Annotated in this window: 213 protein-coding genes, 6 tRNA genes, 1 other RNA gene, 2 pseudogenes, 1 CRISPR repeat array and 1 riboswitch (2 of these 224 only partly in view); of the genes and pseudogenes, 71 read left to right on the top strand and 151 right to left on the bottom strand. The window is 49.2% G+C overall.

The features are described from left to right. Both C8D98_RS06015 and metF read right to left on the bottom strand, forming a co-directional pair. On the bottom strand, nucleotides 1-367 hold the 5' portion of the coding sequence (locus C8D98_RS06015; RefSeq protein WP_132872920.1) for a radical SAM protein. The gene continues 509 nt to the left of window position 1, outside the view; only the first 367 of its 876 coding nucleotides appear in the window; the start codon lies at nucleotides 365-367; its stop codon lies off the left edge, out of view. After that, nucleotides 367-1,221 carry a methylenetetrahydrofolate reductase [NAD(P)H] gene (metF, locus tag C8D98_RS06010; protein ID WP_132872918.1) on the bottom strand — a complete coding sequence of 285 codons (855 nt, stop codon included), beginning with the start codon at nucleotides 1,219-1,221 and terminating at the stop codon, nucleotides 367-369. Before metF ends, C8D98_RS06015 begins: the two co-directional genes overlap by 1 nt. 82 nt (nucleotides 1,222-1,303) lie before the next feature. On the opposite strand from metF, the gene C8D98_RS06005 reads away from it, so the two are divergent. Then, complete coding sequence (locus tag C8D98_RS06005) at nucleotides 1,304-1,873, top strand: lytic transglycosylase domain-containing protein (protein ID WP_132872916.1); 570 nt, start codon at nucleotides 1,304-1,306, stop codon at nucleotides 1,871-1,873. A 57-nt stretch (nucleotides 1,874-1,930) separates the two neighbouring features. Here the strand turns inward: C8D98_RS06005 and C8D98_RS06000 are convergent, their stop codons facing one another. The 4 genes from C8D98_RS06000 to C8D98_RS05985 all read right to left on the bottom strand — a co-directional run bounded on the left by C8D98_RS06000 (nucleotide 1,931) and on the right by C8D98_RS05985 (nucleotide 6,156). Next, the gene (locus tag C8D98_RS06000) at nucleotides 1,931-3,025 is read right to left on the bottom strand and encodes an iron-containing alcohol dehydrogenase family protein (RefSeq protein WP_132872915.1); all 1,095 of its coding nucleotides are present in this window, start codon (nucleotides 3,023-3,025) and stop codon (nucleotides 1,931-1,933) included. A gap of 111 nt (nucleotides 3,026-3,136) precedes the next feature. Next, nucleotides 3,137-4,222 (bottom strand): branched-chain amino acid aminotransferase, encoded by a 1,086-nt coding sequence (locus C8D98_RS05995; protein WP_132872913.1) that lies wholly within the window; start codon nucleotides 4,220-4,222, stop codon nucleotides 3,137-3,139. A gap of 91 nt (nucleotides 4,223-4,313) precedes the next feature. Then, nucleotides 4,314-5,561: a BaiN/RdsA family NAD(P)/FAD-dependent oxidoreductase gene (locus C8D98_RS05990; RefSeq protein ID WP_132872911.1), complete on the bottom strand. Its 1,248-nt coding sequence runs from the start codon at nucleotides 5,559-5,561 to the stop codon at nucleotides 4,314-4,316. Next, nucleotides 5,554-6,156, bottom strand: coding sequence for a class I SAM-dependent DNA methyltransferase (locus C8D98_RS05985; RefSeq protein ID WP_132872909.1), 603 nt, complete (start codon nucleotides 6,154-6,156; stop codon nucleotides 5,554-5,556). The genes C8D98_RS05990 and C8D98_RS05985 overlap by 8 nt, the downstream gene beginning before the upstream one ends. Before the next feature lie 106 nt (nucleotides 6,157-6,262). Here C8D98_RS05985 and C8D98_RS05980 point away from each other — a divergent pair, with 106 nt between their 5' ends. The 3 genes from C8D98_RS05980 (at nucleotide 6,263) to C8D98_RS05970 (ending at nucleotide 9,901) form a co-directional block, all read left to right on the top strand. Continuing rightward, nucleotides 6,263-8,179 (top strand): sensor histidine kinase, encoded by a 1,917-nt coding sequence (locus C8D98_RS05980; RefSeq protein ID WP_132872907.1) that lies wholly within the window; start codon nucleotides 6,263-6,265, stop codon nucleotides 8,177-8,179. Beyond that, the gene (locus tag C8D98_RS05975) at nucleotides 8,154-9,488 is read left to right on the top strand and encodes a sigma-54-dependent transcriptional regulator (protein WP_132872905.1); all 1,335 of its coding nucleotides are present in this window, start codon (nucleotides 8,154-8,156) and stop codon (nucleotides 9,486-9,488) included. The genes C8D98_RS05980 and C8D98_RS05975 overlap by 26 nt, the downstream gene beginning before the upstream one ends. 164 nt (nucleotides 9,489-9,652) lie before the next feature. Further along, a complete protein-coding gene (locus C8D98_RS05970; RefSeq protein ID WP_132872903.1) occupies nucleotides 9,653-9,901 on the top strand; it encodes a hypothetical protein in 249 nt (82 codons plus the stop codon). A 75-nt stretch (nucleotides 9,902-9,976) separates the two neighbouring features. Here the strand turns inward: C8D98_RS05970 and C8D98_RS05965 are convergent, their stop codons facing one another. The 3 genes from C8D98_RS05965 to C8D98_RS05955 are packed head-to-tail and all read right to left on the bottom strand — an operon-like array spanning nucleotide 9,977 to nucleotide 13,265. After that, a complete protein-coding gene (locus C8D98_RS05965) occupies nucleotides 9,977-11,317 on the bottom strand; it encodes a sigma-54-dependent transcriptional regulator (protein WP_132872901.1) in 1,341 nt (446 codons plus the stop codon). Further along, complete coding sequence (locus C8D98_RS05960) at nucleotides 11,317-11,916, bottom strand: hypothetical protein (RefSeq protein WP_132872899.1); 600 nt, start codon at nucleotides 11,914-11,916, stop codon at nucleotides 11,317-11,319. Before C8D98_RS05960 ends, C8D98_RS05965 begins: the two co-directional genes overlap by 1 nt. Further along, entirely contained in the window at nucleotides 11,856-13,265 is a 1,410-nt protein-coding gene (locus tag C8D98_RS05955) for a sensor histidine kinase (RefSeq protein WP_132872897.1), read from the bottom strand. The genes C8D98_RS05960 and C8D98_RS05955 overlap by 61 nt, the downstream gene beginning before the upstream one ends. 298 nt (nucleotides 13,266-13,563) lie before the next feature. Here C8D98_RS05955 and C8D98_RS05950 point away from each other — a divergent pair, with 298 nt between their 5' ends. Next, entirely contained in the window at nucleotides 13,564-13,770 is a 207-nt protein-coding gene (locus C8D98_RS05950; protein ID WP_132872895.1) for a hypothetical protein, read from the top strand. A gap of 125 nt (nucleotides 13,771-13,895) precedes the next feature. Then, nucleotides 13,896-14,012: a desulfoferrodoxin gene (locus tag C8D98_RS05945; protein WP_132872893.1), complete on the top strand. Its 117-nt coding sequence runs from the start codon at nucleotides 13,896-13,898 to the stop codon at nucleotides 14,010-14,012. Between the two features lie 162 nt (nucleotides 14,013-14,174). After that, nucleotides 14,175-15,522: a CRISPR direct-repeat array (repeat unit 28 nt; unit sequence GTTCACTGCCGCACAGGCAGCTTAGAAA). Between the two features lie 64 nt (nucleotides 15,523-15,586). On the opposite strand, the gene C8D98_RS05940 is transcribed toward C8D98_RS05945, so the two are convergent. The 3 genes from C8D98_RS05940 to C8D98_RS05930 all read right to left on the bottom strand — a co-directional run bounded on the left by C8D98_RS05940 (nucleotide 15,587) and on the right by C8D98_RS05930 (nucleotide 18,989). Further along, complete coding sequence (locus tag C8D98_RS05940; protein ID WP_132872891.1) at nucleotides 15,587-16,354, bottom strand: undecaprenyl-diphosphate phosphatase; 768 nt, start codon at nucleotides 16,352-16,354, stop codon at nucleotides 15,587-15,589. Nucleotides 16,355-16,447: 93 nt separating this feature from the next. Further along, complete coding sequence (rbr, locus tag C8D98_RS05935) at nucleotides 16,448-17,044, bottom strand: rubrerythrin (RefSeq protein ID WP_132872889.1); 597 nt, start codon at nucleotides 17,042-17,044, stop codon at nucleotides 16,448-16,450. Nucleotides 17,045-17,162: 118 nt separating this feature from the next. Then, nucleotides 17,163-18,989, bottom strand: a complete 1,827-nt coding sequence (locus tag C8D98_RS05930; protein WP_132872888.1) for a PAS domain-containing sensor histidine kinase — start codon at nucleotides 18,987-18,989, stop codon at nucleotides 17,163-17,165. A gap of 115 nt (nucleotides 18,990-19,104) precedes the next feature. Here C8D98_RS05930 and C8D98_RS05925 point away from each other — a divergent pair. Beyond that, nucleotides 19,105-21,837, top strand: a pseudogene (locus C8D98_RS05925) (cache domain-containing protein). Here the strand turns inward: C8D98_RS05925 and C8D98_RS05915 are convergent. After that, complete coding sequence (locus tag C8D98_RS05915; RefSeq protein WP_132872884.1) at nucleotides 21,832-22,047, bottom strand: hypothetical protein; 216 nt, start codon at nucleotides 22,045-22,047, stop codon at nucleotides 21,832-21,834. The pseudogene C8D98_RS05925 and the gene C8D98_RS05915 overlap by 6 nt on opposite strands. Before the next feature lie 92 nt (nucleotides 22,048-22,139). On the opposite strand from C8D98_RS05915, the gene C8D98_RS05910 reads away from it, so the two are divergent. After that, nucleotides 22,140-22,739: a hypothetical protein gene (locus tag C8D98_RS05910; protein WP_132872882.1), complete on the top strand. Its 600-nt coding sequence runs from the start codon at nucleotides 22,140-22,142 to the stop codon at nucleotides 22,737-22,739. Here the strand turns inward: C8D98_RS05910 and C8D98_RS05905 are convergent. From C8D98_RS05905 to htpG, 19 genes are all read right to left on the bottom strand, one after another. Beyond that, on the bottom strand, nucleotides 22,730-24,577 hold the full coding sequence (locus tag C8D98_RS05905; protein ID WP_165871206.1) for a PAS domain-containing sensor histidine kinase: 1,848 nt from the start codon (nucleotides 24,575-24,577) through the stop codon (nucleotides 22,730-22,732). The genes C8D98_RS05910 and C8D98_RS05905 overlap by 10 nt on opposite strands. 95 nt (nucleotides 24,578-24,672) lie before the next feature. Next, the gene (locus C8D98_RS13725; protein ID WP_165871205.1) at nucleotides 24,673-24,825 is read right to left on the bottom strand and encodes a hypothetical protein; all 153 of its coding nucleotides are present in this window, start codon (nucleotides 24,823-24,825) and stop codon (nucleotides 24,673-24,675) included. 1 nt (nucleotide 24,826) lies between these two features. Beyond that, nucleotides 24,827-26,038 carry an NADH:ubiquinone reductase (Na(+)-transporting) subunit F gene (gene nqrF, locus C8D98_RS05900; RefSeq protein ID WP_132872879.1) on the bottom strand — a complete coding sequence of 404 codons (1,212 nt, stop codon included), beginning with the start codon at nucleotides 26,036-26,038 and terminating at the stop codon, nucleotides 24,827-24,829. After that, nucleotides 26,035-26,643, bottom strand: a complete 609-nt coding sequence (nqrE, locus tag C8D98_RS05895; RefSeq protein WP_132872878.1) for an NADH:ubiquinone reductase (Na(+)-transporting) subunit E — start codon at nucleotides 26,641-26,643, stop codon at nucleotides 26,035-26,037. Before nqrE ends, nqrF begins: the two co-directional genes overlap by 4 nt. 1 nt (nucleotide 26,644) lies before the next feature. After that, complete coding sequence (locus tag C8D98_RS05890; protein WP_132872876.1) at nucleotides 26,645-27,256, bottom strand: NADH:ubiquinone reductase (Na(+)-transporting) subunit D; 612 nt, start codon at nucleotides 27,254-27,256, stop codon at nucleotides 26,645-26,647. Further along, nucleotides 27,256-28,011 (bottom strand): Na(+)-translocating NADH-quinone reductase subunit C, encoded by a 756-nt coding sequence (locus C8D98_RS05885; RefSeq protein ID WP_132872875.1) that lies wholly within the window; start codon nucleotides 28,009-28,011, stop codon nucleotides 27,256-27,258. Before C8D98_RS05885 ends, C8D98_RS05890 begins: the two co-directional genes overlap by 1 nt. Beyond that, nucleotides 28,001-29,191, bottom strand: a complete 1,191-nt coding sequence (locus tag C8D98_RS05880; protein ID WP_132872873.1) for an NADH:ubiquinone reductase (Na(+)-transporting) subunit B — start codon at nucleotides 29,189-29,191, stop codon at nucleotides 28,001-28,003. Before C8D98_RS05880 ends, C8D98_RS05885 begins: the two co-directional genes overlap by 11 nt. 1 nt (nucleotide 29,192) lies before the next feature. Continuing rightward, nucleotides 29,193-30,512, bottom strand: coding sequence for a Na(+)-translocating NADH-quinone reductase subunit A (locus tag C8D98_RS05875; protein WP_132872872.1), 1,320 nt, complete (start codon nucleotides 30,510-30,512; stop codon nucleotides 29,193-29,195). Nucleotides 30,513-30,626: 114 nt separating this feature from the next. Continuing rightward, nucleotides 30,627-31,526: a DMT family transporter gene (locus C8D98_RS05870; protein WP_132872871.1), complete on the bottom strand. Its 900-nt coding sequence runs from the start codon at nucleotides 31,524-31,526 to the stop codon at nucleotides 30,627-30,629. A 504-nt stretch (nucleotides 31,527-32,030) separates the two neighbouring features. Further along, nucleotides 32,031-32,327, bottom strand: a complete 297-nt coding sequence (locus tag C8D98_RS05865) for a nitrous oxide-stimulated promoter family protein (RefSeq protein ID WP_132872869.1) — start codon at nucleotides 32,325-32,327, stop codon at nucleotides 32,031-32,033. Continuing rightward, on the bottom strand, nucleotides 32,324-33,316 hold the full coding sequence (locus C8D98_RS05860) for an ATP-binding cassette domain-containing protein (protein WP_132872868.1): 993 nt from the start codon (nucleotides 33,314-33,316) through the stop codon (nucleotides 32,324-32,326). The genes C8D98_RS05865 and C8D98_RS05860 overlap by 4 nt, the downstream gene beginning before the upstream one ends. After that, nucleotides 33,309-34,004 carry a GTP-binding protein gene (locus C8D98_RS05855; RefSeq protein WP_132872866.1) on the bottom strand — a complete coding sequence of 232 codons (696 nt, stop codon included), beginning with the start codon at nucleotides 34,002-34,004 and terminating at the stop codon, nucleotides 33,309-33,311. The genes C8D98_RS05860 and C8D98_RS05855 overlap by 8 nt, the downstream gene beginning before the upstream one ends. A gap of 2 nt (nucleotides 34,005-34,006) precedes the next feature. Beyond that, on the bottom strand, nucleotides 34,007-35,209 hold the full coding sequence (locus C8D98_RS05850; protein ID WP_132872865.1) for an ABC transporter substrate-binding protein: 1,203 nt from the start codon (nucleotides 35,207-35,209) through the stop codon (nucleotides 34,007-34,009). Nucleotides 35,210-35,280: 71 nt separating this feature from the next. Beyond that, nucleotides 35,281-37,278 carry an acyltransferase family protein gene (locus tag C8D98_RS05845; RefSeq protein WP_165871204.1) on the bottom strand — a complete coding sequence of 666 codons (1,998 nt, stop codon included), beginning with the start codon at nucleotides 37,276-37,278 and terminating at the stop codon, nucleotides 35,281-35,283. Between the two features lie 372 nt (nucleotides 37,279-37,650). Beyond that, on the bottom strand, nucleotides 37,651-38,163 hold the full coding sequence (locus C8D98_RS05840; RefSeq protein WP_132872862.1) for a ferritin-like domain-containing protein: 513 nt from the start codon (nucleotides 38,161-38,163) through the stop codon (nucleotides 37,651-37,653). A 110-nt stretch (nucleotides 38,164-38,273) separates the two neighbouring features. Continuing rightward, a complete protein-coding gene (locus tag C8D98_RS05835; RefSeq protein WP_132872861.1) occupies nucleotides 38,274-38,708 on the bottom strand; it encodes a MarR family winged helix-turn-helix transcriptional regulator in 435 nt (144 codons plus the stop codon). 85 nt (nucleotides 38,709-38,793) lie between these two features. Next, a complete protein-coding gene (locus C8D98_RS05830) occupies nucleotides 38,794-39,138 on the bottom strand; it encodes an ArsR/SmtB family transcription factor (RefSeq protein ID WP_132872860.1) in 345 nt (114 codons plus the stop codon). 4 nt (nucleotides 39,139-39,142) lie between these two features. Beyond that, on the bottom strand, nucleotides 39,143-39,484 hold the full coding sequence (locus C8D98_RS05825; RefSeq protein ID WP_132872858.1) for a DMT family protein: 342 nt from the start codon (nucleotides 39,482-39,484) through the stop codon (nucleotides 39,143-39,145). A gap of 42 nt (nucleotides 39,485-39,526) precedes the next feature. After that, on the bottom strand, nucleotides 39,527-41,395 hold the full coding sequence (htpG, locus tag C8D98_RS05820) for a molecular chaperone HtpG (RefSeq protein ID WP_132872857.1): 1,869 nt from the start codon (nucleotides 41,393-41,395) through the stop codon (nucleotides 39,527-39,529). 717 nt (nucleotides 41,396-42,112) lie between these two features. Between htpG and C8D98_RS05815 the strand changes: the two genes are divergently transcribed. From C8D98_RS05815 to C8D98_RS05785, 7 genes are all read left to right on the top strand, one after another. Beyond that, the gene (locus C8D98_RS05815) at nucleotides 42,113-43,666 is read left to right on the top strand and encodes an NFACT RNA binding domain-containing protein (protein ID WP_132872856.1); all 1,554 of its coding nucleotides are present in this window, start codon (nucleotides 42,113-42,115) and stop codon (nucleotides 43,664-43,666) included. A 26-nt stretch (nucleotides 43,667-43,692) separates the two neighbouring features. Continuing rightward, nucleotides 43,693-44,001 (top strand): FAD assembly factor SdhE, encoded by a 309-nt coding sequence (locus tag C8D98_RS05810; protein ID WP_132872854.1) that lies wholly within the window; start codon nucleotides 43,693-43,695, stop codon nucleotides 43,999-44,001. After that, on the top strand, nucleotides 44,001-44,303 hold the full coding sequence (locus C8D98_RS05805; RefSeq protein ID WP_132872853.1) for a hypothetical protein: 303 nt from the start codon (nucleotides 44,001-44,003) through the stop codon (nucleotides 44,301-44,303). Before C8D98_RS05810 ends, C8D98_RS05805 begins: the two co-directional genes overlap by 1 nt. Beyond that, nucleotides 44,303-45,292 carry a 2-hydroxyacyl-CoA dehydratase family protein gene (locus C8D98_RS05800; protein WP_132872851.1) on the top strand — a complete coding sequence of 330 codons (990 nt, stop codon included), beginning with the start codon at nucleotides 44,303-44,305 and terminating at the stop codon, nucleotides 45,290-45,292. Before C8D98_RS05805 ends, C8D98_RS05800 begins: the two co-directional genes overlap by 1 nt. Further along, nucleotides 45,289-46,032 carry an acyl-CoA dehydratase activase gene (locus tag C8D98_RS05795; RefSeq protein ID WP_132872850.1) on the top strand — a complete coding sequence of 248 codons (744 nt, stop codon included), beginning with the start codon at nucleotides 45,289-45,291 and terminating at the stop codon, nucleotides 46,030-46,032. Before C8D98_RS05800 ends, C8D98_RS05795 begins: the two co-directional genes overlap by 4 nt. 394 nt (nucleotides 46,033-46,426) lie before the next feature. Continuing rightward, nucleotides 46,427-47,575 carry a YbfB/YjiJ family MFS transporter gene (locus C8D98_RS05790; protein WP_132872849.1) on the top strand — a complete coding sequence of 383 codons (1,149 nt, stop codon included), beginning with the start codon at nucleotides 46,427-46,429 and terminating at the stop codon, nucleotides 47,573-47,575. Beyond that, nucleotides 47,563-47,766 (top strand): 2-hydroxymuconate tautomerase family protein, encoded by a 204-nt coding sequence (locus C8D98_RS05785; protein ID WP_132872848.1) that lies wholly within the window; start codon nucleotides 47,563-47,565, stop codon nucleotides 47,764-47,766. Before C8D98_RS05790 ends, C8D98_RS05785 begins: the two co-directional genes overlap by 13 nt. A 77-nt stretch (nucleotides 47,767-47,843) precedes the next feature. Here C8D98_RS05785 and C8D98_RS05780 read toward each other — a convergent pair whose 3' ends face one another. Next, complete coding sequence (locus C8D98_RS05780; protein WP_132872846.1) at nucleotides 47,844-49,682, bottom strand: HAMP domain-containing methyl-accepting chemotaxis protein; 1,839 nt, start codon at nucleotides 49,680-49,682, stop codon at nucleotides 47,844-47,846. A 405-nt stretch (nucleotides 49,683-50,087) separates the two neighbouring features. Here C8D98_RS05780 and C8D98_RS05775 point away from each other — a divergent pair, with 405 nt between their 5' ends. Further along, a complete protein-coding gene (locus tag C8D98_RS05775) occupies nucleotides 50,088-50,456 on the top strand; it encodes a helix-turn-helix domain-containing protein (RefSeq protein WP_132872844.1) in 369 nt (122 codons plus the stop codon). Between the two features lie 78 nt (nucleotides 50,457-50,534). On the opposite strand, the gene C8D98_RS05770 is transcribed toward C8D98_RS05775, so the two are convergent. Then, nucleotides 50,535-50,607 (bottom strand) — tRNA-Gly (locus C8D98_RS05770). Between the two features lie 457 nt (nucleotides 50,608-51,064). Here C8D98_RS05770 and C8D98_RS05765 point away from each other — a divergent pair. Genes C8D98_RS05765 through C8D98_RS05755 form a run of 3 tightly spaced genes read left to right on the top strand, consistent with a single transcriptional unit; the run spans nucleotide 51,065 to nucleotide 55,390 of the window. After that, nucleotides 51,065-52,504 carry a nickel-dependent hydrogenase large subunit gene (locus C8D98_RS05765; RefSeq protein WP_132872842.1) on the top strand — a complete coding sequence of 480 codons (1,440 nt, stop codon included), beginning with the start codon at nucleotides 51,065-51,067 and terminating at the stop codon, nucleotides 52,502-52,504. Between the two features lie 10 nt (nucleotides 52,505-52,514). After that, the gene (locus tag C8D98_RS05760; protein ID WP_132872840.1) at nucleotides 52,515-53,474 is read left to right on the top strand and encodes a hydrogenase small subunit; all 960 of its coding nucleotides are present in this window, start codon (nucleotides 52,515-52,517) and stop codon (nucleotides 53,472-53,474) included. After that, a complete protein-coding gene (locus C8D98_RS05755) occupies nucleotides 53,471-55,390 on the top strand; it encodes a methyl-accepting chemotaxis protein (RefSeq protein ID WP_132872839.1) in 1,920 nt (639 codons plus the stop codon). Before C8D98_RS05760 ends, C8D98_RS05755 begins: the two co-directional genes overlap by 4 nt. Nucleotides 55,391-55,465: 75 nt before the next feature. On the opposite strand, the gene C8D98_RS05750 is transcribed toward C8D98_RS05755, so the two are convergent. From C8D98_RS05750 to C8D98_RS13720, 3 genes are all read right to left on the bottom strand, one after another. Then, the gene (locus C8D98_RS05750) at nucleotides 55,466-56,056 is read right to left on the bottom strand and encodes a hypothetical protein (RefSeq protein ID WP_132872837.1); all 591 of its coding nucleotides are present in this window, start codon (nucleotides 56,054-56,056) and stop codon (nucleotides 55,466-55,468) included. Nucleotides 56,057-56,129: 73 nt separating this feature from the next. After that, a complete protein-coding gene (locus tag C8D98_RS05745) occupies nucleotides 56,130-56,369 on the bottom strand; it encodes a hypothetical protein (RefSeq protein ID WP_132872835.1) in 240 nt (79 codons plus the stop codon). 51 nt (nucleotides 56,370-56,420) lie between these two features. Further along, a complete protein-coding gene (locus tag C8D98_RS13720) occupies nucleotides 56,421-56,732 on the bottom strand; it encodes a hypothetical protein (protein ID WP_165871203.1) in 312 nt (103 codons plus the stop codon). 195 nt (nucleotides 56,733-56,927) lie between these two features. On the opposite strand from C8D98_RS13720, the gene C8D98_RS05740 reads away from it, so the two are divergent. Next, nucleotides 56,928-57,725 (top strand): restriction endonuclease, encoded by a 798-nt coding sequence (locus tag C8D98_RS05740; RefSeq protein WP_207891243.1) that lies wholly within the window; start codon nucleotides 56,928-56,930, stop codon nucleotides 57,723-57,725. 390 nt (nucleotides 57,726-58,115) lie between these two features. Here C8D98_RS05740 and C8D98_RS05735 read toward each other — a convergent pair. The 7 genes from C8D98_RS05735 to C8D98_RS05705 all read right to left on the bottom strand — a co-directional run bounded on the left by C8D98_RS05735 (nucleotide 58,116) and on the right by C8D98_RS05705 (nucleotide 64,582). After that, nucleotides 58,116-58,189: transfer RNA gene (locus tag C8D98_RS05735), tRNA-Cys, on the bottom strand. Nucleotides 58,190-58,235: 46 nt separating this feature from the next. Further along, nucleotides 58,236-58,308 (bottom strand) — tRNA-Gly (locus tag C8D98_RS05730). Nucleotides 58,309-58,395: 87 nt separating this feature from the next. After that, complete coding sequence (locus C8D98_RS05725) at nucleotides 58,396-59,079, bottom strand: tRNA (5-methylaminomethyl-2-thiouridine)(34)-methyltransferase MnmD (protein ID WP_132872834.1); 684 nt, start codon at nucleotides 59,077-59,079, stop codon at nucleotides 58,396-58,398. Continuing rightward, nucleotides 59,051-60,613 (bottom strand): L-aspartate oxidase, encoded by a 1,563-nt coding sequence (nadB, locus tag C8D98_RS05720; RefSeq protein ID WP_132872832.1) that lies wholly within the window; start codon nucleotides 60,611-60,613, stop codon nucleotides 59,051-59,053. The genes C8D98_RS05725 and nadB overlap by 29 nt, the downstream gene beginning before the upstream one ends. Next, entirely contained in the window at nucleotides 60,614-61,333 is a 720-nt protein-coding gene (locus C8D98_RS05715) for a hypothetical protein (protein WP_132872831.1), read from the bottom strand. Next, entirely contained in the window at nucleotides 61,330-62,625 is a 1,296-nt protein-coding gene (locus C8D98_RS05710) for a radical SAM family protein (RefSeq protein WP_132872829.1), read from the bottom strand. The genes C8D98_RS05715 and C8D98_RS05710 overlap by 4 nt, the downstream gene beginning before the upstream one ends. A 94-nt stretch (nucleotides 62,626-62,719) precedes the next feature. Beyond that, on the bottom strand, nucleotides 62,720-64,582 hold the full coding sequence (locus tag C8D98_RS05705; RefSeq protein WP_132872828.1) for a sensor domain-containing diguanylate cyclase: 1,863 nt from the start codon (nucleotides 64,580-64,582) through the stop codon (nucleotides 62,720-62,722). Nucleotides 64,583-64,795: 213 nt separating this feature from the next. Here C8D98_RS05705 and eno point away from each other — a divergent pair, with 213 nt between their 5' ends. Beyond that, nucleotides 64,796-66,091 (top strand): phosphopyruvate hydratase, encoded by a 1,296-nt coding sequence (gene eno, locus C8D98_RS05700; protein ID WP_132872826.1) that lies wholly within the window; start codon nucleotides 64,796-64,798, stop codon nucleotides 66,089-66,091. A gap of 156 nt (nucleotides 66,092-66,247) precedes the next feature. Here eno and nhaA read toward each other — a convergent pair whose 3' ends face one another. Further along, nucleotides 66,248-67,555, bottom strand: a complete 1,308-nt coding sequence (nhaA, locus tag C8D98_RS05695; protein WP_132872825.1) for a Na+/H+ antiporter NhaA — start codon at nucleotides 67,553-67,555, stop codon at nucleotides 66,248-66,250. Nucleotides 67,556-67,650: 95 nt separating this feature from the next. On the opposite strand from nhaA, the gene C8D98_RS05690 reads away from it, so the two are divergent. Continuing rightward, complete coding sequence (locus C8D98_RS05690; protein ID WP_132872823.1) at nucleotides 67,651-68,748, top strand: aminopeptidase; 1,098 nt, start codon at nucleotides 67,651-67,653, stop codon at nucleotides 68,746-68,748. A gap of 506 nt (nucleotides 68,749-69,254) precedes the next feature. On the opposite strand, the gene upp is transcribed toward C8D98_RS05690, so the two are convergent. Together upp and C8D98_RS05680 are read right to left on the bottom strand one after the other, a co-directional pair. Further along, nucleotides 69,255-69,890 (bottom strand): uracil phosphoribosyltransferase, encoded by a 636-nt coding sequence (gene upp, locus C8D98_RS05685; protein WP_132872822.1) that lies wholly within the window; start codon nucleotides 69,888-69,890, stop codon nucleotides 69,255-69,257. Further along, complete coding sequence (locus tag C8D98_RS05680; protein ID WP_165871216.1) at nucleotides 69,887-71,104, bottom strand: solute carrier family 23 protein; 1,218 nt, start codon at nucleotides 71,102-71,104, stop codon at nucleotides 69,887-69,889. Before C8D98_RS05680 ends, upp begins: the two co-directional genes overlap by 4 nt. Before the next feature lie 211 nt (nucleotides 71,105-71,315). Here C8D98_RS05680 and C8D98_RS05675 point away from each other — a divergent pair, with 211 nt between their 5' ends. The 5 genes from C8D98_RS05675 (at nucleotide 71,316) to C8D98_RS05660 (ending at nucleotide 75,152) form a co-directional block, all read left to right on the top strand. Then, entirely contained in the window at nucleotides 71,316-72,317 is a 1,002-nt protein-coding gene (locus tag C8D98_RS05675) for a threonine aldolase family protein (RefSeq protein WP_165871202.1), read from the top strand. Nucleotides 72,318-72,407: 90 nt separating this feature from the next. Beyond that, nucleotides 72,408-72,566: a hypothetical protein gene (locus tag C8D98_RS13715; RefSeq protein WP_165871201.1), complete on the top strand. Its 159-nt coding sequence runs from the start codon at nucleotides 72,408-72,410 to the stop codon at nucleotides 72,564-72,566. Nucleotides 72,567-72,576: 10 nt separating this feature from the next. Next, the gene (locus tag C8D98_RS05670) at nucleotides 72,577-73,440 is read left to right on the top strand and encodes a transporter substrate-binding domain-containing protein (protein ID WP_243640913.1); all 864 of its coding nucleotides are present in this window, start codon (nucleotides 72,577-72,579) and stop codon (nucleotides 73,438-73,440) included. A 22-nt stretch (nucleotides 73,441-73,462) separates the two neighbouring features. Beyond that, nucleotides 73,463-74,413, top strand: a complete 951-nt coding sequence (locus tag C8D98_RS05665) for an amino acid ABC transporter permease (RefSeq protein ID WP_207891242.1) — start codon at nucleotides 73,463-73,465, stop codon at nucleotides 74,411-74,413. Between the two features lie 13 nt (nucleotides 74,414-74,426). Then, nucleotides 74,427-75,152, top strand: coding sequence for an amino acid ABC transporter ATP-binding protein (locus C8D98_RS05660; RefSeq protein WP_132872817.1), 726 nt, complete (start codon nucleotides 74,427-74,429; stop codon nucleotides 75,150-75,152). A 279-nt stretch (nucleotides 75,153-75,431) separates the two neighbouring features. On the opposite strand, the gene C8D98_RS05655 is transcribed toward C8D98_RS05660, so the two are convergent. Further along, nucleotides 75,432-77,249 (bottom strand): HAMP domain-containing methyl-accepting chemotaxis protein, encoded by a 1,818-nt coding sequence (locus C8D98_RS05655; protein ID WP_132872816.1) that lies wholly within the window; start codon nucleotides 77,247-77,249, stop codon nucleotides 75,432-75,434. A gap of 99 nt (nucleotides 77,250-77,348) precedes the next feature. Beyond that, nucleotides 77,349-78,041: a glutamine amidotransferase gene (locus tag C8D98_RS05650; RefSeq protein WP_283805595.1), complete on the bottom strand. Its 693-nt coding sequence runs from the start codon at nucleotides 78,039-78,041 to the stop codon at nucleotides 77,349-77,351. A gap of 257 nt (nucleotides 78,042-78,298) precedes the next feature. Here C8D98_RS05650 and C8D98_RS05645 point away from each other — a divergent pair, with 257 nt between their 5' ends. Beyond that, complete coding sequence (locus C8D98_RS05645) at nucleotides 78,299-79,978, top strand: methyl-accepting chemotaxis protein (protein WP_132872813.1); 1,680 nt, start codon at nucleotides 78,299-78,301, stop codon at nucleotides 79,976-79,978. Nucleotides 79,979-80,234: 256 nt separating this feature from the next. On the opposite strand, the gene C8D98_RS05640 is transcribed toward C8D98_RS05645, so the two are convergent. From C8D98_RS05640 to C8D98_RS05590, 11 genes are all read right to left on the bottom strand, one after another. Next, nucleotides 80,235-81,596 carry a DegQ family serine endoprotease gene (locus C8D98_RS05640; protein ID WP_132872811.1) on the bottom strand — a complete coding sequence of 454 codons (1,362 nt, stop codon included), beginning with the start codon at nucleotides 81,594-81,596 and terminating at the stop codon, nucleotides 80,235-80,237. A 2-nt stretch (nucleotides 81,597-81,598) separates the two neighbouring features. Beyond that, on the bottom strand, nucleotides 81,599-82,306 hold the full coding sequence (locus C8D98_RS05635; protein WP_132872810.1) for a hypothetical protein: 708 nt from the start codon (nucleotides 82,304-82,306) through the stop codon (nucleotides 81,599-81,601). Then, nucleotides 82,303-82,749: an anti-sigma factor family protein gene (locus C8D98_RS05630; RefSeq protein WP_132872808.1), complete on the bottom strand. Its 447-nt coding sequence runs from the start codon at nucleotides 82,747-82,749 to the stop codon at nucleotides 82,303-82,305. Before C8D98_RS05630 ends, C8D98_RS05635 begins: the two co-directional genes overlap by 4 nt. Beyond that, nucleotides 82,727-83,302, bottom strand: coding sequence for an RNA polymerase sigma factor (locus tag C8D98_RS05625; protein WP_132872806.1), 576 nt, complete (start codon nucleotides 83,300-83,302; stop codon nucleotides 82,727-82,729). Before C8D98_RS05625 ends, C8D98_RS05630 begins: the two co-directional genes overlap by 23 nt. A gap of 167 nt (nucleotides 83,303-83,469) precedes the next feature. Then, on the bottom strand, nucleotides 83,470-84,255 hold the full coding sequence (locus C8D98_RS05620) for a menaquinone biosynthetic enzyme MqnA/MqnD family protein (RefSeq protein ID WP_132872804.1): 786 nt from the start codon (nucleotides 84,253-84,255) through the stop codon (nucleotides 83,470-83,472). Then, the gene (locus C8D98_RS05615) at nucleotides 84,248-84,763 is read right to left on the bottom strand and encodes a tRNA (cytidine(34)-2'-O)-methyltransferase (RefSeq protein WP_132872802.1); all 516 of its coding nucleotides are present in this window, start codon (nucleotides 84,761-84,763) and stop codon (nucleotides 84,248-84,250) included. The genes C8D98_RS05620 and C8D98_RS05615 overlap by 8 nt, the downstream gene beginning before the upstream one ends. A 1-nt stretch (nucleotide 84,764) precedes the next feature. Further along, nucleotides 84,765-85,112 carry a ribosome silencing factor gene (gene rsfS, locus C8D98_RS05610; RefSeq protein ID WP_132872800.1) on the bottom strand — a complete coding sequence of 116 codons (348 nt, stop codon included), beginning with the start codon at nucleotides 85,110-85,112 and terminating at the stop codon, nucleotides 84,765-84,767. Continuing rightward, nucleotides 85,109-85,747, bottom strand: a complete 639-nt coding sequence (gene nadD, locus C8D98_RS05605; protein ID WP_243640912.1) for a nicotinate-nucleotide adenylyltransferase — start codon at nucleotides 85,745-85,747, stop codon at nucleotides 85,109-85,111. The genes rsfS and nadD overlap by 4 nt, the downstream gene beginning before the upstream one ends. Further along, on the bottom strand, nucleotides 85,747-86,982 hold the full coding sequence (locus C8D98_RS05600) for a glutamate-5-semialdehyde dehydrogenase (RefSeq protein WP_132872798.1): 1,236 nt from the start codon (nucleotides 86,980-86,982) through the stop codon (nucleotides 85,747-85,749). The genes nadD and C8D98_RS05600 overlap by 1 nt, the downstream gene beginning before the upstream one ends. A gap of 2 nt (nucleotides 86,983-86,984) precedes the next feature. Beyond that, nucleotides 86,985-88,127, bottom strand: coding sequence for a glutamate 5-kinase (gene proB, locus C8D98_RS05595; protein WP_132872796.1), 1,143 nt, complete (start codon nucleotides 88,125-88,127; stop codon nucleotides 86,985-86,987). Nucleotides 88,128-88,174: 47 nt separating this feature from the next. Further along, nucleotides 88,175-88,250, bottom strand: a tRNA-Gln gene (locus C8D98_RS05590). 174 nt (nucleotides 88,251-88,424) lie between these two features. Between C8D98_RS05590 and C8D98_RS05585 the strand changes: the two genes are divergently transcribed. The 5 genes from C8D98_RS05585 (at nucleotide 88,425) to C8D98_RS05565 (ending at nucleotide 94,021) form a co-directional block, all read left to right on the top strand. Continuing rightward, entirely contained in the window at nucleotides 88,425-88,829 is a 405-nt protein-coding gene (locus C8D98_RS05585) for an RrF2 family transcriptional regulator (protein WP_132872794.1), read from the top strand. Between the two features lie 427 nt (nucleotides 88,830-89,256). Then, on the top strand, nucleotides 89,257-91,566 hold the full coding sequence (locus C8D98_RS05580) for a vitamin B12-dependent ribonucleotide reductase (RefSeq protein ID WP_132872792.1): 2,310 nt from the start codon (nucleotides 89,257-89,259) through the stop codon (nucleotides 91,564-91,566). Between the two features lie 77 nt (nucleotides 91,567-91,643). After that, nucleotides 91,644-92,591: a glycosyltransferase family A protein gene (locus C8D98_RS05575; RefSeq protein ID WP_132872790.1), complete on the top strand. Its 948-nt coding sequence runs from the start codon at nucleotides 91,644-91,646 to the stop codon at nucleotides 92,589-92,591. Between the two features lie 73 nt (nucleotides 92,592-92,664). Continuing rightward, nucleotides 92,665-92,931, top strand: a complete 267-nt coding sequence (locus tag C8D98_RS05570; protein ID WP_165871200.1) for a hypothetical protein — start codon at nucleotides 92,665-92,667, stop codon at nucleotides 92,929-92,931. Nucleotides 92,932-93,001: 70 nt separating this feature from the next. Then, on the top strand, nucleotides 93,002-94,021 hold the full coding sequence (locus C8D98_RS05565; RefSeq protein WP_132872786.1) for a glycosyltransferase family 9 protein: 1,020 nt from the start codon (nucleotides 93,002-93,004) through the stop codon (nucleotides 94,019-94,021). A 162-nt stretch (nucleotides 94,022-94,183) separates the two neighbouring features. On the opposite strand, the gene C8D98_RS05560 is transcribed toward C8D98_RS05565, so the two are convergent. The 14 genes from C8D98_RS05560 to pyrF form a co-directional block, all read right to left on the bottom strand. Next, nucleotides 94,184-95,356, bottom strand: a complete 1,173-nt coding sequence (locus C8D98_RS05560; RefSeq protein WP_132872784.1) for a peptidoglycan DD-metalloendopeptidase family protein — start codon at nucleotides 95,354-95,356, stop codon at nucleotides 94,184-94,186. Continuing rightward, the gene (locus C8D98_RS05555) at nucleotides 95,346-95,957 is read right to left on the bottom strand and encodes a DedA family protein (protein ID WP_132872782.1); all 612 of its coding nucleotides are present in this window, start codon (nucleotides 95,955-95,957) and stop codon (nucleotides 95,346-95,348) included. Before C8D98_RS05555 ends, C8D98_RS05560 begins: the two co-directional genes overlap by 11 nt. Next, nucleotides 95,950-97,593, bottom strand: coding sequence for a DNA repair protein RecN (gene recN / locus C8D98_RS05550; protein ID WP_243640926.1), 1,644 nt, complete (start codon nucleotides 97,591-97,593; stop codon nucleotides 95,950-95,952). The genes C8D98_RS05555 and recN overlap by 8 nt, the downstream gene beginning before the upstream one ends. Before the next feature lie 2 nt (nucleotides 97,594-97,595). Further along, entirely contained in the window at nucleotides 97,596-98,456 is an 861-nt protein-coding gene (locus tag C8D98_RS05545; protein WP_132872778.1) for an NAD(+)/NADH kinase, read from the bottom strand. Next, on the bottom strand, nucleotides 98,431-99,243 hold the full coding sequence (locus C8D98_RS05540) for a TlyA family RNA methyltransferase (RefSeq protein ID WP_132872776.1): 813 nt from the start codon (nucleotides 99,241-99,243) through the stop codon (nucleotides 98,431-98,433). Before C8D98_RS05540 ends, C8D98_RS05545 begins: the two co-directional genes overlap by 26 nt. After that, entirely contained in the window at nucleotides 99,243-101,099 is a 1,857-nt protein-coding gene (dxs, locus tag C8D98_RS05535; protein WP_132872774.1) for a 1-deoxy-D-xylulose-5-phosphate synthase, read from the bottom strand. Before dxs ends, C8D98_RS05540 begins: the two co-directional genes overlap by 1 nt. Nucleotides 101,100-101,102: 3 nt before the next feature. Continuing rightward, the gene (locus C8D98_RS05530) at nucleotides 101,103-102,002 is read right to left on the bottom strand and encodes a polyprenyl synthetase family protein (protein ID WP_132872772.1); all 900 of its coding nucleotides are present in this window, start codon (nucleotides 102,000-102,002) and stop codon (nucleotides 101,103-101,105) included. Further along, nucleotides 101,989-102,216, bottom strand: a complete 228-nt coding sequence (gene xseB, locus C8D98_RS05525) for an exodeoxyribonuclease VII small subunit (RefSeq protein ID WP_132872770.1) — start codon at nucleotides 102,214-102,216, stop codon at nucleotides 101,989-101,991. The genes C8D98_RS05530 and xseB overlap by 14 nt, the downstream gene beginning before the upstream one ends. Next, entirely contained in the window at nucleotides 102,216-102,680 is a 465-nt protein-coding gene (locus tag C8D98_RS05520; protein WP_132872768.1) for a peroxiredoxin, read from the bottom strand. Before C8D98_RS05520 ends, xseB begins: the two co-directional genes overlap by 1 nt. Beyond that, nucleotides 102,673-103,746: a dual-specificity RNA methyltransferase RlmN gene (gene rlmN / locus C8D98_RS05515; protein WP_132872766.1), complete on the bottom strand. Its 1,074-nt coding sequence runs from the start codon at nucleotides 103,744-103,746 to the stop codon at nucleotides 102,673-102,675. The genes C8D98_RS05520 and rlmN overlap by 8 nt, the downstream gene beginning before the upstream one ends. Nucleotides 103,747-103,757: 11 nt before the next feature. Next, entirely contained in the window at nucleotides 103,758-104,102 is a 345-nt protein-coding gene (locus C8D98_RS05510) for an STAS domain-containing protein (RefSeq protein WP_132872764.1), read from the bottom strand. An 11-nt stretch (nucleotides 104,103-104,113) separates the two neighbouring features. Next, nucleotides 104,114-104,776 carry a flagellar brake protein gene (locus tag C8D98_RS05505; RefSeq protein WP_132872763.1) on the bottom strand — a complete coding sequence of 221 codons (663 nt, stop codon included), beginning with the start codon at nucleotides 104,774-104,776 and terminating at the stop codon, nucleotides 104,114-104,116. Nucleotides 104,777-104,880: 104 nt separating this feature from the next. After that, on the bottom strand, nucleotides 104,881-105,456 hold the full coding sequence (pyrE, locus tag C8D98_RS05500; protein ID WP_132872761.1) for an orotate phosphoribosyltransferase: 576 nt from the start codon (nucleotides 105,454-105,456) through the stop codon (nucleotides 104,881-104,883). Beyond that, entirely contained in the window at nucleotides 105,453-106,160 is a 708-nt protein-coding gene (gene pyrF / locus C8D98_RS05495; RefSeq protein ID WP_132872759.1) for an orotidine-5'-phosphate decarboxylase, read from the bottom strand. Before pyrF ends, pyrE begins: the two co-directional genes overlap by 4 nt. A gap of 117 nt (nucleotides 106,161-106,277) precedes the next feature. Here pyrF and cbiD point away from each other — a divergent pair, with 117 nt between their 5' ends. From cbiD to cobK, 6 genes are read left to right on the top strand one after another with little or no spacing between them, the layout of a single operon-like run. Further along, entirely contained in the window at nucleotides 106,278-107,255 is a 978-nt protein-coding gene (gene cbiD / locus C8D98_RS05490) for a cobalt-precorrin-5B (C(1))-methyltransferase CbiD (RefSeq protein WP_132872757.1), read from the top strand. Then, nucleotides 107,242-107,838, top strand: coding sequence for a precorrin-6y C5,15-methyltransferase (decarboxylating) subunit CbiE (gene cbiE, locus C8D98_RS05485; protein WP_132872755.1), 597 nt, complete (start codon nucleotides 107,242-107,244; stop codon nucleotides 107,836-107,838). Before cbiD ends, cbiE begins: the two co-directional genes overlap by 14 nt. Next, the gene (cobM, locus tag C8D98_RS05480; protein ID WP_132872753.1) at nucleotides 107,835-108,578 is read left to right on the top strand and encodes a precorrin-4 C(11)-methyltransferase; all 744 of its coding nucleotides are present in this window, start codon (nucleotides 107,835-107,837) and stop codon (nucleotides 108,576-108,578) included. Before cbiE ends, cobM begins: the two co-directional genes overlap by 4 nt. After that, the gene (locus C8D98_RS05475; RefSeq protein WP_132872751.1) at nucleotides 108,565-109,350 is read left to right on the top strand and encodes a cobalt-precorrin 5A hydrolase; all 786 of its coding nucleotides are present in this window, start codon (nucleotides 108,565-108,567) and stop codon (nucleotides 109,348-109,350) included. Before cobM ends, C8D98_RS05475 begins: the two co-directional genes overlap by 14 nt. Before the next feature lie 2 nt (nucleotides 109,351-109,352). Then, nucleotides 109,353-110,075: a precorrin-3B C(17)-methyltransferase gene (gene cobJ / locus C8D98_RS05470; protein WP_132872749.1), complete on the top strand. Its 723-nt coding sequence runs from the start codon at nucleotides 109,353-109,355 to the stop codon at nucleotides 110,073-110,075. Further along, on the top strand, nucleotides 110,075-110,746 hold the full coding sequence (gene cobK, locus C8D98_RS05465; protein ID WP_132872747.1) for a precorrin-6A reductase: 672 nt from the start codon (nucleotides 110,075-110,077) through the stop codon (nucleotides 110,744-110,746). Before cobJ ends, cobK begins: the two co-directional genes overlap by 1 nt. Nucleotides 110,747-110,830: 84 nt before the next feature. Here cobK and C8D98_RS05460 read toward each other — a convergent pair whose 3' ends face one another. From C8D98_RS05460 to C8D98_RS05375, 18 genes are all read right to left on the bottom strand, one after another. Beyond that, entirely contained in the window at nucleotides 110,831-111,454 is a 624-nt protein-coding gene (locus C8D98_RS05460) for a CsgG/HfaB family protein (RefSeq protein ID WP_132872745.1), read from the bottom strand. Nucleotides 111,455-111,516: 62 nt separating this feature from the next. Beyond that, complete coding sequence (locus C8D98_RS05455) at nucleotides 111,517-111,852, bottom strand: hypothetical protein (RefSeq protein ID WP_132872743.1); 336 nt, start codon at nucleotides 111,850-111,852, stop codon at nucleotides 111,517-111,519. A 92-nt stretch (nucleotides 111,853-111,944) separates the two neighbouring features. Then, on the bottom strand, nucleotides 111,945-112,739 hold the full coding sequence (locus tag C8D98_RS05450) for an RnfABCDGE type electron transport complex subunit B (protein ID WP_132872741.1): 795 nt from the start codon (nucleotides 112,737-112,739) through the stop codon (nucleotides 111,945-111,947). 1 nt (nucleotide 112,740) lies between these two features. Beyond that, nucleotides 112,741-113,316 carry an electron transport complex subunit RsxA gene (rsxA, locus tag C8D98_RS05445; RefSeq protein ID WP_132872739.1) on the bottom strand — a complete coding sequence of 192 codons (576 nt, stop codon included), beginning with the start codon at nucleotides 113,314-113,316 and terminating at the stop codon, nucleotides 112,741-112,743. Then, nucleotides 113,313-113,924, bottom strand: coding sequence for an electron transport complex subunit RsxE (rsxE, locus tag C8D98_RS05440; RefSeq protein ID WP_132872737.1), 612 nt, complete (start codon nucleotides 113,922-113,924; stop codon nucleotides 113,313-113,315). Before rsxE ends, rsxA begins: the two co-directional genes overlap by 4 nt. Further along, nucleotides 113,921-114,472 (bottom strand): RnfABCDGE type electron transport complex subunit G, encoded by a 552-nt coding sequence (locus tag C8D98_RS05435; protein WP_132872735.1) that lies wholly within the window; start codon nucleotides 114,470-114,472, stop codon nucleotides 113,921-113,923. The genes rsxE and C8D98_RS05435 overlap by 4 nt, the downstream gene beginning before the upstream one ends. Then, the gene (locus C8D98_RS05430) at nucleotides 114,469-115,461 is read right to left on the bottom strand and encodes an RnfABCDGE type electron transport complex subunit D (RefSeq protein WP_132872733.1); all 993 of its coding nucleotides are present in this window, start codon (nucleotides 115,459-115,461) and stop codon (nucleotides 114,469-114,471) included. Before C8D98_RS05430 ends, C8D98_RS05435 begins: the two co-directional genes overlap by 4 nt. Next, complete coding sequence (rsxC, locus tag C8D98_RS05425; RefSeq protein ID WP_132872731.1) at nucleotides 115,454-116,761, bottom strand: electron transport complex subunit RsxC; 1,308 nt, start codon at nucleotides 116,759-116,761, stop codon at nucleotides 115,454-115,456. The genes C8D98_RS05430 and rsxC overlap by 8 nt, the downstream gene beginning before the upstream one ends. After that, entirely contained in the window at nucleotides 116,761-117,225 is a 465-nt protein-coding gene (locus C8D98_RS05420) for a deoxycytidylate deaminase (RefSeq protein ID WP_132872729.1), read from the bottom strand. Before C8D98_RS05420 ends, rsxC begins: the two co-directional genes overlap by 1 nt. A gap of 1 nt (nucleotide 117,226) precedes the next feature. After that, nucleotides 117,227-117,679: a ribose 5-phosphate isomerase B gene (rpiB, locus tag C8D98_RS05415; protein WP_132872727.1), complete on the bottom strand. Its 453-nt coding sequence runs from the start codon at nucleotides 117,677-117,679 to the stop codon at nucleotides 117,227-117,229. Nucleotides 117,680-117,855: 176 nt separating this feature from the next. Then, complete coding sequence (gene nadA, locus C8D98_RS05410) at nucleotides 117,856-118,764, bottom strand: quinolinate synthase NadA (RefSeq protein ID WP_132872725.1); 909 nt, start codon at nucleotides 118,762-118,764, stop codon at nucleotides 117,856-117,858. A 1-nt stretch (nucleotide 118,765) separates the two neighbouring features. Next, nucleotides 118,766-119,539, bottom strand: coding sequence for a TIGR00282 family metallophosphoesterase (locus C8D98_RS05405; protein WP_132872723.1), 774 nt, complete (start codon nucleotides 119,537-119,539; stop codon nucleotides 118,766-118,768). Continuing rightward, nucleotides 119,536-121,095, bottom strand: coding sequence for a ribonuclease Y (rny, locus tag C8D98_RS05400; RefSeq protein WP_132872722.1), 1,560 nt, complete (start codon nucleotides 121,093-121,095; stop codon nucleotides 119,536-119,538). The genes C8D98_RS05405 and rny overlap by 4 nt, the downstream gene beginning before the upstream one ends. Then, nucleotides 121,095-121,640, bottom strand: a complete 546-nt coding sequence (locus tag C8D98_RS05395; protein ID WP_132872720.1) for a 5-formyltetrahydrofolate cyclo-ligase — start codon at nucleotides 121,638-121,640, stop codon at nucleotides 121,095-121,097. Before C8D98_RS05395 ends, rny begins: the two co-directional genes overlap by 1 nt. After that, entirely contained in the window at nucleotides 121,615-122,847 is a 1,233-nt protein-coding gene (locus tag C8D98_RS05390) for an AAA family ATPase (RefSeq protein WP_132872718.1), read from the bottom strand. Before C8D98_RS05390 ends, C8D98_RS05395 begins: the two co-directional genes overlap by 26 nt. Nucleotides 122,848-122,931: 84 nt before the next feature. Beyond that, nucleotides 122,932-123,111, bottom strand: a non-coding RNA gene (gene ssrS / locus C8D98_RS05385) — 6S RNA. Nucleotides 123,112-123,343: 232 nt separating this feature from the next. Beyond that, nucleotides 123,344-123,607, bottom strand: coding sequence for a cell division protein ZapA (locus tag C8D98_RS05380; protein WP_165871199.1), 264 nt, complete (start codon nucleotides 123,605-123,607; stop codon nucleotides 123,344-123,346). Between the two features lie 19 nt (nucleotides 123,608-123,626). Next, nucleotides 123,627-123,791 carry a hypothetical protein gene (locus C8D98_RS05375; protein WP_165871198.1) on the bottom strand — a complete coding sequence of 55 codons (165 nt, stop codon included), beginning with the start codon at nucleotides 123,789-123,791 and terminating at the stop codon, nucleotides 123,627-123,629. Between the two features lie 132 nt (nucleotides 123,792-123,923). Between C8D98_RS05375 and C8D98_RS05370 the strand changes: the two genes are divergently transcribed. Both C8D98_RS05370 and C8D98_RS05365 read left to right on the top strand, forming a co-directional pair. Continuing rightward, nucleotides 123,924-125,324: a tetratricopeptide repeat protein gene (locus tag C8D98_RS05370; protein WP_132872712.1), complete on the top strand. Its 1,401-nt coding sequence runs from the start codon at nucleotides 123,924-123,926 to the stop codon at nucleotides 125,322-125,324. Between the two features lie 123 nt (nucleotides 125,325-125,447). Beyond that, entirely contained in the window at nucleotides 125,448-126,722 is a 1,275-nt protein-coding gene (locus tag C8D98_RS05365) for a deoxyguanosinetriphosphate triphosphohydrolase (RefSeq protein ID WP_132872711.1), read from the top strand. 106 nt (nucleotides 126,723-126,828) lie between these two features. On the opposite strand, the gene C8D98_RS05360 is transcribed toward C8D98_RS05365, so the two are convergent. Together C8D98_RS05360 and C8D98_RS05350 are read right to left on the bottom strand one after the other, a co-directional pair. Next, nucleotides 126,829-127,506 (bottom strand): anaerobic ribonucleoside-triphosphate reductase activating protein, encoded by a 678-nt coding sequence (locus C8D98_RS05360; RefSeq protein ID WP_132872709.1) that lies wholly within the window; start codon nucleotides 127,504-127,506, stop codon nucleotides 126,829-126,831. After that, nucleotides 127,506-129,717: pseudogene (locus C8D98_RS05350) on the bottom strand (ribonucleoside triphosphate reductase). The gene C8D98_RS05360 and the pseudogene C8D98_RS05350 overlap by 1 nt, the downstream one beginning before the upstream one ends. 92 nt (nucleotides 129,718-129,809) lie before the next feature. Beyond that, a riboswitch (cobalamin riboswitch) is annotated at nucleotides 129,810-130,002 on the bottom strand. Nucleotides 130,003-130,312: 310 nt separating this feature from the next. On the opposite strand from C8D98_RS05350, the gene C8D98_RS05345 reads away from it, so the two are divergent. From C8D98_RS05345 to C8D98_RS13980, 5 genes are all read left to right on the top strand, one after another. After that, on the top strand, nucleotides 130,313-131,578 hold the full coding sequence (locus C8D98_RS05345; RefSeq protein WP_132872704.1) for an ABC transporter substrate-binding protein: 1,266 nt from the start codon (nucleotides 130,313-130,315) through the stop codon (nucleotides 131,576-131,578). Between the two features lie 128 nt (nucleotides 131,579-131,706). Next, nucleotides 131,707-132,411, top strand: coding sequence for a GTP-binding protein (locus C8D98_RS05340; RefSeq protein WP_132872702.1), 705 nt, complete (start codon nucleotides 131,707-131,709; stop codon nucleotides 132,409-132,411). Further along, complete coding sequence (locus C8D98_RS05335; RefSeq protein WP_132872700.1) at nucleotides 132,408-133,424, top strand: ATP-binding cassette domain-containing protein; 1,017 nt, start codon at nucleotides 132,408-132,410, stop codon at nucleotides 133,422-133,424. Before C8D98_RS05340 ends, C8D98_RS05335 begins: the two co-directional genes overlap by 4 nt. 56 nt (nucleotides 133,425-133,480) lie before the next feature. Beyond that, nucleotides 133,481-134,839 (top strand): ABC transporter substrate-binding protein, encoded by a 1,359-nt coding sequence (locus C8D98_RS05330; protein ID WP_165871197.1) that lies wholly within the window; start codon nucleotides 133,481-133,483, stop codon nucleotides 134,837-134,839. 39 nt (nucleotides 134,840-134,878) lie between these two features. Then, nucleotides 134,879-135,844 (top strand): sensor domain-containing protein, encoded by a 966-nt coding sequence (locus C8D98_RS13980; RefSeq protein ID WP_132872696.1) that lies wholly within the window; start codon nucleotides 134,879-134,881, stop codon nucleotides 135,842-135,844. 193 nt (nucleotides 135,845-136,037) lie between these two features. Here C8D98_RS13980 and C8D98_RS05320 read toward each other — a convergent pair whose 3' ends face one another. Both C8D98_RS05320 and C8D98_RS05315 read right to left on the bottom strand, forming a co-directional pair. Next, nucleotides 136,038-139,049: a response regulator gene (locus C8D98_RS05320; RefSeq protein ID WP_132872694.1), complete on the bottom strand. Its 3,012-nt coding sequence runs from the start codon at nucleotides 139,047-139,049 to the stop codon at nucleotides 136,038-136,040. 120 nt (nucleotides 139,050-139,169) lie between these two features. Then, nucleotides 139,170-139,409: a PLD nuclease N-terminal domain-containing protein gene (locus tag C8D98_RS05315; RefSeq protein WP_132872692.1), complete on the bottom strand. Its 240-nt coding sequence runs from the start codon at nucleotides 139,407-139,409 to the stop codon at nucleotides 139,170-139,172. Nucleotides 139,410-139,562: 153 nt separating this feature from the next. On the opposite strand from C8D98_RS05315, the gene C8D98_RS05310 reads away from it, so the two are divergent. From C8D98_RS05310 to C8D98_RS05275, 8 genes are all read left to right on the top strand, one after another. Beyond that, entirely contained in the window at nucleotides 139,563-140,153 is a 591-nt protein-coding gene (locus C8D98_RS05310; protein WP_132872690.1) for a TetR/AcrR family transcriptional regulator, read from the top strand. Between the two features lie 20 nt (nucleotides 140,154-140,173). After that, on the top strand, nucleotides 140,174-141,301 hold the full coding sequence (locus C8D98_RS05305; protein WP_132872688.1) for an efflux RND transporter periplasmic adaptor subunit: 1,128 nt from the start codon (nucleotides 140,174-140,176) through the stop codon (nucleotides 141,299-141,301). Nucleotides 141,302-141,313: 12 nt separating this feature from the next. Then, a complete protein-coding gene (locus tag C8D98_RS05300; protein ID WP_132872686.1) occupies nucleotides 141,314-144,445 on the top strand; it encodes an efflux RND transporter permease subunit in 3,132 nt (1,043 codons plus the stop codon). Beyond that, nucleotides 144,435-145,832 carry an efflux transporter outer membrane subunit gene (locus tag C8D98_RS05295; protein WP_132872685.1) on the top strand — a complete coding sequence of 466 codons (1,398 nt, stop codon included), beginning with the start codon at nucleotides 144,435-144,437 and terminating at the stop codon, nucleotides 145,830-145,832. The genes C8D98_RS05300 and C8D98_RS05295 overlap by 11 nt, the downstream gene beginning before the upstream one ends. 178 nt (nucleotides 145,833-146,010) lie before the next feature. After that, entirely contained in the window at nucleotides 146,011-147,876 is a 1,866-nt protein-coding gene (locus tag C8D98_RS05290; protein WP_132872683.1) for an ABC-F family ATP-binding cassette domain-containing protein, read from the top strand. A 100-nt stretch (nucleotides 147,877-147,976) separates the two neighbouring features. After that, nucleotides 147,977-148,747, top strand: a complete 771-nt coding sequence (motA, locus tag C8D98_RS05285) for a flagellar motor stator protein MotA (RefSeq protein ID WP_132872681.1) — start codon at nucleotides 147,977-147,979, stop codon at nucleotides 148,745-148,747. A gap of 2 nt (nucleotides 148,748-148,749) precedes the next feature. Further along, nucleotides 148,750-149,505 carry a flagellar motor protein MotB gene (locus C8D98_RS05280; RefSeq protein WP_132872680.1) on the top strand — a complete coding sequence of 252 codons (756 nt, stop codon included), beginning with the start codon at nucleotides 148,750-148,752 and terminating at the stop codon, nucleotides 149,503-149,505. A 68-nt stretch (nucleotides 149,506-149,573) separates the two neighbouring features. Next, nucleotides 149,574-151,277 carry a cation:proton antiporter domain-containing protein gene (locus tag C8D98_RS05275; RefSeq protein WP_132872678.1) on the top strand — a complete coding sequence of 568 codons (1,704 nt, stop codon included), beginning with the start codon at nucleotides 149,574-149,576 and terminating at the stop codon, nucleotides 151,275-151,277. Here C8D98_RS05275 and queC read toward each other — a convergent pair. From queC to C8D98_RS05240, 7 genes are read right to left on the bottom strand one after another with little or no spacing between them, the layout of a single operon-like run. Further along, the gene (gene queC / locus C8D98_RS05270; protein ID WP_132872677.1) at nucleotides 151,264-151,941 is read right to left on the bottom strand and encodes a 7-cyano-7-deazaguanine synthase QueC; all 678 of its coding nucleotides are present in this window, start codon (nucleotides 151,939-151,941) and stop codon (nucleotides 151,264-151,266) included. The two genes, C8D98_RS05275 and queC, sit on opposite strands and share 14 nt — an antisense overlap. Beyond that, nucleotides 151,931-152,305, bottom strand: a complete 375-nt coding sequence (locus C8D98_RS05265; RefSeq protein ID WP_132872675.1) for a gamma-glutamylcyclotransferase family protein — start codon at nucleotides 152,303-152,305, stop codon at nucleotides 151,931-151,933. The genes queC and C8D98_RS05265 overlap by 11 nt, the downstream gene beginning before the upstream one ends. Nucleotides 152,306-152,308: 3 nt before the next feature. Continuing rightward, nucleotides 152,309-153,415 (bottom strand): ABC transporter permease, encoded by a 1,107-nt coding sequence (locus tag C8D98_RS05260; protein WP_132872674.1) that lies wholly within the window; start codon nucleotides 153,413-153,415, stop codon nucleotides 152,309-152,311. Next, complete coding sequence (locus C8D98_RS05255; protein ID WP_132872672.1) at nucleotides 153,415-154,521, bottom strand: ABC transporter permease; 1,107 nt, start codon at nucleotides 154,519-154,521, stop codon at nucleotides 153,415-153,417. The genes C8D98_RS05260 and C8D98_RS05255 overlap by 1 nt, the downstream gene beginning before the upstream one ends. Beyond that, nucleotides 154,518-156,209, bottom strand: a complete 1,692-nt coding sequence (locus C8D98_RS05250; RefSeq protein ID WP_132872670.1) for an ATP-binding cassette domain-containing protein — start codon at nucleotides 156,207-156,209, stop codon at nucleotides 154,518-154,520. Before C8D98_RS05250 ends, C8D98_RS05255 begins: the two co-directional genes overlap by 4 nt. Then, nucleotides 156,209-157,234, bottom strand: coding sequence for an HlyD family secretion protein (locus C8D98_RS05245; RefSeq protein WP_132872669.1), 1,026 nt, complete (start codon nucleotides 157,232-157,234; stop codon nucleotides 156,209-156,211). The genes C8D98_RS05250 and C8D98_RS05245 overlap by 1 nt, the downstream gene beginning before the upstream one ends. A 1-nt stretch (nucleotide 157,235) precedes the next feature. Further along, nucleotides 157,236-157,865, bottom strand: a complete 630-nt coding sequence (locus C8D98_RS05240; RefSeq protein WP_132872667.1) for a TetR/AcrR family transcriptional regulator — start codon at nucleotides 157,863-157,865, stop codon at nucleotides 157,236-157,238. A 171-nt stretch (nucleotides 157,866-158,036) separates the two neighbouring features. Between C8D98_RS05240 and lysA the strand changes: the two genes are divergently transcribed. After that, the gene (gene lysA, locus C8D98_RS05235) at nucleotides 158,037-159,278 is read left to right on the top strand and encodes a diaminopimelate decarboxylase (RefSeq protein WP_132872665.1); all 1,242 of its coding nucleotides are present in this window, start codon (nucleotides 158,037-158,039) and stop codon (nucleotides 159,276-159,278) included. 624 nt (nucleotides 159,279-159,902) lie between these two features. On the opposite strand, the gene C8D98_RS05230 is transcribed toward lysA, so the two are convergent. From C8D98_RS05230 to C8D98_RS05205, 6 genes are all read right to left on the bottom strand, one after another. Beyond that, a complete protein-coding gene (locus tag C8D98_RS05230; protein ID WP_347339202.1) occupies nucleotides 159,903-160,361 on the bottom strand; it encodes a peptidylprolyl isomerase in 459 nt (152 codons plus the stop codon). A 168-nt stretch (nucleotides 160,362-160,529) separates the two neighbouring features. Next, on the bottom strand, nucleotides 160,530-161,237 hold the full coding sequence (locus C8D98_RS05225; RefSeq protein WP_132872662.1) for an ABC transporter ATP-binding protein: 708 nt from the start codon (nucleotides 161,235-161,237) through the stop codon (nucleotides 160,530-160,532). Next, a complete protein-coding gene (locus tag C8D98_RS05220; protein ID WP_132872660.1) occupies nucleotides 161,230-162,018 on the bottom strand; it encodes an ABC transporter ATP-binding protein in 789 nt (262 codons plus the stop codon). Before C8D98_RS05220 ends, C8D98_RS05225 begins: the two co-directional genes overlap by 8 nt. Before the next feature lies 1 nt (nucleotide 162,019). Then, nucleotides 162,020-163,234, bottom strand: a complete 1,215-nt coding sequence (gene livM / locus C8D98_RS05215) for a high-affinity branched-chain amino acid ABC transporter permease LivM (RefSeq protein WP_132872658.1) — start codon at nucleotides 163,232-163,234, stop codon at nucleotides 162,020-162,022. Nucleotides 163,235-163,236: 2 nt separating this feature from the next. Then, the gene (locus C8D98_RS05210; RefSeq protein WP_132872657.1) at nucleotides 163,237-164,139 is read right to left on the bottom strand and encodes a branched-chain amino acid ABC transporter permease; all 903 of its coding nucleotides are present in this window, start codon (nucleotides 164,137-164,139) and stop codon (nucleotides 163,237-163,239) included. Nucleotides 164,140-164,214: 75 nt separating this feature from the next. Further along, nucleotides 164,215-165,393 carry a branched-chain amino acid ABC transporter substrate-binding protein gene (locus tag C8D98_RS05205; protein ID WP_132872656.1) on the bottom strand — a complete coding sequence of 393 codons (1,179 nt, stop codon included), beginning with the start codon at nucleotides 165,391-165,393 and terminating at the stop codon, nucleotides 164,215-164,217. Between the two features lie 266 nt (nucleotides 165,394-165,659). Here C8D98_RS05205 and C8D98_RS05200 point away from each other — a divergent pair, with 266 nt between their 5' ends. Then, nucleotides 165,660-166,562, top strand: a complete 903-nt coding sequence (locus tag C8D98_RS05200) for a DMT family transporter (protein WP_132872654.1) — start codon at nucleotides 165,660-165,662, stop codon at nucleotides 166,560-166,562. Here the strand turns inward: C8D98_RS05200 and C8D98_RS05195 are convergent. From C8D98_RS05195 to C8D98_RS05145, 11 genes are all read right to left on the bottom strand, one after another. Continuing rightward, nucleotides 166,552-167,715 (bottom strand): class I SAM-dependent RNA methyltransferase, encoded by a 1,164-nt coding sequence (locus C8D98_RS05195; RefSeq protein WP_165871195.1) that lies wholly within the window; start codon nucleotides 167,713-167,715, stop codon nucleotides 166,552-166,554. The genes C8D98_RS05200 and C8D98_RS05195 overlap by 11 nt on opposite strands. After that, entirely contained in the window at nucleotides 167,712-168,422 is a 711-nt protein-coding gene (locus C8D98_RS05190; protein WP_132872651.1) for a tRNA1(Val) (adenine(37)-N6)-methyltransferase, read from the bottom strand. Before C8D98_RS05190 ends, C8D98_RS05195 begins: the two co-directional genes overlap by 4 nt. After that, entirely contained in the window at nucleotides 168,419-169,024 is a 606-nt protein-coding gene (locus C8D98_RS05185) for a LysE family translocator (RefSeq protein WP_132872649.1), read from the bottom strand. The genes C8D98_RS05190 and C8D98_RS05185 overlap by 4 nt, the downstream gene beginning before the upstream one ends. Next, nucleotides 169,021-170,067, bottom strand: coding sequence for a glycosyltransferase family 4 protein (locus C8D98_RS05180; RefSeq protein WP_165871194.1), 1,047 nt, complete (start codon nucleotides 170,065-170,067; stop codon nucleotides 169,021-169,023). The genes C8D98_RS05185 and C8D98_RS05180 overlap by 4 nt, the downstream gene beginning before the upstream one ends. Nucleotides 170,068-170,484: 417 nt before the next feature. After that, nucleotides 170,485-170,910, bottom strand: coding sequence for a F0F1 ATP synthase subunit epsilon (locus tag C8D98_RS05175; RefSeq protein ID WP_132872645.1), 426 nt, complete (start codon nucleotides 170,908-170,910; stop codon nucleotides 170,485-170,487). After that, nucleotides 170,910-172,316, bottom strand: coding sequence for a F0F1 ATP synthase subunit beta (gene atpD / locus C8D98_RS05170; RefSeq protein WP_132872643.1), 1,407 nt, complete (start codon nucleotides 172,314-172,316; stop codon nucleotides 170,910-170,912). The genes C8D98_RS05175 and atpD overlap by 1 nt, the downstream gene beginning before the upstream one ends. Before the next feature lie 33 nt (nucleotides 172,317-172,349). After that, nucleotides 172,350-173,213 carry an ATP synthase F1 subunit gamma gene (gene atpG, locus C8D98_RS05165; protein ID WP_132872641.1) on the bottom strand — a complete coding sequence of 288 codons (864 nt, stop codon included), beginning with the start codon at nucleotides 173,211-173,213 and terminating at the stop codon, nucleotides 172,350-172,352. An 11-nt stretch (nucleotides 173,214-173,224) separates the two neighbouring features. Beyond that, complete coding sequence (atpA, locus tag C8D98_RS05160; protein ID WP_132872639.1) at nucleotides 173,225-174,733, bottom strand: F0F1 ATP synthase subunit alpha; 1,509 nt, start codon at nucleotides 174,731-174,733, stop codon at nucleotides 173,225-173,227. A 21-nt stretch (nucleotides 174,734-174,754) separates the two neighbouring features. Beyond that, nucleotides 174,755-175,291: an ATP synthase F1 subunit delta gene (gene atpH / locus C8D98_RS05155; RefSeq protein ID WP_132872637.1), complete on the bottom strand. Its 537-nt coding sequence runs from the start codon at nucleotides 175,289-175,291 to the stop codon at nucleotides 174,755-174,757. Further along, a complete protein-coding gene (locus tag C8D98_RS05150; RefSeq protein ID WP_132872635.1) occupies nucleotides 175,288-175,860 on the bottom strand; it encodes a F0F1 ATP synthase subunit B in 573 nt (190 codons plus the stop codon). Before C8D98_RS05150 ends, atpH begins: the two co-directional genes overlap by 4 nt. Before the next feature lie 18 nt (nucleotides 175,861-175,878). Then, entirely contained in the window at nucleotides 175,879-176,301 is a 423-nt protein-coding gene (locus tag C8D98_RS05145; protein ID WP_132872633.1) for a F0F1 ATP synthase subunit B, read from the bottom strand. Nucleotides 176,302-176,539: 238 nt separating this feature from the next. On the opposite strand from C8D98_RS05145, the gene C8D98_RS05140 reads away from it, so the two are divergent. Beyond that, the gene (locus tag C8D98_RS05140) at nucleotides 176,540-177,730 is read left to right on the top strand and encodes a GGDEF domain-containing protein (protein WP_165871193.1); all 1,191 of its coding nucleotides are present in this window, start codon (nucleotides 176,540-176,542) and stop codon (nucleotides 177,728-177,730) included. 205 nt (nucleotides 177,731-177,935) lie between these two features. On the opposite strand, the gene C8D98_RS05135 is transcribed toward C8D98_RS05140, so the two are convergent. Both C8D98_RS05135 and C8D98_RS05130 read right to left on the bottom strand, forming a co-directional pair. After that, complete coding sequence (locus C8D98_RS05135; RefSeq protein ID WP_132872630.1) at nucleotides 177,936-178,745, bottom strand: MBL fold metallo-hydrolase; 810 nt, start codon at nucleotides 178,743-178,745, stop codon at nucleotides 177,936-177,938. Then, nucleotides 178,730-179,557, bottom strand: coding sequence for an ATP-binding protein (locus C8D98_RS05130; protein WP_132872628.1), 828 nt, complete (start codon nucleotides 179,555-179,557; stop codon nucleotides 178,730-178,732). Before C8D98_RS05130 ends, C8D98_RS05135 begins: the two co-directional genes overlap by 16 nt. A gap of 38 nt (nucleotides 179,558-179,595) precedes the next feature. On the opposite strand from C8D98_RS05130, the gene C8D98_RS05125 reads away from it, so the two are divergent. The 3 genes from C8D98_RS05125 to C8D98_RS05115 all read left to right on the top strand — a co-directional run bounded on the left by C8D98_RS05125 (nucleotide 179,596) and on the right by C8D98_RS05115 (nucleotide 182,800). Then, nucleotides 179,596-181,017 (top strand): phosphomannomutase/phosphoglucomutase, encoded by a 1,422-nt coding sequence (locus C8D98_RS05125; protein ID WP_132872627.1) that lies wholly within the window; start codon nucleotides 179,596-179,598, stop codon nucleotides 181,015-181,017. Next, the gene (ispG, locus tag C8D98_RS05120; protein ID WP_132872625.1) at nucleotides 181,014-182,072 is read left to right on the top strand and encodes a flavodoxin-dependent (E)-4-hydroxy-3-methylbut-2-enyl-diphosphate synthase; all 1,059 of its coding nucleotides are present in this window, start codon (nucleotides 181,014-181,016) and stop codon (nucleotides 182,070-182,072) included. Before C8D98_RS05125 ends, ispG begins: the two co-directional genes overlap by 4 nt. A 62-nt stretch (nucleotides 182,073-182,134) precedes the next feature. Further along, nucleotides 182,135-182,800 carry a Crp/Fnr family transcriptional regulator gene (locus C8D98_RS05115; protein WP_132872624.1) on the top strand — a complete coding sequence of 222 codons (666 nt, stop codon included), beginning with the start codon at nucleotides 182,135-182,137 and terminating at the stop codon, nucleotides 182,798-182,800. Here C8D98_RS05115 and C8D98_RS05110 read toward each other — a convergent pair. After that, nucleotides 182,787-182,963: a uracil-DNA glycosylase gene (locus C8D98_RS05110; protein WP_132872622.1), complete on the bottom strand. Its 177-nt coding sequence runs from the start codon at nucleotides 182,961-182,963 to the stop codon at nucleotides 182,787-182,789. The genes C8D98_RS05115 and C8D98_RS05110 overlap by 14 nt on opposite strands. Before the next feature lie 58 nt (nucleotides 182,964-183,021). Here C8D98_RS05110 and C8D98_RS05105 point away from each other — a divergent pair, with 58 nt between their 5' ends. Next, on the top strand, nucleotides 183,022-184,959 hold the full coding sequence (locus C8D98_RS05105; RefSeq protein WP_186434668.1) for a M3 family metallopeptidase: 1,938 nt from the start codon (nucleotides 183,022-183,024) through the stop codon (nucleotides 184,957-184,959). A 732-nt stretch (nucleotides 184,960-185,691) separates the two neighbouring features. Here C8D98_RS05105 and C8D98_RS05100 read toward each other — a convergent pair. Further along, nucleotides 185,692-186,708, bottom strand: a complete 1,017-nt coding sequence (locus C8D98_RS05100; protein WP_132872620.1) for a hypothetical protein — start codon at nucleotides 186,706-186,708, stop codon at nucleotides 185,692-185,694. Between the two features lie 151 nt (nucleotides 186,709-186,859). Here C8D98_RS05100 and C8D98_RS05095 point away from each other — a divergent pair, with 151 nt between their 5' ends. Both C8D98_RS05095 and C8D98_RS05090 read left to right on the top strand, forming a co-directional pair. Further along, nucleotides 186,860-190,204 (top strand): methionine synthase, encoded by a 3,345-nt coding sequence (locus C8D98_RS05095; RefSeq protein ID WP_132872618.1) that lies wholly within the window; start codon nucleotides 186,860-186,862, stop codon nucleotides 190,202-190,204. A 231-nt stretch (nucleotides 190,205-190,435) separates the two neighbouring features. Next, nucleotides 190,436-190,822, top strand: a complete 387-nt coding sequence (locus tag C8D98_RS05090; RefSeq protein ID WP_132872616.1) for a class II SORL domain-containing protein — start codon at nucleotides 190,436-190,438, stop codon at nucleotides 190,820-190,822. Between the two features lie 198 nt (nucleotides 190,823-191,020). On the opposite strand, the gene C8D98_RS05085 is transcribed toward C8D98_RS05090, so the two are convergent. The 7 genes from C8D98_RS05085 to C8D98_RS05055 form a co-directional block, all read right to left on the bottom strand. After that, nucleotides 191,021-193,657 carry a tetratricopeptide repeat protein gene (locus C8D98_RS05085; protein WP_132872614.1) on the bottom strand — a complete coding sequence of 879 codons (2,637 nt, stop codon included), beginning with the start codon at nucleotides 193,655-193,657 and terminating at the stop codon, nucleotides 191,021-191,023. Between the two features lie 6 nt (nucleotides 193,658-193,663). After that, nucleotides 193,664-194,899 (bottom strand): M16 family metallopeptidase, encoded by a 1,236-nt coding sequence (locus tag C8D98_RS05080; protein ID WP_243640911.1) that lies wholly within the window; start codon nucleotides 194,897-194,899, stop codon nucleotides 193,664-193,666. Nucleotides 194,900-194,961: 62 nt separating this feature from the next. Beyond that, nucleotides 194,962-199,677, bottom strand: coding sequence for an NAD-glutamate dehydrogenase domain-containing protein (locus tag C8D98_RS05075; protein WP_132872610.1), 4,716 nt, complete (start codon nucleotides 199,675-199,677; stop codon nucleotides 194,962-194,964). Between the two features lie 66 nt (nucleotides 199,678-199,743). Then, nucleotides 199,744-200,211 (bottom strand): chemotaxis protein CheX, encoded by a 468-nt coding sequence (locus C8D98_RS05070; protein WP_132872608.1) that lies wholly within the window; start codon nucleotides 200,209-200,211, stop codon nucleotides 199,744-199,746. A 65-nt stretch (nucleotides 200,212-200,276) separates the two neighbouring features. Continuing rightward, a complete protein-coding gene (locus C8D98_RS05065) occupies nucleotides 200,277-200,840 on the bottom strand; it encodes an NUDIX hydrolase (RefSeq protein ID WP_132872606.1) in 564 nt (187 codons plus the stop codon). Beyond that, nucleotides 200,833-203,460, bottom strand: a complete 2,628-nt coding sequence (gene alaS, locus C8D98_RS05060) for an alanine--tRNA ligase (protein WP_132872604.1) — start codon at nucleotides 203,458-203,460, stop codon at nucleotides 200,833-200,835. The genes C8D98_RS05065 and alaS overlap by 8 nt, the downstream gene beginning before the upstream one ends. Before the next feature lies 1 nt (nucleotide 203,461). After that, nucleotides 203,462-203,758, bottom strand: coding sequence for an HNH endonuclease (locus C8D98_RS05055; protein WP_132872603.1), 297 nt, complete (start codon nucleotides 203,756-203,758; stop codon nucleotides 203,462-203,464). 330 nt (nucleotides 203,759-204,088) lie between these two features. Here C8D98_RS05055 and pckA point away from each other — a divergent pair, with 330 nt between their 5' ends. Both pckA and C8D98_RS05045 read left to right on the top strand, forming a co-directional pair. Further along, nucleotides 204,089-205,663 (top strand): phosphoenolpyruvate carboxykinase (ATP), encoded by a 1,575-nt coding sequence (gene pckA / locus C8D98_RS05050; RefSeq protein ID WP_132873006.1) that lies wholly within the window; start codon nucleotides 204,089-204,091, stop codon nucleotides 205,661-205,663. A gap of 67 nt (nucleotides 205,664-205,730) precedes the next feature. Beyond that, on the top strand, nucleotides 205,731-206,357 hold the full coding sequence (locus C8D98_RS05045; protein WP_132872601.1) for a carbonic anhydrase: 627 nt from the start codon (nucleotides 205,731-205,733) through the stop codon (nucleotides 206,355-206,357). A gap of 48 nt (nucleotides 206,358-206,405) precedes the next feature. On the opposite strand, the gene C8D98_RS05040 is transcribed toward C8D98_RS05045, so the two are convergent. Together C8D98_RS05040 and C8D98_RS13975 are read right to left on the bottom strand one after the other, a co-directional pair. Continuing rightward, complete coding sequence (locus tag C8D98_RS05040; RefSeq protein ID WP_132872599.1) at nucleotides 206,406-207,308, bottom strand: tyrosine recombinase XerC; 903 nt, start codon at nucleotides 207,306-207,308, stop codon at nucleotides 206,406-206,408. A 153-nt stretch (nucleotides 207,309-207,461) separates the two neighbouring features. Continuing rightward, nucleotides 207,462-209,756, bottom strand: a complete 2,295-nt coding sequence (locus tag C8D98_RS13975; RefSeq protein WP_132872597.1) for a methyl-accepting chemotaxis protein — start codon at nucleotides 209,754-209,756, stop codon at nucleotides 207,462-207,464. A gap of 91 nt (nucleotides 209,757-209,847) precedes the next feature. On the opposite strand from C8D98_RS13975, the gene mazG reads away from it, so the two are divergent. Then, nucleotides 209,848-210,624 carry a nucleoside triphosphate pyrophosphohydrolase gene (gene mazG / locus C8D98_RS05030; RefSeq protein ID WP_132872596.1) on the top strand — a complete coding sequence of 259 codons (777 nt, stop codon included), beginning with the start codon at nucleotides 209,848-209,850 and terminating at the stop codon, nucleotides 210,622-210,624. Nucleotides 210,625-210,678: 54 nt separating this feature from the next. Further along, nucleotides 210,679-211,764, top strand: coding sequence for a Fic family protein (locus tag C8D98_RS05025; protein WP_132872594.1), 1,086 nt, complete (start codon nucleotides 210,679-210,681; stop codon nucleotides 211,762-211,764). Here C8D98_RS05025 and C8D98_RS05020 read toward each other — a convergent pair whose 3' ends face one another. Next, nucleotides 211,765-213,192, bottom strand: coding sequence for a flagellar assembly protein A (locus tag C8D98_RS05020; protein WP_132872593.1), 1,428 nt, complete (start codon nucleotides 213,190-213,192; stop codon nucleotides 211,765-211,767). Beyond that, nucleotides 213,189-214,025 carry a PAS domain-containing protein gene (locus tag C8D98_RS05015; protein ID WP_132872591.1) on the bottom strand — a complete coding sequence of 279 codons (837 nt, stop codon included), beginning with the start codon at nucleotides 214,023-214,025 and terminating at the stop codon, nucleotides 213,189-213,191. The genes C8D98_RS05020 and C8D98_RS05015 overlap by 4 nt, the downstream gene beginning before the upstream one ends. Before the next feature lie 111 nt (nucleotides 214,026-214,136). Here C8D98_RS05015 and C8D98_RS05010 point away from each other — a divergent pair, with 111 nt between their 5' ends. Beyond that, the gene (locus C8D98_RS05010) at nucleotides 214,137-217,472 is read left to right on the top strand and encodes an AAA family ATPase (RefSeq protein ID WP_132872590.1); all 3,336 of its coding nucleotides are present in this window, start codon (nucleotides 214,137-214,139) and stop codon (nucleotides 217,470-217,472) included. Here the strand turns inward: C8D98_RS05010 and C8D98_RS05005 are convergent. Further along, a complete protein-coding gene (locus C8D98_RS05005) occupies nucleotides 217,469-217,702 on the bottom strand; it encodes a hypothetical protein (protein WP_132872588.1) in 234 nt (77 codons plus the stop codon). The genes C8D98_RS05010 and C8D98_RS05005 overlap by 4 nt on opposite strands. Nucleotides 217,703-218,048: 346 nt before the next feature. On the opposite strand from C8D98_RS05005, the gene C8D98_RS05000 reads away from it, so the two are divergent. Both C8D98_RS05000 and C8D98_RS04995 read left to right on the top strand, forming a co-directional pair. Further along, complete coding sequence (locus tag C8D98_RS05000) at nucleotides 218,049-219,470, top strand: carbon starvation CstA family protein (protein WP_132872587.1); 1,422 nt, start codon at nucleotides 218,049-218,051, stop codon at nucleotides 219,468-219,470. An 89-nt stretch (nucleotides 219,471-219,559) separates the two neighbouring features. Further along, nucleotides 219,560-220,255 carry a 16S rRNA (uracil(1498)-N(3))-methyltransferase gene (locus C8D98_RS04995; protein WP_132872585.1) on the top strand — a complete coding sequence of 232 codons (696 nt, stop codon included), beginning with the start codon at nucleotides 219,560-219,562 and terminating at the stop codon, nucleotides 220,253-220,255. A 16-nt stretch (nucleotides 220,256-220,271) separates the two neighbouring features. Here C8D98_RS04995 and C8D98_RS04990 read toward each other — a convergent pair whose 3' ends face one another. Beyond that, nucleotides 220,272-220,730: an AraC family transcriptional regulator gene (locus C8D98_RS04990; RefSeq protein ID WP_165871192.1), complete on the bottom strand. Its 459-nt coding sequence runs from the start codon at nucleotides 220,728-220,730 to the stop codon at nucleotides 220,272-220,274. A gap of 96 nt (nucleotides 220,731-220,826) precedes the next feature. Here C8D98_RS04990 and C8D98_RS04985 point away from each other — a divergent pair, with 96 nt between their 5' ends. Further along, nucleotides 220,827-221,537, top strand: coding sequence for an acyl-[acyl-carrier-protein] thioesterase (locus C8D98_RS04985; RefSeq protein ID WP_132872582.1), 711 nt, complete (start codon nucleotides 220,827-220,829; stop codon nucleotides 221,535-221,537). A 1,295-nt stretch (nucleotides 221,538-222,832) separates the two neighbouring features. Here the strand turns inward: C8D98_RS04985 and C8D98_RS04980 are convergent. The 14 genes from C8D98_RS04980 to metG all read right to left on the bottom strand — a co-directional run. Continuing rightward, on the bottom strand, nucleotides 222,833-223,363 hold the full coding sequence (locus C8D98_RS04980) for a hypothetical protein (RefSeq protein WP_132872580.1): 531 nt from the start codon (nucleotides 223,361-223,363) through the stop codon (nucleotides 222,833-222,835). Nucleotides 223,364-223,389: 26 nt separating this feature from the next. Then, nucleotides 223,390-223,481 (bottom strand) — tRNA-Ser (locus tag C8D98_RS04975). 19 nt (nucleotides 223,482-223,500) lie between these two features. Next, nucleotides 223,501-223,589 (bottom strand) — tRNA-Ser (locus tag C8D98_RS04970). 77 nt (nucleotides 223,590-223,666) lie between these two features. Further along, nucleotides 223,667-224,026: a hypothetical protein gene (locus C8D98_RS04965; protein WP_132872579.1), complete on the bottom strand. Its 360-nt coding sequence runs from the start codon at nucleotides 224,024-224,026 to the stop codon at nucleotides 223,667-223,669. Next, nucleotides 224,001-225,644, bottom strand: a complete 1,644-nt coding sequence (hflX, locus tag C8D98_RS04960; protein WP_243640909.1) for a GTPase HflX — start codon at nucleotides 225,642-225,644, stop codon at nucleotides 224,001-224,003. The genes C8D98_RS04965 and hflX overlap by 26 nt, the downstream gene beginning before the upstream one ends. A 116-nt stretch (nucleotides 225,645-225,760) precedes the next feature. Further along, a complete protein-coding gene (gene hypD / locus C8D98_RS04955) occupies nucleotides 225,761-226,837 on the bottom strand; it encodes a hydrogenase formation protein HypD (protein ID WP_132872576.1) in 1,077 nt (358 codons plus the stop codon). Continuing rightward, nucleotides 226,824-227,072 carry a HypC/HybG/HupF family hydrogenase formation chaperone gene (locus C8D98_RS04950; RefSeq protein ID WP_132872574.1) on the bottom strand — a complete coding sequence of 83 codons (249 nt, stop codon included), beginning with the start codon at nucleotides 227,070-227,072 and terminating at the stop codon, nucleotides 226,824-226,826. Before C8D98_RS04950 ends, hypD begins: the two co-directional genes overlap by 14 nt. A 20-nt stretch (nucleotides 227,073-227,092) precedes the next feature. Further along, nucleotides 227,093-227,758, bottom strand: coding sequence for a rhomboid family intramembrane serine protease (locus C8D98_RS04945; RefSeq protein ID WP_243640908.1), 666 nt, complete (start codon nucleotides 227,756-227,758; stop codon nucleotides 227,093-227,095). A 21-nt stretch (nucleotides 227,759-227,779) separates the two neighbouring features. Continuing rightward, on the bottom strand, nucleotides 227,780-228,355 hold the full coding sequence (yedF, locus tag C8D98_RS04940) for a sulfurtransferase-like selenium metabolism protein YedF (RefSeq protein ID WP_132872571.1): 576 nt from the start codon (nucleotides 228,353-228,355) through the stop codon (nucleotides 227,780-227,782). Nucleotides 228,356-228,363: 8 nt separating this feature from the next. Beyond that, complete coding sequence (locus C8D98_RS04935) at nucleotides 228,364-228,726, bottom strand: cytochrome c3 family protein (protein ID WP_165871191.1); 363 nt, start codon at nucleotides 228,724-228,726, stop codon at nucleotides 228,364-228,366. A gap of 167 nt (nucleotides 228,727-228,893) precedes the next feature. Continuing rightward, nucleotides 228,894-229,352, bottom strand: coding sequence for a universal stress protein (locus C8D98_RS04930; RefSeq protein WP_132872568.1), 459 nt, complete (start codon nucleotides 229,350-229,352; stop codon nucleotides 228,894-228,896). A gap of 16 nt (nucleotides 229,353-229,368) precedes the next feature. Continuing rightward, nucleotides 229,369-229,731: a response regulator gene (locus C8D98_RS04925; protein WP_132872566.1), complete on the bottom strand. Its 363-nt coding sequence runs from the start codon at nucleotides 229,729-229,731 to the stop codon at nucleotides 229,369-229,371. A gap of 3 nt (nucleotides 229,732-229,734) precedes the next feature. Then, the gene (locus C8D98_RS04920; protein WP_132872565.1) at nucleotides 229,735-230,577 is read right to left on the bottom strand and encodes a TatD family hydrolase; all 843 of its coding nucleotides are present in this window, start codon (nucleotides 230,575-230,577) and stop codon (nucleotides 229,735-229,737) included. A gap of 88 nt (nucleotides 230,578-230,665) precedes the next feature. Further along, nucleotides 230,666-230,686: the 3' portion of a methionine--tRNA ligase gene (metG, locus tag C8D98_RS04915; RefSeq protein WP_132872563.1), read on the bottom strand. Its footprint extends 1,914 nt past the window's final position; 21 of the gene's 1,935 nt are visible here — the last part of the coding sequence; its start codon lies beyond the right edge, outside the window; its stop codon occupies nucleotides 230,666-230,668.

The raw sequence follows: 230,686 nt of genomic DNA, 5'->3' as shown, positions 1-230,686 counted from the left end.
GCTCATAGAGCTGTTGCCAGTCTGCCCCGCTTTTCTTCATAAGAGCCTGTGGCCCGCAATAGGAGCTTATCCTGATAAGGTTTGGGAATTTTGCATTCAGAGCATCCAGAATCACCAGAAGACCTTCGGTGGGGTATACCACCCCGTCGCCGTCGGCCAGAAATATCTTTTTTACTGATTTAGCATAGGAATCGGGTACTGCGGCTATTTCCGCAAGCACCCTGTCGGTGGGTTTTATCTCGAAAGGCTTGTCAACGTACATGCCGCAGAATGCGCACTTGTTGTACGAACAGCCGTGGGTTATCTGAAAAATAAGCGAATGGGCTTCGCTTGGCGGCCTGTAGAGCGGTTCGGTGTGTATCGGCATCAGAGTGTTCTGTCCAGAACGGCCTCAGTTGCGCCGTGTTTGTTCAGGGTGTAGAAATGAAGCCCCGCCACTCCGGCATCGATAAGCCCTCTGCACTGCTCAACAGCATATTCGACACCGGTCATGAACTGGTTCTTCTCAGACTTGCCGTCCATCTTCTCCACAAGGAACTGAGGCACGGTGGCACCGCACATCTGGGTGAACTTAACCACCTGAGCGATGTTGATTATAGGCATGATACCAGCAACAACGGGAGCGTTTATGCCGTTTTTAGCCAGAATATCCATGTATCTGAAATAGTGGTCGTTGTCGAAAAAGAGCTGGGTAATGATGAAATCGCCACCTGCATCCAGTTTTCGCTTCATGTTCTCTATGTCTGACTGCATGCTTGAGGCTTCGGGATGCTTTTCAGGATATCCCGCCACACCGAGACAATATTTGTCGCCGTGCTTCTTTCTGAGATAACCCACAAGGTCGGCGGCATAGCGAAATTCGCCCTTTCTCTGCTCTTCAGGCATGTCCGCAGGGTAGTCCCCTCGGAGGGCAAGCAGGTTTTTAACGTTTATGGCATCCACAGCATCCGTTATGGCATCTATGCTGTTCGCATCTGCGGCAACACATGTCAGGTGCATCATTGTGGTCAGCCCGTAGTTCTTTTTTATGTGGGTTGTCCACTCCACAGTCTTCTCACGGGTGGAGCCGCCCGCACCGTATGTCACTGATACGAAATCGGGTTTATAGTCCACAAGCTCTTTTATGGTCTCATAAAGAACGTTCTCTCCCTCCTCCTTTTTCGGAGGAAAAAACTCGAAAGACACTGTTCTTTTGTTTTTCAGCATTTCAGATATTTTCATCAGACATCCTTTTTTAATAATTCATTTATTATCTTCATAGAGCCGATTGACTGCAAGAAGTTTTTATGACATTGTTTTTTCTATGCTTAATAAAACATACAAAGCCATATTATATACATTCCTGAGTTATGTTCTGCTGCTGAATTTCCTGACATTCCTTTCGTCGGGCAGTCCTAAAGCGCTCATAAATCCCTTTTACATCAAGAACAGAACCATCAGCATGTATCACCTCACCAAACACGTTGTAATGGTTGCCGGACTGGGGTTTGTAACATCCGAAAGGCACGAGGTTGATGCATTCATCCAGACTGCATGTGAAAAATACGGAGTTGATCCGAAGCTGATACATATGATGATTCAGGTTGAATCCAAGGGCAGACAGTTCGCCATTTCCCGCACGGGCGCAATGGGGCTTATGCAGGTTATGCCTACGACTTTTTTCGACATATCCCAAGGCGACCCATTCCTTGCGGAGGACAACATCGACGCCGGAGTTAAATATCTTTCAAGACAGCTGAAAAAGTTCGAGGACATTCCGCTGGCTCTTGCGGCATACAATGCGGGACCGAACAATATCAAGGACGGAAAAGTGCCCGATTTCGGTGAAACCAGACACTATATTAAAAAGATCATGGAGTTATACGAGAAGTAAGAGGTTGAGTGACAAGCCTTTCAGTCTCTGCGAGGTTCGCAATGACAGAAAGTCAAATCAGTACCTTCTCAGCACTTCCAGCAGAAATTCTCTTTTCGGTTCAAAAGGTGACCATTCGCTGTTCTTTTTGGTGAGAGCGTAGTCCACCATATTCTCAAGCTCATCCTCGGTAAGGACATCCCTTATCGAAACGTCATAGCCAAGCGCATCCTGCCAGCGGGAGATATCGAACCCGTATTTCTCAAGAAGAGCATCAACAACCTGACATTTCTGGACGCCGGATTCTCTCATCATCTCTAGATAATAAGGCAGAAGTATCGCATTTGCTGTTCCGTGGTGAATCTTTTTCTCATTGGTAAGGTAATAGCCAAGAGCATGAAGAACCGTTGTGGCTGTGTGCAGAATGACTACCCCGCCCAGAGTGGAACCGTACAGGAAATTAAGCAGTGTTTCATCCTTTGACGTGTCCGCACCCGCCGCAAAAGTGGCAAGGATTATCTCCATACCTGTGACTGCGTGGCTGTCGCTGAAAGGATTTGAGCGGACAGACACAAAGCCCTCGATGCAATGGGTCAGGGCATCGAAAGCGGTGGCATATATCGTCTTTCTGTTCAGACTGCGCAGGAAGACAGGGTCGATGACCGCATATTTCGGGAATGTATTCTCTTTTGCAAAGTTCAGTTTATCGAGTTTCTCCGTATCCGTTACAATGCTGTAGTTGTTCATTTCGCTGCCGGTTCCGCAGGTGCTGGGGATACAGATAACGGGCAGAGGAGCATGCTCAAGCTTCTCCTCGGTGAGCAGTTCATAGAACCCTTTGTTGTTTGTGGCAAAAGCCGCTATGGCCTTTGATGCGTCAAGGGGACTGCCGCCGCCGAAACCTATAACTATCTCCGCCTTGCACTCTCTCGCAAATTTCCCGCCCTTAAGGATGGTGTTGATTGAGGGGTTCTCCTCTATTCTGTTGAACCAGTGGATATCCTTGTCTTTGAAATATTCGTCCATGTATTTGCGGAATCCTGTCTTTTCGGCGGATGTCGCACCGCAGACCACACAGACTGTTTTGTAAGGCGCAAGGAGTGTTTTGAGGTTGTCGATTGCGTTGAAACCGAAGAAAGCCTTTACGGGGCTGTGAAAGCTGAACTGCTGCATATTGTCTCCTGAAATGGCTAAGAAAAGAGACTGCCACGGGCTTCGCCCTCGCAGAGACGACTGTTCGTCTTCGCGAGGAGCGCAAGCGACGCGGCGATCTATGAATTTTTATCAGTATCTGGGTACTTTTTTAAGCCAGCCGAACTTATCCGGCGCAGTGCCTTTCTGGATTGCGGTGTAGGCTTCGTATATCTTTCTGGTGTTTTCGCCTATCTCGCCGTTGCCTACTTTGATTATCTCGCCGTCGTCGAAGATATATTCGTTAACGGGTGAAACGACAGCCGCAGTGCCGAATCCGCCCGCCTCAATGATGTCTCCGCTTTTTACCTGCTCAACAAATTCCTTGATGGCTATCTTCTCCTGACGGACTTTGTATCCCAGCGAGGGGAGCAGTTCCAGCATGGAGATGGAAGTTATGGAGCGGAGGATGGAGTCGGTGAACTCGGGGATAACCACCGTGCCGTCCTTTGTTATGTGGAAGTGGTTCATTGCGCCCGCTTCCTCGATGTATGTGTTTGATGAGTCAAGATAAAGCACCTGACTTGCGCCGCATTCCTTAGCCACCATTCCGGGTTTGAGAGAGGCTGTGTAGTTTCCGCCTGTTTTGGATGCACCCGTTCCGCCTGAAACCGCTCTGTGATATCTGTCGGTGATGAGCAGTCTGACGCCGTGGTTGAATCCGCCCGCATAGTAGGGGCCGCTGGGCGAAAGCATTATGCAGTACTTGAACTCAAGGCTGGGACGGATGCCCAGTGCGTCCTCGGTTGCAAACATGAAGGGACGGATATACAGCGATGATTCGGGCATATCCGGACACCATTTGCGGTCGACATCCATAAGGCGCAGTGCCGCCTCAACCTGAAGATTTTCATCTATGGTCTGCATGCAGACAAGATTTGCGGAAACGTTCATTCTTTTTGCGTTCTCATCCACTCGGAAAGCGTAAATCTCGCCGTCAGCGTGTTTAAAGGCTTTTGCGCCTTCGAAAATAGTCTGACCGTAGTGCAGAGACACGGCGCCGGGCATCATTTCGATGGGGCCGTAGGGCACAATTCTGGGGTTTCTCCATTCGCCGTCCTTAAAGTCCACAAGGAACATGTGGTCTGTGCGGTACAGGCCGAAGGGAAGGGATTTGAGATTTGCGATTTGCGAATACTTCCTCTCACTTTCGGGAAGCAGTTTGGATGATATTTCCATCAGATTCCTCCAAAGCCCCTATCGTCACGATAAGGGGTGTCGTGCATGAGAATATACTCCCTACGCATGCAGATAGTAAAGGAGAAAATGCTTATATTTTCTTTTTGGCATATTCGGCACAGGATAAACCCGCCAGCCTGCCCGTGCTCCAGCACATCTGAAGGTTAAATCCGCCTGTGGGAGCGTCCAGATCCATCACTTCGCCTGCGAAGTAAAGCCCGCTTACAAGCATGGAACTCATTGTCCTGCCGTCTATTTCTTTCAGGCTGACTCCGCCCGCCGTAACCACCGCCCGTTCGAAACCGCCGAAGGTGACTCCGGTCATCGGTAAACCTTTTATCAGTGAAACCAGGAGTTTTCTGTCCTTTTTGGACAGATTTGACGTTTTCAGCATGGGGTCGATGCCGGAAACAGAGAACAGTGCTGGAACCAGAGAGGACGTAATATACTCGTCCACAATATTTTTTATCACTTTTTTATTGTTTATCCGTGCGGATTCTTCAAGCAGTGCATCAAGCTCCTGAGCCGTCTTGTCTGGCACAAGGTCTATTGTCAGAGTGTTTTCCGCATTTCTGTCGAACTCAGAACGGGTGATGTCGTATATTGCAGGCCCCGATGCTCCGGAATCGGTGAACACCAGATCGCCCTTCGCCTCCGCCGGAACTTTGCCTCCGGAGACAAGCCGCAGACCGATATCTCTCAGGCTGACACCCTGAACGTCCTTGATCCACGCATCCCCGGCATAGGCAGGCACAAGAACCGGACGGGGTTCCACAATGGAGTGCCCCAGATCCGCCGCCAGTGCATAGCCCTCACCTGCGGAACCTGTTTTGGGATAGGACTTTCCGCCACAGGCTATCACTGCGCACCTGCATTTTATCTCTTTGCCGCCTAATGCAACAGAAACCACCGAGCCGTTTTCTGTGTTTATCTTTGTCACGGGAGCGTTAACGGAGAACTCCACGCCGTTCGTTGCCGCAAAGCCCATGAGAACCCGCAGAACGTCCGCCGAGCCGGCCTCGCCCGCCGGAAAAACCTTAAAGTTCTTTTCGACTGAGGTTTTAAGCCCTCTTGAGTTGAAAAAGGCAACAACGTCCGCAGTTTTGAACGCATTTATGGCCTGATACAGAAATTTTCCGTTCTTCCCGAATTTATCCGTCAGCTGTTTAGTATCTTTTAATGTATTGGTGATGTTGCATCTTCCGCTTCCGCTTATGAGCAGTTTCCGTCCGCAGGTGACCATCTTCTCCGCCACCAGAACCTTCGCTCCGCTCTGCGCCGCAAAACCCGCCGCCATAAGCCCCGCAGGGCCTCCGCCTATTACTATAACGTCATACATTGCGTTTACATCCTATTATTACCGCATGGTTCAGCGGGAACTGGTCAAGCTCCAGATGAACCGGAGTCAGACCACAGTTGCCGAGTATCTCTATATTTCCTTTTATGCCCACAGAGCTGTAGTAATACTGCTCGTTGTGCCATGTGTCCGTATGCTCGCCCTCGGCATCGCCGAAGGTGTACATAAGCACACCGTCAGGTTTCAGCATGTCACAAAGTTTTTTAAGAACGGGTTCGTGCATTGCCAGCGGCAGATGAAAAATACTGTCCCACGCCGTTATCAGGTCAAACTTTTCGTCCGTTTCCCATGTGCAGATGTCAGCATGGATAAAAGTGTGCTCCGGATTGGCCTTTTTCGCCAGTTTAACCATTTCGCAGGAAACGTCAACGCCGGTCACCCAGAAACCGCCGGATTCCATGGTCCGCACAAACCGCCCTCCGGCTCCGCACCCCACATCCAGCGCAGTTTTTGTGTTTTTGCAGAACCCCATGGCACGCCTGAGCGCCAAAAGTCCATACTCAGAAGCGGCGTGCTGTTCATGCCACCATTGGGCGATCTTGTCGTAATTTCTGCCGGTAACATCCGGATCAAACATGGCATCTCCTTTTCGTGGAACTATACCCTATTTCGGCTGTCTGTCCAACATCAATAAATAATAGTCAGGAGCAGGAAAAAGAGTATAATTGGGACAGAGATAAAGAATGAAAATTTTCAAATCCATAACCGGCAGGCTGGTTCCTGCATTTCTTATTACTGCTCTGATTCCGACCCTGCTGCTTTCGGCAAGCGTCTATTTTTCTGCAAAACAGTCGGCACTGCTTTCGTCGCAGAACATGATAGACGAGCAGTTTTCAATGGTGGACAGCCTTATAGACCGCATTCTGGTGGCATCTGCAACGGAACTTTCTGTGGTGGAAGCCCACGAAAGCTTCCGCAAGTTCATAATCAACAAAAACCCCGACGAACTTGTTCAGGAGTTCAGCGGAATAATGATGAGGCACCCCGAATTTCTCCAGATTAAATTCATAGATGAACACGGCATGGAGCAGATACGCCTGAACAGGGCATCGAAAGGCCTCTCCAGAACAAAACAGAGCGACCTGCAAAGTATGTCGGGAAAATACTATTTCCGTCAGGCCATTCAGACACCGGATAAATATGTCTATGTTTCGGGGCTCGATCCCAACGTCGACAGAGAACACACCCGCAGACTGGTGGCCAGAATAGGCATAAAGGTTGAACACGGCGGCAGAACCCTCGGCATCCTCCTTATAAACCTTGACGGCAATTATATATTCAAAAACATCCTGCCCATGGCAGGCTCAAAACCCACAAAGGCAATGCTCATAAACTCCTCAGGCAGATATATAAGCTATGACGGAAGAAGTTTTAAGGAATACGCCAGAGAAGAGATCATGACACGTTTCGGCATATCGGCTGATTCCATTCTGGGCGGGCTGAACATCAGCCAGAAAAGAGTTAAGAACGGATATCTGTCCGTCATGCCCATTAAGTTTGACAACGTTGAGGGGAGCAACCTCTGGTATGTGGGGATCTACGAATCGGACAAAGAGATAAACTCTGCGGTATTTGCAACCATGCGGCCTTATCTGATAAGCCTTTGCGCTGTATTCATTCTGGTTCTGCTGTTCACTCTGGCAGTGTCCGCAAACCTGATACGCAAGGTCAGGCACGTTGTGGGTTTCATTACCGATGCTCCGGATAAAAAATTTCAGGAGACGGGGATAAACGAGTTGGACGACATCGGCCATGCCATCCGCACCACTGCGCTGGGGCTGAAAAAAAGCACTCTGGAACTGGAACACCTGAACAAAAATCTGGAAACCAGAATAGCCGAACAGGTGGACGAACTGGCCGGAATGACGGAAAAGGAACTGGAATATCAGAAACAGCTCAGAGACATTCAGGAACAGTTGATGCATGCTGACAGACTGGCATCGCTGGGTATGATATCCGCCGCCATGGCACACGAGATAGGCAATCCGCTGGCGGCCATGAAGACCAGTCTGGAAGTGCTTCGAGCTGAGATTCAGGAACCGGAGGAGAAGGAATTCATCGGACTTATCATCTCGCAGGTGGACAAGCTCTCCGCATTTCTGAAATCAGTGACGAAGTTCGGCCGCAAACCGGAGGCGGAATATAAGCCGGTACGAATTGCGGACGTGCTTACGGAAGTCGTCACCACCCTTGAAAAGGAGACGGAACGCAACGGCATAGCAGTTAATCTTTCCGCCGCAGACGGAATTGTGGTATGCGATGAGATGCAACTGAGGCAGGTCGTGTTCAATATTCTGCTCAACTCAGTTCAGGCGCTCACAGAAAAGGGCGGCGGCATAATAGACATAATCCTCAGACAGACCGCAGGTGGCTACACCCTCTCGATAACAGATTCCGGCGGCGGGGCAAAAGAGCCTGAAAAAATGTTCAAACCCTTCTACACCACAAGGCAGGGCGGGACAGGGCTGGGGCTTGCCATCGTGAACGATATCATAAAATCCGCCGGATGGAAGATACACGCCGAAAACACGGCCATTGGCCTCAGAACAGAAATATCCATTAAGAGTATAAACAATGAAAAGCAAGATTCTGATAGTTGAAGACGACCTTCTGCTGGGAAAATCCCTTGTGCGGTCATTTTCGAAAGAGTATGAAACGACACTGACGAACACCTTTGCCAGCGCAAAGAACGCACTGATGTACGAGGATTTTGATGTGGCGATACTGGATGTCAGCCTGCCCGACGGCGAAGGAACAGACCTGCTGCCCCTTCTGAAAAACTCGCCCGGCGGAACGGAGGCAATCGTCGTCACAGCCTTTCCCGAAGTTCAAATGGCCGTTAAAACCCTTAAGATGGGCGCATTCGACTATGTTAACAAGCCGTTCGAACTGGAAGACCTCCACCTCTGTGTGAACAACGCTCTTTCCCTTAAACTCGCAAAACAGAATCTGGGCGCAATAAACGCCATGAAGAATAAATCCTCTCTGGATGCCATTGTGGGCAGTTCGGAGATCATGCAGAAACTCAAACAGCAGATAACTCTGGCCGCACAGTCGGACGAAACCCGTGTGCTGATATCAGGCGAGACCGGAACAGGGAAGGAACTGGTGGCCGAGGCCATACACAGGCTTTCACCCAGAAAGGAACGCCCGTTCATGAGCATCAACTCCGCCGGACTGCCGGAACAGCTTGTTGAATCGGAACTTTTCGGCTATGAGCAGGGAGCCTTCACCGATGCCAGAAAGAGTAAAAAAGGGCTTATCGAGATGGCTTCCGGCGGCACGCTGTTCATGGACGAAATAGGCGATCTGCCAATGACAACTCAGGTCAAACTGCTGAGATTTCTGGAGAACGGAACCTTTTACAAACTGGGCGCAACAAGGGAGACAAAGGTCAACGTGCGTATCATAACGGCTACCCACAGAGATCTGGAAGAGCTTGTTAAGGAAGGAAAATTCCGTGAAGACCTTTTCTTCAGGCTTAATGTGGTCAATCTGAAAATTCCGCCTCTGGCCGCAAGGGGCGAAGACAGTGTCGAGCTGGCTCAGTATTATCTGGACAGATACAGACGCAAGATGAACAAACCGCCCATGACACTCTCACAGCATGACATTCAGACCGTCCTGAACTACGGCTGGCCGGGAAACGTTCGGGAGCTTAGAAACATAATGGAGCGGACGGCTCTTTTCGGAACAATGCCCGAACTCTGCATCAAACCCCGCAACACCGCAGTTGTTCAGGCGGAGACCTGCCGCATGCTCCCCCTTAAAGATGTTGAGAAACAGCATATCCTCGCCGTGTACTCAATGTCTGACAACAACAAGACCAAAGCCGCACAGATTCTGGGACTCAGCCGGCTGACCCTCAGAAAAAAACTTGAAGAATACGGAATAGACGACGCAGACTGATAAGTTTCTTACCTGCCGGTAAGAAACTTACCGGATATTAACTTGCCGCCCCAAACTCTCCACAACCATAAATCATTGGAATCAAACAACTTACCAAACACATCAAAACTGGCATCAGCGTTGCGGATATACCAACATCACAACATTGACTCAGGAGGTCAACCATGAGAAAAACAGCTCTTTTTGCATCAGTCTTCGTAGCAATACTTATGATGTCAGGCGCAGCGCTGGCGGCAGACTCTATGACAGACATGTCATCTTCTCCCGCAGCACCTGCTGTTAAAAAAGAAATGATGAAAATGACTCCGGCAGAGATGAAAAAATGCGAGGAATACGCAAAAAATCCCGCTAAAACAATGCTGACCAAAGAAGAAATGCAGAAATGCGAATCAGCTAAAAAAATGATGAAATAACGCCAACAACGCATCATCCGACTTCCGTAATTTTCCGGGTAACGCCGCAACCGAACAACGGGAGCGGCGTTTTAATTATCTGAAATCGGCAGGGTCTATGGAATGCTTTTTCAAAAGGTCGTACAGGTCGGCTCTGTAGATATCCGACAGTTTCGAAGCCTTGCTTATGTTCCCCTTTGTGCGCTCCATCAGCTGTCGGAGAAAAACCTCTTCAAACTGCCTTTTGGCCTCTCTGTATACCTGTGCGAAACTGTCCTGATTCTGCGCAAACTTAATGCTTTCGGCCTTTATAACATCCGCAGGGGACATCACCACGGCGCACTCTATAACGTTTTCAAGCTCACGGACATTGCCCGGCCAGTCGTATGACATCATCCTGTCCATGGCATCCCCGGAAATCACTTTGCCGTCTCTGCCGTAGCGATGAGTATATTTATTCAGAAAGTGAGCGCACAGAAGCGGGATATCCTCCCGCCTGTCCCGAAGGGGAGGAAGCTCTATCCTGACAACGTGTATCCTGTAAAACAGGTCTGCACGGAACTCCTTGTTCTCAATCTTTTCCAGAAGATTTTTGTTCGATGCGCTGACCACCCGAATGTCGAGCTTCAGCACCTTTTCACTGCCCAGCGGCGAAACTTCCCTGTTCTCAAGCACACGCAGAAGCTTTGTCTGCATGGCAAGGGGCATCTCCGATATCTCATCCATAAACACCGTTCCGCCCTGCGCCTGTTCAAAAAAGCCTCTTTTGCGCCTGTCCGCCCCTGTGAAAGCTCCCTTCTCGTGGCCGAAAAGCTCGCTCTCCATCAGCGATTCGGGTATGGCAGCGGAGTTCATGGCCACAAATGGTGCTTTGTGTCTTGGGCTTACCGCATGGAGCATTCTGGCCGCCAGCTCTTTCCCTGTTCCGCTCTCGCCGTATATAAAAACGTTGGCATCGCTCTGCCCCGCCGCCGCAATCCGCTCACGCACCCTGCGGGTCTTCTCGGAACAGCCTATTATCGTCACCGCTACGGGCGAATCATCATCGTTGACCCTAAGAATCCGTCTTGAGTGACTGCACCTCTCAACGGCATCGGCAACCTTTTCTATCAGCTCTCTATGGTCAAAAGGCTTTGTGAGGTAGCTGTACGCCCCCTGTTTCATCGCCTCAACAGCATCGTTTATGGTTCCGTAGGCGGTGAGAAATATCACAGGGAGACCGCTGTCTATGGCATGCGCTTCCCGCAGGAGTTCAAGTCCGGTTTCCGACCCAAGCCGCATGTCGAAAACCGCCGCATCGAAAACATCGCTCTTAAGCATCGCCAGCGCCTCTCCTGCGCTCTGTGCCGCATGGGGAGTAAAGCCGCAGCTCTGAAACCTCATCCGCAATATTTCAAGCAGACTAATGTCATCATCGACTATCAAAACTTTTGCCATCAGTGTCCCAGCCCCTTTCTGCCGCCGTTCAGGTCGATCTCTTTCATCCGTTCCTGCTGACTCCGCAGTTTTTCATTCTCCCTGCTTAGAGCCTTCAGCCTGTCATTAAGTTCCCTGTTTTCCGCCGCCAGCCGCTTCTCGGCCTCATCCAGAGCCTTTAAACTCTCCGCATTCGCCGCCGCCTGATCCGCCATTGCCTTTCTGACCTGCAACAGTTTATCGTTCAGCTCCGCCCTTTCCCGTTCGGCTGAATCCGCCCGCTTCATCAGCCTGACAGCCTGAGCGGCATATCCCGTGTAGGGACTTTCAGGGTATATCGCCGTTATCCGGTCGAGATATACCTGCGCCATATGCGGGTCATACTGTGGGGACGCTCCGTCCGAAAAGAGCAGAATATAGCCGAAAAGAGCCTTGTCGTCGATTATTCTGTCCGACCTGTCGAGCACCTGCCGAGCCTGCTCTGCATCCCCGTTTCTAAGCTGTGCCGAAAATGCTCTCTCCTGCGCATCATGCAGTGCGCACCCGCTCAGAAGCAGTATCAGCAGAGGGGCAGCGTAAAATAAAATCTGCTCCCCTGTCCCTGTCCGCTTTCCGCCCATATCCGGCCTCCGTGTTTTTCAATAATTTTTCTGCATATCGCAAGCCCCAGCCCCGAACCTTTATATTCAAAGCTGCGGTTGCTCCCCAGTCTGTATCTTTCAAATATCAGACCAAGCTCTTCCTGCGCAATGCCGGCTCCCTCGTCGGCTACGCAAACCCTCAGCCTGTCGCCGATCCTCTCCGCCGACAGCCTTACGGTCGTAGCCTCACCGGAATATTTCAGCGCATTGCCGATAAGGTTTACGAACACCACCGCCAGCTTTTCCCTGTCGGCCTTTGCAGATGCGTCTATTGCCGATATCACGCTTATGTTGCGTCTGGCCGCTATGGGCGCAGTGTTCTGAATTGCGGCCTCGGCTATCCTGCCTATATCCGCATCCTCAAACTCATACACCGCCTGAGCGATATCCAGACGGGTTATTTCCAGTATGTTGTTCACCGAATTGATCATTCTGTCGCTTTCGGTGCTTATTATGTCCAGTAGCTTCTCCGAGCTGTCACGGTCGGCCTTGAAATAATCCTCTCTCAGCATGGTCGAAGCCTCACGGATCGATGTCAGCGGAGTCCGAAGCTCATGGGACACGTTGCCTATAAACTCGGTGCGAAGCTCATCACTCTCTCGCAGCCTTTCCACCATCACCCTGAAATCATCCGCCAGCCCGCTTATCTCCACAGGTCCGCCGGAGTCGATATTTTCAGGATAAACACCCTTCGCCACCTGATGGGTGCTGTCTCTCAGCTTGCGGATGGGACTGACTATGCTCTTCGTATTAACGAAAGCCAACAGAACCACCAGAACGCCGCCGGACAGAACGAAAACCAGTGACGCAGTCCTCATCTGCCCTGCAAGAACCCCCGACAGCTCAAGACTCTCCTTCCTTTTCCCCGCCGCCAGTCCTCTCAGCTTTGTAAGGGACTGCGAAACGCCTGCATATGAAGGAACCTCGGCTGTTCTTCCTCTGGCGGCAATATATCTCTCGTTCTCCGCATTAAATGCAGAATAGGCCGACTCAAGCTCCTGAAAAGCCCTGTCCTTGTCAATGTCGCTTATCAGCCCGTCCAGAGCGGATATCAAAGACAGCGCCTCGGAGCGATAGTCTCTGTGGCGCTCCAGAAAATCAACATCCCCGGATATTACATACTTCTCTCTGAACTCCGCCTGCTTCTGCACAGCTCCGCTTAATCTGTCCACCCGCTCTATCACCGGAAGTTCAACAGAATTCACCTGCTCCAGCAAAGTGTTAAGGTGACGTGACTTATGGATTATGTATGACATGAAAACAGACAAAAAGATAAGCACTGCAAGATTGGCCGCCAGAAGCCTTCCGAAAACACCGTTAATTCTCATAAGGAAAGTGTAGCATCATAAAAAAACAGGCACAATATCTAAGAAGTCAAAAATAAACATCACATAAATAAAGTAAATTCAGGATTTTGCACCTTGTTTCCCATGAAGGAAAATCCCTACAGTTTAAATCTCTAATAGTAAAAGCTTCTTATTTTTATGTATGAAAACACCTGCATATTTACTTAATCACCCGTTTGAGCACCGCCAAACTTTAGCTTATGTATAAGCATCTTAGCTAAAAATATCTTTTGGCATCATATCTGCTTTTAAATGAGCAACAAAACTTAAGGAGTCGGATATGAAAAAACTTATCGCAATCGCTTTTGCAGGAATTCTTATGATGGCCTCTGTTTCAGCCATGGCAGCTGATGCGGCTAAAGCTCCCGCAGAAAAAGCTCCCCAGAAAGAAGCAGTTAAAGAAGTTAAAACAGAAAAAGCAACAGATGCGACACAACCTGAAAAGGCTGCCGAACAGCCCGCTCAACCTGTTAAAGCAGCCAACTAACACGCCAATGGCAGAGGTCTGCTTCAGACCTCTGCCCTCCCTATCAGCTCTGCTCCCTTTCATTCATAGCAAAATATTCAGAATAGTGTTAAACTTCGGAATAAAAAATTCGTCGGAGGACAAAAATGGCAACGAAAACAGGCGAAAAATATGTTTGCAAGGTCTGCAATGCGGTTGTTAAGGTTGAAAACGGCGGCAGCGGTGCGCTTATGTGCTGTATGGTCAAAATGACAAAAATGTAATTAAACCCGACTATTCTTTGATCCGTTTATTTGACCCTATTTTTTTGTTAATATTTTTCTATCTATTTTACAAACATTTATAATCGGCCTGAAAATTTAGGTTTTTCACTTATAAAAGCTAATAATCTTTGTGTATAATGTTATTAAGCAACTTTGCCTCTAGTTCACTGCCGCACAGGCAGCTTAGAAATTCAAAAAGTCTGCGAAGAGGAAGGGCTTGCGGTTCACTGCCGCACAGGCAGCTTAGAAAAACCGGAATGATTTCTGCGTTTATCTCCATGTGTTCACTGCCGCACAGGCAGCTTAGAAAACAAGTAAATCAGTTTCTTAGAAAGTTCAGTGGTTCACTGCCGCACAGGCAGCTTAGAAATGATGCTATGAGAAGATTGTCAGGTGTGTAAGGTTCACTGCCGCACAGGCAGCTTAGAAAATTGTGATGCCGAGCGAAGCAACACCGATACCGTTCACTGCCGCACAGGCAGCTTAGAAATTCAGCACCATAGCCTTCAGCCACTCATCAGAGTTCACTGCCGCACAGGCAGCTTAGAAAATCCGGATATACATACGATTCAGCAAATAATGGTTCACTGCCGCACAGGCAGCTTAGAAAATATGTTCCTACTGCTCCTTCAGATACTCTTCGTTCACTGCCGCACAGGCAGCTTAGAAATCTTGCGGGTCGCTTGCCCGCAGAGAATAGCGGTTCACTGCCGCACAGGCAGCTTAGAAATGCGCCGGTTCTCATGTCTTTAACAACCTCATGTTCACTGCCGCACAGGCAGCTTAGAAATATCATTATCCATGCCAAACACATACAATGTAGTTCACTGCCGCACAGGCAGCTTAGAAAATCAGGAAAATGAGTTTGCCTGACATTCTCTCGTTCACTGCCGCACAGGCAGCTTAGAAATATTGACGGCGGCGAGGTCATCCCCGAACCTGGTTCACTGCCGCACAGGCAGCTTAGAAATTTAAACTATTTTTGCGGCGTTGTCGCCGTTTGTTCACTGCCGCACAGGCAGCTTAGAAAACCGAATGAGCGGAACAGAGAGGGCTATGCCTGTTCACTGCCGCACAGGCAGCTTAGAAAATCTTTATGAGTGCGGAGTGTGCCAACGGTTAGTTCACTGCCGCACAGGCAGCTTAGAAAAGAACTTCGTTTTCTCTTACTCAACTGTTTGCGTTCACTGCCGCACAGGCAGCTTAGAAAAGCTGGGGCGTTTGACCCAATCTCAGTAGGCTGTTCACTGCCGCACGGGCAGCTTAGAAAACCGAGGGAGTTTATGAAATTCCTGCTGTAACGTTCACTGCCGCACAGGCAGCTTAGAAAGAGAGTCACGACGAACGGCGGGCATGCGAACCGTTCACTGCCGCACAGGCAGCTTAGAAACGCAGTAAAGTTCTGTCGAACTGACCGCAGGAGTTCACTGCCGCACAGGCAGCTTAGAAATCCGTGGTTTTTTGCGCATTTAAGTTCAACATGTTCACTGCCGCATAGGTAGCATAAGAATATCTCTGATCAGGTAAAACAAATCCACCCCAGCCCTCATTTATTAAAGGAGGCTGATATCCTGTTATCCGAAAAGATACAGAAGAAGCACGCCGAAGATGATGCGGTAGACCCCGAAACCGATGAAGGTGTGGCTTCTGACGAATTTTATGAAAAATCGTATTGAGGCATAAGCCGAAATAAAAGCTATCACAAATCCCAGTCCGAGGTATGAGAACCCAACGGCTTTCAGCTCATGGAAGTTTTTCAGCAGGTCGAAACCTGCGGCGGCGGTCATTACGGGAAGCGCCATGAGGAATGAAAGCTCTGTGCTGGCTTTTCTGCCTGCTCCGGAAAACATAGCACCCAGAATAACAACACCGGCTCTGCTCGTTCCGGGAATCAGAGCCAGAATCTGCGAAAGCCCTGCTATCAGAATATTTCTGAATCCCAACTGCTCAATGGAATGGACTTTAACGGTCATTCTCCTATAGATAAGCTCTGCTATGATAAAAAGTACCCCGCCGACGATAAGCATGACAGCGACAACCTTTACCGAAAAAAGAGCTTTGACCTGTTCGTGGAACAGAAGACCTGCGAACCCCACGGGGATGAACGACAGGATTATATAGAACCAGAGCGGAATATACTCTCTGGTGAATTTACTTTTATAGTCAACAGCAACGGCAAGGATAGCCCCAAGCTGGATGATCACCTCGAAAGCCTCAACGGCGGTTGTCTGCGGGAGTTTCATAAACTCCGCTGCGGCGATCATGTGTCCTGTGGAAGATATGGGAAGAAATTCTGTGAGACCTTCGACTATGCTGAGAACTATTACATGAAGGATATCCATTTAATCACCGAAAAAAAATTTTCAGCGATGATAGACCTAAATTGATGGAAATGCATTAAAAAAAAGGCGGACATTTCTGCCCGCCCTTTTGACTTAGTAGTTAACAACCAGAAGTTCGAAGTGCTCCTGTTTGTGCACGCAGGTGGGGCACACAGCGGGAGCTTCCAGACCTTCGTGAACGTGTCCGCAGACAAGACATTTCCATGCCACAGTTGCGCCCTTTTTGAAAACAAGGCCGTCGGCAATGTTTTTTGCCAGTGTGCGGTATCTTGCTTCGTGATGAGCTTCGATGGCTGCGATTTTTGTGAAGAGAGTTTCAACCTGAGGGAAGCCTTCCTCTTTAGCTATCTTTGCGAATGCGGGGTAAAGGATCTCCCACTCTTCATGTTCGCCGTCGGCTGCAAACTTGAGGTTGTCCAGAGTCTGAGCATATGCAACGGGATAGGCTGCGTTGATGTTCACCATCATGGGAATTTCGCTGCCGAGCAGGTCGTTTGCATAATCGAAGAAGCGTTTTGCGTGGACTCTTTCGTTGTCCGCAGTTTCAAGGAAGATGTTCTCTATCTGACGGTATCCCTCTTTGCGAGCCTGAGCAGCGTACATTGTGTATCTGCCGCGGGCCTGAGATTCACCGGCGAAAGCCTTAACAAGATTTTCAAGTGTCTGAGTACCTTTCAATGATTTTGACATTTCTGTCCTCCTGTGTTTTATTTTTTTGGATTATAGCATAAAAATCCCAGAATACAATATAAATCTTTTAATAATTTTTATTATCTCAATCTTCCGGTTAATCTTATACTGAATTATATCACGTTAAATTTAAAGCCAAAGTAAATACTGCGCCGGAGAGGCTGTTTTCCGCTTTAACGTGTCCGCCCATCTTCTCCGCCATGCTGCGGACTATGGAAAGGCCTATTCCTGTTCCCTTGTCCCCTTTGGTAGAAAAGAACGGTTTGAAAATTTCGTCCGGCAGGAGGGATTCTTCAATTCCGCCCCCGTTGTCGGAGAAGTTCACTACGGCATGATTCCCGCTTCTGAAAACGTTTATATCGATGGCTCCGTTATTGATTCCCCGTTCCCTGATAACATCGACGGAGTTCATCACCAGATTCATCATTATCTGCTTAAAGTCACCCGAAAGCCCATATATGGTAAGGTTTTCATCCCCTGAAACATTAACGGTTATTCCGTTGACCGCCAGCAGAGGCTTGGCAATATTGATGACCTTATCTACCTGTTCCACAAGATGAAAAACAGAATTTTCCTGTGCGGAGCTGAAATAGTTTCTGAATTCGGTAAGGGTTTCGTTCAGGTACTGCACCTGAGTTTTCAGAATCTCCCTGCTCTCTTCCAGGTTCTCCGGCTCCGACGTCATGACTTCGGCAACCAGAGAGATAGCTGTAAGCGGCTGTTTCATCTGGTGGACGGCGGCGGAGAGCAGACCTCCCATCTCGACCATCCTCTTCTGCTGAATCACAAGCATATCCTTTTCCATCAGCTCTTTCTCGCGGTTCAGCCGCTCTGTTATATCCCTTACAACGGCAATAACAACCGGTTTTCCCAGCATAAAGTTCTGCCGCACCATTATCTCTGCCGTGAGTATCTTTCCGTCCGCACGCACTATCTTGAGTCTGCCTTCGTGAACTCCGATGCTGTCCAGAGCAAGCCTCTGCCTCTGGAGATATTCCTTGAACTCCTCATCATCATAGACAAGCTCACGGGAGCGTTTTTTCATCAGCTCCTCTTTTGAGTAGCCGAACAGGGAACAGGCCGCCCTGTTAACATCCGCAAAGTTCAGCTTGCCGTTTTCGTCCATTTCCATGATGATGACCGCATCCTGACTCATTTCGAAAAGGTTCTGATATTTAGATGTCGTAACTATGCACGACATTTTTTCGGCTTCCACCCGCTCGTTGATTCTGGCGTTCAGATCCGCCAGAAGAACTTCGTACATCTTTTTTTCCGAAGCATCTATGACAATTGAGAAAAGCAGTGTCTTGCCTTTTATGGGAACGGCGCTTGAATAAACCTCGACATCCTTAACAGTGCCGTTTTTCAGCCTGTGCTTAAAGTTGAAATAGTTTCTCTTTGAGAGCACAGCCAGAGACATCTCCTTCTTGATTGCCTCTGGGCCAAGGGTGTTTATCTGGTCGACTGTCAGAGACTCCATCTCCGACTTTGTATAGCCGTAAAAACTGCATGCAGCATCGTTTGCATCCAGTATGCGTCCGCTCTGTCCGGCATCGATGATAAGCATCGGAGCCGAATTGTGCAGATATTTAGGAATAAAGGGCTCATCCGAACCGTAAAGGTTCAGCTCCGAATTACCCTCAACAGTGAGGTTGTGCGCTGTAAAAAGAAACCTGCTGTCTTTATCCATGAACAGTTTAAGCGCAAAAACCTGCTTTCTGCCGTTAACCATCAGCGACGTGTTTGCAGACAGCGCCTCACGCTCCCCCCTGACCACAGAAAAGAAATCCGGCACATTGCCGAGAAAATATGATGCGGGCAGAATAAACTCCGCCCCCTGAAAGTATTCATCAAAAAGGCTGTTTTTTGAAAGAACCTTCAAACCGGCATCCGCATAGGCTCCGGCTATCCTCATTTTTCTGAGCAGCTCTAAATTAGTATCCATTTATCGTTCCACAATTTTGCATATTACATAAATCTAGCACATTTAAATAACGATTGGAATTATTGAAGTTTAATATATTATATGATATTGTAGGTTAACTATTAAGGGCGTGAAAATGAGACTGTCCACAGTAACTTTCCTCACCGCAATATCTGTTGCGGTTATTTTTTCTGCGGCACTGCTGTATAACCTCACAGCCCTGTCAAACAAGCATATAAGCAACTCCGAGCAGGAACTCAAAAAAAACTACATTCTCAGACAGAAAGAACTTATCCGCACCGAGATAGAGCGTCTAACAGCCAGAATAGAGCTTGAAAAGGAAGAAGTCTACACTCAGGCGAGGGTTTCTGTAAGAGACAGAGTAAACTCAGCCGATTCATTCGTCTCCGGAATGTACCGTTCCGGCGCATCTCAGGCGGCCATAAGAAAATCTCTGGAATCGTTCGTACACTCCATAAAATGGGAATTTAAGACCGGATACTACTACGTTCTGGACAAGGACGGAAAAGTTCTCAGCCACGGTGGAAACACCAAGTTCGAGGGAATGAACGCCCTTAAGCTGGTAAACAAAAACGAATTTGCAAAATTCATTAAAACCGCATACGAAAAGGGCGAAGCCTACGGAGAATATGACTTCGTTAAACCCGACGGCCACGGCGCCCTCTACAAAAAGATAGCCTATGCGAGATACAACCCCCAGACCCAGCTTATGATAGCATCAGGAGTATATCTGGACGAACTGGAGGACATAGCCAAAGAGGACATACTGGAAACCCTGCGCACCGACAGGTTCGGTCTGGACAACACCGGATATTTCTGGGTGATAACCTCCGACTACGAAAATATTTTCCATCCGGATCCCAAGTTCTCCTCTGCCGATGTTAAAGAGGTTCGCTCCGGCGACGGCCGCAGAATCCTCATTGAAGCTGTGGAGATGGCTCAAAAACAGGGCGGCGGTTATCTGTCCTATAAGTGGGAACTGCCCGACAAACAGGGCTACACCGAAAAAACCACCTACATCGGCTATATTCCGGACTGGAAATGGATAGTCGGCACAGGTTTCTACTACGTTTCTCTGAATGAAATGATTAAAGCTGAAAAAGCGGCTCTGATGAAGACCACCCGCAGTGAACTCGTTTCAAACATTTATCTGATAGGTTTTCTGTTCATCTGTTCGGTGGCCATGTCCGCATATATCTTCCGCAGGATGCGTGAGGTTGAGGACAAGGAGGCCGTTATTCTGAACGACCTTAAGCAGTATAAATTCATAATGGATGAAAGCTCCGTTGTCAGCATGACCGACCCCAGAGGAGTGATGACCTACGTTAACGATCAGTTCTGCAATATCAGCGGCTACACCCGTGAACAGCTGATAGGGCAGAAACACAACATAATGCGCCATCCCGACACTCCGTCAGAATACTTTGCCGAACTCTGGAAAACCATCGCCAGAGGGAAGATATTCAAAGGCATCATAAAGAACCTCAGACCCGACGGAACCCACTACTACCACAATGTGACCATTATCCCCATTAAGGACGAAAAGGGCCGCATAGTGCAGTATACGTCGTGCAGCCAGGATGTTACCGAGGTCATCGAGAACAGGGAGAAGCTCCAGAACGTTTTCAGCGTGGACAGGCTCACCGGACTTGGCAACAGATATAAGCTGGAACAGGATATCGACAATTCAAAAATGCCCTGTCTGGCAGTCATCGACATAGACAGGTTCCACGAGATAAACGAGCTTTACGGCATGCGGATGGGGGATGAACTGCTCACCTATTTCGCAAAAAGGATGATCGCCAACTCCACAATGAAAAACTTTGAGATATACCGTCTCCACTCCGACGTTTTCGCCCTTCTGGCTCCATACATGGATATGGAAGAGTTCATACCCATGGTTGTGGCCGCCTCCGGAGAGATTGTGAAGGATTCTTTCGTGATAGAGGGCAAAGAGGTGATGGTTACATGCAGAATGGGCTTTGCCGGCGGCTCGGACGAAATAATGGCCAAGGCCGACATAGCTATGCAGCAGGCGAAGTTCGAAAATAAGTCATACAAAGTGTTCGACCCGAACATAACAAGCAACTTTGAAATTTACGAACAGAACATAAAGGTAATGAAGATGCTGAACGAGGCTGTGGAAAAGGACAGGATAGTCCCCTTCTTCCAGCCCATATACTCCTATGCGGACAACTATATCAAAAAATACGAATGCCTAATGCGCATCATCGGTGAAGACGGTTCGGTGATATCACCCGCCAGTTTCCTTGAAATAAGCAAGCAGACAAGGCTGTATCCCCGACTGACTCTGGCCGTTGTCAAAAAATCCATAGACATCTTCCGCATGATGAAGAGCGAGTTTTCAATAAACCTCTCCGCCGAAGACCTTCAGAATGCCGAAACCATCGACGAGATATTCAACTATGCTAAAGAGGCAAACGTGCTCGACCGCATGGTGATAGAGATAGTCGAAACCGAAAGGCTCACTGCGGACGAGAACATCGTGGGCATCATCTCAAGATTCAAACGCAACGGAACAAAGATAGCCATTGACGACTTCGGTTCAGGATATTCAAACTTCGATTATCTGCTGAAGGTGTAGGCTGACTACATCAAAATTGATGCGAGCATCATAAAGCTCATCACCAAGGACGAAAGAGCATCGGACATAGTGCGTTCAATAACCAGCTACGCGCAGAAAATGCATATGAAGACCATCGGGGAGTTCATAGCCGACAAGGCCTCTGCGGAAAAGGCGAAGGAACTGGGCGTGGATTTTGCACAGGGATATTTCTTCGGCAAACCGGAACCGACCCCCAAACCGAAACCCGACAACAAGCTATGATACTCTGCGCCTGCCCAGCGCAAACTTAAGAACTATCAGCAGCACAGGAGCGAGATGAAAGAACAGGTCGAATATATCTATCGGCCGTTTCAGAGTTCCTTCAGACAGCATCCTCAGCTTCTCAGCCACATGAGGCTCCGGAGTGAAGGGCGCAAGCCCCAGAAACAGAGCCAGAACAATAAGAACGGTATAATCCAGCTTTTTAAGCATCAAACCCTCTCCACAATGAAAACACAATTATCTTAAGCAAAACCGGAACAGGTCGATTTGCACATATAACCGAAACATCCGGAGTTGAGACTATGTATATCAACATTAATGTAAAATCCGCTGAATTACAATACAGCGCAAAACAGTCCGGCTCAAACGGAAGCAGAACAGCTTCGAACGTAAGTGTTAACTACGACAGCATAGAGATTAAGACCGGAAACGACCAGTCGGCATACAGCGGCAGAAGTGCCCTCTCTCCTGTGGAGGAGCACCTCTACAGGTCTGCATCAAACCTGATGGATATTATTTCAAGACGTACGGCAGACAACCTGAAAGACCAGTCATTTCAATATTCCGCAAGCATCAGGGTTCTTTCGGTTTCAATAGAGATAAGCGGCGAACCCACGCAGGACGTGGCTAAAAAAGCCGAAGAGATGCTCGGCGAGGACGGATATTACGGAGTTGAAAAGACATCGGACAGGCTGTTCGAACTTGCCAGAAAGCTTTCGGGCAACGACATTGAAAAGCTGAAAGAGGCTAAGGACGCCATAACCAAAGGCTATGAATCAGTGAAAGGACTGTTCGGCGAGAATACGCCCGACATAACGCACCAGACCTATGACAGAACAATGGAGAAGATGGACGGGTATATTGAATACCTGAACAGGCAGCCGGAGAAATCCTACGCCTGAACGATTCCCAGAGAGATGGTTATCTTTGCGCCGAAACCTGTGTTCTCGGCGAATATTGTGCCTTTCATCCGCTCGGTTATTATGAGCTTGCTCATATACAGTCCGAGCCCTGTGCCCTTTTCGCCCTTTGTCGAGGCATAGGCGGAAAATATCTTTCCGACCATATCACTGCTTATTCCGCCGCCGTTGTCTATCACCGACAGAAGAACCCGATCGTTGCGCCTGCCGATCACAATATCAATCTCGCCGTCGTCGGAGTTGTTGGCCTCAATGGCGTCTCTGGCATTCGTCAGCAGGTTGAGCACAACGTTTTTGAACTCGTTCTCATATCCGAAAACCAGAACTTCTTTCAGCGTCTCGTCTTCGGGATAGAGTCCGCATTTTATCTTGTGATATTTCAGCTGAGGCCTGAAAAGCTGGAGAACATCGTTAACAGCTCTTAAAATACTGAAATTGCCCGCCCTGCAGGAGGGTTTCAGGAAATCCCTGAAATCGTTTATGGTAGCGGTCATAAATTCTATCTGTTCGTTTATGCTGGCCACTGTCTTGCGCACCAGTTTCTCCGATTCAGCGTCAACCTCCAGAAGCTCCTGAAGCATCTGGGCTATCATGGAGATTGCGTTGAGAGGCTGAACCCACTGATGGGCTATGATGCCCACCATTTCGCCCATGGTGGCCATTTTGGACTGCTGAAGGAGCATGCGCTCCTGCTCTATGTTCTTCTGCTGAACCTGCTTATAGTGAGTGATGTCGCTTATGAAGCAGAATATCCTCACCTCTCCGCCTTCGCCTGTTATGGCCTCGAAGCTCATGAGGACATCGATGATGCTTCCCTGTTTGGTGCGTATCCTGAAATCCACCGAACCTGATTTTTCAATAGTGTCCAGCAGGTTATAGAAAACAGCGGAAATACGCTCCCTGTCTTCCGGCAGGATGAGTATTTCCGATGCTTTTCTGTTTTTCAGCTCTTCTGCTGTATAACCGGAAAGCGTCAGACAGTGTTCGTTGCAGTCGAGGATATTCCCCTCCGCATCCATTGTAAAAATGCCGATGTTGGCTTTATTGTATAGCGTGCGGTAGAATGATTCCTGCCTGCGCAGTTCCTTTTCCGCATTCTTTCTGAATGTAATGTCGTGAAAAACGCCGTCCAGAACACAGGTTGTGGGGGACAGTTTTTTCATAACCACCCGCAGATGCCTGTCCGTTCCGTGGTCGTCGGTAAAGGTTATCTCCGTCTCAAGTTTTGTGTTCTCTGTGACTCCGGCGATGGTTTCGCAGAGCTGACGGAATTTGTTCTCCTTCATCTTGCCGCAGATGTCGTCAATGCTGATAACGCAGTTCTTGTCCTCAACGCCGAGCACCCTACATGCATCAGGAGTCAGCACCAGACATTTCTGGTCGCTTAAGTACTCAAAGTTTCCGGCTCCTGATATCTGGTTTGTCTGGCTGAGTTTTTTTCTGTGGAGTTCAAGGTCGCTGACGGCCTGGTTAAGCGCCAGAGTTTTCTTGCGCACCTCTTCGTCCAGCTGCGAGACCGAGTCTTCCTGTCTCACCGCAACGGAACCTGAGACAGGATACAAAGCGGCAAGGAGGCATGAATCGAAACCTATATCTGTAAAGGTGAGAATGTAATGACTGTTATCGATTTTGACAAGCTGACCCGTGCGTGATTCTCCGCATTCGGCATAAACATAACCGCCGAAAACCTCGGAAACGGTCTTGCCAACAGGATTGTGATACATCATTCTGCGGACACCGTCCGAAGCCCAGAGAACCTTATCGAAGGGTGCTCTGCCAGAAACCCGCAGAAGAAGCGAATCATGGTGATGTTTTGTCATATTCACAATCATATCTCACATTTACTGTATTTCGCAACATAAGATATTTACGCATATGTGAAATATTAACACATAAAAGGGAGTCGAAGCTCCCTTTATTTATCCGTATCCGAGTCGCATTTGGTGCCTGTCTGGCAGTGTCCCTGCCCGCATCTGCACGAGCTTTTTTTCCGCCGCATGAAAAGCACCAGCGAAAAAAACGCCACAGCAACGAACACTCCGCCAAACACAACGAAAAACTGTTTCATATCAGCTTCCGAAATCATCAAAGAATATGTTGTCCGGCTCAACCCCAAGGCTGTCCAGCATTCTGAGAACGGAAGATATCATCACAGGGGGGCCGCAGAGGTAATATTCTATCTCTTCGGGAGCCTCATGGTTTTTGAGATAGTTCTCCAGAGCCACGTTGTGTATGAATCCTTTATATCCGGTCCAGTTGTCCTCCGGCAGAGGATCGGACAGAGCTATATTGTATGTGAAATTGGGATACTTCTTTTCCAGTTCCCTGAAATCCTCCGTATAGAACAGTTCTTTCAGGCTTCTGCCGCCGTACCAGAAGCTTATCTTTCTCTCTGTGTTCAGGGTGCATAGCTGATCGAATATTATCGACCGCAGGGGAGCCATCCCCGCACCGCCTCCGAGAAAGAGCATCTCTTTGCCAGTGTTGCGGCCGTAGAACTCGCCGAAAGGTCCCGCTATGGTGACCATATCGCCGGGTTTTCTGCTCCAGACATAAGATGAGCCTATGCCGGGGGGCACTTCTTTTCCGAACGGAGGCGTTGCGATACGCACGTTCAGCTTTATAAGCCCCTCTTCCGCAGGGTAGCTTGCCATGCTGTATGCTCTCTGAATCTCCTCTTTTGTGCCCGCTTTCAGCTTGAAGAAGCCGAACTTCTCCCAGTCGCTTCTGTACTGCTCTTCAACATCGAAATCCGAGAAATTCGCCTCATAGGGGGGCACAACCACCTGAATGTAGCCGCCCGCCCTGAAATCCACCTTTTCGGGGACTTTCAGCACGAACTCCTTTATGAAGGTTGCAACGTTGTCGTTTGAAACAACCTCGCACTCAAGCCTTTTCGCCGCAAAAACCTCCGGCGGAAGCTCGATGGTAATATCGTTTTTCACAGCCGTCTGGCATGAGAGTCTGAAGCCCTCCTTCTCCTGTCTGCGGTTGATGTGGGTCTTCTCTGTGGGCAGGATATCGCCTATGCCCTCCACTATCTTCACCCTGCACTGGCCGCATGAACCGCCGCCGCCGCAAGCCGAGGAAACAAATATGCCGTTGTCCGCCAGTGCGCTGATGAGCTTGCCGCCCGTAGACACACTGAAATCCTTCTTATGGTTTATGTTTATGGTCACCGTTCCCGCTGAGACAAGCATCCTTCTGGCGTTGATGATCACCCCCACCAGAAGCAGTATCACAGCTGTAAATACGATGACGCCCATTATAAGCAGTGTCATAACTTTATCCCCGAAAACAGCATAAAGGCTATGGCCATGATGCCTGCCGTTATGAATGTTATTCCCATGCCGCCAAGCCCTCTGGGTGTGTCGGCATATTTTATCCTGTCTCTGATGCCCGCCATGGTGACGATCGCCAGCGCCCAGCCTATGCCGGAGCCGAACCCGTATACCACGGACTCGCCGAAGGAATAATCCCTCTGCACCATGAACAGCGAACCGCCCAGAATTGCACAGTTAACCGTTATAAGCGGCAGGAAGATGCCAAGTGCTGAGTAGAGCGACGGAACGTATTTATCCAGCGCCATCTCCAGAATCTGCACTATGGCGGCTATAAGGCCGATATAGGTAACAAGACCGATAAACCCGAGGTCAAGGTCGGGCAGACCCGCCCAAGCCAGAGCACCCTCTTTCAGCACGAACCTGTAGAGCAGGTTGTTAGCCGGAACCGTTATGGCCTGAACAAACACCACCGCAACACCGAGGCCGAAAGCGGTCTCGACCTTCTTTGAAACAGCGATGAACGTACACATGCCCAGAAAGAAGGACAGAGCCATGTTCTCGATGAAAATTGATTTTATGAACAGCGAAAGATATGCTTCCATATTACTCCTCCGCCTTAACGACTGTCAGTCTGGCTATCCATATCAGGATGCCTATGAGGAAGAACGCACTGGGCGCAAGCAGAAAAAGCCCGTTTGGCTGATACCACCCGCCTGAGTTCACCGTGGGCAGAACCGTCATTCCGAAGAACTTGCCGGAACCAACGATCTCCCTGATGGTGGCTATTATGATAAGCACAAGGCCGTATCCTGCACCGTTGCCCAGACCATCCAGAAAGCTTCTGAACGGTGGGTTGCTGATGGCATATGCCTCCGCACGTCCCATGATGATGCAGTTGGTGATGATAAGCCCCATGAACACCGACAGCTGTTTGCTCACCTCGAACATGTAGGCCTTGATGATCTGATCTGCGATGATGACCAGAGTGGCAACCACAGTCATCTCGATTATAAGCCTGATGCTGGAGGGCATAAGCTTTCTCAGCATGGATATGAAGAGGTTGGAGAGTGCCGTAACCGTCATAACGGATACCGCCATAACGAGTGTCACCTCCATCTTTGTGGTAACCGCCAGTGTGGAGCAGATGCCCAGCACCTGAACCGCAATGGGGTTGTTCTTTATGATCGGGTCTGTAAAGACCTTCATTGCCGACATCAAGCACCCCCCTGTTTAAGCGAAGCAAGGAATTTGCCGTAGCCGTCCGCACCCATCCAGAAACGGACGGTGTTCTCAACGCCTCTGCTGGTCATTGTCGCCCCGCTCAGAGAATCTATCTGGCTGTCGCCCTTTGCCCCTTTCACAACGGAAAGAGCCACCGAGCCGTCGTCGCCGTATATCTTTTTGTCAACCCAGCCGGCCTTCCACAGCGGATTGTCTATCTCGCCGCCCAGACCGGGTGTTTCTCCGTGGTCATAAAAGGTTATGCCGCTTACAGTGTTCAGATCTGCGTTCAGAGCCATGAACCCGTACATTGTGCTCCAGAGACCGGAACCGTAAATTGGCAGAACCACCTTCGAAACCTGTCCGCTGCCGTCACGCAGGATGAAAACGGGAATTTTCGCCGGAATGCTTTTGATAACGGCGACATCCTGCTGTTTGTTCAGCTGAACCGCATCGGCGGACGAGGCAAGTCTGCGGATGCTCTCAAAATATTTGCCCGCATCCCCCTTTTCGGCCTTTCCCGTGCGCATATCAACAAGATATGTCTCAACAGCTTCAAATGCGCTGTTCACATCCGTGTCGGCCTGCAGAACTCCGGCCGCCAGAAGTATATTCTTTTTGCGTTCCAGTTCCCTGTTCATGTCCTGTCTGGGCTTGAGGAGCACGTTTGCCCCCGCCACGAAAAAGGAGCATATAACAGCAAGCACCAGCGCAATTATAAACGTTCTAAGATCGCTTTCAGGCCGCATATCTCTTTGCCCTCCTTGCGATATTCGCCTTCATCACCAGATAGTCGATGAGCGGCGCAAAAATGTTTGCAAACAGAACCGCCAGCATAGCCCCTTCGGGATATGCTGGGTTCACCACACGCACCAGTGCGGTCATGGCTCCTATGAGGAATCCGTAGAAATACTTACCCGTATCGGTGTATGCCGCCGAAACAGGGTCTGTTGCCATGAACACAGTTGCGAAGGCAAAACCGCCTATCACAAGATGCCAGTCGGGCGTGAGGGAGAACATATAGTTAGTGTCCGAACCTATCATATTGAACATAAATGTCAGCGCAAAAAGCCCCGCTACGGACGAAACGATTATCCGCCACGAGCCTATTCCGGTATAGATAAGCACCGCCGCACCGAAAAGACACGCCAGAGTGGAGGTTTCACCCATTGAACCGGGAATGAACCCCAGAAAAGCGTCGGTCCATGACACGTCGATATGTCCGGAAAGTGACTGCGATGCAAGGGGTGTGGCATAGCTGTAGCCGTCCAGAGCCACCCATGCGGTGTCGCCGGAAATACCTGCCGGATAGGAGAAAAACAGTATAGCCCTTGCGAAAAGCGCAGGGTTCACGAAGTTGCGCCCTGTGCCTCCGAAAACCTCCTTACCCAGCACCAGACCAATGGACAGTGCCACCATGGCCTGCCAGATGGGTACTGTCGGGGGGAGTATCAGAGGATAAAGAAGGCTGGTGACCAGAAACGCCTCGCCTATCTCATGTTTGCGCACCACCGAGAACAGAAGCTCCCAGAAGCCGCCCACAGCCAGTGTGGCTATATAAAGCGGCAGAAAGTACAGTGCGCCGTGGAAGAAATTCGCCCCGATGCTGTGCGGATCATACCCCACACCGAAAGCCTGAATCAGCCCGTGCCGCCAGCCCTCAAGGTTTTCAGTACCCGTAGCCGCAATGGCAAGGTTGGCCTGAAGTCCGGTGTTGTAAAACGCCATGAGCGTACAGGGGATAAGGGCGACCACAACGGTTATCATTATGCGTTTCAGGTCTATTCCGTCACGCAGATGGGTCGTTCCCTTGGTTCGGTGCAGAGGGTTGTACAGGAAGGTGTCGGCCATCTCAAACACCGGATACCAGCGTTCCAGCCTGCCCCCCTTCTCGAAAAGATGCCTGTATTTATCAAAGAATTTTTTCATGTCAGCCCTCCTTCTCAATTGTGGTGAGGGCATCACGCAGAAGAGGTGCGTAGTCCGTTTTGCCCGGGCAGACATAGGTGCAGAGGCTCAGATCCTCTTCGGAAAGCTCCAGTGCGCCCAGTTTCTCCGCCCCTTCGTAGTCCTTCATCTGCAATGCACGCAGAAGGTGCGTAGGCAGAATATCCATCGGCGTCACCTTTTCATAGGTTCCCACAGGAACCATAGCCCTGTGACTGCCGTTCAGGGATGTGTCAAAATTTATACTCTTCTCGCCGAAAACCTTTGATGCAAAAACATTTATCACCGAATGCACATGGAAACCAGGCAGCAGCCAGCCCATAAAGGGTCTTTCAGTCTGCTCGGCAACGGCTGAAATCTGTGCGAAATCAGTGGACAGATAGGCCGTTTCGGGTGTTAAGGGAAGTCCGAACAGAACTGAACCGTTTATCAGCCTCAGCTCCCCGTCCTTAAGCCTTCCTTTAACAAGCTCGCTCACGGATGCGCCGTGGAGTGTTCTCACATGACAGGGGGTTACAAACTCTCCGCCCAAAGCCACGATGCGTTCTTCGTTAAGCTCTTTATGTTTAATGAGATATCCGAAATCTATCATTGTCTGTGCATCAACGGTCCAGACAAGCCTGCCCTGTGAGACAGGGCGCAGGAAGTGGATGTGTGTACCCGTGAGCCCCGCCGGATGAACTCCGTCGAAAACCGCAGCCTCAACCCCCTCGACATTGTCAATCGCAACCCCGTTTCCGGTGCATGCATATGTTTTGGGCGCAAGTTTTGCGGCGGCCTTAAGCCCTTCGTAAAAATATTCTTTGTATCTGGAGATTATCCTGTTCATATCCGGCGCATTAGGACGTGTGTCCATGCAGTTTACAAACAGTGCCTCCGGTTCCTCATCCGCACTGACGCAGGTTGCGAACGGACGCCTGCGGAATCTGGTCAGAAGCCCTGAAACCTTCAGCAATTCGAGAACCTCCGCCCTGCCGATAACATCCGTGTCAAACTGCACGGCCTCGTTTCCGTCCTTTTCAATGACAACGGACAGCAGTCTGCGTTTCTCTCCCCTGTTTATCTCCGCAACAACTCCCGCCACAGGCGAGGTGAACATCAGAGAGGGGTTCTTTCGGTCGGTGAAAAGCAGTTGTCCTTTTTTCACCCTGTCGCCCGTTCTGACCTTCAGCGAAGGCCTCAGATTCGGGTAATCATCTCCCAGCAGCCCGACTCTGGAAATATCCGTCTGGTCGAGCACAACATCGGAGGGACGCCCTTTGATGGGCAGATCCAGCCCCTTTTTAATTTTTCGGTAAATCATTTAGCTTTCTCCGAAAAGAATGAATTGTTTCATACAATAAGTGTAAACCACCTAATTTCAATGTCAAGAAAGACTTGGACTATTTTTATGTAAAGAATATAAATTTAATCTTATTTACTTTTTTCTTGCTCTGACAATGAGAACACCGCTGACAAAAACCAGCAGCATACCGAAGAAAGAGAGCAGATCGGGCATTCCGTCGCCGGCCAGATAACCTGTGAAAACGCTGAAAACAAGCTCGGTGTAGCTTATAGACCCCATCAGCGAGGCTCTGCCGTAGTAGTAGGATTTTGACATGAGAAACTGTGCCGCAGAGGCCAGTATTCCGGAAAGAATGAAATATGTCAGATGGATACCTGTTGGCAGAAAATTCCAGTCGGAATAACGGGCGTCGCCCGTCAGCCAGAGAAAGCCGAAATATACCAGCGAAGCGGCAACCCCAACCAGAGAGAACACGAAAACCACCATACGGGCATCATAATAGTCCGCCAGACCCCGAACAGTGGTATAGGCAAACGCCGCCAGCACCCCGCAGAGTATCCCTGCGGCATAACCCATCGGCGGAACTTCCCCGCCCGGCTTCAAAATGAAAAGTACACCCCCGAAACCCACGCCTATGGCCGCCCATACCCGCCAGTCGGTCTTCTCCTTCATAACCAGAATGGCTATCAGAGCCGTGAACAGAGGCGAAGTTTTGGAAAAGGTTGCGGCGGATGCGAGATGCATAACGCTGATGGCATAGAAATAGGCAATCATTGCTCCGATGCCGTAAACCCCTCTCATCAGAAGCAGAAAAGGTTTTCCGCCACGGCTCACCGGACGAACGATGACCATTGCGCCGAATATGATAAGCATGGTTATCAGATTGCGCATGAAGATTATCTCCATGGTGGAGAAATCGGCGGTAAGTTTTTTTATGAAATACCCCATGGAAGCGAAACACACGGACGCACCGAGCATCATTGCGATGCCCCTTGTCTCGTTGTCATATCTGGGGGTGGGGTTATCTGTCATGGGTCGGATTATACGCTTATAAACAGGCGTTTACAAGTCTTTCTGCCGCTTTGGCAGGGTTTGCAGTGACACAAAATTCGCCGTCATTCTGAGTTAAACGAAGAATCTCTGTCTTTATGAGACTCTTCACTTCGTTCAGAGTGACGATAGGCTATATCGTCTTTGCGAGCCGCAGGCGTGGCAAACTTCCACCATAAGTTATCGAAGTATCAGCATCATGCAGACTGGATATGGAAGACTGCGTACTGTCATTCTGAGTGAAACGAAGAATCTCTGCCTTTATGAGACTCTTCACTTCGTTCAGAGTGACGATGTTTGTGATTACCGTAAACAAGGGTTTCAGTTTTGTCTCCTCCTTTAACAAAGGGGGATTAAGGGGGATTTACATTTTCGTAGATTCAACTGATGAGATTGCCGCACCTGCTTACGCAGGTTCGCAATGACGCAAATTTCCCGTCATTCTGAGTGAAACGAAGAATCTCTGCCTTTATGAGACTTACAACATTAAAAAAAGTAATGCCAGACCCAGTCCAGCCTCCCACGCTTAATATACCAGATGCCGCTGAATTTCATTATCCGGCGAATCTTCTCACGCATTTCGGGCTTATAGCAGTGAATTTTGCAGTCTTTGCACTTGGGTTTGGGGTCGAGGGGGCATTTTTCGTTGCGACGCAGGGCATATTCCAGCACCCCACGGCAATCATCGCACAATTCCTGTCCGCCGTGGTTCTCCCTGCAATATACTTTAATAAAGGCGGTCAGGACTTTGGCGTCCTTGACCACCCTCTTCTCTTTTTTCATATCTCTTCCAGAACGTCGCCTGTTCTCACTCTGTTGCGAAGCTCAAGGAGTTTTTTGTCAAGTTCCTGAAGCTGTTCAAGGTTCTGACGCTCTTTTGCGGACGTTGCGATTATCTTCGCCACACCGCCGTTCTTTATAACAAGCCTTTTGTCACCCATAAGAGCCAGTATGGGGTCGTGGGTGGACATAAGAACTATCTTCTCTTCGCCTACAAGCAGATCAAGCGCTTTTTTGCGGTCGATACCAGCGTTCTCTATCTCGTCGATGAGAACTATGGGGGATTTGCTGAGGAAGGCCGTATCGGCTATCATCAGCGCCCTTGACTGTCCGCCGGAAAGGGATGTCACAGGGGTGTCGCCGTCAAACTTTTCACCTGCAAGCTCGTTTGCCTTTTCGATGATAAGCTCCACCTTCTCGTCAGGATTCTGAACGAAGCGGCTCTCCGCATGTATCCTTACGAACTCTCTGGCTGTCAGATCCATTACAAAGTTCATGTTCTGGGACAGCTGTGCCACAGGCTTGTGCTCGGGAGAAAATCTCCAGCTCTTGTCGGGGTCGTTTCCGTTTATTTTTATGCGGCGCTTAGTGGGCGTGTCACCCATTGCCATCCATTCGATATCCGCCAGCAGACGGCTTTTGCCTGAGCCTGTGGGTCCTACGATACAGATTATTTCTCCGGCCTTTATCTCAAGCTCAAAGTTTTCGTCCTCGCCCTTTTTGTTGATTCCGCCTGTTATAGTAAGGCTGCTTATCACAGACGTTCTCTCGGTCATTGAACCCACAGCCTCAAGGAAGGTCATGAAGTTGTTCACGAACTCCGAAGGCTCGATTCCCATGTCCTCAAGCTGTGTGTCGGTGAGATCATCTATAAAGTCTTTCACAGAACCACTCGGAGCCTCAAAACCCTGAGATTCGAAAAAGTCGCCTGCAAAGGGCATTTCAGCCAGAAGTTCCGCAAAGGGTTTGTTAAGTATCTGCTGTCTATCCATTGTCCACATCCATTTTTCTGACGTTGCCCATCTGATATTTTGCGCCTATCCTCTTTTCGCCGAGGCAGTAGGAACAGAGAGCCGAAGGCATTGAGAAACGAAGGCTCTTGCCGTCCAGTGTTTCGGTTTCGGTCTTTTCGTCCGCAAACAGGGTTGAAAGCTCGAATGCGCCCTGTCCTGTAATTCCGTTAACATGCATGATGCTCGCTGTAGGGTTCACCGTGGCGACCCTTGAGGCGAAAACCTCACGCTCGGCCTGGGAAACAATGTCCCCTTTGGTGATGACAACTATGTCTGCTGATTTCAGCATGGGACCTATCTTTTTGGGTGTGTTGATGCCCGACAGGTTGTCGATGACGCACACAGCCAGAATCTCTTTTATGTGGGGGCTGCATCTGTTGCAAAGCCCTGCACTCTCGCTTATCAGAATGTCTATTCCCTGCTTTTTGCCCCATTCGAAACTCTCGGAGACGTTGCTCACGAAATAGTGGTCGGGGCAGAGTGCGCCGGAAAGACCTTTTTTAACGGGTATACCCTTCTGCTCATAGAGCTTGTCGTCGTCGGTGTAGAGACAGTCAAACTTCACCACGCCCGCTTTCAGTCCCCTCTGGCGGAGGCTCTCCACCGTTTTCAGAATGACTGCGGTCTTGCCCGAAGAGGGGGGGCCGCTTACGGTTACGAATCTCATTATTATGCCTCCAGTTTTGAGTTGAACAGGCTGTTCAGTCTTTCAAGCAGACTGCCCATGTCGGTTGCGTATATCGCATCCCAGCCCATCCAGCAGAATTTTGCATCGGCGGGGAGTCTGTTGTCCACTTCTTTATTCAGCACGGGGAAAAGTCCCTTGTGAGCCATTATCTCGCCGGTCTCTTTTCCGTAGAGGAAATCGGCGGCGGGTTTGATTATATCTTTTCTGTCCTTGCGGGTGAGCATGAACACGGGGCTGACTATGCTGCCCTCCTCAGGCCAGACTATCGCAACGGATTTGCTGCCGAACAGCATTTTTGTGAAGAAATAGGGCATAATGGTGACAGCGGGCTTCGCCTCTGTCTTTTTGCCTGCGTTTTTGACCATCTGTGCGGGGTGCATGGACATTATCATGCTCTTGGCCAGTTTTTCCACACCTTCATCGCCGAACATATGGTGGATGTGCACCAGCAGAGAGTTGAAAAGGTCGAAGTCGCCAACGGGCAGAGACACGCTGTTCTCGAATGCGGGGGAAAGGATGTCCGCCCAGCTTTTGGGCACTTCTCTTTCGCCAAGTGCGTCAAGGTTAACCATGAACACTGCGGGAACAACGCCCACCATGCCGTAGTTGCCTCTGGGGTCTTTCATCTGCGCCAGATAGTCGTGGCATTCGCCTGTCATGTCCTCGAACATTCCGTTCTTAACATGCTGACCGAATGAACGCTCATCGAAGAAAACGTCGAATCCGGCAGAAACGAACAGGTCGGGCACGTTCTCGGCCTTGATGCCAACAACGTTCTCCTCAAGCCATCCCTGACCCTGTGCGGCGGCGATGAAATCATATGCCACTGAAAGTCCGGTCTGCTCCTTCACTTCGTTTGCAAAGGCGTCTATCTTTTCAAGCAGGGGCAGGCGCACCGGACAGGGCAGAAGACCTTTCAGGGTGATGTCGCCCTTCTTTGTCTGCTCCTTGAGGGTAACGTCCACAGATGCGTCGTTGTTCTTCTCTATTTCGGCAAGGCTGTTCAGAAATGTCTGAACATCATAGTTTTTCTGTTTGATGGCTGTTTCCAGTTTAAGGAACTTGCCTGCGGATGCCAGTGTTTTGTCATCTTTAAAGTTGTCGAACCCTTTGCTCAGAAAAAGGCTGAAAGCGGCGGGGTGTTGTTTTGAAAGTTCATAAACGGTTATATTGGCGTTGATCATTTGTTTCTCCTGTTAGTATCAGCTTCTGAAAACCAATATAACTATAATGTACAGGAATAACTTGACTGATGTCAAAATCCGGCGGGATTTTTTATTAAAGAAATAACGGCGGGTGACATTTTTTCCGCCAGATATGCAGAACCCTGAATTGACAAATGGTTAGAGTCGAAATAGAGCGGATCGAGACCGTTATAGATATCGCATTCACCCTCTTTACAGAGGTAATCCGAGGGGTCGAGGACGGTAAATTCCGCCTCTTCTGACAGTTTTGCCACCATTTTTTTAAAGTCTTCAGACCATTTTATGTGCTCGGCGGAGTTGAAGTCATAGTCCAGACTGCCGACCTTCTCCCCGAATATCTTTTTCATGACGGCATATTTTCCGGCCTCGGCGGGGACATCAAAACCGATGTCCGGCACGTCCATAATGAGCACAACCCTTTTTCCGGACTGCGTCAGCTCGGTTATGGTGTCTTTAAGGCCGTTATAAAGCAGTTCGTCACTGCGCACCGAATCGACCTTCGCTTCCGCCTTCTTCACAATATACAGCTTGCTGTCGCCCAGATAGCGGACGTTATTGGCATACATTCCCCAGCGGGCTGTGATGAACACGGTTTTTATCTCAGGTGATGATTCCATAATATCTATGGCTTTTTTGAAATGATCGGAGCATTCCTGAATCTTTGTTCCGTTCAGAACATCCGATTCCTCTGTGGGCAGACAGGTGGGGCGTGCGAAGAACAGACCGGACATGCCGTAAAGCTTCATCTGCTCGTTCATTCCGCCGCTCATTGCCAGTGCGTGGGAATCGCCCATCATGGCAAACGACGGTTCGGCGTTTTTATCCCCTATTCTGCAAAGTCTCTCTTTTCTGATGTCGGCATATTTCAGGTCGAAACATTTTTTAGGGTCAAGGCCGCCCATTTTGGCCGTGATCGATCTTATCACGTCCGGTGAGAATCTCGACTTGATGCCTTTTTCAAACTTAACGTAAAGCCCTGCGGAGGTTATCACCAGCATGGATGCCGCCGCATATGCAAAAAACTGTTTTCTGTTCTGAACCTTCATAACCCGCAGAGGTTTTTCAATTATATAGTAAGAAACCACCGCCAGCAGAAAAACGAAGGGAATCAGAAACGTATTTGAAAGGAAAAATGAGTCTATCTGAACTGCGGAAACGTAGTTGCGGAAGGCAAAGACCGGCCAGTGCCATATATAGAGCGAATATGACAGAAGCCCCACCCAGACGAAAGGCCTGTAGGAGAGGAATCTGTTAACCGCCGAGCCTTCGGCATGGATTATGAGCGCAGTGCCGACACAGGGCAGAAGCGCAGCATAGCCGGGAAATCTGGTGGATTCATCTATAAACAGCATTCCGGATGCGATCAGCATCAGCCCCAGAACACTCAGAAATTCCTTTTTAGCACCGTCAGCCTGAGGAAAAAAACCCAGAGCCAGCATTGAACCGAGCATCAGCTCCCATGCCCTGAAAGGCAGGTTGAAGAAAACAGCCTCTGGAAATCTGCCCACAAAAGCGATGTTCAGCAGAAAAGAGACTACGAATATCGACACGATTATAGTTTTCAGCCGTCTGAAACCTGTGCGAGCGAGAAACATTAGGATAAGCGGGAAAAAGATGTAAAACTGCTCCTCAACACCCAGCGACCAGGTATGAAGCAGGGGTTTGCTCTCCGCTTCCGCCTCAAAATAGCCGCTGTCGCCCCAGAAGATTATATTCGCACAGAAAAACACTGCCGCCGCAACGCTTTTGCCGAATTTTGCAAAATGGTTCGGCATAAGGACAAAGTAGGATATCAGTCCCGTAACGGCTATCATTGCAAACAGAGCGGGGAAGATTCTTTTTATCCTGCGTATGTAAAAATTTGAAAGGGTGAAGGTTCCGGATTCTATCTCTCTGAAAATTATGGTGGTGATAAGGTATCCTGAAATAACGAAGAAAACGTCGACACCGGTGAATCCGCCGGAAAATGCTCCGATACCCGCATGGTAAAGAATCACCGGCAGTATGGCAACCGAGCGCAGTCCGTCTATGTCTTGTCTGTATTTCACATTGATCCCTTAATGAAAAACTGTCGTACAATAGCTAAATTAAACAGAAAAGACAATAAAAAAGGTGTGAACACAAAAAGTTGCGGCGACAGAATGGGTTAGGAAATGTGCAGGGATTGTGATACATCTGCTTCATTGTGAACCTGCCAAAGCGGCGGGCTGTCTGAAGCCGGAAGACTGCTTCACTGCGTTCGCAGAGACGGGGAGTCATTATCCCTTTTGTCTTTTAGAACCGAGTAGTTCAAGGCGGACGAGGAAAAATTGACGAGCGTATATTGAAATACGTGAGGATAATTTTTCAGAGGACAACGAAGAAATACTATGCGTTATAAAAGACAAAAAAAGGGCCCGCAAATGCGAGCCCTTAATCTTTTACTCTGCTCCTCCGCTTCCTACAGGAGGAAGTGTGGAACGGGTTTTACTTCTTTCAATGGACTGGAGAGCCAGATAGTTTTCGCCGAAACGGTTCATGTTCTCCCTTTCGTCGTCGAACTGGTCAAAGTGACGCTCTTCGTCCTCAACAAGGGCTTCGAAAAGTTTTTTCGAAACAGAGTCCGCATTAGCAGAACACTCGTTTGCCCATCTGTTGTAGTCCTTTGCGCTCTGCTCTTCCATAGCTTTTGCCATGTCGAGCATTTTTCCGACATTACGCTCTTTAACGACGTCGTGAGAGGCTTTCAGCTCTATCTCGCCGTTCAGGAAAAGGATCCTGTCGGAAAGTCTTTCCACATGGATCATCTCTTCGATTGCGGTTCTTTTGAAAAGTGCCGCAAGCAGATCATATCCCTGATCATCGCAGTGGAAATGAAAATACATGTACTGGTGGAGTGTTGCCACCTCGTCAGCTATCGCTTTGTTAAGAAGCTCAATACTCTTCTCGTGCATGGTCTCCTCCTTTAGTATTTAACTACACACTAAAGATAGACCACAATTTCCGGCGATTCAAGACATATATTAGCTCATGATAAATCTTTTCCGCTAAAGGCAAAAAAATATCAATACCGCAGTTTGCCCAGTATAGAAACGAGGTTTTGCCTGTCTTCAGCATCCAGATCTTTCATGACCTGCTCAACGTTATTTTTATACCTGTCGAAAACCATGTTCAGAACGTCCATGCCCTTGTCTGTTATTGAAACAGTGAAGAACCTTCTGTCGCTCTGATCTTTTTTTCTTTCGGCCAGTCCGTTTTTTTCGAGGTTGTCGATAACGGTGGTCATGTTGCCTGTGGTTTTGCGGATTATCTCCGCTATGTCCTTCTGGCACATTGCGCCTTTGGTATACAGGGCTTCGAGAACGCCGAACTGGCTTACAGTAATGCCGAAATCTTTTAGATGCGCATAAACGCAGGCCGAAACGTTTTCCGCAGTCTGCACCAGCTTAATGAATGTGTCGAGGGAGCTTAACTCCTGCTCAATGGTCTTGTCTTTCATACTAACACCGCCTGAATGGTAGAATACTCAACGTTAAAGTATACCAAAGGCATCCCAATATCAAGCGGAAATTAAGACCATTTTACTATTTTTTAGCACATTCCTCACGACTGATACCGTCGATCATCTTCAGATCTTCAACAACCTGAGTATCATCATAGAGTTGACCAGACAGTGAGCTGACGATTGTACGGATTGACGTATCGTCTGAAATTCGATAGATAACCCAGCGGCCATCCTTTTCAGATGTTATGACTCCTGCGGAGCGCATCTGTTTCAGGTGTGCCGAAATGGTTGAGAGAGCGATGCCCAGAACGGCATCCAGCTCGCAAACGCACATAGGGCGCTTGTTGAGCATAAGCAGAATTCTCATTCTGTTTCTGTCGGCAATAGATTTGATAATTTCTACTGCTGAATCCAACTGTGTCATAGAACTACCCCTTAAAAACGAAATAAACTGCACCCATCATGCAGAGCCCTGCCCAAAGATAATTGAGCTTGAGCGGCTCCTTCATAAAGATGAAGGAGAAGGGAACGAACACCAGCAGGGTTATCACCTCCTGAGTGATCTTAAGCTGTCCGAGGGTGAGCGTCTGATATCCGAAACGGTTTGCAGGGACCTGAATCAGATATTCGAAAAAGGCAATGCCCCAACTCACAAAAACAGCCCATATCCAGCTTTTGTCCGCCTGATTTCTCAAATGCCCGTACCATGCGAAGGTCATGAACACGTTCGACATGGTCAGCATGGAAATAAAGAGTACAGTAGATTTCATATTATACTCAAAAAAAAGCGGGAGCAAGAGCTCCCGCAATAATTAAAATTTTTCCGTCAGAATTTTTGTCATAAGAGAAGCGAAACGTGACGTATCCGCAGGCATGTTGCCCTCAAGGATAAGTGCCTGATTGTAAAGCAGTTCGCTTATATCGGCCACTTTTTCGCTTTCAGGATTCTGCTCGAACTCCGAGTTAAGAAGCTCGATAAGTTTGTGCCCGGGGTTAAGCTCAAGTATCTTGCTGCGCTTGGGAACGGGCTGTCCCATCTGGCGGAGCATGGCCTCCAGGTTCGGGTCTATGTCGGAATCGCCTGAGACAAGCACACAGGGCGAGTTTTTAAGCCTTGAGGAGAGTCTGACCTCGCTCACGCTGTCTTGCAGGACAGCTTTGACCTTTTCAGTCAGCTTGCCGAAGTGCTCCTTGGCCTCTTTTTTGTCCTCTTCCCTGTCGAGGCTGATGTCGCCTTTCAGGATGGACTTGAATTTCTTGCCCTTATATTCCATAAGCCCTGTGATGATGATGTCGTCAACCTCATCCGTCATGAACAGCACCTCAAGGTCTTTCTCTTTCAGTGCTTCCAGATAGGGTGATTTCTCAAGCTCACTGCGGCTTTTGCCCGTTATATAGTAAATGTCGTTCTGCTCGGTCTTCATGCGGCCGAGATATGCATCGAGGTCGGTAAGTTTGCCGTCTTCGGTTGCCGTGGACTGCATCACCATAAGGGAGGCTATCTCCTCTTTGCGTTTGAAATCGAAGTGGATCCCCTCTTTCAGAACACGTCCGAACTCCGCAAAGAAAGCGTTATACTTCTCAGGTTCGGCGGTTTTCATTTTGGTCAGGGTTTCCAGAACTTTTTTGGTGATGTTGTTTCTGATGGTCTCCACCTGTCTGTTGTTCTGGAGTATCTCACGGGATACGTTCAGCGGCAGGTCGGAAGAATCCACAACGCCCACAACGAAGCGGAGCCAGTTGGGAACAAGGTCGCCGCAATGCTCCATTATCTGCACACGGCGGACATACAGCGCAGGGCCGGATTTGAAATCGGCATAGAGTATGTTCATGGGTGCTTTTGAGGGGATGAACAGCAGGGCGGAGAACTCTGAAGTACCCTCTGCACGGAAATGTATCGTTGCGGACGGATCTTTGAAGTCGTGGGAGATGTGGCGGTAGAACTGGCTGTATTCGTCCTGCTGAACCTCGCTTTTGTCCTTCAGCCAGATGGCCTTCATGGAGTTGAGCGTCTCCTCTTCAACAATATCCTTGTCTTCCTGTTTCTTTGTGGTGTCCATCACCACGGGATAGCTTATGTAATCGGAATATTTTTTGACGATGTCTTTGATCTCCCATTCGTCGGTATATTCCTTTGCATCCTCTTTAAGATGAAGAACGATGGTGGTTCCCCTTTCGCTCTTTTCATGGGCTTCAACTGTGAATGTGCCGTCCGCTGTGGATTCCCACATAACGCCGACGCTGGCATCCTCGCCCGCTTTGCGTGTGTAAACGGTGACTCTGTCGGCAACCATGAACGCAGAATAGAAACCTACGCCGAACTGACCTATCAGCTCGGGGTTGTTCTCTTTGTTCTCGATGAGCTGCATGAACTCTTTTGTTCCGGAATGGGCTATGGTTCCGAGAGCTTTTACAGCCTCGTCCTTTGTCATACCGATTCCGTTGTCTGTGACTGTCAGGGTGTTTTTGTCTTTGTCTGCCGATATTTTTATTTTGTAGTCGGCATCACCCTCCAGCAGAGCATCGTTTGTGAGAGCTTCGAAACGGAGCTTGTCGATGGCATCCGATGCGTTTGAAATAAGCTCTCTAAGGAAAATTTCCTTGTGTGAGTACAGAGAATGAATCATCAGCTCAAGAAGTTTGTTCACCTCGGTTTTGAACTGCATTCTTTCCTGTGACATCTAAAACCTCCGTATTTGTATTATTTTACGTGTAAGAATATTATTGTTTTTTAAGAAAAAATCAAGAATTCAGTTTAATGGCGGAGAATTGAGCTGAGACCCTTCGTCTGCCGCCTCAGGGTGACGGTAGATTCCGGGGCATTTGCCAAAGCGGCGGGCTAGCTGGAGTTGGAAGACTGCTTCACTCCGTTCGCAGAGACGGGGAATTTTGCGTCATTGAGAAGCCCGAAGGGCTGTGGCAATCTCAACAGATGAGACTGCCGCGTCGCCCTGCTCCTCGCAGAGACGGGAAAAAGCCATCGGTGTTTAGGTGACGGCAGATTTTGCGCAATTTGCTGAAGCGGCGGGCTGTCTGAAGGTGGAAGACTGCTTCACTCCGTTCGCAGAGACGGGGAATTTTGCGTCATTGAGAAGCCCGAAGGGCTGTGGCAATCTCAACAGATGAGACTGCCGCGTCGCCCTGCTCCTCGCAGAGACGGGAAAAAGCCATCGGTGTTTAGGTGACGCAGCAATGCGAAGCATATAACAACCTATAAAAACAAACGGGCCTGGTGGTTAGCCAAGCCCGAGTTCCTCCATATTGTCAGGAGGGAGGAGGGTTATGTTTTACTGCCGGTTATTGCTAAGTGTCAATATATGACGTAAAGTCGTTGTGTCAATGCTTTGTTTCATGTAAAAAATCTGTATAATATGTGTGCTTAACATGCAGGAGAAGACTTGGACGGACTGACTCTCACCAAAGCGGTGAACATCATAAAAGAGAGATATACGGGCGTTCAGGTGACTAAGATAAACGTCACCGAAGACAGCGTTACCATTGGGCTTTTTGCCAAAGACAGGAAGTCCTTGCACATCCGTGTGACCGGAGGCAGCCCTGCCCTTTTCACATCGGACACGCAGGAGGGGGTACCGGATCAGTTTCTGGACAGGCTCTCCGGCGGCAAGATAACCGACGTTGGCGGTCGCAGATATGACCGTCTGTTCTGGCTGGATATCGTTAAGCGCAGACCAAGCGGCAAACTGGAAACCCACAAGCTGGTTTTCGAGCTTATCGGCAAGATGTCGAACGCTGTGCTTCTGAATGAAGGCGGAAACATAATCTGGATGTTCGCAAAGAACAATGCCGACCCCGACCGCAGTTTCTCCGTGGGCGACAGATACGCATCCCCACGCCTGAACAAGCGGGACACGCTGGAAAAGTATGCTTCGAACAGTTTCAGCGACCTGCTGGGTTTCTACCCTGTGACGGTGAAGCACGCCGAAATCTATCTGGCGAAGGGTTACAGCTTTGCGGAGACGGCGACACTCATAAACGAGAGCCTGACAGACGATGTTTTCCATGTGGACTCACAGGGGCGGGTTATCCCTTTCAAGCCTTATGAGGACGGGGAGACCATTACTCTGGACGACCTGAAAGGCCGAGTGCACAAACCTGCGGCAAAGCGTGACGACAGTATCCGCCTGAGACTCACCCGTCTGTTTGAAAAGCAGGCGGAAAAATATCTGGTGCTGAAAGACAAGCTGAAAGAGGAATACGCAGAAGCGGAGACTTATCCGAAGGTGCGGGCGAAGGCCGACCTGCTGAAAGCAAATCTGCACATACTCAAAAATGCCAAAGGGAAGACCGAGCTTACAAACTATACGGAAAGCGGCATAGAGACAGTGGTCTACGATGTGCCGGAGTTCTTTGATGCCAACAAGGAAGTGAACAGGCTTTACGGTCGTGCGGATAAGCTGGAACGTTCGGTGGCACTGGTGAAATCCCGCATGGGCGAGGTTGACAACATAATAGATTCCGCTCTGGAACAGCTCTATTTCATAGAGATATCCGCAAAAGAGGATGACCTGCGTGAGCTGGCTCTGGAGATGAAAAAATCCGAGCCGAAACAGAAAAAACAGATAAAAGAGAAACAGTTCATAAAGATGGATATAGGCGGCGGCACGGCATACATTGGCCGAAACTCCGTCAGCAACCACAGGCTGGTATTCCAGTTTGCAAACCCCGAGGACATGTGGTTCCACGCACAGAAACTGCCCTCGGCACATCTTATCTTCCGCAAGAGCGGGAACGCAACTCCGGACGAGATTGAGCAGTGTGCGGCCATTGTCGCAGGAATGAGCAAGGCAAAGAACAATCTGAAAGTAACCGTTGACTACACCCAGAAAAAAAACGTAAAAAAGCCCAAGAACACCCCGCCCGGCTTTGTGATATATCACAGGTTCCGCTCGGTGGACGTTGCACCCGTTCATATTGACGAAAAAACTGATTGATATATATTGGAGAAACGGAGACACACATGGAAAGAATGGAAGCACTAAGAAAAAAGGCGATATTTCAGGCGGCCAGACGTGCGATTCTGGAGAACGAAATGTTCCTGAGGGACTATGTCACGAACCACCTGCCCGAAAGCTACACAGAGGATGATCTGGAAGCGTTCATCGCCATGCTGGTGCGGATGTTCGACAACGACCTCTTCGACCTCGTTATGGGCGTTAAGACCGCTGAAGACCTGCAGGAGCTTTATGACTACAGGTTTATGAAGGACATACAGAGCTTTTCCGAACAGCGCAGAGACGAGATCAAAAGAGCCAAAGGGGTGCTTTGATGGAAGCACGCTGGATGGCCGTTTTCGAAGATATGACATGGTACGATGCAGAGCTGACCTGCGAGGGTGAGGTCTGCGAACTTTACATCTATAATAAAAAACAGAAGATAAAGACCAAAAAAATTAAAGAGAACGAATTCACAAAGGTTGTTCGTCTGCAGGACAGAATGAGCGGCGACACCATCGACCTTGTGGATTTCAACGAAATGGACAGGTTTTTCGAGCAGAATATGGTGATTTTCAAAAACAGACAGGGTCTGCACAAAGAAGTGCGCAGATACATCGATTTCAGTCTTAAATAATGTCAAGAGTAGGCTTTACCACAACAATCCCTGTTGAGATAATTCTGGCGGCAGGCAAAACACCCGTCGACCTCAACAATATATTCATAACCGACAAAGACCCCGTTAAAATGGCAGAGATGGCGGAGGACGAAGGTCTGCCCCGCAACCTCTGCGCATGGATAAAGGGCATCTACACTGCCGTTAAAACTGCGGACATCGACGAGGTTGTGGCTGTTACGCAGGGCGACTGCAGCAACTCCCACGCTCTGGCAGAGCTTTTCATTGAAGCGGGAATAAAGGTGCACTCGTTCAGCTATCCCTTTGAAAAAGAGACACGCTACACACAGCTTAAAACCGAGATGGAGCGTTTTGCCGCATCCATGGGAACCACTCTTAAAAGTGCCGTTGAATACAGCAAATATACAGACCCCGTGCGTGAGAAACTGCGCAGACTGGACAGAATGACCGTTGAGGGGCAGGTCTCAGGCTTCGAGAACCATCTCTGGCTGGTGACATCCACCGACTTCAACACAAACCTGATAACCTATGACAAGGATCTGGACGATTTCCTCGCCATGACCGAAAGCAGGTTTGCCGAAGCGGAAGGCCTGCGGATAGGCTTCATAGGCGTTCCCACCATTTTCTCCGATATCTACCAGTTCCTTGAAGAGAAAGGGGCAAAGGTGGTCTACAATGAGATACAGCGTCAGTTCGCTATCCCCTCCGACCACGAGGACTACGTTCAGCGTTACGCCGACTACACCTATCCATACGACGTCTTCGGCAGACTGGAAGACATTCAGCAGGCGGTTGACGAGCGGAAACTGGACGGGATCATCCACTATGTCCAGTCATTCTGCTACCGGCAGATGCAGGACATCATCATCCGAAAAAACATAAAATGCCCCATACTCACCATTGAGGGGGACGCTCCGGCGGGCATAGACGCACGAACAAAGATACGCATTGAATCCTTTCTGGAAATGCTCTCTGCGAGGAAAAAATGAAGCTCGGAATAGATTTGGGCAGCAGATTCGTAAAAATTGCCGTTCAGAACGGGGAAAACATCGATTTTCACCGTGAAGACACGGTATTCTTCTATAAAAACCGTGTGAAACGCACGGAAAGTACTATAGAAATCGACCTTTCGGCATACGGTGCTGATGAAAACACTATAATCACCGCCACAGGCTACGGACGGAACATGCTCAGCTTTGCCAACGCCAACGTAATTTCCGAGATAAAGGCGCACTATCAGGGCGCACTGCACTCCACGGGCGAGGATGAGTTCATCCTTGTGGACGTCGGCGGGCAGGACAGCAAGGTAATCTATGTGCGTGAGGGCTATATCGAGGATTTCGTAATGAACGACAAATGCGCCGCCAGTACGGGCAGATTCCTTGAGAACGCATGCCGCATTCTGGACATCAGCCTTGATGAGCTTGCGGCAATGACCGAAAACCCCGTTAAGCTGAACTCCACCTGTGCGGTCTTTTCCGAGAGCGAACTGGTGGGCAAGATAGCCGAGGGTGTGCCCACGGAGCATATCGGCGCAGGGGTCAACGAGAGCATAGCCCGCAGACTCTTCCCGCTTATCCGCAAATACCGCCATAAAAAGATTTATGCGGCGGGCGGCGTTGCGGAGAACTCAGGACTGATACGCTTCCTGTCTGAAATGGCGGAGAGCGATATTCAGGTAATCAAAAATCCTCAGTATAACGGCTGTTACGGGTGTCTGTGGTATTGAAGCAAAGCCGTCACTGCGAACCTGCGCCAGCAGGTGTGGCAGTCTTCAAAGTATAGCAAATGGGGGCTTCAGCACTGCTGTATATGGAAGATCGCTTCACCCTGAAGGGTTCGCGAAGACGAACGAGCATTACGGTGGTTCTTCGGATTTGTCTCCCCCTTTTACAAAACATTTGCTTTATTTTTGCAAATGTTTCTGCACCGAGCTTGCTGAAAATGGGGATTAAGGGGGATTTACATTCATTAACAGCAAAATCCACCCCAACCCTCCTTTAATAAAGGAGGGAGCAATAGAAAATAACCCACACTGAACATCTGTCGCACAATCACTGAAAACCCGTTATTCTTTATAATTTTAACCCTTCCATTCCGTATTGTTTCCCGTATAATCAAATATGGAACTTATTCGCATAATAACGGCGGGTATAGCATCAATGGCTATGGCCATGGGCATAGCCCGTTTCGCCTACACACCGATGATCAAAGTTATGACCGAGGCCGGAGTGCTCACCGTTGCGCAGGCCGGCGGAATAGCGTCACTTAACTATCTGGGATATCTGGTCGGTTCCGTCTTTTTCATGTTCAAACCGATCAACCGCAAAGGCACATGGTTTGCCGCAATGTATCTGATAAATGCCGTTTCTCTGGGGCTTTTCGCTCTCACACAGGACATCTTCATATGGTCTGTTCTGCGGACGGTTTCGGGCTTTGCCAGTGCGGGAATGTTCCTTCTGACATCAGTGATAGTGTCCGAAGCTCTGGCCGAACGGGGCAAGCTCAGGTTTAACGGGCTTATCTTCACGGGCATAGGCGCAGGGATACTTCTGTCCGGCTTCACAGTGCTTGTTTTCGGGCAGTTTGCCGACTGGAAAGGGCTTTGGCTGATATTCTTCATCGGGATGATACTGACAGCTCCGGTCTGCTACATCCGCCCCGGCAGAAGACACGACAGCACACAGGCGGTGTCATCCGGCAGTGAACCCATGCACCCCTACATATATTTTCTTTCTGCGGCCTATTTCCTCATGGGAATGGCCTACATCGTCTCAGGCACTTTTCTGGTGCTGATCATAGGTCAGGCGGGGTTCAGCGGCTACTGGGCGTGGATGATAACCGGACTGTGCGCAGTGCCGGGAATTGTCTATTTCACGCTGAACGCAGGACGCACAGGATTTCTGAAGAATCTCATCCCTGCATATGTCTTTCTGGGGATAAGCTGTGCACTGCCTGCGGTGTCCTCTTCGGCTCCCGTGCTGTTTCTGGCGGCGGGAATGTACGGAGCGACCTTTCTGGGCATAGTGGCTCTGACGGTGGGGTTCGCAAAAAAACTGGCAGGCTCAAGGTCTGCTTTCGCAATAGGTCTGGTGACGGTGGCTTTCAGCGTGGGGCAGATGATCGGCCCTGCGGCGGCGGGCTGGTCGGCGGAAAAGACGGGGAATTTCTCAATTTCGCTTCTGGCGGCTTCCGCTTTGTGCGCAGTTTCAATAATAATCCTTTTAGCGGGATGCATCATATATAAAAGGAGCAGTATATGCCGTATGTAAACATCAAGATAACAAAAGAGGGCGTTACCAAGGAGCAGAAGGACGAGCTTATCAGAAGGGCAACCCAGATGCTTGTGGATGTTCTGAACAAGAACCCCGAAACAACGGTTGTTGTTATCGACGAAGTGGATACCGACAACTGGGGGATAGGCGGAATAGCGGTCACCGAGCGGCGCAAAATGAAGAAATAGGGGCCTGCTGCAGGCAAGCCCCTGAAAACCGAGACCATTTTGAGTCTATCCATCGGTGTTTAATGTACGGTGCGGCCTCAGTTTATCCTGAACATTCCGGTGACGCTCATCTGCTCGTCGGCCTGCCTTTGCAGGTCGGAGATGGTCGCACTGACCTGAACCAGAGCAGCCGAGCTTTGCTCCAGCCCCGATGAGATCACCTGAGTGTTATCATTAATATTGTTTATCGCAGAAACCTGCTCCTCCACGGCGGAGGTGATCATCAGGCTTGCGCTGTTTATCTCTTCAACCGCCCTGACTATCTTTTTGAAAATATCATCAGTGGTGGCCAGCTTTTCTACCCCTTCCGAAACGCTGTGTCCTGCGCTCTGCATATCTTCGTTTGTCTTTGAGGTTTCCACTATGAAGGTTGAAATAATCTGCTCTATCTCCTGAATTGACTTCTGGGTGCGCTCCGCCAGCTTGCGAACCTCGTCCGCAACAACGGCGAAACCTCTGCCGTGTTCCCCTGCCCTCGCCGCCTCTATGGCCGCATTAAGAGCCAGCAGGTTCGTCTGATCGGCTATATCGTTTATCACAAGCAGAATGCTGCCTATCTCCTGAGACGACTTCTCAAGTCCGTCAACAGTTCTGGTGAGGCTGCCCACGCTCTCCTGAATATGGTTCATCACCCTGTTTGCAGTCAGGATGCATGTTTTTCCTTCGTCGGTCAGTTCCTTCGCCGCTTTCGACTTTGTTGTGACATCGTTTATGGATACCAGCACCTGCGAGGATGATGCGCTTATCTGCTCAACCGCCGAAGCCACCCCGCTGACCTGTCCTGTCTGGTCGGTGAAGGTTGCGGAGAGTTCTTCCGTTGTGCCCGCCAGCTCCGTACTGCCTGATGCGAGCGAGTTTGACGAATGCACGATCCCCTCTATGACCCCTTTCAGCCTGTGTTTCATGTTTTCCAGTGCAAGCGCAAACTGGCCTATCTCGTCCTTCTGCCTTATGTCAAGCTCCACCGTGAAATCTCCGTCGGCCAGAGAGTTGGCAAACACCACAGCCTTGTTCATAGGTACTGTGACCGACCTTGTTATTATAAGTCCGATAACTATTCCGCTTATAACCGCTATGAGCGAAAAGATGCCCACAAAGACCATTGCGGTTTTTATGGATGCGTCCATTGCCGCCCTTTCGACTCCCGAAGCCTCGGCGCATATCTTCTGCGCCGTTACCGCACTTTCAATAAGCACTTTCTGATATTCATGCTGTTTTTTCAGGCTGTCCGCAAGATTGTGGAAATCTGCATCGTACTCCTCAAGAGAAGCCGTCAGCTTTTTCATCTCCGCCGAATCCCCTCCGGCAAGAGCGATGTCGTGAGCTTTTTTATAACTCGCCTGCTGACCGCTGAAAAGATCGTCCGTCTGAGTCATGATATATCTGAAAGCATAGAGCCGCATCTGGAGAAGATTTTTGATTATACTGTCCGAACCGACGCTGTCGGCTATGGTAAAAACGTTCTCAGCAGACTCGTTAAGATGAATGCGCAGTTCCCGCTGTTTCCTGACCTCGCCTACGTAGCTGTTGAAGTTGTCTCTGTAACCGCTTATTTTTCCGGTTATCTCCTTCAGCCTTTCTGCATCCTGCACACCGGCATATTTAACCAGATCCACATCGGAAATCCTGACCGCATCGTCCAGATTTTTCAAAACAGCATCAATGAAGCTGTCGTCATTGTTCATAATGAACTTTGTCTGGTTCAGCCTCGCTTCATACAGCAGTTCTTCAACCTTTGAATACATATCACGCTTTTCAACCTGCTTTGAAATGGACAGCATTTTGCTGAAGCTCAGAAGGCTGATAACCACCAGCAGACCGAGCACCACGCCAAAACCAAGAAGAAGTTTTTTCGACAATTTCATGTTTTTCAACATTTATCACCCCCTCAATTTTCTTCACGTTAGGCAACAAGCCATATTTGATATTTAGATAATGACACAAGTAATAACATATAATAATTTCATTTATAACAAAAATGTCGAAAACAGGAATTAATAACATTTGCGCATAATTGATTGCATTTGCCATTGAATGACAATGCGATAATGGATGAAATATGAAACTGTTAAAATATCCAGACATATTTAAGCCCTAATAATATTAATTTAAAGTTAAACAAGACATTTCAGTCTATTAACGTAAGCACAATTCAACGGTTAACAAAATAACAACTAATTTGCACTTGAACAGTATAGGCACAGCATAAAGGCGTTGTCAAAGCAAATATCATAGGATTTATCCTATTGGATATATCTCTGATAACGCTTATACATTAGTCTATGAGCAAGCAAAACATACAAAACTCAACACTTTTACTGCATATCGGGGAAACGGTAAAACTGATTAGAAAGCAGAAAAAGCTTTCTCAGGAGAAACTTGCAGAAATGGCAGATCTGCACACAACAACCATCTCCGAAATTGAATGCGGGAAAAGCAATCTGACTATTCTCAGTTTGGAAAGAATAGCAGGTGCGCTTAACTGTTCCATTATTTCTTTTTTCCCGGGCGGGCACAACAGTGATGACAATGCGTTCCACGAACAGATCAAAAGACTGATCGCAAACCACCACCAGATGAAGCCGAAAGAGAAGCCTGTCCACAACAATGTGGTGAAGGCTATAGCTGATGCCTTTGAACCGAAGGAGTGAAACCGGTATGTGCCGCAGGGAGGCGGCAACTGAAAAAGGACGAAAAAAAAGCTCTGCAAAAATGCAGAGCTTAAAAGAAGCGGGTAGCCGGACTCGAACCGGTGACCTCAACCTTGGCAAGGTCGCGCTCTACCAACTGAGCTATACCCGCGGCGAGGTATTTTTATATTAAAATCTGCCCCCTATGTCAAGACAAAAACTTAAAAAATATTCATTTATATTTATGACGACCAAATTTATTAATTACATAGATTTTATCTATTCAAATTTCTAATTTAAACTAATCCTGTCGAAGCATATGAAATTGAAAATTCTGAAAACATAAGATATTAATAAATTTCACTCATATGTTCAGATATAGTTATTATTAGTGATTGATGTTCAATACTAAATCAGGTAGTGCGGCACTACCATTTCAGGTAAGTTATTAAACAAACCACACATCCTCTTATTGAATTTAGCTATATATGTTCTTGACAAATGGTTGAAATAATTATAACTAAATTTCTATATAGACATTGATTAACCATTATTGACCTAAGTTCATAATAAATACAGACTTATACTTATTTGTTTTTTTATTGGTAATCCAAATTCAGAGGACAACTATGTCTACTTTATTGTCTGTTGACCCCGTCAGCCGCATTGAGGGTCACATGAGCGTCGAAACGGCTGTGGAGGGCGGGAGAGTCTCCAAGGTCAGGATCGCCGGAAATATGTACCGCGGTATGGAAAGACTTCTTTTCAACCGTCACCCTGTGGATTCAGCCCGAATTGCCCAGAGGATATGCGGTGTATGCCACGAGGTACACGGAATCTCCTCCGTAATGGCTCTTGAGCAGATATTCAAGGTCACCCCGCCTGCAAACGGTCAGGTGCTCAGGGACATGATTCTTGGTCTTCATATCGTAACAGATCACCTTCTTCATTTTTATAATCTCTGCTCACCGGACTACATTGACTATGCGGCGGCGGCAGGCTATTCCGGCAGAGACGCCAACCTTAAAAACATATCCGACTGGATAAGCTCGTCGGGTACAATGTTCGTCATAAACAAAACTCCCGGCGACTATATCAGAGACAAAGAGGTGGCACGACGCTTTGCCCTCCACTATTTCGAGGCACTGAAGATCCGTGCCGAAGCGGCATCCGGTCTGGCTCTCATAGGCGGCAAGGTTCCGTTCATCCATGCTCTGCTCCCCGGAGGGATTACAACGGAGATAACCACCGACACTCTGATGAAGTACTACCACGTCCTCACAAAAACGGCGGATTTCGTGAACAACTCTTTCATCCCCGACGTTATGGTGCTGGCGGAACGCTATCCGGAATATTTCAGGATAGGCGAGGCATACAACACCTTCTATGCCCACACATCGCTCAAATCGAAAAAAGGCTGGCTGTTCAACTCCGGCGTTATCGTTGACGGGCAGAAACAGCCCTTTGACTATAAAAAGGTAAAGGAACTTCTGAACTCATCGTTCTATAACCCCGACGGAAGCCCAAACGAGTCCGCAAAGGGCGCATACAGCTGGATAAAAGCTCCCAGATACAACGGATTCCCCCTTGAAACAGGCCCCCTCGCCCGAATGGCTGTGAACAACGATCAGGGATTCAGGCAGTTTCTGGCACGTTTCGGTCAGTCGTCCATCCGCTCATCGGTGATGGGCAGACTTCTGGCAAGGGCATACGAATCACGTCTGCTCTGCAACTATCTGTTCGAGCGTTCCGAGGAGTTTGTCATAGGCAAATCCACAATCAACCACGTTGACCTTCAGGCAAACGTCACAGGCGAAGGCATAGGCTTTTCGCTGGCGGCCAGAGGTGCTCTGGTGCACCACATAAAGGCATACAACGGAAAAGTAACAGACTACAGGATGATAGTCCCCTCCACATGGAACTTCGGCCCCACAGCGGGCGGGAAGCACGGCGTGGCGGAAAAATCCATTCTGGGCACTCCGGTGCGTTTCGGCGGCGAGAGCGGCTCAATTGAGGTGGGCAGAGTTATCAGAAGCTATGACCCCTGCACCGCCTGCTCGGTACATTGAGGTGAAGAACATGCTGAGCAGAAGAGATTTCATAAAAAGATGCAGAGATATATCAGTTGCTGTGTTCGGTGCGGAGATTTTTGCGGCGGACATAGCGGAAGGTTTCATGAAGATAGCGGCCTCAAAGCGTCCCCAGATAGCTTTCGTTCAGGGGCAGAGCTGCACCGGCTGCACAGTCTCAATGACATACGGCAACGAAACCGACTTCATAGATTTTGTCACACGTCTGGTGCGTGTTCAGGTGCACCCCAACCTGTCTTTCAGTCAGGGGCACGGATACATGCAGCTGCTGGACAGCGTGACATCCGCAGGAGGCCACGTTCTGGTACTGGAGGGAAGTATCCCCGCCAGAATGAAAAAAGCCTGTCTGCTGGGCGAAGAGCCCCTCTACAACGCATTGAAAAAACATCTTGAGAAGGCATCCGCCGTCGTTGCCTGCGGAACCTGCGCCTGCTCCGGCGGCATACCCGCCTCAGGCAGAAACGAAACAGGTTCGATAGACATCGCCCAGTATATGCGTCAGGTGGGCATCAACAAACCCCTGATAAAAATACCCGGCTGCCCCATACAGCCCGACAGGCTCATGGGCACAGTGGCATATATTGTTGCCACAGGCAGACTGCCGGAAATGAAAAACAATATCCCCGTGAAATACTTCGGCGACCTTATCCACAACAACTGCCACAGATTCCAGTATTTCTCGCAGGATATATACCTTAAAGACTTCAACACCGACAAGCACTCCTGTCTGCTGAAAAAAGGATGCAGGGGAACTATAACAAAATCCGACTGCCCCACCAGAAGATGGAACGGCGGCGTGAACGTCTGCGTTGAGAGCAACACCCCCTGCGTGGGCTGTGTCAACGAGAAATGGCCGTTCAAAGAGAACATCTATTATGAGTCACGGAACATCGAAGACCTTCCGTGGAACGACTTTAAGAAGAATGTACTCGGGAGGGGCGGCAAATGATGAACGCACAGAAGGGATACCGCTTGTCACTCAAGCATAAAATGGCCATCGCAACGGTGATAATCATCGCTTTCACCATCTTCGGAACAATAGTCTTCGAAAGCATCAAACTGCACATGGTGGAAAAATCACTCAACAGATATATGAACTACCTCAAGGACATGATATACATGTCCACCTTCGACGCCCTGAAAAAAGGGAACATGATGACCTTCAACAACCTTATCGAGGAGATAGGCAAGTATGAGGATGTCACCGAGTTCTCTCTGGTGCAGCCCGACGGAACCATCTCCTATTCATCTCAGCAGGAACTGGTGAAAACCAAAAAAGATCCGTCAATCCTCACCGACAAAGAGGACATGCACCCCGAGGACGACAACAACGTATACCTGTTCCCCGTTAAAACAATCGGCTACTGCCTCCGCTGTCACACCGACTGGGAGGAAGGCTCCATCAACTCCTACTACTATGTCAAGCTGAGCCGCAAATCCCTGAACAACGTTCAGAGTATGTCGCTGATATCGGATATTTTCGTTATGCTGAGCGGCGCACTGCTGATATTCTGCATCTACTTCCTTGTGACCCGTCTGGTCATCCGGAACGTGGGCAAGCTTCAGGACACAATAGTGCAAGCATCGGAGAACCTTGACCTGAGTCTGGAATCGGACATTAAGTCAAACGACGAAATGGGCGAGATATCCGACCGCTACAACAAGTTCATGCATATCATCGGCACGGACATTCTGCATACTTTCAAGTCCATTTCGAACATAATGGAACAGGTGCTCCCGCTGACACTGACCACAATGCAGATCAAGCAGATGAACAACGAAACAATGAGACTGGCGGGCGAAGTCGCCGCCGCCAGCGAAGAGATAAGCACCACTGTGCGGGATTCCGCAGAAAACATAAGCGATTCGTCCGTTAAGGCCGAACACACACTTATGATGTCTAAAGAAGGTCTGGCGGTAATGCAGGAGACAACGGCCATATCAACCGAGGTGGGCGGAATTGTTAACGTGCTTGCAACGGAGATGACAGAGCTTCTGAACTCATCAAGAGAGGTCGGCGATATCGTTATGGTTATCACCGACATAACCGAGCAGACAAACCTGCTGGCTCTGAACGCCGCAATAGAGGCCGCAAGAGCGGGCGAAGCGGGCAGAGGATTCTCTGTTGTCGCAGACGAGGTTCGCAAGCTGGCCGAGAAGACCAACGAATCCGCATCGAACATATCCACGGTGGTAAAGGCCATGCAGGGCAAGGTTCAGAATGCTGTGGACAAAGCCGAAGACATGATGAGCAAGGTTAACGTTCAGCTGAGCAAGGTGAACGAGGCAAACGAAAAATTCGCCACCATCCAGTCGTCAGTCGAGGATCTCAGCTCCATCATGACCCATATATCCTCATCCGTTCAGCAGCAGTCGGCGGCTATGACCCAGATTGCGGCGAATATTGACGAAGTGGCCAGAATGAGCGATGCCAACTCCGGCGGCATAGATACCATGGTGGGCGGCGTTGAGACAGTGGTCGGGCTTCTGGACGAATCTGAGAAGGAACTGAAAAAGTTCACCCTCCAGTCGGCCGTTCTGCCCATAATCCATGCTAAGGTCAGCCATGTTCTGATGATGAAAAACATCTATCACGGCGCAATGTATAAACAGCCCATAAACATCCCCGGCTATGACTCATGTGAGTTCACAGCATTCTACAGAGGCACGGGCAGGGAAACTTTCGGCAGCGACCCCTACTATTCCGAAATAGACTCGGTGCACCGTAATCTCCACGATCAGGCGGAAAGGATGAAATCCAGAATAGCCAGAGGGGAGAACGTTACGGACGACCTGAACAGTCTTCAACAGGAGACGGAAAAACTCATCAGCCTTATGAACGGGCTGATAGAGAGATACATATAACTATCCCTCATTTGCTGATACACCTGAAAAAAGTAAGAAACCCCTTCCGGAAAGAAGGGGTTTTTTATTGATATGTCACTGCTGAGGCAGAATATTTTTAGGCATCGGAACAAAGGGAGCCTTTTCGGCATCTTTCGCCGGATCGGTGATCACTGTCTGGGTCATCACTCTGAAATACTGACTTCTGATGCTGTCGCTCAGCTTCATGAAATCGAATCTTTCTGAGCAGGTAACGCCGCCGCCCACAGGCAGGTTGGTGTAATATACCCTGAAATTATAAGGGCCTGTCTGCTCAATGGTTGTCAGATAGTCCGCAACGGATAAGGAACCGAGAGATTTCTCCGCTTCGTCCAGAACAACGTTGCCCGCATATTTCAGATACAGGTCAAAATAGCTGTAAACACCGTCATATGCATAGTAGGACTTGAACGAACTGGTCAGAATATCAGTGGATTCAACTTCAACCGAGTTACTGCACGAAACTCTGGCATACACTATTTTGTATGTGCCTCTCAGGGTTGAGTCGTTGTCGAAATTCACGGCGGTCATGTTCGAATCCTGTTCGGAACTGCCGCTGTTGTCGTTGACTGTCAGAACATCCTCTGCGCCGCACCCGTATGCGAACAGAAGAGAAAGAACTGATAAGATAAGTAAAAATTTTCGCATCCTGCACCTCTTCCAATTATCCCCATATTTTCGACAAATGTCAAATTGGATACGGAAACAATGAGGTGAATTTTTACAGACGTGGCGGTTGTTTCCTGAAAAGGCCGATAAAGCCTATGAGGACTGCTGAAAGGAATTTTACCAATGGATAAAGGAAGAAATAGGCGACAAAGCACAGCACGGAAGCCATCAGCCACATTCCCGACCCACCATTGGGCATAAACCCCTTAACCAGCGGAAATATCTTGAATATCCCGATTGCGGCCGTTACCGCCACAGTCACCGGTTTTATGTACGCTTCGTCTCTTTCCATCCTCCAACTCTATCCTACTGAACAGGAAATGCAAGCGGGAAATTTTAATGTTCAGGCAGATTTCTGACCAGAGACCGCATCTCTGAAAAATTCGAAAACTGCAAAAGATATCCGCACAACAATGTTGGAAAACCCGTATGTCATAAGACCGAGTATCAACCCGAAAAGCACATTCGCAATTTTATCCTCAATGGTATCTGATGGCATATCCGGAAGTTCCAACTGAAAAAAGCCGATGTATAACGTCAAAAGGAAAGATGTGATCTTAATTTTCCAGACACGACTAAGCATCATTTCCTCCTTTAGGCTGTTTAGGTAAGTATACACAAACTCAGAGCAAATTGATATTTTAATATCCGCCATTTATCCGCCATATCCGCCATTTATCCGTCAGGAGTCGCTATTTGAGATTACATACAGAGGTCTTTTTATCTCCTGTTCGAGCAAAAAACTTTTCCCACAAGTTCTTCGAAGTCTCTTCGCACTGAAATGGGAACTTCATGTAATTAGCAATGATAAAGTTGATGTTTTGTGTAAGAACTTATATAATAATGAGAAATGTATAAGCAAATGGAGTTTGTTATGCCAGTTCCTTCTTATGATGTAATTATGTATCCGATGCTTGAGCTTGCGAAAGACAGGCAGGAAAAGAATATAAATGATTTAATAGAACCCCTTGCAGATATTCTCCGGTTATCAGAAGAAGACCGTAGTGAAAGGATGCCAAATAACAACAAAAACCGTACTAAGTTTGCTTATAGAGCGGCTTGGGCAAAAACATACCTTACGAAGGCTGGCTTAATAAAGAAAACTGGGCGTAGCAGGTTTGTGATTACTGATAAAGGATTGTCTGTTTTGGCAGATACTACTGTTACGAGTCTTGATAGAGCTTATCTCTTGCGATACCCTGAATTTGCCGAATTTGCAAACCATGAGAGAGATGAGCAAACAGAACAGATATCAAATGAACAGTCAGGGCAAGCACCAGAAGAAACACTTCAAAATGCGTTCAAAACAATCCAAAATACACTGGCTTCAGATTTATTAGATACACTCAAGGAATGCTCCCCTGCGTATTTTGAAAAAATAGTAATAGATGTACTTATAAAAATGGGTTACGGCGGATCAGATAATGCTGCTGGGCTTGCTATCGGTAAATCTGGAGACGGTGGTATTGATGGAATTATCAAAGAAGATGCTCTCGGACTTGATAATATTTATATTCAAGCGAAAAGGTGGGACAAGGGAACTGTTGGAAGACCGCAGATTCAACAATTCTCTGGTGCTCTTGACGACAAAGGAGCAACTAAGGGCGTTTTTATAACCACTTCAGAATATACCGCCGAAGCAAAATAATACGCTTCTAGAATAAATAATAAGCGTATTATTCTTATCAACGGCCTTCAATTGGCTGAATACATGATTAAATATAATGTTGGCGTTTATATTCAGGAAACTTACGAGCTTAAAGGCATAGACAGCGACTACTTTAATGAAATATAGAGTTTAAATTATGAGTGATTTGAAGAGATGGTCGCAATTAGCGACCACTTTGATATATCTATCTATTCTATGGTTCTTTCAAATCAGCGGTCAATTCGGTCAATTGGCGATCAATTATTTCAGCTTGCAAGCACTGCCTTAAAAGGTAATTAGCTACATCATTTCTACATCACTGCTCATAAACGACAAAAGCCTCTGGAATCCAGAGGCTTTTCATTTATCTGCTATATTTAGCGTTTTGTTTGGAGGCGACGCCCAGAATCGAACTGGGGTACGCGGATTTGCAGTCCGATGCCTAACCACTCGGCCACGTCGCCATTAGAAAAAAAAGACCGGCGAAAAACGAACCGGTCTGTCTGAAAAAGCGGGTAGCCGGACTCGAACCGGTGACCTCAACCTTGGCAAGGTCGCGCTCTACCAACTGAGCTATACCCGCGTGAGGTAGTTTTTATATCTTATCGCGGTGTTGTTGTCAACATCTTATTTCAATTTTTTTGTATTTTTGTCAGCGGATAAATTACGGTCATATCTTATAAAATACCGTACCTTCCTGAAAAGCCCCGTCGGGCTTGGGTGTCACGGTGTAGCGGAATCCCGCACGGACAAAATCCTCCCTTATCTCCCTTCCGGATGAATAGGTTGCCGCCCGCCCGATATCCGAGCAGAGCCTATGGACATCCCTGAAAACGTCCACCGTCCACATCTCCGGATTCTTCCGCTTGCCGAACGGGTCGAAATAGACCACATCAAACTCCATCCGCATATCCCGCAGAATGTTCCTTGCGTCCCCTATTGCGATATCCAGCCGGATATCCTCCGCCTGCCCTTCATCAATGAGCTTCCTGAGCATCTCATAGCCCCCGTAAGGCCACATGAACTTATTCTGGCGGATGGTATCGAAAAGTGACGACTGACGCTCCACAGTGACAATATGCAGTTTATGGCGGTGTTTCATGGAGAGCACACGATCCAGCGTAACGGACAGGTTGCTCCCGCCGCCGAGGCATATGTCCAGAAGGCGCACGTCCTGCTTCTGCAAAAGCTCCTCAATTCCGCTGGCGGAATAGAACTTGTGCAGGCTTTCGGTGAATGCGCCCACGCTTTTGGCTCTATACCCCTCGTTATAGTCCATGCTGTAGAGGGATATAGAGCCGTCCGCTGTTATTAATGGTTTGTTCTTAGTTTTTAACGGGATTAAATTCGGCATTATGAAAATAGATGTGCCAGTTGTCCGCTATCCTGTCCGGATAGTCGTCACGATAATGTCCGCCACGGCTTCCCTTGCGTTCGTCCGCCGCATTCGCCATCAGCAGTCCCACTGTGAGCATATTGCGTATCTCGGCAGTGTTTCTGTCAACGGGAACATAGTTTTTATATTTCGTAAGGTGGCCGCCAAGATATTCCTTGGCACGGGCAAGCCCTGCGCTGTTGCGTGAAACACCTACGCAGTCCCACATGCATTCCTGAATCTCTTCCACCATTCCGTCCGCCCGCTCTTCGCTGACGGTTTCGAATGCCGGAAGCTCAACCGCATGCACCTTTTTGTCCATTGTGTCCGCCGCCGCAGTTTCTGCGCTTCTGCCGCCGTATACCACGCCTTCGAGGAGTGAGTTGCTGGCCAGTCTGTTTGCGCCGTGAACACCGTTGCAGGCCGCCTCTCCACACGCATAAAGCCCTTTCAGGCTGCTGCGCCCGAACTCATCGGTGAATATTCCGCCCATGTAGTAGTGGGCGGCGGGGCTGACAGGAATAGGATTGACAGTGATGTCGATGTTATATTCCAGACAGGTAGTGTATATCTTGGGGAATCTGTTGCGCACGAAATCCTTTTCCAGATGTGTCAGGTCGAGGAAAACGTGATCGGATCCCGTCTGTTTCATTTCGAAGAATATGGCACGGCTAACAACATCACGGGGGGCAAGCTCGCCGTCGGGGTGATATTTGGCCGCAAAGCGTTCCATGTTTACATTGCGCAGGATACCGCCCTCGCCTCTCATCGCCTCGCTGAGGAGGAATGCAGGCGCACCGGGCACAGAAAGCCCTGTGGGGTGGAACTGATAGAACTCCATATCCCGCATATCCGCTCCGGCACGAAAGGCCATAGCCATTCCGTCCCCTGTGACAACTGCGGGGTTGGTGGTTCTTCTGTAGAGTCTGCCCGCTCCGCCTGTGGCGACTATCACCGCCTTGGCGTAGTAGAGTTTAAACTCCCCTGTCTTCTCGTCCAATGCGAAAACGCCGCAGACGCTGTCCGGCGCATCCTTTATAAAATCGATTGCATAGGTGTATTCTATTTTTTCGATATTGCCGAAGTTTTTGGAATATTCCTTCAGTGTGCGGACAATTTCGTGCCCTGTTGCGTCACCTTTGGCATGAATGATGCGGTTGACGCTGTGGGCTGCCTCACGGGAAAATTCCAGAACTCCGCCGTGCATATCGAACTTCGCACCCCAGGAGATAAGCTGTTTAATGTACTTCGGCCCCTGCTCAACCAGTGTTGAGACCGCCTTCATGTCGCACAGCCCGTCTCCTGCACGCAAAGTGTCCTCTATGTGCAGCGATATGTCATCGTCATCGGAAAGGGCGACTGCAACGCCGCCCTGTGCATACTCGGATGAGCTTTCGCCCAGAAAACATTTAGTTACCACGGCAACACTGCCGAAGCCTGCCAGTTCAATGGCGGCTCTCAGCCCCGCAACGCCGCTGCCCAATACAATATAATCATAAAAAAAAGTCTTCATTTAAAACCTGATGGCTGCTTTCAGACCGAATTGATTTACTGCGCCGCCTCTTGCCGCCTCAATGTTTAAAACAACGAAGGGGAAGGGGCAGACCTGAAGACCGACCATACCTCTGATAGCATTTGCACTCTCGTCGTCGAGGCTGAGGTCGCCGTCTTCACTTGCGATGGTGTATACGTCTTCAATACCTGCATAGGGAGTCAGGATAAGGAATCCCTTGCTGATGTAAAGACCTGCCAGACCTGTCTGAAGGTTTACGTCCTCAAGACCTGTCACTTTTGTGTAGGCAAGTTTTGCGCTTATGGCGGGTGTCAGCACAGATCCTTCGAGAATGGCATATTTACCTTCGATGGTATAGGCTGTGAAGTCCATATTTGCGCCTTTTGTGATGCTTGCGCCAATGTCAAACCCGAAAGGAAGGCCTTTCTGAACGTGCACTCTGTTTGCCCAGATGGTGTTGTTGGGGTCTGCATTGTCCCATGAGTTCTCCCATTTGTCCGACTTGTTGTCGATGGTTGTGAGCTGGGTTTCAACCGCAACATCAAATCCGAGAACGCCGAGGGGCTCTGCGGGTCCGTTGGGCGTGGGTGTCACAGCAAGTCCTATGTCTTTGATCAGACTGCTGAACTGGCTCTGGGTCAGCGTAGGCATCAGTTGGAAATCGCCTGCGAATGCTGTTGCGCAGAAGAGCATGGAAACAAGAACAAGAACCTTTTTCATTTTGGTCTCCTCTTGAGGTCCGGCAACCCGAAGTCCTTGTGAAAATTCTCACGGGTTCTGTTGAAATAACCGAACTTCATACTTTTGTGTTTCTTTCTTATCAGCTTCAGAAGATTCTTAAGTCCCAGAATCTCCTCTTTCTTAAATTTCATTCTGGCAAAAAGAAAATCCGGATCTATGTTCAGGTTGCGCAGTTGGATAAGGTCTATCTTGTACGCATCCAGAAAATCCACCAGAGTGTTCGCCTCGCTCTCTCTGTCGTTCACGCCCGGCATGGTCAGAAAGTTCAGAGAGGTATAAACGTTATATCTGTTTGCCAGTTCGATGCTTTTCAGCACATCATCCAGTGTGTAGCCCACGGGATTGTAATATGCGTCATATGTAGATTGTACCACCGAATTAAGGCTTACTCTAATACTATCCACACCAGCGTCGAAAATCATCTTCATTTTTTCGGGGTTGGAGCAGTTGGAGTTGAAGTTAACCGTAAGCTCCGGAGCCTGCGCCTTGATTATCTTTATTGCCTTTGCAATGGTGTCCGCAACGGTGATGGGGTCGCCCTCGCAGCCCTGTCCGAAGCTGACTATGGGTTCTTCCGCCACCTCATAGTGATTAAGAGCCACCTGAGCTATCTCTTCGGGGGTGGGCACGAATTTTATCCTGTCCTGCGGAGCGGTTATCCGCTTGTCATCCTGCTTGGATATGCAGCCCATGCATCTGCTGTTGCAGGTGGGCGCAGTGGGCAGGGGACATTCCCAGCGGCCGATGAATGCGTTCTTCGCCGCCGTGCAGTGATATTCCAGAGCGCAGGTGGCCAGCTGACCGTAAAGCCTGTTGTCCGGATATTTTTCTATCATCCTGTCCACGGTTGGTTTGAATCCGTCGGTGTAGTCGAAGTTTGCGGGGTTCCATTTGCTGTCGTCATCAACCTTTAGAGCGGGCACGACAAACTTGTCGTTCAGCCAGCCCACGGCTGTGTAGGCATACAGCGGCAGAACCTCTTCAACGTTTTTCACATAGGCTGGAAGGAAAAGCCTGAGAAATCCGGGGTCGAGGAATGCGCTGACCGCATAGCCTCCTGTGAAAGTTTCCATCCCTGCTGTGTGGGGATTATAAGCTACCGGATGTGTCCCCGGCACAAAGTAAAGCCTTGAGCAGGGGGGCAGCTCGATAAGCTCTATTTCGTATGGCACAAAATTATAGTTCTCGCTCCTCACTGTCATTTTCAGATGAGGGTGATCGTATATGTTGCCCTGCCTGTCGGCAAAGAGAAGATTCGGTATTGCGTACATTGGCAAAAATGCTCCGTATTTTTGAAAAATAATAGATTTAGCAGTGTGCAAAGTCAAGGTGATTAGCGGAGTTCAAAAAAAGCACATTATCGCATCAGGCTTTCTCGGTTCTGTTCCGCCCGCCCTGCTTGGCTCTGTAGAGTGCATTGTCGGCATTGATTATGAAATGTGCCGCAGTGCTTCCGGACTCATATTGGGCAACCCCAAGACTCACCGTAACATGGCCTACAGCCCCGAAGTCGTGATCTTCGACAGCATGCCGTATTTTTTCCGCAAGCACAAAACAGTCGTCTTTCAGTGTTTCCGGTGCAATGATGAGAAACTCCTCACCGCCCCACCTGCCCACAGTGTCAGAAGCTCTGGTGCTGGATTTCAGAATGGCCGCCAGCTGAATGAGAACGCTGTCGCCCTCGGCATGCCCGAAGTTATCGTTCACATTTTTAAAATGGTCGATATCCAGCAGAATAACCGAAAAATCATGACCGTATCTTTCGAAACGAACCATCTCTTTCTTCAATGACGCATCCAGCCATCGTCTGTTGCTTATCTTCGTCAGCTGATCGGTAACGGACATCTCTTCGATCTGCTTAATAGCGGTGAAGTCATAATCAATAGAAGTGTATCCGATAATCTCGCCCTTTTCGTTAAGATCGGGGCTGATGATTTTTCTGAGCCAGAATGTGTTCCCGTGTTTGTCCTGACAACGCAGCTCACCCTGCCACACATCTCCACACTGGATGGTTTCCCACAGCTCTTTATATATGGCAGGATCGTTCTCCGGATGCCGTATCAGCTTATTGGTATTACCGATAAGCTCTTCACGGCTGTATCCGCTGATTCTGGAAAAAGCAAGGCTCACTCTCGTTATGATCTGATTAACATCAGTAGATGTCGTTATGACGTATCTATCAAGGATATTCATGAATTCTCTGAGGCTTCTGTTTGTTTCTGTCAGCTTTGTCTGGAGTCTTGAAGGGATGAACGCTGCAATCCACGCCAGAGGGATGGAAACAGCCAGAGTGGTCAGCGCAATGATAAACGCAGCATATGTATTGTCCGCCCTGGTCTCTAATATGTATTCCTGCTTAGTTTTAAAAACAAGTCTGATATTTTCGCCATTCTGAATCTGCGGTTCAAGATTGAATGAATACAAATTTTCGGTGGAGAAAACATCATTGGCAAGTATCTTGTCGGCGTATTCGGGCAGGTAGTTTTTCAGAGTCACATGCTTATTAAGGTAGCCTGACCAAATCTGGTTCTCACCTGTGGTCAGCAGCATCCGGCCTTTGCCGTCACATATAAACACATCAAAGTTATCCGCCTTAACCAGATTGTTCAGAACATTGGACATCATAAGATTCACTATCACAATGCCTTTGAAATTACCGTTAATATAGACCGGAGTCGCCATGCGGAAAGTTGGGTTAAGGGGTATTTCAATTTTGCCGTGTTCTCTGTTCAAATCGACCTTGGATTTCCATATACTGTTTTCAGGAAGTTTTGCGGATTCTTTGAAATAGTAGCTGTCGGACTTATCCTGTAGCTTATTTTCGGGAACTATAAAGACCCGTCCGCTCTTTCTGTCCACACGGGAACGCTCAACGCCCTTTTCGTCAATATATCTGAGCTGCATCAGGTTAAAGGTCGATTCCACCGAAGCCAGAAAGAAAGCATCCAGATGTTCTTTGTTATGGAAAGCCGGATTTTCGATGTAATCTATCAGCAGGCTGTTTTTTGAAAATGTATTGAGAAGCAGAACGTAACGTTTCATTATCTGATTCGTATAAAATGCTTTTTCGTCAAATATACTATTAACATTGCGGGTTATTTGTTTCTTAATATTCACAACAGTCATCGAGTAGTTCACGTAAGATGTAAGTGCCGCTACCACCATTCCGAAAATTATAAAGTAGAAGGAGAAAAGGAAATAATACTTAAGGGACTTAGATTTTTCCATGAAAAGAGACCCTCAATAATGTTTTATAAAAGTATACACTTGAAAAGTAATAATATAAATTGTTATTTTTCTTTTTTTTCCAAAACCTGCACTGCACAATATTATTGAATTTTCCTATGCTTTATGCCTATACTTTTCAGTGAAATACGGGTGACAATTTTATAATTGGTCATTTTTAAGAAAAAAACTTATACATAAACAAGGAGACTTTTTATGACCGACATCATTGATGTTTTTGCCAGAGAGGTACTGGATTCCAGAGGTAACCCCACAATAGAAGTTGACGTTGTTACCAGCGGCGGCGTTCTGGGACGTGCGATAGTTCCCTCAGGTGCATCAACAGGCGAATACGAAGCTGTGGAACTTCGTGACGGTGACAAATCAAGATACCTTGGCAAGGGTGTTCTGAAAGCAGTTCAGAACGTAAACGAGATTATCGCTCCTGAGCTTGAGGGAATCGATGTCACTGAACAGAAGATGATCGACGAAATCCTCCTCTCACTTGACGGCACAAAAAACAAAGGTAAACTGGGCGCAAACGCCATCCTCGGCGTTTCACTGGCATGCGCCAGAGCCGCTGCTGACGCTTGCGGACTGCCCCTTTACAAATACATAGGCGGAACATTTGCCAACACCCTGCCCGCCCCCATGATGAACATTATCAACGGCGGCTCCCACGCTGACAACAACGTGGACATTCAGGAATTTATGATCATGCCCCTCGGCGCAGAAAACTTCAAAGAAGCTCTGCGTATGGGTGCGGAAGTTTTCCATACACTGAAAAAAGTTCTGAAAGACAAAGGACTCAACACTGCTGTCGGCGATGAGGGCGGTTTTGCACCCAACCTCGGTTCAAACGAGGAAGCCATCGAAGTTATCATCGATGCCATCAAAAAAGCAGGCTATGAGCCCGGCAAAGACATCTACATAGCTCTGGATGCCGCATCCAGCGAATTTTACAACAAAGAGAAAAAATGCTACGTTCTCGCTGCTGAGGCAAAACCCGAAAAAACGGCTGCCGAAATGGTTGAGTACTACTCATATCTTGTTGATAAATACCCGATCATCTCTATTGAAGACGGTCTGGACGAAAACGACTGGGACGGCTGGAAACTGCTGACAGACGCTCTGGGCAAAAGAATACAGCTCGTGGGCGACGACCTGTTCGTTACAAACACAGAGAAACTTAAGCAGGGTATTGAAAAGGGAATCGCCAACTCAATCCTTGTTAAGCTGAACCAGATAGGCACGCTGACAGAAACTCTGGACGCAATCCAGACTGCCCGTGAAGCCGGCTACACATGTGTCATCTCCCACCGCTCCGGCGAGTCCGAGGACACAACCATCGCCGATCTCGCTGTCGCAGTTAACGCAGGGCAGATCAAAACAGGCTCACTCTGCCGCACAGACAGAATAGCCAAATACAACCAGCTCCTGCGCATCGAAGAGGAACTGTTCGAACAGGCTACGTTCAAGGGAATCAAGGGTTTCTATAACCTGAAAAAGTGATACAAATCCCCCTTAGCCCCCCTTTGTTAAAGGGGGATTTTAAGCCTCCCTTTAAAAAAACATTTGCCTCATTTTTGCGAATGTTTCTGCACCGGGCTAGCCGGAAAGGGAGGTTTGGAGGGATTTACATTAAAATTTGAAAAAGCAGACTGGTTTTCAGTCTGCTTTTTTTATGTGTCTTTTAAGATAAAACAATCCCAGAAGTGCCGAAACCAAGGAAGCACCAAGGATGGCCAGTTTTGAAATATTCTGCATCTCCTCTGGAAATGCCATTGTTGAAATGAATATAGACATGGTGAGACCTACGCCCGCCAGCATGCCCGCTCCGATTATCTGGGGCATGGTGACACCATCAGGCAGAGAGACCTTTCCGGTTTTCATGAGCAGAGCAACACTACCGACGATACCCAGAGGTTTACCCACGATAAGCCCTGCGGCGATACCTGCCGTCATCAGCCATGATTCCGTGCTGAGTGTACCCACATTAAACGTCAGCCCCATATTCGAAAATGCGAAAACAGGCATTATGAAATATGCAGTGAGGCTGTGCAGACTATGCTCCAGTCTGGACATGGGGCTTTGTGAATATGTGGCGGTGAACACCACCCTTCCCATATCCTGTTCGTTCTCTTTTGTCAGTGATTTATCCTCGTCGTTATCGATTCTGGACACCGCATTTCTCACCATACGGCTGAAAACGTTCATGGGGATTCTGGGTTCGGACGGGATGAACATAGCAGTAACAACACCCGCAACCGTTGCGTGTATTCCTGACTTAAGAAGGCAGTACCACAGAACGGCACCCACCAGCAGATACGGTCCGAGAAGAGCAACCCTGAACCTGTTCATGGCAAACAGCACCAGAACAGATGCCACCGCCCAGATCAGGTATGATACGACCAGCGTATCGGTATAAAACAGTGCAATGACCAGCACTGCCAGAAGATCATCCACAACAGCCAGAGAGGCCAGAAACACCTTCAGTCCGGTAGGAACACCGCTTCCCAGAAGTGTCAGAAGACCTATGGCAAAGGCTATATCCGTTGCCATGGGGACGCCCCATCCGCTCATTACGCCCTTAACGTTAAGTCCGGCATAGATAAGCGCAGGCACAACCGCACCGCCCACGGCGGCAACAATCGGCAGCATGGCCTGCGACGGGGTGGAAAGCTCCCCGTGGACAAACTCACGCTTAACCTCAAGACCGACCATGAGGAAGAAAAGCGCCATAAGGCCGTCGTTTATCCAGAGGATGAGGGGTTTGTAAAGCGAGAACGCACCGAAGGTCACTCCGAACATCTGACTGAAAAAGGTCAGATACATTTCGGATGCGGCAGTATTTGCCAATATCAGCGCAAGCACCATTGCGCCTATCATCAGAATACTGCTGGACGATTCCAGCTTCAGAAACCTCCCGAACAGGTCTAAAGTATGAAAGATCAAACGGTTCACTGTTTTCTGCATCTAATCACCTGTTGTTTTTATGGTACAATAAAGACTTCTTGATAATTAAAGAGTTCATACTATTATAGCATTATCTGACGAAACAGGAGATGATTATGAGTCTGGAAAAAAAAATGGCGGATCTTATATGCGAATATTCCCTCAATCTGAAAGAGGATGACATATTTTTAATTCGTGCCGAAACCGTATCCGAACCCCTTATTAAAGCCCTTATGGTAAAGGCTCTTCAGCTCGGCGCACACCCTGTGCTCCGTCTTGCCATTGCCGAACAGCAGGCGGCATTCTATGCCAACGCAAACAATAAGCAGCTTGAGTTCATCGCACCCAGTGTAATGGCGGATGCGCAGAACATCACGGCTCAGGTATACATCGACAGCACAAGCAACACAAAACAGCTCACCAAGGCTGATAAATCGAAAATAGCCCTTTCCAGCAAGACAATGCGCCATGTTCGGGACATTCTGATGGATCGCGAGCAGAAGGGCGAATTCCGCTGGTCGCTCTGCCCATATCCTTCTCAGGCAATGGCTCAGGATGCGGAGATGTCGCTGGATGAATACACAGAGTTTGTCTACAACGCATGCAAGCTGAACGAAGCCGATCCCGTCGCCGCATGGCGCAAGGTTGACGAGTTTCAGAAGAAGGTTGTGGATATCCTCACCGGAACAAAGGAACTGCGCATTGTGGGCAACAAAACGGACATCACGTTCAATGTTGAAGGCAGAAAATGGATAAACTGCAACGGTCACCACAACATGCCCGACGGCGAAGTATTCACAAGCCCCGTTGAGGATGCAACCGAAGGCCAGATATACTTTGACCTGCCAACATCATACATGGGTGTTGAAGCGGGCGGAATCCTGCTTAAAATAGAGAAGGGACGCATAGTCGAGGCATCCGCCGAGAAGGGCAACGACTTCCTCCAGAGCGTTCTGGAGACCGACGAAGGCTCAAGACTCATCGGCGAGGTGGCTTTCGGCCTTAACGACAACATAGACAAGCCCACAAAGAATATCCTGTTCGATGAAAAGATAGGCCGCACCATCCATATGGCTGTGGGCGCCAGCTATCCTGAGGCGGGCGGAAAGAACAAATCCGGCATCCACTGGGATATGATAAAATCCATGCAGGACGGAAAAGCATACGCCGACGGAAAGCTTATATACAGCGAAGGACGCTTTCTGGGGCTGTAGGAGATATTTCAAGTCACTCTGAAATGAGCATCATTGAGAACGCAGTGACTAATAGTCTGTCACTCTGAACACTAGCCGAAGGCTGTATGAGCCTATATGATCTAATTGTCGAATAAAGTGAAGAGTCTCATTGAATTGAGATTCTTCGGCAAGCCTCAGAATGACGATTTCTCTGCATCATTGCGAACATGCTAAAGCGGCGGGCTGACTGAAGTTGGAAGACTGCTTCACTGCGTTCGCAGTGACAGCTATAAAACGGGAGGAATGTAAATCCCCCTTAGTCCCCATTTTCAGCAAGCTCGGTGCAGAAACATTTGCAAAAATAAAGCAAATGTTTTGTAAAAGGGGGAGACAATACTGAAAAACGATGTCTTAAACTTGGCGGTTATATGCGAGCAGTACAAGAAAGACCTTTTGAGCGGGCTGCGAGCATACGAAAAATGTATGTGAGCAGTTCCGAAAAATGGTCTGACGCCGTAATGCGACGCATATAACCGCCAATAAAATTATTTTGTTCCGAACAACCTGTCGCCGGCATCTCCCAGCCCGGGCACTATATACCCGTTCTCGTTCAGCTTCTCATCAAGCCCTGCGGCAAACACCTTAACATCGGGGTGTGCCTCGCAGAAAGCCTTAACCCCTTCCGGAGCGGCTATCAGACACATGAACTTGATATTTTTAACACCGACCTCTTTCAGCTTGTCAACGGCCGCAATAGCGGAACCGCCTGTGGCAAGCATGGGGTCGATGAGTATAAAATCCCTGTCCTCGCTCTGAGGGGGGATCTTGAAGTAATAGGAAACGGGCTGGAGCGTTTCGTGGTCTCTGTAAAGACCTATATGTCCAACACGGGCAGAGGGAATAAGCTTCAGAATGCCGTCCACCATACCCAGACCCGCACGCAGAATGGGAACCAGAACAACTTTTTTACCTGAAACTATTCTTGTTTTCGTTTTGCAGATGGGTGTTTCGATCTCAACCTCTTCCAGAGGGAAGTCTTTTGTTATCTCATACGCCATAAGCATTGCAACCTCGTCCACAAGCTCCTTAAAGCCTTTTTTAGGTGTGGTGAGATCTCTGATAAAGGTCAGCTTGTGCTCAATAAGCGGGTGACTGATTACTGTAAAATTGGGGTAGTTCATTCTTTGTCCTTAGGGAGTATTAAGTTCAGGATAACGCCAACTATGCCTGCAAGACCGATCCCGCCGATGGTAACTCCCCCCAGAGTGAAGCTGAGGTTGCCGATGCCGACAACAAGGATAACCGACGCAATAATGAGGTTGCGGGCTTTGGACATATCCACACGCTCACGAACAACAGTACCTATGCCGATTGCGGCGATCATACCGAAAAGCAGGATCATGATACCGCCCATAACGGGAACAGGGATAGTCTTAAGCACTGCGCCGAGTTTGCCCACGAAGGCAAGAACAATAGCCGTACATGCGGCGATTGTCATATACACAACTTTATATGATTTTGTAAGAGCTACGGCTCCTGTAACTTCAGAATATGTAGTGTTGGGAGGACCGCCCAGAAGGCTTGCAAGAGATGTGGCAAGGCCGTCACCAAGAAGAGTTCTGTGGAGGCCGGGATTTTTCAGATAGTTTTTGCCGGAAACATTTGAGATCGCAAGAACATCCCCGACGTGCTCAATAGCGGGAGCGATTGCTACGGGAACGATGTAAAGTATTGCTGCTATATCAAAAACGGGCAATGCATATGATCCGTTTGCAATGGCGACCGACCAGGGGTTAACCAGCCATCCGGCATCTGAAATGGGCTGAAAGCTGACAACGCCCATAAAAAGTGAAACAACATAACCAACAATTATGCCTATAAGAATAGGGATCAGGCTGAGGATTTTTTTACCGTAAACAACTGTGAGTATTGCCGTTAAAAGCGATATCATTGCAATGGTCATTGCTTTGCCGTCATAGTTTCCTGATCCGTCAAAACTTTTTGCCATTTTGACCGCAACGGGGGCAAGGTTGAGACCGATAACCATTATAACGGGGCCTGTGACTATTGCGGGAAGATATTTTTCAATAGCTTCAACTCCGCCGATTTTAACCATAACGCTGAATACAAGATATGCAAGTCCTGCACATGCAAGACCCCCGAGAGTGGCGCCGACACCGAACTCTTTAACACCGAACTGAATCGGCGCAATGAATGCAAATGAGCTTGCCAGAAAAACGGGAACCATCCGTTTTGTGATAAGCTGAAAAAGGAGCGTACCCGCACCGGCAGTGAAAAGTGCGATTGAAGGATCAAGCCCCGTAAGCAGGGGAACAAGAACCAGTGCTCCGAAAGCAACGAACAGCATCTGCACACCGATTAGCATGGTCTTCAGCTTGCTTTCTTCCATAAAAAACCCTCCGATTAAATTTCAATATCCAAGTACAAACAGTCAATTTTATAAGTTTTTCCTGAAGATGTAAAGCCAAATAAGCGGACTATAATTTATTGACATATTTAGTCTTTTTACCACCAAACTAATAGATTGATTATGCATAAACTAAATGATATACTTCTTTTTTTTACATCACGGCACAGAGAAACAGATGAATATTTTATTCCTGAGCGACAACACCTCTCCGGCTGACCCCAGAGTTCTGAAAGCTGTTGAGGATGCTAACATTGGATATGCAAAATCATACGGAAACGATATATGGACGGCGGAAGCAGACAGACTCTTTAAACAGGAGTTCGGAAGCGATACGCTCTATTTTCCCGTGCTGACAGGCACAGGCGCAAACGTCATCTCGGTCGGCAGTGTTCTTTCCCCTTTCCATTCAGTACTATGCGCAGAAACAGCCCACATCGCCTGCGATGAATGCGGAGCGGTGGAGCGGTTTACGGGAAGCAGGCTGGTCACCATCAGCACCCCTGACGGAAAGCTGACCCCCGAAATGCTCGCCCCCTTCCTCAGAAACCCCGGATTCGAACACCACAGCCAGCCCAAAGTCGTTTCAATCAGCCAGACAACAGAAACAGGAACAGCATACACAGCGGATGAACTGGCGGAGATGTCAGATTTTGCCCGCAGCAACAAGATTATATTACATATAGACGGCTCAAGAATAGCCAACTGCGCAGCAGGGTCATCAATGAGCCTGAAACAGGCCGCCAAAGGTGCGGATATAGTCAGCTTCGGCGGAACGAAGAACGGAATGCTCATGGGAGAAGCGGTGCTTTTCCTGAATCCCGAGCTTGCTGAAAGTGTGAAATACGTCCGCAAGCAATACGGCCAGCTATTATCAAAAATGCGTTATGTATCAGCCCAGTTCATCCCCTATCTGCGGGACGGCATCTGGCTTGAGAACGCAGACAGTGCAAACAGCACCGCCCGCATGCTGGCGGACGGGTTCAGTTCGAAGGGCATCGCAATAAAATATCCGGTTAAGGGAAATGCGGTATTCGCACACCTTTCGGATGAGCAGATTAAAAGACTTTCTGAGGAATTTGCGTTTTATGTGTGGGATGAATCGGAAAATCTGTGCAGATTCGTCTGTCCCTACACGGCTTCAAAGGCCGATGTGGACGGGCTTCTGACACTCATTTAATGTTCGCCGCCAAAAAACCATATTTCTGCTTTATTTTTTGTCGGTTTTCTTTGTATAATCGAAGGTTAGAGCTAATAAACGGAGGCAGACATGGCGGAAAAAGAAAAAATCACCACTGTCGAGGTTAAGTGTCCTCTCTGCGACCACACCCAGATAGTCTATATCCCTAAAGAGGAAATCCCCCTCTGCCCCATCCATAAAAAGAAAATGATGATAAAAGAGATACTTGAAGAAGGGAAATCTTGTTAAGGAGGCATATATGAAGAAATTCATCGTATCAGTGTTTTACACTGCCGTTATGGCACTGGCGCTTCTTCTTGCCGGATGCGGTTCCGAAAAGAAGGAAGCGGGCGAATCCGCAGCTCCCGCAGCTGCTAAAGTGGACATCTGGGAACAGTCCACTCTGAACAAAATTCTGAAGAACAAAGTTCTCAGAGTCGGTCTTGAAGCAGGCTACATGCCTTTCGAACTGAAAGACAAAAGCGGCAACATCGTTGGTTTCGATGTTGACATCGCTAAAATGATGGCTGAAGACATGGGCGTTAAGCTTGAACTCGTAAACACAGCATGGGACGGTATCATCCCCGCTCTGCTTACAGACAAGTTCGACATCATTATGTCCGGTATGACCATCACTCCCCAGAGAAACCTTCAGGTTAACTTCTGCGACCCCTACATAGTTGTGGGCCAGACAATCTTTGTTAAAAAGGATCTTGAAGGCAAGATCACTTCTTACAAAGACCTTGACGACCCCAAGTACACCATCGCAACAAAACTCGGCGTAACTGCTGACTATGCTTCTAAAAAGTACATGGGCAAAGCAAACATCAAACTCTATGAAACAGAGCAGGAAGGTGCAATGGAAGTTCTTAACGGCAAAGCCGACGCTTTCGTTTATGACCTGCCCTACAACGCAATTTTCTACGCTCAGAACAAAGAGAAGCTCGGTTTCATCGACGAACCTTTCACATATGAGCCTCTTGCATGGGCCGTTCGCAAAGGCGACCCCGACTTCGTTAACTTCCTGAACAACTACCTCGCTCAGATCAAAGGCGACGGCAGATATCAGGCAACTTATGACAAGTGGTTCGGCTCCACTGACTGGCTGAAAGATATTCAGTAATTAACTTCGGGAGTGCTTTGAAGTGACAGAGAAAACGAAAAACCTCTTTTGGAACGGACTGCTGGTTGTCTTTCTGGGGCTTATGGCCTTCGGAATCTACGGAGCGTCCGTTAAGATCGACTATATCTGGCGTTGGGAGCGACTGCCTCAGTATGTTTTTTATTCTGAGAAGCAGACCACAACAGCCCCCGTCAGCGGAGAAGTGAGGATTGAGGGTAGTAAGCTCAGTATCGTTTCCGCAGACAGAGACGGCGACACCGTCAGCTTTGACAGCCTCGACGGCGTCACTGTTAAAAACGGCGACACTGTCACAAAAGGAAGCACAATCGCTGAAACATCAACAACAAAGGCAGGCCCACTCCTCGTGGGCCTGTTTACTACACTTTACATCTCGTTCTTTTCCATTATCTTCGCCATTATTCTTGGCGTTGTGACGGGTCTGGCCAGAGTTTCCGGCAACCCGTTCTTTAAGAAACTGGCAGTACTTTATATCGAACTTATCAGAGGCACCCCGCTTCTGGTTCAGATTTTTATATTCTATTTCTTCATCGGTACAATATTTAACCTCGACAGGGTTACGGCTGGTGTTGCCGCTCTGTCGGTGTTCACAGGCGCATATATCGCCGAGATAGTCCGTGCGGGCATCCAGTCCATCTCAAAAGGACAGATGGAAGCGGCACGAAGCCTGGGTATGAGCTATCCGCAGGCAATGGCTCTGGTCATTCTTCCGCAGGCGTTCAAAAGAACTCTGCCCCCCATGGCTGGCCAGTTCATATCACTCATAAAAGACTCTTCGCTGGTTTCCGTAATATCCATCACCGACCTCACAAAGGCGGGCAGAGAGGTTGTGGCCTCAACATTCAGCCCCTTTGAGGTATGGTTTACTGTGGCGGCGCTGTATCTTATTCTCACATCCGGTCTCTCATTCCTTGTCCAGCTTCTGGAGAAGAGAATGGCGGCGCAGGACAGATAAGGAGGGCTGACACATGATTAAAGCGGAAAACGTAGTTAAAATATATCCCAACGGCGTGAAAGCACTGAAAGGTGTTTCTCTCGACGTAGCAAAAAGCGAGGTTCTGGTCATCATCGGACCTTCCGGTTCCGGAAAATCCACCATGCTTCGCACCCTGAACCTTCTGGAAGAGGTACAGGGGGGTGAAATAGAGATCGACGGTCAGTCGCTCACACACCCCAAAACGAACATAAACCATCTGCGTGAGAACGTGGGCATGGTTTTCCAGTCGTTCAACCTGTTCCCCCACAAGACAGTTCTGCAAAACATCACCCTTGCGCCCATCAAGGTTAAAAAGATGAAAAAAGCGCAGGCGGAGGAGATTGCCACCGAGCTTCTTAAAAAGGTCGGTCTCTCCGAAAAGCGTGACTGCTACCCCAGCCAGCTTTCAGGCGGTCAGCAGCAGAGGGTTGCAATAGCAAGAGCACTTGCAATGCGTCCCAAGGTTATGCTGTTCGACGAACCCACATCCGCCCTTGACCCCGAAATGATCGGCGAGGTTCTGGATGTTATGAAAACTCTGGCAAAAGAGGGAATGACAATGGTTGTCGTTACCCACGAAATGGGATTCGCCAGAGAGATGGCAGACAGAATAATCTTTATGGATGAAGGTCTGAAAGTTGAAGAGGGCACCCCTGCGGAGCTATTCAACGGTCCCAAGAGCGACAGACTGAAACTCTTTTTGAGTCAGGTACTTTAGAAACAGCAAAGGCGGCCCCGAAAAGGCCGCCTTTTTTATTGTCTCATACTATGAGATTCTTCACTTCGTTCAGAATGACAAAAAAAGGCGACCCCGAAAGGTCGCCTTTGCTGTTTTTATGACAACGCCGAAATGCGAGGATCTTCTCAGCATATCGGCAGTGGTTAGAACCGAGCAGTTCAAGGCGGAGTTGAAAAAATCGCATGAGTGTACACGAATGTACATGATTAAGATTTTTTCAATGACAACACCGAAATGCGAAGCGTTATAACCGCTGCCTTAGATTTTGAATATTCTTGTGCCCTCCATCTGATCATCCGCCTGCTTCTGCAGATCGGCAACAGTATGGGAAACCTGCGTAATGGCCGCTGTGCTCTGCTCCAGACCGCTTGATATGACCTGAGCATTGTCGTTTATGTTAGCTATGGCCTGCGACTGTTCGCCCACGGCACTGGTTATCATTCCGCTGGCGGTGGATATTTCGTTCACAGAATCCACGATCTTTTCAAAGATCCTGTCAACTGCATCCAGCTTGTTTGCACCGTCCTGAACCTTTCTGCCGGCCTCGGCCATCTCTTTGTTGGTTCTGGCTGTCTCTTTTATGAACTGGGAGATTATGGTCTTGATCTCCTCTGTTGACTGCTGAGTGCGCTCCGCCAGTTTACGAACCTCGTCTGCAACAACTGCAAAACCCCGTCCGTGGTCGCCTGCTCTTGCGGCCTCAATTGCGGCGTTAAGAGCCAGAAGGTTTGTCTGGTCGGCTATATCGTTTATAACCAGCAGAATGCTTCCTATGTCTTCTGATGATTTTGCCAGTCCGGCGACAGTTGTGCTGAGTTCGCCGACGCTCTTGTTAATTTCCGCCATAACTTCGTTGGCAGACACTATGTTGTTTTGGCCTTCCGTTGTCAGCTGTTTTGCCGACTGTGACTTATCGGATACCTCATGTATCGAATCCATGACCAGTCTTGAAGATGTGCTTATCTCCTCAACAGCCGATGCCACTGATGAAACCTGCTGAGCCTGATCGGAGAAGGTCGTGGCCAGTTCCTCTGTGGTGCTGGCAAGTTCTGTACTGCCGGAGGCAAGGGAGCCTGCGGACATTATTATACCCTCTATTATCTCTTTCAGTTTCAGCCTCATCTCCTCCATAGCCGAAGCAAGATGGCCTATTTCGTCCTGCTGTTTAATATCAAGAGGTTTGGAGAAATCGCCTTTTGAAAGGTGGGCTGCGAAATCTATCGCCTGACCCATGGGCACTGTGACCGAACGGGTTATAAGCACCGAAATAAAGATGCCAAGGGCAACAGCCGCAATCGAGAATACTATTATAACCACAACAGCCGTTGAGATGCTGGAGTCCATTTCGTTTTTGTATTCTTCAACAACAACGATACTGAGCGCCTGAGCTTTCTGTGCGGCTTTAACCAGCTCTGCCTGAATGTCTACCTGGGTATTGAAAGCGTTGACCCATTTGTCAAAATCTTCTTTATAACTGTTAAGGTCAGCAAGGATTCTCTGATTTCCGGCACCTGCCGCAACAGCTGAGCTGTAGTGCTTTTCAAACTCTTTAAGGTTTGCAGGGTCTGAGTCGTTCATAAATCTGAGAGCATCGATACGCATGAGGGTAAGGAGCTTCGCAACCCCCTCCTCTCCGGAATTTGCTGCCTCAGCAAGGGCATTTCTGGCTGAGTTTGTCATTTCAGTATAGTTTGACTTTTTCAGCTCCTGAGCGGCCTTGAATTTATTGAATTCATTCTGATAGCTTGAAACGAGAGTCATCATCTCGCTTATGTTCTGATTATTCTTCATGTCAGGATAGGTCTGAACGGCTCCGTCAACCAGTTTAAACGCCAGTTGAAGCTGCTCTTCTGTCTTCTGAGCAAATGCCTCATCACCTGTGGAACTGTACATATATCTTGCCAGTCTGGCTTCATATATTGCGTTCTGGACGTTTGAAATAGCGTCCATTTTTCTGGCTTCGCTCGCCACCACCATTATTTTTGAATAGCTTATGAATCCTACAACAACGAGAAGGAACAGAACGATTCCGAATCCGAGATAAAGTTTTTTAGAAAGTTTCATGTTTTTAAGCATAACACACCTCAATCATAAAAAGGACTGAACTTGTATGCTTTAATCATTGACCAGTTTTAACCGCCTGTCAAGTGGAATGTAAGTAAAACAACATTAAAATTATTTTACACAGTATTCGCAGAACTTTCCAAGCAGACTGTTCGCTTCTGGAGTCTCCTCAACGCCGCCCAGAGTGAGTTCGGGGCTTTTAAGCTTCTCCTTCTGATTAAGAACATACTCTCTTGATATCAGGGCATCATATTCCGGATGAAACTGGACACCCCATGCATTCTTACCATAGCGGAAAGCATGGTGAGGTTCGTAGGGGTTGTTAACCAGAACCACAGCGCCTTCGGGCAGGGTCAGAGCCGACTGAGTGTGGCTTACATGCACCCTGAATGTCTGGGGAAGGGATTTGAAAACGGGATCCTTCTTCGCCTCAGCGGTAAGGTTCACATCCACAGTTCCGATCTCAGGTCCCTTAGGGTGATTGTCAACCGTACCTCCGAGCGCATGAGCAAGCAGCTGATGCCCATAGCATACTCCCATTACAGGAACCGATTTTTCCACAGCCCTTCTCAGCCATTCCGCAGTTCTTTCGCTCCAGTCATGTCTGTCAGTGACCATCTCATGGGCACCTGTGATAAGGATACCATAGAAATCAAATGAATCAGGAAGATTTTCTTTCTGAACGTCAACAACCATCACATTTTGTCTCATAACGCCCATAAATCTGATCATCCAGTCTTCAAAATCGCCGTAGTGAAGCGCTAAGTCTTTCATGGTATTTCCGGTTTTGACTACAAGAAACATGAGCACATCCTGTAAGATAAGATTTAGCGGTTAGTATAATCTCTTTTTCTTAAAATAAAACCAAAAATAAGAATTCAGAGAAATCATTTTATTCACATTTCAGAGATAAAAATATTCAAAATGACATAAAATCGTATTTTTGTGGGAAAAAATATGGGACATATGTGAAAAATAATGGTGTGTTTTGTTTAATTTAATTCACAATCGACCATAATACATAGTATAATTCAATACTATATCCAAATCAGGAGAATTGCATGCTTAAGTCAATCAAGTCAAAAATTCTTCTTTTAGTAATGATCCCTCTTATCGCAGTCACCTGCATTGTTCTTATGACTGTCTATTTAGACATGAAAAAAGCAACAAAAGAGCAGATCGACTACGCCAGAGCAGCTATGCTGGAAGAAAAAAAGGAACAACTCAAATCAGAAGTGAACAGTGCCGTCACTGCAATTGCCCCCATAATGAACGATCCTGAACTAAACCCTCAACAGATTGAAACTAAGGTCAAAGCAATTCTGGAAAGTATACGTTTTCAAAAAGACGGCTATGTTTTCACATATGACTACAACGGAACAGCAATGACAGTTGGTCCTTACAAAGACGTTGTCGGCAAGAATCTTTACGACAAATCCGATGCCAACGGAGTCTATTTTGTTAGAGAGATGATAGAAAAAGCCAAGGCCGGAGACGGATACGTTGAATATATCTGGCCGAAACCCTCCATCAACAAAGATGCGCCGAAACTGAGCTATGTCACCAGAATAGACCGCTGGAACTGGATGATAGGCACAGGAATCTATATTGATGATATTGACGAGGCCATAGCGAAACTGGAAGTTGACCAGAATGCTAAAATGCGGGCAATGCTTTTTGAAATATTGGCATTCTCGGCTGTGGCTCTCGCTGTGGCCTGCGTTATAACCCTCAGCATCACCAGAAAAATGACAATCGGGATAATCACCGCCGCAAACACCCTCAAAGATATCGCATCGGGAGAGGGGGATCTTACCAAACAGCTCCCCGTGACTTCAAACGATGAGGTGGGTGATCTGGCAAAGTATTTCAACCAGTTCATAAACAAGCTGAGAGACATTGTCGCCTCCGTTCAGGAGAACGCACAATCCGTTGCATCCGGCAGCACAGAGCTGGCCGCCGCAACTGAGGAACTCTCAATGACCATGGGCGATCAGGCAGCACAGGTTTCAGGTGTAGCATCCGCAACAGAAGAGATGAGCGCATCGTCCGCCATTATAAACTCCAACCTCGAAGCAAACCTGCGGGTTGCTGAAGAGACCACAGACAACACGGTTGAAGGCAGCAAGATGCTTAAGCGTGCCGTGGACGAGATACAGCAGATCAAAACAAAAGTGGACGAACTAGGCTCAACCATCAGAAGCCTTGCGGAATCCTCTCAGGAGATAAACGCAATCCTTAACGTTATCAGCGATATCGCCGACCAGACCAACCTTCTGGCTCTTAACGCCGCTATCGAAGCCGCAAGAGCCGGAGAACACGGACGGGGATTTGCTGTTGTTGCGGATGAGGTTCGCAAGCTGGCAGAGAGAACACAGTCTGCCACGGGCGAAATAAGCGGCATTATAGGCAATTTACAGAAGGAATCAGGCCGTGCATCCGACGACATGGGCAACGCCCTTGTAAAGGTTGATTCAGGCGTTAAAACCATGATGGCCACCTCAACCTTCTTCGACAAGATAGTAAACTCCGTCAGCGAAATGAGCAGTATGAACGGAGTGATCGAATCCTCCATCAGGGAGCAGGTTCAGGCCATTGACAACATCAACGACAATGCGCAGACCATCTCCGCCGGAATAGAACAGAGCACAAACGCTCTGGGCGAGATAAGCCGTACCGTTTCCGACCTTGAACGTCAGTCGGAGAACCTTATGGTGCTTACAAGACAGTTTAAGATATAGGTTTCATGTTAAGATAATTTCTGAAAGCGTATCCTTCGGGGTACGCTTTTTTTTCGGTCATGCTGAGTTGGGACTGCTTCACTTCGTTCGCAGTGACGTGGAAAGTTTTACCTATAAATCGTCACTCTGAGGCATAAGCCGAAGAGTCTCAAGCCGAAGGCTGTATGGATCCATATGAAATAATCTCCGAATAGATTGACGCAGTAATGCGCCGACGGCAAAAAAAAAGGGAGCCGGTTTTACGGCTCCCGTCTGATTAATCCTTATCGAAGGCTATGAAGTTACTCCGCCCGCCTGCATAGGTCTGCAGCAGAACAACACTGCCTTTGGCTATCTTGTTGAACTTTTCGTTGAACTCCGCCGCAGTTCTGACCTGTTCTCTGTTGATCGTCAGAATGATGGTTCCGGGTCTGAGTCCGGCATCATATGCCTTCTTCTTCTCGTCCACGTTCACCACCTTCACTCCATAGGAAAGGTTCAGTCTGGTAAGTTCGTTCTTGTTAAGGGGAACCACAGTGATTGCTGATCCGGGCACAGCCGCAGGAGATTCATCTTCACCGCCCTGCCCTTTTCTGACACCAAGCTTAACGGATATCTTCATCTCCTTTTTATCACGGAGGATATCCAGAACAACCGTCTGTCCGGGGCTGACCGCACCGATGGTGTTCACCAGCTCTTTGGAATCGGCAATTGCCTGTCCGTTCACTTTCAGAACAACGTCGCCTGCTTTAACACCTGCCTTGTCGGCGGGGTCGTCTTTGGTAACGTCGGCTATCAGTGCGCCTTTAGGCTCTTTCATGCCGAAGCCTTTGGCAAGCTTTTCATCTATGGACTGGACGGAAACGCCGAGCCAGCCTCTTTTAACTGTTCCGGTCTTAAGCTTGGGAAGCAGATCTTTAAGCATATTCACAGGCACAGCAAAACCAAGTCCCTGACCGGAGGGGATGATGGCCGTGTTGATGGCCACAACCTGTCCCTGCATGTTTATCAGGGGGCCGCCGGAGTTTCCGGGGTTGATCGATGCGTCTGTCTGCATAAAGTTATCATAGGGGCTGTTGTTAAGCTCTCTTCCCTTTGCGCTTATGATGCCTGCGGTAATGGTCCACTCAAGCCCCAGCGGGTTACCGATGGCTATCACCCAGTCGCCTATGTCTGCCTTGTCGGAATCACCGAGGGGCAGAGGGGAGAGTTTCAGATTTCCGGGCTCTATCTTGATGAGTGCAAGGTCGGTCAGGGGATCCCTGCCCACGACCTTTGCGGGGAACTTGTGCTCATCGTTCAGTTTAACTATAATTTCGCTGGCACCGTCAATAACGTGGTTGTTGGTGACGATAAGACCCGTTGCGTCGATTATGAAGCCTGAACCCAGCGAGCTTGTTTTAAATTCTCTGGGCATGTTCGGAATCATTCCGCCGAAATCATCGCCGAAAAATCTTCTGAACATTTCATCGTTTATAGGCGGGTGCGCCGATCTTTTCATTACTTTAGTAGTAGAGATGTTCACCACCGAATCTTTGGTGGACTTATAAATTCCGGAAAAAGATTCCGGAGCGGGAGCGGCAATTGCCGAAACCGCAGTGATGCAAACTATGAAGGTCATTAACAGGAATTTTTTCATTACTATTCCTCCAGTTTAGTGTAGTTTTCGATCATGGTCAGCATTGCGCTGTAGGGAATCGTTCCCACAACCGTAAAAAGGTCGTCGCCGGATTTTTTACGCATCACATAGTTTCCGTAGACAATCCTTTTACTGACCGAAACTTCGCCTGCAATCCTTTTTCTGAATATGGAAAATTTATTTATGCCGTCGGACAGCATTATGTGTTTTGTGCCGTCTTTCAGCATTCTGACCCCTGTAACACAGAAACCCAGGAAACAGCGGTCTGTTTTTTCTGCTTCATCCGCATTAACCGGTTTTGCGGATGAGTCTTCCGACTCCAGTATGGTGAACGAATATACCAGCTTGCCCGACGGGTCATAGACGTCTTTATGAACCACGTTGTCGGACGAATCCACCATAAGCATCTGCCTGAACCTGTCTGCGCCTCTGGGTTTCAGGTCATACTGAAGTATGTCCCTGCCCGCAAAACGCATCGATACCGGATGGGGCACATCGTAATATGCCTTGTCGACATCGGATATTTTAAACTTCTGGTTGCGCATCTTCGATGCAAGATAGTTCAGGGTAGAGTTGTCTATCCCTGTCTGTCCGCCCATAAAGGCGGTGTAGGTGCTGTTGTCCACTGCGACCTTAAAATATACCTGCTCGGCGGCGTAAGATTCTGAGGAAAGTATCAAAATACCGAGAAACAGGAATATCTTGATCATTTTTTATAGTTTACAGTGGCAAGGGTCCCGTTGAAATCTGTTACACCGGCACCAACATGCTCGATAACGTATTCTTCCAGTTTTTCGTTTCCGGCGACCTGAGTCTCTTCCGTACCCATTGTCATAACCGCCGCAAAAACCAGAACAAACAGAGCCGCAGCCGCCGCCGCAAAAACAGAGAATTTTTTATAGAACGAGACCTTCTTAACAGCAGGCTTTGCGGCCTGAGGGGCGATCATCGCCATGATCGATCTGGACATGTCTATGTCCATTGTCTTTTCATAGGAGAGTTTCACCATGTCTTTCAGTCTCAGCTGATTTGTAAGCTCGTCACGACAGGACTGACAGCCTGCCATGTGTTTTTCAACAGCCTGTCTTTCCAGAGACGAGGCCTCTTCGTCTACGTATGAGGATATTAATCTATGAAATCTGGTACATTCCATCTGCCAACCCCTGATTGATGAGTCTGTCTTTTATGATCTGCCTGGCGTTGAACAGCCTGCTGCGGACAGTTCCCAGCGGTATGTTCATCATATCCGCAATCTCCTCGTAGCTCATGTCCTCAACTTCTCTGAGAACGATTACCACACGGAGCTTGTCGGGCAGAGAATCCACATAGTTCCTCACATACCTGTGGAGCTCTTCTTTGAGAGTGAGTTCTTCGGGGCTTTCGCCGCTGCCTATATTGTCGAAGAAGCTGGTCTCTTCGTCGTCATTTTCAACATCCATAACCCTCTTCTCTTTTTCGAAGTGGTTAAGGGCGATGTTGAGGGCAATGCGTTTCAGCCAGGGATAGAACTGTTCTCTGTTTTTCAGAGAGTCCAGCTTCATGAAGGCCTTCATAAAGGCTTCCTGAACGATATCTTCTGCCAGCTCTCTGTTTTTCACCACGTTCATCGAAGTAGCGAACAGCTTCGACTGATACTTGAGTATCAGCATTTCAAACGCCTGTGAATCACCTGCCAGTACCTTTTCGATAATTGCCGTATCTTTCACATTTCCTCCGAATCTATGGTTCTATGACTGACCATCAATCTATAAGTTCAAAGAAAAAATATACTACCCTTCAATTTTTTTTGAAAGGGTAAATTTTATTACATCACTGCCGATGACGACGCTGATTCTCCGTCATTCTTCGCTGCGCTCAGAGTGGCCAATTGTCCCTACACAAAAAAATCAAGCGACGGCATCTTCTTCAGTCTTCCGATCTTCACAGCAAAACTGTAGTAGTTCAGCAGACCCTTTATATGGTTCTCCGAGAGGTCATAGTTGATTATCTCCCAGTAGTCGATGATCTGGTAGCTGGTAAGCCCCTTCATCTGATAATGGTCGATAAGTGACGCCAGATTGCCCTTGCTGTCCTTTTTTATCCTGCCCAGAAGCTCAACGAACGCCTTCGTCTCCTCACGGTGAGCATCCGCCGTATCCTTGCGGATTATCCACAGGGCAAAGACGAACGGCAGTCCCGTGAACTCTTTCCAGAGTTTTCCGAGGTCGTAGATGTATTTTGACTTGTCGTTGTAGTAGCCGAAAAGTGCCGTATCCCCGATGTGCACCTTTGCTGGTGCTTCGGGATTTTCTTTGGTGAACTCAGGCACAATACCGTAACGTTCACGCATGAGTATCTCGAACAGAATGACGGAAGTGCCGGATTCGGTGGTGAGATAAACCTCTTTGCCGCCGAGTTCCTCAATTGGCATATCCGAGAAGAGCATGACGCTCTTCACCTCATTTATACTGCTGATGGAGATATCGGGAATTATATAGTAGCTCTCAGGATTTCTGGCATATTCGATACAGCTGCACGGCGAAAGGTCTATGACCCCTTCACGGATGGCAGTGTTCAGATATGAGGGCACGCCCTTGATGAGCTTGAAACCCTTCTCTTTTTCAAGGTGATGGAATATAGGATATACGTTTGCGTAGTCGATCTGACCGATTCTAAGCATAGGTCTCTCCGGTTTCGGGTCCCATCCAGTTGGCATCCAGGCCGGCAAATTCACGCCTGCGCAGAATATCGAACCCCACAAGCGCAACTGCATTGGAAAGGTTCAGACTGCGCACCCTCCCCGTTGTGGGGATGCGGTAAAGATGTTCTGCGTATTTCTTCTGCACGCTGTCGGGCAGTCCGCTGGTCTCACGTCCGAAAATCAGCATCAGGTTCGGGTTGTCATGCGGTATTTCGGTGTAGTTCTTCGTGCCGAATTTCGAAAGGAAGGCATAGGGATGGTTTCCGATGGGATATTTTTCAAAAAATCCGTCAAGCGTGTCTATGGTCTCAAGCCTGACATGCTGCCAGTAATCGAGACCCGCACGCTTAACATATTTATCATCCAGACTGAACCCCAGCTTTCCCGCCAGGATCAGTCTGCTGTCCGTTGCAACACTGAACCGTCCGATGTTCCCAGTGTTCTGGGGAATTTCGGGTTCGAAAAGGACAATATTAAGTCCTGTCATATCACTCGTAGGGAATCTCCACTTTGTCGCATCCGCCCCAGATGGATTCAAGGTTGTAATACTGCCTTTCGTCCCTGCACATCAGATGCACCATAACCTCGCCGAAATCGAGGCATATCCAGCGTGAGCGTCCCTGTCCTTCAACTGCGAAAGGACGTGTTCCGTTCTCTTTCATTTTCTCCAGAACGTATTCCGCAATAGCGTTAACGTGGGGTTCGGAAGTTGCCGTTCCGATCACCATATAGTCCGCAATACTGCTTTTGGGTGCAATGTGATAGCACACAACGTTCTCTGTCTTGCGGTCGATCATCTCTTTCAGAATACTGTCCAGCAGAGCTGTTCTTGTCATTCGTTTCCCCTGTATAGTCTGTTTTCGGCGATATATTCATAAACACCGTCGGGCAGATTCGCCCTTCGGTAGCTCTCTTCGAGGATGCTTCGGATCTCCGTGCTTGATATATCAACCTCCGGCATTCTGTATAATATTATTCTGCCGGATATCTCATTATTATATTCATCCGCCTGCACGACTCTTTCAAGGAGTTTCGGCGGAATTGTTTTTAAAAGTTCTTCAAAGCTCATTGTGGAGCGGCTGACCACGATGAAATTCACATAGTCGAACAGCGCTTCATACTCATACCAGCTTCCGATGCTGGCAAAAATATCAGTTCCGCAGGCGAAGAAGATAGCATCGTCGCAGTATGCGTCCCTGAAATGCTGAAGGGTTTTGAGGGTATAGGATACCCCCTCTTCGTGTATCTCGAAATCGGAGACAATAAACCTGTCGCCAAGCCCTGCGGCAACCAGCTGAACCATCTTAAGCCTCAGTTCAGGCTCGATAACGCCGTCAGTCTTATGTGGCGGCACTTTTGACGGCACAAATATCATCCTGTCCAGACTGAAACTGTCCGTGACATTCTCGGCAAGAGCAAGATGTCCTATGTGTATGGGGTTAAAGGTTCCCCCGAAAAGCCCTATCTTCACTATCTGATCTGCCCGCTTCCGTAGATGCGGTACTTGGTGGTGGTGAGGTCGTCGGCTCCCATGGGGCCCCGGCAATGGAGTTTCTGTGTGCTGATGCCTATCTCGGCGCCAAGCCCGAACTCCCCTCCGTCTGTCCATCTTGTTGAAGCGTTCACATAAACAGCCGCCGAATCAACCCTGTCCAGAAACTTCTCGCTGTTGGAGTAGTTTTCGGTGACTATGCTGTCGGAGTGCTGAGAGCTGTATTTATTAATGTGGGCGATGGCCTCGTCCACACTTTTCACTATCTTAACTGAGAGGATGAAGTCCAGATATTCCGTGCTCCAGTCCTCTTCGGTTGCGGGTTTGCAAGCTATTATCTTCTGCGTGTTCTCACAGCCCCTCAGTTCCACGCTATATTCCGCATAGGCTTTTTCAAGCATCGGCAGAATTTTTGCGGCCACGGCGTCATGTATCAACAGGGTTTCCATTGTATTGCATACGCCCACACGCTGGCATTTTGCGTTGACGGCAATATTAACAGCCATTTCCATGTCCGCAAACTCGTCTATGAACACATGACAGATGCCCGCATCGTGCTTAACAAGGGGAATAAGGCTGTGCTCGGTGCAGAACTTAATAAGACTGTCGCCCCCTCTGGGAACCATTATGTCTATATAGTCCTTCGCCCTGAGCATCTCCATGACCACTGCACGGTCGGTGTCCTCTATAATATTGACGGCGGCTTCGGGAAGTCCCGTCTCTTTCAGAGCTTCTTTCATAAGCTTTCCGAGGCAGACGTTCGAGTTTATCGCCTCTTTTCCGCCACGGAGCACGGAAACGTTGCCCGATTTGAGGCATAAAGCTGCTGCATCGATGGTAACGTTGGGGCGTGATTCGAAAATTATGCCCACAACACCCAGCGGAACCTTCACTTTTGTTATATAAAGCCCGTTGGGGCGTCTGTATCCTTCAACAACTTTGCCCACGGGATCGGTCTGGGCTTTTATCTCGTTAACTGCCTGAATCATGGCATCGATGCGCTTATCATCAAGAATAAGTCTGTCTATCATAGCCTTTGAGAGCCCGCATTCGTTTGCATATGCAATGTCTTTGGCGTTCTCGGCTTTGATAAGTTCTCGGTTTTTGTCCAGCTTGTCCGCAACGGCAGACAAAGCCCTGTCCTTTATATCGGAGCGCATGCTCATAAGTTCATAGGTTGCTTCTTTGGCGGCTTTCAGCATATTTACAAGCATAATCATTCTCCGATTATGTTAATGACAACGAGATCGTCGCGGTGAATAACCTCGTCTGTAAACTTATAGCCTAAAATATCAAAGATGTCAGACGTTTTTTTGCCTTTAATCAGGTTCAGGTCAAAACTGTTATATCTGACCTTCCCTCTGGCTATCTCTTTTCCGTCCTCGTCGCAAACGGAAACCACGTCGCCCATCTCGAAATCGCCCTCAACGGAGATGACTCCGCCGGGAAGCAGTGATTTCTTTTTATGGACGAGAGCGTTCACAGCGCCTTTGTCCAGTTTGAGGATGCCTGTAACGCCTGCGGCGTAGGCTATCCAGTGCTGACGGCGGGAGAGAGCGTCCTCATTGTGGCTGAAATAGGTTCCGATATCCTTTCCGGAGAGGAAATCCAGCATCGCTCCGGGCTTGCGGCCGTTTATGATACCCACACAGCAGCCTGCATCCAGAGCTTTGGATGCGGCTGTGAGCTTGGATTTCATTCCGCCCGTGCCCACACCGGAAACCGAACTGCCCGCAAGGCTGAACAGCTCCTCATTAATATACTTCACCTCGCCGATGCGCTTTGCATCGGGATTCGCCGTAGGGTCGCTGTCGTAAAGCCCGTCAACGTCGGACATGATAAGCAGCATGTCCGCCCCGATGAGCCCACCCACCAGTGCCGAGAGATTGTCGTTGTCCGAGAAGTTCTCAATATACTTAAGCTCTTCGATAACAACCGAGTCGTTCTCGTTTATAATAGGCACAACACCCATTTCCAGCAACCTGCGGATGGTATATCTTGCGTTGAGATATCTTCTTCGGTTGGCAAAATCGTCTTTTGTGATGAGTATTTGCGCAGGAATTACATTATATTTTTCAAACTCTTTGTCATAATACCATATCAGCCTTGCCTGTCCTACTGCGGCGCAGGCCTGCTTGTCGATTATGTTCGTGGGGCGGCTGTCGAACCCGAGGATCTTAAATCCTGCTCCGACGGCTCCGGACGAAACTATCACAATGTTTTTCACACTGTTTCTTATCTCACATATCTGGCTGACAAAAGATGAAAGGAATTCGAGATTTACCCCTTTGTCCTTTTGCGTAAGGATGTTGCTTCCGACCTTAACAACAAGCGTGTTTATCTGGGGCAGTGTTCTCATGTTTGACCTGTCTCAAAAACAGAGAGGCTGAATTTGGATAAAAAAAATGGCAGGGGTAGCAGGACTCGAACCCACAATACACTGGACCAAAACCAGATGCCTTACCAATTTGGCTATACCCCTGCAAAGCAGAACGGGATTATTAAGGAAATCAGCAAAGATGTCAAGAACTTTTTTTAAAGTTTTTTTAGGCAGTATTCATGGGCACAGAGAGCATAAAATTGTTGCAAAGCTACCACTCTGAGGATATATTTATACAAATAGCATCTTATTAATATTATTTCGTAAGGAGACAAAATGAAAGTCACCAGAGCCAGCGACTACGCTATCCGTGCTCTTATTCATATGGCACATAAACCCCTAGGCACTACCTTCATGCGCTCCGAACTGGCAACAGAATGCGACATCCCGGACAGTTTCCTCGGCAAGATCCTTCAGAACCTCGCAAAATCAGAGATCCTTACATCCGAAAGGGGTAAGAAGGGAGGATTTAAAATAGCCAAGGATATCTCACAGATAACCGTATACGATATCATAACAGCTATCGAAGGCGAGCTGAGCCTGAACAAATGCATCTTCGACGACGACTTCTGCAACCTTGTTCACTCATGCACAGCTCATGTCATGTGGAGCGACATCCAAACCAAACTCATCGCAATGCTTAAAAGTTATACACTTGCCAGTTTGGCTGAAAAATACTAAGTCTTTTTTAGGTAAAAGTCTGTATACAGCAGGGATTTCGAGCGTGAACCCAAACGCACAAAAATTAATCCTTGCTTAAAACAGAATAATGTTTGAAAATTATTTAAGATGTTTGACGTTTAGCATCAATACTTTACGCATTCATCAATAACTTAAAAAATTTTACACTACGCCTAAAAACAGACTTTACAAAGTTTTTAGATGCATATAACATTACATGACTGCGCCGCTTGGGCACTGCAATGCAAATCGGCGTGCGAAGGGGCTACAGGGCTTTTTAAAGTGATATACATTTGATTATATCCAGTCAGCGGACAGCCGAAACATTCGCTGTCAGGCGCTATTTTTGCGCCCTTTTTGTATCCGTGCGGATGAATCGGCATCCTCGTGCGGCGGCTAAATCAATAACGTTTTACTCGGAGGAGATATGAGTGTGAAGGACATCGAGAAAGCACTTTCTCGTGAGCCCGAATTGAATCAGAACGCCATAACCGTTCTGGAAAAAAGATACCTGAAAAGGGATAATAACGGAAAACCTTCCGAAAAACCCATCGACATGTTCCGCAGGGTCGCTCTGAACATTGCAGAAGCCGACAAACTCTACGACAAGAACGCAAACATACTCGCCTCCGCCAAAGAATTCTATGAGCAGATGGTAACCCTCAGGTTCCTGCCCAACTCACCCACTCTGATGAACGCCGGACGTGAGCTTCAGCAGCTTGCCGCCTGTTTCGTTCTTCCTGTGGAAGACTCACTGGAAGGCATTTTCGAAGCGGTCAAAAACACCGCTCTCATCCATAAATCTGGCGGAGGTACAGGTTTCTCATTCTCCCGCCTTCGTCCCAAGGACGACGTTGTAAAAACCACCAGAGGCGTTTCCAGCGGTCCCGTTTCCTTCATGACCGTTTTTGATGCCGCAACCGAAACAATCAAGCAGGGCGGCACACGCCGCGGTGCCAACATGGGTATCCTTCGTGTGGATCACCCGGATATAATGGATTTCATCTACGCTAAAGAGGACAAAACGAAGCTCACAAACTTCAACCTGTCCGTCGGTCTCACCGAAAAGTTCATGCAGGCAGTTCTTGAAGACAAAGAATACGACCTCATCAACCCCAAGACAAAATCCGTTGCGGGTCAGCTGAGAGCCAAGGACGTGTTCGACAAGATGGTTCAGCTGGCATGGGAGGGCGGAGACCCCGGCATCGTTTATCTGGACAGGATAAACGCCGAAAACCCCACCCCCAAAGAGGGCGAAATGGAGAGCACGAACCCTTGCGGTGAGCAGCCTCTTCTGCCCTATGAATCTTGCAACCTCGGCTCGATCAACCTCGGCAGGTTCGTTAAAGACGGCCAGATCGACTGGGCAGACCTTGAGAAGACAATCACCGTTGCCGTACATTTCCTCGACAACGTAATCGATATGAACAAATATCCCATCCCCGAGATAGACAGACAGACCAAGCGCAACCGCAAGATAGGTCTGGGTCTTATGGGCTGGGCGGACATGCTGGCCATGCTCTGCATCCCCTACAACTCCGACGAAGCCACAAAACTCGCCGAAGACGTTATGCAGTTCATCCGTGACAAAGGCCGTGAGAAATCAGCCGCTCTGGCAGAGATCAGAGGCGATTTCCCCACGTTCAAAGACAGCGTGTACCCTGCGAAGGGCTTCAAAAACATGCGCAACGCAACCATCACTACTGTTGCACCCACAGGAACAATCTCAATCATCGCAGGATGCTCCAGCGGTATCGAGCCTTTCTTCGCAATCGCATTCTACAGACAGGTAATGGATAACAACAAACTTGTTGAGGTCAGCCCTGTTTTCAAAGATATCGCTAAAAGAGAAGGATTCCTCACCGATGAGCTTCTTGATCAGGTGGCTGAGACAGGTGCGGTTCACGACATCGAGTCTGTGCCCGAAAAATGGCAGAAAGCCTTCGTTACGGCACACGACATCACCCCCTTCTGGCATACTAAAATGCAGGCTGCATTCCAGAAGTTCACCGACAACGCAGTAAGCAAGACCGTTAACTTCCCCAACGAGGCGACTGTTGAGGACGTACGCAGGACGTACCTTCTTTCATACAACCTCGGATGCAAGGGAACCACAATATACAGAGACGGAAGCCGTACCGGTCAGGTTCTCAATGTCGGAACAAAGGACAAAGAGGCAAAACCCGAATCGGTATCTCAGGAACCCTGTGTGTTCGCTCCCAAACCCAGACCCAAGGTTCTGGTGGGGCGCACTGTTGAAATGATGACAGGATGCGGCAAGCTCTATGTCACCATCAATCAGGACGAGAACGGCAAGGCGTTTGAAGTGTTCACCAGCATGGGTAAGGCCGGCGGTTGCGCCCAGAGCCAGTGCGAGGCCATCGGACGTCTCATCTCCATCAACCTCAGAAGCGGCGGCGAAATCGACCGTATCATCAAACAGCTGAAAGGTATCAGCTGTCACATGAGATACGGATTCGGACCCAACACCGTGCTCAGCTGTTCCGATGCGGTGGGCAAAGCCCTTGAGCAGGCTCTCAGAGACAACACCGAGATAAAGGTCAGCGGCAAACAGGACGACAGCATCACCGTGGACAAGCTCCTTGAGAAGGCTGAAAAGGCCGAACAGGAAGGCATCAAGGTTAAAAACGGCGCATGTCCCGACTGCGGCGGCCCCGTTGAGCATGTGGAAGGATGCGATATCTGCTACTCTTGCGGATACTCACACTGTTCATAATCTGCACTCATTTTTTCCATACAAAAAAAGCCTCCGTATGTTAAGATACGGAGGCTTTATTTTTTTACGGTGCAGAAATGGAAACTCTGAAAGCTGACATACTGATATCAGCATACGGCTCGGTATATTTTGAAAAGTGCCTGTCTTCCGCTCTTTCCCAGAGGACTGCGGCAAGGGTCATCGTCTGCGACAACAGTCCGGACGATACCGTGCGTGAGATATCGGAAAAGTATGCCTGTCCCAGACTGATCTGTTTCAGACCGGAAGAACCCCTAACACTCCACGAATCCTGCCTGCGTCTGGCAGAAAGCTCCACCGCCCAGTGGGTGCGCTTTCTTCAGGACTCCGAGATACTGGCCGAAAACTCTCTGGAAAAAAGGCTGGAACAGGCGGAGACCTTCGGCGGAATATCCATGACCTTCTCAGCATACACAAGCATCACGCCGGACGGAAAGCGCCACCGCATCTACTATGACCTGCCTGAATTTGTCAAAGGCGAAGACTACCTTTTCAACATATTTGAAGAAACCCCGCTGAAACGATTCACCAACATTCTTATAAAGAAGGATATAATACTCTCATCCCTTTTCAGAGAGCTTTCGCCGTTCTCGGAGTGGGTTCCTGCGGCGGCGGCAATGATAGCTATGACAGAGGGTGATCTGGTCTATTCCTCCGAAACAATGGTGACCAGATACGAAACACAGCCGGAAAAAACACCTGAACCGGAAATGCTGCTGGACGAAGCGGAAAGCATGATGAACGTCCTGACCTACATAGAGTCCGCAACATCCGCCAGAAAGGCCGCTAGAAGGCTGAAAAAGGAACTTATGGCTGAGATAATCAGAGAGAATACCGTAAGCCTGATTAAAGAGAAACGCTGGTCGGACATAAGGAACTATATCTTCGGAGCGTTGCAGATAAACAAAAAAGCGGTGTTGGGAACCGTATTTCATATTTCCGTGCTGGGTCTTTTCGCAAGGGCGGCTGCCAGAGCCGTAAAGAACCTGCGGTCTGTGTCAAAATAGTTATAAAATTTTATTTTCCCCCTAAACATTGAAAAAAATTCACCGATATCTTAGTATATAGAAACAGGGGTGAATGATGAAACCTTCGATGGAGTTCATGAGTAATGTTTGTTCCGTTCTGGGACACATTAACAGGAATATTGAAGAGACAAAAATTACTCTGCTTTTGGAGAAGAAGGTGGACAGCTCGGCAACGACCTATAACCTTGTGCTCAAAGGGCAGAATGATGCCGACGTGTTCACTCTGGCCAGCGACCTTACAGATGAACAGCTTAAGTGGTATGTATTCGGTCTTGGCGACGGAATGGGACTTAAACCCGAAAAACTCGAAATAGCCTGATACACCACCCCATCCTTTCCTCTTCATCTTTTCAAACTTATCTGCTATCTTCGTCTCTACCGGAGGCAGTATGAAATTTCTTCTTATCCAGCTATATCAGACAGGCGATGTTATTCTCACCACTCATATTCCCAGAGAGCTGAAAAAATATTATCCTGACGCTGAGATAGATTTTCTGGTGTTTAAAGCCAACAAACCCGTTCTGGAGAACAATCCGAACATAAGAAACATACTGACCACCGAGCGCAAAGGCGGCATAGGCGAAATGGTGCGCATTATAAAAGAGGTGCGCAGAAACCGCTATGATGCGGTACTGGATTTCCACAACAATCCCAGAACAGCCTACATCACTTTCCTTAGCGGCGCAAAATATAAGGTATGCTACGGAAATTCATCCAGAAGAATATTCTATAACACCCCCTGCCAAAATCTTGACGGCTGTCCGGGCGAGATAAAACTTTCGCTCACACAGCCTTTTATAAAGGATTTCGACCTTAAAAAACTCAACGCAAAGCCGGAGGTTTTCACATCGGCACAGGCGGAAAAGAAAGCCGGTGAAGTGCTCGCCTCCTTCGGAATAACCCCTTCCGATTTTCTGGTAACCATATCACCCACCCACAAAAGGGACACACGCCGATGGAAGTTCGAACACTTCATGGACACGGCAAAACATCTTGTCCGTGAGCACGGCGCAAAGGTTCTTTTAACCTATGGCCCCGGAGAGAAGGAATACATCACCGACAGACTGACAGAACTGCCTGAAAATATTTTCCTGATTCCCCAGCTGAACCTTTCGGAGTTCGCCGCTGTCATAGGCAGAGCAAAGCTGCATATCGGCAACGATTCCGCACCGCACCACCTTGCAACGGCGCAGAATGTGCCTACATTCATAGTCATAGGCTCAACGTCGCCCCACTGGGTGTTCCCCTCGCCGGATCACACATACGCAAATGCGGGGCTTGAGTGTCAGCCTTGTCTGAAAAGTACATGCAGAATTTCGCCGGACATCCCGTGCATGACGGATTTCGGCTTTGAACATATTAAGGAAAAACTGGAAAGATTTATAAAAGAACAAAAAAGCCGGCTCTGAAAGCCGGCATCAGGTTATTTACGAAGTTTGCTTTGAAGTCTTAAGCCTCCCTTTGTCAAAGGGAGGTTTGGAGGGATTTTCTTTTATTAACAGGGGAATCCACCCTGCCCTCCTTTCCCAAAGGAGGGTTCAATTAAGCAAAACTATAAGCCGGCTTATTATTTACATCACACTGCCGTCAGCCCGCACATGATTGTCTCTTATGAAAGTAAACCTCACGTCACGCCCGTAGGCATTGTTTATTTTTGCTATGAAGGGCTTAACAGCCTCTCTGAAAGCCTCTTTCTCCCTGCGGGGGAGTTTCAGGTTGGGTGAGGAGAATGTCAGCGGGTTCAGGAACTTGCTGCCCTGCTTGATGCGATAGTCGAGGTGGGGACCGGAAGATATGCCCGTTGAGCCGACGTAGCCGATCACGGAACCCTGAGAAACTCTGGAACCTTTCTTAATCCCTTTTGCGAACTTGGACAGGTGCAGATAGAGGGTTTCATAACCGTTCTGATGACGAATCTTGACATAGTTTCCATTGAACTGATTATATTCTCTGGCGACCACAACCCCGTCGGCTGTGGCGTTTATCGGTGTACCCACAGGTGCGGCATAGTCTACACCGTGGTGGGGGAGATATTTGTTAAGAACGGGGTGGAGTCTTTTTCCGGTATACTTTGATGAAATTCTGGAAAATTTAAGGGGTGCTTTCAAAAATCCTTTTTTAAGTGATTTGCCCTCTGCATCATAATAGCCTTTCACGCCGTCATATTCATAGTAAAGTGCACGGAGGAATCTGCCCTGATTGACAAAATCCGCCGCCAGAATGTTTCCGTAGCCGATGAATCTGTCCTTGGCAAATTTCTTTTCCACCAGAACAGAGAAGGTGTCGCCCTTGCGTAGGGCATGGAAGAAATCTATCTCCCACTCGTATATATCAGCCAGCATGAAAGCCAGCTCAATACCCTCGCCCGCCTTAAGCATTGCCTCGGTCAGGCTTCCGTCAACAGTTCCGTGGACAACCGCCGTAACTGTGTGAACGGGATGGTTAGTCACCTTAATATCGAAATCATCATCGAGAAGTTTCACCGATATATCGGTCAGATTATCGGGCGAGAGCGTGACTGATGCGGGACTGATCTTAGCCACTGTTCCTATACGGAGGGTAAAATCAGGCACCAGACGTTTTATCTCTTTTTCCAGATTCAGGATGGTGGCCGCAGAAAGCTTGTCCGAGAAGAGTGTGAAGAGACTTTCGCCTGTTTGAATCCTGTGAATTTTATCTGAAGCATTAGCCGAAAAAACTGTTAGCAATACCAACAATAAAACGATTAAAACCCTACGCTGCATTCTTCCTCCTTCTTTTGTGCCAATAAATATAAACAGCAACAACCACCGCAAGGACACATAATGTAACTACAGTAATCGGCCGCAAATTTGATTTGATTAGTTCTATGTTGTTTCCGACGAAATATCCAAGCACGGCAAGGATCACAACCCATATTCCGGCCCCCAGAGAGGTGAAGAATATGAACTTGGGCATATTCATGCGTGCAAGTCCCGCAGGAAATGAAATGTATTGTCTGATGGCGGGAAGAAGTCTGCCCACAAAAGTGGTTATCTCCCCATGGGTTTTGAAATATTCATCCATTTTATTAAGTCTTTCTACGGGCATAAAAAGGTACTTCCCGTATTTTTCAAGCAGTGCCCTGCCCATAAAAACTGCCAGATAGTAGTTTACCAGTGCTCCGAGGATTGAACCTGCGACACCGCTTAAAACCACGAGATATATGTTCATCTTTCCCTGTGCGGCCAGATAGCCTGCGGGAGGAACCACAACTTCGCTGGGAAAAGGTACAAACGAGCTTTCAAGGGTCATAAGAAAAACGATACCGAGATACCCCATATCGTGGACGCTGTTCAGAACAAACTGTACGAACGAATCAAGCATTCTTCATATCCTCAATCATTTCTTTTGCCTGCGCAACGGCCGAAGGTGTATCGTTTCCGGCTATCATTTGCGCCAGAACACCGAGTCTGGTGTCCCCGTCGATCTCGTTTATTTCAGTACGGGCAAGCTCCGTATCTGCTGACTTTGTAATGTGCAGGTGTTTTCTGCCCGCACATGCGACAACGGGAAGATGGGTTATAACGATAACCTGTCTGGCATCTGCAACCTTTTTCAGCTTAACGGCAACCTGTTTCGCCGTTTTTCCGCTGATCCCCGTGTCAATTTCATCAAAAACAAGGGTCTGCACCCTGTCTTTTGCCGCAAAAACCTCTTTCATGGCCAGCATAACACGGGAAATCTCGCCCCCTGATGCCACTTTCTGAATGGGTCCAGGCTCAAAGCCTCTGTTGGTGCTGATGTGGAACTCCGCCTTAAGACCTGCGGACGCATCCATATCCTCTGTTTTTTCGAAAACTACTTTAAAGACAGAGTTCTTGAGTTCCAGTTCATTTAAATTTTCAATTATGGAATTTTCTATCACGTCTGCCGCTTTCCGGCGGGCAGCATTCAGCTTGTCGGCTTTGCTTTTAAGCTCTTCGCCGACAGTTCCCAGTTCCTTTTCCAGTTTGGAAAGGCTCTCGTCCGAGAACTCCATGTCCTTAAGCCTTGCGCTTACCTTCTCCGCAAATGCGCAGACATCGGAAAGCTCGGGGCCGTATTTCTTCATAAGGTTCTGGAGCTTATATTTTCTGTCCACCAGCCTGTCCAGCTCTTCGGGGTCTGTGTCGCTGGCATCGGCAACGGACTCTATCTGCTCCATGACATCGTTCAGCAGATAGGTCATCTCCGCCAACTGATCAGCCGCCTTATTAATTGTCTCGCTGTATTGCGAGATACCGTGCAGAGCGGAAGCGGCAGAGGTTATCAGCTCATATGCATTAACCTCGCCGTCACGGAGGAGCTGTAATGATTTTGATGAATTATCAATTATTTTGGTAAGGTTTGAGAGGACGTTTATTCTGTCCTCTATCTTCGAATCCTCTTCAAGATTTATCTTGAGTCCGTCTATCTCGCCCAGCTGAAACTCAAGCATATCCTTTTCACGAAGGAAGAGCTGACGGTCGGCCTTAATCTTTGCGATGCGGGATTTCAACTCGCTGAACCTGCTCCAGCATTCTGCGTAGGTCTCTTTGGGTGAAGAATCCACAAGGCTGTCGATAAAGCTCATGTGAGTGGTGTTGTCCAGAAGCTGCTGATGCTCGTGCTGTCCGTGGATGTCGCAGAAGGAGGCTGTCAGCTCCCTAAGCTGTTCCACAGTAGCCATGCGGCCGTTTATGAATATTCTGTTCTTGCCTGTTTTGTCTATCTCACGGCGGATAATTATACCGTCTGCGGTTTCAAACTGCTCCGCAAGGTCAGCGGGGATGTTTTCAGAATTCAGAAACTCCGCTTCAACGGTTATCTTCTTTTCGGGGTCACGAAACAGCGTGCGGCTGAATCTTGCTCCCAGCACAAGGCTGAGTGCACCAATGAAAACTGATTTTCCCGCTCCGGTCTCACCGGTTATAATGTTCAGCCCTTCGGTGAACTCCACCGAAACGGACTCTATCACCGACAGGTTCTCCACACGGAGCATACTCAGCACTGAACACCGCCCCAGCCCAGTTTCTCACGGATAAGGGCGTAGTAGTTCTTGTCTTTGGGAACGATTATATGTGTGTAGGAACTGGCTTTTTTAACCTTGATGGTCTTTTCGGTATCCAGCTGTCTGTAGACCTGACCGTCGAAGGTTATTGAAACCCGTTCGTTGCGTGTTTTTATACGTATCTCGATCTCGCTGTCGTCCGAGATCACGATGGGTCTGTTTGAAAGCCCCTGCGGGCAGATGGGGGTGATTATCATACTCTCAAGGCCGGGGTGGACTATCGGTCCGCCCGCGGCAAGACTGTAGGCAGTCGAACCTGTGGGCGTGGCCACGATAAGACCGTCCGCTCTGTACTCGTTCACCAAAACTTTATTGATGTATAATGACATTTCTATGATACGGGCTACATCCGACTTGTTTATCACAAGGTCGTTCAGCACGTCTATCTCAAGAACTTTCTCATCGTCCTCAAGCAGATGTGAGTGGAGCTTCATCCTGCGTTCCATTCTGTAGTCTCCGTCCAGAACGGATTTGATAGCAGGAATGGCGTCCGATGCTCTGGTCTCTGTCAGAAAGCCGAGCCTGCCGAGGTTTATCCCCAGAATCGGCGTCTCTTTCATGCCAAGAAGTCTTACTGCGGAGATGAGCGTTCCGTCGCCTCCGAGGACTATTACAAGGTCAGCCTGCTCACGGATCTCGTCGTCGGTGTTGAATTCTCTTTCGCCGAGCGCCTCAGCCGTCCGTTTCGCTTTAAGGATGCGGACTCCGTGTTCGGACAGAAAATGCGTTATCTCCCCCAGAAGGGGGCGCACCCTGTCGCCGTGGGGCTTAGCTATGATAGCAATATTCTTCATACACTACCTTGCGGATGATGCTTTCTGTTTGTTGCGGAACTAATTGAACATTGTACCTAAAATACGCCAGATATTCAATGTTTCCTTTTGCACCCTTAATGGGCGATGCGCAGAGCCCTGCGAGAGCGAAACCGCACCCGCCGCCCCATGTGATTACCTGACTTATCACTCTCTCATGAACGCTTCTGTCGTTCACTATTCCACCCCTGTCGACCTCGTTCCGCTCCGCTTCAAACTGGGGCTTTATGAGGAACACCGCCACGGAATCTTCATGACAGAACTGCACACAGGCGGGAATTATCTTTGAAAGGGAGATGAAGGAAACGTCGCAGACGAAAATGTCGGCTTTAGTATCTATGGTTTCATAGGGGATAGTTCTGAAATTGGTGGCATCGAGCACGGTCACCCGCTCATCTCTGGCGAGTCTGGGGTCGAGCTGCCCTTTGCCCGTGTCCACTGCGAAAACCTCCGCCGCACCGTATTTCAGCGCAACGTCGGTGAATCCGCCTGTGGATGCACCTATATCTATAACTGTTTTATCTTTGAAATCGATCTGAAATTCGTCCGCCGCCTTTTCGAGCTTAAGCCCGCCCCGGCTTGCAAATTTGTTGTGAGCTTTCAGCCTGACCACGCTGTCGGAAGGAACCGTCTGACCCGGCTTGTCTGCACGATGGTCGTTCACAACCACCAGACCCGCCATGATGAGCCTTGCCGCCTCGTCAGTATTCTCAGCCAGATCCAACTGAACCAGAAGACTGTCGATGCGCTCCTTTTTCGGCTTCTGCATCAGATATGTTTTCCGATGTTTTCCAGAATGCTCTCAGCGTCGAGCTGAATGAGCCTGCGCAGACTTTTATGGTCGCCGTGTTCGATGAAGATGTCGGGGATGCCGTGTTTTATGACCTTAACCAGAACTCCATTATCCATAAGGATATCGGCTATCTCGTCACCCGCTCCGCCCTTAACGCTGCCCTCTTCGGCAGTAACAACCAGTTTTGCACCCCTTGCGGCTTCGGCGATCTTTTCGGCGTTCAGCGGCTTAAGGAAACGGATATTGACCAGTTTTGCGGAGATTCCCCTCGCCAGCAGTTCTTTATAAACAGGGTACATCTCTTCGAAGATATGCCCGGCAGAGAACAGAACAACGTCGGTTCCGTCGCCTATTATCTCCGGCTCTCCCATCTCAACGGGGGTAACGGGTATATCGTCATATGCGCCCGCCTCGCCTCTGGCATAGCGGATGGCACAGGGAGTCTGCATTTTTTCGGCTATTCTCAGCATGCTCTCAAGCTCGTGTGCATCCTTGGGGAGCATCACAGCCATGTTGGGCACACAGCGCAGATAGGATATGTCGTATGCGCCGTGGTGGGTGGGGCCGTCTGCTCCAACAAGTCCGCCTCTGTCCAGACAGAGCACAACGGGCAGATTCTGGAGCGCAACGTCATGTATTATCTGGTCATAAGCCCTCTGGGCGAATGTTGAATAGACCGCTACAAAGGGTTTAACGCCGGAAATCGCCATGCCTGCGGCGAATGTCACCGCATGCTGTTCGGCTATCCCTACGTCAAAGACCCTGTCGGGGAATTTTTTCTCAAGAATATTAAGACCTGTGCCGTCCTTCATGGCGGCGCTTACGGCCACCAGTCTGGGGTTAACAGCCGCAAGCTCGGTGAGGGTTTCACCGAAAACATCGGTGTATGACTTTTTACCCGCCAGCTTAACCGACTGTCCGGTGCATTTATCGAATGACGCAACGCCGTGGAACTTTGAAGGGTTGGCCTCAGCAGGTTCAAATCCCTTGCCCTTACGGGTCATAACGTGTACCAGCACGGGGCCGTCCACGTTCTGAGCGTTCTCCAGAGCCTTTGCCACATCCTTTATCCTGTGCCCCTGAACAGGGCCGATATAGCGGAGTCCAAGCTCCTCGAAAAGTATTCCGGGGGTGAAAAAGCCCACCATCCCCTCCTCCATCTTCTTAGCCAGATGGAGTATGCGGTTGCCGAGGGGTTTTGTGGCAAGGTATTCCTGAACGTCCTTGCGCACTCTTGTATAGAATTTACCCGTCATCATGTTCGACAGGTAGTGTGAAAATCCGCCTACATTTGCGCTGATGGACATTTCATTGTCGTTCAGCACCACTATCATGTTCTTGTCCAGATGGCCTAGGTTGTTAAGAGCCTCAAAAGCCATTCCCGCCGTCATTGCGCCGTCGCCGATTACGGAGACTATCTTGCGCTGGCGTCCGGTGATATCGTCCGCAACACGCATCCCCAGTCCTGCGGAGATGGATGTGCTGGTGTGGCCTACACCGAAAGCGTCATATTTTGATTCGGAAGGTTTTATGAACCCTGATATGCCTTTATACTGGCGCAGGGTTGAAAATCTGTCTTTTCTGTCGGTGAGTATCTTGAATGCGTAGGACTGGTGACCCACATCCCACACTATGCGGTCGTGCCCGGGATCGAAGACCTTCAAAAGCCCCAGAGTCAGTTCAACCACACCCAGACTGGGCGCAAGATGGCCGCCTGAAACGGAACAGGTTTCAATGATTACCTTTCTGACATCCTCAGCAACCTCATCAAGCTGTTCATAGCTCAACTCTTTCAGTTCTGCGGGCAGTTTCAGTCTGTCTATCAGAGCCATATATCAGTTTTTTCTCTCGATTATAAATTTAGCTATCTCACGGCAGGGGTCGGCTGTGTTTCCGTAAACGGAGAGCAGTTCCAGCGCTTCCTCAATAAGGAGTTCCGCCTTGCGGTGGGAATCCTCAATGCCGTGCACAGCCGGATATGTGGCTTTGCCGTTGGCAACGTCACTTCCGGCATCCTTGCCCAGTTCCTCCGTTGTGGAGGTAATATCCAGTATGTCGTCGACTATCTGAAACGCCAGACCGATACGCATTCCGTATTCGTAAAGGCGTCTTTTGTCATCTTCCGTGCCGAAACCGAGTATCGCACCCAGCTCACAGCAGTATGCAAGGAGTCTTGATGTCTTGTGTGTGTGGATGAAATCCACCGTTGCGGCATCAAAAAAACCTTTTTCAGCATCCATGTCCGCAACCTGTCCGCCCACCATCCCTTTGTCGCCTGTGGCCGCCGCCAGTTTATAGGCCGCCTCAACCATCTGCTCAGGGGTAATGTCGGGGTTCAGGTTTCTGTCGCACATAACCTCAAAGGCCTTTGTGAGCAGTCCGTCACCCGCAAGGATGGCGGTCGCCTCACCGAAAACCTTATGGTTTGTGGGCTTGCCCCTGCGGAAATCATCGTCGTCCATGGCCGGAAGGTCATCATGGATCAGCGAATAGGTGTGGAGCATCTCCACAGCCGCCGCATAGGGGGTCGCTTTGTCGAAATAGCCTTCGAATATTCCGTATGCCGAATAGACCAGTGCCGGACGGATACGTTTTCCGCCTGCGAAAAGGCTGTATCTCATGGCCTCGTTAAGACCCTTTGTGTGGGGGTCGTGAGGCTGCATGTATTCTTCAAAAAAGTCCTCGACCTTCTGTCCCCAGAAACCGAGGTATCCTTTCATATCAAAGCGGCTCATCGAATGACTCCGTTTTAACTTCGTCGCCCTCGGCTGAGAGCACTTTGCTTACCTTAAGCTCTATGTCGTCAAGCATTTTGCGGCATTCCTTGCCCAGCTTCATGCCCTCCTGAAAAAGCTTCAGGTTCTCTTCGATGTCAACTTCGCCGTTCTCAAGCTTCTCGACGATCTCTTCCAGTTTTTTGAGTTTCTGTTCAAACTTTTCGCCGCTCATCAAAGCACACACATCACTTTTTCAGCGTGACCGTCAACTTTAACATTGCGGAAGGCTTTCTCAAGTTTACCGTTTTCATCTATAACGAATGTTGAGCGGATGATACCCATGACGGGTTTTCCGTACATCTTCTTTTCTCCGTATGCGCCGTATGCCGCCGCAACGCTCCTGTCGGGGTCGCTTAAAAGCAGGATGCCCAAGGAGTGCTTCTCTTTAAAATTAACATGGCTCTTTATGCTGTCGGGGCTGACGCCGACTATCACGGCGTTCTTTCCGCCGAACTCATCCTTCACCTGAGTGAAAGCTATGGCCTCTTTTGTGCAGCCGGATGTGTTGTCTTTGGGATAAAAGTACAGAACCAGCTTTTTGCCTTTAAAGGATTCAAGGGTATATGTCTGCCCGTCGTCGCCTTCCAGACTGAAAGACGGAGCGGCCATTCCCTCTTCAGGAAGTTTCTCAGCCATTTCTATCACCTTTTTTCGCTTTTTTTGCATAGTTTGCCCGCAGCTGACCGCAGGCACCGTCGATGTCGCTTCCCAGACTTTTTCTTATGAAAACGCCCAGTCTGTTATTTATCAGATATTCCTGAAATTTTAAAGCATCTTTTTGGTCGGGTGCTTTAAACTCGGCATCGGAACCGGCATTGTACAATATAAGATTTACTTTAACCTTATCAAGACCTTTAAGCAGCTTTGCAAGATTGTTTGCATCCTCAATACTGTCGTTGAAACCTTTCAGAAGAACGTACTCAATGGTAACGCTTTTCCGCTTGGCTATGGGCAGTTCCCGCAGGGTTTTCATAAGCTCCGCAAGGGGATATTTATTCGAAACCGGCATTATGCCCTTTCGTTTCTCCTGTGTTGCGGCGTTTATGGAAACTGCTATGTTGACAGGGGTTTTAAGCGAGAAAAGTTTTATTATGCTGTCTGTGAGCCCGCAGGTTGAAACGGTTATCTTGCGGTGTGAAAAACCGTAGCCGTTGTCGTCCAGCAGAACTGTCAGCGCATCAAGCACCGTGTCGATGTTGTCCAGCGGTTCTCCCATGCCCATGAAAACAAGGTTGCTGAGCTTTTCGTCCTCTTCGGCCAGTATGTCGTTCAGGCGTTTCACCTGTTTCAGAATCTCGCCCGCAGTGAGGTTTCGTTTAAGCCCCATCGAAGCTGTGGAACAAAAGGCACAGCCCATGCGGCAGCCCACCTGTGATGAGATGCATGCGGTATAGCGTTTGCCGTCGTTCAGGATAACGGATTCGATATGCTCCCCGTCCTCAAGACGGAAAAGCACCTTTATGGAGCCGTCCTGCGCCGACCGCTGGGTGGCAACGATATCCGCAACTGTGAACACGGCGATATCCGCCAGTTTCTGCCTGATTGCATTTGAAAGGTCGGTCATTTCGGCTATGTTTTCACAGCCTCTGTTGTGGATCCATTTATAGATCTGCTCGCCCCTGAATTTTTCAAAACCCTGAGAAACGGCAAAATCTTTAAGACCCGTGAGTGTTTGGGAATCGATATAGAATTTTTCGGTCAATTTTAACTCTTTCAGATAATGTAACGCATTGCGTCGTCGTTTGTGTCGTGTATGTTGAACAGTCTGTTCAGGTTAGTGCTTTTGAACACCTTCATAATGTCTTCGTTAACCGATGTCAGATAAAGGGGTTTGTTCAGATCACGCATGTTTTTGAGTATCTGGATAAGCTCACGCAGGCCGCTGCTGTTCAGATATGTAACCCTTGAGCAGTTTATTATGACGGCGTCGGATGAGTCTATGCTGGATTTGATATGGGTTTTGATCTCGTCACCGTTGTATGAGTCTATCTCATGCATGGGGTAGAGAACTTCAACATTCTTCTCGCCGAAAACAATCGTCTCGCTGTTAAACGCCATACAAAATCCCCCTATCCAAGGAGCTTTCTCTGCTCGACCTGTCTTTTAAAGACATATTTTATTATCCGGTCCCTGTCGGTCTGGGAAATGTCAACAAACCTGACCCCAACCTCAAACTTGCCTTCCATCGAACGGCAGCGCATGACCTGCGCCTTGACCTGATCGACCTTTTCGATGGAACCCAGAAAATATATCTCTATTGTAGCATCTTTTTCAATATGAATGTCTGTAAACATTCTAAGTCCGCCGCCGGACATGTCAACAACCTTACCTTCGAAAAGCTTCTGTGTCCAGACATCGTCAATTTTAACCGTGACCATAACCTTGACGGACAGCCTGGTGTCCACCCTGAAAAATGACCTCAGCTCCTGACGGAAAACGGCATCGGGAAAGGCAATCTTAAGCATCATTCTGGGTTCTTTAACCCTGTCCAGAACGATACTTTTAAAAGAAAACCTGCCCATATCCATAACATATGAAAGGTGAAGTCTGGTGTTCGGAGCCAGCGGAACAGCCCGTCCCTTGTCCGTGGGCATTGATATCATTATCGAATCGCCCGCTTCCATATCCTCTATCCGCGAGTCGAATATGCCCGCATGATCCCCCACTTTCACTTCCACTAATAACTTCTGGTTGATAGTTATATACTTATCAAACTTTACCAGTTTTTCCAATTTAAAAAAACCCCGTTGTATGATATGCGGCGAAGCAAAATACTCCCCCGAAAGGGGAGTATATCACATAATTTCGTAAAAATAAAAATATTCTTGAGAAACAATTATTTCAAGTTTCTGCTGCCGGGTTTATAGGCGGGAGTACCCTCTTTGCACATGGGACACACAGACGGGTCATAGGTTTTCACATCCAGCTGAACCAGAGGGATGAAAGGCTGGTCAAACTCCGCCTTGCCTCCGCTTCTGTCGATAAGGCATGTAACACCGATAACATCGGCCCCCGCATCTATGCAGGCGTTGATGCATTCCTTGGTAGATTTTCCTGTGGTAATAACATCTTCCGCCAGAAGAACCTTTTCACCTTTCGCCAGAGAAAAGCCCCTGCGCAGGGTCATATGTCCGTCCACCCTTTCCGTAAACAGTGTACGCTTTTTCATCTGACGTGCAAGCTCATATCCGAAACGTATGCCGCCTATTGCGGGGCTGACTATTGTGTCAAACTCAACATCTTTAAGTTTGACAACAAGTTCAGCTATAACAGCATCAACCTTGTCCGGATACTGCATTATGAGTTCCGATTGAAGAAATTTATCGGAATGGAGTCCTGAGGAAAGGAGAAAATGTCCCTCTAACAGTGCATTGTGTTTTTTGTACAGTTCAAGTACCTGATCAGCGTTCAATTAATTGCCTCCAATATGCTTAGTGCAGCCTGCATAGGATCTTTCGCCTGAGTGACAGGCCTGCCAATAACTATATAATCAGTCCCCATGGCCTTTGCGTCCTGAGGGGTTACAACTCTTTTCTGATCGTCAACGGATGCGTCCAGAGGTCTTATTCCGGGTGTAACGGTTATGAAATCCCTGCCCAGAGTCTCTTTTATGAAGGGAGTCTCCTGAGCGGAGGACACAACACCGTCAAGCCCGCTCTTTTTTGCCAGTGAGGCGAGGTGCAGAACGTAATCACGGCTGGAATTGAACCCGAGATTCATGGATTTCAAATAATTGTCATCGAGGCTGGTGAGAAGTGTCACACCGATGAGAAGGGGTTTTCTGACACCCGCTTTTTCGCAGTGTGCAGCGACCTTTTCAGCAACGGTGGCCATCATGTCACCGCCGCCCTGAGTGTGCATGTTCACCATGTCCGTTTCATACTGGAGCGAAGCCAGCACAGCGGACACAACAGTGTTTGAAATATCGTGAAATTTCAGATCGAGAAAGATTTTCTTATCTTTCTTCTTAAGGTACTCAATAATGCTTCTGCCGTCTGCTACAAACAGCTCCAGTCCTACCTTATACCATGTGACGGCATCCTGCGTCATGTCTACTATCTTCTTAGCGGAATCCGCCCTGTCGAAGTCAAGGGCAACTATCATTTCTGGTTTCATCTTTTATCCTCTTGCAGACTGTAGCATATTTCAGATATTTTTCAAGCACCTGTTGACAGATTTGTCTAATAATATAAGATTGTTTAACGAAAGTTCATTTTCAGGAGAAACCTTTAATTGAGAAACGGTTACACCACAGGAACAACAGCCTGTGCCGCTACGGCGGCATCATGCGTCTTTAAATTGTCAAACCGCATTATAGAAATAGCCGATATATCCCTGCCAAACGGAACCATAGCTCATATTCCGGTGTTCAGAGATATAGACGGTTTCTATGCTGTCAAAGACGGCGGCGACGACATCGACGCCACCCACGGAATGAAAATTTATGCCGACTGCACAATAAACGACAGCGGCAAAATCGATATAAAGGGCGGTCAGGGAATAGGAATAGTCACCAGAAAGGGACTTCAGGTGGATGTCGGCCTGCACGCAATAAACCCCGCTCCCGAAAAGATGATAAAGGAGAACCTGTCGAAACTTCTGGGAGAAAAGGGGGCAGATGTCACCATTTACGCTCCCGATGGCGAACGGATAGCAAAAGAGACCTTCAATGAAAAAGTCGGGGTGGTGGGCGGCATCTCCATAATCGGAACAACTGGAATCGTCACTCCCATGAGCGTTGAAGCAATTATAGAGACCATAAAATGCGAAATAGACGTTGCGGCGGCAGAGGGCAGAGACACCGTATGCCTCACGCCCGGCAAGATAGGCGAAAAGCATTTTTCGGAAAATTTCCGGTCTGTTCCTGTGATACTGATGAGCAACTACGCATACGAAGCCTTTGAGTACGCAAAATTCAAAGGTTTTGACAGAATATACGTTGCGGGACACCCCGCAAAGCTCTGCAAAATTCTGATGGGGTACTACAACACCCACTCAAAGAGATCGCCCATGGCAACGGACTGGCTGGCGGAGCGGCTGGAACTCAACGAAAAATTCAACACCGTCGAGGAGATACTCACCTCCTCCGATGCCGATCTGTCGTTCATAGCGGCGGAACTGGCGGAAAAGATAGAAAAAGACTACGGTTTCAGGCACGTTTCTGTTATCTTCTATGACATGAGCGGGAGGAAAAAGGGTGAAAGACTCTGAAATCACAATAATCTCCGTGGGGCCGGGGGCGCATGACCTCATAACCCTGCGCGGACATAAGGCCATAGAGGATCAGGAGATGATCATCGGCATGAAGGATGCTGTGGAAACCTTTGCGAAACATAAGGAGCACTATATCCCCGCTAACATGAAGACCGACTGTGTGAACTTCATAAAAGACTGCCCGAAAAGCAGGATAGGCGTTCTTGTGTCAGGTGACGCAGGTTTTTTCAGCCTTGCCAGATTCGTTACTGCTGCTTTTGAAAACGTGACAATAATTCCCGGTGTCAGCTCCGTCTGCGCAGGATTCGCACTGCTAAAAAAGCAGTGGTTCGGCTACAGATTCATGTCCGTTCACGGCAGAGAACTTTTTGATGAATGTCCGGAAGTTTCAACGGTTATCCTCTGCGATGAGGTGAATAACCCCTCTGCAATAGCCGCAAAATTTCCCCAGATAGAGGAAAAATTCAATATTTTCGTACTGAGCGATATCAGCCTGCCCTCCGAAGGGGTTTTCGCTGGCATAAGCGATTATAAAAAAACATCCAGAATGATAATAGTTCTGGAGGAGAAAACGGCATGAAGGTATATTTTATCGGCGCAGGACCGGGGGATGCGGAGCTTATCACGGTTAAGGGCGCAAGACTCATAGGCGAATGCCCCGTTGTGATATACGCCGGAAGCCTTGTTAATCCCGATATCCTGAAATATGCCTCAAATGATGCCGAAATATACGATTCAGCCCCTCTGAATCTGGATGAAATAGTTGAAATAATCAAAAAAGCACATAAAGAGAATAAAAACGTTGCACGTGTGCACACAGGCGATCCCGCACTCTACGGAGCCACCGGCGAGCAGATTGCAGAGCTGGACAAACTGGGCATAGAATACGAAACAGTGCCCGGAGTGACCAGCATGGCGGCATCGGCGGCGGCGGCGAACATTGAACTGACCATGCCAGAGATCTCCCAGACGGTGATAATCACCCGCACCCCCGGCAGGACACCCATGCCCGAAGAGCTTTCGGCCATCGCCAAAGTCGGCGGAACGATAGCCTTCTTTCTGTCCGCAGGACAGGGGCAGTTCATCGCCGATACCCTGACGGCAAACGGCTGGAGCGGAGAAACTCCCGTTGTTCTGGTTTACAGAGCCAGCTGGGCAGATCAGAAGATAGCCCGATGTCTGCTTAAAGACCTCGAAAAGACCCTGAAAGAGAACGGAATGACCAAGCAGACAATGATTCTGGCGGGAAGAGCAGTCGGCGGCACGCCGGAGACCTATTCAAAGCTATATGACAGGGCATTCAGCCATGAATACAGGTAGACTGGCGGTCATCGCCGTCACCGATAAGGGAGCAGTTCAGGCAAAATATATTGCCGACAGACTCAGAGCAGAGCTTTATCTCTCTGAAAAAATTTCAGGCTATGACTCTATAAAATATTCATCAATAAAAGAATGTTTTGAAAAATTATTTCAGGAGTATGACGGCATAGTGGCCGTTATGGCACAGGGAATAGTGACCCGTGTCACAGCCCCGCTCCTTGAAAGCAAATACAAAGACCCCGCCGTGGTGGTCTGCGATGAGGTGGGCAGATATGCCATCAGCGCAGTATCGGGCCACGAAGGCGGCGCAAACAGACTGGCTCACAGAGTGGCATCCATCACAGGAGCCGTACCCGTCATAACCACGGCAACAGAGGCAAACAAGCTGTATATTGCTGGTGTCGGATGCAGAAAAGACACGAAAAAGGAACAGATAATCTCTGCGCTGACACAGGCTTGCGCTGATGCAAAAATCGACATTGCACAGCTCAGGCTTATAGCTTCCGCATGGGTGAAGGAGAACGAACAGGGGCTGATCGATGCGGCGGACGAGCTTGGTATATATCTCCGCTTCCTGCCTGAGCATCTATTCACCTACTGCCCTTATGAAGTCGAGGAAACGGCTGCGGCAAGGCACATCGGAGTAAAAGCAGTTGCAGAGCCATGTGCACTTATGGCCGGATTTAATACAACTTTGGTACTTAAAAAAACTATATATGAAAGTGTTACGGTAGCAATTTCAAAGGAAATGACCGGATTTCTTTCGGAGTGATGATGGGAAAGGTTATTCTTACGGGCATAGGTCCCGGAAGCAAAGAGATGATGACGGCTCAGGCAAGATTCGCAATTGAGAACTGCACGGCCGTTTGCGGCTATGACAAATACGTTGAGCAGGTGGCGGACATTATTCCCGCAGGAACGCCCGTTTTCACCAGCGGAATGAAGGGCGAAGTTGAACGGGCGGAGACAGCTGTTCAGTTCGCAAAGGACGGACACGACGTATGCCTCATATGCGGCGGCGACCCGTCGCTCTACTCCCTGGCTTCGCTGGTGTATCAGCTGGCGGACGGCAAGGTCGATATAGAGGTTATCGCAGGGGTGACAGCGGCAATGGCGGCCTCATCACTTCTGGGTGCGCCCATTGCGGATGATCTGGCCATAATCTCCATGTCGGACCTTCTGACCCCGTGGGAAGTAATTAAAAAACGCATAGATGCCGTTAACGCCGGAGACTTTGTCACGGCCATATACAACCCCAAAAGCATGAAACGCACTCAGCAGATTGAGTATGCGCTCAACACCTTCATGCAGTCACGGGGAGACCTTATCACAGGAACCGTCAGAGACGCTTTCCGTGAAAACCAGTCGGTGAAAATATCCGCCATTTCCAACTTCGACTACGACTTTGTGGGAATGACCTCGATTGTCATTGTGGGATGCAGGAAAACAATACTGATAGACGGCAAAATGGTAACCCCCAGAGGATATCCGGTCTGATGAAAATTCTGGTACTTGGCGGCACATCTGACAGCCGTGAATATATAAAAAAACTCGACTGCGATTATATCGTCACTGTGGCCACCGAATACGGGTTCGAATCCTTTTCAAAGGATTTCCCCACTGTTCAAATCAGATTTGACGAACTCAGCCTGACCGCCTTCATAAAAGAGCACGGGATAACCGCAATAGCCGACACCACCCACCCTTTCGCAAAGAACATAACCGCACTGGCTGTGGAAACGGCGGAAAAGCTGGGCATTGAATACATAAACGCAATGCGCAACCCGAAACTGGATTCGGACTACGAAGGCATCATCGTTGTGGAAACCTATGAAGAGGCGGCGGCGAAGGCCGCAGAGTTCAGCTCGGTTCTGCTCACCATCGGCTCGAACCGCATAGACGCTTTTAAGGAAATAATCAGCAGATGCACCGTCCGCATCCTGCCGTTTGAAAAGTCCATACAGAAATGCAGGGAAGCGGGGGCGGAATATAGACAGATAATCGCAATGCAGGGACCCTTTTCGGAGGAGTTCAATACAGCTCTGATGAAAGAGATAAGGGCTGATGCGCTGGTGACCAAGCTGTCGGGTGATTCCGGCGGTTTGCAGGAAAAGATAGACGCATGCGAAAAAACAAAAGCCGCATGCATTGTGATTACAGGCGGCTGATTATTATCGTAAACTGAGACCCTTCGGCTGTCGCCTCAGGGTGACTGAAATTTCACGTCTTTGCGAGGAAGCCAGTGATGGAGATCAGTTTTTCAGAAAATTGATATTCTTACCTATTTTCTTCATCATCCCTTCGCTTTTGAGAGGTTTCGACATTTTCGTGATGATGTCCGAAAGCAGAACCTCTGCACTGACAGCTTCTTTTTTGCCGTCAATCTTCGAACGCTCGGCTATCTCAGCCGACCACAGCACCTCGCCTGTTTCAATGCGCAGGAGTTTTGCAACAAGCTGAGCCTCGGAAAGCAGAATGCTGTCGCCACGCTCTATCTGTCTGTATTTGATAAGTTTTCCGGTGAGAACGCTGTCTGCGCCCATAGCCTGAAGTCTCTTCTTGGTCTGTTCGTCCAGAAGTCCCGTGCCGGAGGCTTTCTGCTGAAATCCCACTTCGGTGATTATTTTGTCGATATCGTTTCTGTCCATGATGTTAAAGAGCTGTCCGTCAACAAGCTCAGCGGTGAACTTGTCGGCAATTATGGCTGTGTTGTAGTGAACGTCGACGTTTTTGTCGAATCCTATCACGGCAACACGGGTTACGGTTGCTTTGCTGAACTTGGGCGAAACGTTTGCTTTTTCTATGTCAACAAGGATTGCGGATGTGCAGGAAGAGAGAAGAACGCACAGAAGCGTGAGCAATAAAAACCTTTTCATGAAGAACCTCCGATTGTGTATTTTATTGCAGGATTAATGAACGGTCAACCCTTTTAGGGATATTAATGCTTGTCGCCGAGGGTTTGAGTGAGTTTCAGGAGCTTGCGGCGAAGCAGATTCTTTTTCTTCATGATATTGGTGTTTTCAGAACCGTTTATCTCCAGAAGTTTCAGCCTGTCGCATATCTCTTTAATTCTGTCTGCGGCCTCGGAGTTGTTAATGGCAATTTCAACCTGCCGGGACACAGCGAGAATGTCGTGATCGTTTGCTGTACGCACGGTATCTTTATCCAGCGAGAAGAAGAACTCGCTCATTTTGTAAAATGCACTGAGCCTGTTGAGCAGGGCTATCTTGTCCTCAACTACCAGGCTGTGTCTGTCGGGTGGAATCTGTGACATAACGCTCCAAAAACATAGTTCAGCCGTGCGTTTTCCCTGTGGGGAGAACACCCGTAATAACTAATCGTCCTTTTTGCGTCGAATTTAAGGAATTATTTCGTGCGGCTGTAATTTTTTATTGCTTTGGTGGGGCAGACGTCAACACAGACGCCGCACACGTTGCATACAGCAGGGTCTATCTTCGCTAAGAAACTGTCCACATCTATAGCGCCGACAGGGCATTTTTTCTCGCACATCTTACAGCCGATGCACCCGACACTGCAAGCCTTTTTAACTTCAGGCCCTTTGTCTTTCGACATGCAGGAGACCACAACGGGTCTGTCTTCGGAGATGAGGACTATAAGATTTCTGGGGCATGCCTTTACGCAGAGCCCGCAGGAACAGCACTTCTCCTCGTTGACAACGGGTATGCCGTCATTTCCCATGTGCATGGCGTCAAAACCGCAGGCTTTGACACAGCTGCCCTCGCCCACACATCCGTAGGTGCAGAGCTTGTTTCCGCCGGAGAGCAGAACTATGCTGTGGCAGTCTCTGGGGCCGTAGTAATTGTATTTTTCAACTGCACTGTCGCAGTTGCCCATGCATCTGACCCTTGCAACCTTCTTAATGGTGCTGTCAGCTGTGAGTCCAAGGTATTCAGCAATCTGCTGAACCATCTCTCTGCTGCAAACAGGGCATGCATTCACAGGTGCTTTGCCGTTGACGATGGCTTCCGCCAGTGCGCCGCATCCAGGAAATCCGCATCCGCCGCAGTTAGCAGCCGGAAGCATCCCGTTCACGGTCTCAATGCGCTCGTCCTTCTGAACGTGGAACTTTTTCGAGGCGTACATCAGCCCCAGTCCCGCAACGAATCCTGTCACCGCCATTGTCATAACTGCCGCTATCATATCACTTCACCAGCCCTGAAAAGCCCATGAAACCGAGGGCAAGGATCCCCGCAGTTATGAAAGCGATGGGCAGTCCGCGGAAGTAGTAGGGAATATCCGAAAGCTCAATCCTCTCCCTGATTCCTGCGAACAGCACCAGAGCCAGAGTGAAGCCCAGAGCCGAACCCACAGTGAAGACCAGCATATGGATAAAGTCGAATCCGGACTGAATGTTTATGATGGCCGCACCGAGAATGGCGCAGTTGGTGGTTATCAGCGGGAGGTATATTCCAAGGCTCTGATAGAGGTCTGGGGATGATTTTTCGATGACCATTTCCACAAACTGAACCAGAGCGGCGATTACGAGGATGAAAACTATTGTCTGGAGGAAACCGACATTGAATCTGTCCAGCACCGTGTACTGGATTATCCATGTTATCGAGCCGGACACCGCCATTACGAACGTCACCGCAAGCCCCATCCCCACGGCTGTCTCAACCTTTTTTGAGACCCCGAAGAAGGGACATATGCCGAGGAATCTTGCCAGAACAAAGTTATTTACAAGAACAGCGCTGACGAACAGAAGAAAAAGGCTCATTGTATGCCCCCTCTGTTGATTCGTCTGCGCTCTTCAACATAGTTATTGAAAGCCATAAGGAATCCAAGGACGATAAACGCTCCCGGCGGGAGTATCATGAGTATCGAGGGGCTGAAAGAAGCCCCGAAAAGATCAAGCCCCAGCCATGAGCCGTTGCCCAGCACCTCCCGCACACTGCCCAGAACGAACAGGGTGAGCGTGAAACCAAGCCCTGAGCCTATTCCGTCCAGAAGTGAATCAAATACGCCGTTCTTTGATGCAAAGCTCTCCGCCCTGCCCAGAACAATGCAGTTTACCACTATCAGCGGAATGAAAAGCCCAAGGATCTTGTGCAGGTCGTGCACAAAAGCATTCATAGCGAGATCTATGACCGTAACAAAGGTTGCGATGATAACCACATAAGCGGGTATGCGAACCTTTGCGGGGATAATGTTTTTAACCAGAGATACGGCAACGTTTGACCCCATCAGAACGCACATTGTGGCCAGTCCCATTGCTATGCCGTTTATTGCGGAGGTCGTCACTGCCAGAGTCGGGCAGAGACCCAGAACCTGCTTCATTACAGGGTTGTTCTTAAAAATGCCTTCGGTAAGAATTGAAAGTTTCACTTCGCACCCCCGTCAGCTTTCTTAACCAGTGCCAGAGCGTTCACAACCGCCTCGCACACGGCTCTGGGCGATATTGTTGCTCCGCTGAAGCCGTCAATATCCCCTCCGTCCTTCTTAACGGATATTTTCGAGTCGGCGCTCATGCCCTTAAAGCTGCTGCGCCACTCCTCATTCTCTATCTTGTTGCCGAGACCGGGTGTCTCAGCATGGCTGATTATCTCTATTCCCAGTATCTTGCCGTCTGTACCGACACCCACCAGGACCTTTATGTTGCCTGAATATCCCTTGGCCGATACGCTCTCAACCGCATAGCCGAAAACCTGTCCGCCCTTTTTACCAATATAAAGTTTATTACCGTTAACTGTCAGAATATCCCTGTCCGGTTCGTTGTCGAACCCCGGCAGAACGGACGTCAGTCCTCTCAGAAAATCCTGCCTTTCCGCCTCGGCTATCCTGTCCTTTGTGGCGATGTTCATCCCCGCAAGGATAAGTGCCGCCAGAGCGGATATAACCGTCAGCACCACCACCATTTTCAGCGAATTGCTCATTTCTTCACCTCGCCGAAAGAGAGGGGTCGCATGTATTTATCAAGCAGGGGCACAAATGCGTTCATGATGAGTATCGCAAAACCCGTGCCCTCCGGATAGCTTCCGTATATCCTGATTATCCCCGTGATAAGCCCGCAGCCGATGCCGAAGACTATCTGCGCACGCTTTATGACGGGGGAAGTGACGTAGTCCGTTGCCATGAAGAATGCCGCCAGCATAACGCCGCCGCTTATGATATGCATGAACGGATCCACTGTTCGGGCAGGGTTCACCGCCCAGACTATTCCTGTGAAAAGGAAAAGCGAACCGATAAACGATACAGGTATATGCCAGCTGATGACCTTGCGGTTCATCATGAAAAGTCCGCCGATGAGAACGAATATCGCTCCGTCGCCGCCCATACAGCCGCTGACGTTTCCGATGAGCTGATCGGTATAGCTCGCCAGATTTGCAGTGACCACATGCCCTTTCGCCAGAAGGTCTGACTTCATTGTGCCAAGTGGCGTTGCGGAACTGACTGTGTCGAAAAGAAAACCTCTGATGATGGGCGTGGGCTGGATCCACGCAGTCATTTCAACAGGCCATGCGATGAGCAGGAAGATCCTTGCCACCAGAGCTGGGTTGAAGGGATTCTGCCCCAGTCCGCCGTAAACCTGTTTTGATATTATGATGGCAACGAACGAACCCACAAGCATTATCCACCACGGAGCGGCGGCGGGCATGTTCATGGCCAGAAGAAGACCTGTAAGAAGTGCCGAATTGTCCTTCAGCGAGCAGGGACGACCTGAAATTTTGTTAAAAAGAAGTTCGAATCCGATGCAGAAAAGTGAAGTGAGCACATAGCCCTTAATGGCATAAAAACCGTAGTACCAGACAGAGTTGGCTATTATGGGAAGCATGGCGATGATAACGGTGAGCATCACCTTGTCGGTTGTTTCGGGGTTTCTGTCGTGGGGTGAAAAGGTCACCAGAAATTTTCTGTCAGGCATTCTTCGCCCCCCTCTCCTTTATCATCTGCATTATGTGACGTTTTGATGTCTTGAAGCCGCCCACAAGGGTTCTGCGTGAGGGGCAGACATATGAACAGCAGCCGCATTCTATGCAGTTGAGCACATGGTGCTCCTCCAGAGCCTCATACATCTCCTTTTTAACGAACCTGTCCATTATGGAAGGAACAAGGAGCATGGGGCATGCATCGACGCATCTGCCGCAGCGGATGCAGGGATATTTTGTGAGATTGGGCATATCCTCTTCACGGTAAACGACTATTCCGCTTGTTCCCTTCATGACGGGGGTTTCAACGGATGTCACCGCCATGCCCATCATGGGGCCGCCCATCACCATTTTTTTCGGAATGCCGACAAACCCGCCGCAGGCTTCCACCAGCGTCAGGATGGGGGTTCCAACCCGGACACGGAGGTTTTTGGGGTTAACCACTGCGCCCGTAACGGTCACTATCCGCTCATAAAGCGGCTTTCTCTCGGTGTATGCCTCGTAAACGGCGGCGGCAGTGCCGACGTTGTGCACTATCACGCCAACCTCAACGGGGAGCTTGCCCTCGGGCACAACCCTGTTCAGACAGGCCTTTATAAGCTGTTTCTCGCCGCCCTGCGGATATTTAACATACAGCGGGACAAGCTCGAAACCGTATTCTTTCTCATATTTTCTGAACAGCTTGATGGCATCAGGCTTGTTCTTCTCAATTGCGATTATAAGATTTTTTATCCTGAGTTTTTCTTTGATAAGGACAGCGCCTTTGATGATTTTCATGGTCTCTTCAAGCATCATGCGGTGGTCGCATGTGAGGTAGGGTTCGCATTCCGCCCCGTTTATGAGCAGCGAGTCCACCTCTTTAGGCGGCGACAGCTTCACATGCGTCGGAAAGGTCGCTCCGCCCATGCCTGTTATACCCGCCCGTTGGACTATCTGCTGAAAAGTCCCTTCGTCGGATATGGGCACGAACTCGTCATTGGTTTCGTCCGCCTCAATGACTATCCCCTCCATGCGTCCGGCCATGGGGTGAACAACATGGGATATGGACACCACTTTACCGTTCACAGGGCTGTGCAGGCATGCGCTGATGAACCCGCCCGCCTCTGCGATCAGCTCTCCGGTCTTCACCTGCTGGTTTTTAGAAACGACCGGTTTCGCAGGCGCACCGATATGCTGGGACAGTGGAAGATAATATTTATCACCGGGTTTTACAGGCAGAGTTTCGACGGGTTTCTCCATTGTCAGGGACTTGTTGTAGTCCGGGTGTACTCCGCCCTTAAATCCGAAAAAAGGCATCAGAATTTCCCCTTCTCGTATTTCACCAGAAGAACCTTTTTCTCATAGAGCATTTCATCGGCCAGCGGGTCGCTGTAGCCTGTTTCATATATGACCTTCTCAATTCCGGCGTTGCATATCATCTTCGCGCAGATGGAGCAGGGCTTTGTGTTGGTGTAGATCACCGAACCCTTAATGCTTATTCCGTGGTAGGCAGCCTGAATGATGGCGTTCTGCTCGGCATGAAGGCCTCTGCATATCTCATGGCGTTCGCCGGAGGGAACGTTCAGCTTCTCACGCAGACATCCTGTCTGTGCGCAGTGTGCAATTCCGCTGGGCACGCCGTTGTAGCCTGTTGCCAGAATATGGTGGTCTTTAACGATAACTGCGCCCACCTGTCTGCGAAGGCAGGTCGAACGCTGCTTCACCAGATTGGTCATTTCTATGAAATATTCGTCCCATGAGGGTCTTTCGGGTTTGTTCATGTCAGCACCAGCTGTCTTTTGCGAGTTCTTCTATCTTGTCTATGCGCTTCTGGTGGCGGCCGCCCTCAAACTCGGTGGTGAGGAACAGATCGACCATATCAGCCGCCCTTTCGATGGTGGTGATACGTCCGCCCAGAGCCATTATGTTTGCGTTGTTGTGCATGCGGCACATCTTCGCCGTGTAGGTGTCGAAACAGAGTGCACAGCGGATGCCTTTGAATTTGTTTGCGGAGATTGAAATGCCTATCCCCGAACCGCACATTATGATTGCGCAGTCGGCACGGTTTTCAAGAACGGCATGAGCCGCCGCCGCACCATAGTCGGGATAGTCAACAGATGTCTCGGAATCTGTTCCGAGATCCACGACCTCATAGCCTTTGGATGTGAGATAGTTTTTTACTTCGGCCTTAAGACCGAATCCGCCATGGTCGGATGCAAGAGCTACTCTTTTCATTCTGTCCTCTGAATATCCGTTTAAACCCATGACAAAACAGGCAAAAGCATACAGCCTCACCAATCGTCAAAGGAATCAAACAGGAGTTTTATTTTGCCAGATACCTGTCACAAATAACCCTCTGAAACGCACTGTATCAGATTTTACAATATAAGGGAAGCCCCTATTTGAAAAGCCTATGCGTTTCTTGGGATAGCGAGCATCTTCTCAATGCAGGTCACCGCTTTCCTAGCCGTCTCCGCATCGACCTTAACAACGTTGCCCATATTGAGCAGGCAGTCATAAACGTCTTGCAGAGAAGTCTTTTTCATATTTTTACAGGTGAATCCCTCATATGCGAAGAGAAAGGTTTTTTCGGGATTTTCAAGCCTGAGCCTGTAACCCACGCCGGTTTCAGTAGCAATTATAAATTTCTGAGCAGGGCTCTCCTTGCAATAGGAGTATATACCCGATGTGGAGCAGACGTGGTCTGCAATATCCACCACAGAAGGGGGGCACTCGGGGTGCGCCACTACTACTGCGTCGGGGTGCTCACGCTTAAGCTGCTGAATCTCCGGAACCGTTACTCTGTTGTGTATAGGACAGAAGCCGGGATAGAGGATTATCTCTTTATCGGTGAACCTCTGAACGTAGTGTCCGAGGTTTTTGTCCGGAACGAAAAGAATCCTGTCCGCCTGAATGCTCTTGATAACATTCACGGCATTGCCCGAAGTGCAGCAGAGGTCTGACTGCGCTTTAACTTCGGCTGTGGAGTTCACATAGCAGACGGTGACGGCGCCGGGATGCTGAGCTTTGAACTCGGCAAGCTTTTCGCCTGTTATCATGTCCGCCATGGGGCATCCGGCATCCATGCGGGGCAGAAGGACAGTCTTTTCCGGTGCGAGCATGCTGGCTGTTTCGGCCATGAAATGCACGCCGCAGAAAACAATGACCTTGTTGGTGGTTTTTGCCGCCTCAATGGAAAGTCCGAGAGAATCTCCGGCTATATCCGCAATTTCCTGAATCTCGTCGGGTTGATAATTATGGGCAAGGATAACGGCATCCCGTTCCTTCGCAAGCCTTTTAATTTCCGCTTTCAAGTCCATATCAATCTCCCGATGTTAAGCATATTTTTGAGTAGTTAGTAACCTTACGGTCGCTTCCGTATTCGAAAAACAATGCATTAAACAATATTTTACCCTTCTTTTCAACTTCAAATTTTCTGGGCATGCCCGTCAGAAACCTTTCTATGGGCGCATATTTTTCCATTCCTATGACGGAATTGAGACTGCCGCACATTCCGGTGTCGGTCAGGTACAGCGTGCCTTTGGGGAGCAGACGTTCATCATTGGTCTGCACATGGGTGTGCGTCCCTGTGACAGCCCCCGCCCTTCCGTCGGCATACAGCCCGAAAGCCGCTTTTTCGCTGGTGGCCTCGGCGTGGAAGTCCACGAAAACGAACCCCTCCGCCTCCTCCATTATCCTGTCGAACCTGCGGAAAGGACAGTCGGAAAGCCCCATGAAAACCCTGCCTATGAGGTTTACGCAGGTAAACTTCTCACCGTTCTTCTCAATGGTGATGTATCCCCTGCCCGGCACTCCCTCCGGCATGTTTGCGGGACGGATGAGCCTGTCCATCTTTTTGATGGCGGACTCTGTCTCCTTGTTGTCCCAGACATGGTTTCCGGTGGTGAAGATGTCTATCTCATATTTGAGCAGTTCCTCATAGACAATATAGGAAATGCCGAATCCTCCGGAAGAGTTTTCGGCATTAGCTATGATAATATCAGGTTTATATTCAGCACGGACAGCCGGCAGAAAGGTCTGTACGGCCTTCCTGCCTGTGCGTCCTATTATGTCTCCGATGTGGAGGATTCTCACTTTGCGTAACCGACCGCTCTGGACTCACGGATAACGGTGACTTTGATCTGTCCCGGATATGTGAGTTCGTCTTCGATCTGCTTGGAGATATCTTTTGAAAGGGTGACGAGTCTTTCGTCGTTCACTCTTTCGGGTTCAACGATGATTCTGACCTCACGTCCGGCCTGAATAGCGTAGGATTTGCTTACGCCGTCAAAACCGCTGGCGATGGTCTCAAGGTTCTCAAGACGCTTGATGTAGCTCTCAAGAACTTCACGTCTGGCACCGGGGCGTGATGCGGAGATTGCGTCGGCCGCCTGAACCAGAACAGCCTCGATACACTTGAACTCCTCTTCGCCGTGGTGAGATGCGATTGCGTTGATGACTCTCCAGTCCTCTTTGTGCTTCTTGGCAACTTCAACACCGATCTGGGTGTGTGAGCCTTCAGCCTCATAGTCGATGGCTTTACCGATGTCGTGGAGAAGTCCCGCACGCTTGGCAACCTTTTCGTTGAGACCGAGTTCAGCCGCCATAAGACCTGTTATCTTGGCAACCTCTATTGAGTGACCGAGAACGTTCTGACCGTAGGAAGTTCTGTATTTCAGCCTGCCCAGCAGTCTGGTGATGTCCTTGCTTACGTTGTGGAGACCGAGGTTGAACAGTGCTTCCTCGCCCACTTCAAGAACGTGTTTCTCAAGTTCCTCTTTCGCTTTGTTGTAGATCTCCTCGATTCTGGCGGGGTGGATACGTCCGTCAGACACGAGCCTTTCCAGAGTCATCTTTGCGATCTCTCTGCGGAAGGGGTCGTAGGAGGAGAGGATAACCGCTTCGGGCGTATCGTCAACGATTATGTCAACGCCTGTAACGCTTTCAAACGTGCGGATGTTACGTCCTTCACGTCCGATGATGCGGCCTTTCATCTCGTCTGAGGGCAGGGCCACAACCGTAACGGTGATCTCCGAAATATATTCGGGTGCGCAGCGCTGAATTGCTGTGGAGATGATGCTTCTTGCCTTTTTGTCGGCCTCGGCTTTCGTCTCCTCTTCCAGCTCACGCAGTGTTCTTGCGGCTTCCAGCTTAGCATCGTCCACCATCTGGGCAACGAGCATCTGCTTGGCCTCTTCGCTGGTCATGTTGGCTATCTTCTCTGTTTCGAAGATAATGTTCTGCTTCATCTCGTTGATGCGCTCTTTCGTCGCCTCTATCTCTTTCAGACGCTTGTCGTATTCAGCATCCTTCTGAGCCAGAGACTCCTCTTTCTTCTCAAGGGATTCCATCTTTTTGTCAACCGCCTCTTCCTTCTGGATGATGCGTTTCTCCTGAGCTTTCAGGTCGTTGCGTTTCTCACGCACTTCTCTTTCAATCTCAGCCTTTCCCTTGTTAACGATATCTTTTGCTTCGAGCTTCGACTCCTTAACGATGTCGTCGCTCTCTCTTTTTGCTTTGCTGATAATATCTTCAGCGGTTTTGTTCAGTTTCAGGTTTTCTGCGTCGTTTCTTTTTTTCTGCCAGAACATTCCAAGGAATGCTCCGATAACAGCTCCGGCAACTACCAGAAGGTAATAAACTATACCCATTAGCTGTTCCTCCTATATGTATTCTTTTCGGTGACAAGCACATCGCACGGAATGTCGTGCGGCTCGGCGTCAATGGCGTCAAATATCTGACACTCGAATGCCAGCCCCACGGCAAGGCGAATCGTGCCCGCCCCAAGGAGCCTGTCGTAGTAGCCCTTGCCCCAGCCGACCCTGTTCAGCCGCCTGTCAAAGGCGACCCCGGGAACTGCGGCAACGTCTATAAAGTCATAATCAGCGCATTCGGCAGGCTCTGAAATTCCGTATGCGCCGCAGATAAGGCTGTTTTCACCTTTATAAAGCCCAAGCTCTATACCGCCCCCTCGGATCCGGGGCAGATAAACCGCCTTGTTCATGCCGTTTAAGGCATTAATGATCTTCGCCGTACCGACCTCGTTTTTAAAATCGGCATAAAGAAGAAAACTTTCAAATTCCGAGAACTCCGCCAGAAACCGCTCCGCAATCTTCAAGGAAGCCACTTCTGCATATTCGGGGTCAAGCTGCTGTCTGCGGAAAATAGCCTCACTTCTCGCTTTTGCTTTTTCCATAGTCTTTGACTCCCAGATGGAGTTTTTTCAGCCGTTCAGCTATTTTGCTTTCAAATCCCGCATCGGAAGGGGAATAGAAAACCTTTTCCGATGCTCCGTATTCCTGTTTAACAAACCCGCCGAAATCAAATGGATACATATACCCCTGACCGTTGGTTCTCAGAGGTTCGGGAACAGCCGGCGTGTTCTCCTCCAGATACTTTTTCACCGCCCACATGGAGTTATAGCTGCGGTTGCTCTTGGGGCATCCCGCCAGAAACGTCACCACATGTGCGAGGATTATATCCCCTTCGGGTCTGCCCACCGCCATGAAGTTTTCATAGGCCGCATGAGCAAACGTTACAGCATCGGGGTATGCGTTGCCGATATCCTCCGATGCGCTGATGAGCAGTCTGCGGAAGATGGCCTCCGGCTCCATGCCGCTTCGAAGGAGCGAAAACGCCCAGAGAAGCGCAGAGTCGGGGTCGGTTCCCCTTATGCTCTTGATCATCGCCGAGAGCATGTTGTAGTGCTCGTCGGTATTATATCTTCCGGATGCTGTGTGTTCCGCCGCCTGCTTAACATTCAGATGCAGGTCGTCGCCCACAAACTTTCCGCCCACTGCGGACAGCTCCAGAAGGCTATAAAAACGTCGTCCGTCACCGTCTGATGCCTGAACAAGCCTGTCAAAATCCTCATCGGATATGACGACATCGACGGCATTATACCGCTTTTTGAAATACACACATGCCTTTGCGAACATAAGCGCAAAGTCCTCATGGTTAAGTCTTTGCAGTTCAAAAACAAAACTGCGCGACCTCAGAGGGTGTATAAGACTGTGATAGGGGTTTTCTGTGGAAGCTCCGATAAGCTTGGCTTTGCCGGAATCTATAAGGTTGAGCAGAAGCACCTGCTGAGATTTGTTGAACCTGTGCAGTTCATCCACAAACACCAGCATGGTTCCCTGTGTTCCCGCAGACTCCATAACCTGCTTGATTTCCGACGCACCCGCCGTGGCTGCGTGGAGACTGACAAACGGCATCTGAAGATAGTTCCCGATTATTTCGGCCAAGGTGGTCTTGCCTGTTCCGGGCGGCCCGATGAGTATCACCGAGTCGAACCCGCCGCTTTCTGCCATCTTTCGAAATACGGAATCTGTACCCAACAGATGTTTCTGTCCGGCTATATCGTCAAAGACCTTAGGTCTTAACTCTTCCAGTATTCTCATTTATATAAAAACCCCTAACGGGCGGTTAAACGTACTTAATATCTATATTAGCACATTGCATGAAATGGGCAAGTTTTATATATAAAAGCCCCCGCACATGCCGTAACCATAATCCAATTGTAGCCCTGTTCATCAGGGCGGAGGAATCACGACGCATCAGGCTTCCTGCTACGAGGCAGGCTTGCACACCGCAATCAGTATCATCCCCCTTTTCTGGAGTATTGGCTCCAATTTTCATATGATGCACAAACACAGCAGGGGCATCCTAAGTAAACAACTTTAAAAAAATCCACCCCGAATCTCTGGAACTCTGTCTCCCCCTTTTACAAAGGGGGACTAAGGGGGATTTACATTCTCTTACTGTCAACATTTGAGACTGCCGCGTAGTTACACTCCTCGCAGAGACGGATAGTTGTCTTTGCGAGGGCTTAAGCCCGAAGCAATCTTAACTCTATAAAAAATCCGGGCCAGCCGGAAAGGAGGTTTGGATTCCCTTTTACTTGTCCGACTTCCTCAGCAGATCGTCCAGAATGGCGTCCGCCGCCTCGGCGGCCTCTTTCAAATCGAGATACTGCGCAGAGATGGTCAGAGCCGCCATCACCGCAAGCTTCTGAGTGTCAAGAACATTTATCTTGCTTTTGATCTCATTCATGCGGTTCTGGAGCATTTCGGTAACTCTATCGACAAACTCTTTGTCCCTGTCTGTCACCAGAGGGTACTGCAGGCCGTTAATGTTTACCTTATGCTCGTAGACGGGCACTTTCTGCACCTCGATAGGTTTATAATCTGCCGATGAGATTTTCGATACGCTCTTTAACAGCCTCTCTCTGCTCCGTCAGCAGACGGTTATCCTCTTTCAGCCGGATATTTTCCGTCTCAAGAAGGGAACTTCTGTCCTTTTCCTTCTTAAGTTCCGAAACAAGATTATCTATTCTATTGCTCAAAATATCCAGTTTTTCAAGAAGTTCCATGACCATTAATTACAATATTTATACACAGTTGTCAATAAATTAGAATAGAACGAACCTGAACAGATTTTTGTAGACCTTGAGGCTAAGCGATGCTAAAATTCAACCATGAGAAACATATTATACCTTATCCTAATTATAGTGACAGTGGCTGTTGCCGTGTCATACTCGGTCAATTTTTACAACGGAAAAGGCATTACGGAACTGCCCGTTCAGATATCCGAAACGCCCAAGCCTGAAAAACCCGCATATCAGATGCCCGGTTCGGATGTCAGCCTTCTGCCGGAAGAGCCCGACATGGCCAACACCGACGTATATTCACGGGTGAACGAGTTTGAAAAATCCATCAACACGAAACTGTCCATAATAGCACGCTCATCCAACAACAAAGAGGTTATAGCCCGCATCGACCAGCTGAGCAAACAGCTTGAAACTGATGTGACCCTTGTTCTGGCGGCTGTGAACAAAAAGGAGCAGTGGTATAGGAACGAGTTTTATCAGGTGCTGGCCGGACTTCTTGCGGTGTTCGTTCTGTTCACCACAATAATGCTGATGGGATATGTCAGCCTGAAAAAATTCATCGCCCAAAGCCTCATAATCGGCAAGGCAAAAGCCGATTCCGAACCCCAGAGCGACTCAGCCGACAGCCCCATCCTTGAAGCTGTCAGCGCAGTTGCCGCAAAACTTGCAGTTAAGATAAACGAAAATAAATACCTTTTCGAAGCCGACAAGGCGGTAAGGCTCACCGCCGTTCAGAAGACCACCCTCTCCGAGATCACCGACGAGATACTTTTTCTGGACAAGGCCGGATGCAAAATGTCCTCCGAAGAGCTTTATCTGCTGGGCGTTGAAAGGCTGAACGAAAAGAACTACACCGAAGCGACAGCCCTTTTCGAGCACATCAAAAGGGACGAGCCGGATTTTGCCGCCGCATGGTATATGGTAGGCTACATAGCCTATCTGAACAAAAAGTTCGAAGCCGCAGCGGACAACCTCGCCACTGCATGCGGCATAGAGCCGGAGAACGACACATATCAGTCCACCTACGGAAGCACATGTCTTAAACTGAAAAGATACCTTGAGGCATCCACAGCCCTTGAAAAGGCAGTTTCACTGAAACCCGACGATGCCGCAGTGTGGAACAACCTTGCCCACGCCTACGTTGTCGCAGGGGACACAGACAAGGCCGCAGAAGCTTTCCGGAAGGCAACTGAGCTGAAACCGGATTTCCACGAGGCTCTGCACAACCTCGGACTGACATTAAGCATTCTGAACAAATATGAAGAGGCTCTGGCGGCTTTTGAAAGAGCCATCTACGTTAAGCCTGATAAACACGAATCCATGTACAACGCCGCTTGCCTGTATGCTCTTCTGGGCAAACGTGAGGGCGCACTGAAAAACCTTAAAAAAGCCATCGAGCTTTCAGCGGAATATGCGAAGAAGGCCAAAACCGACAAGGATTTTGAAAGTTTTGCCAACGATGCCGAGTTTAAGGCAATAGTGGGATAGAGCATTGCCATACTGAGATTCTTCGCTGCGCTCAGAATGACGGATTTATTTAGCAAACGTCATCCTGAGGCTAAAGCCGAAGGATCTCTGAAGCTTTTCACTTTAACCACACCGGAGTAATCAATGCAGTGGGACAAACTGCTCAACTGTGACAGACTGAACGAAGCACCGAAACCTTTTGATGAGGCAAGAAATCCGTTCAGCATAGATTTCGACCGCATCATCTTCTCGGACTCTTTCCGCAGGCTGGACAGAAAGACGCAGGTTCACCCCATGCGCAGTAACGACAACGTTCACTCACGCCTTCCCCACAGTCTGGAGGTTTCCTGCGTCGGCAGAAGCCTCGGAACTCTGGTTGGCGCACGCATAGAAAAACTCCCCGAACACATGAACCCCGACCGCATCGGGCAGATAGTTCAGGCGGCATGTCTCGCCCACGACATCGGCAACCCGCCGTTCGGACACATGGGCGAAACGATCATCAGCGAATGGTTCACCACCAACGGCACCAAATATTTCGAGTCACTTTCAGAGTCACAGAAAACCGACTTCACCGCTTTCGAAGGCAACGCACAGGCTCTGCGCATTATGACCCGTCTTGCCATGTATAAAAACGACGGCGGACTGCGCCCCACCTATGCAGTGATAGCGGCCATGATGAAGTATCCGTGGGTGAAATATAACGATGACCTTAAAAAATACTGCGCATTCAGAAGCGAAAGCAGGATCCTTGAAGATATCGCACAGAAAACAGGACTGGCGGGAGAAGACGGAGTATACAGCCGCCACCCGCTGGCATATCTTTCCGAAGCGGCGGACGACATATGCTACAGTATCATAGACCTTGAGGATGCCTATGAAATGGGTATTCTGAGATATGAAGAGGTTAAAAACCTCATGAACGGCATCTGCGGCGCAGCAGAAGAAAAACTGTCGGGCAAAACACCCAAAGAGGCCATAGCTTACCTGCGGGCAATAGCCATAAACAAATGCGTCGGGGCTGTGGTGGACGAGTTTTTCGAAAACTACGGCGCAATAATGGACGGAAGCCTCGGAAAATATAACCTTCCTGAAAATTCAGTGTTTGCAGAACCTATTAAACGCATAAAAGACCTTAGCAGTGAGGTGATATACCAGAACAGCAGAAAGCTGATGCTTGAGGTTGGCGCATACAACGTTATGAGCATACTGCTGGAGACCTTCTGCGAGGCTGTATACGACCATGTTTCAGAGGGTAAATCCAAAGACCGAACAAATCACATTATAAAGATAATGGGCGACAGCGCACCAGCCGAAAGCGAAGGCATGTACGAGGCCCTGCACAAGGTCACTGACTATATTTCGGGAATGACTGATAATTACGCCACTGAAATGGCGAGACAGATTTCGGGGATATAAAATAACACCAAGAACGTCTTCGCGAGGAGTGTAACGACGAAGCGATCTTCTATGATTGCTATACGTGGAAGACTGCCGCGCTACGCTCGCAGTGACAAATACGTTGTCACCGCACCCAAACATCCTTAAAATACTTTTCAAACAGCTCCACAGCCGCCGACCTGTCGAAAATCTCAGGTTTATATGACTTATCAAGCATACGAACGTCCCTGAGCGTCTGCACAAACAGCGGGGCATCGCCGACATGTTCGGCAACCGAAGCAACATCAGCCTCGGAGGGCATTTTCCAGATGGTATGGCGAATCTCGAAAGGCACACCCGATGTTTTCAGAACATCCAAAGTCCTGAAAAACGAATCAAGTTTATGGTTAGTGCGCACGATGGCTTTCAGGTCGACATCGTTGAACGCCTTCAGGTCAACGGCCACATAGTCAACGAGACCTGCCGACAGAACCTTTTTGAGCCTGTTGGGCAGAAAGCCGTTGGTGTCTAATTTGACAGCAAGTCCCATATCAACGATGCCCTTTAGAAAGCCCGCGATATCGTCAGCCAAAAGAGGCTCGCCGCCGGTGAGGGCGACGGCCTCAATGTCTTTGCCTTTCAGATAGTCCAGAAAATCGGGCAGTCTGTTCGACCCTTTTCTGCCCGCAACCAGTGCGGGGTTGTGGCAATATCTGCATCTCAGGTTGCACCCGTGGGTAAAGGCTATGGATGAGATCTTTCCGGGATACTCCATGAGGCTCACATGCTGATAGTCTGCCAGAAAAAAGTCTTCAACTGCCATTACTTAACCTGAAAGGTCTCTCTGTGTTCAAATTCTTCCTTTTTGCCTTCGTTCCATTGTTTAACGGGGCTGTGGTAGCCCACCACACGGCTGTAAACATCACAGGGAGTTCCTTTGACATTTTCCAGTTCCGCTTGCAGTTCCTGAAGTTTTTCTTTTTTATCCATTAGATACCTCCTGTTCTATTTCCGCTTTTATCCGCTCGATCTGGCGGTTTATCTCATGTTTTTTGTCCTCTTCGCAGAGGGGGCATTCCCTGTGTTCGCCTTTGATGTAGCCATGGACAGGGCACACTGAGAATGTCGGGGTTATTGTGATATAGGGCATCGCATAGGTGCTTGTGATGTTCTCCAGCAGTTTAGCCACGGTTTCGGGGTTGTCCACAGCCTCGCCGAGGAAGACATGGAAAACTGTTCCGCCGGTGTATAGCGGCTGCAGTTTATCCTGATGTGACATCGCCTTGAACAGGTCACGGGTCTGTTCCACCGGAATCTGTGTTGAGTTGGTGTAGTAGGGTCTCTCCGCCGAACCGGAAGTCACGATACCGTCGAAGTCGGAAACATCCTTTTTGGCAAGGCGGTATGATGTTCCTTCGGCGGGCGTTGCCTCAAGGTTATAGAGCATGTCGTCTTCGTTCTGGAAATCTGCCAGTTTGTCCCGCATGAAGTTCAGCACTTTGACTGAGAACTCAAGCCCCTGCTCGTGCATTATGTCCACACCGAGGAAGTTCAGCAGGCACTCGTTCATTCCGATTATGCCTATGGTGTTGAAATGGTTTTTCCAGTACTGACCGTGCTGTGCGTAAATATCGGACAGATAGTGTTTCGAGTAGGGATAAAGCCCGTTGGCGGTGAGCTTTTCCAGTGATTTTCTTTTGATTCGAAGCCCCTCTCTGGCCAACTCCATCAGCTTTGACAGCCTGTCGAAAAATTCCGCCTCATTTCCTGCAGTAAAGCCCAGTCTGGGCAGGTTTATGGTAACAACGCCTATAGAACCTGTCAGCGGGTTCGCACCGAACAGACCGCCGCCCCGTTTGCGAAGCTCACGGTTGTCCAGTCTCAGACGACAGCACATACTGCGTGCATCATCGGGGCTCATGTCGCTGTTGACGAAGTTTGCGAAATAGGGAGTGCCGTATTTAGCGGTTATCTTCATCAGGTCGGTGACTATGGGGTGGTTCCAGTCGAAATTCTTGTCAACGTTGTAGGTGGGGATGGGGAAGGTAAACACCCTGCCCTTTGCGTCCCCCTCCTGCATAACCTCGATAAAGGCTTTGTTGAACAGGAACATCTCCTCCTGAAATTCGCCGTAGGTGCGCTCCTGCGGCATGCCCCCGATAACGACTGCTTCGTCACGGAACGCCTTGGGAACGTACAGATCCATGGTCAGGTTGGTGAAGGGCGTCTGAAAGCCCACACGGGTAGGCACGTTCAGGTTGAAAATGAACTCCTGCATGGCCTGTTTCACTTCCGAATAGGAGAGTTTGTCATAGGCTATGAAGGGAGCAAGGAGGGTGTCGAAGTTTGAGAACGCCTGTGCACCCGCCGCCTCGCCTTGCAAAGTGTAAAAAAAGTTTACAATCTGACCAAGAGCAGAGCGGAAATGTTTGGGCGGTCTGCTCTCAACTTTTCCAGTCACGCCGCCGAAACCACGGGTCAGAAGATCTTTCAGATCCCACCCGCAGCAGTAGACAGCCAGAAGACCAAGGTCGTGGATGTGATATTCGCCGTTGACGTGAGCTTCCTGAACGTTCTGGGGATATATTTTGTTCAGCCAGTATTTGGCGGTTATCTTTGATGAGATATAGTTGTTCAGGCCTTGCAGGGCATAGGTTGTGTTGCTGTTTTCGTTCACCCGCCAGTCGCTGCCGCCCAGATACTCCTCCACTATGGATTCCAGACCGCCGAACGCTTCCTTCAGGTCACGCATCTCCGATCTCTGTTTTCTGTAGATGATGTATGCTTTTGCGGTTTTGGCGTGTCCGGACTCGATGAGAACCTTCTCAACCTCGTCCTGAATCTCTTCAACGGACACAGCTCCGTAATGGCCGTATTTGTCGGTTATGCGTCTGCAAACCTTGATGGACAATGCCGACGCTATGTTTCTGTCGGTTCCGCCCACCGCCTTTGCGGCCTTGTAGATTGCGTTGGCTATTCGCTCCGCATCGAACGGAACAAAGCGGCCGTCACGCTTGCTGACCTTCTCTATCATGTTTCCTCCTTTGGGCACAACTGGAGGACATGACAATTAGACTATGAAAAGTATGATTGAAATTAATGGAATGACGCAAGATCATCCATCCCTCCGCTGGTTACTTCGGGGCAGGTATCCTGACTCTCCATCAACCTACTCTCTCCGTCTTCCCGCTTTAAGGCAGTGACTTCATTGGAGATTTCGTCCGGATTACAGTTGCGGGGGCAGTGCCGGAGTTTAACCGGACTTCCCTGATTCCCGATAGGCTATTCTGCATAATGGGGCTGAAAAAGTCAACGGAACTTTTAGATAACTTTAACCGTGTCGGCTATCTCATCGAAAAGCCTTTCGGCTGTTTTTGCGGTTCTGAAAACAATGACAGCGGCGGCGGCTATTAAAAAAATAACACTCATGTCGTCACCTCGTTATTTTCGTTTAATCTATAACACGAGTAACATAAAACTTTCCGTAATTTGTCAGATATCGGTTATATTTTAACTCTGAAAAAACTGTTTGCCAATCGGGCTTTTAGGCTATATTAAAGGATATCTTTTGTGGGGAAGGATATACCATCAGACTGCGTCCGCATTTTGCGGGCTCACGGAGGAATATTATGCCCCTTGTCACACGGGAAATGACCCTTTCCGAGATCATCTCCGCCTATCCGGACACCAGAGCCGTTTTCGCATCCAACGGACTGCCACTTGAGCAGACAAACCACCTGTTTCTGACCGCTCTCACTGTGGAATCATTTATGTCGCTTCGCAATATCAACCCCGAAATATTCCTGAAGCTGTTAAACGATACCGCAGAAGCCTCGTCCGAGGTAAAAATCCTTTATACGGACGAAACGCCCGTTGTCCGCACGGATTTTCTGGGCTACGTCGTCTGTCCGTTCAAACACCTTTACAAAGAAGCGTTCGAAAAGAAACTCCACGGACATTACGACAGAACAGGCGAAAAGCTCGTCAGTTTCGTGCCTATGGGCTGCGGAGGCCCCGACCCATACGAATATATCTGGGACACTGAGAACATTGACGAACTGCCTGACGCCATAGCCTCAATAGGCTTCGGCAACTTCTGGCGGAAAGAGTTCAGGGAGCGGTTTCTGGACAACGGAAAGTTCATTGCCGTTGAGCGTCCGCCTCTGCACGACGTTTTCAAAGAGCTTGAAGACCCGCTGAAACAATACACCATCTATTCGGTGTCAGCCTATGTCATCCTTGTCGACCATAAGAAGCTGGGCGATCTGCCCGTGCCGAAAACGTGGCTGGACATCGCAAACCCCATATACAAAGACAACGTGATAATCAGCGGAAGTGACGACGAGATAAACGAAGTTTTCCTGATGCACATATACAAAGACGGGGGCGAGGAGGCACTGAAAAACCTTGCGCCCAACATAAAGGCCACATGGCACGCATCGCAGATGGCAAAAGCCGCCGGAAGCAGCATGGCAGACGGAGCGGCGATATACGTTCTGGCGTGGTTCTTTGCCGACACATGCCCAAACACAGACCACATATCAATCATCTTTCCGGAGGACGGAGCCATGATCAGCCCCATGTATATGATGGTGAAAGCGGACAAGGCTGAGCGCATGAAACCCGTTACGGATTTTATGACCGGAGCCGAGATGGGAGCCATCTCCGCAGGTTCTAAATTCCCGCCGCTTTGCCCTGAAATACCGAACATCCTGCCGGAAGGCACAGGGCTGAAATGGTTCGGATGGGACTTTGTCCGTGAAAACGACATGAAGGTGCTTGCGGAAGAGCTGAACGCCAGACTGGCGAAATACCGCAGGAAATGCGGATCGGTGAACCTGCTGAAACCCAGCCCATCGAAAAAGGGATTTAAAAGGATGATGGTGAAGGGGTAATTGACACTGCTCAATATGGAAGACTGCCGCGTCAGCCTTAAGGCTTCCTCGCAGAGACGTCTTTGCGAGCAAAGCGAAGCAACCTTCCAAGTCTGCATTGAGATAATTGGCTAATATGAGGAAAACAAATGAAACTGGTAACAGTGGCCGGCCCGCCGTCTGCGGGAAAAACGGCCGTAATAATAAAAACTGCGGTTCATCTTAAAAAAACTTTTGCAAAGATAGGGGTGGTGAAGTTCGACTGCCTCTCAACATCCGACCACCTGCATTATGCAAAGGCGGGTATCTCAGTTGTGACAGGGCTTTCGGGCAACCTCTGCCCCGACCACTATTTCGTCAGCAACATCGATGACTGCCTTCAGTGGGCAAAGAAAAAGGGGTTCGACATGCTCATCAGTGAGAGCGCAGGCCTCTGCAACAGGTGCAGCCCACACATAAAGGAGATACCTGCGGTATGCGTCATAGACTGTCTGGCGGGGGCTGAAACCCCGAAAAAGATAGGCCCCATGCTCCGCTATGCCGACACCGTTGCGGTCACCAAAGGGGACATCGTCTCTCAGGCCGAACGGGAGGTATTTTCGTTCAGGGTACGTCAGGCAAACCCGAAGGCTTCAGTTATATTCGTCAACGGCATCACCGGACAGGGCGCATATGACCTTTCCCATGCCTTCACAAAAGCCAAGGACGTGGAAACCCTTGAGGGTGCGAAACTGCGGTTCTCCGTTCCGGCGGCCATCTGCCCCTATTGCGTTGGCGAAATGACCATCGGAAAGGACCACCAGAAGGGCAACGTTAAAAAGATGATATTCAAAGAGGAAGAGGCCGCAGTATGACAGAGCTTATGAACACACCCTTCGCAGTCATTGCGGAGGAACACCCCTATGCTATGGACTATTTCCGCTCGGTGGGGGTAACGGTGACGGATACAGAGATGACACCCAGAGAGGTTATAGACGCTCTGAACCCCGAAGACCTCGAAGACAAGGGGTTTTCCAGAGAACAGATATCGTCCCATTTCATAGAGTTTCTGAAACAGGCGGCAATGCTGAGAAGCACCGCCGAACGCTCCGTACACTCGGTCACTATTTTGGGCGGCCGTGACAAATCCGGCGAACCGGAAAACTTTGAGCTGACGCTGAAACCCGGCGACATAGTCTGCATAGTAGGCACCACAGGCTCAGGGAAAAGCCGTCTGCTGGCGGATATCGAATGTTTCGCACAGAAGGACACCCCGACGGAACGAACTGTGCTTGTTAACGGAAAGATTCTGGACGGTGAGGACAGGTTCAAGCTGGAGAATAAGCTGGTCGCCCAGCTCTCCCAGAACATGAACTTTGTTGTGGACATGAGCGTGGGCGATTTCATAGCAATGCACGCCGCAAGCAGGATGATACCTGATATCGAATCCACGGTAACGGCTGTCATAGCCTGTGCGAACGAGCTTGCGGGCGAGACCTTCTCTCCCGAAACCGCCCTGACACAACTTTCCGGCGGCCAGTCCCGTGCGCTGATGATAGCCGATACGGCAATGCTCAGCTCATCACCGATTGTTCTGATAGACGAAATAGAAAACGCAGGGGTGGACAGAAAAAAAGCCCTCGAACTGCTGGTCAAAGAAGAAAAAATAGTGCTGATGTCAACCCACGACCCCATTCTGGCTCTGATGGGCAACAGAAGGCTTGCGATACACAATGGCGGTGTAAAACGGATAATAGAAACGGACGAGGAGGAGCTGAAAGGGCTTAAGGTGCTTCAGGAGGTGGACGCAAAACTGATGCGGCTTCGCACAATGCTCAGGGCGGGTGAAAAAATCTCTTTGGACATGAAGAAATTTTTTGAAATATAATAATATTTTCTGATACAATTCATTATAAAGTATTATACCCCCATTGGAGATGCCGCTTGAAAAAACATATAATCTGCCTGATGCTGATATTTATATGTTTCCACCTGACTGCGCAGGCCGCTGAAAAGCAGAAGATAACACTTCAGCTCAAGTGGACCCATGCGTTTCAGTTCGCAGGGTATTATGCGGCAAAAGAGAAGGGGTTCTACGACCAGGCAGGGCTTGATGTCACCATCAAGGAAGCACAGCCGGAATCCGATGTTATAAGCGAGGTTTTAAGCGGCAGGGCGCAGTTCGGAACGGGAACCAACAGCCTGCTTCTGGCAAGGCAGGCAGACCAGCCGGTAACTGTTCTTGCAGTTATTTTTCAGCACTCCCCCCTTGTAATACTTGCCCTCACCGATGAAAAAAAGGTCAAAACCATCCACGATCTCGTGGGAAAGCGGATCATGTTTGAAAAGCAGTCGGAAGAGCTTATTGCCTATCTCCAGAGAGAGCGCATCTCCCCCAAGGACATCCGTTTCATCCCTCACAGCTTCGACATCCGCGACCTCACAGAGGGGCGGGTTGATGCCATCTCCGCCTATGTTACCAACGAAACCTTCTATCTGGAAAAGGAGAACATACCCTATCAGGTTCTCGACCCCAGAGCATCCGGCATAGATTTTTACGGTGACAACCTGTTTACCTCCGAATACATGATAAAGAACAATCCGGAGGCGGTGGCCGCCTTCCGCAGTGCATCCCTGAAAGGCTGGCACTATGCCATGACCCATAAGGACGAAGTGGCGGATATAATTTTTTCCAGATATTCCTCAAAGCACCCCAAGGATTTCTATCTCCACGAGGCACTGGCAATGGATGACATGCTTAAGCCGGAGCTGGTTGAGATAGGCTATATGAATATCGGACGCTGGCAGCATATCGTCGAAATTTACCAGAGCCTCGGAATGCTGAAACCCGATTTCAGCCTCGACGGTTTCCTCTATGACGAAAAACCGAAGGAGAAGACGGTCTGGTTCAGAACGGTCGGTTTTCCTGCGGCGGCAGTTCTGGTTTTAACCATAAGCATATACCTGATATTCATTTTCCGCCGGATGAAATGGAGAATAGCCAGAGAACAGGAGATAATTGCAAAGCTGAATGAAACTGAGCAGCTGAACAAAAGTCTGCTGGAAAACTCCACAGCGGCAATATACATGCTCAAAGGATCGAAGATAATCCACGGAAACTCGGCCATAGCCGAAATAACCGGATATCAGAAGGACGAACTGCTTGAGATGGAGGAGTTCGAATTCATCCATCCTGATTTTCGTGAAATAGCTAAAGAGCGTACACGCAAAAGGGAGCACGGCGAATACGTCCCCGACAGATATGAGATGAAGATACGCAAGAAGAACGGCGAGACCAGATGAATAGACCATTCCGGCCGAGCCGTGTCCCACAGGGGTGAAATGTGCGTCGTCGGCACTGCCATCGACATCACAGAGAACAGGCAGATGCGGGATGCGCTGAAACTGAGCGAGGAACGGCACAGACTTCTGGCGGACAACAGCCTTGACGTTATCTGGACGATGGACATAAACGGGCGCATGACCTATGTCAGCCCGTCAGTTCAGAAACTCAGAGGCTACTCACCCGAAGAGGTGATGCAGCAGCCCATGGAAAAACTTCTGACACATGACTCGCTGGTGATAGTTCAGGAGGGGCTTAAAATGGCCAGAGAGGCCGTTGAAAAAGGGCTCCCGTATCCGGATTTCAGAGCTGATCTCGAACAGCCCTGCAAGGACGGAACCACTGTCTGGACAGAGACCACAGTCACCGGAATGTATAACGAAAAGAACGAATTTGTGGGGATGCTCGGGGTAACCCGTGACATAACCCAGCGCAAGCATTTCGAATCGAGCATTGCGGAAATGAAAAAATATGACTCCGTTACCGGACTGCCACGCAGAGAATTTTTCACGACCCGGCTTGAAAATGAGATAGAGGCGGCAAAACTGGTCAACGGCTCCGGCGGTCTGCTGGTTGTCGGCCTGGACGGATTTAAGAACATAAACGAGACATTCGGTTTCTCCGCAGGCGATCTTGTTCTCAAAAAGACGGCCGAAAGGCTGAAAGAAGCCAGAGAGGCCGATGTGAGCCGTATCGGCGGCGACGAGTTCGCTGTGCTTCTGGCAAGGGTTTCCTGCGAAGCAAATGCACTGGAAAGAGCAGATAACATAAGAAAAATGTTTGAAGAGCCGTTCTACGTTGAAGGGTATGACCTTTCGCTCACGGTGAGCATAGGCATATCCATATTCCCAGAGCAGGGCACGAACGAGATAGTGCTTCTGAAAAATGCCGAAAACGCACTTGAAACCGCCAAAAGAAACGGCAGAAACAGATGCGAAATATATATTCCCGATGATTTTATCTAGGTTCTAGAGCGTTTAACGAAATTATTAATATTAGTTGTATGCGTAAAACGTCACCCTGATACCTCCATCTACGTCACCCTGAACGGAGTGAAGGGTCTCTGCTCAAACTGAGATGCTTCACTGCGTTCAGCATGACAAATTCAACAACTCGCATGGAATGAAAGTTGGTACGATAAATATTTCGTTAAATGCTCTAGGCTTCGCCGCCCTTTTCGTAGTGCGCCGTAAGCAGTTCCGACGAAAGCTTATATTCCTCAATGATCAGCTTTGCCATCTCCGAGCCTGTGAAACCGCCGGAGTTCTTGACCATGTTCTGGGCATCACCGCAAAGCTCCGAAAGCCTCAGACAGCCCATTGAGGCACTGCTGGACTTCAGCGAATGCACCGAAAGCAGAAGCAGTGACGCGTCCTTCTCCTGCACACCCTTCACCATATCCTTTATATACTTATCGCTGGTCTCGGCATAGGTTACAACGAACTCTTTCAGCAGATCCCTGTTTCCGTCCAGCATGTCCTCCAGACTTCTGAAAGTCTTAACATCGAACGAGGGGATGTCGTCCCTCTGCCGCGCAGGAGTCTCTTTTATAACCGCCGCCAAGGGTTTCAGCCAGCCTGAAATGACCTCCACAGCCTCGTCCTCGTTGAAAGGCTTGCTGAGGTAACCGTCCATTCCCGCCGCAATACATGTGTCCCTGTCGCCCTGCATTGAGTTTGCAGTCATTGCTATGATGGGCATACGGTGAGTCCTTTTCGCACGCTCAATGTTGCGGATGACCTCCGTGGCCTGATATCCGTCCATGACAGGCATAAGGCAGTCCATGAGGATAAGGTCGAAACCGCCCCCCGCAGCCATGTCCACAGCCTGTTTGCCGTTTTCGGCCACCTCAAACTCACATCCCCATATTTTCAGATAGATGGAGATAACCTGTCTGTTTATTTCGTTGTCCTCAGCCACAAGCACCCTGTAGCCGGAGAATATGCCGTCAGATGCAGTCCTTTTCTCCCGTGCCGCTTTGACAGCCCCGCCCTCTTTCGCCTCAGCGATGAGTTTGTCATCTGTGAGCGGTTTGGTGAGGATGGAGAACCGCATATAGTCTATGTTCTCGAACATCAGTCCGGTCTCTGTGCCGTTTTCCAGAAGGATGTAGCGCATGTTGCTGACGTGACAGCTTTTGTGCATCCTGCTGATGTCGGAGTGGAAGAACAGCCCGGCATCGGCTATCACAAGGAATGCGGACGTGTCCCTTGCGGGATAGTCGGTCAGATATCTGCCGCCGTATCTGGCTCCGCATCCGCCCAGACAGCCTATCACCCAGCGTTCCAGAGCTTCCGATTCTATGAGCGTCTGGAAGGTAAGGTCTGAAAGATCTTTTCTGACGGATATTTTTTCCGCATACGGGTCTATGGGCTGGGTGAACCAGAAGGTGCATCCGCCCTCTTCGTTGTTATAAAATCCTATCTCCCCGCCCAGCGAGCAGACGACCGATTTGCAGATTGAAAGCCCCAGTCCGGTTCCGCCGTATTTTCCGGTGGATACCCCCGCCTGAGAAAAAGGCTTGAAAAGCACGGATGCCTTCTCCTCGGGAATGCCTATTCCGGTATCGGTTATCCTGAACAAAAGGAGCGAACTGTCGCTGTCGGTGCTGACACGCAGGGTGATACTGCCTTGTTCGGTGAATTTAAGGGAGTTGCCTATCAGGTTCACCAGAATCTGGCCAAACCACATTCTGTCGGAGATTATGCGCTCCGGCAGTCCGTCCTCAAAATCCGCAACGATATCTATTCCTTTGGTCTGTGCGCTGACAGCCATCATCTGAACGACAGTTTCAACACTCTCCCGAACGTTCACGGCCTCTTTAACAAACTCCATCTTTCCGGCTTCAATCTTGGAAAAGTCCAGAATGTTGTTCACTATCCCCAGAAGCATCCGGCCTGATTTTTTCAGGATCTCCACCTGACCTTTAATCCTGTCGGGGATATCCTGCTTTGTAATTATGTCGGTGATACCTATTATTCCGTTCATCGGCGTGCGTATCTCATGGCTCATATTTGCCAGAAACTCGCTTTTTGCCCTGTTTGCAAGCTCCGCCTCAACCTTTGCGGCTATAAGCTCGTTCGTGCGTTCGTTTATGATATCCATGAACATTCTGGAGGCGAACCACCAGAGTGCCCACAGAACTCCCGCCGCCACTATGTAGGCTATGACGGCGTAGGTCATTACCAGATTGTTGTTATTGGTGAATTTTGAATAGAGAGCCGTTATGTCCTTGCGGATGACGGTATAGCCTGCTGGAACGGCGGAACTGTTCTTAAGCCCCGCATAGTCGTAGAAAGGAAACGACGCCAGATAATATACTCTGCCCTTGTCTATAGTTATTTTGGTCTTGCTTCTTAAAAAGAAATTGTTCTCAGGGTTTTCCTCAAGCTCCTGCTGGATAACGTCCGAAGTTGAGTTCTCAAGCAGAAAACCGTTTACAGGCCTGCTCTCTGCAACCCTTTTGACATACTGCGCCTGCCACATGGTCCTTTGCAGTTTATCGGTTGAAAGATATACCGCCAGATCCACCGAAAGGGAGTCCTTGAGTGTTTTAAGAATGGTGTCGAACGATGCGCAGACCTCAAGGGATCCTATATGTATCTGAGTGCCGTCCGAAGCGGAATAGTAAAAGGGTATGACCCCTCTTATCCCCGCCTCCACACGCCCCACCTCAAACCCTGCCACAGGGGATTTTTCTCTGTTGGCATCCGCAACGGTTATCCTGATTGCGCTGAGGTCGTCGCCGTGGTTTGCGGGTTTGTGCATGCGCAGAAAGGACTTTGCGCCTTTGGAATCGAAGAAGTGTATCTGGGTTATGCCGTACCTGCCCTGAAGCTGGTTCCAGCCGTCTTTGAGATGATCGTACAGAAACTGTCTGTATTCCTGCTCGGACCAGGCGTCATTTGCCTTTGCCGCCATGAGCCCTTTGTAGAAATATTCCTGTGTCTTCGGGTCGGACGCAATGAAGGTTGCAATCTGCTGCATGTAGCCTGCGGAAAAATCCATGCTGGAGATAAACATTTTCTCCGCTGTCTTCGCTTCGTTGCCTATCTCCCTCAGGAGACCCTCTTTTGTAACAAAATAGCTTAGAACAACAAATAGTATGTCAATAACAAACAATAAAAGCAGCGCAACAGCCAGCCACTTTCCCGAAAGATACCTGCCCATTTTTCAAATACCTGTAATTTCAATAAATATTAAATAATAAAACCATCAGATGAATTGATTGTCAACTTCAATAGGGGTTCAATTAAGCGTTTGTGAAATATTCACATACAACAACTAAGTTTAACCGTCAACGGCCGGATTTGAACCCGATGGTTTTTTCGCTTTTGTTTCTCTGCCGAAGATAAGGTAGATGATTATCGCAAGAAAGTTGAACGCTATGACTGCGATAAGCCATACTATCTTGGTTGCGCCATCTTTGAAGTCCGAGCGGATGATGTCCACTATTGTCCAGATGAAAAGAACAGCCGCCGCAAGGGAGATAACTATGAAGCCGAGAGTAACAAGTCCGAACCCTATCATATCAGCACCTCTTCTGGTATTATATGTAAAAATTCATAACTATCAATGCAAAAGAACCACTATAAAAAAACATAAAGATATTTATTGACAAAATGACCGGGCGGTCATATTTTTGACCAATCAGGTTTAAACATATATTTAATCGGAGAGATCGTGAGCCTATTTTGCAAAAAGAAGCAGATAACAGAAGAACTGATGAAACAGGAGATAGTGAACACTGTCCTGTCCATGATAAATTCAGATACATCCATTACAATGGAAGAGGTGGCAAAACGCTCCGGAGTTGCCAAAGGCACTCTCTATAACTATTTTGCCAACAAAGAGGAGCTCTTCCATTATGTCCACGAGACCTTTCTCTGCCCGCTTCGGGATGAAAAGTCCAGAATCTTTTCCGAAGACAAAGACCCCATGGAGGTGCTCTGCGATTTCACAGACTACACCTTCAGATCATACGAAACGGTCAGTAGATATTTCTATTTCATGCAGAAATACAGAACCGTTGAGGAAGACACAAAAGAAACCCGTGAACTGGTTATAAAACCTCTCGCCGCCACCATCAGAAGGGGCATCGAGAAGGGACAGATAATAAACGTAAACCCCCTTATTCTCGCTGAGACCATCTGGGGAACGATAATAGGCACTTTCCGTTCCATCGAGCATGCGGATGCAGGCAGGCCGGACATGGAGAGTATGAAACAGGATGTTATCAGGCTGCTGAAAAGGCTGCTGATAATCGATAAATAATGATTTTTGAGGGAAGAGTGATGAAAAACAAAGTTCTCATCATCGTTGCCGCACTTGCACTGGTTGTTATAGCGGCGGCGTACTGGATGACAAAAAAACCCGCTGCACAGCAGGGAGCAATGGGCGCAATGCCTCCCGCTGAGGTGGCGGTTATCACGGCGACACCTGAAACGGTGTCCGTCAGCAGGGAACTCCCCGGGCGCACATCCGCATATCGTGTGGCACAGATACGCCCGCAGGTTTCAGGCATTATCATCGACAGGATGTTCACCGAGGGCAGCAACGTTAAAGAGGGTCAGCAGCTTTATCAGATAGACCCCGCACCCTATCAGGCGGCATATGACAGCGCAGCCGCAGCTCTGCAAAAGGCAGAGGCCAACATTCTGTCCGTTCAGGCAAAGGCCGAAAGATACGCCGAGCTTGTTAAGGCAGGAGCTGTGAGCAAGCAGGATCACGACGATGCGTCGGCATCCTATGCTCAGGCGAAGGCCGAAGTTGCAGTGGCAAAGGCCGCACTGACACAGGCGAAGATAAACCTTCAGTACACTAAGGTTCTCTCCCCCGTTTCAGGCCGCATAGGCAAATCCTCCGTAACGGAAGGTGCACTGGTGACAGCCAATCAGGCAGACCCGCTGGCAACAGTTCAGCAGCTTGACCGCATATACGTCGACCTGACACAGTCTGCGGAAGAGGTCATGAAACTTAAGAACTCTCTGGGCAGCAAACCTCCCGTTGAGCTTATCTTCGACAGCGGCGACACCTTCAGGCTTCTGGGTCACCTCCAGTTCTCCGACGTAACTGTCGACGAAACCACAGGAATGGTTACCCTGCGTGCGCTGTTTGACAACCCCGAAATGGAGATCCTCCCCGGACTTTTCGTACGTGCGAAACTTGTCCAGTCGAAGGTCGACAACGCAATTCTGATTCCCCAGCAGTCTGTTGTACGCAATGCCGACGGCAGCACAATCGTGTTTAAGGTTGGTAAGGACAATGTCATCAACCCCGCTCCCGTAAAAGTTTCGGCTGTTGTGGGCGACAAGTGGCTCGTTGACAGCGGAATCAGCGCAGGAGACGTTGTCATGGTGGAAGGTCTGATGAAAATTCAGGCCGGAGCAACCGTTAAACCCGTACCCTTTGAGAAAAAATAAGGACTGATTTAGATGTCAAGATTTTTCATAGACCGCCCCGTTTTTGCGTGGGTGATAGCAATAGTAATTATGCTTGGGGGGATTCTGGCAATAGAAACGTTGCCCATAGAACAGTACCCCCGCATAGCTCCGCCTTCGGTGGAGATTCGGGCATACTACCCCGGTGCGTCCGCCGAAGCACTTGAGAACAGCGTTACTCAGGTTATCGAGCAGAAGCTGACCGGTATAGACCATCTGCGTTATTTCTCGTCCGCCAGTGACTCAACAGGTAACGTTACCATAACACTTACCTTCGAGCCGGAGGCCGATCCGGACATTGCGCAGGTTCAGGTTCAGAACAAACTCCAGAGTGCGATGTCGACACTGCCTCAGGAAGTCCAGCAACAGGGTGTAACCGTTGCCAAGGCATCGAAAGGTTTCCTTCTGGTGGCCGGTTTCTACTCTGAAAACGGAAAGATGGACCAGAACGCCATCGGCGACTACATCAACTCTAAAATCGCAGACCCCATAAGCCGTGTTCCCGGTGTCGGTACGCTGACCGTTTTCGGACAGCAGTACGCCATGCGTATATGGGTGGATCCTGCGAAGATGAACAACTATAAACTGACCACATCCGAAGTCACAGCCGCCATAAAGGCGCAGAATGCTGACGTTTCGGCCGGTCAGCTGGGCGGTACCCCCGCTGTTAAAGGTCAGCAGCTCAACGCCACAGTGACCGCTCAGTCAAAACTGAAAACAGTGGCCGACTTTGAAAAGATTCTGGTTAAAGTGAACACCGACGGTTCTCAGGTTCGTCTGAAAGACGTTGCCAAAATAGAACTGGGCGTTCAGAGCTACGACTTCGTGACCCGATACAAAGGCATGCCCGCCTCCGGTATGGCCATAAGCCTTGCCACAGGTGCAAACGCCCTTGAAACGGCAGAACTTGTTAAATCAAAAATAGACGAACTCTCCGCCTACATGCCCGAAGGCATGAAAGTGGTATACCCCTACGACTCGACACCCTTCGTTGAGCTTTCGATCCACGAGGTTGTAAAGACCCTCATCGAAGCCATTATTCTGGTGTTCCTCGTAATGTATCTGTTCCTCCAGAACTTCAGGGCGACACTTATCCCCACCATCGCCGTTCCCGTGGTACTTCTGGGTACCTTTGCGGTTCTCTCGGCGTTCGGGTATACAATCAACACCCTGACCATGTTCGCAATGGTTCTTGCCATCGGTCTTCTGGTGGACGACGCCATTGTCGTTGTTGAAAACGTGGAACGTATCATGAGTGAGGAGGGGCTAAGTCCGAGGGACGCAACCCGGAAATCAATGGATCAGATCACATCCGCTCTGGTGGGTATCGCTCTGGTTCTCTCCGCAGTTTTCGTTCCCATGGCATTCTTCGCAGGTTCAACGGGCGCAATCTACCGCCAGTTCTCCATAACCATTGTTTCGGCGATGGCTCTGTCGGTGCTAGTGGCTCTGGTGCTCACTCCCGCACTCTGTGCAACAATGCTCAAACCTGTTGAAAAAGGCCACAAGGAGACCATGAAGGGCTTCTTCGGCGCATTCAACAAGCTGTTCAACGCAAGCCGTGACATGTATGAGACCAGCGTGGGCTACGTTGCCGCCAGAACAGGACGTTTCCTCCTGCTCTACGGTGTCATAATCGCAGGACTGGTATTCATATTCATGCGCATCCCCACAGCGTTCCTTCCCGATGAGGATCAGGGTATCCTTTTCGTTCAGGTTATGACGCCTCCCGGGTCAACACAGGAAAGAACACTTGAGACCATAAAGAAGGTTGAGCAGTACTTCCTGACAACCGAAAAAGACAACGTAAGCGAGATATTCACCGTTGCAGGCTTCAGCTTCGCCGGACGGGGACAGAACGCCGGTATCGGTTTCGTAAGGCTGAAAGACTGGAAAGAGAGACAGCGACCCGACCAGAAAGCCGCCGCAATCGCAGGCAGGGCAATGGGAGCGATGTATTCAATCAAGGATGCACAGGTATTCGCATTCTTCCCGCCCCCCATCATCGAGCTTGGTAATGCAACGGGCTTCGACCTGCAGCTTCTGGACAGAGGCAACATAGGCCACGAAGGTCTGATGAACGCCAGAAACCAGATGCTGGGAATGGCCTCGCAGGATAAGAGACTTGTGGGCGTTCGTCCCAACGGTCTGTCCGACGTTCCCCAATACAAGGTCGACATAGATCAGGAGAAGGCTTCCGCTCTGGGGCTTTCCATAGCCGACATAAACACCACACTGCAAACCGCATGGGGCTCGGCATATGTTAACGACTTCCTCCACGAAGGACGTATCAAAAAGGTTTATATTCAGGGCGACGCAGCCGCAAGGATGGCTCCCGACGATATAAACAAATGGTACATAAAAAATAATAAAGGCGAGATGGTTCCTTTCTCCTCCTTTGCCACAGCGCACTGGACATTCGGTTCGCCGAAACTGGAAAGATATAACGGCACATCATCTCAGCAGATCATGGGTCAGGCCGCACCCGGAATAAGCTCCGGAGAGGCTATGGCAGTGATGGAAGACCTTGCCAAGAAACTCCCTGCCGGAATAGGCTTTGAGTGGTCGGGACTTTCATACGAAGAGATTCAGGCGGGTTCTCAGACAATGCTTCTCTACTCCCTGTCGCTCCTCGTGGTCTTCCTGTGCCTTGCGGCACTCTATGAGAGCTGGGCTGTTCCCTTTGCGGTAATCCTTATCGTTCCGCTGGGTATCTTCGGAACGGTTGCCGCAACAAAATTCTTCGGAATGTCCAACGACGTGTACTTCCAGGTGGGTATGCTTACCACCATCGGTCTGGCGGCGAAGAACGCAATTCTGATCGTTGAATTCGCCAGTGAACTTTATGACCACGGAACCGACCTTATAGAAGCGGCCATGACTGCGGCAAAACTGAGACTCCGCCCCATCGTGATGACGTCTATGGCGTTCATCCTCGGCGTTACTCCCCTTGCCATAGCCAACGGCGCAGGTTCAGCCAGCCAGAACGCCATCGGTATAGGCGTTATCGGCGGTATGGTTGCCGCAACCTTCCTTGCGATGATATTCGTTCCTCTGTTCTTCATCATGATCAGAGGCAGGTTCGGCAGAAAGATTATCCGTTCGGAGATTGACGATGCTAAATAAGATAATAATCACAGCGGCCGCAGTGACGGTCATGGCCGGATGCGCAACCATGGCTCCTGACTATCAGAGGCCTGACATGCCCGTGAAGGACTCATGGAGCGGTGCGAAAACAGAGATATCCGCCGACAAAAAGGCTTCGGATATCGCATGGAAGGACTATTTCCGCTCGGAGAACATGCAGAAGGTCATTCAGACGGCTCTGGACAACAACAGAGACCTGAGAACAGCCGCACTGAACATTGAGAAGGCAAGAGCGGCCTACAGGATTCAGAAGGCCGACCTGATCCCGTCCGTAAACCTTACGGCAGAGGGTGCCAGAACGGCTGTGCCTGAGAACGCAAGCAGTTCAGGCAGTTCCGTCACAAGTTCATCCTTCTCGGCGAATGTAAACACATCCTACGAGATAGACTTCTTCGGCAAGGTCAGAAGCCTTAACGAAGCGGCTCTGCGTCAGTACATGGCCACGGAAGAGGCCAGAACTGCGGCTCAGATGTCACTCATAGCCGAAACGGCGAATGCATACATCACATATCTGTCGGATGCGAAACTCCTCCAGATATCAAAAGACACCCTGAAAACCCGTCAGGACAGCTATTCGCTGGTGAAAAAAGGGTTCGATGCAGGTGTCAGAACAGAGCTTGACCTTGTGCAGGCAGTGTCCGCCGTTGAAGCGGCGAAGGCCTCCATCCAGCAGTACACCAGAGCGGTGGAACTGGACAAAAACGCCCTGACGCTCCTTGCGGGTGCGGAGATAGACGAATCTCTTCTGAAAGGCGATCTGGACAACGTTGAGTTCGTTAAGGAACTGCCCGTGGGTCTCCCCTCGGACGTACTCCTTAACAGACCTGACGTAAGACAGAGCGAACAGAACCTTATGGCTTACAACGCCAACATAGGTGCGGCCAGAGCGGCCTTCTTCCCCTCCGTCAGCCTCACAGGCTATTTCGGAGTGGCAAGCAGCGAACTTGGCAACCTGTTCTCCTCCGGTTCAGCCTTTGCGTGGAGCTTCTCACCCCAGATAAACCTACCCATATTTGATGCTGGCAGAAACAAGATCACTCTGGAAAACGCAAACAATAACCAGAAAATAGCCGCTGCGGCCTATGAAAAGACCATCCAGACAGCCTTTAAAGAGGTAATGGACGGACTCTCCTCTAAAGCCACATACGGCAAGCAGTTTGACGCACAAAAGGCGCAGACGGCCGCCGCACAGCGTGCATATGAGCTTTCACTTCTCAGATACGAGAAGGGTGTGGACAGCTACCTCGGCGTTCTGGACGCACAGAGGTCGCTCTTCTCCGCACAGCAGGCGCTCATCTCCGTGCGCACGGCGGATCTCTCAAGCCGCATAGCCCTTTACAAGGCTCTGGGCGGCGGACAGAAATAATAAAATCCATCCAAACCTCCCTTTAAAAAAGGGAGGCTTTACTCCCTCCTTTTCCAAAGGAGGGTTGGGGTGGATTTGTAACCATCATAAAAGGGCTTCTCAGGAAGCCCTTTCCTTTTTCCCCTTTACCCCTTTCAAACCCTTTGCTATCATCCCTAAAAACACATAAAGGATCAGCATGAATCTGGTATCAGCAGACTCCATATCGAAAACTCTCGGAGACAAAAAACTCTTTGCCGATATATCGTTCGGACTGGAAGAGGGGCAAAAGACAGCCCTCATCGGAATCAACGGAAGCGGGAAATCCACCCTTCTTAAAATAATAGCCAAGGCCGAACAGCCCGACAGCGGCACGGTTTCATGGAACAGGCAGTGCAGAATAAACTATCTGCCCCAGATGCCTCAGTTTGAAGAGGGCGACACAATACTTGATCACCTTTTCAGAAGCGATTCCGCCCTCGTGAGCCTCGTTAAAGAATATGAAAGCCTCTGCGCATCGCCGGAGGATTCCGACAGCTACAGACAGAAGCTGGACAACGCCATAGCGGAGCTTAACAGGCTTGAGGCGTGGGCATACGAATCAGAGATAAAGTCCATCCTCGGCGAACTGGGCATAAACGACCTCAGCCTGAAAATGGACGCTCTGTCCGGCGGCATGTTGAAAAAGGTCGCTCTGGCTCAGGCTCTCATAGATGAAGGCAACCTGCTCATTCTTGATGAGCCGACAAACCACCTTGACATAGAAACGGTTGAATGGCTCCAGACCTTTCTGAAACGCACAACAAAATCCATATTCATGGTCACCCACGACAGATACTTCCTCGACGAGATATGCAACAATATCATCGAGATAGACCGAGGAACCATATACACCTTCGGCGGCAACTATTCCTATTATCTGGAAAAGAAGACCGAGATGGAACACTCCATCGCCCGTGAGGAGGACAGGGTTCAGAACATTCTCCGCAACGAGCTGAAATGGCTCCGCAGGGGCGCAAAGGCACGGACAACAAAGCAGAAGGCACGCATAGACCGCATATCGGACATGCAGAACAGAGAGGTTCACAAACGCCCCGAAGCCCTTGAGCTTGAGATATCCACCCGCCGGCTCGGCGGTATCATCCTTGAGGTAAAGGAGATCCACAAGAGCTACGAAGGACGGAAGGTCATAAACCCTGTTTCATACGTTTTCGGGCACAAGGAGAAGCTGGGAATAGTCGGTCCCAACGGAGCCGGCAAAAGCACTTTTCTGAAACTGCTGACCGGACAGGAACAGCCGGACGGCGGCGAGGTCGTGACAGGAGTTAACACCTGCTTCGCAGTTTTCGATCAGCACAGCAAAGAGCTTGACTCCGAAAAGCGCATAATCGACATAGTCCGTGACGTTAAGGAGAACATAGTCCTTCCCAACGGAAAATCCATCGGCGCAGGGCAGATGCTTGAAAAATTCCTGTTTCCGTCATACATGCACAGTACCCCCGTCAAAAAACTCTCCGGCGGAGAGAAACGCCGCCTGCATCTGGTCATAATCCTCATGCAGAATCCCAACTTTCTGATACTTGATGAGCCGACAAACGATCTGGACATCAAAACCCTTTCGGTGCTTGAGGACTTTCTGGCAGACTTCGACGGCTGTCTGGCGGTGGTTTCCCACGACAGATGCTTTATGGACAGAGTCACCGACAAGCTGATGGTTTTCGACGGCGAAGGCAGTATAGATATGTTCTACGGCAGTTTTTCCGAGTTTATGGAGGAAAAGTCAGCCCGCAAACAGGAAAAAGAGGTTCGCAAGCCCGAACCGGAACCCGAAAAGGCCAAAACCAAAAAAAAGCTGTCATACGCCGAGAAAAAGGAATTTGATTCCATCGAACAGGACATAGAAGACCTTGAGAATCAGAAAACCGAAGCGGAAAAGGAGCTTCACTCCGGAATAGCAGATTATTCAAAGCTGGCCGACCTACAAAAACTGGTAGATAAGCTTGAAAGTGACATTGCAGAGAAATATAATAGATGGGAATACCTTAGTGCACAAATTGAAGACTAGACAGTTGTATAGTCCTTATATAAAATAATAAATTGTCTTGCAAGACATCGGGTTTAAAAGTAATAATAACCCGATTTACTCCATCATGGGGGGCTGAAAGATGGAATTGTCCACAATAATTGGTATGGTAGTAGCTATTGTAGCTCTCGGGGTCGGATTTGTAATGAAGGGCGTTGCGCTTCATGCACTGGTGGTTCCCGCAGCCTATCTTATCATCTTCGGAGGAACAGCCGCTGCGATCTTAAACGCATTTCCTCTCAGAGACCTGAAAGCCTTTCCAAAACTTATGGGAAAGATCTTCAAAGGTCAGAAGCTGATGGGTGAAGAAGAGGTCATCGAGCTGTTCTGCCACTACGCCTCCATAGCCAGACGGGACGGGCTGCTGGCACTGGAACCCCATGCCGCCGACATGAAAGATCCTTTTATCAAAAAAGGACTTATGATGATAATCGACGGTCGTGAGCCCGACTTTGTTGAAACGGTTCTCGATCAGGATATACACCTTATGGAGGAACGCCACCACGGGTTCGCATTCATCTTCTCACAGGCGGGCGGCTACGCTCCCACACTGGGCGTTCTCGGTGCGGTGGTGGGTCTTATTGCGGCTCTTGGAAACCTGAGCGATATTGAAAAACTCGGTCACTCAATTGCGGCGGCGTTCATCGCAACCCTGCTGGGTATCTTTGTGGGATACGTTCTCTGCCACCCATTCTGTAACAAGCTTAAAAGAATGTCGCACCACGAAGCGGAGATCAAAAAAATAGTTTTTGCCGGAATCATGTCGCTTCAGGCGGGCGACTCTGTCAGCACCATGGAGGACAAACTCTCGGTTTTCCTTCAGGCGCATGAAAGAAAGATAAAAGAAGATTAATCATGGCTAAGAAAAAACGCTGTCCGAAGCATGAGGAACACGTCGACGAAACCTGGCTGATACCCTATGCCGACCTTCTGACTCTCCTTCTCGCTCTGTTCATCGTTCTTTTCGCCACCAGCCAGACAGACAAGCAGAAACTGATGGAAATGAGCAAAGTGTTCAGCATCATCTTCACATCGCAGAAAGGCGTCATGGGCGATGCATCCATCCAGCCTTCAAACCAGAAACACTCCACTGATAACAACGAAAAAACCAGCGATCAGGGAGAGGCTTCCAGACAGCTCATTCCACCCACTCAGGGCGAAATGGCAAACATGCAGAAAAAGCTGAACCAGTATATCACAATGCAGAACCTGCCCGGCTACATGGTCACCTCTATGACCGATGAAGGGCTTATGATAACCATTAAAGACATTGCCCTGTTCCCTTCGGGCAGTTCCGAACTTCTGCCGGAAGCTCAGAAAATAGCCTATGACCTGTCCATTATGTTTGAAAAATCTCAGGAGAAGGTTCAGATAGCAGGCCACACTGACGACAAACCGTCGGAAGGTTCGACATATTCCTCAAACTGGGAGCTTTCATCCGCCAGAGCCATCAGCTTCATGAAAGAAATTCTGAAAAACCCCAGTCTGAACCCTGAAAGGTTCAGCGCAGTATCCTACGGTCAATATCAGCCTATAGTACCCAACATCACCGATGCCGACAGAGAGCGTAACCGCAGGGTTGAGATTCTCATACGCAAACCCGCCCAGTAACGCATAATCCGTTGCAAAGATAAACTTTTTACGCCATAATCCATAAAACTCAGACCTGAGAGGTTGAAATGCACGGTTCTGCCGAAGTCGCCGCACCGCTCTTTCTGTCCATTGGCGTACTCCTGCTTTTCGCATGGGGATTCGGCGAGCTTGCCCGCAGATTCAACCAGCCCGCAGTTCTTGGCGAAATAATCGCCGGTCTTATACTCGGCCCCACAGTTTTCGGATATCTCTCACCTGATATGCTCCACTGGCTGTTCCCCGCAGAGGGACACACAGCCTCAATGATAGAGGGAATTACCTCTGTATCCATCGCACTCTTCCTGCTTGTTGCCGGAATGGAGGTTGAGTTTTCCGCAATCATCAAGGCAAGACGCATCGCCGCCATAACAGGCATCGGCGGTCTGCTTGTTCCCTTCGGCCTCGGCTTTGCGGGCGCATATGCCTTCCCTGAGCAGTTCGGAGCCACCGAAGGCCACTACAACGCCATTTTTGCCCTGTTCATAGCCACAGCCATGTCCATTTCCGCTCTGCCTGTCATAGCCAGAACACTTATGGATCTGAACCTGTACCGCAGCGAACTGGGAATGATAACCATTGCCGCCGCAGTTCTTAACGACCTTATAGGCTGGCTTGTGTTCGCCGTGATCCTCGCTCTTTTCGGCATAGGACACACAGGCGCATCCGGAATAGCCGCCACACTTATAATGACAATCGCCTTCTCCGTGGTGATGCTCACCGTGGGCAGAAGACTCATAGATAAAGGACTCACATGGGTTCAGGCATATCTCAGCTGGCCTGCGGGCACTCTGGGTTTCGTTCTGGTGGTCACCTTTCTCAGTGCCGCCGCCGCAGAAGCTATAGGAATCCATGCCATCTTCGGCTCGTTTCTGGCAGGTGTTGCACTGGGCGACAGCAAACATCTGTCCGAACATACAAGAAAAACCATCACCCAACTGGTATCCTTCGTTTTCGCCCCCCTCTTCTTCGCCAGTATCGGCCTTAAGGTCAACATAACAGCCAACTTCGACCTGATGCTGACCATTATCATCATAGCAATAGCATTTGCGGGCAAAATTCTGGGAAGCGGAATAACCGCCAGACTCAGCGGAATGTCCAACAGGGAATCAGTGGCCATCGGTGTTGCTCTGAACGCAAGGGGCGCAATGGAGATCATCCTCGCATTGCTTGCTCTGCAAATGGGAATCATCAACGAAAGACTTTTTGTTTCACTGCTGGTAATGGCTCTGGCTACATCGCTTTTCTGCGGACCAGTGGTCAAGAGGGTGCTGAACCTGAAGCCCGGCAAACTCTTTGTATCCTATCTTTCAGATAAATATTTCCTGAGCAGCATCACATCCAGAACCCCCTTTGAGGTGATAGGCGAGATGAGCGGTCTGTTCGCCAGAACGGGACTTGATATCGAGATGATAAAAGAGACGCTGATAGAAAGGGAAAAGCTGATGCCCACAGGACTTTCGAACGGTGTCGCTGTGCCCCATGCGAGAATAAAGGGGCTGAAACAGCCACTGATAGCGGTGGGGATATCCAAGGGCGGCATAAACTTCGATTCGTCCGACGGGACACCCGCACACATTATTCTGACCATTCTTGTGCCGGAAAACGGAAACGAACTGCTTCTGAACCTTTTTGCCGAAATAGCTAAAACGTTCAACCAGCCCGACGCATCGTCACTGCTGGTGGATTCAAAAAACTTCGCCCAGTTCCTCTCCAGCCTGAAAGTTCTGACAGAGAACGTCAGAACGCATTAATATATTCTTCATATCCTTTCGCCCGCAGAACACAGGCAGGACAATCCCCGCAGCCGTATCCCCATGCGTGTCTCACGCTTCTGTCGCCGTTGTAGCAGGTGTGGCTGTCCTCAAGAACAATATCCAGCACCCCGCAATCCTCTGCCAGTTTAAACGTCTGCGCCTTGTTCAGATACATCAGCGGAGTATGGATCACAAGCTCCGTTTCGCTCCCCAGATTCAGCGCATTCTCCATTGCATCGGTGAACACTTTGCGGCAGTCCGGATAGCCCGAAAAATCGGTCTCGCATACGCCCGTCACCAGATGGTCACAGTTCTTAAGCTGTGCATAGGCATGTGCGAGGGTCAGAAACAGCGCATTGCGGTTGGGAACGTATGAGGCGGGCAGATTTTTAAGTCTGGGATGGCGTTCGGTGACATCCGCACCCTTTGTGGTCAGTGCGGAATCCACAAGACCTGCAAAGAATGATATATCCACGTTTTTAAAGCTGACGCCCGTCTTAGCGGCAATCTTTTCCGCCTGAACAAGCTCTATCGAATGGTTCTGGCCGTAGCCGAACGATATTGTGTGTACCTTTTCAAACTTTTTCAAAGCCCAGCCCAGACAGGTTGTGCTGTCCTGTCCGCCGGAAAATACCACCAGTGCGGCGTTGTTAGTTTCCATCTTTCCCCCGGAATGCTCTGTAGTCGCCGCCCTTCACCTCTTTCATTCCGAAAAAGTGGCCACGGCCGAAATATACGAATGCCGATACGGTCTCTTCTCCGCACTCAATCTCAGCAAGTTTGCGGAAATAGAAATCCCCTTCGTAAGCATCCAGATGTTTTAGCACATCGGCCGGCACCTCGTAAAGCTCGCCCTTAATCTGATAATTGCTTCTGCCCTCAAAAATGAAAGGATAGTCCTCATAGATATACATTGCATACTTGTGCAGAGTACGGCAGTCGGCATGAACAAGTTTTGCGCCGTTCATGTTGCCGTCGGTGTCAAGCCCCGACATGAGCGATCCGTATACGAAGATTTTTTTCATAAGCTATTCCAGAGTTTTTTTAAATTTGAGCGATGCGAAAACAAAGAAGAAAAGCGCATGCCCTGACAGCCAGAGAAGCTGTTTCGAAAGCTCCGCCGCTGTCGCTCCCTTCACCACCACGCCTATGATACCCTCCAGACTCCACCGCATGGGCACAAGAGCCGTGAAATACTGCACGGCCTCCGGCATGTTTGCCACAGGAAACATATAGCCGCTTAAAAGGGCACTGGGCATCATCAGGAAAAAAGATGTCAGAAGCGCCTGCTGCTGGGTTCTGGAAGCCGCACTCACCAGAAGCGCAAGCCCCAGATAGGTCACTATGCTTAAAAGGACGATAATAAACAGCAGAAACGGATTCCCACGGATGCTTATCCCGAAGATGATCCGTGCCAGAACGAACATCATGGTGGTTGTGAAAAGCCCCGTGATCATGAACGGCAGGGTCTTTCCGATTATGAACTCCGTCCGGCTGATTGGTGTCACCATCACCTGTTCGATGGTTCCTATCTCCTTCTCCCGAACTATCGCAATACTGGTCAGTATCATGCTGGTGACCATTATCATAAGGCTGATAAGCCCCGGCACATAGTAAAACCTGCTGAGCAGGTTCGGGTTGAAGAGGTTTCTGTGTTGAAACACAACCCCCGCCCCGTCACGAACGCCAATATTCCTGCCCGCCGCATAGGTGCTTACGACACCTGATGCATAGTTTATGATTATCCCCGCATCGTTGCTCATGGTTCCGTCGGCGATAACCTGAACCGAAGCACCCCTGCCCGACAGAACGTCCTTTTCAAATCCTTCGGGGAATACAACCGCTCCCCGCACATCCCCTCTGTCCATCAGACGCTTTATATCGGAAATGCTTTCCGGTCTGTATTCTATGAAAAAATAGCCGCTGGCCTCGAAACTGTCCGCAACCGCACGGCTTTCGGATGATTTGTCATAGTCCAGAACTGCGATGTCAATGTTCTTAACGTCCATAGTAAGGGCGAAGGAGAACACCAGAAGCTGAAGCAGCGGCATAACGAACACCACCACCCGCATCTTCGGGTCACGGAGCATCTGTTTCAGTTCCTTAACGAGCATTGCCCGCAGTTTCGTAACCATCAGTTCAACCTCAGTTTCAGCCGTTTATTCGCAATAACAATCATTATCAGTGTGTACGCACAAAGAAACAGAAAATTTGCGTAAATTATCTCAAGTCCCACTCCCTTCAGGTAGATGCTTTTCAGCATCGAAACGAAATAGCGGGCGGGGAAGATGTATGTCAGTGCCTGAATTGGCAGGGGCATATTCGATATGGTGAACACGAACCCGCTGAGTATCATCGTCGGCAGAAAGCCGGTGATAAGAGCTATCTGGTTGGCCAGAACCTGTTTTTTCAGGTTGATGCTGAGCACCAGCCCGAAGAACAGAACACCCGTCAGGAACAGCGTCGCCACGAAAAACAGCAGAGCGGGGTTACCCCGCATGGGAACGTCGAACACAAGCCGCCCAAGCCCCACCGCTATTATAATATCCGCCAGACCTATGCAGTAAAGCGGGATGAATTTCCCGAATGTCAGCTCAAGCTGTGTTACGGGAGTGCTTATGAGCTGTTCCATAGTGCCCGTCTCCCATTCCCTCGCAACGGTGACACTGGCGAGCATGGCGGCGATGACCGACATTACAATTGCCAGAATCCCGGGCACAATCATATAGGTGCTCACCATGCCCTGATTGTACCATGCACGGGGCTGAACCCCCATGTATGCGGCCTTGGCGGTTATCTTGGTGTTATATATCACCGAAAGCGCCTGAACGTAGTTCAGAGCCATGCGTCCAGTGTTGGCATCACTGCCGTCCACAAGCACCTGAACCTCTGTGGCCTCGTGCCTCAGCAGTTTTTTTGCGAAATCCTTCTTTATAATGATGCCCACCAGAGCCTTCTGCTCCCTCATGAGCTTCTGAATGTCGTCGAATCCGTCCGCACGGGCGGTCACATGGAAATAGTCCGAACCGTCGAACAGGCTTATCAGCTCCCTGCTCTGGGGGGTATCGGAATAGTCCGCAACGGCGGTGGGGATATTTTTAAGGTCGGTGTTAAGGGCATAGCCGAACAGCAGGATAAGCATGACGGGGATAGCAACAGCCAGAAACAGACTGCGCCAGTCACGGATGATGTGTATGAACTCTTTAACTGCAACGGCCTTGAGCCGTCTGGGGTTCATCATTTGTCCGCCCTCTCTATCAGAGTGATGAAAACGTCCTCCATCTTATCCTTGTCTAGCGATCTTTTCAGCTCCGCCGGAGTGCCCATGGCTATCATGTCTCCACGGAATATCAGCGCAAGTCTGTCGCAGTATTCCGCCTCCTCCATGTAATGGGTGCTGACGAAAACCGTCACTCCGCTGTGGGCAAGCTCGTTTATGATAGCCCAGAAAAGCCTTCTGCTGGCAGGGTCTGCCCCGCTGGTGGGTTCGTCCAGAAAAACTATGGAGGGTCTATGCAGAATGGCGCATGCAAGAGCCAGCCTCTGCCGCCATCCGCCCACAAGCTCGGAGGTCATCATATCTTTTCTGTCCTCAAGCCCCGCCAGTTTCAGCGACCAGTCACGCCTTTCCGCCAGTTCCCTGCCTGTCAGGCCGTATACGCCGCCGTAGAAATCTATATTCTCGTAAACCTTAAGATCTTCGTATAATGAAAACTTCTGGCTCATGTAGCCTATTTTTGACTTTATCAGCTCCGGCTTATGGACGATGTCGATTCCGCCCACCATGCCCTGCCCCTCTGTTGCAGGCAATAGCCCGCAGAGTATCTTTATCGTGGTGCTCTTGCCCGCTCCGTTCGGCCCAAGAAAGCCGAATATCTCGCCGTAGGGCACGGTCAGGCTGATGTTGTTCACTGCCGTAAAATCGCCGAAACGCTTGGTCAGGCCGCTGACATCAAGGGCTGTGCCGCTGTTGCCGCCCGCCCCGTCCGCAATGAGCGAAAGGATATGTTCATCCGCATCGGAACCCTCGCCGATGCTCATAAAGATATCCTCAAGCATGGGTTTTTCATGCTCAGAGTCAGTTCCGGCAAGCTCTTTCAGGCGCACGCCGTCAGCCTCTGTGTCCGTTGACAGAACCCTTATCCTGTCGCCGTAGGCATGCACACGTCCGCCGCCCAGTGCCGATTTAAGCCGTTTCACAAGCCCTTTGTCCCCGCCGCTTCTGACACTCAGCACTTTCAGCCCGCTCTGTTTAACCACATCCGCAGGAGTTCCCTCGGCGATTATCCGCCCGCCCTGCATCAGCCCCACCACTCCGCACCGTTCCGCCTCGTCCAGATACGCAGTGCTCATGAGTATCGTCATGCCCTCCGCCGACAGACCGTAAAGTATCCGCCAGAAGTCTCTACGGCTAACAGGATCGACACCGTTTGTAGGTTCGTCCAGAAGCAGCACCTCCGGCTTGTGGACAAGGGCGCAGATAAGCTGCAGCTTCTGTTTCATGCCGCCGGAGAGTTTACCCGCCTGCCTGTGTTTGAATGGTTTCATATAGCTGAAATCGAGAAGCTCGTCGATGCGGCTGCGCATCCCTTTCTTCCCGACGCCGTATAGGTCGGCATAGAATTTTATATTTTCCAGAACGGTCATGTCGGGATAAAGACCGAATTTCTGACTCATGTAGGCTATTGAGTTTTTGACAGCCGAAAGTTCAGTTTCGCAGGAGTGTCCGCAGACAAACGCCTCGCCGCTGTCGGGCTTAAGTATTCCCGCAATCACACGGAGCATGGTGGTCTTGCCGGCTCCGTCGGGACCTATCAGGCCGTATATCTGCCCACGGCTCACCTTCAGCGAAACATTGTCCGCCGCAACGGATGCGCCGTAGCGTTTGCATACACTGTCGGCAACGACAGCATGATCAGCCCTGTCCATTACCTGCTCAGGACAATGGTTCCGTCCACAGGCATTCCGGTCTTAAGCATCTGCCCCTCGTTGTCCAGAACAACTTTTATTCTGTACATGAAGTTCACCCGCTCCTCCGGAGTCTGGACGGATTTCGGAGTGAACTCCGCTTCATCAGCTATGAAGCTCACCCTGCCTTTGAAAACCTTGTCAGGATAGGAGTCACTGCGTATCTCGACCACATCGCCAAGATGTACCCTGCCCAGAACCTTCTCGCCTATGTAACCCCGTACCCACGAATCGTTCAGATCGGCAACGTTCATGATTGCGCTTCCTGTCTGGACAAACTCTCCCGGCTCCGCCGCACGGGTGAGCACTCTGCCCGTTATAGGGCTTGTGAGTGCAGTATATTCAAGGTTCTGCTTCGCCGTCATAAGCTGGCTTTTGGCAAGCTCCAGTGCGGCGTAAGCTTTCTTTATGGTCTCGCTCCGTGTCCCCTCAAGGGCAAGGCTCAGCTTCTCCTTTGCGGATTTCACCGCACCTTCGGCCTCTTTTACGGTGCTCACGGATTTGTTGTACTTTGTGTCTATCTGTTCGAAGTCATATTTGCTCAGGCCGCTGTTCTGATAAAGATATTCGAACCTCGCCCTGTCGGCTCTCGCCTGTTCCATATCGTCCTTTGAGCGCATCAGGGCGGCATTGGCCATGTCCACTGCGGCCTCTGCGTTCTGAATCTCCTGTCTGCGGCTTCCCGCCAGCAGTTCCTGAAGCGCCGCCTCGCTTACGGCAACGTTCGCCTCGGCTGTCTTAACCGCCAGTTTCTGATCGGCATCGTCCAGTCGGGCTGCAACAGCACCCGCAGGTACGGTGTCACCCTCCTTATAGCCGACCTCCACTAAACGTCCGGATGTTTTAAACGACAGAACGACATCAGTCACCTCAACAGTGCCGGAGAACTCAACGTTTTCGTTTCCGTTCCCTCTCTTTCCGCTGAGATAAAAGACTCCTGCCGCAATCAGAACCGCCAATACTGCCGCTGCGATTATTTTTTTCATACTATTTTCCCCGCATCTGCTCCAGTGCGCTTACGGTAAAGTGATATACATGATCCACCAGATATTTACAGAACTCCGGCTCACCTGATCTGATAAGCCCGGCCCCTTTCAGAATCTCAGAGGCGAACATTGGATAGGCGCACTGCGCCAGAACACTGATGATAAACAGGTTTATGCGTTCTTCCGGAAGATCTTCACCCAGATATTCACGGAATATTCCCGTTCCGACAGCCTTGATATCCGCCATCTTCTGAAGGATGATAAGCTCCATGACCTCAGTGGGTTCCAGCATCTCCCTGTTAACAAGCCTCAGTCTGGGTTTTGAACTGCCAAGCCCGTCGGGACCGAAAAACCTGTGTACGAACATCTGGATAAGCCCTTTCAGCTTATCCTCCTTCTTCATTTCGGGATTAACATATCTGCTCATGGGATATTTGGTGTCAATATCCGCCGATATGGCGTTAAACAGTTCCATATATAGAAGTTTTTTGCTTTTGAAGTGGTAGTTCACCAGTGCGATGTTAACTCCGGCCTTTTTGCAGATCTCCCGCACAGTGGCCGCACGAAAACCCTGCTCCCCGAAGACATCCATTGCCGCTTCAAGAATTTTCTGCTTTGCGTTCTTTTTCACCTGAGTCACCTTTAAACAATTGTATTAAACATAATCTACATCATATGTATTCAGTTTTCTATAGTTTTGTATCTTTAATGTAACTTTTAACTTATGCTCACTTTCTCAATAACCGTTGAATTTGCATACTTTGTATGTTAGGGTGTAAAAATTTTACCTTGGAAAGTGATTATGTCAGAAAAAAAAGTACCGTTCACCAAAGACCAGATCGAGAAAATTATCGAAAAATTTCCTACGCCTTTCCACATTTATGATGAAAAGGCCATCCTTGAAAATGCAAGAAGACTGAAAAAGGCGTTCGCATGGGCACCTAAGTTTCAGGAATATTTCGCAGTTAAGGCACTGCCTAACCCCAGCATCATGAAAGTGCTGAAAAAAGAGGGGTTCGGAGCCGACTGCAGCTCAATGGCGGAACTTTTGCTTTGTGAAATGGCGGACATCACAGGCGAACAGATAATGTTCACTTCAAACGAAACACCCGCATATGAATACCAGAAGGCATTCTCTCAGAACGCCATCATCAACCTTGACGACTTCACTCACATTCAGTACCTCGAAGAATCATGCGGAACACTGCCAGAGGTAATCTGCTTCCGCTATAACCCCGGCCCCCTTAAAGGCGGCAATGAGATCATCGGCACGCCTCAGGAGGCTAAATACGGCCTTACCCGTGAGCAGATGTTCGAGGCCTACAGGGTTATGAAAGAGAAGGGATGCAAACGCTTCGGCATGCACACCATGGTTGCTTCAAACGAACTGAACGTTGACTACTTTGTCGAAACAGCGGTCATTCTGTTCGAAATGGCGGCTGAAATAGCCGAGCAGATAGGAATCGACCTTGAGTTCATCAACCTCGGCGGCGGAATCGGCATTCCCTACAAACCCGAACAGCACGAAGTTAATCTTGAGGAGCTGGGCGAAAAAGTAAGGGTTCAGTACGAAAAGATACTGGCATCCAAAGGCCTTAAACCCTATATCTACCTTGAGTGCGGAAGGGTTATCACAGGACCTTACGGCTACCTTGTGACAACTGCCGTCCACGAAAAGCACATCTATAAGGAATATATCGGCGTTGACGCATGCATGGCAAACCTGATGCGCCCCGGCATGTACGGCGCATATCACCATGTCACCGTCATGGGCAAGGAGAACGCAGAGAAAGACCACGTTTATGACGTTGTCGGCTCTCTGTGCGAAAACTGCGACAAGTTCGCCGTGGACAGAAAACTTCCCAAGATCGACAAGGGCGACATAGTGGTTATCCACGACACAGGCGCACACGGCCACGCAATGGGCTTCAACTACAATGGCAAGCTCCGCTCGGCGGAACTGCTGCTGAAAGAGGACGGCAATGTGGAACTTATCCGCAGAGCCGAAACCCACGACGACCTGTTCGCAACACTGAAGTTCTAAGTACACAAAGCCCGCTCAACTGAGCGGGCTTTTTTAATGTAAATCCCTCCAAACCTCCCTTTATCAAAGGGAGGCTTTTTTCCCTCCTTTAATAAAGGAGGGTTAGGGTGGATTTACATTATCGTTTTTCGAGTTTGGCAGACTGCTTCGTCGCTCAGTTCCTCGCAGAGACCAACAGTCGTCTTCACGAACCCCGCAGGGGTGAAGTGAACTTCCACATCCAGACAGCTAAATGATTTATCTCCGCTTAATGTGGAAGACTGCTTCGTCACGCTGTTCCTCGCAGAGACGCACACTCGTCTTCACGAACCCCGCAGGGGTGAAGTGAACTTCCACATCCGGACAGCCAAATGATTCAGCTCCGCTTAATGTGGTAGACTGCTTCGTCGCTGTGCTTCTCGCAGAGACGGGAGAAGAGCCGTCTTAAACTTGGTGGGTAGATGCGAGCAGGACAAGGAAGGCTTTCGATTTCGAAGGGGAGTGTACACTGATGTACATGACCCGAGAAATTGAAAACTGACGCAGTAATGCGACGCATACAGCCGCCAATAAAAAAGGCTCAGACGGACAAAACCGCCTAAGCCTTATATATGTAATGGCGGGACAAACCCGCCCTACGGGACGTTACTTCAGAACAGTAGCCTTGATGATCTTCTGCTCTTCAACGGGTCTGTCGCCGTATCCGGTTCTGACGTTCTCCAGTTTCTGAACAACATCATATCCCTCAACAACTTCGCCGAAGATTGTGTGGCGGTTGTCCAGCCAGGGAGTGGGCACTGTTGTTATGAAGAACTGGCTGCCGTTTGTGTTGGGGCCTGCGTTCGCCATAGCCAGAAGGCCTTTTTTGTTGAAGATGAGCTGGCTGAATTCATCCTGAAATCTGGTGCCCCAGATCGACTCTCCGCCACGGCCTGTGCCTGTGGGGTCGCCGCCCTGAATCATGAAATCTTTGATGATACGGTGGAAAATCACACCGTTGTAGTAGCCTTTATTAACCAGACCGACGAAGTTCTCAACAGTTTTCGGAGCTTCCTTGGGGAAGAGTTTGAAAACTATTTTGCCCTGTGTGGTCTCGAAAACCACCTGAGGAGCCTTTGCCGCTTTGGGTTTTGCGGGTGCTTTCGGCTTTTCTGCCTTTGCCTCTGTGGCGGTTTTGGGTTTCGCCTCTTTTGCTTTGACGGGTGTGTCAGCCTTTGCTTTTCCTGCCATGATAAACATTACTCCTAAGAAAATGATGAACAGTTTTTTCATTTATATCCCCAGATATGCCTTTTTAACGTCTTCGTTCACCAGCAGTTTGTGCGCCTCGTCCTCAAGGATGATATGTCCGTTTTCCATAACATATCCTCTGTGAGCCACCTTAAGGGCAAGGTTTGCGTTTTGCTCAACGAGGAAGATGGTTGTGCCGTCCTCCTGATTGATACGTTTGATGATATCGAAGATCTGCTTAACTATAAGAGGGGCAAGACCCAGAGAAGGTTCATCCAGAAGCAGCATTTTTGGTCTGGCCATAAGCGCACGGGAGATGGCAAGCATCTGCTGTTCGCCGCCGGAAAGGGTTCCGCCCTGCTGATTCTTTCTTTCACGCAGCCTCGGGAAGAGGTCGAAAACGTGCTCAAGGTCTTTTTTAACGTTGTCCTTGTCCTTGCGCAGATATGCGCCGAGGTCAAGGTTCTCCATTACTGTGAGATAGGGGAAGATGTGTCTTCCCTCGGGAACGTGCGCCAGACCCATCTGGACGATCTTGTCAGGCTTTTTCCCGCTGATAACTTCTCCGTTGAAGCGTATCTCGCCGGTTTTCGGCTGAACAATGCCGCTGATGGACATGAGCGTAGTTGTTTTCCCTGCTCCGTTTGCACCGATAAGGGTTATGATTTCGCCCGGCTTGATCTTTATCGAAACATCGTGCAGAGCCTGAATGTTACCGTAAAATGCATTGATGTTGCTGATCTCAAGCATCAATATCCTCCCCCAGATATGCCTTGATGACCTCGGGATTGTTGCGGATCTCAACAGGAGTTCCGGTGGCGATCCTCTGTCCGTGATCCATAACATAGATGCGCTCGGACAGGTTCATAACAAGTTTCATATCATGTTCAATAAGCAGAATGGCTATCTGCTCCGTATCTCTTATCCTGCGGATAAGATGTGTAAGTTCGACTGTTTCCTGCGGGTTCATACCTGCGGCAGGTTCGTCCAGCAGGAGCATTTTGGGTTCTGTTGCCAGTGCCCTTGCTATCTCCAGTTTTCTCTGGTCGCCGTAAGGCAGGTTGCTCGCCAGCTCGTCACATGTTTTTTCAAGTCCGAGCTTCTCAAGAATTGTGTAGCACTCCTGAGCGGCTTTCAGCTCCTCCGCCCGTGTCTTTTTGTCACGGAACAGTGCGCCGAATATTTTTGCCGAAAGACGGCAGTGCTTACCGATCATAACGTTTTCAAGCACGGTCATGTTGGGGAACAGGCGGATGTTCTGGAAGGTTCTTCCCAGACCTCTTTCTGTGACCCTGTTGGGCTTGAAGCCGTTTATGCGCACGGCATCTCCCTTGTTAGAGCGGACGAGGATATCGCCGCCTGTGGGGGTATAGATACCTGTTACGCAGTTGAAGAATGTGGTTTTTCCTGCTCCGTTGGGGCCGATGAGAGCCACGATCTCTTTCTCTTTAACATATAAATCCACAGAATCCACAGCCCGCAAGCCGCCGAAGTCCATGGTGAGTCCTTTTACTTCAAGAATATTTTCCATATTACCCGCCCAGCCTTTCGTCCGCACCGTGGAACGAGTATTTCCTGCGGAAATTGCTCACAAGTCCCTGAGGGCGGAATACCATCATAACAACCATTGCGCCGCCGAAAACTATCATACGGTATTCGGAGAAGGTTCTCATGTATTCAGGCAGCAGGATCATGATGAGCGCACCCAGAATAACACCGGGGATTGAGCCCATGCCGCCCAGAACGACAATTGAAAGGATAATGGCCGATTCGAGGAATGTGAACGACGCAGGGTTTATGAAGGAGGTCTTTGCGGCGAAAACAACGCCCATGAGACCCGCCCATGTCGCTCCCAGTGCGAAAGCCATAAGCTTTGTTCTGGTACGTCCCACACCCATGGCCTGACAGGCTATCTCGTCCTCACGCAGTGCCAGCCATGCACGGCCGATGCGGGAGTTCTGAAGTCTGCCGACAAAAAATATGGTGATGATGGTGAACACCACCATCATATAATAGATAGAATCTGTCATGTGGTTAAGGCTCATCTCAAGCCCGAAGAAATCGGGTTTGTCTATGCCTGCGATACCGCTGGGGCCGTGGGAGAAGTCGTTCCAGTTTTCAAGCACCAGACGGATTATCTCTCCGAAGCCGAGGGTAACGATTGCCAGATAGTCGCCGCGCAGACGAAGCACGGGGAAACCGAGCAGGATACCGAAAACAGCCGCCAGAGCACCGCCTATTGGCAGAACCATCCAGAAGGACAGTCCGAAGGTGGTGTTGAGCAGTGCATAGGTATACGCACCGACAGCATAGAAGGCCACATAGCCGAGGTCGAGCAGACCTGCAAGCCCCACAACAATGTTAAGACCGAGACCCAGAACGATATACATCAGAGCCACAGTCAGGATGTTCACCTGATAAGCGTTCATGAAAACGGGGAACAGCAGCATGCCTATAAGCAGCAGTACCTGCAGTCCTCTTTTTGCCAGAGGGTTCGCCTCCAGATACGCCTGAACACGGGTGCCTATCGGGACAAAATCCTTCTTGGCCGCCTGTTTCTCTTTTCTTTCCAGCATATAACGCCAGACATACGAACCGACGAAGACGCCCACGCCTATGAAGACCATGTTCATCCATCGCCATTCTATCGTTTTGTAAACAGTGTTGACCTTAATGACCATAATGGGAAACGTAAGGAACATAAACCATACGGCCGCTTTGAGTGATTTAATTATTTCCTGTCCCATGCTTACACCTTCTTGGTTTCAGCCTTTCCGAGAAGACCGGAAGGACGGAAGATAAGAATAAGCACCAGAAGAGCGAATGCGAAAACGTCTTCATAGTCACTGGAGACGTATCCTGTTGCAAAGCTCTCTGTCCAGCCGAGAATAAGCGCACCGAGCACCGCACCGGGGATAGAGCCGATGCCGCCCAGAACAGCCGCAGTGAAGGCCTTTATGCCTGCAATGAAGCCTATGTAGAAGTTGATCTGGCCGATGTGGTTTGCGATGAGAACGCCGCCCAGAGCCGCCAGAGAAGAACCGATGATGAACGTTACCGAGATGACCCTGTCAACGTCGATACCGATGAGCAGAGCCATTGTCTTGTCCTGTGCCGTTGCTCTCATGGCCTTGCCTATGTTCGTAAATTTGATGAACACGGTCAGAAGGATCATGACCACGAAGGTGGTTGCCACTATGACCAGCTCAGCGGAACTGAAAATATGTGAAACCGGTTCCATAAAGGCGAACTCGGGTATTAATCTCGGGAAGGGAAGGAAATCGGATGTCTGTGCAAGCAGCACATAGTTCTGGAGAAAAATGGACATACCGATCGCACTGATCAGAGGCGAAAGCCTCGGAGCTTTTCTAAGCGGTTTATAAGCTATTTTTTCAACGGTAAAACCGTATGCGGAGGAATAAACTATGGCCGCCGCTGTGGCAATCACTAATATCGCAACGGAGTTGAGCCCCATTATTGTAAGAACGCTGGACACTATGAGGGCTGTGAACGCACCTATCATGTAGATTTCGCCGTGGGCGAAGTTGATAAGCTGCACTATGCCGTAAACCATAGTGTATCCGAGTGCAATAAGAGCGTATATGCTGCCCCTCGTCAGTCCGCCGAGGAACAGTTCAAGGAAATAATCCATGATAACCTCTTTATGGTGTAATCAAGCAGGAATAAAAAAGCGGGGAACAAGCGTTCCCCGCAATTATTTGAAGTGTTACTGTACTTCGACGTATGCGCCGTTCTGAACCTGGTAAACAGAGAATTCCGCACCGATGGCGTCACCTTTCTCGTCGAACTTGATTTTACCGATGGGTGTTTCAACATCGTTGGTTCTCAGAGCGTTAGTGAGTTTATCAAAGTCAGTTGAGCCTGCTTTTTCGATTGCGTTTGTGATGGCAAGCATAGCAGTGTAAGCGTTAAGGTAGAATGCACCGGGATCTTCGCCGAATGCATCTTTATGCTTCTTGTTAGCTTCGATTGCGAGGGGGTTTTTAGACACGTCTTTGGGACCTGTCGCATAAACGCCTTCTGCAAATGCGCCGGCAACTTTGATGAATGTGTCATCTTTAACGCCGTCGTCAGAAACAAACTTAACGTTCAGTTTTTTCTTAGCAAGAAGAGTAACGATCTTAGCAGCTTCGGGGTGGTATCCGCCGTAAAGAACAGCTTCTGCGCCGGACTGTTTGATCTTCTGAACTATTGCAGAGTAGTCAACCGCACCGGGAGTGATACCTTCATAAAGAACGATTTCAAGCTTCTTGTCAGCTTCAGCGAAACCTTTCGCAAATTCAGCAAGACCTTTACCATAGTCGCCTTTGTCATGGATGATTGCAATTTTCTTAAGTTTCAGAACGTTAGTGATGTAGTCGATCTCAAGTCTTGCCTGAGAATCGTCGGGAGCGATTGTTCTGAAGAAGTTAGGATATTCGCCGGACTTAGTAAGTTCGGGGCTTGTTGCAGAGGGAGACATAACGGGGATTTTAGCCGCAAGATATGTGCCCAGAGCCGCTTTTGTTGCGCCGGAGCAAATGTGGCCGAGAACGGCAACAACATGCTCGGAAACAAGTTTGTTCGCAGAGCTGACAGCTACTTCAGGCTTGCAAACGTCGTCAACAACAACAAGTTCAACTTTTTTGCCAAGCAGGCCGCCTTTTTCGTTAACAGCTTTAACAACGAATTCGGCTGCTTTAACAGAGGGAAGACCGTAGGATGCAAGGTCGCCGGAATGTGCGCCTGCAACACCTATTTTGATAACGTCGCCTGTAGCGGCTGCGGGTGCGGCAGCTTCAGCGGGAGCTGATTCGGCAGGTTTAGCCTCTTCCTTGGGTTTCTGGCTGCATCCTGCGAACACGAACATTGCCGAAAGAACGGCAAACAGAAGCAGTTTCTTCATATTTTCCTCCTATGGTATCTCTTCAAGCGTAAATCAAGATGATAAAGAAAGTTAATTTTACAGTCAAGAGCTATATAATAATAGGATTAACTTATTGATAATCCTAGACATAATAATACAGTTTCATTAAACAATATTCAGCGAAACTTCACAGCATCAGCCGCTTTTTAATATCTGTAAATGTAATAATTGATTCTATCCCTAAATCTGCTATAGATTTTGTATAGTTTTGCCCGACATATTACTTAAAAAAGAAGATTTTCAATATGAATAAAGCACTTTTTTACGGCACTGCCGGAGTTTTCTTCTTCGCTTTCACCTTCATTCTGAACAGAAGCATGCACCTTTCCGGCGGCCACTGGATATGGAGCGCATCTCTGCGCTATTTCTTCACTCTGCCCATGCTGGCAGTGATTGTGGGACGGCAATACGGGTTCAGCAACATACACAGCGAAATAATGAACAATACATTTCAATGGTTTACATGGAGCATGACCGGCTTCGGACTGTTTTACACCCTTCTGGTTTTCGCAGGCGACCATGGCGAAGCATGGCTTCTGGCCGCGCTATGGCAGGTTACGATAGTCATGGGCGTGCTGATGGCTCCGCTATTCGGCTCAAAAATATCCATGCGGAATCTTGCCGCATCCTTCATTATACTTGCGGGTGTTTTTCTGCTCCAGTTTCAGGGAGTTTCCGGTTTTGACCCGGAAAATTCACTGCTGACGCTGATTCCCATCCTCATAGCTGCCATAGCGTACCCGCTGGGCAACAGAAAGATGATGGCGGCATGCGGAAGCGACATCTCAACCATCGAGCGTATATACGGCATGACGCTTTGCACAATGCCGCTGTGGATCCTTATGGCCGCATACGGCGCTTTTAAGCTGGACGCACCCTCTGCAAATCAGGTTTTCCAGAGCTTTCTGGTTGCCCTCTTTTCAGGGGTGGTTGCGACCTTTCTCTATTTCAAAGCCACCGATCTGGCAAAAACGGACATTAAACAGCTTGCTCTTGTGGAGTCGGCGCAGTCACTAGAGGTCGTGTTCGCCCTCATAGCCGGAATAATCTTTCTGGGGGACGCACTGCCGAACCACGCAGGTGCGGCGGGCATCGTCCTCATAATCGCCGGAATGACACTGAACAGCCTTCTGGCACTCAGGCATTGAGCTTAAGCAGACAGCAGCTCTCCACATGGTATGAGCCGGGGAACATATCCACTATATCCAGTTTTGCGACACTGTATTTCTCCGAAAGCCTTTTCAGGTCTCTGGCAAGTGTGTCGGGACTGCATGAGATATAGACCACGGTCTTTGCACCGCTGTTCTTTATGAAGTCAGTCACTTTCTTATCAAGCCCTGTTCTGGGCGGATCGACAAGGATAGTGTCATAACGCTCTTTAAGCCTGAAAAGAAGCCCTTCGCTGGCAGATGCTATCCAGTTGACGTTCTCAAGCCCCATTCTTTTTGCAAGAGCGATGGAATCTCTGGAAATCTCAGAGGCAGTGACCTTTTTGCAGGTCCTGGCAAGTGCCAGAGTCAGAAATCCAGCTCCGCAGTAAAGCTCCAGAGCGTTCTCACCTTTTGTATTATCATATACAAAATCCTGAAGATGACCTGAAAGATATCTGTTTCCCTGCAAAAACGTACCGAATCCCGCATGGAATGCACCGTATTTGGTATCAAACAGGATATTTCTGAGTCCTTTTATGCCGTTTTCAGTCTCAAGCCCTGCAAAATCTCTGATATTATCAACATTTCCGTCAACTCTGCCCAAAGCCTGACCGTTCTCATTCTCCGTAACATAAAGCTCATAATTTCCTTTAAGACCATAGGCCAGTGCTTTCGATTTATGGACTATGCCGTGTTTTATCACAGGACAGTTGTCCACAGGCAGAAAATCGTTGGATTTGAACTTAAAAAAGCCTATCTTTCCGTCCCGGATGCGGAAAGTGGCACGATTTCTGAACTCTTTTAAGTCTGCCGACAGAACGGCAGGTTCCGGATGTGATATTCCCGCTTTTTTCAGCTGATGCAGTACAAAGTTCTTCTTTATGGCGGTCTGGTGCTCCGCAGCTATATGGCCGAATGTACAGCCGCCGCAGACTCCCAAATGGGGGCAGTATTTTTCGCCCCGCTTATCGGAGGCGGTAAGAATCTCCTTAAGGCTTCCGTATGTAAAATTCTTTTTGTCATCAACCACTTCATAGCTGACCGTATCGCCCTCCACCGTATGGGGGATGAACACCACACGGCCGTCGGGCATTGTGCCCACTCCGTAGCCGCCGTATGCCGTGTCTTTTATGTATGTTTCGTATGTCATTCCCATTCACCTTTAAATATTTTTGTGTGGAGCGGGGAGGGTTCGCCGTTTATCTTCTGAAAAAGCGGCGGTTCGAAAGAGAGTTCACGCTTGCCCCCTTTGCGGAACTCCATGAGCACTACTTTGGGCTTGATATTGATGTCCGGACACACAGCCATCAGCCTTTTTGCCTCGAAACCGTATCTGAAGCCCGCATCGAACAGCGCGGGCATCATGTCCGCATCGTAGCTGAGGAAAAGGCTTGCGCCGAACTTTAAAAAGCTGCGGCAGAAAGAAAAAAGGTGGTCCGCATTCATGGTTGTTGTGAAACGGGCATTCAGTTCCGTTTCATCCTGCGGAACCTTGCCGCTGGAAGGGTCTCTGTAGGGAGGGTTGCACACCGCCGCATCATACTGGAAATCCGGTCTGTAATTGCGGATATCCACGTTCAGCGGCTTTATGATATGTCCCAGTCCGCACTGCTCAACAGTCCTCTCAAGACAGCTGAACATCGGAGCCTGCATCTCCGCCGCATCTATCTGCCCCACCCTTTTCAGGCCGGCCAGAAGTGCCGAGATAACCCCGCTGCCGGAGCCGATATCTATAATACGCTTCTTACCCGAAACCTGTGCGAACCAAGCCAGATAGACCGAATCCACACCGAAGCGGAAACCGTCGGCCGGCTGACAGATGAGTATTTCAGGCTTTATTATGCTGTCGTTGGTCATGGTCTTTTGAAAATCAGAAATGAACCCGTGCCGATGAGAGCCGCTCCCGCCGCACGGTTAAGGTTCAACCCGCCTCTGCCCGTCAGAAACTTTCCGGTTCTGTGGGCAACTACCGCATATGAGCCCATCACTGCACTGATTACAAACGCCACCAGAACTGCCGTGACCATGGCATCGGTCAGGGTAAGCCTTGTCAGATCCATGAAGTTCGGCAGGAAACCGCAGTAAAATATAATTACCTTGGGGTTAGTGATGGTTATAAAGAATCCGCCGAGAAATCTGCCCTTCTTGCTGGGTACCGTCTTTTCAGGCTTGGATTCCTTTGCCAGAATGAGCTTTATCCCAAGATACAGCAGATATATGCCGCCCGCTATGCGGATGTACATGAACGCCTCGCCCATTACCGATGCCACGGCGGCGAGACCAAAAACTGCGAATGTGAGATAGACCATATCACCCAGAATCATTCCAAAAATGTAGAATCCGGCACTTTTCAGCCCGTATTTCATAGTTTCGGCCACCAGACCGAGCGCACCCGGACCGGGACTGGCCACAAACAGGGACATTGCAAGCACAAACGCTATTGAGGACTGAACGGTCATATCACCTCTCCGCTGAGAATTTTTTCAAGTTTAGACGTATTTTTCTCGATGTCAAACATATCCAGACATCTTCTCCTTGCCGCCTGTCCGTATATCCTGCGCTGTTCTGCGCTGAGTATGAAGGTTTTCAGTGCGGCGTAGAGTCTCTGGGTGTCCTTCTTCTCAAGGATGATGCAGGAATCCCCCGTCATCTCACGGACAGCTCCGGCATTGAACGCAACACACGGAAGCCCTGTGAACATGGCCTCCAGCAGAGTGTTGGGAAAGTTCTCCTCAAGACTGGGCAATGCGAAAATATCAAGGGTTTGGAGAAAAGCGGGCACGTCGGTCTGAAATCCGCAGAACTCCGCATCCACACCCTTCTCTTCTGCATATTTTTTAATATCGGCCTCTCCGCCGCCCGTTCCGGCTATCTTTAAGCGGAATTTCATTCCGGCATCACGGAGCATTTTGGCCGCATCGATAAGGTAAATATGCCCCTTTGTAACAGAGAGCTGACTGGTAACGCCTATGGTCACAGTCTCCTGCTCTCCGTGCTGTTTTTCAGCAAATTTCTCTCTGTCCTTGCTGTTGTACAGCACGCTGATTATCCCTTTACGCATCCAGGGCAGTTTCGATATATCATCTTTAAGTCCCTGACTGGGAACTATTATTCCTTTTATTAACCCATGAAGAAATCTTTCCTCAGCAGTGTTTTTATAGTCCTGAGGAAGTCCCACACGGTGATAAACCGGCACACCCGCCAGTCTGCATGCAACGGCGCCGATGTTGACATCCTTTGAAATGTTCACCACTGCGGCATCGATGTTTCTGCTTTTGAGCACTGAATATATCTTCGCTATTGTCACCGGATTATACTTCATACCGGGGCGCATGGTGATGGTCTCAAACCCTGCGTCTATGCATTTCTGAACGAACGGGGTGTCCGGACGGACTATCGCAGTGACCTTATGCCCTCTTCTGACAAGCTGAGTTCCGTAGTCTATTGTCCAGGTCTTAACGCCGCCCCAGCGTTTGTTGAAGTTGATAAAACAGATGTTCATAGAGTTTTTCACCGTCATTGCGAAGCCTGAAATGCTATGGCAATCTCATCAAATATGACCAGCCTAACCGTTTATTTTAAATCATTCACACAGATTATCAATCATTATGCGACTGTAGTTAGCTAAAGCCTAAGCTGTGACACTATCTTGCAGTCACTCTGAGTGAAACGAAGAGTCTGAAAAATGAGATTCTTCACTATGTTCAGAATGACGTAATATAAAGGATGTGTCCTAAACTTAGCATTTAGATGCAAGCAGTACAAGGAAGGTTTTTAATTTCGAAGGGGAGTGTACACAGAAGTACATGACCCGAGATATTAAAAAGCTGACGCCGTAATGCGAAGCATATAAATGCTAATACAACAAAAAAAGGCAGACCCGAAAGCCTGCCTTTTCTATATGATTGTTAAAGAAGTCTTACTTGGCTCCTTTGTACTTCTCAGCGATCTGCACTCTGATGAGCTCTTTCATAAGCTCTATCTCCACAGTCTTGAATGTTTTCTCGTCAGCTTTACGCTCACGCTCAAGAGCCGCTTCTGCTTTAAGTTTTCGCTGAACAGCCTGCTCAAGGTCGATTTCGTGACCAAGCTCGGCATCATCGGCAAGAACGATTACCCTGTTGTTGTTCACTTCAAGGAATCCGCCGCCGACTATCGCAACGTATTCGAGTTTGCCTTTAATTCTGTAGGCAAGCTCTCCTACTCTCAAAGCGGTAAGGAGAGGTGCGTGGTCGGGCAGAACACCAAGGTCGCCCTCTACGCCGGGTGCTATCACTTCGTCTACATCCTCGGAGAGAATTTGTCTCACCGGAGTAACAAGTTCAAGCCTGACAGTCTCTGCCATTATTTGCTACCTGCTTTAAGCTTTTCGGCTGCTGCATAAACTTCATCCAGTCCGCCGACCATGTAGAACGCCTGCTCGGGCAGGTGGTCAACTTCGCCGTCAAGCAGAGCTTTGAACGCTTTAACAGTGTCTTTCAGGGGCACATACTTACCGGGTGTGCCTGTGAACTGCTCTGCAACGTGGAAGGGCTGAGAAAGGAATCTCTGAATCTTTCTCGCTCTTGCAACAGTCTGTTTGTCAGCTTCGGAAAGTTCTTCCATACCAAGGATGGCGATGATGTCCTGAAGCTCTTTATATCTCTGAAGTACTGCCTGAACACCACGGGCAACATCATAGTGTTCCTGACCAACGATGTTGGGGTCAAGGATACGGGATGTTGAATCCAGCGGGTCAACCGCAGGGTAGATACCAAGTTCTGCGATCTGACGTGAAAGAACCGTAGTCGCATCAAGGTGCGCAAACGTTGTAGCGGGAGCGGGGTCAGTAAGGTCATCCGCAGGAACGTATACTGCCTGTACGGAAGTAATAGAACCTTTAGAAGTAGATGTAATCCTTTCCTGAAGCTCACCCATCTCCGTACCCAGTGTAGGCTGGTAACCAACCGCAGAGGGCATACGTCCGAGCAGAGCCGAAACTTCGGAACCTGCCTGAGAGAAACGGAAGATGTTGTCTACGAACAGAAGCACGTCCTGACCTTCAACATCACGGAAATATTCCGCAACTGTCAGACCTGTAAGTGCAACCCTCATACGTGCGCCGGGGGGCTCGTTCATCTGGCCATACACCAGTGCAACTTTATCAATAACGCCCGATTCCTTCATTTCAAGGTAAAGGTCGTTACCCTCTCTGGTACGCTCACCAACACCTGCGAAAACGGAGTAACCGCCGTGTTCTTTCGCAATGTTGTTGATAAGTTCCATAATAAGAACTGTTTTACCAACGCCCGCACCGCCGAACAGACCTGTTTTTCCACCCTTGGTATAGGGCTCAAGAAGGTCGATAACCTTGATACCTGTTTCAAGTATCTCATAACCCGTGTCCTGATCTTCGAGCAGGGGAGCGGGTCTGTGGATGGGCCAGCGGTCTTTGTATTCAACAGGTCCCATCTCATCAACGGGATCGCCTGTTACGTTTATGATACGTCCAAGAACCTTATCGCCAACGGGGGCAGATATAGGCTTGCCCGTATCGATAGCTTCCGCTCCTCTAACAAGGCCGTCTGTGGAAGTCATCGCAACGGAACGCACGATGTTTTCTCCAAGGTGCTGCTCAACCTCACAAATGATTGTGCGGCCGTCACCTTTAACTTCGAGGGCATTGTAGATTTCGGGAAGATGGCCTGTTTCGAACTTAACGTCGATTACAGGGCCGATAACCTGAACAATTTTGCCTTTGTTTTCAGCCATTTCCTGATCTCCAGTTTATTGTAAAATTTTCTACTATCCGTTGAGTGCTTCAGCACCGTTCACAATGTCCAGAATCTCCTTGGTGATTGCGCCCTGACGTGCCTTGTTGAAGGTCAGCGTCAGCTTGCTGATGACTTCGCCAGCGTTTCTTGCGGCGTTGTCCATAGCAACCATTCTGGAGCCGTGTTCACCGGCAATCGACTCAAGAATTGAGAAGAATACGGTGAAGTTGATGTATCTGGGCATAATCTCTTTCAGAAGAGCTTCGGCCTGCGGTTCATAGATATAATCCGTTTCATCCGCAGCGGCTTCTTTCTTCTCCAGAGAGAGGGGGAGAACCTTGGTCACTTTTGCAACCTGAAAAGCGGTCGACTTGAACTCGTTGTGGATGATGTGGACTTCGTCCGCATCCTCGTTCATATAGAACTCAACGAGTCTGTCGCCTATTTCGTTTGCTTCGTCGTAAGTTATCTTGCCGCCGAAGGAAACGTATTTTGAAAGAACTTCAAAATGTTTTTTGCCGAGGAAATCAAAACCTTTCTTTCCTATGCAGACAAGTTTGATGTTCGCTCCCTGGTTTTCCCTTGCAAACGCAAGCGTCTTTTTTACCACGTTTGAGTTGAACGCACCGCAAAGACCCTTGTCGCTGGTTATAATGGCGAGGCAGATGTTCTTAACCTCTTTTCTCGCTGTGAGAAAAGGGTGGCTGTCGGCCTCCACTCTGTCGGCCATGCTGCCGACAAGTTCATAGATTTTGTTCGCATAAGCTCTGGCGTTGGTCATGGATTCTTCCGCTTTTCTCATACGGGCGGCAGAAACCATTTTCATCGCTTTTGTGATCTTCTGCGTGTTTTTAACGGATTTTATTTTCCGTTTAATATCCATTACACCAGGCATTTAACAGCTCCTTATGCTGTGAAGATTTTTTTAAACTCCGCAACAGCAGCTTTCATTTTAGCTGACAGTTCGTCGGAGATTGTCTTCTTAGTGACGATTTCTTCAAGGATGTCCGCTTTGCTGCTTTTCAGGTAAGAGATGTACTCTGCCTCAAACTTAGCAAGAGAAGCGGTGGCCACGTCGTCAAGGAGTCCGTTGACACCTGCAAATATAATTACGATCTGCTCAGCGACATTACAAGGTTTGTACTGTCCCTGTTTCAGGATTTCAACAAGTTTAGCACCACGGTTAAGCTGTGCCTGAGTAGCCGCATCAAGGTCAGAACCGAACTGGGCGAAAGCCGCAAGTTCACGGAACTGGGCAAGGTCAAGTCTCAGACGGCCTGCTACCTGTTTCATAGCTTTGATCTGCGCTGAACCGCCAACCCTTGAAACTGAGATACCAACGTTAACCGCAGGACGGATACCTGAGTAGAAAAGGTCTGTCTCAAGGAATATCTGACCATCGGTAATGGAGATAACGTTTGTAGGGATGTATGCGGAAACGTCACTCGCCTGTGTTTCGATGATGGGAAGAGCTGTCAGTGAGCCTGCGCCTTCTGCATCGGACAGTTTCGCCGCTCTTTCAAGCAGACGTGAGTGAAGATAGAAAACGTCGCCGGGATATGCTTCGCGGCCGGGAGGGCGTCTCAGAAGCAGTGACATCTGTCTGTAAGCTGTCGCCTGTTTTGAAAGGTCATCATAGATAACAAGGGCGTGCTTGCCTCTGTCTCTGAAGTATTCACCCATTGTAGTACCTGCAAGGGGTGCGATGTACTGCATTGATGCGGGGTCTGAAGCGGATGCGGAAACAACGATAGTGTAATCCATTGCTCCGTGTTTCTCCAGAGTATCCACAACTCTTGCAACTGTTGATCTTTTCTGACCTACAGCCACATAAACGCAGATCATGTCCTGACCTTTCTGGTTTATGATAGTGTCAAGGGCGATTGCAGTTTTACCTGTCTGACGGTCGCCGATGATAAGCTCTCTCTGTCCTCTGCCGATGGGGATCATTGAGTCGATAGCCTTGATACCTGTCTGAACAGGCTGATGTACGGGCTGTCTTTTGATGATACCGGGGGCAACTTTTTCGATAACGTCGAACTCTTTAGTATCGATGGCGCCTTTGCCGTCGATGGGCTGTCCGAGTGCGTTAACCACACGTCCGATGAGTGCTTCGCCGACGGGAACGGAAGCGATTCTTCCTGTTCTTTTAACCGTGTCGCCTTCACCGATGTGCTGGTAATCTCCCATAATAACTAAACCGACATTGTCCTGCTCAAGGTTGAACACGATGCCGTAAACTCCGCCGGGAAGCTCAATAAGCTCTCCCGCCATTGCATTGTCGAGACCATATACTTTGGCGATACCGTCACCGGCTGTGATGATGGTACCGACTTCCTGCATCTCAACTTTCTGGTCGAAGTTTTTAATCTGATCACGAATGATCTGGCTTATCTCTTCGGCTTTGATCTGCATTAGCCAATCTCCTTAAATTATTTATACCAACTGTTCTTTTATCTTATTCAGCTGTCCCCTGACGCTTGCGTCATAAAGACTGCTCTCCACCTGAGCGATAACACCGCCGAGGATGGAGGGATCAACATTTTCCGTAATAGTAATTTTCTTACCAGTAATTTTGTCCAGAACCGCTTTCAGAGTGCTTTTTGATGCTTCATCCATTGCAGTTGCAACTGTGATGACCGCTTCGGCCTCTCCTTTTGCTTTTCTGTCCATTGCCTTAATTTCAGATGAGATAAGCTCAAGCAGGCTGAGCCTGTTTTTGCTCACAAGAAGTTTAAGGAACTTGTAAAGGAATTCATCGATCATTCCTTTGGATTTCAGAACATCAACAACAGCCTGTTTTTCGGCTTTGCCTATGAGCGGGCTTTTTATGAGTGTTTTGAAATCGGCGGACTGTTCAGAAGCGGCACTGACAGCTGAAAGCTGTGCAATAACCTGCTCCAGTTTGTTTTCAGCCTTTGCCTCCTGAAAAAGAGCATCGGCGTAGCGTGCGGCAACTATATTCTCTTTCACCCTGCCACCTCGATCTTCTTAACGTATTCATCAAGAAGTTTTTTCTGCTTGTCGGCGTCAAGTTCTCTGCCGATTTTCGCTTCTGCTGCGGAGATAGCCGCCATGACGGCATCTTTTTTCAGCTGAACCTTGGCTCTCTTAAGCTCGGAATCGATGAGGTGCTCAGCGAAAGATTTCAGTTTTTCCGCCTGTTTGGCAGCATCTTCCAGAATCATAGCTTTTTCTGCTTCAGCTGCTTTCAGTGAGTTTTCTTTCATCGTCTCAAGGTCTTTTTCGAAACCTTTCATCTTGATCTCATACTCGGCAAGCTCCGCCTTAGCCTTCTCAGCCGCATCCTGTGCGTCTTTGATTGCTTTTTCGATGTCAGCGGTTCTCTTGTCAAGGAATTCAAGAAGAGGTTTTTTAGCGACTTTAACAAGGATAACAACGAGCAGGACGAACACAACCGCTCTGTAACCGAAGTTTTTCCAGAGTGCGTGCATGTCCGGTGCGTGCTCGCCGCCTTCAGCAGAGGCGTGGGCAGCAAAGGACATAAGTCCGATCGATAGTGCTGTAAGAACCTTTTTCACTATATCCCCCTAAAGGTATTATGCGGAAAGCATTATTCTGTCTGCGATAAGATCGGAGATCTCTTTCACCATGGCATCCATCTCAGTTTTAGCTTTGGCGGATTCGGCCTGGATCTCTGTGCGGGCGGCAAGAATTTTCGCATCGATGTCGGCTTTAACAGCGGCAACCTGTGCGTATGCCTCTTTGGACGCTTCGTCTTTGATCTTTTTGTGATAGTCTGCAAGCTCGGCTCTCATCTGAACCATTTTTTCAGTGTAGTCGGCTTTGTACTGTTCAACTTTTGCTTTAAGAGCCTCAGCCTCACTCTTCATACCTTCGATTTTAGAGTCTCTGGTGTTGACGGTGCCCATCACGGGATCGAGGATCATCTTCTTTGCTATGAAGATTATAACAAGAAACTGAACGATTTGAATGGCAAGAGTATAGTCGATGTACAGCATGGACGCAATCCCCTCCGATAGGTCTGAATTTATAAAACGGTATTCTGTATACAGTGTACAAGTCAGAGAATTTTTATCAAAACTTGCTGTATAAGTCAACACATACTTTGCCCTTTTATACTTGAAAAATCAAGCGGAGAAACCATGCCGCCCCATGAAAAAAATTCACACAATTTTATGGTTGCAACAGTTCAAAATTTATCAAATAATATGTGAAATTCTTTTAAGGGTGGGAGCAATGGCGGATAAATCAGCATATGTTGCGGATCAGCTGGGACAAATTGTCACCTCTGTTCTTAAAAAAATGGCGGCGGACAAGTCGAAAGTCTCCTCTTCCACCATATCGAATTATCTCAATAACAGCGAGGAGTTCAGAAAACTGGTTCACACCGCAATGACGGGCGGCGATAAATCCGATGTTTTAAAATACGTTAACCCTCTTCGCGGGTTTGTACCCGATCACAACCTCAAGGCTGTTGAGGAGATGGTCTTCTCGCCGGACAAAACTCATGACGAGACAATGTCTGCCCTGCTTAAGTCATTGTCGGATCACCTTCTCTCACTGGAGAAGAAACAGCATAAATTCAGCTCGTTCATAGACGACGTCTTTTCAAAGTTCGTAAACCTTCAGGCGGAGCTGACCAGCAGTCTGGGTCACAACATTGAGTTTGTGGAAAAAGACCTCGCAATGGACAAAAAACTGCTGAATGAGGCTCAGGACATGCACCGCATCCTCAGAAGCGAGGATTCCATAGAATATCTTAAATCAAAGATGCTGGATTCATTCTCCTCATTCGTCAACACCTTCGACCAGAAGACCGTTACCAAAAAGGATCATCTGGGAACCATCGCAAAGGAATATTCTTCTGTTAATCAGGAGCTTGAACAGTATAAATCTCAGGTGAGCCAGCTCCAGAACGATCTGGAAAAATACAAGAACGAATCCGTTCAGGATCACCTCACCGGGCTTTTCAACAGAAAATATCTGGATATGAAGCTGTCGGAGGAGATCGACAGATTCAAGAGGATGGGCACTCCGTTCAGCGTTGTAATGGCCGACATTGACAAGTTCAAAAGCATAAATGACACCTACGGTCACCAGATAGGCGATCAGGTGCTGAAACATATGTCGCAGATAATAAAAGAGACAATCCGCAAGACGGATTTCGCCTTCCGCTACGGCGGCGAGGAGTTCGTGATTATTCTCATCAATGCGGATGTCAGAAACGCAACCCTGATATCCGATCAGATACGAAAAAAACTGGAAGCCACCAACTTCAGCCTGAAAGACGGTTCATTCTGCGTGACATCCAGCTTCGGCGTGGCACAGTTCCGTCCTGAGGACACTGCGGAATCAGTCATAATGGCCGCCGACAGCAGACTTTACACCGCAAAACAGTCCGGAAGAAACAGGGTGGTAAATCAGTAGCCGAATAGAAGTGGCAATGCCCTCATTTGCTAACTTGGAAGACTGCTTCGCTACGCTCGCAGTGACGGGAATTGTTCTTCTCTGTTAGTGTTTAGATGCAAGCTATACAAGGAAGATGAGTGAGACGAGCAAAAGCGTACGTACTCTGTACGTGTTGCGAGTGAGCGATATCTGACGCCGTAGAGCGATGCATATAAGCACTAAGCTATAGGATCATTCCGTCGTATGCAACATAGGTATTACTGAACAGCCTCCTCGCCAGAATATGCATCTCATCCAGCATGATGTCGTCATAATCCGGATTGTGATGTGCCAGAACGAGGTTTTTGACCTTAGCCTTTTTAACGAACTCAATCCCCTGCTGAAATGTTGAGTGACCCCAGCCCACTTTGCTCATAGCGCCGTTGCCGCCCGCATATTCGTCGGGATAGTAGGTTGTGTCGTAAATGAGGTAGTCGCAGCCGTAGGCAAACTCTATGAGGAAGTCGTCAACGGGTGTGCCGTGTTCGTAGTCGGATGTGTAGAGTATCTTTTTATCGGGGAACACTATTTTGTACATAAGAACGCCGTCGGGATGGTTGCCCTCCGCCGAATGTACGCAGATATCGCCGAAGCAGAACTGGTCGCCGCCCTCGATGAGGTTCAGCTTTATCTCAGCTCTCAGCTTGGTTTTGGGCACCGGAAAAAAAGGCGGATTGAACAGCACGTCCAGAATATCGGTTGAGTGCAGTGTCTCCTTGTTTTCCAGATAGATGTTTATCTTTTTTCCCGCATGATAGAACGCCTGAAATATAGGCATCCCCACAATATGATCCCAGTGGAGGTGGGAAAGAAATATATGAAATTCTTCAAAATTGTTATATTTATTAAGGCTCATAAGCCCTGTGCCGCCATCGAAGATGAGGCATGAGCGTTCATCGATGGGTGCCATCAGGCAGGTGGTGTTTCCGCCGTATTTAACGAATTTCTGCCCCGAAACGGGCAGAGTACCCCTTGTGCCTAGCAGGTAGAGCATCCGAACCTCTTTCTAAGGGTAACGTGATTACCTTTATCGTTATATTTTACTTCGTCGAAATACATCCTGGTGATAAGAATGCCCCGTCCGTGGAGTTTTAGAAGACTTTCGGGATCTGTGGGATCGGGCAGGCTGTCCACATCGAACCCCTCGCCTTCGTCCTCCAGACTCATTTCCAGACCGTCGGCATCAACGTAGAACTTAAAAACAGCATACTTTGCCATACACACGGCATCGTTCAGTCTGGAGTTGACCAGTTCGTAATAGGTGCCGGATTCGGTGGCACTCATCTTCTCTTCGCCTGTAATGCCGAGGTTTCCGTGTTCGATTGCGTTTGTAAGCATCTCCGCAAGACCGACCCTGACCTTTTCCAGAGACTGAAAATTCAGGAAGAACACGAAATCTTTCGTAAGGGCATAAACAATGCGCTCAACGTTGAAGATGTCGTTTTTGATTTTGAATGATTTGTTGAGAAAAACAGGAGTAACGGCGGCCAGACTGGATTCGAAAGAGCCGTTATGGATAACGGCATCTATCAGAAGCCTGAGATGGATCATCTGAAAATCTTCGGGAAGAAAAAACACTCCGCAGTCTTTCGGCCTGTCCTTTCCGACATAGCAGACTCTGATATCTTTTATGCCTTCCGGATAAAGGGCTGCGGGGTCATCCGTCAGATAAAGCACTGTCGCAACGTCATAGACGAACTGCGATGGATCGCCGATGCACTCCTCCTGAAACCTCTCAAGACCGCAAAATTCTGTGACCTTTTCCAAGAGGTTGCTATCATTGATGAAACATGCTATTTTTTTCATGTATCGATTATACCACAAAGATTTTCCGCAGGTCAATAATGTTACAAATTAAAGAAATTTTCAGAAGCTACGACATACGGGGAGTTTACGGAGATAAGCTGACAGAGGGGCTGGCAGAGGCTGCGGCAAAGGTTTTTGCAGAACATGTGCGGCAGGAGACGGGTAAAAAACACCCGCTTATTTCGGTGGGTCGTGACGTGCGTTTTTCCTCAAAACCTCTGGCGGACGCAGTTGCAAAAGGTCTGTCCGATGCCGGAGCCGACGTTCAGATTCTGGGCGTATGTCCTTCGCCGCTGACCTATTTCTCCATGTACTGCACCCCTGCGGACGGCTACGTCATGGTGACCGGAAGTCACAATCCGCCTCAGTTCAACGGACTGAAGGTTGGAACTAAGCACACTGTCTATCATACCGACAAAATAATGCGGATTTACGACGACATAGCGGCGGAAAGATTCCCTGTGTCGGAATATAAAGGCAAAATATTTGAATTTGACATAGTGACCGCCTATCTTGAGGAGATGAAGAGCCTGTTTGCAGGACTTAAGACGGATATGGCGGGAATGGATATAAAGATCGTTGTGGACAGCGGAAGCGGCACGGCATCAAACATTGCTCCGGAGCTTTTCGGCTGGCTGGGTGCGAAGGTTTTTCCGCTTTACTGCACAGAGGACGGAAACTTCCCCGGACACCATCCCGACCCTACAGTCGAAAAGAACATGGCCGAAGCCAGAGAGCTTCTGCTGAAAGAGAAGGCCGACCTCTGCGTAGGGTTTGACGGCGATGCCGACAGACTGGGTGCACTGGACAGCACAGGCCGGATGATATGGGGCGATGAACTGCTCTGCATCTTTGCGGACGATATCGCAAAGGACAATCAGGGCAACAGAATAGTGGCGGATGTCAAGGCCGGACAGGGGCTGTATGAGTTTATAGCCGCAAAAGGCATGCATCCCGTTATGTATAAATCCGGTCACTCCATGATAAAAGAGAAGATGAAGGAGGAGGACGCCGTCATAGGCGGGGAGATGAGCAGTCATTTCTTCTTTGCCGACAGCTACTACGGCTATGACGACGGGATATACGCCTCACTCCGCCTGCTTCAGGCCTATGTTAACGGCAAAAGGAGCGGGAAATTTTCTGTTTCGGCGGATATGACGGCGGAGATTCCCAAGTATGTCAACACACCTGAGATAAGAGAACCTTATCCGGACGATAAAAAATTCGGTCTGATAACGGAACTTTCAAAGCTGTTCGGGCAGTACCTTGCAGAGGGCTCACACGGAGTGAGGGGCATAAACGATATCGACGGCATAAGGGTTCAGTTTGAACACGGCTGGGCACTGGTTCGTGCCAGCAACACGGAGCCTCTGCTTGTGACACGGTTCGAGGCTGAGAACGGCGCAGAACTTGACAAAATAAAAGAGATTATCCACAGAGAACTGGAAAAACTGAAATGATAGAAAGAAAAAAAACACGACAGATAAAGATCGGCGATGTGGCTGTGGGCGGCGGCACACCTGTCAGCATACAGTCCATGACAAATACCGACACAAGGGACACGGAAGCCACCATAGCCCAGATACAAAGGCTTGAGGCCGCAGGATGCGAGATAGTGCGCTGTGCGGTGGTGGACGAGAACGCCGCAAAGGCTTTCAGGACCATCCGTGATGCGGTCAGGATACCCCTCATAGCCGACATACATTTCGATTATAAACTCGCCATAGCCTCAATGGAACACGGGGCGGACGCAATCCGCATAAACCCCGGAAACATAGGCTCAGCGGAGCGTGTCAGAGCCGTTGTCGATGCCGCAAAGGCAAACGGCTCGGCAATACGGGTGGGCGTTAACGCAGGATCCCTTGAAAAAGACATTCTGAAAGAACACGGAATAACCGCCGAAGCACTGGTCAAGTCGGCGTTCCGCCACATCAGACAGATTGAGGAAATGGGATTCTACGACATGAAGATAAGCCTCAAGGCAAGCAGTGTCCCCCTGACCTATCAGGCATATACGCTGTTCGCCGCTCAGTCGGACTATCCCCTGCATATAGGAGTCACCGAGGCAGGAACCTTTTTTGCAGGTACTGTGAAATCATCCGCAGGCATAGGCGCACTGCTTTTAAACGGCATAGGCGACACACTTCGGGTATCGCTCACAGGTGATCCCGAACAGGAGATCCGTGTTGCATGGCAGCTTCTGAACGCACTTGAAATACGCCGCAGAGGCCCCGAAATAATCTCATGCCCCACCTGCGGGCGCACCGAGATAGGACTTGAAGCACTTGCAGTTGAAGTTGAAAAGCGGGCATCCGTCCTCAACGACACCATCAGCATAGCAGTTATGGGCTGTCCGGTGAACGGTCCCGGCGAAGCGAAACACGCAGACTACGGAATCGCCGGAGGCAGAGGACTGGGCATAATCTTCAAAAAGGGCGAAGCAGTTAAAAAGGTTCCGGAGGCCGAACTGGTTCGGGAACTGTTCGAAATAATAAAAAATGACGGCATAAGCTAGCTTCACTTTGATTTATGTTTAATTATGGTTTAGAATAAATCAGTTCCAACCGGAGGATCAGAGTGAATCTTGCAGAACAGCTGGCCAAAGCCGCCATATTTGAAACCACAGAAAAGAACGACCTTGAAAGACTTGCAAGTTTCTGCAAGGTCAAAAAGTTTGCCAAAGACGAGGTTGTCTTCCATGAAGGCGATGTCGGCACCGACCTGTATGTCGTCACATCCGGAAGCTTCCGTGTGGTTCTGGTTGACGGCAACGGGGACGAGATAATCCTCTCGCTCATTCGGCCCTGCGGAGTTGTGGGCGAGATGAGCATGATAGACGGTCTCGGCCGCACAGGAACACTCATCGCCGACGAACTCTCCGAAATAATCCTCATCCCGCGAAAAGCTCTGAACGAACTTCTCCAAAAAGATTTCAATGTGACACTCTACCTTCTGGAAACTCTGACCGAACGGCTAAGAAAAGCGGACGAGCTTATCGAGTCGCTGGCGTTTCTGAATGTTAAGGAACGCATAATGAAATTTCTTCTGGACAGTGTTAAAGGGGAGCAGGAGCCCCAGAACGGCTATTTCACCATAAGAAAGTACACCCATCAGGAGCTTTCAAACATGATCGGTGCATCCAGAGAGTCTGTGACCAAGTGTCTGAAGATACTTTCACTGGAAGGAGCCATCAAAGTGAAGGATGACTGCATGCAGGTTAAAGAACCCGTCATTCTTTATTGAATTTCTTCTCCACAAAGCGCAGACAGTGAACACCCGATGACTGATAAACACGGACAGAGGGCAGCACATCAGTTTTGAACCCCATTGCCCGACACCCGTAGGGATGGGTCTTTTCCCATGTAATGTAAAAATGCACGCATTTACGGCAATTTATCCTTTCCAATACCGCCTCCGGATATTATATGTATTCCAAACAGCAATCCAAATCAAGGGGAGAAATTATGTTTATAAATTACCGACCCGAACAGCTTGCTGATGCTAAAACCGAGCTTGACAGCATCCTGAAAAGCAACAGAGAGACCATCGACAGCCTGTTGAAACAGGAGAACAGAACATACAGAAACTTCATCAGACCGCTGATGGAGACCGATATCCGTATCAACGAGTTTTTTACTCCCGTTTCCCACGTCAACTATGTGAATAACACGGAAGAGACGCAGGAAGTTTATAACTACTGCATGCCGGAAATAACTAAATACGGCACGGAAACCGCACAGCGTAAAGACATTTACGATGCTGTGTCCGCAGTTTACGAAGCCGAGAAGAAGACCCTTACACCGGAACAGACAAAGGTTCTGGAAAACATGCTGAAAGGATTCAGGCTCTCAGGCGTTCACCTGCCGCAGGAGCAAAAGGCCAGACTCATGGAGATAAACCTTGAACTGACACAGCTTTCCACAGACTTTTTTCAGAATATACTGAAAGACACCGACTCTTTTGAATATATCGTCACAGACGAAAAGGACGTGGCAGGTATTCCCGAACCCGACCTGAAAGTCGCCAGATGCGACGAGGGCTGGTGTTTCACCCTTAAAATGCCCAGCTACACAGCCTATATGACCTATGGCCCCAACCGAGAGATACGGGAAAAGCTCTACCATGCCTTCACCACCCGTGCGCCGCAGAACGCCGAAATAATCGAAAAAACACTTAAACTGCGCAAGGAGGAGGCGGAGATACTGGGCTTTCGCAGATTCAGCGACCTTTCCCTTGAGCGCAAGAACGCAAAATCACCGGAAGAGGTGATCTCTTTCCTGACGGAGCTTGCGGAAAAGGCCGAAAAACAGGCGGTTGAGGAGATGGAGGAGTTGAAAAAACTGGCTCAGCTCCCCGACACCGCAAGTTACGACACGGGATTCTACGCAGAAAAACTGCGCCGCATAAAATGCGGATACAACGAACAGGAATACCGCCCCTATTTCGAACACCACAGTGTCGTTAAAGGCCTGTTCGACTTTACGGAAAAAATATTCGGAATCTCCTTCGTTCAGGTTGACGTTCCTGTCTGGCACGAAACAGTAAAAGTCTACGACATATACAAAAACGGTGAGGTATTCGCAAGGATATACACCGATATGGAAGTCCGCAAAGGCAAGCGGGACGGCGCATGGATGAACAACTGGCAGACAAGGCGCATAAACGCAGAAGGCAGGCTTGTGCCTGCAACCGCTATCATATGCGGCAACTTTCCCCATGCAACAGAGGACAGCCCCTCGCTTCTGCGCCACAGCGACGTGGTTACCCTTTTCCACGAGATGGGGCACGCCCTGCACCACCTGCTCTCAGAAGTTGACGAAGCTGATGTCAGCGGTGTCAACGGTGTGGAATGGGATGTCATCGAGTTCCCCTCGCAGTTTTATGAGCTGTTCGCATTCAACCCCGATGTGCTGAAAATGTTCTCAAAGCACTGGCAGACGGGGGAAGTGCTCCCAGATGAGATGATAGCCAGACTGGACGGTGTGCGCACCTTTATGTCGGCGACGGGAATGCTCCGCCAGATCGAGTTCGGACTGTTCGACATGACAATCCATGCTGACGCATACACAGCGGATGAGGTTCAGCGGATTCTTAATGACATAAGAAAAAAGACGACCGTAATTCAGCCGCCGGCGTATAACAAGTTCCAGCACGGATTCAGCCACATCTTCTCCGGAGGCTATGCGGCCGGATACTACAGCTATAAATGGGCGGAACGCCTGTCATGCGATGCCTACGGGATATTCACCGAAAAGGGTGTTTTCAATGCCGAGGTCGGCCGCAGCTTCCTTGAGAACGTTCTCAGCAAAGGCGGCAGCGGGGATATGATTGAATTTTTCAGAAAATTTGCCGGAAGAGAACCGGACAGCAGAAGCCTGCTGAGGGTCAACGGCATAAGATAACAGAAAAGGCAGTCCGAAAAGACTGCCTTTTTTAATTTGTACAAAGTTAATGAGATTGCCACGTCACTGCGAGCGTAGCGAAGCAGTCTCATCACGGTGGTGTGCTTGAAACTTCAGTTTGTCATCAGTCTGAAGGCAGTCGAAGAGACTGCCTTTTTATTTAGCTGAATATGAATTCATTAACAAGTGCTCCTGATAACACAGATAATAAAACGATATGTTTAATAATGAGCAGTTACTTGACAATTAAGTAATATTATGTTATAATGCTTGAATGTTTGGCAAAAGCCAAAAAACAGGAGGTTAGATGATATGCGAAATTAACATAAGAATAAGCGCTAGCTTTACGCTATTTGACGTAACGCTAAGCCATAAAGGGGCAAAAATGTATAGTTTTTTAAGAAAATTAGTCATCTTTACTATCATGACTATTTATCCAATAACTACTAGCCTTGTTCATGTTGATAAAATTGAAGTGCAATTCAACTACATCAACAAACAAGAAGTACACAATTACTAACGTAACTTGCTTAGAAGAGGTCGTTGTTAGGAGGCAACGACCTTACTTCTGAATTAATATACTTTCCTATAGCTTCTGTCAACTAAAATATCACTGTTAGAACATTTATCCAAATACTACACACTAAGTACTTTACAGATGACTGCAAGAACTATAGCGAGATGTATACTCAGCGCTACCTCTTACTTACTGTATTAAACACCCACTTACTACTATATACATTTATCGGGTATCGGGAAATCCAGATCAAACAGCTTCCACGAATTCTTCACATACTCAAAAACCTTCTGAACGGACTCGCTGTCGTAAAACTCCTTATCATAGTCCTCAAACTCGAAGAAGGAGGTCTCCTCAGCTCTGGAGCCGTATCTTGTTTTTTCGAACACATTGTTGATATATCCGGTCATGTTCTCGCCGTATTCAACAACGGTGATATCGCCCAGAGGTCTGCAGTCACGCACAATTGAGGAATACAGATTTCCCCACATAGACATGGTCTCCATGTGCTTCTCTCTGGTCATTTCGCCTTCAACGCCGGAGGTAAGAGTTATGGCTCCGGGGTGGCGCACGGTGACGATATATTTCGCCTGCTTGCCGAACAGAAAGTTCAGCAGTTTAACGCCGTATGACAGTGCGGAGCTTTTCAGGAAAACGTTTTCGCAGTCCTGTGCCTCACGGTTTACGTATACGAGAAACTGGCAGAGCTCGAAAAGTGCATTGTTAAAGTTCCAGGGCAGTCTCCAGCCCATATCAAACTCTGAAAAAGGGTTCTGCTGGATGAAGATAGCGTTGGGCATGCTGTTGTGGGTCATTGAGAGCAGAAGACGCTCCCACGGCCAGCCGTATGCGGAGGACACTGCGTTGTAGACGGTTGTGCCGCCTGTGCGGGGCATGCCGAGGATGAAGTTGAATTTTTTACCTGCCGTATAGGGGCGCATGGCGTCAACATCTCTTCTGGTGATTGCCTGAAACAGTTTTACGGTCTCCTGCATGAAGTCATGGAGTTTTTCGTGATATTCCTTCGTCTGCTCGGCTGCTTTAACGATCTCAAGGTTCTTCTGAGCTATCTCACGCTGTCCGTTGTCGTCCATTCCTTCAACGAGAACAGGAGCCCAGGACTCGACCGGGTTGACTCCTGCAATATATTCTATGGTGCCTTTTGCGATAGGCACTTCCATGGTAGTCGTCATGTTTATGGTTCTGGGGTTTACTCTCTTTTGTTCCTGCATAATGCTTCCTTTTTTAGTTTCGGTGGGAAATCTTATACCGACACAGGGTCAATATCAATATTTTATTGCCTGTAATGGCAAAAAAACAGCATCCACCCTTTACACTCCGCCTGCTTTCGGATAAAAACTATAGATTACGGGAGATTTTTCTATGTTCAATCAATACGCAAAAGACAGGATAATCCTTTTCGACGGTGCAATGGGCACCTCCATACAAAAATATGAGATTTCCGACGAAGTCTGGCAGGGAAAGCAGGGTTGCAGCGAATGGCTGAACCATGCCGCTCCGGATATCATCCGTGAGATACACGAGCAGTATCTGACGGCGGGTGCTGACGTTGTCGAGACCAACACTTTCGGCGGAACCGAGCTTGTAATGTCCGAATACGGACTGGAGGCCATGACCTATGAGCTGAACCTGAAAGGCGCACAGATTGCCCGTCAGGCCGCCGACAAATACGGAAAATTCGTTGCAGGTTCCATAGGCCCCGGAACCAGACTGCCCAGTCTCGGCCAGATAAGCTATGATGAGCTGTTCACAATGTACAGGTCACAGGCGGCGGCTCTTCTTGAGGGCGGGGTCGACCTGTTCATAATAGAGACCTGTCAGGATCTTCTCCAGATAAAGGCCGCTCTGAACGCCGTGCTTGAAACTGCACCTGCGGGCTTCCCCGTTATGGTGTCGGTGACCGTTGAGCAGAACGGTACGATGCTAATGGGAAGCGACCTTTCGGCCGTTGCCGCCGTGATCCGTGACTATCCCGTTTTCTCGCTTGGTCTTAACTGCGCAACAGGCCCCGACCTGATGCACCATCCCGTTGCAAACCTCTCCAAAAACTTCGGCGGCAGAATCTCATGTCTGCCAAACGCAGGACTGCCAGAAAACAGGGGCGGAAAAATGATCTATTCCATGACGCCCGAACGCATGGCGGAGATCATGGAGGGGCTGATCAAAGAATTTCCCGTGTCGGTTCTGGGCGGATGCTGCGGAACCACACCCGACCACATAAAAGCTCTGCGTCCCCTTGCGGACAGATACAAACCCCTCGCGCCAGCCGCCGCTGAATACACAGGCGAATGCGCAAGCCTCTATTTTTCAACGACCATTACCCAGTCCCCCGCACCCGCTCTCATAGGCGAACGTGCCAACGCAAACGGAAGCAAGGCCTTCCGTGAACTGCTCCTCAAAGATGACCTTGAGGGCATGCTGGCGGTTGCAAAGGAGCAGGAGGATACGGGAGCGCACTTCACCGATATCTGCGTGGCATACGCCGGAAGGAACGAAAAGGAGGACATGAGACAGTTCATGCTCCTTCTGAACAAAACCCTCACAGCCCCGGTAGTGATAGATTCCACAGAACCTGACGTTGTTGAGATGGCACTGAAACACTATGCAGGAAAGCCCGTCATAAACTCCATCAACTTCGAGGACGGCGGCGAAAAACTCCACAAAATACTGAAAACTGTTAAAAAACACCCGTCAGCAGTCATAGCCCTCACCATCGACGAAGAGGGAATGGCCATGACAGCGGACAGAAAATTCGCAATAGCTGAAAGAATATACAAGGTTTTCACCGAAGAGTACGGACTTAAACCCGAAGACCTAATCTTCGACCCCCTCACCTTCTCCATAGGCAGCGGGGACATAACCCTCACCGATGCGGCAATTCAGACAATCGAAGCAATCCGCAGGATAAAAACCGAGCTGAAAGGCGCAAAAACTGTGCTCGGACTCTCTAACATTTCGTTCGGTCTGTCCGCCGCCAGCCGGCCTCTGCTGAACTCCGTCTTCCTCCACGATGCGGTGGCCGCAGGGCTTGACATGGCCATCGTCCATGCATCAAAAGTCATTCCCGAATCAATGATAGACGCAGACGATATGAAGCACTGCAAGGCTCTGCTGAACGGCGAAGAGGGCGCACTGAACGCCTTCATCGAATATTTTTCATCTAAAGAGGGCGTTGAAAAGCAGGAGGAAAAGCTTAACCTCCCCGCAGACGAGATGCTCAAACAGCACATAATGAAGGGCAAGAAGGCCGGACTGGACACTGTTCTGAACGAACTGCGCCAGACCCACAAGCCCATAGACATAATAAACGACATAATGCTCCCCTCAATGCAGGCGGTGGGCGAACTGTTCGGTGCAGGCAAAATGCTCCTTCCCTTCGTTCTGCAGTCAGCAGAGGTAATGAAGGCCGCAGTGGGACTGCTTGAGCCTTACATGGAGAAGAGCGATGCCCAGTCCAGAGGGACTGTTGTCCTTGCCACCGTAAAAGGCGACGTGCACGACATAGGCAAGAACCTTGTGGATATCATACTTTCGAACAACGGTTTTACAGTACACAACCTCGGCATAAAAGTGCCTGTTGAAGAGATGATAAGAAAGGCTGTTGAGGTCAAGGCGGACGCAATCGGAATGAGCGGTCTGCTGGTGAAGTCCACGAACATAATGAGAGAGAACATTGAAGAGCTGATGCGCCAGAATGTAAGCACGAAGGTGCTTCTGGGCGGTGCGGCTCTCACAGAGAAATTTGTGGATCAGGACTGCAAACCCATCATGCCCGGCATGGTGCACTACTGCCGTGACGCTTTTGATGCTCTCAAAGTGCTCGGAGGCGGCGAATCCGGTGCAAAGGCATCCGAAAAACCCATGAAAGAGGCAGTTCAGAAGGTTTCAAAAGTACGCAGACCTGAGCTTGGCGATATCCCCGCCGTTCCTTTCTACGGCACACGCTCCGTCACAGACATCAGCCTTGATGAAGTGCTTGAGTATATGAATAAGCTGGCGCTCTTCAACCACAGATGGGGATACAGCCGCAAGAACATGGCAGAGAACGAATATTCGGCAATGCTGAAAGAGACTGTTTATCCCGAATACGAAAAGACTGTCGCCCGTGTCAAAGCGGAAAATCTTGCTGAACTGTCCGCCAGATACGGCTTTTATGCATGCAACAGCGACGGCGACAGACTGATAGTATATAAAGACGATACGGACGAAGTGCTCTCTGTTTTCGAATTTCCCAGACAAAATATCGAAGGCGGAGTGTGCATATCAGACTATTTCCTGCCCGTTTCATCAGGCAGAAAGGACGTTGTGGCCTTCCATCTGGTCACAGCGGGACACAAGGCCGAAAAGCTCTGTAAACAGCTGTTCGAAGCACATGAATACAAAGAATATTACCAGTACCACGGCTTTTTCACGGAGCTGACGGAGGCACTGGCGGAATATTTCCACAAACAGGTAAGGGCTGAACTCGGAATCGGCGGTAAAGACGCAAAATCCGCCCACGGAATCATCTCTCTGCAATACAGCGGCCGCAGATACAGCTTCGGCTATGCGGCATGCCCCGACCTTGCACAGAACGCACAGCTCGACAGTTTCCTGAACTTTGAGGAAATAGGCGTGCACCTCACCGAAAATTACGAAATGGTGCCGGAATACTCAACCTGTGCTATAATTGTTCATAACCCTACGGCTGAGTATTTTGTGGTTTGACAACACGGCTGAGTATTTTGTGGTTTGACAACAAATGAAGAATGAGACTGCTGCGTCATTACATTCCTCGCAGTGACTGTTTCAGTCATTGCGAAGCACACAAGGGCTGTGGCAATCTCATAACTAATATGTATTTTTTGTCAAACTCTTCAATTCAGACAAAATTAGTTTGATTTAATATAAAACTTATGGTATACACTAAACATAAACCATAACAAATAGGAGGACGACATGGCTATTGGAGAACTTGTTAAATCCGCAGATTTCAAATCAGAGAAGCACGTTCCTGTTCTTGTGCTCCCCGAAAAAATCGTTGCAGGCGAGGCTTTCACAGTGGAAGTTTCCGTTGGGAAAGAGATCGCCCACCCCAACACAACAGAGCATTTTATCAACTGGATATCAGTCTACTTCAAGCCTGAGACAGGCAACCTTATAAACGTTGCAAGATTCGAATACCTTGCACACGGCGAATCTGCCGCAGGAGCAAATCAGGGACCCGCATATGCAGACCCCTGCTCGGTTTTCAAGCTGAAACTGACTCAGCCCGGCAAACTAATCGCCACTTCCTACTGCAACATCCACGGCCTGTGGGAAAGCGAAGCGACTGTAGCGTTCTAATCAAGAAACAAGATACGATATTATAAGAAAACCCGCTCAGCCGAGCGGGTTTTTTTTGTTTCTGAATTCTTTATTAATTGCTGTTAAGACACGAGCAGTACAAGGAAGGCTTTTTGAGAGGGCTGCGAGCATACGTTGCAGTATGTGAGCAGTTCCGAAAAAAACTGACGCAGTAATGCGACGTATATAAACGGCAACCTAACTCACGGCGGCCAGGTTCTTGGCTACCAGCTTAGTATACTCATGCTCCTCGCCGTATATCTCTTTATAAATATCGTGGGCTGTGGTGAGAAATTCCCTCGCCTCGTCCTTCTTGCCGATTCTGAAAAGAAGTTCGCCGAGGTTGTTCATTGCGGCGGCGGCGGAGATGCTCCTTTCGCCCCCTATCTCCTTTTTGATGTCCAGAGCCTTTTCATAGTACTCCTGCGCACGTTCGAACTGCCCCATGCGTGAGGTTATGAAACCCATGTTGTTAAGCCCCACGGCTGTTTTTTCGTGGCGGTCGCCGAACACGGTCTCGTATATCTGCAACGCTTTGAAATAGTAAGGCTCGGCATTTTTCAAATCACCCATGGCATATTTCAGCTGACCGAAGTTGGTGCATGAAACTGCTGTGCTTGGGTGGTTGGTGCCGTATATGTTCTGCTTGATGTTCAGAGCCTCATTATGCATGCTCTCTGATTTTTCAAACTCCTGAACCCGCTGATATGCCACGGCAAGGTCGTTTGCGGCGGCGGCTGTCATGCGGCTGTTGTCGCCGTATATCTTTTTTGTTTTGGTTATCAGGTCTTCGTACAGTTTTACGGCCTTACGGCTGTTTCCGTTCTTAAACACCACCTTTGCATAGTCGCCGAGACTTTTAACGGCCTCTTTGCTCATGGGACCCATGGTCTCATTGCGCACAGTGGTGAGCTTGTGATAGATGAGTGCGGCCTTTGCTATCTGCCCTGCGGCGCTGTATATCGAGGCCATGACCTCGTCCGCCTCAAGCCTTGCAGTGTCCTTAACATCCAGAGCTTTGTTATAGATCTCTTCGGCCTCGCCGAGCATCTGAATTGCACCCTCTCTGTCGCCCGCCATGTGGTAGAGCTTACCCAGCTTCAGAACGCTGTCTGCATAGTCTGCGCTCTTCTTGCCGTGGAACTGCTCCCGAATCTCCATCCCTTTTTTCATGATGGCTTCGGCGGCGGAGAAATCCCCCGTGTCTATGTAGAAGTTGGCAAGTTTGTTCATGAAGGGAACTGCATCCGAAGAGTTCTTGCCGGACTTCGCCTCTTCGGCCTCCAGTCTTTCGTGGAGTACCTTTTCGGCGGAGACCTGACGGCCTGATTTCAGATACATGAACGCCAGTTTATCGAAATATGAAGCAATCTGGGGATGAGTCTCGCCCAGAATGCCCGCTATGTGGCTTTTTGCCGCATCCAGCATATCCAGCCAGAAGTTGAAGAACTCAACAGTGTAGAACTTTTTCTCCAGTGTTGAGAACCATTCGACAAAGCCCTCTATCTCCATTATGTGCATGGCGTGGTGCACAGATTCTTTTATGTGATATGTCAGTTCCTTATAGTCGCATGCCGCCTCTGCCGAACCTATGTGGTAGCGGTAGATTGCGTAGTTTACGTTCTCCAGCAGGTCGGAATCCAGAACAGAGTGGCTGTGCATCCTGTAAAGGGGATGAACGCAGAAGAAGCCTGCACCCATATCGGTTATGAAACTGCGTGAGACCAGGCTCTGGAACAGTTCCGAAGCGTCCTTTGTGCCTGTGAACTCCTGTGCAACCGCTTTGAAAAGCCCTTCATCAAACACACGGCAGCAGCTTAAAAGCTTCGCCATGATGGATTCCGTGCTTTTCAGACTGCTCAGGCTCATGTGGACTATGCTCTGGGGGTTGCTTTCGAAAACTTCGGGGCCGGGTTCGTGCCCCTCATTGCTCTTAACCAGTTTATAGGTCTCAAGGCTGAACGCCGTCAGAGCGGGATGCCCATCGGTGTTCTCGAATATCAGCTCCGCCATGGAATCCCTTTCCAGTCCGTTTTTGCGGCAGAAAGCGGCGCATTCTGACTTGGACAGAGTGTCTATGTTTATCTCAGTGGAGACGTAGCCGTATTTATCAGACGATATCTGATCTTCTGAAATATATATCAGAGTTGAGCATCCGGCCTTTTCAGCCAGTTTTGTGACCCAGCTTACGCCGTGGTCATAGGCATCGAAAAGGTTTTCAGCGTTGTCGATTATCAGAACGGGTTCGAGGTTCGCAGTATTTTTTACGGCGGCAAGGCACGCCGCAAAGCTGTCCATACAGATCTGCCAGTTCATATGGTTGGGTTCTTTGAACATTCTGATTATCTGCGGGCGGACTTCCCTGTTGAACCACTCTTCGGAAAAGGACTTGCCCACTTCGTCGTACATGCTTCTGGTGAAGGTGTATTTTGAAGGGGATTTTGATATAACCTCGCTCATCATGGGGGAATTGTTTCTGAAATAGCACTCGGACTCGGTCTTCAGCTTTCCGTTTATCTTTTCGCTGCGAACCAGAACGGAGATGTCATACAGTGCGAAATAGTCCGCCGTTTCGCCGGAAACGCAGTCCCGAAGCTCTATAAGCCCCTGCTCAGGATAGCACGAGCAGGCTTTTTCCGCATCCATGTACATGACAAGGTATGAGTCTTTGCTCAGCTCTTTTCTCAGAAAATCGGCGAAAACTGTTCTGCCCGTTCCTTTGTGGCCGTATATGCTGAATATACGGTAGGTTTCGGAGATATCGGATTCCAGAGCCTCACGGACAGTGTCCAGCAGGCCTTCCCGTCTGACGGGGATGAGGTCGGATAAGTTCATGTCATCTCACTTTTTTTCCATCGGCTGTGTCCGCACCCGGACATACTGGGATGAAAAAATAGTTTTAATTGAAGTCATTATTTCAAGTTTATCTGTTTTCCTGATACTTTCAACAAAATTATCATAATATTCAGGCTGTTCCACCGTATATGAGTATCCGATGTCGTTTGCCTCGCTGGATGCCTTCTCCCTCTGGAACATCATCTGGCTCAGAAGTCTGTTCTTCGCCTTTTCGATGTTCTCATCGGTGAGATATTTTTCTATCTCTGAGGTGAGCTTCAGGATCTCGTCACGGACGGCATCGCCCTTGCCCGCCTGACAGTTGTATGAAAACAGGAAGGTTCCGGCATGCTTCATGCCGTAGTAGCCACCTGTTATGCTGTTTGCGAGGTCATTTTCGTGGCGGAACTTACGGTTGAGCACCGAAAACTCGCCTCCGGAGATTATCTCGCCCAGAATCTCCATAGCGAAAACGTCTATCTGTAATATGCTGAGCGCAGGGAATGCAACCACTCCGTATTCCTGATTTATATCTTTTTTAACAACGATATCCACAGGTTTGTCGAAGCTGTTCAGCCTGTCGTCCTCATATCTTTTCCCGACGGGAACGCTCCTCTTGTCGCTGTAATACTGTTTTGCGAGTTTAAGAACCTCGTCATAGGCTATGTCGCCCACAACCACCAGAGTCATGTTGTCCGGATGGTAGTATCTGTTGTAATAGTCCACCAGCATCTCACGGGTGAATGAGTTCACCGTGTCCTCAGTGCCTATTATCTCCCTTTCGTATGGACTGCCCTTGAACATCTCACGGAAAAACGTGGTCATCATTTCGGAGGTGGGTCTGTCCTTGCCCATTTTTATCTCCTGAACGACAACGGGTTTCTCCTTCTCTATCTCTTCGGGGATAAAGGACGCACGGAAAACCATCTCGCTGATGGTGTCAAACGCAACCTCGGCATTATATGAGGGGATGTTGATGTAGTAATAAGTGTAGTCCTTGCTGGTGGCGGCGTTCATCACCCCGCCCTTGCCCTCGACTATGGTGTCTATCTCGCTGGGTGCATATTTTCTGGTTCCCTTGAACACCATATGCTCAAGAAAATGGGAGATTCCGCTCTCCTTTTCCGTTTCGTTCACCGATCCGGTCTTCATCCATGTCTGCACGGAAACAACCTTTATGCCGGGAATATATTTGTAAATAAGCGTAACGTTATTGTCCAGCTTCGTCATCTCTTTCGCCAATGCAGAACCTCCAAAACAGAGTATAAAAGTAATAATCGCACAAATCAGTTTTTTATTTACCATCAGTTTTCTCCGAAGCTCCCTACCAGACGGGAGAACATGTCCGTCACAACGTTATAGGGCACGAGACTGTCAATGTCCCTGCTTCTCACTGACACCAGAAATGCGTTATAGTTCTCGAAAAACGTCCGTTCGGATGATTTAAGAGCCGCCAGTGCGCCTTTTCCTCTGAGACAGGAGAACGCAGCGGCACTCTTCTGTATCCCTTTGATGCGGTTCACAAGGCTCTCCATGTTCACCCTTTCCCATTCAGTTCGTATCTTAACTGATTTTATACCCGTTGTCAGCTCTGTAATGCTGAAAATGCTGTCCGCCTCATAATATGCGGTCAGGATATCCTTTATGGGTTTGCCTGTGGACAGGTGAATGTCAAAAATGTCGAACGCCGCTTTTGAATAGCGAACAGCTGCTATACGCACCGCCAGAGATTTCGGTATTCCGCTTCCGGTGAGGGTTTCGCACATGCGGACATAGTTCGCCTGAAGATCGTCCGACAGATACTTCGGAATACTCTTAACTATCTCGACAAAAACATCCCTGCTGTCTTTCAGAGCCTTTGCCCTGCTCTCGTCACAGATGCGCACGGTTGCAACCTTCATGCTCTTTTCAAGCTCGTTCATGGCGAAATATACGCCGTCGGACTGGGCTTTGCCGTCCAGAGCCTCAAGCTCTCTGCGAAGCTCTTTCAGGCTGAGGGCGTCTTCTGCAAGCATGTAGCCGTTCACCAGCCTGCCGAAATCTATGTTGTTGTTCCTGTAAAGTTCATAGAAGAATACGGGGCCTGTGCGGTTGATAAGCCTGTTAACTATGACAGTTGCGGCTATCTCACGGCGCAGTATGTGGTCGTACAGCTTTTCGCCGAACTTCTCCTGCATATCCTGCGGGTAGTAGCTCATGTATTCACGCTTAACAAGCTCGTTCTCAACGTCCAGCCCCTGCTCTATCTCTCCGTAGAGGAATATTTTCGAGTAGGCAAGCAGAACGCAAAGTTCCGGCCTTGTGGCGGGTTTGTCGCTGTCAACAAACTCTATCTTTTCGATGCGGAAGTCCAGAAGTCCTTTGTCCCGCAGATATTTTGCAAACTCACGATAGACCACCGAGTTCTGCTCGAATCCTCTCTGCGCCATGCTGACACAGCCGGACTGGAGATAGTTGTCACGCAGGACAAGGGATTCCACCTGAGAGGTGAGTTTTTTGATGTATCTGTTGCGGTCGGCCTCGTCTTTGATAAGTCCGTCCTTCATCAGTTTTGAGAACATTATTTTCAGGTTCACTTCGTGGTCGGACATATCCACGCCTGCGGAGTTGTCCAGCGCATCGGTGTTTATGCGGCCGCCGTTTTCGGCATACTCTATGCGTGCCTTCTGGGTGAAACCGAGGTTTCCGCCCTCGCCCACCACAACCGCACGAAGTTCTTTCGCCGTTATACGCACCAGATCGTTTGCGGGGTCGCCAACCTGCGGGTTTGTCTCGGTGGTGGCTCTGACATAGGTTCCGATGCCGCCGTTCCACATAAGCTCGGCACGCATCTTAAGTATCATCACCACTATCTCTTCGCCTGTGGCAAACTGCCTTTCGGTGTCCAGCATTCTGCGAACCTGCGGCGACAGCTCTATCTTTTTGGCGGCACGTTCAAAAATTCCGCCGCCTTCGGAGATTATGCTTCTGTCGTAATCCGCCCACGAGCCTGCGGGCCCCACGGCGAACAGACGCTGACGCTCGATGAACGATTTTTCGGCATCGGGTGTCGGGTCGAGGAAGATGTGCATATGGTTGAACGCCGCCTGAAGCAGTATCTTGCGGGACAAGAGCATTCCGTTTCCGAAAACGTCTCCGCCCATATCGCCGATACCGAAGACGGTGAACTCCTCTTTCTGGATATTCTTGCCCATCTCGCGGAAATGCCGCTTAACGCATTCCCAGCCGCCTTTGGCGGTGATACCCACTTTTTTATGGTCGTAGCCCACACTGCCGCCGGATGCGAAAGCATCGCCCAGCCAGAAATCCCTCTCAAGGGAGACCGAGTTTGCTATGTCGCTGAAAGCCGCCGTGCCTTTGTCTGCGGCAACAACCAGATAGGGATCTTTTTCGTCATATATCTTAACGTTGTCAGGATGAACGGTTTTTCCGCCTTTCAGGTTGTCCGTGACATCCAGAAGGGCTCGAATGTAGTTCTTGTACTGAGCAATTACGTTCTCTTTGTCTGCATTCTTGTCCTTATAGCGGGTTTTCACGATGAAACCACCCTTCGAACCCACGGGAACTATGACCGCATTCTTTACCATCTGGGTTTTCACAAGCCCCAGAATCTCGGTGCGGTAGTCGTCGGGTCTGTCGGAGAACCTCAGACCACCCCTTGCCACTTTGCCGCCACGCAGGTGTATTCCGTCCATCTGGGCGGAGTGTACGAAAATTTCATACAGCGGCTTGGGGTCGGGGATTATGTCAAGTTCACGGCTTTTCACCTTGAACGATATGTAAGCTCTTTCGGGCTTTCTGAAATAGTTCGTGCGGACTATGCCGCCGAGCACCTTTAGGTAGTATCTGAGAGCCTTGTCCTCTGCAACTGAGGCAACCTTCTCTATGCGGCTGTTTATCTCCTCTATCACAGGCTCAACCGCAGGTTTTTTCACCGCCGGATCGAACCGCTCCTCAAACAGTTTTACAAACAGCTTCGCTATCTCAGGGTTGTTTATAAGTGCGTTAACGAGGGTCAGCAGGGTGAAACTGGTGTCTATCTGGCGGATGAAATTTCGCAGTGCACGCAGAACCGCTATCTGACGGTATTTAAGCCCCGCCAGAATGGCAAGCCCGTTCAGCCTGTCGTTCTCCGCTGCTGCGTTCAGAACGTTCACCATAAGCTGAGGCAGGTTCTCCTTGTACATTTCGCAGAAATCTTCCGGATTCTCTATGTCGGCAAAATAGACGGCGTTGATGTATTTATCGCCGTCGTCAAGTGCGAGGCGGAAGGTGTCCTCCTCGTAAACCTTGAGGCCGATATTGTCCAGAACGGGCATCAGCTGCGTCAGCAGAAACCTTGTGGGTGAGTATATTTTCAGAATCGCCCTGCCGTGGTCGGTGTATATTCTGGATTTGACCCCACCCTCCAGCTTCTCAAGCATCATGATGTCCGAAAAGCTCGCTTCAGGCGTGTTTCTGGATTTATAGACCTCGCTTAAAGCATCGATGTATCTGTTGTAAACCCTTTCTATGTCCGGCGCATCCAGTCTGTCGTAGAGCAGGTCATACAGGTTCGCATCCCAGTTCTGCAGCATGGACAGGATTCCGTTCTTAAGGGCGTTATCGTCTATTTTAATGAGTTTCTCTGTGTCTCTGAGGAACAGATGGAAATGCAGGAAATACCGTTTGTGCTCGTCCTCACGGATGCTGGTATCCAGAAGAACAGCATCGAAGATCTCCGCCAGAAACTCCTTCATCTCCTGAACAAGCTCTGTGGAGAACTTATCCGTTGGCAGAGCCACGAAGAAAAAGAGGTTATTCAGCGGCCTGAAATCACGGTAGCAGATGCGTATCTGCCCTGCGCCCTGCATGGCGAGGATAAGCTCCAGCGTCTCTATCAGAAGCCTTGTGCTGAAATTGAAAAGCTCAATCTTCGGGAAATCGTCGATGAGGGAGCGTACCCATTTATAATCGTGTGAGCCGTGGACGAAGTTGAAATGGTCGAGGGTCTGCTTAACCTTATCCCGCACAATGGGGATCTCATGTGGAGGACATTTGCGCCCCTTATATGTGAAATGACCCAGAACCTCTATCACACGGACAAATTTTTCGTGTCTGTCAATGAACATTATCCGGTTGAGATAGCTGCGCACCTTAACCTTGGACTTCATAAGGGAGATGTCCACCACAACTGGCTGACCGTCTATATAATTCAGCTTGCCGGATTCTATAACACTCAGCAGCGCCTCCTCATCGGGGGTATCGCCTGTCAGATTAAATATGCCCATGTCGGTGTGGACTGCTGTTCTGTCGTCTGTTTTTATGTTGGTTATGCGTGCTCCCTGATAAATGAAATTATCCTGAAGCAGCCAGTGGATGAATTTTGAAACCTCCGGACCGCTCTCACGGGTCTCGGTGGCAAGATTATGCATCAGCTCCGTCATTCGTCGGAAATCGTCCACAACGGCGATAACATCCTCATATATTTCGCCGAGGTCTCTGGCGGTGCTCTTAAGCCTGTTTATCTCTGTGTTCTCAAGGAATATTATGAAAAACGACTCGTTTCTGGAGCCGATGGTGGTGTCGGACACTTTTATCAGGCTGCCCTGCTTGTCCCTTTCGGCGCTGAAAATCGGGTGGACTATGAAAAGGTTCTTGTGCTCCTTCTCCTGAAAATATGCCCAAACGCTGTCATACAGAAAGGGGCGGTCGTCGGTGACTATTGTTATAAAACTGAAATTGCCCACGAAAAAGGGTTTCGATTCAAGGGTGTCAGCATTGATGGATACTTTTTTCTTTTTTCTGCCGTCAAAGATCCCGAAAAGATAGGCGATAAGCCCGCTCAGGTCTTCGTCCGCAAGGAAGCTGAGGAGGTTTGCAGGCATGTGGTTCATCATAAGTCCCGCAAAATCATAGAACACGGGGCGCTCGGTTTTATATTTTCCGAAAAGCTCCTCGTGGCGTTTTTTCAGCATAGAAAGGCGGTTCTGACCGAAATCTGTTCTGGTTACACAATTAAATAAGGATGGATTGAGCATGTTAGCCTCCTGAATTTTGCAATGTCAACCCTGTGGATAAAATAATTAGATGGGTGTCTTAGTTTATCAGCTTTTGTCTTTCAGTGCTATCTCAATGACAAAAGAAGAGCTTTCCAGTTTGAACTTAACGCCGACACAGATGATGTGTGCGGGACGCTGGATGGTGTGTCCTTTGCCCACAACAACGTTGGGAACGGAGATGCTGAACTTGTGGCCTCTGTCGGTGAACATTTTTTTGGTGCTTCCGGCTATCATGTTGATAAGTTCGCCGATTGCATCGCCCACGTCGGTGTCGACCTCTTCTTTCTCTTCCATAAGGAAGATCGAGGCTACCTTCATGGCCAGCCCTTCGGGCATGCTTACGGAAACATAGCCCACCACATCGCCCACTATACCAATTACGGCGGAGACGTCATAATGCAGGTTTTCGTCGGATTTGATATAGAGGTCGCCCTTGATCGGCTTCATGCCTGTCATAGTCTCGAAAACATTGATGGTACAGGCTATAAATGGATTGATATACTCAGCTTTCACATATGCCTCCGCTCATCCGATTTTATAAATAACAGAATAATGCAAATCAGTCTTTTTGTCCAATCTTATTCTTTTGCCAGAATGTCCGTGAACTTGTTAATAATAAGGGCGGTTAGCCCCCAGACTATATCCCGCTGCCATTTATAAAAATGCACCGTGCGGTGATCATCGCCTCTGAACCAAACCTCTGTCCAATATGTTGTTTTTGAAATGAAATGGTCAAGGGGAACATCGTATATCTGCTCCACTTCCGACTCCTGAATTCTGAAATCGGCACTCTCCGCAACACCAACAAAAGGGGTGACCCTGTGTCCCCAGCGGGATATCTCGTCGTCCAGCATTCCCAGAAGACGCACACTGTCGCCGCAAAGCCCTATCTCCTCGCAGGTTTCACGCAGAACCGCACCGCAGAGGCTTTCGCCGCTGTCAACAGAGCCGCCGGGAAAAGATACCTCGCCGCCGTGGCTGTCCAGTGTTCTGACACGTTTTGTAAGGATAACTCTGAATCCATCTTCCGAAGGGATAAGAAGCAGAAGAACGGCGGCAACACGAGGGGTCGCCGCCAGAGTTCTGCGTTTATATGATGATAATTTACTCTGTATCGTTGATATGTCGCAGGTTTCAGCCAATCAGCTTTTCCACGATCGAGGGCACTGCCGCAACGGCTTCGCCCAGTTTTTCGGGGTTCTTTCCGCCTGCCATTGCCATGTCGGGTCTGCCGCCGCCGGAGCCTTCGGCAATTTTTGCAACCTCACGCACAACGTCGCCGGCCTTGACCCTGCCCATTGTGTCTTTTGTCACTCCGCATGCGAACATGACCTTTCCGTCGTTAACGGAACCCACAACAACAACACCGCTCTGCATGCGGTCACGTGCGGTGTCCACAAATTTTCTGAGAGCTTCAGTGTCTGCGTTTTCAAGTGTCACAGCAAGGAGCTTGACCCCTTTAACCTCGATAGCACTGTCCAGAAGTCCTTCGGACTGGCTGGAAGCTATCCTGTCGCCGAGTCTCTTAAGCTCACGCTCACGCTCTTTCAGAGCCTCTGCGGTCTCTTCGATTCTGCTAATAACATTGTCGGGAGACGCTTTCAGCAGTCTGGCAGCATCCTTCACCGTGCTGTCGGCCTTCTGGGCATATGCAACGGCGTTCATCCCTGTCACAGCCTCTATCCTGCGCACTCCGGAGGCAACCGAGGCCTCGCTCACCAGTTTAAAAAAGCCGATGTCGCCCGTTCTTGAAACGTGGCATCCGCCGCAAAGCTCAAGGCTGAAATTCTCAACGCTGACAACACGCACCCTCTCGCCGTATTTCTCGCCGAAAAGCGCCATTGCTCCGGCCTGAACCGCCTCGTCTCTGCTCATGTATGTTTTGGAAACCTCTGTGTTCTCCTGAATGACGGAGTTGACCGTCTCCTCTATGCGCTCCATCTCATCCTGAGAAACTGGTGCGTAGTGGTTGAAGTCGAAACGGAGTCTGTCGGGGGTGACCATTGAACCCGCCTGACGGACGTGGTCGCCCAGAACTTCCTGCAATGCCTTGTGCAGAAGGTGGGTCGCTGTGTGGTTCTTCTCCGTTGCTTTTCTGGCGGCTCTGTCCACCTCTGCAGTGACGGTTTCGCCCTTTATGATTGTGCCAAGCTCCGCAACTCCGTGCATGGTTATCATGCCGTCGCCGTACTTGGACGCTTTAGTAACCTTAAACACTGCGGATTCTGTCTTGATATATCCGCAGTCGCCTGTCTGGCCGCCGCCTTCGGGATAGAAGGGGGATTTCGCAAGCACTATGTCGCACTCGCCTTCGGCCTTGCTGACCTCTGCGCCGTCCTTAATGATGGCGGCAACAGTGGTGACCTCTTTCAGGCTGTCGTATCCTGTGAACTCTGTGGAGAGTCTGCTGGCAAGCTGGATGTAGATGTCGGCAACCCTGCTCTCGCCGCTGCCCGCCCATGACTTTTTCGCACGCTCCTGCTGAGCCTGCATCTCCTGCTCGAATCCCACTGTGTCAAGCCCGTAGCCCGCATCCTCTGCAATATCTGTCAGAAGGTCGACAGGGAATCCGTAGGTATCGTACAGACGGAAGATGTCCTCTCCGCTTATCACCTTGTATTCTTTATGCTTTTCAAGGAGTTCGTCTATTATCTTAAGTCCGATGCCCAGCGTTCTGCTGAAAGACTGCTCCTCGTTTGTAACCACTTTGGAGATAAAGGGTTTCTTGTCAGCAAGCTCAACGTAGTGACCTTTCATGAAATCCACTACAAACTCGCACACCTTATGGAAGAAAGCTCCCTCGAATCCGAGCATCTTTCCGTGGCGCATTGCACGGCGCATGATACGGCGTAGGACGTAGCCCCTGCCCTCGTTTGAAGGCAGAACGCCGTCACCCACAAGGAAGGTGGTCGAACGGCTGTGGTCGGCTATAACCCTGACGGAGATGTCCTTTTTGGGGTCGGAACCGTATTTGTGTCCGGCAAGCTCGGATATATAGTTAAGGATGGGTTTGAAAAGGTCGGTCTCGTAGTTGCTGGTTACCTTCTGAACAACCGATGTAACACGCTCCAGCCCCATTCCGGTGTCGATGCTGGGTTTGGGAAGGGGTGTCAGTGTGCCGTCAGCCGAACGTTCGAACTGCATGAAAACAAGGTTCCACAGCTCAAGGTGTCTGTCGCAGTCACAGTTGCGGTCGCATTCGGGACGTCCGCAGCCTGTACCCTCGCCCTGATCTATATGAATCTCAGAGCAGGGGCCGCAGGGGCCTGTGTCGCCCATCGCCCAGAAGTTGTCCTTCTCTCCTCTGCGCTCTATGTCTTTCTCGTCCAGGCCGATCACGTCACGCCAGATGGCGAACGCCTCGTCGTCGTCATTATATACGGATACGAACATTTTGTCGGCGGGCAGTCCCATCTCTTTGGTGAGGAATTCCCAGCCGAATTTTATAGCGTCAACTTTGAAGTAATCGCCGAAGGAGAAGTTTCCGAGCATTTCGAAAAATGTGTGGTGACGTGATGTAACGCCCACGTTCTCAAGGTCGTTGTGTTTTCCGCCCGCTCTGACAACCTTCTGGCATGTGGCGGCTCTGGTGTAGCTTCTGGTCTCTCTGCCGAGGAACGTATCCTTGAACTGGTTCATTCCCGCATTTGTAAAAAGCAGCGTGGGGTCGTCTGCAGGCACAAGGGAGGATGAACCTACCACAACGTGTCCGTGCTGCTTGAAATATTCCAGAAACTTCCTGCGTATCTCGTGACCTGTCATATCAGCTCCGTTTCAGAGTATCCAGATACTCTTCCCACTCTATGGGTAATAGATATTTTTTTTTGTTATTACATTCTTTGCATGCGGGCACGACATTGCCCTTGGTGGACGTTCCTCCCCTTGCTATGGGCACAATGTGGTCCATGGTCAGCTCTGAAGGGGGGAATTTTTCGCCGCAGTAATGACATACACCCTCTGCCAGCTTGTTTTTCCACCACTGTTTCTGCCGCAGTTCCCTTGCTTTCTCTTTCTCTTTTTTAATGTGCCTGTCGTCGGCGGGGATAAAGAATACATCCATTGTGCAGGGATTATATATATCTGTTTTGCGAAATGCAAGAAACTATCAAAAAAACAAATATTTCCATGCTGACATTCCGGCTTTTAAATCACTGTAACCTACTCGGTTATTAGAAATCATATATTGATTAAACATTGATATAGAAATACTCTATAGCGGCATTCGGAAGTTAAATCCTTAATTATGAATAACTTTAGTGCAAAATGAACAGTTAAAAAAAATGTCAAATAAAACTTGAACACCTCTGCGCAATCGTGTAGAATGCCCGCGTTTGCAAGACTTAGACACCATTTTTCAAGCCACTAGGAGGACAATGTGAGCAAAGCAGAAATGTGCGTGCTGGACGGCTACTGCTTCACCAACCTCGGTGAAATCAAAAAGAACCTGACGGCAGCAGAACTGTATGAAGAAATTGTAAAAAACGGCGAAGGAAAGATCGCTGATAAAGGCGCTGTAGTTACCCTTACGGGCAGATGCACAGGCCGCTCACCCAACGACAAGTTCATCGTTGAGGAAGAGACCACAAAGGCAGACGTTAACTGGGGAAAAGGAAACGTTGCCATCTCCGAAGAAAAATTCGAAAGACTTTTCGGAAAACTCAAAGCCTATATGCAGGGCAAAAATATCTATATTCAGGAGTGCTACGCAGGAGCGGATGAAAAGTCCAGACTGAAAGTACGTGTTATCAACGACTCTGCATGGCAAAACCTGTTCGCACGCAACATGTTCATCACAGAGAAAGATGAAAGCAAGCTTGCGAATTTTGCCGCTGACTTCACTGTTATCGGATGCCCCGGCTTCCACGCCAACCCCGAAGACGACGGCACAAACAGCGAAGCCTTCATTCTGCTCAACTTCAAAAAGAAACTCGTTATCATCGGCGGAACACAGTACGCCGGCGAAATTAAAAAATCCATCTTCACCGTTATGAACTATGTCCTTCCCAAAATGGGCATCATGTCTATGCACTGCTCAGCAAACATCGGCGAAGACGGCAACACCGCTCTGTTCTTCGGACTTTCCGGAACGGGTAAAACAACCCTCTCCACTGACCCCGAAAGAGCACTCATCGGCGACGACGAGCACGGCTGGAGCGACGAAGGCGTTTTCAACATCGAAGGCGGATGCTACGCAAAAGTTATCAAGCTGTCCCCCGTTCAGGAACCCGACATCTACGCCTGTACACAGAAGTTCGGCACTATCCTTGAAAACGTTGTGATGGACGAAAAAAGACAGATCGACCTCGACAGCGATCTTTACACTGAAAACACCAGAGCATCCTACCCCATAGACTCTCTGCCCAACATTGTTGAGTCAGGAAAAGGCGGACACCCCAACGTGGTTATCTTCCTTACATACGATGCTTTCGGCGTTCTGCCCCCCGTATCCAAACTGACAGTTCCTCAGGCAATGTACCACTTCATCTCCGGCTACACAGCCAGAGTTGCAGGTACTGAAAAAGGTGTCACCGAGCCTAAAGCAGTGTTCTCCACATGTTTCGGCGAACCCTTCATGGTATGGCACCCCTCAGTTTACGCCAAACTGCTCGGCGACAAGATCGTTAAGCACGGCGCAAGCTGCTACCTTGTGAACACAGGCCTCACAGGCGGACCCTACGGAGTGGGCAAAAGATTTGAGATCAAATACACCCGTAAAATAATAAAAGCTATCCTCTCCGGCGAGATCAACAAGTCAGAGTTTATAGCTGATTCAGTATTCGGATTCGGAATCCCCAAAACTCTGGGCGACATCCCCACGGATGTTCTGCACCCCGTTGAGAGCTGGAAAGACAAAGACGAATACATGGAAAAACTTAAGTCTCTGGCCAAAGGCTTTAAAGAGAACTTTAAGAAGTACGAAGCCGTTACTTCCGCAGAAATTATTGCGGGCGGCCCCGTTATCTGATAATCTAACGTAAATTATTAGGGTCTGTAACCGGAAAGGTACAGACCCTTTTTTTTCAGGAGACCTGATGGAACAGCTTTTTAAAGGTGCTGTGCGTTTTCGCCAGCGCAGCTTCGAAAAACATAAGGAACTCTTTAAAAAACTCGGACAAGGGCAGAAACCCCACACTCTTTTCATTGGGTGCTCCGATTCCAGAGTTGTCCCCGAACTCATCACAAAGGCAATGCCCGGCGAGCTTTTTGTCGTACGCAACATAGCAAACATCGTCCCCAAATATCGTATCTCTAAAGAATATGCCGCAACCACAGCCGCAATCGAATTTGCGGTTCTGTCTCTGGGCGTGGAAAACATCGTAATCTGCGGCCACTCCAACTGCGGAGGATGCAGCGCACTCTTCAAATCCAAAGAGGAGATGGCAAACATACCCAACGTTGAGCACTGGCTGGATCAGGCACAATATGTCCGTGAACAGGTGGAGGCAAACTTTCCCGACGTACAGCCTGAAGAGAGGGAGTGGATCACCGAACAGCTGAACATAGTTGAACAGATGAAGAACATCCTCACATATCCGCTGATAGCCGAAAAATATCAGAAGGGTGAGCTTAAGCTCTACGGCTGGTATTACGTTATAGGCACAGGCGAAGTTTATAATTATAATATGGAGACGGAAGAGTTCGAACTCATCGGTGCGTAGTTACCGTCCATATGCTTGGCATCTGAACAGTAACTGAAACCCATTATTCTATTTCCCGGCTTTTGGGTGGGTCTTGTCGTAAACCTTAAGAAGTTCCGCCAGATTCAGGTGGGTATATTTCTGGGTGGTTGAGAGGGATTCATGCCCCAGAAGGGTCTGGATGGTGCGCAGGTCTGCGCCGCCCTCCAAAAGATGTGTCGCATAGGTATGTCTGAAAGAGTGAGGCGAATAGTCCAGCGGCAGTCCGGCCTGAAGCAGATATTTTTCAACAGTCCGCCTCACAGACCTGTCTGTCAGTCTTGTTCCGAGCCTGTTTATGAACAGCGCCTCCCCGTCTTTAACATAGCCCCCGCAGTCGTCGGCACGCCTGCCCAGATAGTCCTTTATCATTCCGATATGCATGTCCGCCAGCGGAACGATACGCTCTTTCTTTCCTTTGCCCCGCACCCTGATGCGCATTCCGTTGAAATCGATATCGCTTACGTTCAGCCCAACAAGCTCGCTGACACGTACTCCTGTGCCGTACATCATCTCCAGAAGCAGAGCGTCACGCATGCCGAACGGTTCATCCTGTTTCGGAAGATCAAGCAAAGTAAGCATATTATCAATGTTGAACACACCGAACGCCTTCTTCTCCTTTTTGGGAAATTTCAGCATGCGGGCGGGGTTATCTTCGGATTTATTCTTTCTCTGCAAAAAGTTAAAGAATGATTTCAGGCAGGCTATCTTCCGCTCCACAGTGGACTTTGAAAACCCTTTTTCATAGAGCATCGCAACAAAACCACGGAGCATAAAAAAGTCCGCATCCTCAATGGTGTTTATTCCGGACTCCTCCAGATAAGAGCAGAGGTCGGCAAGGTCACGGGAATAGTTTATCAGGGTGTGGCGGGACGCACCCTTCTCGTTCAGCATAAAATCGAGGTAAAGAGCTGAGGCTTCATCAATATTCATAGATATAACATCGCAGGTTGCTGATATAAATCAAGGAAAAAAAGGCGTGCCTGAATGATTGGATATGTCATCCTGAGCAAAGCGAAGGATCTCAATCAGATTCTTCACTTCGTTCAGAATGACGGGTAGATCATTCCGGCACGCCATTAAAGATTACAGACATTTCGCCTTTTCGAACATTCTGTCCAGAAGGCCTATAAGGTGCTCCACGTTTCTTCGCATTTCGTTCAGAACTACCAGAGCCTTGTCCTGATTTCCGGCTTTGATGAGATCCGCAACCTGATGGGACAGCTTGTGCACCTCGGAGTGAGGCTTTTCTATGGCTTTGAAATCCGGATCGCTTCCGAACAGAGCCTGAGCCTCCTTGCCGTAGTACATCTTGCCGAAATCGCAGGCTGTATGCTCTTTCAGATGGGTAGGCGGCACGCCTCTCATATATGCGTTGAACACGTTCTTCAGATACTTCACATGAGCCATCTTCGCCTTTACAAACAGAAGTGACTTACATGTAAGCTCATACTGAATAAGATCTTTTTCGATATTGCTCAGTTCCTCCATCAGCTTGTCGATGGCATCCATAAGGTTTTCGACCCTGTCTCTGGACTCTCTGGAGGATTCCGCAACCTTCTCAATATTCCCGGCCACTTCGGCAGTGGCTTTCGACTGCTGTTCTGCGGCTGTGGAGGTGTTGAGAAGCAGTGCGTTCAGATCCATTACGGAGTGAAGGATTTCGTTGAAACGCTCGTTTGCGTTCTCCGTTGCATGCACCTGCGCACCTATCTCGTTTTCAACTATTTTTGCGTTGCTGTTCGCTTTTTTGACGTTCTCCTGAATGACCTTGACTATCCTCTCAATCTCGTTCGTGGACGAGAGGGTCTTTTCGGCCAGCTTGCGCACTTCGTCTGCAACAACCGCAAATCCTCTGCCCGCCTCTCCGGCTCTTGCTGCTTCAATGGCTGCGTTCAGAGCCAGCATGTTGGTCTGTTCGGATATATCGTTGATAACGTTTACAACGGAGCCTATGGTTGTCGCATTGATCGTGAGCGAGTTTATGTCCTCTGCAAGGGAGGCTACAACCTCTTTAACATGCTCGGCCTTTTCGGTGGCCTCACGCACGATGGACGAGCCCTCCTGCGCCAGCATAAGGGTTTTTTCGCCCTTTTCCGCCACGTCGGCGGTGTTTCTGGAAATCTCCTCAACAGTAACGCTCATCTCCTCGCCGGCCGCCGCAACGGTTGCGGAGAGGTCAACGTTCTGGTTGGCGGCTTTACGCACGTCCACCAGAGCATAGTAGATCGGCATTACACCCGTCAGAAGATTTCCGAGTGTGTGTATGGTCTTGCTCAGGTTGCCGTCCAGCGTCCCGAGGAAGTTGTTCATTTTAAAGGATACCGTCTCAAGCTCGTTGCCCTCTTTGCTTACGGGCAGACGCTTTGAGAGGTCGCCGTTTCCGGTGGTGACCGCATCGGCGATTTTGCCCATTGTGTCAATGAGTTTAAGGTAATACTGGAGTGTATAGTAAAGGATTACGGCGAACATTGAAGCGAGCACGAATCCTATAACAAACTTCTTAACAGCTCCCAGGAGAGCCAGTTTAAGGGCGGGGGTCATGTCGGTAACAAAAAGAACTCTGGTCAGTTCCTTGCCCGAATGGTCGTTAAGGGGCTGCATGTGCATATAGACGCTGTGCCCGTCTATCTTCACCAGCCCGTCTTTCTCGTATAGATCGATATAGCTTTCGGCATGCTCAGCCATGTTGTTCTTATAGAATCTGAATCCGTCGTGAACCACGTCGTCGGATTTTTTCTCCATGCCTTCAGACTTTGCAAGGGCTTCCTCGCTGATGCCCATGGCATATTCCGCACCGTATGTTGCGGCGAGCTGCTCGATTATCTTGTCGATGGAGCCGCCGAACTCAACAGAGCCGACATGCTGTCCTTCATAATAAACAGGGAAAACCGAACGGAGTCCGGAACCTGCTCTGCCCAGCTCCAGCCCCTGAACAGGCTTTCTGGTGCTGTTCACTTCGGAGACTGTGGCTCTGATGGAGGTCAGGTCATCGCCGAATTTCTCGGGCTTGTGCAGTCTTGCCACGCTGTGGTTGTCCGATGAGTGGAACTGAAACTGCGATATTCCGGCCTGCTCAATGGTTTTAAAAAGTGCGGAATATTTTCTGATCAGTCCGTCATGGTCACCCTCCGCCAGCATCCGGGCGGAATCCTGATCTTCGGCAATTGTCTTGACTGAAATTGAAATATCGTTCAGCTTCTCGGCAATTCTCGATTCCAAAATTTCCGAAACTGATTTCATATTGACCTCAGCTTCGGTTTTCATCAATGTTTTCAATGAGTAATAGTCATACCAAGCCAGCACTATCGTGATAAGGAGTATGCCAAGATACACCCCTATCGAAACATACTGCTTGATACTAAGTTTAATAAATCGCATACTTCACCTCAGAAGCGTTGAAAGCCTCCCCGGCTTCGACAAACTAATAATTACAATATTTTATACGTAATCGGACAGGAATGCAAATTGTATGAGCACTGAATTTGAAAAACTTGTAAATACCGTAAGAAAACTCCGCAGCGAGGAGGGTTGTCCGTGGGACAGAGAACAGCATCTTTTCTCGGTGAAAAACCAGTTCATCGAGGAAGCTTTTGAGCTTCTTGATGCTTTGGACAAAGAGGATATTGCGAACATTCGTGAAGAACTGGGCGATGTGCTCTTTCACACCGTCTTTCACAGTGTCATGGCAGAGGACGAAAGCAGGTTCAGCCTCGATGAGGTCATCTCAGAAGTTAACGCCAAGTTAATTCGGAGACATCCTCACGTTTTCGGAACAGAAAATCTGACCAGTTCCGACGAGGTGCTGGCAAACTGGGACGAGATAAAGAAACAGGAGAAGAAGGCAAAGCTTGCGGAATCAATCCTGAACGATATCCCCGCCGCCTATCCTTCGGTTATGCGAGCGCTGAAAATTCAGGAGAAGGTTCGCAAGGTCGGTTTCGACTGGGAAAAGCCCGAGGACTGCTTCGCCAAGCTGACAGAAGAGGTTCAGGAGTTTCATGAGGCTTTTGAAAGCGGCGACAAAGACGCTATGGAACACGAACTGGGCGATGTTCTTTTCGCAGTGATAAACATGTCCCGCTTCTGCAAGGTAAATCCGGACGAGGCTCTCAGAAAGGCCAATGACAGATTTGTGAAACGGTTTAAACATATTGAGCGTGAGCTTAAGGCCAAAGGGCGTTCGTGTGAGGAAGCAACGCTGGAAGAAATGGAAAATCTGTGGATTGAAGCAAAAAACCTTGAATAATTCTAAGTATATCGGTAATAATCTTAGGTCGGTAATCAATTTACAGAGGTTGTGGTGAGGACTGTAAATACTTTTCATTCAAGCAGATATGTTTTTAATTCGGGCATATCTTCCGATGCGCTCCCTCTGGTGTCGGCGCTGGAGATGCTTCTGGATATCCCTTCGCAGCCCCGTGCGTTCTCGTATCTCACCGACAGCATCATGGCCAGATGCGTATACAGCATTCTGAACATGGACGAAAGCAGGGTCACCTATGAACAGGTTTCAAGGATCATAACCCACGACAGGAGCAACTTTACTCAGGATTCAAGCTCCATTGAGGCCATAAACGTTTACTACGCTCTGCAGACAGCCGAAAACAGGCTGACGGAGCCGCTGACGACAGAGCTTATCTCCGATATCCATGCGGAGCTGACAAAAAATCTGGACAAGCCCGAACCGGGAGTTTACCGGAAAATGTCCGCTCAGTGCGAGGATAAGGCGTTCATATCAAACTATTCTCCCCCCGCCTCGGCGCTGGATATAAACTTTCTGATGAAACATCTGACAGAATGGCTGACATGTGCCGAAACCGCAGGTCTCAGCCCCCTGATGAAAGGCCTTCTGATACATCTGCACCTTAAAAAAATTCAGCCGTTCGTTTCCGTGAACGGAAAAACCGCAAAAATAGCCGAAATCTTCATGATGCGCAGACACGGGCTGAACGCACTGCCTTTCCTGCTTCAGGAGGTCTATGCGCAGAACCGTGACGAATATTATTCCTCTGTGGCAAAGTTTTACGAAACATCCGACATATCAGCCTTTGCCGAGTTCGTTTCCCGCAGACTGATCCTCTCCATCGGACAGGGAACACGGACAAACCTTTCATACATCAGACAGAACAGCGTTGAAAAGTATCTCGCCGGACTTCTGCACGACAAGGAACTGATATCAAGACAGCACGATTTTCTGATGATGCTCTACAAAACCGGAACCTCGTTCAGCTATGAGGATATGCTGCTCAAAAAACCTTTCACAAACTATTACGGAAAGGTGAGCCGAACCACTGCGGCAAGGGACATCAAAAAATTTCTGGATATGGGATTGATTGAAGAATCGGAAAAGGGCTACGTTTTCAACGCAAAATTTCTCAGTATCTGATCAGCGGAATTCCACCTCTTCGGTCTTTTTGTCAAAATAATACGTTCCTCTTTTTGTCTTTTCGGTGGTAAGAACAAACCTGCCGCCTATCATGAACTTAACTTCCGGATAAGCATGCCTCTGAACCTCTATACGCCCCGTGCTGTTCATCACCAGTTTTCCCTGAAGCTCTTTTATCATGCTGTCCAGAGAGGCTATCTCCTTGCGCATCTGCTCCCTTTTTCTCAGGAGTTTGTCTATCATGGCACGCTTGCTCTCTCCCTGCCTCATCAGGATCTCTTTGTTGTTGCCCAGATAGTTTTCCAGCTTGTTCAGCATTTTTGATGTTTCAAATCTCTGAGCCACAAGTTTTTTCATATCAACAACGTCTTTAACGGAGGTAAAGATCGCCACTTCTGTCTTAACATAGCTTTCAGACCCGTAGACCTTGGCGGAGATCTCTTTTACCGAAAATATCTTACCGCCGATGATACTGCCCGGCGCCCCGTCGACTATCACCTCTTTTTCCGCATATATTTCAGACGCCATTATGGATTTTTTAACGTAGACGCCTTCGTTGGTTATTATCTTTGCCTTGTGGACAAATTTGGCGTAGACCGAGCCTTCGGAGTAGATATCCGCAGGTTCCTGTCCGCCTATGATGCCCTGACGTGCAGTGACGCCGCCGCCTGCTATAACCCTTCCTCTGATGGTGGTGGCGATGACCTCGTTTCTGGCTCTGACCTGAAAACCGGCCTTGATGCTGCCGTTAACGATGACAGAACCCGGGAAATCGATGTTTCCTGTGGTGAAATCCACATCCTCTTTAACGATGTATACCTGACTGACATCAAGATATATTATGCCGTTTACCCTGCCGTATTCCACAAGACCGTCAATCCTGCTGATAACCTTCTTTCCGCTGATGTAAACATTTCGCCCCAGATCCAGCTTAACATCCTGTCCGGGTTTTGCCGGAACGCTCTTTCCGGTGACATCAACGCCGTCTCTGCCCTCCGTGGGGTTAATTATCATTGCGATGGGCTGTTCCATCTCTGCAAGAGCCAACTGTTTCTGCTTGTATATTCTGTAGTCAACACTGACAAGTTCATCTGATGATAGAATGACGTCCTGAGGGCGGGTGGAGCGCAGAATAAGCTCTCCATCCATACCGTCCGAGGGTTCCCGGCCTCTGGCGACTATGTATGTCTCCTCAAGCCTTTCGCCGTTGGTAAGCATTTGGTTCAGCTCTCTCACAGTCATAGTGTCGATTCCGGAGCAGACTCCGGCCTCGGCCAGAAGGTTGAATATATCAACACAGAGAGGCATGGGCGGAAATTTCACCCTTGCGATCATTCTGTCAGGCGAGATCTCAATGACGGGCAGCTGTTTATAGCTGAACTCCTCAAAGGTCTCCCCCCGCTTTGACTGCTGCTGAGGAGGTTTCATGCAATATCCGTTCTGATGAATTTAATAGCCCTGTGAGGCTCTCCGTGCATGATGTTAACAATAACCATGACGATCATCTCCTGCTCGCCGGACTTTGTGTTCACATTGACACGCACAACGCTGTTGTTAGCCGACATCACCTTCTCAAGGTCTGAGTATCTGGAGAAGAGTGCGGAAACTTCCTGCCCCGCCGCCAGTTCATCCTCCGGAAAGAAGTCAACGGCGGCCTTGTTCATATCAGTGACAATATTGAAACTGTTTACAATTACAATCGGCGTGGGCGACATTATGAAAAGGGCTTTAAAGAAAGCTTCGGATTCCCATGCGGTATCCTCAACCCTTTTCAGCTCCGACATATCCATTATAACGCCGAGAATACCCTCAACCTTGCCTTTGCGCTTAAAAGCACGTTTGTGGATAACATGGAAACCGTCGGTAACGTCGGTGGTCAGCCCCCTGTGTTCAAGCCTCTCCTCCGACTCCTCCTGAATAAGCTGAAGATCGCTCTTTCGGAAGATATCCGCTGTCTCATGCGGGAAAAAGTCATAGGCGGTTCTTCCGATGATATCCTTTCTGTCTGTCTCAAACATAATACAGAGCGAGTTGTTGCAGGCCAGATACTGCCCTTCCGTGTTTTTGAAATAGATGGGTACCGGAATGGCATCCAGCATGGTCTGAAAAACGTCGTCGTCCGTCATAAAGCATGAAAGATCGCACAGCCGGCAGCCGAATATGCCCGTTATCAGATTGTTAAGCTCTTCTTCGGTGGGATTTTTGCCAAGGCCGTCCAGCCCTTCTTTTAATCTTTTGATAACTGCATTAACATCATACATTGTATCTACCTACTCAAATCGTTACATGTATTCTAACATCTTATTGGAGCATGTGTACCTGTAAAATCAATTTCACTTGTTTTTTTAACTGATTTGAAATAACAATATTGAATGAAATTCAAATCGCTTACGGTTCAGGGCTTTAAATCTTTTGTGGACAAGACCGTCATTGAGTTCCCCGGTGGGATAACCTGCGTTATCGGCCCCAACGGTTCCGGCAAAAGCAATATTCTGGACGCTATCAGGTGGATCTTCGGTGAGCAGAGCGCAAAGGAGCTACGGGGAGCGGACATGGACGATGTCATCTTCGCCGGCTCACAGCACAGAAAGGCATCCGGTTTTGCCGAAGTGTCGCTCACCCTTTCGGAACTGCCCGAAAACCTCACGGCGAAATGGGGCTCGTTCAGCGAGATAACCGTCACCAGAAAGCACTACCGCACAGGCGAAAGGGACTATCTGATCAACGGCAAAAAATGCCGTCTGAAAGACATCCGTGAAATATTCTACGACTCAGGCCTCGGAACAAAATCCATCTCCATAATCGAACAGGGAAAGGTCGACAAGATAATCCAGTCAACCCCAGAAGACCTCAGGTCTTTCTTTGAGGAGACAGCAGGGGTCATGCGCTTTAAAGAGGGCAAAAAGGATGCCGAACGCAGGCTTAATCAGACCAAGGACAACCTTAGCCGTGTCACCGACATTCTGGCGGAGATAAGGGGGCAGCTTGAAACCCTGACCTTGCAGGCGGAGAAGGTCCGCAGATACCGTGATCTGGCCAAACGCCAGTCCTCACTTCAGAAATCAATAATCTTCCACAGATATAAAAAGACATTCGAAGAGCTTTCCGAAGCTCTGCAAGCCATAAACGAGATGAAGATAAACCTTTCGTCTCACACCGAGAAGTTCGCAAAGCTCACAGCGGCGGAGACGGCACTGCGCCAGAAAGCGGCGGAGCTGAGAAGGAACTTCAACGAAAAGAACGACGCTATAATCAAGGCCGAAGCGGAATCGGGCAGAGCCGAAGCCGACATCAGGCTCCTTGAAAACGAGATAGAGGCCGCAGAAAAAAGCAAGGAAACCCTGCACAGCGACATAGAGTTTCTCCAGAAAAAACTGGGCGAACTCACCGACCGCAGAGCCGGAATCCTCGAAGCGAAGGCCTCCCAGAGCGAAAAGACAGCATCTCTTCAGGAAAAGATAGACGAGATAGAAGAGCGCATCAGCGGATATGAAACCATGCGCGAGGATATCAAAGAGGAGCTGTTCGCCGCCGACGAGGAATATCTGAAAACCGCCCACAGGGCATCGGAAACCAGAAACGCCATCTTCCAGAACGAAACCATGCTGGGACGCTATGAAAAGGACAAGGAGCGTCTGGCGCAGGAGAAGGAAGAGAGCATACGGGACACCCAGTTCACAGAAAACAACATAATCGTCACTGAGCAGGAGATAAACCGCCTGCGCACGGAAATTGAGACCATCGACGATACACTTGACACATATAAAGAAAAATACTCGGAGCTGAAAGACGAACTGAATCTGCTGGAGAACAAGGCTAATGAGAAGAAGCTGGAGGTAAACTCCGCACGCTCAAAACTTGCAATGCTCCAGAACAGGCTGAAGGCCGAAACATCCGGACAGGACAACTCGGCACTCACCGAAAAATTCGGCGGATATCTGCTCCTTGAAAAACTCAGCCCCACCCTCGTTCGTGAGCTGGGCGACATAATAGTCTTTCCATCCTCAAAAAAAGATGATGTCCTGCGGGGCGTTGCAGAGGTCAAGCAGACGGTCAGATTCGTTTTCGATTCCGACGTTCAGGAGCTTCTGCGCAACGCGGAGAACACCGTAAGAGCCGACGGAGCCGTTATCGTCAACGGACTTATCTACAGAAAACCCGGTGCGGACGACAAGCGGGAGGCTGTGGTCAGGCTCCAGAGTGAGATAACCCAGTGCACAACGGAACTGGAGGACGCAGAAAATGCTCTGGAAGGCATAAGCGATCAGATCCCGGAAATCTCAGACAGTCTGGAGACCATCTCCGACAAGCTGGAAGAGCTTCAGCAGATGAAGCAGACGGCAACTCTGGACATAAAGGACAAGGAACGCAGCATAGCCGACATTAAACAGAGACACGAGCGCATGGCGAAGCGTGCGGCCATTATCGACAGCGAGATAGCCAACATCGACAACGAGATCAAGCGCAGTTACGAAAAAATAGAACTCTACACCAAGCAGAACAAAGACCTCTCTGCCCAGATGGCCGATGCCGAACAGCGCAAAGAGGAACTCAGCAGCAAGCTGGAAGACATAGACGCAATGTATGAGGACGTAAGGGACGAACACTCGGCCTATAAGGTTGAACTGAGAGGCGTTCAGGAGAGCATAAACGGTTTCGTGCGTGAACTTGGATTCATTGACAAGGATATAGCCGAATCAACCGTTAAGCAGAACGCCGCAAAAAACAGACTCTCCCAGCTTCTCACATCCGACATAGTAAACCTGAAAGACCGTCTGGAAGCCAAAAAAGGCGAGTTTCAGGATATCATCAAAAAGCGTCATAACCTTAACGAAGAGAAATTCCGACTGGATGCCCAGATCGCCGAAACCGAAAAGGAACAGGAGGACACGGGCAGGCAGATCGACAAATATAACCTCGAAATAAGAGCCATCGAAGACGATATCTTTGACGCAGAGAAGAAGAAAGAGCGTCAGGAAGCTGATATAACCAACCTGCGTGAAGCGTTTGAAGATAAATTCCAGATGGATGTCAAAGATTTCGATATGGATATCGAGGACTTCCAGCCCGTTAAGGCCAAAACCGAGCTGACAGGCATCGAGCGTGAGATCGACGAGCTTGGCCCCCTGAACATGACAGCAGAATCCGAATATAACGAGATTCAGGAGCGCAACGAGTTCCTGACCAAACAGAAGAACGATCTGGAAGAGGCTGTGGCCAGCATCCACGAACTGATCCGTGAGATGGACGAGAACACGACGCAGATATTCAGCGAGACCTTTGAAGGGGTCAAAAAGAATTTCGTGCGTGTCTTCTCTATCCTGTTCGGACAGGGCACATGCGAGCTGACGCTGACCAACCCCGACGACGTGCTGAACAGCGGAGTGGAGATCTTCATCCAGCCCCCCGGCAAAAGACTTCAGAACATGAACCTGATGTCAGGCGGGGAGAAGGCTATGGGTGCGTGTACGCTCCTTTTCGCTCTGTTCCTCTATCGTCCCACACCCTTCTGTTTCCTCGACGAAATAGATGCACCGCTGGACGACAACAACATCGACAGATTCATCCGCATGGTGCAGACCCTGTCCGCAGACACCCAGTTTGTAATAATCACCCACAACCAGAAGACAATGGCTGAGGCAGACTCAATTTACGGGGTCACAATGCAGGAACCCGGCGTTTCAAGAATCCTGTCAGTTGTGCTTTAAGCCCTTTTCAGATACCCCGCCAGAATCCCGACAACAGCTATGGGAACAACATACAGAGGCATAAAGAATACCGTTGCGGCTGCGGAGGCGGCGAGACTCAGAAAGATTCCGCCTATGCCTTCAGACGTAAGCCAGCTGTAGTATAAAAAGAGGAACAAAAAGAAGGCCGCCGCAAAAACTATCTTCGTGCTCAGAACAACACCGTCAAATAACCTGTAAACAGCGTTCATAAAACACCTCACATTGATTATAAATAAAGCCTACCTCTGAATTATTCATAATCAACAGTGATTTATAAAACGCAAATAATATATTTTATTATTATCATATACTCATAATCCAATAATTAAATATTAACGTATCAATAGCGGTTTATGTGAACCATAGCTCCTTAATAAGCATATGCCGTTATTCTTCTTAACAATCTTTACAGCCATCGGATAGTTTTCATGCTGAATTCACCGCCGCTTAATTCAATATTCCGCCGCTGACATCGTTATATTGCCGCTCAAAGGGGTGGACGTTTTCATCATCATAAATATGCAATAGATTTCATGATCTATTCGGAGGTTTACCATGCTTATATTTTTCGGATGTCTTGCTCTGCTGGTCCTCGGCTACGTCGTTTACGGCACGCTGGTGGACAGGATCTTCGGCTCTGATGAAAACCGCCCCACACCCGCATCGACAATGTATGACGGCGTGGACTATGTGGAAATGCCCACATGGAAGATATGGCTTATTCAGCTTCTGAACATTGCAGGCCTCGGCCCAATATTCGGCCCTATTCTGGGTGCTCTTTACGGCCCTTCGGCTCTGCTGTGGATCGTTTTCGGCTCAATTTTCGCCGGAGCTGTTCACGACTATTTCTCAGGCATGCTCTCGCTGCGCTACAACGGCGCAAGCGTTCCGGATGTTGTCGGACAGAACCTCGGCAACGTGTTCAAGCAGTTCATGAGATGGTTCTCAGTTATCCTTCTTCTGCTGGTGGGCATAGTGTTTGTGCTCGGCCCAGCAAAACTGCTTACGAATATGACCCACATATCCGTTCCTGTTCTTGTGGGGCTGATATTCGCATATTATTCCCTTGCTACTATAATGCCCATCGACAAGATAATCGGTAAAATATATCCGCTGTTCGGCGCAGTGCTCCTTTTCATGGCTGTGGGACTTACTGTGGCGCTCATTGTTCAGGGGCACGAGTTCTATCCCCAGCGCACGCTTTCAAACGTTCATCCCACAGATCTGCCCATGTGGCCTCTGATGTTCATAACAATAGCCTGCGGAGCTCTCAGCGGTTTCCATGCTACCCAGTCGCCAATGATGGCAAGATGCCTGAAAAGCGAAAAAAGGGGCAAGGCTGTTTTCTACGGTGCAATGATCGGCGAGGGAGCGATAGCTCTTATCTGGGCAACCCTCGGCATGACTTTCTACTACGGCTCACCCGAGCTTGGAGCGGCACTGGCAAAGGGCGGTCCGGCATACGTTGTTAACGAAGTTTCGACAACACTTCTCGGCGGATTCGGAGGCATCCTTGCTGTGGTAGGTGTTGTGATACTCCCCATCACATCAGGCGATACCGCTTTCAGAAGCGCACGACTTATCATCGCTGAGATGCTGAACATGGAACAGAAAGGCTATTTCAAAAGGCTTGCCATCGCTGTTCCTCTGTTTGTCGTCGGCTTTCTTATCTCTCTCACCGAGTTCGACATAATCTGGAGATATTTCGGCTGGGCAAACCAGACTCTGGCCACTGTCGTTCTCTGGGCGGCTGCGGCATATCTCATCCAGAACAATAAGCTCCACTGGATTGCAACCATCCCCGCTATGTTCATGACAGTGGTGGTTACAACCTACCTCGCAAATCAGCCCATCGGTTTCGGGCTGGATCTGCAGGTATCGACCTACATCGGTCTTGTTGTTTCGGCGGCAGCTACAGCGGCTTTCTTTATCAAATTCAGAAAGTGCGGCTGCGAACCGGAACCCGAAGCTGAATAATCCACACACACCATAAGTAATACCCGGGCGGCTGTTATTTCCGGACAGCCGCCCCTTTACATTTTCAACAGCCTATCCTATAGTCAGCCATGAACATAATCCTTATCAGACCGGAAGAGATATCCGGCGGCACGGCGGTTTTAAGCGACACCCGCCACACTCACATAAAGAATGTTCTGAAAGCATCCGAAGGGGACAGCCTTAAGGCTGGAATCCTCGGCGGCGGGCTTGGAACAGCTGAAATTCTGAATATCACCGACACCTGCATCACACTCAGACCGGACTGCAATGCACAGGCACCGGCTCCTCTGCCAGTTACGGTCATTCTTGCCCTTCCACGTCCGAAGGTCTTTCGCCGTGTGCTTTTCGGTCTTGCCTGCGCAGGAATAAAAGATATCCACATCATAAACTCATGGCGGGTTGACAAGAGTTACTGGGAAAGCCCATATCTGGAAAGGGATAAGATAGACGAGCACCTATTCGATGCTCTCCAGCAGTCGAAAGATACCATTCTGCCAAAGGTAACACTGCACAGATTTTTTATGGAATTTGCCGGAGAAGTGCTTGAGAAGACGGAGATACCGAACAGGTTCATTGCACATCCTGCGGGAAGTTTCAGAAAGGAATTTCCTAAACCCATGTGTCTGGCTGTGGGCTGTGAGGGCGGATTCATTCAGAAAGAGCTCGATACCTTCGAAAGATACGGCTTTCAGCAGTTCTCCGCAGGCGAAAGGATACTTACAACGGAATATGCCGTGCCCTACATTCTCGGTATGATAACATAGGGCACAGCCTTAATATTTAAGCCAGAGGGATCAGTACGTCTGTGATAAGGTTCTCTTCTGCGGTGTTGATGGGCAGATTTCTGTATATCTGCACGGTGGGAGCGCCCGATTTATAGCTTCTGCCGCTTGCGGGGAGCCATTTTTCGAACAGATCGTGATAGACCTGCTCAAGGCCTCTGTAAGAGCCTGTGTGCCTGTATACGGCATAGTCTCCGCCCTCGATAACCGTTACGGCGATGGGAGCCGCCGCCTGAAAATCATCGGGACAGCTGACGCATGCGTCATAGCGGCACTGGTCGGTCTTTGAGGGGTCGTCGTGGCAGACGCCAATGAAAAGAGCTTTATCATTAACAAGGGGCATAACTGCGGGATTCATCATCAGCGTCATCCATGCGGGCGTACACTGGTCGTATGTGCCAACGTGGCGGACGCTTGCGGTTCTGATATCTTCAAATTTCTGAACGGTAACTTCCATATTCTCCTCCGGTTTTTCCGGCATTATAGCGGTCACATTATTCATTTGCATAGCAAAAAGATTGACCTTTAGCGAATTTAGGAGTTAACATTACAAATGTTTTACGATTACATCAGAACAAAAGATATCTCTGACTACGGTGCTGACAAGAAACTGCGCTTTGACGCTGTACTGAAGATATTTCAGGAAGCCGCAGTGGCTCATTCGGCAAGCGTCGGCTACTCCGCCGACACCTACATGGGCAGAGGAAACATCTGGATCCTCAACAGATTAATGGCACACGCAGAAAAGTTTCCCGACTTTGCTCAGGAGCTGAGCGTACGCACCTGGTCCAGAGGACTGGACAGGTTCAAGGGTTTCAGAAACTATGAGATAAGAGCGGACGGGGAAATCTGTATAAAAGGCTCCAGCATCTGGCTTTATATCGACATAGAAAGAAAGCGTCCCGTCAGGGTCACTCCCCAGATGTATGAGGACTACCAGAGCGAAAACGTCTGCAACATGTGCAGTATGATCGACGGCTGGGACAGAAAGGATGCGGAAAAATACGACAGATCAGTGCGTGTTCAGCTCCGCCCCGCCGATTTCGACATAAACGGACATATGAACAACATCCGCTACGGCGAACTGCTTTCGCTTGCATCCTCAGATATGGATTTCACAGGAAAAACCGTGGGACTTTTCTACAACCACGAGATAAAACCCGAAACCGAATTTGTGGATGTCAGGATAGCTGATGAGGATAAGAGCCGCATAGTTTCAATCTTCGACGGCGACACCCTCGCCTGCCTCTGCGAAATAATCTGACAATCAATTCTAAGAAGACGCTGTGAGACTCTTCGCTATGCTCAGAGAGACAATCTATTTTCGTCTCTGCGAACGCAGTGAAGCAGACTTCCAAGCACAGTAAACCTAAACATCAGCCTGCCTGAAGGTGGAAGACTGCCACGGGCTGAAGCCCTCGCAGTGACTGGAATCAGAGAAATGAGACTCTTCGCTATGCTCAGAGAGACAATCTTTTCGTCTCTGCGAACGCTGTGAAGCAGACTTCCAAGCACAGTAACACTAAACATCAGCCTGCCCGAACGTGGAAGACTGCCACGGGCTATGCGCCCTCGCAGTGACTGGAATCAGAGTAATGAGACTCTTCGCAAAGCTCAGAGTGACAATCCTTTCGTCTTTGCAAAAGCAGTGAAGCAGACTTCCAAGCACAGTAAACCTAAACATCAGCCTGCCTGAACGTGGAAGACTGCCACGGGCTGAAGCCCTCGCAGTGACTGGAATCAGAGTAATGAGACTCTTCACTACGCTCAGAGTGACAATCTCTTTTCGTCTCTGCGAACGCTGTGAAGCAGTCTTCCAAGCTCAGTAATCCTAAACATCAGCCTGCCTGAAGGTGGAAGACTGCCACGGGCTATGCCCTCGCAGTGACTGGAATCGGAAAAATGAGACTCTTCGCAAAGCTCAGAGAGACAATCTATTTTCGTCTCTGCGAACGCAGTGAAGCAGACTTCCAAGCACAGTAAACCTAAACATCAGCCTGCCTGAAGGTGGAAGACTGCCACGGACTAAAGCCCTCGCAGTGACTGGAATCAGAGAAACGAGACTCTTCGCTATGCTCAGAGTGACAATCCTTTCGTCTCTGCGAACGCAGTGAAACAGACTTCCAAGCGCAGTAACCCTAAACATCAGCCTGCCCGAACGTGGAAGACTGCCACGGGCTATGCCCTCGCAGTGACTGGAATCGGAGTGAGACTCTTCGCAAAGCTCAGAGTGACAATCTTTTCGTCTCTGCGAACGCAGTGAAGCAGACTTCCAAGCACAGTAAACCTAAACATCAGCCTGCCTGAACGTGGAAGACTGCCACGGGCTGAAGCCCTCGCAGTGACTGGAATCGGAGAAATGAGACTCTTCGCAAAGCTCAGAGTGACGGAAATTAAGAAATACGGAGGATAGATGCAAGCAGGACAAGGAAGATTCGATGAGAGGGCTGCGAGCATACACATAAGTATGTGAGCAGTTCCGAAGAGAAGCTGACGCAGTGATGCGCAGCATATAGACGCCGGATAAAAGAAAGCCCCGCAGGAAGCGGGGCTTATAACTTACTTAGAGCTGATTATCGTAATGCTGTAGTTGGGGTCGTTAAAGTTGCCGTGCTCTGTGGGGTGGTTTTTGAACAGCCATCCGTCGAAGAACACTTCGTTCATTTTGTAGACCTTGATCTTGGCTACAGGGTTTTTCTCGTCTGCGCTTCTTGTTGTGATGGTACCGTCAGACTCGATAACGAAATCGGGCATGTAGTACTCAACTTCAACTGCAAAGGGAGTGCCCTGAACTTCAGCTTTCTGACCGATGATAACATCGGACTGAACAGTGGAGTTGTCCTTAGTGTTTTTAACCTCAAGGATGAGGCTTTTGTATTTCTCAGCAACCTCTTTGGGAACGTTAACTTTTCTTTCTTTAGGCTTTTCAGCGCCGGCATGGGGGTCGGCAGCTGCCTGACCTGCATGGGGATCAGCCGTCTGCTCTGTTGCAGCGGGAGCCTGCTCTTTCGCTTTGTCTTTGTCGACAACGCCCTGAGAACAGGAAAATGCGAATACTGAAGCAATAAACATTGTGATTATTTTTTTCATGGCATCCTCTTTTTTTAGAAGTGATACGGAGTGGGAGGGATTTGAACCCTCGATACGGTTTAATGCCGTATACTCGCTTAGCAGGCGAGCGCCTTCGGCCTAGCTCGGCCACCACTCCCAAGAGAACATGTAAAAAACGGAGGAGGTAGGATTCGAACCCACGGAACGCTCACACGCTCAACGGTTTTCAAGACCGCCTCCTTAAGCCAGACTCGGACACTCCTCCGTGTAAGCAGGGATTACTTATAAAATATTCCCGCTAATTTATCAAGCACTATTTGACATAAAAGTAAATTTTTTTTATCAGGTGGTTATGGCGTTTTTCCGCATCTCTCTGGATTCCCGCAGAATCTTCCACTGACCGTCTTCGGTCACCAGAGCAGTTTTGGAATAGTAGGACACAAGCAGTGCCCCTTCATGGATATATTCGATATATTTGACCTCGGCCAGACCGCCTTTGCACTGTTCCGACACTATTTTAACACCCGCATGTGTTGACCCTGCGGTCTGTCTGGAAAAATGGTCGTGAAAGGATTCTTCGCTGAAAAATCTGCAAAGTTCGCTCCGCTCCGAATAAAGACTGAAAACTCCCCGCCCGTCCAGATTCCGGTAGCATTCCGCCCGAAACTGTATAATCTCAGAAGGTGTCAGTGTTTCCGTCATATTCCCTCAGCCCGAAATAGCCCTCAATATCAATATCCACCTCTTTTCCACCGGAAAAAAGGGAAAGCCTGATCATCTCCAGCAGCTCACGGAAAGTCTTTCTGTCCGTGGCGCTCACAAGACATACCTTATTATACCTTTGTATTAAATTTTCAACATCGAAAATTCTGGAATATTTTTCCGGCTGCTCACCCTCCGGAACCATACCTGTGGACAGATATTCACGCTCAAAATCTTCGAGCAGGTCTATCTTGTTCAGAACCAGAATCTTATCACTGTCACTAAGACCGAGTTCGGCCAGAATAAGTTCAACGGAACGTACTCTTGACTCAAATCCTTCGGAGGCGACATCCAGAACGTGCACCAGAAGGTCGGCCTCGGCCAGTTCCTCAAGGGTCGATTTGAACGCACCTTTCAGATTTTCCGGCAGGTCACGGATGAAACCCACCGTGTCGGTGATGATCACATCCTTCTCCTCCGGAAATCTTATCCTCTTCGAGCTTGTGTCCAGAGTGGCAAACATAAGGTTGTCCGCATAGACATCGCTTCGGGTCAGTGTGTTCAGCAGAGTGGACTTGCCTGCGTTGGTGTAGCCTATGATGGACACAACAGGCAGTTCGTTCCTGCTTCTGCCCTTGCGCATTGTCACCCTGTTCTTCTCTATCTGTCTCAGCTTGTCCGAAAGGAAGGCTATCCTTTCGTTGACACGCCTTTTGTCTATCTCAAGTTTAGTGTTTCCGGGTCCTCTTCCGCCGATCCCGCCCGTAAGTCTGGAGAGAGCATCGTCCTTGGCAGTGAGTCTGGGCAGCAGATATTTCATCTGCGCCAGTTCCACCCGTATCTTCCCCTCCCCTGTCTTCGCCCGTTTGGCAAAGATATCCAGAATGAGCTGAGGCCGGTCTATTATCTTAAGGTCGGTGAAGTCCGCTATGGATCGTGACTGGGCAGGGGTCAGCGGGTTATCGAACACAAGGAACTCCGCTCCCGTCTGCATAGCCTTTATGACTATGTCCTTAAGCTTGCCCGAACCTATGACGAATTTCGGATGTATCTGATCCTTAACCTGAATAACCGTATCGGTTATCTCCATCTCCGCACTTCTGGCAAGCTCTTTCAGCTCCGCCATGTTGTCCTCGCCGTAGTTCTTCGACCTGTAGCAGCCGACCAGCAGGGCATAGGGCTTGTCCTTTATCCTGTGGAGCTTTTTGGTCTTGGAGGCTATCTCGCTGTCCAGTTCGGCTATGAAGTGTTCATAGTCGGTCTTCTGCCTGTGAACGTCGGTGTCGGGGAGATATGCGTACATGCTCTCCGCATCCGGCGGCAGAAGGTGTGCGGTCTTCATTCCGTTGGGGTTGCCCTGCGGGTCGAAGTAAACAGCGGTAACGCTGTCCAGACGCAGAAGGGCGAGGTCGGTTATGTCGTCGTCCGTGATGTTCTCACGGTAGAGGTGGGTATGCAGAAGCCTTATCCCCCGCAGATTTCCCGGCACAAGCCGGAAACGTGACAGTGACGGTATGAACAGCCCGTGGGTGTCGCCCACTATGACAAATTCAACCGCACCCTTTCTGTCTGCCAGAACCCCCACCTGCCTGTTTATCTCCATTGAGATGGAGCACATGGCCTTTGCCAGTTCCGGCTGAATGACCTCACTTGTTCCCGCCTTGCGGCCGTAGAGGTTTTCAAGTCTTTTGATCTGCTGTGGCTTAAGCCCGATTATATTTCCGTGTAGTATTTCTATTCTCCGTATTTATAAACTGCGGCGCAGGCACCTTCCGAGGATACCATGCAGGGACCGACAGGGCTTTCGGGCGTACATGCGCTTCCGAAGAGCGGGCAGTCGCTGGCCTTTATGTAGCCTTTCAGAACCTCTCCGCATCTGCATCCGGGGGTTTCCTTTTCGCCTTCAAGGCTGATGCCGAACTTGTGGAACGCATCATATTCTTTATATTCCGGTCTGAAAGCCAGACCGCTGTTATCTATCCAGCCGATTCCTCTCCACCAGCATCCGGCCTTTTCATATACGGTGTTCAGGATGTTCTGAGCCTTTTCGTTTCCCTTTTCGGAAACGACCCTGCCGTACATGTTTTTGACCTCGAATTTTCCGCTGTTCACCTGACGAACCATCTCAAGGACGGATGTCAGAACGTCCACAGGCTCGAATCCGGTTATGACAGCCGCCATTCCGTGCTCCGCCATGGGTGTATAGAGAGAGGTTCCCGTGACCACGGTGACGTGACCGGGGCACACAAAACCCTGTATGTTAAGATTCTCATCGTCCAGAAGGATTCCAAGAACCTCGGGCATCGTTTTGTTATAGGGAGTCACTGATACGTTCTTTACCCCCTGCTGTTTCGCAGACAGAGCAACCGCCGCAACTGCGGGGGCTGTGGTCTCGAAACCGATTCCGATGAACACGGTCTCTTTGCCCGTCTCCTTCGCAACCTTTATGGCATCAAGAGGTGAAAAGACTATGCGGATATCCGCTCCGGCGCTTTTAAGCTCCTGAAGGTTCTGACCCTGACTGCCTGGAACCTTCATCATGTCGCCGAAAGTGGTTATGACCGCTCCCTGCTCCACCAGCTTGAAAATTCCGTCTATCTCGCACTGGGGCGTGACGCAGACGGGGCATCCGGGGCCTGAAACCAGTTCGATGTTCTCAGGCAGAATGCTCTTTATGCCGAATCTTGCGATGGCCATAGTGTGGCTTCCGCAGACCTCCATGAACCTGTAGCGGCCTGTGGCCTCTTTCTCTATCTGCTTTATCAGAGCGGCGCAGATGTCCTTATCTCTGAATCCCTCAATTAGTTTCATCCGCATCCATCCTGTCCATTTCCTCCGCCAGCATGGCAAGGGCTTCCAGAGTTGCGTGAGCATCCTCCTCGTCCATCCTCGCCAGCGCCATTCCCGCATGAACCATTACCCAGTCGCCGACGACGACCTCATCGGGAAGCATCATTATCGACACATCCCTCTTTGTGCCTGCAATGTCCACTACTGCGGAATATTCGTCCATTTCAACTATTTTACCGGGAAAACCGAGACACATAATGTCACTCCTTTTATTAATCAATACCGCTGGTATCTTCTTCGGGGCGCAGTGCCCACGCTTTTATATATCAATGCGGAAAGAACTCCCGCCAAAAAACCGCCGATATGCGCCATGAACGCTATGCTGGATCCGCCGCCCAACAGTCCGAAAAACTGCAGCCCCAGCCACAGAAACAGATAGATGAACGCCGGAATGTTTATAACGCTGAACGGAAAAAGGATCAGCGTCCGTATGTGTGATCTGGGAAAAAAGACCCAGTACGCACCCATAACTCCCGCCAGAGCACCGCTGGCACCCACCATGGGGATACCCGATGCGGGGTCGGTGAACACCTGAACCCCGGCGGCAGCCAGACCGAAAACCAGATACATCAGAGCAAAGCCGAAATGCCCCATCCGCTCCTCAACGTTATCCCCGAAAATATACAGGAAATACATGTTGCCGAAGATGTGCATAAAGCCGCCGTGCATGAACATGTGAGCTATCACAGACTGCATCTTTTCAGAAAAAGGCAGAACCTCCGAAGGCATGAAAAGCTCACGGGGTATCAGTCCGTAGTGGCCTATGAAATAGTTGGGCTGTGCGTTCACACCCATATACATGATCCAGAACACAAACACATTAATGAGTATTATGCCCAGTGTGACCACTGGGAATATTCCGGTTTTAAACGAATCAGACAATGGGAACAATGATTTGTCCTTTTACAGTCTTACTACTTTTCCTGCATTGAAGAGCTTGTTTGCAACTGTATGACCGTCAGTCACACTGCCGACCTTAAGCTCGTCAACAAGATTAAAATAGTTAAGACATGCTCCGCACGCAAGGATTTCCACACCTTTGTCCTCAAGCTCCTTAACAGTTTCGGCAACTTCGAGGTTCAGAGTTACAAGGCGCACGCTGTTGTTAACGAAGATAACCGTTTTGGGCAGGTTTTCCACGTTCTTAAGGTTTGCCAGAAAGCCCTTCATCAGCATTTTACCCAGTTCCGGCTCTTCGCTGCCTATGCACTCGCCTGTTACAAACACAACTGTGTCGGATACAGCTTTCTTCTCCGCAACATCGCAGTCGTAGCCCTTTGCGGCATCTATGCGGAAACAGCCGTCCGCAAGCTCGGTCACGGTCACTGTGCAGCCGTTGGCCTCACAGAAGTTTTTAACATTTATACTTGAGCCTTTGTTGTCTACAGTTATCGAGACAACACCTTCGGCTGTTTTTTCAAGCTCCGCTTTCATAAGCAGAACAGGCTGGGGGCAGGCTAATCCTCTTGCGTCTATCATATTATTCCTCACTTTCTTTTAACTTGTTTTGTGTGGCAGGCTTTGCAGTCGTCGTTGGCCGGAACTGCCTGAGCCTGTCTGATCTTATCGTGGCATGTGAAGCAGACCGCCTCTTTCGTCTTCTTCAGGGGCTGTTCATGCTGAACCCCGCCCTCGTGGCAGGCTCCGCAGTCCAGGTTCGCCTTAAAGTGCTCCAGATGGAACGGCTTAAGTGCGCTGTTCGCTTCAGCATCGGTATCGAATTTTTTCAGAAGTCTTGTCTTATTGCCTTCATAAAAAAGGTTAAAGCTCCATGCCGCAACAAATACGATCACTATTGTGATCAGACTGCGGACAAGTACCTTTTTCATACTGGTGTCAGGTGTGCTCATTTGTCCTCCCCAAATGCACGCATGTCGTGTCCGGATACATTTATAAACAATCATTGCAGGAAAATCCATGTTTTTTAAGTTAAGACAACACAAAGAGAGCAGATAATGGTTTGAAAAGCTGGAACAGCCGACGGGCAAAAAAAGGGCGGCCGAAGCCGCCCCGCAGATTAATCTTCCTCTTTCTTTCTGACGGTGAGCACAGGACAGGGAGCCTTGCGCACAACTTTTTCGGCCGTTGAGCCGAAAAGAACATGCTCGAACCCTGTGCGTCCGTGTGTTCCGATCACTATAAGGTCTGCACCTGAGGCCTGCGCCGCGCGCACTATCTCCTCGTCAGCAATACCTTTCGTCATGGTATATTTATACTTCACGCCCTTAAGAACCTCTGCGTTCGCTATGAAATCCTTAAGTTTGGCTGTAGCTCCGTCCTCCATATCCTTTGCGAGGTTCTGCACGGTTATCTGGGGCAGATAAAAGGATACCAGCTGGCTTTCATCCAGCATAACGTGCAGAAGCTCAAGCTCCGCATCGAAAAGTTTTGCCATCTCCGCCGCATAGTTGAGCGCATATGCCGACGGGTCGGAGAAATCTGTAGGATACAGGATCTTTTTAACGTTTATTGTCATATCGTCCTCCGTTAGATTATTTCTTCAAAACCTTAGCGCAAAGCTCCAGAAGCTGTGACACGTCATAGGGTTTGTAGAGAATGTCCACAGCACCCATCTGGTAGGCGTTGAGCATATTGTCCAGGCGGTTGTAGCCTGTCAGGACTATGACGGGAATAGCTCTGCCCCTGTCGCCTATGGAATACAGAAACTGTATCCCGTCGGAAACCGGCATAACAAGGTCGGTTACAATCAGGTCGTATTCCTTTTCCTTAACCATTTCCCGGGCAAAAAGTCCGTTCTCGGCGGTATCAACCTCATATCCCTCTGCCTCGAAAAGCTCTTTAAGGGCAGAGAGTTCAGATTCGTTATCATCCGCAAGCAGCACTTTGTGTTTCATTAATCAAGCCTGAAAAAGATATTTATAGTTCTTTTCTAATTGTACCGCAAAATCGTATAAATTCATGCTTTTTATTGTGGAAATTTCATAAGCGTTATAAACGGTGTTGGCCGGCTCGTTTGTCTTGCCTCTGAAAGGCATCGGCGAAAGATAGGGACAGTCGGTCTCAACAAGCAGCCTGTCAACGGGGACATACTGGAGAGTGGCTCTCAGGTCGTCGGATTTGGCATAGGTCACAGGCCCTGCATAGGATATATAAAATCCGTTGTCCAGTGCCCAGCGCAGAAGCTCGATGTCGCCGCTGAAACAATGGATTATGCCGTTTCGGTCACGCCCTTTCACTTCGTCGTTCAGTATCCGCACGCAGTCCTCTGCGGAGTCACGGTTGTGTATAACAACAGGTTTTTCGTGCTCAACAGCCAGCCTCAAAAAATGCCTGAAAACGTCCTGCTGAACGTCACGTGGAGAATGGTCGTAGTAGTAATCCAGACCTATCTCACCGACCGCAATGCATTTGGGATGCTTAAAAATACTGCCAAACAGCTCATCAGCATTATCAGGTGTTTCAGCAGAATCGTGAGGGTGTATTCCTGCGGCGAAAAAGACGTTTTCGTAGGTTTCGGCGGCCGTCTGAGCGAGGAGACTGTCCTCATAGCCGCATCCGATGGTAACGACACGGCGGACATGGTTCGCCTGTGCACGTTTAAGAACTTCCGCCATTTCGGCGGCAATGGGTTCCATATGTATGTGGGCGTGGGAATCTGTGAAGAACGCCCCCGCCTTTCCTGCCGCTTCCAGCTCCATAAGAAACTGGTGGTGCAGGGGACTTCCGGATTTGTTTATCATTATATGCCTTAAAGAGAAAAAATCCGCCCCAACCCTCCTTCAATAAAGGAGGGTTAAAGGGGGATCTAGATTATTGATTATCTGAAAATTACTTAATTATCGTTCCTGC

The sequence above is a fragment of the Seleniivibrio woodruffii genome (assembly GCF_004339245.1).
GTDB classification, from domain to species: domain Bacteria; phylum Chrysiogenota; class Deferribacteres; order Deferribacterales; family Geovibrionaceae; genus Seleniivibrio; species Seleniivibrio woodruffii.
This window is presented reverse-complemented; position numbering and strand designations above follow the sequence as displayed.

Coding starts and splice junctions, on each gene's coding strand:
- C8D98_RS05290 (WP_132872683.1), top strand. CDS start 146,011: ATGAATCTGGTATCAGCAGACTCCATATCGAAAACTCTCGGAGACAAA.
- queC (WP_132872677.1), bottom strand. CDS start 151,941: ATGGAAACTAACAACGCCGCACTGGTGGTATTTTCCGGCGGACAGGAC.
- C8D98_RS05890 (WP_132872876.1), bottom strand. CDS start 27,256: ATGTCGGCAATGAAGGTCTTTACAGACCCGATCATAAAGAACAACCCC.
- C8D98_RS05180 (WP_165871194.1), bottom strand. CDS start 170,067: ATGAACATCTGTTTTATCAACTTCAACAAACGCTGGGGCGGCGTTAAG.
- C8D98_RS05855 (WP_132872866.1), bottom strand. CDS start 34,004: ATGAGATTCGTAACCGTAAGCGGCCCCCCCTCTTCGGGCAAGACCGCA.
- C8D98_RS05075 (WP_132872610.1), bottom strand. CDS start 199,677: ATGCTCAATCCATCCTTATTTAATTGTGTAACCAGAACAGATTTCGGT.
- C8D98_RS05930 (WP_132872888.1), bottom strand. CDS start 18,989: ATGGATACTAATTTAGAGCTGCTCAGAAAAATGAGGATAGCCGGAGCC.
- C8D98_RS05360 (WP_132872709.1), bottom strand. CDS start 127,506: ATGGCAGTTGAAGACTTTTTTCTGGCAGACTATCAGCATGTGAGCCTC.
- C8D98_RS05840 (WP_132872862.1), bottom strand. CDS start 38,163: ATGCACGAGAAGAGTATTGAGCTTCTTAACAAAGCGATAGCTGACGAG.
- C8D98_RS05430 (WP_132872733.1), bottom strand. CDS start 115,461: ATGCCTGACAGAAAATTTCTGGTGACCTTTTCACCCCACGACAGAAAC.
- C8D98_RS05860 (WP_132872868.1), bottom strand. CDS start 33,316: ATGGATAGACAGCAGATACTTAACAAACCCTTTGCGGAACTTCTGGCT.
- C8D98_RS05940 (WP_132872891.1), bottom strand. CDS start 16,354: ATGGATATCCTTCATGTAATAGTTCTCAGCATAGTCGAAGGTCTCACA.
- C8D98_RS05905 (WP_165871206.1), bottom strand. CDS start 24,577: ATGACAAAACATCACCATGATTCGCTTCTTCTGCGGGTTTCTGGCAGA.
- C8D98_RS05250 (WP_132872670.1), bottom strand. CDS start 156,209: ATGGACAGGGCTGATCATGCTGTCGTTGCCGACAGTGTATGCAAACGC.
- C8D98_RS13725 (WP_165871205.1), bottom strand. CDS start 24,825: ATGAAACAGTTTTTCGTTGTGTTTGGCGGAGTGTTCGTTGCTGTGGCG.
- C8D98_RS13720 (WP_165871203.1), bottom strand. CDS start 56,732: ATGGCGGATATTAAAATATCAATTTGCTCTGAGTTTGTGTATACTTAC.
- C8D98_RS05010 (WP_132872590.1), top strand. CDS start 214,137: ATGAAATTCAAATCGCTTACGGTTCAGGGCTTTAAATCTTTTGTGGAC.
- C8D98_RS05275 (WP_132872678.1), top strand. CDS start 149,574: ATGCACGGTTCTGCCGAAGTCGCCGCACCGCTCTTTCTGTCCATTGGC.
- C8D98_RS05640 (WP_132872811.1), bottom strand. CDS start 81,596: ATGAAAAAATTCCTGTTAATGACCTTCATAGTTTGCATCACTGCGGTT.
- C8D98_RS05945 (WP_132872893.1), top strand. CDS start 13,896: ATGGCAACGAAAACAGGCGAAAAATATGTTTGCAAGGTCTGCAATGCG.
- C8D98_RS05725 (WP_132872834.1), bottom strand. CDS start 59,079: ATGCCGAATTTAATCCCGTTAAAAACTAAGAACAAACCATTAATAACA.
- nhaA (WP_132872825.1), bottom strand. CDS start 67,555: ATGCAGAAAACAGTGAACCGTTTGATCTTTCATACTTTAGACCTGTTC.
- C8D98_RS05850 (WP_132872865.1), bottom strand. CDS start 35,209: ATGATCAACGCCAATATAACCGTTTATGAACTTTCAAAACAACACCCC.
- C8D98_RS05995 (WP_132872913.1), bottom strand. CDS start 4,222: ATGGAAATATCATCCAAACTGCTTCCCGAAAGTGAGAGGAAGTATTCG.
- C8D98_RS06000 (WP_132872915.1), bottom strand. CDS start 3,025: ATGCAGCAGTTCAGCTTTCACAGCCCCGTAAAGGCTTTCTTCGGTTTC.
- C8D98_RS05960 (WP_132872899.1), bottom strand. CDS start 11,916: ATGGGCGGAAAGCGGACAGGGACAGGGGAGCAGATTTTATTTTACGCT.
- C8D98_RS05875 (WP_132872872.1), bottom strand. CDS start 30,512: ATGATTTACCGAAAAATTAAAAAGGGGCTGGATCTGCCCATCAAAGGG.
- C8D98_RS05320 (WP_132872694.1), bottom strand. CDS start 139,049: ATGGGCAGGTATCTTTCGGGAAAGTGGCTGGCTGTTGCGCTGCTTTTA.
- C8D98_RS13975 (WP_132872597.1), bottom strand. CDS start 209,756: ATGCGATTTATTAAACTTAGTATCAAGCAGTATGTTTCGATAGGGGTG.
- C8D98_RS05870 (WP_132872871.1), bottom strand. CDS start 31,526: ATGACAGATAACCCCACCCCCAGATATGACAACGAGACAAGGGGCATC.
- livM (WP_132872658.1), bottom strand. CDS start 163,234: ATGGGACAGGAAATAATTAAATCACTCAAAGCGGCCGTATGGTTTATG.
- recN (WP_243640926.1), bottom strand. CDS start 97,593: ATGCTCCGTGTGGAGAACCTGTCGGTGATAGAGTCCGTTTCGGTGGAG.
- C8D98_RS05460 (WP_132872745.1), bottom strand. CDS start 111,454: ATGAAAAGGTTTTTATTGCTCACGCTTCTGTGCGTTCTTCTCTCTTCC.
- C8D98_RS05100 (WP_132872620.1), bottom strand. CDS start 186,708: ATGCAGGAACAAAAGAGAGTAAACCCCAGAACCATAAACATGACGACT.
- C8D98_RS05255 (WP_132872672.1), bottom strand. CDS start 154,521: ATGATGAACCCCAGACGGCTCAAGGCCGTTGCAGTTAAAGAGTTCATA.
- C8D98_RS05915 (WP_132872884.1), bottom strand. CDS start 22,047: ATGCTTAAAAAGCTGGATTATACCGTTCTTATTGTTCTGGCTCTGTTT.
- C8D98_RS05620 (WP_132872804.1), bottom strand. CDS start 84,255: ATGCTTAGAATCGGTCAGATCGACTACGCAAACGTATATCCTATATTC.
- ispG (WP_132872625.1), top strand. CDS start 181,014: ATGATAGAAAGAAAAAAAACACGACAGATAAAGATCGGCGATGTGGCT.
- metF (WP_132872918.1), bottom strand. CDS start 1,221: ATGAAAATATCTGAAATGCTGAAAAACAAAAGAACAGTGTCTTTCGAG.
- C8D98_RS05790 (WP_132872849.1), top strand. CDS start 46,427: ATGGAACTTATTCGCATAATAACGGCGGGTATAGCATCAATGGCTATG.
- C8D98_RS05575 (WP_132872790.1), top strand. CDS start 91,644: ATGGAAACTCTGAAAGCTGACATACTGATATCAGCATACGGCTCGGTA.
- yedF (WP_132872571.1), bottom strand. CDS start 228,355: ATGATAGACGCAAGAGGATTAGCCTGCCCCCAGCCTGTTCTGCTTATG.
- hflX (WP_243640909.1), bottom strand. CDS start 225,644: ATGTGCTCCATCTCAATGGAGATAAACAGGCAGGTGGGGGTTCTGGCA.
- C8D98_RS05005 (WP_132872588.1), bottom strand. CDS start 217,702: ATGAACGCTGTTTACAGGTTATTTGACGGTGTTGTTCTGAGCACGAAG.
- C8D98_RS05675 (WP_165871202.1), top strand. CDS start 71,316: ATGAATATTTTATTCCTGAGCGACAACACCTCTCCGGCTGACCCCAGA.
- C8D98_RS05520 (WP_132872768.1), bottom strand. CDS start 102,680: ATGGCTGAGAAACTTCCTGAAGAGGGAATGGCCGCTCCGTCTTTCAGT.
- C8D98_RS05825 (WP_132872858.1), bottom strand. CDS start 39,484: ATGAAATCTACTGTACTCTTTATTTCCATGCTGACCATGTCGAACGTG.
- C8D98_RS05195 (WP_165871195.1), bottom strand. CDS start 167,715: ATGACATACGAAACATACATAAAAGACACGGCATACGGCGGCTACGGA.
- C8D98_RS05220 (WP_132872660.1), bottom strand. CDS start 162,018: ATGGAAAATATTCTTGAAGTAAAAGGACTCACCATGGACTTCGGCGGC.
- C8D98_RS04935 (WP_165871191.1), bottom strand. CDS start 228,726: ATGAGCACACCTGACACCAGTATGAAAAAGGTACTTGTCCGCAGTCTG.
- C8D98_RS04995 (WP_132872585.1), top strand. CDS start 219,560: ATGAACATAATCCTTATCAGACCGGAAGAGATATCCGGCGGCACGGCG.
- C8D98_RS05615 (WP_132872802.1), bottom strand. CDS start 84,763: ATGACAGGACTTAATATTGTCCTTTTCGAACCCGAAATTCCCCAGAAC.
- C8D98_RS05245 (WP_132872669.1), bottom strand. CDS start 157,234: ATGAAAAAAATAATCGCAGCGGCAGTATTGGCGGTTCTGATTGCGGCA.
- rsfS (WP_132872800.1), bottom strand. CDS start 85,112: ATGACAAGAACAGCTCTGCTGGACAGTATTCTGAAAGAGATGATCGAC.
- C8D98_RS05910 (WP_132872882.1), top strand. CDS start 22,140: ATGTATATCAACATTAATGTAAAATCCGCTGAATTACAATACAGCGCA.
- C8D98_RS05125 (WP_132872627.1), top strand. CDS start 179,596: ATGTTACAAATTAAAGAAATTTTCAGAAGCTACGACATACGGGGAGTT.
- C8D98_RS05830 (WP_132872860.1), bottom strand. CDS start 39,138: ATGACACAGTTGGATTCAGCAGTAGAAATTATCAAATCTATTGCCGAC.
- C8D98_RS05545 (WP_132872778.1), bottom strand. CDS start 98,456: ATGAAGAATATTGCTATCATAGCTAAGCCCCACGGCGACAGGGTGCGC.
- C8D98_RS05755 (WP_132872839.1), top strand. CDS start 53,471: ATGATGAACGCACAGAAGGGATACCGCTTGTCACTCAAGCATAAAATG.
- C8D98_RS05420 (WP_132872729.1), bottom strand. CDS start 117,225: ATGAACAAACCCGAAAGACCCTCATGGGACGAATATTTCATAGAAATG.
- C8D98_RS05655 (WP_132872816.1), bottom strand. CDS start 77,249: ATGCTTAAAAACATGAAACTTTCTAAAAAACTTTATCTCGGATTCGGA.
- C8D98_RS05085 (WP_132872614.1), bottom strand. CDS start 193,657: ATGAACTTATCCGACCTCATCCCCGTCAGACGGGAAGGCCTGCTGGAC.
- C8D98_RS05580 (WP_132872792.1), top strand. CDS start 89,257: ATGAGTGTGAAGGACATCGAGAAAGCACTTTCTCGTGAGCCCGAATTG.
- C8D98_RS05265 (WP_132872675.1), bottom strand. CDS start 152,305: ATGAAAAAAATCTTCGTATACGGATCGCTCATGTCGGGGCTTGACACC.
- C8D98_RS05630 (WP_132872808.1), bottom strand. CDS start 82,749: ATGGAATGTACCAGATTTCATAGATTAATATCCTCATACGTAGACGAA.
- C8D98_RS05045 (WP_132872601.1), top strand. CDS start 205,731: ATGGAACAGCTTTTTAAAGGTGCTGTGCGTTTTCGCCAGCGCAGCTTC.
- C8D98_RS05205 (WP_132872656.1), bottom strand. CDS start 165,393: ATGAAGAAACTGCTTCTGTTTGCCGTTCTTTCGGCAATGTTCGTGTTC.
- C8D98_RS05670 (WP_243640913.1), top strand. CDS start 72,577: ATGAAGAAATTCATCGTATCAGTGTTTTACACTGCCGTTATGGCACTG.
- C8D98_RS05455 (WP_132872743.1), bottom strand. CDS start 111,852: ATGTCACAGATTCCACCCGACAGACACAGCCTGGTAGTTGAGGACAAG.
- C8D98_RS04990 (WP_165871192.1), bottom strand. CDS start 220,730: ATGGAAGTTACCGTTCAGAAATTTGAAGATATCAGAACCGCAAGCGTC.
- mazG (WP_132872596.1), top strand. CDS start 209,848: ATGAGCACTGAATTTGAAAAACTTGTAAATACCGTAAGAAAACTCCGC.
- C8D98_RS05950 (WP_132872895.1), top strand. CDS start 13,564: ATGAAAAAACTTATCGCAATCGCTTTTGCAGGAATTCTTATGATGGCC.
- C8D98_RS05750 (WP_132872837.1), bottom strand. CDS start 56,056: ATGCGAAAATTTTTACTTATCTTATCAGTTCTTTCTCTTCTGTTCGCA.
- C8D98_RS05395 (WP_132872720.1), bottom strand. CDS start 121,640: ATGGAAAAAGCAAAAGCGAGAAGTGAGGCTATTTTCCGCAGACAGCAG.
- C8D98_RS05880 (WP_132872873.1), bottom strand. CDS start 29,191: ATGAAAAAATTCTTTGATAAATACAGGCATCTTTTCGAGAAGGGGGGC.
- C8D98_RS05600 (WP_132872798.1), bottom strand. CDS start 86,982: ATGCTTGTAAATATGCTGAAAGCCGCCAAAGAAGCAACCTATGAACTT.
- C8D98_RS05715 (WP_132872831.1), bottom strand. CDS start 61,333: ATGAAAAAGGTTCTTGTTCTTGTTTCCATGCTCTTCTGCGCAACAGCA.
- htpG (WP_132872857.1), bottom strand. CDS start 41,395: ATGTCACAGGAAAGAATGCAGTTCAAAACCGAGGTGAACAAACTTCTT.
- C8D98_RS05865 (WP_132872869.1), bottom strand. CDS start 32,327: ATGAAAAAAGAGAAGAGGGTGGTCAAGGACGCCAAAGTCCTGACCGCC.
- C8D98_RS05015 (WP_132872591.1), bottom strand. CDS start 214,025: ATGTATGATGTTAATGCAGTTATCAAAAGATTAAAAGAAGGGCTGGAC.
- proB (WP_132872796.1), bottom strand. CDS start 88,127: ATGAGAACACTGCCCCAGATAAACACGCTTGTTGTTAAGGTCGGAAGC.
- C8D98_RS05185 (WP_132872649.1), bottom strand. CDS start 169,024: ATGACCGTTCAGTCCTCAATAGCGTTTGTGCTTGCAATGTCCCTGTTT.
- C8D98_RS05760 (WP_132872840.1), top strand. CDS start 52,515: ATGCTGAGCAGAAGAGATTTCATAAAAAGATGCAGAGATATATCAGTT.
- C8D98_RS05135 (WP_132872630.1), bottom strand. CDS start 178,745: ATGCTCTACCTGCTAGGCACAAGGGGTACTCTGCCCGTTTCGGGGCAG.
- C8D98_RS05650 (WP_283805595.1), bottom strand. CDS start 78,041: ATGTTTCTTGTAGTCAAAACCGGAAATACCATGAAAGACTTAGCGCTT.
- C8D98_RS05095 (WP_132872618.1), top strand. CDS start 186,860: ATGTTCAATCAATACGCAAAAGACAGGATAATCCTTTTCGACGGTGCA.
- xseB (WP_132872770.1), bottom strand. CDS start 102,216: ATGAGCGGCGAAAAGTTTGAACAGAAACTCAAAAAACTGGAAGAGATC.
- C8D98_RS05145 (WP_132872633.1), bottom strand. CDS start 176,301: ATGCTGTACATCGACTATACTCTTGCCATTCAAATCGTTCAGTTTCTT.
- C8D98_RS05635 (WP_132872810.1), bottom strand. CDS start 82,306: ATGATCAAGATATTCCTGTTTCTCGGTATTTTGATACTTTCCTCAGAA.
- C8D98_RS05585 (WP_132872794.1), top strand. CDS start 88,425: ATGAAAGTCACCAGAGCCAGCGACTACGCTATCCGTGCTCTTATTCAT.
- upp (WP_132872822.1), bottom strand. CDS start 69,890: ATGAACTACCCCAATTTTACAGTAATCAGTCACCCGCTTATTGAGCAC.
- C8D98_RS05335 (WP_132872700.1), top strand. CDS start 132,408: ATGACAGAGCTTATGAACACACCCTTCGCAGTCATTGCGGAGGAACAC.
- C8D98_RS05020 (WP_132872593.1), bottom strand. CDS start 213,192: ATGAAACCTCCTCAGCAGCAGTCAAAGCGGGGGGAGACCTTTGAGGAG.
- C8D98_RS05745 (WP_132872835.1), bottom strand. CDS start 56,369: ATGGAAAGAGACGAAGCGTACATAAAACCGGTGACTGTGGCGGTAACG.
- rsxA (WP_132872739.1), bottom strand. CDS start 113,316: ATGAGCCTTTTTCTTCTGTTCGTCAGCGCTGTTCTTGTAAATAACTTT.
- rbr (WP_132872889.1), bottom strand. CDS start 17,044: ATGTCAAAATCATTGAAAGGTACTCAGACACTTGAAAATCTTGTTAAG.
- pckA (WP_132873006.1), top strand. CDS start 204,089: ATGTGCGTGCTGGACGGCTACTGCTTCACCAACCTCGGTGAAATCAAA.
- C8D98_RS05785 (WP_132872848.1), top strand. CDS start 47,563: ATGCCGTATGTAAACATCAAGATAACAAAAGAGGGCGTTACCAAGGAG.
- C8D98_RS05225 (WP_132872662.1), bottom strand. CDS start 161,237: ATGCTTGAGATCAGCAACATCAATGCATTTTACGGTAACATTCAGGCT.
- C8D98_RS05805 (WP_132872853.1), top strand. CDS start 44,001: ATGGAAGCACGCTGGATGGCCGTTTTCGAAGATATGACATGGTACGAT.
- C8D98_RS04950 (WP_132872574.1), bottom strand. CDS start 227,072: ATGTGTCTCGGTTTTCCCGGTAAAATAGTTGAAATGGACGAATATTCC.
- C8D98_RS05560 (WP_132872784.1), bottom strand. CDS start 95,356: ATGCAGCGTAGGGTTTTAATCGTTTTATTGTTGGTATTGCTAACAGTT.
- C8D98_RS05055 (WP_132872603.1), bottom strand. CDS start 203,758: ATGGATGTATTCTTTATCCCCGCCGACGACAGGCACATTAAAAAAGAG.
- C8D98_RS05835 (WP_132872861.1), bottom strand. CDS start 38,708: ATGAAAGACAAGACCATTGAGCAGGAGTTAAGCTCCCTCGACACATTC.
- dxs (WP_132872774.1), bottom strand. CDS start 101,099: ATGGCTCTGATAGACAGACTGAAACTGCCCGCAGAACTGAAAGAGTTG.
- C8D98_RS05340 (WP_132872702.1), top strand. CDS start 131,707: ATGAAACTGGTAACAGTGGCCGGCCCGCCGTCTGCGGGAAAAACGGCC.
- C8D98_RS04930 (WP_132872568.1), bottom strand. CDS start 229,352: ATGACAATAAACGTTAAAAAGATCCTGTATCCTACAGATTTCTCCGAC.
- nqrF (WP_132872879.1), bottom strand. CDS start 26,038: ATGACACTGCTTATAATGGGCGTCATCGTATTTACAGCTGTGATACTG.
- C8D98_RS05140 (WP_165871193.1), top strand. CDS start 176,540: ATGGCGGATAAATCAGCATATGTTGCGGATCAGCTGGGACAAATTGTC.
- C8D98_RS05130 (WP_132872628.1), bottom strand. CDS start 179,557: ATGAAAAAAATAGCATGTTTCATCAATGATAGCAACCTCTTGGAAAAG.
- C8D98_RS13715 (WP_165871201.1), top strand. CDS start 72,408: ATGGCGGAAAAAGAAAAAATCACCACTGTCGAGGTTAAGTGTCCTCTC.
- atpG (WP_132872641.1), bottom strand. CDS start 173,213: ATGCCTGGTGTAATGGATATTAAACGGAAAATAAAATCCGTTAAAAAC.
- C8D98_RS05315 (WP_132872692.1), bottom strand. CDS start 139,409: ATGATAGGGTTCGGACTTGTTACTCTCGGCTTCATAGTTATCTCCCTT.
- C8D98_RS05710 (WP_132872829.1), bottom strand. CDS start 62,625: ATGTACGCAATACCGAATCTTCTCTTTGCCGACAGGCAGGGCAACATA.
- C8D98_RS05280 (WP_132872680.1), top strand. CDS start 148,750: ATGGCTAAGAAAAAACGCTGTCCGAAGCATGAGGAACACGTCGACGAA.
- C8D98_RS05300 (WP_132872686.1), top strand. CDS start 141,314: ATGTCAAGATTTTTCATAGACCGCCCCGTTTTTGCGTGGGTGATAGCA.
- C8D98_RS04925 (WP_132872566.1), bottom strand. CDS start 229,731: ATGAAACACAAAGTGCTGCTTGCGGATGATAACGAATCTGAACTCTCT.
- nqrE (WP_132872878.1), bottom strand. CDS start 26,643: ATGGAAGCATATCTTTCGCTGTTCATAAAATCAATTTTCATCGAGAAC.
- rsxC (WP_132872731.1), bottom strand. CDS start 116,761: ATGCCTTTTTTCGGATTTAAGGGCGGAGTACACCCGGACTACAACAAG.
- C8D98_RS05740 (WP_207891243.1), top strand. CDS start 56,928: ATGTATAAGCAAATGGAGTTTGTTATGCCAGTTCCTTCTTATGATGTA.
- C8D98_RS05000 (WP_132872587.1), top strand. CDS start 218,049: ATGCTTATATTTTTCGGATGTCTTGCTCTGCTGGTCCTCGGCTACGTC.
- C8D98_RS05705 (WP_132872828.1), bottom strand. CDS start 64,582: ATGGAAAAATCTAAGTCCCTTAAGTATTATTTCCTTTTCTCCTTCTAC.
- C8D98_RS04985 (WP_132872582.1), top strand. CDS start 220,827: ATGTTTTACGATTACATCAGAACAAAAGATATCTCTGACTACGGTGCT.
- C8D98_RS05660 (WP_132872817.1), top strand. CDS start 74,427: ATGATTAAAGCGGAAAACGTAGTTAAAATATATCCCAACGGCGTGAAA.
- C8D98_RS05345 (WP_132872704.1), top strand. CDS start 130,313: ATGCCCCTTGTCACACGGGAAATGACCCTTTCCGAGATCATCTCCGCC.
- pyrF (WP_132872759.1), bottom strand. CDS start 106,160: ATGAAACCAGAAATGATAGTTGCCCTTGACTTCGACAGGGCGGATTCC.
- cobK (WP_132872747.1), top strand. CDS start 110,075: ATGAAAATTCTGGTACTTGGCGGCACATCTGACAGCCGTGAATATATA.
- C8D98_RS05370 (WP_132872712.1), top strand. CDS start 123,924: ATGAGAAACATATTATACCTTATCCTAATTATAGTGACAGTGGCTGTT.
- C8D98_RS05645 (WP_132872813.1), top strand. CDS start 78,299: ATGCTTAAGTCAATCAAGTCAAAAATTCTTCTTTTAGTAATGATCCCT.
- C8D98_RS05565 (WP_132872786.1), top strand. CDS start 93,002: ATGAAATTTCTTCTTATCCAGCTATATCAGACAGGCGATGTTATTCTC.
- C8D98_RS13980 (WP_132872696.1), top strand. CDS start 134,879: ATGTGCGTCGTCGGCACTGCCATCGACATCACAGAGAACAGGCAGATG.
- C8D98_RS05210 (WP_132872657.1), bottom strand. CDS start 164,139: ATGGATTATTTCCTTGAACTGTTCCTCGGCGGACTGACGAGGGGCAGC.
- C8D98_RS05475 (WP_132872751.1), top strand. CDS start 108,565: ATGAATACAGGTAGACTGGCGGTCATCGCCGTCACCGATAAGGGAGCA.
- C8D98_RS05985 (WP_132872909.1), bottom strand. CDS start 6,156: ATGTTTGATCCGGATGTTACCGGCAGAAATTACGACAAGATCGCCCAA.
- C8D98_RS05810 (WP_132872854.1), top strand. CDS start 43,693: ATGGAAAGAATGGAAGCACTAAGAAAAAAGGCGATATTTCAGGCGGCC.
- C8D98_RS05200 (WP_132872654.1), top strand. CDS start 165,660: ATGAATAAAGCACTTTTTTACGGCACTGCCGGAGTTTTCTTCTTCGCT.
- nadA (WP_132872725.1), bottom strand. CDS start 118,764: ATGGACTTGAAAGCGGAAATTAAAAGGCTTGCGAAGGAACGGGATGCC.
- C8D98_RS06005 (WP_132872916.1), top strand. CDS start 1,304: ATGCTTAATAAAACATACAAAGCCATATTATATACATTCCTGAGTTAT.
- rpiB (WP_132872727.1), bottom strand. CDS start 117,679: ATGAAAAGAGTAGCTCTTGCATCCGACCATGGCGGATTCGGTCTTAAG.
- lysA (WP_132872665.1), top strand. CDS start 158,037: ATGTCAGAAAAAAAAGTACCGTTCACCAAAGACCAGATCGAGAAAATT.
- C8D98_RS04980 (WP_132872580.1), bottom strand. CDS start 223,363: ATGAAAAAAATAATCACAATGTTTATTGCTTCAGTATTCGCATTTTCC.
- hypD (WP_132872576.1), bottom strand. CDS start 226,837: ATGAAACTAATTGAGGGATTCAGAGATAAGGACATCTGCGCCGCTCTG.
- C8D98_RS05970 (WP_132872903.1), top strand. CDS start 9,653: ATGAGAAAAACAGCTCTTTTTGCATCAGTCTTCGTAGCAATACTTATG.
- C8D98_RS05365 (WP_132872711.1), top strand. CDS start 125,448: ATGCAGTGGGACAAACTGCTCAACTGTGACAGACTGAACGAAGCACCG.
- C8D98_RS05795 (WP_132872850.1), top strand. CDS start 45,289: ATGAAGCTCGGAATAGATTTGGGCAGCAGATTCGTAAAAATTGCCGTT.
- cobJ (WP_132872749.1), top strand. CDS start 109,353: ATGGGAAAGGTTATTCTTACGGGCATAGGTCCCGGAAGCAAAGAGATG.
- C8D98_RS05780 (WP_132872846.1), bottom strand. CDS start 49,682: ATGTTGAAAAACATGAAATTGTCGAAAAAACTTCTTCTTGGTTTTGGC.
- C8D98_RS05105 (WP_186434668.1), top strand. CDS start 183,022: ATGTTTATAAATTACCGACCCGAACAGCTTGCTGATGCTAAAACCGAG.
- C8D98_RS04920 (WP_132872565.1), bottom strand. CDS start 230,577: ATGATAAACAAATCCGGAAGTCCCCTGCACCACCAGTTTCTTATGGAG.
- alaS (WP_132872604.1), bottom strand. CDS start 203,460: ATGACAGGTCACGAGATACGCAGGAAGTTTCTGGAATATTTCAAGCAG.
- cobM (WP_132872753.1), top strand. CDS start 107,835: ATGAAGGTATATTTTATCGGCGCAGGACCGGGGGATGCGGAGCTTATC.
- C8D98_RS05390 (WP_132872718.1), bottom strand. CDS start 122,847: ATGAGAATACTGGAAGAGTTAAGACCTAAGGTCTTTGACGATATAGCC.
- atpA (WP_132872639.1), bottom strand. CDS start 174,733: ATGCAGATCAAAGCCGAAGAGATAAGCCAGATCATTCGTGATCAGATT.
- rny (WP_132872722.1), bottom strand. CDS start 121,095: ATGGGTATAGTTTATTACCTTCTGGTAGTTGCCGGAGCTGTTATCGGA.
- C8D98_RS05975 (WP_132872905.1), top strand. CDS start 8,154: ATGAAAAGCAAGATTCTGATAGTTGAAGACGACCTTCTGCTGGGAAAA.
- C8D98_RS05885 (WP_132872875.1), bottom strand. CDS start 28,011: ATGCGGCCTGAAAGCGATCTTAGAACGTTTATAATTGCGCTGGTGCTT.
- C8D98_RS05530 (WP_132872772.1), bottom strand. CDS start 102,002: ATGAGCCGCTTTGATATGAAAGGATACCTCGGTTTCTGGGGACAGAAG.
- C8D98_RS05955 (WP_132872897.1), bottom strand. CDS start 13,265: ATGAGAATTAACGGTGTTTTCGGAAGGCTTCTGGCGGCCAATCTTGCA.
- C8D98_RS05540 (WP_132872776.1), bottom strand. CDS start 99,243: ATGCAGAAGCCGAAAAAGGAGCGCATCGACAGTCTTCTGGTTCAGTTG.
- nadB (WP_132872832.1), bottom strand. CDS start 60,613: ATGAAGACTTTTTTTTATGATTATATTGTATTGGGCAGCGGCGTTGCG.
- C8D98_RS05040 (WP_132872599.1), bottom strand. CDS start 207,308: ATGAATATTGATGAAGCCTCAGCTCTTTACCTCGATTTTATGCTGAAC.
- C8D98_RS05990 (WP_132872911.1), bottom strand. CDS start 5,561: ATGTATGACGTTATAGTAATAGGCGGAGGCCCTGCGGGGCTTATGGCG.
- C8D98_RS05965 (WP_132872901.1), bottom strand. CDS start 11,317: ATGGCAAAAGTTTTGATAGTCGATGATGACATTAGTCTGCTTGAAATA.
- atpD (WP_132872643.1), bottom strand. CDS start 172,316: ATGGCTGAAAACAAAGGCAAAATTGTTCAGGTTATCGGCCCTGTAATC.
- C8D98_RS05800 (WP_132872851.1), top strand. CDS start 44,303: ATGTCAAGAGTAGGCTTTACCACAACAATCCCTGTTGAGATAATTCTG.
- C8D98_RS05435 (WP_132872735.1), bottom strand. CDS start 114,472: ATGAGCAATTCGCTGAAAATGGTGGTGGTGCTGACGGTTATATCCGCT.
- C8D98_RS05260 (WP_132872674.1), bottom strand. CDS start 153,415: ATGGTTACGAAACTGCGGGCAATGCTCGTTAAGGAACTGAAACAGATG.
- C8D98_RS05980 (WP_132872907.1), top strand. CDS start 6,263: ATGAAAATTTTCAAATCCATAACCGGCAGGCTGGTTCCTGCATTTCTT.
- C8D98_RS05190 (WP_132872651.1), bottom strand. CDS start 168,422: ATGACCAACGACAGCATAATAAAGCCTGAAATACTCATCTGTCAGCCG.
- C8D98_RS05510 (WP_132872764.1), bottom strand. CDS start 104,102: ATGGCGTTTAACAGCGAGACGATTGTTTTCGGCGAGAAGAATGTTGAA.
- C8D98_RS05175 (WP_132872645.1), bottom strand. CDS start 170,910: ATGGCAGAGACTGTCAGGCTTGAACTTGTTACTCCGGTGAGACAAATT.
- C8D98_RS05690 (WP_132872823.1), top strand. CDS start 67,651: ATGAGTCTGGAAAAAAAAATGGCGGATCTTATATGCGAATATTCCCTC.
- C8D98_RS04965 (WP_132872579.1), bottom strand. CDS start 224,026: ATGACGGAAACACTGACACCTTCTGAGATTATACAGTTTCGGGCGGAA.
- C8D98_RS05450 (WP_132872741.1), bottom strand. CDS start 112,739: ATGATAGCGGCAGTTATGACAATGGCGGTGACAGGATTCGTTGCGGGA.
- eno (WP_132872826.1), top strand. CDS start 64,796: ATGACCGACATCATTGATGTTTTTGCCAGAGAGGTACTGGATTCCAGA.
- C8D98_RS05775 (WP_132872844.1), top strand. CDS start 50,088: ATGAGCAAGCAAAACATACAAAACTCAACACTTTTACTGCATATCGGG.
- C8D98_RS05555 (WP_132872782.1), bottom strand. CDS start 95,957: ATGCTTGATTCGTTCGTACAGTTTGTTCTGAACAGCGTCCACGATATG.
- motA (WP_132872681.1), top strand. CDS start 147,977: ATGGAATTGTCCACAATAATTGGTATGGTAGTAGCTATTGTAGCTCTC.
- C8D98_RS05305 (WP_132872688.1), top strand. CDS start 140,174: ATGAAAAACAAAGTTCTCATCATCGTTGCCGCACTTGCACTGGTTGTT.
- C8D98_RS05295 (WP_132872685.1), top strand. CDS start 144,435: ATGCTAAATAAGATAATAATCACAGCGGCCGCAGTGACGGTCATGGCC.
- C8D98_RS05090 (WP_132872616.1), top strand. CDS start 190,436: ATGGCTATTGGAGAACTTGTTAAATCCGCAGATTTCAAATCAGAGAAG.
- C8D98_RS05765 (WP_132872842.1), top strand. CDS start 51,065: ATGTCTACTTTATTGTCTGTTGACCCCGTCAGCCGCATTGAGGGTCAC.
- C8D98_RS05570 (WP_165871200.1), top strand. CDS start 92,665: ATGATGAAACCTTCGATGGAGTTCATGAGTAATGTTTGTTCCGTTCTG.